The organism is Sphingobacterium faecale (assembly GCF_016746095.1).
Classification (GTDB): domain Bacteria; phylum Bacteroidota; class Bacteroidia; order Sphingobacteriales; family Sphingobacteriaceae; genus Sphingobacterium; species Sphingobacterium faecale.
Window position 1 is genome coordinate 173,015 of the sequence record NZ_JAERTY010000001.1, and the last position, 230,686, is coordinate 403,700.

The window sequence follows — 230,686 nt, forward strand, 5'->3', positions numbered from 1 at the left end:
TTGGTTTTTGTCAGTTCCGGTAGAAAATGATATTCCTTCAGTAGCGCTAATTCCAGTCTGTAGGTAATCTCTTGTAGGAGAATAATTGTAATTATTGACATCTGTCAATCGTGCCCCCCAGCTTTTATCATTGACACCGGAGGCTAGGCCAGATCCGGTACCATATCTGTTCTGGAAAGAAGGCATTACAAAGGCATTGTGAAATTGTGTGTTTTGGGTGAAACTTAATGATGTTTTACCGGAGACACCTTTTCGTGTATTGATGACAATGGCCCCATTAGCGGCATCCGAGCCATAAAGTGCCGCAGCGGCCGCGCCGGTCAATACCGACATGGATTCAATATCTTCGGGATTGAGGTCGGCAATGCCTTCCGATGTGCCTGTTGATGCAAATTCAGACCCCTCCTTCGATTTCTTATTGAACATCGGAATTCCATCGATGACATAGAGTACATTATTGTCCTGCTCGATAGTTTTAGCACCTCGCATTACGACTTTGACAGCCCCACCGATGCCTCCAGAACTACTGTTGATTGTTACACCGGCGATTTTTCCGCTAAGGGAATTGATCATATTGGCATCCCGTACCTGGGTAAGATCTTCACCCTTTACCTGTTGTACGTTGTAACTCAGTGCTTTTTCCGAACGTTTGATACCTAATGCCGTCACGACGATTTCATCAATTGATGATTCTTCCTGAATTAACCGGATCTGAATCTCTTTATCGACGTTTTCTACAGTTACTTCTTGTGTGATGTAACCGACATAACGTATGGAAAGCACATCGCCGGCCTTTGCGTCAGAGATAGTGAAATAACCGTCTGCATTTGATTTAACACCTTTGTTGCTGCCTTTAATAACTACTGTAGCGCCTGACAAAGCTTTACCCGTGTGGTCAAGAATCAGTCCTTTGACCGGTTGTTGAGTTGATCTCATGGCCATTCCAGCAGTTTTGATGTTTTCCCTGGCCGGGGTTATTAATAAGGTGTTGTCTTTTTGATCGTAGGACAGATTCTGATCCTGCAGGAGGGTTGTCATGACGTCATGTAGGGTCGCATTTTTGAATTCTACATAGAGCAAGCGGTCGTCATTGAGCACTTGATTGGAATACAGGATATTGTAACCTGTCTGTTTTTTGATCTCCCTGATGAGGTCGATGGCCTTAATACGTTGCTTGCGCAATGTAATGTTTCCCTGACCAGCAGCTGATATGGAAATCTGAAGCATAAGCATAGCAATACCTACGGTTCGTATCATTTTAAATGATTTAAGCCACATAATTCTACTTTTGGATTTTATAATTGACATTATTGAGTTCATAAATTTATCGGTGCCCGGAAAGGCTTTTGGTTGTTGCTTATCGTATCGTTATAGATCGGCCTTTGATATCAAACCTGGTTTTGGATGTGACCTTCAGGAGGTTCAGAATGTCTTCAACTTTGGCGTATCGTGATATTTCACCATTGAATGTGATATCGCGCGCATGAATATCCTCAAAGGTATAATCTACATCATACCATCTTCCTACCCGTTCCATGATGGATGCTAAACTTTCATTTCTGAAAATGAAAATATTGTTTTTCCAGTCAATAGATTCAAGGACATCGACCTCACGGATATGAATTTTATTTCCTTCGACCTGAGCCTGTTGGCCGGGAAGTAGTTTTTGTTTCCGGTTGATCAGTACAGAACCTTCTAATAATGTAGTCAGGCTACGCTCATTATGGTAAGTGTTGACATTAAAAACTGTTCCTAATACCTGGATTTCCTGTTCTTTGGACTTGACTATAAAGGGGCGTTCCGTGTCTTTGGCTACGGTAAAATATCCTTCGCCATCAAGCTCGACAATGCGCTGGTGCTGCTGATTCATAGCTACGGCAAAACGCAGTGATGATTCGGCATTTAAGGTTACCTGAGAACCATCAGGAAGAATAATCTCATACTGCCCACCGCGGGGTGTGGTAATAGTATTGTAACCGTTTCCGACAGATCTGCTGGGATCAATTCGGTATTGCAATAGACCATTTGTTGTTTTTATGATAGATATGCCTTGATCTTGCGTGGTTTCTAGGTTATTTTCAGTCAATTCAATCTGGCGCCCATCGCTCAGTGTCAATACTGCTTTATTTTCTCCTGGGAGGATCGCTGTATGCACGTATTGGGACGAATGAGCATGCATATCCTGACGCTGTATTAAAAAGTATCCGCTGATAGCTACAACCGCTAGGAGTATTGCTGCTGCTGCGCTCCAACGGTAATAACTGGATCTAAAGCGGTATTTACCTGGATTATTTGCAGTCCTCGCTTCTATCTGCTGCCATAAAACCTGCTTATCCGATGTACTAAGGCTATCTTGATCTTTGGTTTCTTGCTGTTCGAACCATAGTTCCAGTAGTTGTCTTTCTTCGACTGTACATATGCCCTTGGCGTATTTGTCCAGTAAATGTCTAAGTTTATCTTTGGTCATAATTGATTATTTTACTGCCTAATCACCTACATGTTGCACAAGTAGGCCTTAGGGAGTATAAAAAAAATCAATTATTTTTTATCCCAGAGGAAAGCGACCAAAATAAGGCCTTCTAGGGTTTTATGTCCCAGTTTATACCGGAAGACTTTAAGCACATTTTGAATTTGTTTGCGTACTGTTTTTTCAGAAATATCCAGCCTCTCGGCTATTTCTTTGTGTGATAGATGTTCATTTCTGCTCAGCCGGAATATTTCCTGCGCTCTTGGTGGCATTTTTGTTAATTGGGTGTCCAGATATAGTTGCAGTTCTTTTTCCTGTATTATGCCTAAAATAGGATCATAGAAAGGGGAAATAAATTCCACAATACTCTGCATATAGCGGTCTTGGTATTTTTTTTTCCGGAGTTGATAGAGGGCCTGCTTCCGGACAGACATGAATAGCCAAGCACCTAGGTTTTCGATATTAAGCTCCGCTCTACGCAACCATAAGGAGGAGAAAACTTCTTGGATGACATCTTCCCGGTCGGCACTATCGAGATCTATTTTTTGTGAAAATGTATATAGCTTCTCTACAAAACGATGGTATACTTCTGTAAATGCTGCGTAATCTCCACGCTGAATACCCATCAATAAATCCTTTTCAGACCAATGAAAAAAGTATGTAGCAGAATTCCCCATTATCGATTTTTAAAGTATAGAAATTACAACTGGTAAATCAAATATAGGGTATATTTTTAAGGATTGTATCTTGTGTTAATAAAAAAATATCGATTTAGCATGGTTGAAATAGCATGAATATAGAGAGAGATACTGTGCTCTATATGCTATTACCTGCTTATCTTAAAGGAGAATCCTGCAAGGAATATCCGTCCTGGCTGTCCTGGCATGAGCTGGTGCTTGAAATTAAGGATATTGTCTACAGTGAGGCGTAGTTTCATCCGATCGCTCAGGATTCGTTTCTCAAAATAGGCATTTACCAATAAATGCTGCGGTACAAAGTGATCAAATCGATCGATAAAGTTATTTCCGTTATAATCTGCAAATGGATACTTGCCTCGATAGTGAATCCGTAGGGAAGCACTACTATTCCAAGGTGTGTAGGTATAGAATAGCTGTGCATTGAACATATGTCTGGATCGGTTGATCATGCCCCAGTAGTCTTTTATTCCCGGTGAAAATGATTGCCCTGTTTTTGGATCATGAAGATTTTGGTTATAAGGCCAATTGTCTGCTAAGATACTATCCCTGACGCTCTGGTCTTTGGCAATGAGGTACTGATAACCGATTTGGACCTGCAAGTCTGAAAACGGTTGCCAATGTATGTTGGTTTCGATTCCTCTGTTGATGACTTTGGGCAGGTTTTGATAGGTGTAGAGTTGACTGACCTTGGTCCCCGTAGCAACAGGAATGGGATCGATCTGGTTGCGCAGGTAGTGTCTGAATATGCCGGCCTCCAAGCTTAGTTTGGAGGTGGGTTTCCAGTGGGCACCTAGGTTGAAAGAAGTGCTCTGCTCGGGTTGGAGATTCTGATCCAAGCGATCGGCAATGTGGAAGACTTCGCTGATCTCGCCTCTCGCATCCATTTGATCCAGCGTCTCTTTGAGAACCTCATTACCGATCACAAGGTAATTGGCGGCAGGATTGAAAAAGACAAGATAGCGCATCCGAAAGTCGGGAGCCTTAAAACCTGAACCTATACCACTCTTTATGGATATTTTCTCGTTGAAGTAGTATTGAAAACCGGCACTTGGATTGAGCCTGCCGCCGTAAGATCCCGTGTGGTCATAGCGTAGGCCAGCACGGACATTCAGTTTTTGGATAAGGCGCTTGTCGCCCTGTATATAGGTAAATAATGTCGTGAGGGCAGGAGTATTGCCGATGGCCTCATCTTTCAGGCTTTCGGTACTGCCACCGAGTCCCATGGTCAGATTGAATCCACTACGGTAGCTCTTGGCAAACTGTTGCTCGTAACGATGTACAGTCTGATTAAATTGGAGTTCGCTTTTATTGCCGTCTTGATCCTGCCATTTGGTAAATTGATTGACGTTGTAATGAGATATGTAATAGCGGCTGACACTACGTATCTTAGATCTAAAGGTGTGTTCTAGAGTCAACGAGTAATTGATGTCCTGCTCATTCTGCTTGTCCTGGCCCTGCCATTGGATGTCCCAGCTTTTGGTCATGTCTGACGTGCGCGAACCATAGCGTAGGCTCGTTCCTAAATAGGTGTTCTTAGCTATCTGATAGCGAATCTTGGCCTGGGTATCGAAATTGCTGTATGGCGGACTGGACTGACCGGATTGGAGGTAGGGATTGGTGTTAAATCCGTCGGTCCGGTAGTAGTTGGTACTGATGTGTATTGAACCGCGTTGATGGGAGAAAGGTGTTTCTGCATCCAAGGTGGCATCTACCTGACGTAAACTGCCATAATGTAGGGAGAGCTGTGCCTGTGGCTCGATAGCGCCGTACCGCGTGATAATGTTGATGGCACCGCCAAGGGCATCGCTCCCAAAAAGACAGGAGGAGGCTCCTTTGATGATCTCGATACGCTCGATGTTGGCTACACTGATGCGCGATAGGTCAAAGTTGCCATTGCTGCGCCCGATCATAGGCTGGCCATCAATAAGTACCATGATATACTCGCTACCAAAACCCTGAAGCTGTACGCCGACAGAACGACCGCCTCCAGAAACATCATTGACGATAGCAATACCAGTCTGTTCTTTCAGAACTTCATCCAATCGACGGCTGCCCATTTGCTCGATTGTCTACCTACTGATGATCTGTACGGGCATAGCCGATCTGCTCATTTTCAAAAGTTGGTCCGATGATAGCGGTTCACCAACAGATTGGGTGATATTTACTTCGTCAATAATTCTTGTTTTGGGGGACAGTACCATATGCTTGGTGACGGTGTGGTTGGCGGTATAGATTACCGAGTCGATTAGTGTCGCGTAATCCGGGTGGTCGATACGGATATAGTAGGTGCCTGGATAGAGATCTTTGAATAAAAAATAGCCCTTCTGATCTGATTTTACACGGTGTTTGTCGGGGTCTAACGCTATTGTAGCATCCACTATGGGGGTTCCATCGGAGGAGGAAATTGTGCCGCGTAGAATAGCTGTCTGACTACATACGGCCAGGGCTAGGGCGTTTAGGAGGCAGACAAGAATGTAACGGTGTATCATAATCAAAGGTTAAAGATTTCTATGGTCGCTATGCTGTATTCAGTTCGGAAGAATAGGTTTTGTCACTTCGGGCTTTGCACTGCTTAGACTCTGTATAAAAGCGAGTAAGGCATTCCGTTCGTCATAGGTCATGTCCAGTTTTTTGATGTGTGGGGAGAGTGTGCCAGAAACCCGTTGACCATGGAGCTGTGGTAAACCATCAATGAGTAGGTCTATCATATTTTCCAATGTCATGATCGATCCATTGTGCATGTAAGGGGCCGTAAATGCAACGTTGCGTAGGCCAGGAGTCCGAAATTTGCCCCAATCGGAATATTTTCCGGTAAAGTTGGCGCGTCCATTATCAGGGTTACGATCTGCATCCAGCGAATTACCTAGGTTATGGTAGGCGAGATCGGTGAAAAAAGGTCCATTATGACAATTAATACAGGCGGCTTTGGTACGGAATAGATGAAGTCCTTCAATTTGCTGATCTGTTAGTGCGGCTTGCTGACCTTCCAAGAATAGATCAAAAGGAGCTTTGTCACTAATGATGCTCTTGGAATATGCAGCAATGGCTTCTAAAACACGGGATTCGGTGATTTTGAAGTCTCCAAATGCATCGATGAATAGTGGTTTGTAGCCCTTAATACTGGCTAGCCGGCTAGGTATCTCGGATACACTTCCTGCCATCTCGTGTGGCGATTCAATAGCAATTGTAATCTGCTCGGCGAAGGTGGTCGCGCGGCCGTCGAGCATCAGGTGACCGTCGAGGTACCATACGTTTTCCATATTGGGGGTATTCCTGTTGCCGCCACCGGATGCAACGGGTACGCGGTCTATCCAATAGTTTTCTGGAATATGACAGGAGGCACAGGAGTTATTGCGATTGCCCAATCTATTATCAAAAAATAGTACTTTTCCTAGTGCGAGTAGTTCTGGACGGTCTTGATGGGGATTCGAAGTAAGGGCAGATAGCTCTTTTTTAAGAACCCCATCATACCAGTTGGCCTGCGGCCACTTGTCGGGATGTGCTGAATACCGCTCGCGTAGCGAGCTATTGTCTTCCTCTGGCTCGGGAGATGGTAAATTAGGCGGCGTATTATTTTTCGCACAGTTTGCGAGCATCAGTGTAATCGAAAATAGAAAAGCAATAACATGGAGATGTCTACGGTACATATACGATTTATAGATTATTGTGTAAATGGTAAGATAGACCAACGAAAAATAGTCTTCCAGGTTGGGATGGGGCTTTTTGATCCACGAAATTAAGCAGATTCTCTGTCGTAATACGTAATGACATATTATACTTTGGTATTTTCTTCTCTATACCGGCATTGAGCAGATAGTGTCCACGTACAAAGGTGTCAAAACGGTCCATATAACCATTGTTGTTTTTGTCACTAAATGGATAACGGCCACGATAGTTGACGCGTACATTGGCACTTAGATCAAGTGGACGATAGGTATAAAATATGCGACCGTTGAACATGTGGACGGAGCGGTTTTCAATACCCCAATAATCGGAAGCTGAAGGTGTATGGTTTACAAATCCTGTATAAGGATCAAATAGAGGCACGTTGTATTTGCCTCCCTCCCGGATTTCGTCCTTAACTGTACGGTCTTTCGCTTCTAGATACTGATAACCCCCGCTTACTTGTAGATTGGCGATCGGGCTGTAGGTTAATGCGATCTCTGCCCCCTGATAATACGCCCGAGCGAAATTTCGATAGGCATAGATGAGTCCCCCTTGAATATCACGGCCTACCAAGACAGGGTTAATCTGATTGGTAATATCATGGTAGAAAATACTGCCTTCTACACGAAGGCGCTTGTCGGGGTTCTCAAATAGTAGGCTCGCATTGTAGGATTTGCTCATCTCCGCATTGAGAGAAAGTCCTTTGATTTCGTCGTAGACTCCTTCCAATTCATATTGACTGACCTGGCCACTCTCGCGGAGCTCGTTGATGGTACTGCGTAAAACAGAGCTTCCAACCATCATGTAATTGTAGGCGGGGTTGTAGAATACTTGGTACAGTTTACGCATGTCTGGAGCTTTGAAAGCGGTGCCATAAGCAGCTTTAGCCGTCAGTGTCGGAAGTATCTTGTATTTTAATGCCATAGAAGGATCCAGCCTCCATCCGTAATTGACAATATAGTCGTACCGTAAGCCGCCTGTGATTTCGAGTTTGGAAGTCGGGGTCCAGTTGGACTGCATGTATCCAAAGTAGCTGGTAATCTTATTCTCGTTGGAAAGGATATTCTGGTTGATCTTTTCGATAGTACCGCCAGCGCCTGTGATAATATCAAGTACTCCGGGAATATTGTAAGCGATCTGTTGTTCAAGCCTGTTGAGCAATTGTCCGAATTTGGTCTGGTTGATACTGTCTCCCTGGGACAACATAATACTCATATCGGCATTGTAATGTGTGAAATAGTATCTGGTCATACTTCGCCAACGTGTGCTAAAGCGATGTTCAAAATTGGCGGATAGATTGAGGTCGGCCTCGTCCAGTATATCTTCGGTTTTGAAATTGACACCAAAATCTTTGGACATAAAGCTGCGCCTCAAACCATAACGCACACTGGCAGATAAGCGATTGTTTTCGTTAAATTTGTACCGTAAGCGGGCTTGTGTCCCATAATTGTCGTAAGGAGGAGCAGTGGTACCCGAAATTGTTCCCTGACTGGTATTGAATCCTCCCGTATGATAATAATTGGCATTGATAGCTATGCTTCCTTTTTGTTGGATGATCGGGGTTTCCCCATCTACAGAAATGTCAACGGTTTGGTTAGTGCCATAATTGACCGATGCCATCGCCTGTGGATCCGAAACAACTTGTTTGGTGATGACGTTGATGGTCCCCCCTAAGGCGTCTCCACCGTATAAAAGCGAAGCGGCACCTTTGGTAATCTCTACACGCTCGACATTGTTCACGCTGATGCGTGATAGGTCAAAGTTACCGCCATTGCGGCCTACCATGGGCTGACCATCAATTAGTACCATTATATATTCGCTGCCGAACCCCTGCATCTGTACGCCTACAGAACGGCTCCCGCCACCTACGTCGTTGACTACGGCAATGCCTGTCTGTTCTTTGACGACTTCATCCAAGCGACGGCTTCCCATGAGTTCGATCGTACGGCGGTCGATAACCGTAACCGGCATAATAGAGTTTTCTAGCTTGATCAAAGTCTCGGTATTGGCATTGATACGTTTGCCCTGCACAGAGACCTGATCGATGTACTGGTGGTCCGTCTCTAGCGTAAAGTCCAGTAGCTGCGGATTAGAGATCAGATGGACATATCGGATGGTGCTCTTGTACCCCACAGCGGACAGTACTACTGTTATTTTTGGAGAACTGACTTGCAGGCTGTATTTTCCCGTCGCGGAGGTTAGTGTCTTTGTCTCTGTATCTTGAACCCGTATGGTAGCGCTAGGTATGGTTTTGCCTTCTGTATCGCTTACCGTACCCTGCAGGAGATAGTGCTGCGCCTGTAGCGACACTATAGAAAACAGTGTCAATACGAGTGTAATGTATATTTTCATTGATGGTGTGTCTTGGTAGTCTGTTAATTGGATTATCTGTAAACAGATCGGTTCTTATGAATCAGTCTTTCGTGCGGATGTTTCTACTGCCGTCTTTTTGGATGAAATACCGAAAAGTCATGTAGGGATTGGGCCAGTTGCGATCTGTTATAACTTCTGGCGCTCCTTTGTACATACTTATCAACTGTAGCTTACCATATTTATAACTTCCATCTAATTGCTCTAGACGTAAATAATATGCGCGGTAGGGATAGGGAGCCGCAATAAACGTACTCCCATATTCATACCAAGGATTGACTCCAGGACCAAACTCTGAGACATAACTGATTTGTGCCTGCTCGGCTGGTCGACTGTCAAAGAATTCGTCTTCTGGCGCTTCATGCATAAAATCGTAACCATATTCATACATGATCAGTGCGGATTTTGTAATAGGCCCACCATAACCAGGATTAAGTTTGTACTTGGCATTGTTGAGCCAGATATGCCCATTCATATCACCTGTAAAAGCGATGTCCCAATCGGCGGTAGGTAAATATCTTATAGAATCGGCCGCGTCACGGATAAATTGCTGCCAGCCATCGCTGAAGCGAAAGATGAACATGCTGTATTTTCCAGTCTCTTTACCACTTTTGCTAAAGTCTACCTGGATAAAGTTGTCGTTGTCACGGTAACGGGCATTTTGCACCATAAGTGCCCAGGCTTTTCCATTGAATATATAGATTCTACCGTTGTCGTTATCTGCGTAAGCCCAGTTCTGCTTAGGATTGAACGGTGCGGAAGGCAATGCACCACGCCAATCGATCGTATTGACTTCGCCGTTGTGTAGGGCAAGATGTCCGTCAATCTCCATTTGATACCAGGCGCTACTTCGGAAGATGTACTTTTTATGATCAGAAGTATTTCTGTAAGCATTATTTTCCTGCGCGGATGCTGGATGTTCATGTGCATCAGCTAGCCAATGGATATCAGATTCTTTGCTGCTATTGACACGATAGGCTCCATTGATTATTTCGGTACCTTGTGGTACGAATCGAATCGAATCGGTGTACGGTGTTGTGAAATAACGTTGACGTAGATAGCTATCTCCCTCTTCGTAATGATCTTCCCAGCCGTCTGAAGCGAGCGTATCGCCAGGTAGATCGTATACTACCTGGCTAAACCCGTCTTCATAATGTGGAGTCATGTCCGCTAGCTTGTAACAGGAGCAAACGGAAAGTAAAACCGCTATAATAACTGTAAATCGGCAAGTCGTAAACATAATTTATTGTATGGTAATGTTTTTGTCTCCTGTGATATGAGAATATGTTTGGTACCCCTCCCAATGTGAAGTATCTTTGATGCGGAAGAAAATCGAAGTTAGTTTATAACCGAGTGCGGTACTGGCATCTGCTGGTATCTTAAATTTTATTGTATTGCCGTCTTCTGTAACGTTACTAATCTTTAGTTGTTTGTAAGAATTTGGCGAAGATTGCTCGAGATTTAACCAGACTTCAGCGAAACGGCCACGGTACAGTTTTAAGATCGCTCCGGCAGCTTTGTCGTCGATCAGTATGGAAACATCATCTCCTGCCGATAGGCTGGACGGTTGTCTTGTAAAGGAGAAAAAATCGGAGCGGAGAGATGGAGCGTTGATGCGTACCTTGGATACCTCGATGGTTTTCTGTGCAACGCTTAAAAATATGTCGTGTCTGCCGGTATCAGAAGCCGTTGTGAATGCAGGAAGACTGGCTCGTAATGCAACGGATTTGGTATATCCGGGGTCAACATTTAGGTCGAACTCTACGCCATCGCGCAGACGTCTTGCAAAGACCCGGATGTTAGTAGGATCTCCTCCAGCCAAAAAATATTGTCCAGTGATACCTAAAAATGGAGAGTCTGTCCATTGCAGAACGGTAGTATTGGTGGATAATATAATCGGATCGGGTTGCTGTAAGATGAATTTGATACGGTAATCCTGTGTGCTACCATCGTCAGCGGTGACTGTGAACTTGGTCTGCTCATGTAGTGTTACAGTGGTTCCTGCAGCAGGAGATATACGGGCACCTGTGGATACAGATATCTTAGGAGTGATAGTTTCAGGAAGAGGTACAGCCTGATCCCAGTACACCAAAATCTCATCGGTGGTGATTACACCGGTCACTGTGTCTCCTGCAACGAACCCTGCAATAGCAAACTTGGTGATTTCTTTGTAAGGTAGTTTTGTAGGCTCGTACTCCGTTTTAGAGCAAGAAGCCAATAGGGATGTAAAGAGTAAACAGATTACCCCTAGTTTTAAATATATGTGTCCTTTCATTTTCTAATCTTATATGATGTTTTTATTGCCTTTTTGTATTTTATTTTTTTAAAACAACCATTTCCCGCGAGTACCCTGTCAGGTTGTCTTTACCCCAGCCGGTCCAGTCTTCATAATCGAGGTAGATGCCGAAAGTGGTAGAGCGTACCCGGTGTCCTAGAGTGGAACTCCCTCCTGCATCAGCTTGTCCTACATACTTGCCTGGGGGAAGATTTGGCATTCTGATCTTTAACTCGTCACGCGTGTAGGATACGATGTCGATTTCGATGGGAGTGTCCAAGAGCGATTCTGGAAAGCCTTCGGGAAATTCAGCATATTTGGTTTTGTCCCAAACAATTTTCATATAGGCTCTTTTCAGTCCTACTAATGTAGCATTATACACGTAAGCCGTATTGGCAGTATAACCCTTCAATGTAATAATCTCTCCAGGGGCTTTCTCCCAATCTGCATTGGATGTATGGGTTAACATTCCAGGTTTTCGGAATACAAGGCGCAAAGGAGGCAATTGAGCCGTGCGGCCTTGATGGTGCATTTTGATATCATAGTAGCCGGTGTCTGCTTTGATGTCTGTGCGGAGCGTGGCCACATAATTGCCATTGGATATTTTGATCACGTTGACACTTAATAAATCGTTAACTGTCTTGCCGGAGGCTCTATGTTTGATTTCAAAAGTCGATTTGGTACTGGTTGATTCAAAGTTGCCGTATAAAAGAATGGAGCCGCCAACAACCATTTCATACTCTTTGGTATCGTTGACAATATCGGATCCGACCAAAGAATAGCCTACCTGGAGAGGGGTAGGGTATACCTGTGTTTTAATAAATAGAGAATAGGTTCGAATCTTATCATCGTTGCCCAGTATCCGGTATTGAAATCCGGCTGTATCTACAGGGACGGGACTCAATCCGCCGTCTAGATTGATCTCTTTTCCATCTTTGTCAACAAGTATGGTACCAGCTTCCAGTTTTATTTCTGGAATCAAAAGATCTATACCCGAATAATAGGGTCTGTATACTGTTATGGTGTTATTGTCGTGATCTATTGCTCCAAAAAGGGGAACATTGTCATTGACTATTTTATACTCTAATATACGATTCTTGACTTGTTCTTCTAAGGGAAGTATTTCTGTTTTGGTACAGGCTCCTGTGATAAAGAGTATCAATACCAAGCAGGTTAGATTGTGTATAAATGGATTAATTTTCATGTTTTATTGATTTGTTTTTATAAGCTAATTTGTCGGAGATACCGAAGTTCTTCCAGTGGTCATATTGACCGTCAACTTTTTGCCGCGTTCGACAAAGCCAAAACGTTTGTCTGCTGCTTTTATAACGATATAACGAAAACTGATACATCCTGCTGGGGTATCTCGATGACGGATCATTTTGAGCGGATCTAAGGAGTTTTTGTAGTAACTCTCGATCTCTATTTTTGCATAGTTGCCTGATGCGGTTTTGATTACCAGGGTGCGTGGGCGCAACGGAATGTCGTTGTACATGCTTGTCGCTTTAGGAAATGACTCCAGTAGGCGCTTATTTAAGGGGTATACCATATGCCAGTACTCGGGTGAAGGTGCACCTTGACCTAAACTCTCACGTACGAAATTTCCAAAAAAGGTGTATACGGCCTGTCCCATAGGCGTACCGAATTCACCTTGATCGTCGAGGCCTGAATATCCGGGCTGTTGGAACAAGTGCTCCTCAGGAACTTCTGTTATATCCTCATAAAATGCCTCTAAGACAGCAATAGCGCCAATACTGGAGGTACCATGGCCGAAGCCTGGTCTTTTGCCATTGTTGCCTCCAATAGCACTCCTGGCAGTGCCGCTGAAACTGAGATCCCAACGTTCACTGCTGCGATACGCTATAGCTACAGACGAGAATTTTTCTAAACTGAAAAATAGTGGGTCTTCTTTATCTAATGGAAGATGACCCTTTGGCATATTGTCACCCAGATTTAAAATCTGGATCTCACGATTGAATACGGAATCACTGGGTGGGGTGTCAGGCTCCCAGTCATAACCATTCATATCGTAGACTTCGCCACAGGAAGCCAAAGTTAAGATCGTACCAAATAGTATGGTTAAAGGTCTTATTTTTGATTTGATACATAGTGTTTTCATCGTTTATCTTGTACTTAGATTACGGCTACCATCCTGTTGGATAAAATATTTGAAGGTAAAATAGGGAGCAGGCCAATAAAGGTCAGATACGGCAGGGGGATTGCCCTTGTAGGCACTCACGATCTGTAGTTTAGCATATTTTCCACTCGATAGCCGTAAGATATAAGTGCGATTGGGATAGGCTTTCATGATATGGGTGGTCAAATCATAGCTGTACCAGCCCGGAGAAGCGTTGTCCGTGGCCCACCCGATGGTGCTCACATTACTTTTGTCAAAATCACTGTCTGGAGGTGCTGTCTCAACAACGCCATAAGCCTCATTAAGCATGATGAGTGCTGTATTATCTATGTCGCCCTCATAGCCAGGTGTACCTTTGTACTTTTTATTGTTGAGCTGTATGTCCCCGTTGTAATTACCAGAAAATGCTAAGTCCCATTCATCGGTTTTGAACCAACGGATGGAATCTTCTTTATTACGGATCCAGATCTGTTTTTTTTGTTCTAGATTATATAAAAACGTATAGAAGGGACGTTTTTCCTTCCCGTCTATCCCATTGGCAATAGAAGCTTTAGTGTCTCCTGCTAAATCGTATATAATCGTGCTCTTACCATCTTCTAAAGATGGTGAAGCATCATCTTTGGCGCAACTTGTAGCTATAAATAGTGCTGCTAACGCTAAGATTTTATTTAAACTAATTCTAAATAACATATTGCAAAAGTGTTTATTTTGTTTCGGAATAGTTATATGCAATCCGTATTATTTTATATGCAATCTGAATTTTAACCTACGACAGCGGGGCAAGGGTATATTGCTGATGGCGGTCGTACACTGTCGTGCGTATTATACAGCCTAAGTGTTCTAATAACCGGACTGTTTTATGGACAGTGGCCCAGCTTACATTGTGGCTGCTACGGATTGTGACCCATAGGTCTTCGACACTGCCTATGTATTGGGTCTTGCAAAGTGTATCGATGATGATACGACGCTGCTGGCTGATCAGATAACCTTGATCAGCCAGCAATGACAGTATGCTTGCTTTAGTCTGTTCCATGATGAGGAGTTAAGAATCGGCCAAGGCAGAGCTAGCGAAGACCTGGCCGAATTTTTGGAATGTTTCGTTGGCTGTTTCTACCATAGTGCTTTCCTCTTCTTCTGTTTTTGGAACACGGTTCAGTACCGCTGTAAAAGCTGCCCACATCTTACTACTATCGGCTCCATAGCCCGAAAAGAAATGGAACCCTTTGGTCATGCCGTATTTTTGAAGCATCTGTACAATGTAGGGACCTCCCATAATAGACCCCTCTAATACGTATAGAGCACCGAAAGCCTGCTGTAGGTTTGTAATGACAGGGGGAATGGCTGTGGGTAGTGTGCTGGTGTCTGAGCCTAATTCTTCAATGTCCTCTCTTATATAAGAGGAGTTCCGTCTTTCGGCAATGTCAGGAAGAGAATCCTTATCGATAAAAGGAGCAATAGCTTTTTCTACAGCTTGAAAATAGGCATAGAAATTTTTTAAAACTTCAGCATAGTCGGACTGATTTCTTACAGCCTTAAGTTGAAGAACAACAGTCTTCTCGAGTTCTTGATGGGCTTGTTTTGTAGCCTCTTTGATTTTGATACTTACCATAATGATACAAAAGTGGGTAAGACTTATTGTACTTGTTATATGGTATCCGTATTACTTTATATGCAATCCGTATTATTTTTAATCAGTCTATATAAAAACTTGTTTTTACTTGTTTTTAGTTATTCCTTTGCATCATTATGAAACAGCTAAAGACTTTAATTTGTGTAGGGCTGACCTTTTTGATGGGTCAAACAGTAATAGCACAAAAGCGTATTATTACCCTAAGCAGTGCATTAAGCGAGACTGTGTATGCGCTCGGAAAAGGTGAAAATATCGTAGCTGTAGATGTGACCAGTGAATATCCTGCTGCGGTAAAGCAAAAACCTAGAGCAAGTCGGGACCGTACTTTTTCGTTGGAAGGATTATTATCTTTTAAACCTGATATGGTACTTACGGCTCCCAGTGAACTGACGTATGAAGTGGAATCGAAACTCAAGAGGTTGGGGGTTAAAGTAATTACAATAAATCAGGAATACTCTACCAAAGGTGCCATACGTTTTATTAAAGATGTTGCGACTGCTGTAGGCGCTATAGAAATAGGGAATACATTGGCTGCACAAGTACAGCAGGACATAAATAAGACCTTAGCTGTGGTCAAAAAGAATGGAAGTAAGTCACCTAAAGTACTGTTTATCTATGCACGTGGTGTCGGAATGATGAGTGTGGCAGGAAAAGGGAGTCACATTGATGCGATCATCAGTCTATCGGGAGGGCGTAATGCTGTACAGGAATTTAGTGATTTTAAACCTTATACCACAGAAGCATTAATAAGAGCCAACCCCGATGTCTTGCTTTTGTTTGACTTTGGAACCAGTAGTATAGGCGGTAAGCAAGCTGTACTGAATATGCCAGGGGTAGCGCTGACGAATGCTGGAAAGAATCAGCAGGTGATTTCGATGAATGGTCCTTTGTTGATCAACTTTTCAACACGGTTGCCACAGGCTATAAAAGAGTTAAGTATGCAGTTGTCGGTTTTTAAATAAATTCTCTTGAAGAAAAAGATTATCTATGTATTGTTAGTCGCGCTGTTAGCCATAGCCACGCTGTCTTCACTGGCCTTGGGTGCTTTTTTTATTCCTTTGCGGGAGGTGTTGTTAAATACAGTGCAGAAGTTTGGTGTATGTTCTGATCTCCCGGTGGATGAACTTTATAGTGGTATCATAGATCTTGTACGCTGGCCGCGTACATTGTTGGGTATACTGGTAGGTGCTGCACTAGGGATCAGTGGGGCTGCCATACAGTCTATCTTCCGAAATCCATTAGCCGAACCTGGACTGATCGGTGTATCCGCTGGGGCATCTTTGGTTGCAGCTTCAATTATCGCTTTTGAGACTGTTATGTTTGCTACACTAGGACAATTTTTGGGACATTATCTACTAGCGGTAGGTGCCTTTGCAGGAGCTGGTGTAGCGACTTGGCTAGTCTATAGAATCTCTCTTTATGAAGGCAAGCCTCATATCGGTACAATGTTGTTGGCAGGTGTTGCTATTAATGCGCTGGCCGGCTCTTTGACAGGACTTGTATCTTTTTTGTCGGATGAACAGCAGTTGCGTTCGATCACGTTTTGGATGTTGGGCAGTCTGGGGGGGGCTACATGGGATTCGGTCTGGACATTGTTTCCTTTTGTGGTAGCGGCATTGGTGGGATTGCCTATGATGGCAAAAAGTCTCAATGCTTTTGCGTTGGGAGAACAGGAAGCTCAACAGCTCGGACAGCGACCGAATAGGATTAAAATGCTGGTCATCGTATTGGCAACCATGGCTGTAGGTGCCGCGGTATCTGTATCCGGGATAATCGGCTTTGTCGGATTGCTGGTACCTCATGCGGTGCGCATGTTGGGAGGAGCGGACAATAGATATGTAATGCCGGCTTCGGCGTTATTAGGAGCCCTAATATTGACCCTTGCAGATCTTATCGCGAGAACTATAGCCATGCCGTCAGAAATTCCGATAGGGGTGGTGACGGCATTACTGGGGACCCCCTTATTCTTGTACATATTAATCAGGGACAAAAAGAAAATAATTGTCTAAAAATGCTCGTTGCAGAAAATCTAACATATACAATCAAAAAGCATACAATCCTTAAAGGGATCAACTTTGTAATCCAACCAGGAGAAATGCTAGCCCTTTTAGGAGCAAATGGAGCCGGCAAATCGACATTAATAAAGATGCTTAATGCGGAACAGATTCCTTCGGATGGTAAAGTTCTATTTTTTGGATCAGATCTAAAATCTTACTCACCGGTTTCTTTAGCAAAAATGCGCGCTACTATGGCACAGCATCATCATGTTTCGGCAGATTTTACAGTAGCTGAAATCGTTATGATGGGACGGTACCCGTACTATACCCATAATCCAAAAGAAGAAGATCTTATCGTGGTCCGGGAGACTATGTGTCTGTGCGGTGTGGATCATTTGGAACAGCGATCGATTTTAAGTCTGTCAGGCGGTGAAAAACAAAGGGTACACTTGGCTCGCGTATTGGCGCAGTTATGGAAACAACCCAATTGTCTCTTGTTATTGGATGAGCCGATATCTGCTATGGATATCCGGTTTCAGCATCAGACGTTGGCATTGGCCCGTGCATTGGCTGATAGGGGGTGGATGGTTGTCGCAGTCCTACATGATATTAATCTTGCAGCACAGTATGCTGATCGGCTGCTACTGATGAAAAATGGAAGAAAACTGATGGATGGAACTCCCTGTGAAGTAATTAATTCAAGAAATATATATACCATTTTTGGAATAGATGTAGAAGTAGTCACCCATCCAGAGACATTGCATACGTATATTGTACCAAAAATGGTGCATGTAAACGGACTCAGCTTTGGAATGATATAACAATATAAGGGAAACATGTTGTTTAGAATGATTTTAAATAATAGATTTTAAATGTATCTTTGTATACATTGAATGAAGTGTTAATATGTTAATCAAATCACGTATCGATGGACTTTCAGGATGGCTGTTTGAGGAAAATGTGCCAGACGCTTATGTGCCCAACTACCATTTGGCAGAGCGGGATATTCTGGTAGAGGAAGATACTGTTTTTTTGAAAAATAGGCAAGTTACTTCCGGCGGTCTATTTTTGATGTATTCTGAAATGTGTTTTGACCAAGCTCGAAATATCTATACGGAGGTGGATGGCGAAACAATAACAAGTCAGTTTATCTTCTATAAGAAGGCTACGGAACCGTTGAAAGGCAAGTCAAATGCACTATACGGAAGGAGTCGACATAATATACGGTACATCCCTACCACAAGCAGTGAACATGAAATCAAAGAAGGAATTGATTATATGTATTTTCTAATTGTACTCAGTAAGGATTATTACTTTAATCTTATTGATAGACACTCCATCCTGCATGAGGATTTTGTCCGAGAAATAGAGCTGGGGAACTATACTTCATTTGCGTCGGAGGATTTCTTTGTGACTTTAGAAATGCGTCGTGTGATCGATGATATGATTAATTGCCGGCAAGTAGGTGAACTAAAACGTATGCATACAGAGGCACGTATTCTAGAACTCCTCATGTATCAGCTTGAGCAACTAGGGGGCAAGGGACAGGAACAAGAATTGATCAAGGGCGATGATATATTCAAGCTGGAACAGGCCAGAGAAATCCTGAAATCGCGGTATGCTTCACCGCCTACGCAAAAAGATCTATCTCGCGAAGTCGGGCTTAACGAATTTAAGTTGAGAAGGGGATTTAAGGAGTATTTTGGTATTACGGTATATGATTTCATTACAAGATTACGCATGGAAAAGGCCCGTAGGCTTTTGCTCGATGAACGAATGTCTATAGGTGAAGTGACAGCAGTGGTTGGGTTTTCTCATCAAAATAACTTCAGTATTGCTTTTAAGAAGTACTTCGGTATGCCTCCAAGTGAGCTGAAGGTGTAATCTGGATAATACACGCTCTGATTTTAAGAGGTTATTTGCAAACTATCTGAAATCTCCTACAGACTGTAGTGGTGCTTGGTATGCTGATCAGTTAGGCCATGTCGTAGTTGTTGCAGTGGAGTAGGAGATAATCTATAATACATAGGAGGGACTGTGATAAGAAATACGCCTGAGAGGATGAGCCTCAGACGTATTTGTATGTGTTATCGAGCTAAAATTAGGTTAGATCTCCCTAAGTGGTGTATATCGCTTATGTTAGAATGGAGACCTGTCAACGGGGCTGTAATGCGATTGTGCGATCATTACCGCAAAAGCATTGCCGAATAGGGCTGAATTGTGCACTTGCCATGATCCATTGGTTTTTCCAGGTTCCAGCGCTCCTGTTAAGGAATAGTGGCCATATTGGGGTTTTGCTATAGGGAAATTTTGCGAATTCGTCGCAAAGGGTTCTATAGTGTAGTTGACATATATTCCGTTTTGAAGTTCGTTGGATAAGAATCCAGTATCTCCGATATAAAAGAAATTGAGGGTCTTGTGCCGAAACATAGAAACTGCATTGCCTGTGGTGAAAGGAGTAAAGTTGACAGAAGATCCCGAATAGATCGTGACCTGATCGACAGGGAGGTTTTGGACATACAGGGTCTGTGATCCATCCTGCCCCCAGTATTTGCCACGTACATCGTCAAAAGGCCAGGCCAATATATCAGATTCTACATCATTGAATTTATAGATAGCTCCAGCTACGCCGTTTTCAATGGTGGTAATGCTATTGTCGTTAAATAGTGCCCGCAAGAAAGTCTGTGGAATAGCCGAATGGTGGTTTTCTATCATCAAAAAGGCGACTCCTCCACGTTTAATATAATTGTGCAAAGCAGCATAATCATCTGCATACAAAGTAGCAAACAGACTGGCAATAATAATATCAGGATAGTCCGCTGGATCAGCGAGCCTGTTTTTTAGCGTGTTTATAGAAGGAGCGATAGTTTCATAATCAAACCCTTCTATTCGTAGGTATTGGCTAGATGGGCCAAAATTTATAGGATCCCTTATGAAATTTCCGGATGCTTTTGCTGATGCCGCATAACCATAGAAAGCATTTCCTTCAACATGGAGAATCTTTTTTCTCGGATAGACTTTATAAACGTCCACTTTGGCATATTGTATCCTTCCAGCTCCACCTGTGGTGAATTCAAAAGTACGATTGGCAAGTCCAATATTACTGACCGGTAGATCTTCAACCACGTTGTTGAGCAGTTTGATCGATAGCTGTTCTAGATCGATGATGTATTTGCGTTGGGTAAGATCTGCTGTATAGTAGCGCGCCTCTACCTGACGCTCGGAATCAATTTCTACGTTTGAAAATACAAGGTCTTCAATCGGTACGTTGGTCAATGCTCCCGTCAATGCTCCGGTCTTGATATTAAATGCGCTGGTTTTGATAGGTGTACTGCTGGCGAATTTGGCCAACAGGCTAGTTATATCTCCGAAGAGACCACGCGTATCTACATGTATTTTTAACTGTTGCAATTGATGCTTGAAGATAATAGACAGAGGGGTGTCTCCTGTTGCAGTAGCTTTAATCGTCCCCTTGGCATATAGAAAGGGGCGATCAGGCTTGGTCTGTATCTGTGGATTGTTCGGGTCCAGAGCTGTGATATTATCGGTGTCATCGTACGAATAGGCATACCATTCGTAGTTTTGATTCCGTACCACGTCCAGTTTCGTAGGAGTTCCTGATACAAGCTGCAGGGATTGTTCAAATTTCTGGGTTGAAGGGTTGAACAGCACAAACCAGTATTTGACACCGATTTCCATTGGTATGTCGGCTGCCAGTGGTTGGAGTGCTCGCGTGCTCATTTGTTTGACCGGTGGCGATGCATTTACTTTTTCAAAGCGGATAGCTTTTACTTGCTCTCCAAAAGTAAGATCAGGTCCCTCGGCCAATGTGAAATCAACTTCGATATCTTTGTATTTAACTGTTTCTTTGTCTAGTATCTGCTCGCCAGTAGCGGTTTTTGGAGCTGTAGACATCATCTTTGTGCCTGCTGGTACTACATCTTCGCCAACTATACTGCCAATGGTGATACTGAGTTTGGTAGAGCCATCGGGCAACACTTCGCTCGGAGTATCCTTAGAACAGGAGGATAGTGTGTGGAGGAGGAGTGCTATCACAGTGAAAGAGTAGATTAGCTTAGATAATCCACTCTTCCTATCTAAATTCGTCTTCTTCATGCTTCTATTCGTCTTAAAATATCCAGTCTTTTTCTATGGTTTCGACCTCTTCTTCAGTTATCCAAGGCTGGCTGTTCGTACCACCACCACCTGGACCAATGGTAGTCGATGAAGCTGCGATGCTGTGCTCTAACTCTATTTTGGTCACAATAAGTAATGGAGGGAGGTATTTTTTCTTTTTTCTATCCATAATATCTTTGGTATAATGTCTTAAACTATATTTACCTATAATATGCTGTCGGTATTGAAAATAATCAGGTCGATTTTGCAGACCTGTTTGTTAATTTTTGTTTTTCAGTCTTTAATGCGATTAAGTGCGATTAAAGGATGTGAAGACTAAGTTAAATATATTTCCCTCAGAATTACTCAATTGACTGGTTGCTTTATATACTCAAAAATACTCACATGCGCTGTGCGGGAATTAAGACATGTTTTTATAGTCGCGTAGAAGGGGAAGCGTAGTGCGGGAGCTGAATCGACAGATCCGAAGATATAGGTGTTTGAAACCAGCAGTTAAAAGATAAGGAGGCGCTTGGGTAGCCGCCTCCTTATCAATGGTGTTTATATTTTGCTGTTATGGAGTATCCACACCGTCCATTTGTGACTGCATGAGCAACCAGGAAATGATATTGCCAAATAGTACGGCGTTTTGCGCATGCTAGGTGAGGACATTTCTACTCGGCTCTATAGCTTCCTTCTGAGGTGCACTATCATAATTTCGTCTTTCTATGTGGAATAGCTGGCATCAATGGCAAAGGGAGCTTTGATAGAATAGGGCTCTAAAGAAGTAAATGGTATTACTCGTTTCTTTTTTTTACTATAAAGTGTGTTTTGTATCGTATTAGGACCTATTTCTTGTATGCAAGTAGTATTTGAGTATATGTGAGTATGTGTTTTTTCCGGACTTTTGACAATTAATTGTAAACTTTGTTATTAGTGAATCGCATCATTTTGAAGAGATAAGACATACATTAATAGATGTATAACGTAAAATCTATCTATTTGGAGCGTTTTGTTTACCTATGAAATTAAAGGATACGTTAAAAGAAGGCGTGTCACATAAACTACCGTTATGGAAAACATCTCATCAAGGAAATCTTTTTTCCTATTCTTTGTTTTGGGCTTTTTTAGCGTTAACGCCTATTCCCAAACAAATGCAGCTTCAGTAAAAAGAGATACTGTAGTGATTGAAAGCGACAATAAATTTAGTGTAACTACCAACCGATTTTGGGATAACTGGTTTATGGGAGCCTCAGGAGGTGGAGAGATTTATTTTGGGGATCATAATAAACAGATGAAAGTAAGCGAGCGTATAGGCCCTGTTTTCTCATTGTACGGTGGTAAATGGTTTACACCTGGTTTTGGTGCACGTATATTGGGGTATTACGGACAGGTGAAGGGGGTGACGCAGAACCATAGTTATAGCACAGGTGAGGTATATGATGCAAGCAAATGGTTGGAAAAGCAGAAATTCTCTTATTACCAGTTCCGCGGTGATGTCATGTTTGATTTGATGAATCTGATCGGAGGATATCGAGAGGAGCGTGTGTATGCGCTGGTTCCTTATGTGGGGTTGGGCTTCTCAGGTATTACAGATGAACCGAAAAGAACCGAGGTCACAGGTACCGGAGGCTTCTTGAATAGGTTTAGATTAGGTAAGGCTGTAGATCTGACTTTCGAGGTGCAGGGAACCCTATTTGATGATGCATTCGATGGCGAACTGGGAGGAAGAAAGAAGGAAGGAGCTATGGCTGCCCTGTTGGGTATATCTTATAAATTCAATAAAAACAGCTGGGATAAACCTAGTACCATAGTGGTTCGTGAAAGCTATGACGACGCTTTACTAATTAAATTAAGAGATCAGGTATCGGCTTTGTCTAAAGATAATGATGCATTAAGAGCGCAGCTGGCTAACTCGAAGTCAGAGAGCGTGACCGAATTGGTGATTGAGAATAAAATATTGGCAGCACCATTGCTGATCACGTTTCCGATTAATGGGAGTAAGTTGAGTAATGAGGTACGTGTTAATCTTGGCTTCTTGGCCAAAGTGATTAATTCTGGAGCGAAAGAAGTGGTATACAATATAACGGGTTATGCTGATCAGGCAACTGGAAATAAGGATATCAATATGCGTCTATCGAAAAAACGTGCCGAAGCCGTCTATCAGGCCTTGGTAAAGGAGTTTGGTGTATCGGAGAAACAGCTGAATCTGAAATATGAAGGTGGAGTGGGGAATATGTATTACAATGATCCGAAGCTAAGCCGGGCAGTCTTGACAATAGCAGACTAATTTTTATAGCTTATTGTGTACATGTGTCTCGTGTTGGGTATTGCCTAAGCGGTAGTGCCGTGATTCGGACTGGTTTTGTAAACATTAGCTTCTGCGAAAAGCAGCGGCTACTATGAGAAATATTTTTTGTTGAACCTTGTAAGCCAAAAGTATGAGAATCAACTGCTATAAGTTAATTATTGATAGGAGCAGATTTATCTTCGTCTTAGGGGTATTGTTGACAATAGGGTTATCGTCCTGTAGTCGTCCTCCGAAGACGGATATACTTACTTTTTGGAATGATTTAGATTTTGATAAAATCGATCTGGACAGAAATGTTGGGGAGATCGATCGCCTGTTAATCAATTTTGTTATGTTATTAGATAAAAGTTCCTTAGAAAAGGTAGACTCTGCAATCCATATTGCATTGGGTCAAGCCGAGAGCAATCCACGCGCACTTCGCTTTCTTTCGGATAGAATGCAGGAGCGTCTCTATGACCCCAATTCGACATTGAGAAACGATCGTTACTACAGTACGGTACTTCATTATTTGATTTCTTCGAATAGAACGCAGGAAAGCGATCGGATTAGATATAGGACGCAACTAGCCTTGGTGCAGAAAAATCTGCCTGGTGCTGTGGCGAATAATTTTAGCTTTCAACAGGCAACAGGCGAACAGCAGGACTTAAATAGTTTAAAAGGTACTTACAAACTGGTAATGTTCTATCACCCGCTGTGCTATGCCTGTAAGTCAGCATTAGCTGATCTGAAAGCAATCGATCGCTTTCTGCAACGGACCAAGCAGAGCAAGATGAGGCTACTGACGGTCTGTGCCGCTGGAGATGAAAAGGATTGGCGGGACTATGAAGTCGAGTTGCCTAAAAATTGGATAAACGGTTATAATAAAGAAGAAGAAATCATACGCAATGATCTTTACGATTTAAAGGCTTTCCCCACTTTTTACCTTATGGATCAGGATAATCGTGTTCTCTTGAAAGATACCGATATGGTGCGTTTGGTCAGTTATATCAGTAGTTGGACTTAAACTTAAAACGGATTTATGGTATTGAATAGGAGGTTTGTATGCTTGATGTAGGAACGTTGTTATTATTTGTACCTGCGCTGTTTGCTGGAGTTTTGGGAGCACTTTTTATCCCTCGGATTCTATTAGTGGCTTATCGTAAGCGATTATTTGATCCTATTAGTGAGCGGAAATTGCATCGCTGCGTAATACCACGTCTAGGTGGTATATCGTTTGTACCCATACAGGTATGCTTATTTGCATTAACCGTTGTTTTAGTTTTTAAGTTGGGGTTTGGTACGTGGGATGTGCAATCATGGGCACTGATACCTCATTTTGCGTTGCTTTTCTGTGGGCTTTTGGTCTTATACATGGTGGGACTCGGCGATGATCTTATTGGCATAGGATTTAAATGGAAGTTTTTCTTTCAGGTATTGGTCGCTTGTTTCTTTCCGCTCTCTGGGCTATGGATCAATGACTTTTATGGATTGCTTGCTGTGCATGCTATCCCTGAATGGATAGGTATGCCGCTGACGGTGTTTTTAGTAGTTCTGATCATTAATGCGATCAATCTGATGGATGGTTTGGATGGCTTGTGTGCTGGAATAGTAGGCATCGGTTGCTTGGTATTTGGATTGTTGTTTTATATTTCTGGAGCCTATATACATACCCTATTTGCGTTAATAACGGTTGGGTCTGTTGCTCCTTTTTTTTATTACAACGTCTTTGGTATAGGACGTAAAAAGAGACGCATTTTTATGGGGGATATTGGAAGCACTACCTTGGGCTATTCGCTCGCTTTTTTGGCAGTAAGTTATGCTACGAATAATTCTTTCATAAAGCCTTTCTACGACAATTCGATAATAGTAGCGTACTCGGTTTTATTATTGCCCGTATTGGATGTTGCACGCGTCATGTTTATACGGTGGAAAAATGGTAAGCCCCTTTATTCTGCTGACCAAAATCATCTACACCATCTTTTGCTAAGAATCGGAATTCCACATAGGGGGGCGATGTTGTTTATTGTAGGAAGTAATCTTTTCTATGTTTTATTTAACCTATTGGCTATCCGGTTAATGGATAATAATCTAGTAGTAGTTCTTAATTTATTAATGTGGGGTAGTTTTTATTTTGTTTTCGCAAAAATTGATAAGAGTAGAACTTTAGGATGTGATAAAATAAGAACATTGAATGCAGATGTAAAAGAAACCATATGAAGATTGCAATAATTGGAGGATCAGGATTTATAGGAACAAATCTAATCCGATTGCTCGTTCAGAATCAAGATTACGAACTGTTAAACTTGGACAAAAGCCAAAGTACCGACTTTTCTTACATTACTCGTATTGTAGACGTACTGGATGAAGATGGCTTGACCAAGACGTTGAATTCTGTCGATTTGGTCGTTCTTTTAGCTGCCGAACATCAGGATAACGTACACCCCATATCTCTTTATTATGAGGTAAATGTGCAGGGAATGCGGAATGTACTTTCCGCCATGGAGAAAAATGAAGTGAAAAGACTGGTATTCACAAGTTCGGTGGCCGTATATGGACTGGACAAAGATAATCCGGACGAATCTTTCTCAGCAGATCCGTTTAATCATTATGGCAGGAGTAAGTGGGAAGCAGAATTAGTGCTACAGGAATGGTATGCGAATCACCAGGATTGGAATATTAATATTATTCGACCGACGGTTGTGTTTGGTGAGGGAAACAGAGGAAATGTCTTTAACCTATTGAATCAGATTGCTTCTAATCGTTTTATGATGATCGGCAAAGGGCAGAACCAGAAGTCCATGTCGTATGTCGGAAACGTTGCTGCATTTATTAGTTTTTTATTCCAAAACAATAAATGTGGTTATGGTGTTTATAATTATGTGGATAAACCTGATTTGACAACCCATGCTATTGTGTACAATACCGGAAGGGTATTAGATAAGCCGATTTCAAGTTTAAGGATCCCTTATTGGATCGGTATGGCCGGAGGGTATGCATTTGATATCCTTGCATTTTTGACTCGTAGAAAGTTTGCTATTAGCTCGGTGCGTGTACGCAAGTTTTGTGCAACCACGAAGTATGATGCAACGAAAGTACAGAGGTCGGGATTTGAAGCACCATTTACCATGGAAGAGGGGTTGGAGCGGACTTTGGTTGCCGAATTTGGAACCAATCAATTATAGGACATTTTATGATGAGGAATGTTGGATGTATTCAAGTAGAAGTAGTCGGATAGCAAAAAACACAGGCTTCCTTTATTTTAGGATGTTATTTAATCTGGTGGTAGCCTTGTATACTTCGCGCGTGGTATTGGAGGTGTTGGGGGCCGAAGACTTTGGTATATATAATGTGACTGGAGGGGTGATTGCTATGTTTTTCTTTTTGACAACTTCACTGTCCAGTTCTACACAGCGTTTTCTCACGTTTGAGATGGGCCGGGAAGGAGAAGGAGAGCTGGCACGGGTTTTTAACGTCAGTTTCTCTATTCACCTGATAATCGCCACTTTAATTATCATATTAGGAGAAACAATCGGCTTGTGGTTTGTGCAGAATAAACTCGTAATACCACAGGGGAGGATGCATGCGGCTTTGATTGTCTATCACCTATCTATTGTTATGGCGGTTTTAGGGATAATCAATGTTCCATTTACCGCTCTTATCATAGCAAGAGAACGGATGAATGTATTTGCTATTGTCTCTATCGTAGAGACATGTTTGCGGTTACTGATTGTATTTGTCCTTTTTATGATCGCCTATGATAAGCTGATATTATATGCACTTTTATCAGGCTTGATCAGTCTGCTCATATTTCTAATATATCAAGTGGTATGCCGTAAGAATTTCTGTGAATCCCGATTGAAGAAATTGATTTGGGATAAGGACTTGTTTAAGCAGATCGGTGGGTTTGCGGTTTGGGTGATGAATGGGAATCTGGCGGTGGTGGGTTATACGCAAGGATTAAATATACTGTTGAATCTTTTTTTTGGACCAAGTGTAAATGCCGCGAGGGGGATCGGTGTACAGGTTCAAAATGCGGTTACAGGCTTTTCTTCTAATTTTCAGACTTCGATCAACCCACAGATTACCAAAAACTATGCCTCGGGCGATCTGGTATATATGCATAAGTTGATCATCACAGGGTCGAAGCTTTCTTTTTTGCTCTTGTTCATGATTTCTTTGCCGATTGTGATAGAAGCCAACTTCGTCTTGAATCAATGGTTGGTCAGTGTACCCGACTATAGTGTGAGCTTTGTTCGTCTGACATTGGTGATCGCATTGATAACCACATTGAGCCATTCTCTAATTGTGGCTGTACATGCTACTGGCAGATTGAGAAAATTTCAATTGATAGAAGGAACGATACTGTTGATTATCGTACCGATAGCCTATTGGTGTCTGAAGCTGGGCTACCCGCCCGAGTCTGTTTATGTCGTGCATCTATTGGTTGCAGTTGTGGCGCAGATTGCAAGGGTTATGATCGTCTTACCGATGATAAATATGTCCGTCATGGATTATATCAACAAAATTGTATTACGGATTATTCCTAGCTTGTTTTTAGCGGCCCTTATTACCGTAATCCCATTTTATTATATGGATGAAAATTGGCTTAGGCTATTTATGGTATGTCTGACAGCTGGGCTTTCTGTGGTAGCATTATCATATACTACGGCACTGGATACAAGGGAAAAGGACGTTTTAACGGGCTTGGTGAAGTCATTTATTAAATAGTCATTAGAGATGTTGTCTGATGAAGTTGAAAAACAATAGTGGTTTATGAAGGATTTTTCTGTTAGTGTAATTATTCCATTCTATAATGCGGAATCGTATATCGAGAAATGCGCGCATAGTCTGTTTAGCCAAACGCTAGAAGGTATACAGTTTGTCTTTGTAAATGATAAAAGTACGGATGGAAGCGTAGAGCGATTGAATAATGTGATAAAGCAATATCCCGATCGAGAAGAGGACGTTCTACTGGTTAACCACGACAGAAATACAGGGGCAGCAACATCCAGAAATACCGGGGTTGATCATGCACAGGCAGGGTACATCGGTTGGGTGGATGCAGATGATTGGGTAGAGAAGGGCATGTTTGAGGCGATGTATAACGAGGCTGTAAAAAAGGATCTGGATATTGTGTGGGTAGATTTTTATAACAACTATGGAGACAGGGAGGATTTAATCGATCAGTGGTACGAAGGCGGTAATCTGGAATGTGTGAAGAAAATGCTCAATGGGCAGCTGAGTGGGGTGATGTGGAATAAGCTGACAAAAAAGACGGTCTATACAGAAAATAGGGTGCGTTTTCCGGATGGGCTCGATATGTGCGAAGACCTACGGGTAAATGTGCAATTATTCTATTATGCAGATAAAGTAGCTTATTTAAATGGGGCTTTTTATCATCATTTTAAAATGAAAACGGATTCTATCACCAAGGAGTCGGTGCTGAAGCCAAAGATAAACTATGATTGGCTGGAAAATGCAAAAGCGATTATTGCATTTGCAGGAAATAATGGGATCTATTTAAATGAGATGGAGATTGGTCTGATGAAACTGAGTCCAAAGGTAAATCTATTGGTCAGAGGTACTGATGTGAGCAGTTTTAAAACCTGGCGAACAATTTTTCCAGAAGCGAATAAGTTTATATGGAAGACTAAACTGCCGTTTCATTACAAGGTAATCGCGTATTGTGCCGACCGCGAATATTGGTTTTTAATAGGGGGCTGGATTCTTTTGAAGAAAATGATTAAACATAGGTGATGTTTTTTGTGATATACTGATTGTTATAAATAAGTGAATTAATAATGCTTGACAGAAAGATGATATGAATGTAGCAGTTATTTTAGCTGGTGGAAGCGGGTCCAGAATGGCAAGTACGATGCCTAAGCAATTTTTGAAGGTTGCTGGAAAAACAATAATTGAGCACACTATAGATGCTTTCGAAAATAATACTTCTATTGATGAAATCGCTATTGTCACAAAGGAGAATTATATCTCTACCATGGAAGAGCTGGTATTAAAGAATCAGTATAAAAAAGTTAAGAAGATTTTGCAAGGAGGGAAAGAACGGTATCATTCGAGTCTTGCTGCAATAGGTGCATATACAGATGTGGAATGTAAGCTTATCTTTCATGATGCGGTCAGACCTTTGGTAAATGATAGGATAATTAATGATTGTATAAAGGCTCTAGAACGGTATGATGCGGTAGACGTAGCTATTCAGGCGGTAGACACTATTATTCAGGTAGATGCTGCAGATACAATTAGTGATATACCTCAGCGGTCTGTATTGCGTTATGGACAGACACCACAATGTTTTAAAAGAAGTGTCATTCAAAATGCCTATGAATTAGCTTTGCAAGATCCAGATTTTTTAACAACGGATGATTGTAATGTGGTGAAGACTTATATGCCGCAAGTACCTATCCATGTGGTAGAAGGCGAGGTGTTCAATATGAAAGTCACCCATATGGAAGATCTCTTTCTCATGGACAAACTGTTTCAGCTAAAATCTTCGAAAGGAAATGCTCAGGAATTGAATAAGGAAGCTATTGCAACTATGCCCAATAAAGTAATGGTTGTATTAGGTGGGAGTTATGGAATCGGAGAGGAGGTTGTAAAAATAGGAAGACAGTTGGGCGCTGTGGTTTATTCTTACAGCCGTACGGAGAATGGGGTGGATGTGTCAGATGTAGAGTGCGTCAGAAAATGTTTGCGCGAGGTATATGAAAGAAATGGACGCATTGACTATGTCGTTTGTACGGCAGGAATACTGATCAAGGAACCTTTATTTAGTGTTTCTTATGACGATCTGCAGAAAAGTATTAGTGTAAATTTGATGGGGACAGCTATCGTCGCCAAAGAAGCATATGAGTATTTAAAGGAGTCAAAAGGGGGACTATTGTTTTATACAAGCAGTAGTTATACTCGTGGCAGGATGTTGTATAGTGTTTATTCAGCAACTAAGGCCGCTATTGTAAATTTTATGCAAGCGATTAGTGAGGAGTGGTTTGACCTGAAAATAAGAGTGAATTGCATAAATCCCGAGCGTACCAAAACACCAATGCGGATTAAGAACTTTGGGGCTGAACCGGAGGAGACGTTGTTGAATGCTCGAAATGTAGGAATAGCTACTGTTAATCTGTTGGTATCTAGTTCTACAGGAGAGGTAATCGATGTTAAACGGTAGTATAAAAAAAATGAGAGATGACAGAAAGAGATGCTGAATTATACAAAAAGAAAATCATAAATGTTTTTAAGGCATTTATTAAGATATGTGACGAATATGATCTACGATATTTTTGCTGTGGAGGTACCGCAATAGGAGCAGTACGTCATCAAGGGATGATACCCTGGGATGACGATATTGACGTTTTAATGCCTCGTGCGGACTATCAACGTTTTATAACACTATTCCCCACTTTGAAGATCAAGGGATATGAGCTGATTTCTGCACAAAACACGAAGCGGTATTATTTGCCTTATATAAAAATGTGCGATGCTAATACTACTCTGTTAGAGGATATTACCATCCATTGTGTTATAGGAGGGTTTGTTGATATTTTCCCTTTAGATGGAACATCATCGGATAAAAGTGAATGGGAAGGACTTCTGTTGAAATATAAACGAGAAGCAAATAAATTATTTGCATTAGCAAGAAAGTGGCCTTTCAACTTAAAAGTAGGCGTTAAACAAACATTGAGGTTTCATTTAAGGACTGCATTAAATGAATTTTTCTATGTACTGAACAAAAAAGATCAACTAAGGAAAACATTGAATAAAATCGAATCATTGAGCGGACGATATGATTATAACTCTGCAGACTTTGTTGTGAATTATGGTGGAATGTGGGGAGAAAGAGAGTTTGCAGATAAGAAATGGTTTGAAGGATACTGCAGTATGAAATTTGAAGGTTTTTCGGTAAGAATGCCTATTGGTTATCATGAATATTTGACTAACATTTATGGAGACTATATGCAGTTACCTCCTGAGAATAAGAGAGTAAGTCATCATCATATGGCTTATGTAAATCTAGATAAACGTGTGTCGCTTGAAAATGTGCTTCATCAAATAGGAGATTAGTTGATTATTGGTTAACTGTTGAATCATGAATATTATACCGGTTGTTTTTTGTTTTGATGATAATTGGGCGCTGGCAGCAGGTGTTTGCCTAACCTCTTTATTAGCAAATGCTAAGGAAGATACTTTTTATGATATATTCATCTTGCATGCTGCTAATGCCACTTTTCCAAGGGATGGTAATCTTGAAAAATTAGGTTTTGCTTTTGATAACTTCAAGCTTACTTACCGTTCTGTAGGATCAGAGTTTGAAGGAGGTTTTGAAATAAGGGGGATTACCAATTCTACTTATTTCCGGTTACTGATCCCAGAGATGATACCCGAATATGATAAGATCATGTACCATGATGTGGATGTTATTTTTCAGGATGATCTCTCGTCTATTTTTTTGGATACGGATATGAATGGCTTTTATGTCGCAGGTGTTGTTTCTCCTGGAGGTTTGAGTGAACATGTACGGGAAAAGAGAAGAAAACTGGGATTGGACTGGAAGGATTACGTTTTGGCAGGTAATATCATTATCAATGCCAAAATGATGCGGGAAGATGGTGTCGTGGATATGTTTAAGAAGGAGGTCGCAACATCTCAGTATGAACATCAGGATATGGATATTCTAAATATCGTGTGTAAAGGAAAGATTAAGAAGTTGCCACCGGTATTCTGTGGTACGGTGGAGATATTTAGACTAGCTGCCAATATGGAAGCTCAATCTTTATATGATTTGACAGAGCTGGTTAAGGTAATTGATAAAGGAATTGTACATTATAATGGGGTGAAACCATGGATTGGTTGGTGTTCTAATTTTGATATCTGGTGGGAATATTATAGGGAATCTGTTTTTTTTGACGCTAAATTTTACTTTGATTTCTATATATCCAAGGCTAATGAAGTGAACAGCATAGGCGAGTTAAAATTACTTAAGCTGATGTTGCGTCGAATAGCACGACGTTGTAACCTTATAAAATAAAGTATGCTTATTTGATTATAATGGATGATGAGCCGGAGGTGTTATTGTCACCACCTTTTTCTGAAAACCTTGTAAGGAAAATCTTTGGAAGAAATATTATAAGAGATTCAATTAAATCATGAGACTGATGACTGTTAGTATAATCGTGCCTATCTACAATGTGGAAAAACATATTGAAAAATGTGTCAGAAGTCTCATGGAGCAGACTTATGAAGATATACAATATGTTTTTGTAGATGACGCTTCTCCGGACAATAGTATCGCGTTATTGAAAGAAGTGATTGAGAGCTATCCGTTGCGAAGTAAACAGGTGAGCCTATTGGCACATGAAAAAAACAAAGGATTGCCTGCAGCACGAAATACAGGTCTCGCTTATGCTGGAGGAGACTATATATATCATTGCGATAGTGACGATTGGTTGGATACAGATTGTATTGAGGAAATGCTTTCATCTGCTATGCATGAGAATGCGGATATTGTATATAGTGATTGGTATCTGAGTTTTCATAAGAATGAGCGTTATATGCGGCAGCCAGAGTGTACAGATCCCAAGCAAGCATTAAGTGCAATGTTAGACGGTTCTATGAAGTACAATGTGTGGAACAAGTTGATCAAGCGGGATCTGTATGTTAAGAATGCAATCTGTTTTCCAGAAGGAAGAGGAATGGGAGAAGATATGACAATGATTAAACTATTTGCTCATGCGCAACGTATAGCTTATCTATCTAAAGCTTACTATCACTACATGCAGACTAATCCCACTGCTTTTACAAAATTGTTTAAGGACAGCCATCTCAATGATATTTTTGGTAATGCCCAGGATACGATAGCTTATATCGAGAAAGTGTTTGGGAGCGAACTGTTCTCTAACGAGATTCGTTTTTTTCAGTTAAACGCAAAGCTTCCACTTTTATTCAGTGATGATCGTGCGATGTTTTTGGTCTGGCGCTCCTGGTTTACAGATGCTCATCCTTATATAGGGATGAATCTTTCTTTTTCTAAACGGACTAAATTTATTCAATATGCTGCTATTAAAAAGCAGGACTGGATCATCCGTCTGTACAACCTTATTTTGTTTCGTTTGATTTATGGAGTATTATATAGATAGGGAGATATGAAGCTAATCAAATACATATCGTTGGCAACGATTGTCAGTCTGTATTTCTTCTCTTTTGGTTTTACATTTTTACCAGAACAGATTAATACCAAACTGATTTTTGCTGTTCTAGGGGTCTGTTGGTGGGGAATCGAATCGGTTCAAAAGCGATCGCTAGACATAGAGCATAAATTGATTGGAGCGATTTGTTTTGCTATCGTTTTCTCTGCCATAGGTTTTTTCTCTATGGATTATAACAATTCTACAGATTCCTCTTATGCGACGTACATCATTAGTTTTTCTGTATGGATGTTTGCCGCCTATTTTGTGATTAATTGTTTGAAGCAGGGACATGATAAGGTAGATTTTAACCTGTTGGCGTATTATCTGATAGTGGTGTGTGTGATGCAATGTGTTTTTGCATTGATTATTGATACTGTTCCAATAGTAAAGTCGATGGTCGACCGATATATAGAACAAGATCAAGTTTTTTTAAACCGTATCGAAAGGTTGTATGGAATAGGTGCTTCATTGGACAATGCAGGGGTACGCTTTTCTATCGTGTTGCTTATGCTTGCTGCTGTATTGATTAATAACTGGAAAGTGCAGAAGAATACTGTTGTACTACTGCTATTGTTGACAGCCTTTATCATCATTTTTACGATCGGAAGTATCATCTCTAGGACTACCAGTGTGGGAGGGGGGCTTGCTATCATGTATTTGTTCTTGGGCACGGGCATATGGCGCTTTTTAATAAAAAGAAGCTTAGTGAAATTATACCTGTTATTCTTTCTGTGTCTTATAGTCCTCTTGTCTTTGGCAGCCTATTTCTATCAGACGAGTGATGTTTTTTACGATTATATGCGTTTCGCATTCGAAGGCTTTTTTAATTGGTCGGAAAAAGGAGAATGGAAAACTGCTTCTACGGATCGGCTGAATTCGGTGATGTGGATATGGCCTGAGCCGAATGATTATAAAACCTGGCTAATCGGAAAAGCGACTTTTGATAATTGGCATGCTGTAGGAACAGATATCGGATATTGTCGGTTTGTGTTTTATAACGGTTTATTGGGGCTAGTCACATTCTCTCTTTTTTTTGTTTACAATGCTTGGGCATGTAGCACGTTGTTACCAGGTTATACACTCTTTTTTGTCCTGTTACTGGTATTAAGCTTTGTCATTTGGTTAAAGGTAGCTACGGACTTGTTTTTGATTTATGCACTTTTTTACTGTCTGAATACTAGAGAAGGGAGGGGGGATGAAAATCATTTATAATATAGCTGGACTGTTTAATGCAGGCGGTATGGAGCGTGTTCTGACAAATAAAGCTAATTATTTGGCAGGGCTGGGATATGAAGTGATTATCCTGACTACTGATCAGAAGAACAGAAAGCCATATTTCGATTTAAAATCCTGCGTAAAGCACCTGGATCTGGGAATTAATTACGCGGAAATTCAGGATTTGGGATTGTTTTTTAAGGCAGTCGCTTATTGGAATAAACAACGATTGCATGAGCGGAGAATGAGGACACTGTTGAATGAGCTAGAAGCAGATGTGGTGATCTGTATGTTTGACCATGATGTGTCGTTTCTACATAAGATAGAGGATGGGAGTAAAAAAGTGTTGGAGATACATTTTTCCCGATTTAAAAGACTGCAATATGGGCGAAAAGGGTTGTGGCGCGTAGTAGATAGACAGAGGAGTGATCGAGATCTCAGGTTGGCGAAGAAATATGACCGCTTTGTGGTGTTGACAAAAGAAGATAAAGGGTATTGGGGGGATCTAAATAATATAGTAGTCATACCGAATGCAAACAGTTTTTTAACGGATACTACAGCGGAGCTGAGCAATAAAGTCGCTATTGCTGTAGGTCGCTACGACTACCAGAAAGGTTTTGATGATCTGATAAAAATATGGGCAATGGTACAGCCAGGCTTTCCCGATTGGCAATTGAAGATATACGGAGCAGGTGAAATGGAAACAGAGATGAGAAAGATGATAGAAGATTTGAACTTGGAGCAATATGTTTTTTTGTGTGAGCCTGTTAGAAATATAAAGGAAGCCTATCTAAGCAGTTCTGTTTATTTAATGACCTCGCGTTATGAGGGATTGCCAATGGCTTTGTTGGAGGCCCAATCTTGCGGACTTCCTCTGCTTTCTTATGCTTGTAAATGCGGCCCTCGTGATATTATAGAAGAAGGTCGTAATGGTTATTTGGTCAAGCAAGATGATATGGAGGAATTTGTGAGGAGATTGCGTGAAATGTTAAGTAGAGAAGGTCTGAGAAAGGCGATGGGGGAGCAGGGAAAGGACATGTCGCAGCACTTTTCGGAAGAAGTGGTTATGAAGCAGTGGATCAAATTATTTGAAGAGGTTTTAAATGAGAGCATGGATGTAACTGCTAAAAGATAAATTATTTATACATGAAATACTCCTGTTTGACGAAAGATAAATACTCATGCGTCAGTCAGTTGGCGGGTCGAAAACTAATTATACACTTATGAAAACAATAGTGATATCTGCAGTGAATATTGTTGAAGCAGGGACTCTTGTCATTTTGCGTGATTGTTTACATTATTTATCACAATTGGCTGTTGATGGGCATTATCGGGTGGTCGCTGTGGTTTATGATCAAAACTTAGCTAAGTATCCTCATGTGGAGTATATAGAAACGCAATGGCCTAAAAAACGTTGGATTAATCGATTGTGGTATGAATACGTTTCCATGAAAAAGGTAAGTAAGGAGATCGGTTCCGTATATCTTTGGTTTTCTTTACATGATGTGAGTCCCAATATAAAGGCAGAAAGACGTGCTGTTTATTGCCATAATCCGTTCCCATTTTATACGTGGAAGTGGAGGGAATTACTCTTTGCCCCCAAAATAGTACTGTTTGCTCTGTTTTCTAAATTTATTTATAGGAAAAACATTTATGATAATGACTTTATCGTTGTGCAGCAGCTCTGGATTAGAGAGGCCTTCAGGAAAATGTTTGAACTGGAAAGTGACAAAATTATTGTCTCATTACCTGCTAACCCGATGTTGAATTGTGATTTTGGTAAAGATACATCTAATGATGAATACCAGTTTATTTATGCAGCCTCTCCTAATAGTCATAAAAATTTTGAATGCTTATGCGAGGCAGCAAGTCTTTTAGAGCGGAATGGTGTATCTGGATTTAAAGTATTAATTACAGTAACTGGAAATGAGAACAGGTATGCACAATGGCTTTTTAAAAAGTGGGGAAATAAGGTAAATGCATTGAAATGGATTGGCTTTCAGAAGAGAGACGACTTATTTAGGCTCTATGGAGAGAGTAATTGTCTCGTGTTCCCATCTAAAGCGGAAACTTGGGGATTGCCGATTTCTGAGTTTGCGAACTATGAAAAACCTATGCTATTAGCCGATAAACCGTATGCCCGAGAAACAGCTGCAGGTAGTAAATATACTGCATTTTTTCATCCAGACAGGCCAGATTGGTTGGCGGAACATATGAAAAGATTGATAGAAGGAAAGAGGAGCAGTTTAGCACAGGTGGATCGCATAAACATAAAGCAACCTGTGGTGAATGAATGGAGAACATTGTTTGATCTACTTTTAAATAAACATCATGAAGATATTACAGGTCGGTAAATTTTATCCTATAAGAGGTGGTGTAGAGAAAGTAATGTATGATCTGATGCTGGGTCTTTCGGAGAATGGGATCCGTTGTGATATGCTCTGTGCATCGACGGAGGGGCATCCAGAGGGAAGAACACAGCTTAACGAATTTGCAGAATTGATTGTCGTTCGGACTAAAGTAAAACTGGCTGCCACCATGTTGGCTCCTGCAATGATCAGTGAGTTAAAGCGAATTGCTCGAGATTACGATATTGTACATGTACACCATCCTGATCCTATGGCGGCTCTCGCCTTGTTTTTATCGGGATACAAGGGAAAGGTTGTCATGCATTGGCACAGTGATATCCTAAAACAGCGGAAACTCATGAAACTCTATGCGCCTTTGCAGTCTTGGTTGATCAATAGAGCTGACCTGATCTTGGGGACTACTCCTGTCTACATAAAGGAGTCTCCATTTTTGAAGAATGTACAAAGTAAGTGTGATTATGTGCCGATAGGTGTAGTGCCTTTTGTCTTTCAAGACGAAAAAGCACAAGCGATAAGAGATCGCTATAAGGAGAAGAAAATTGTCTTTTCTCTTGGGCGCCTAGTGGAATATAAAGGTTACGAATACTTGATCAAGGCGATAGCTCTATCGGAAGATGATATTCAGCTTTTGATCGGTGGAACTGGTCCACTAATGGAACAATTAAAGAGTTTGAGCGAACAGTTAAGTATTGCAGATCGAGTGACGTTTCTAGGCTTTGTAGCCGATGAGGAGGTCCCCGCATATTACCAGTCCTGTGATTGTTTCTGTTTGAGCTCTATTTCAAAAAATGAAGCTTTTGCTATTGTCCAACTGGAAGCGATGTCATTTGGAAAACCTGTAGTGTCAACGGCTATCCCAGGATCCGGAGTAAGTTGGGTCAACCAACATTTGAAATCGGGATTGATTGTGCCTATAGCAGATGAAAAAGAGCTTAGTATAGCAATAACTAAATTGCTTTCTAATGATTTGTTGTATAAGCAGTTGTCTGATGGTGGGAAGAACCGTTATAACCAGTTTTTTCGTAGAGAAAGGATGGTGGAAAAAACAAATGAAATTTATCGCAAACTTTTATCGATAAACAATGTTTAATAAATAATGGCCAATTGATGGAACAGACAATAAAGAAAATCGTTTGTAAAAACGACCTTTTTTTTAAGGATGTGGAGGAGATACTGAAGGAAGGGAAGAGGGTGAAGATTACGGTGAGGGGAGACAGTATGAATCCTGTTCTGAAAGATGGGGATATTGTGGTTCTGGAAAAAGGGCATCTACCGAATGAAAAGAAAGGAGATATCGTATTCGCTAAGCATGAAGGGAAATATATTTTGCATCGTGTTATGTGGATGTCTGCCAATACGCTTTGCTTAGCAGGTGATGGAAATAAACTACAAGTAGAAAAAGTCCGTAAGGATCATGTACTGGCCGTAGTAAGTGGAGCATTTCGTGGTGAAGAATATTTGTCGCTGGATTTTTCAGGAAGTAGTGTACAGTGGTTTGGGCGTTGCCTGTCTGGTTTTTTTTGGTATATAGGCAATCGTATTAAGAAAAGGTATCTATGAAGTTGAAAAAAGATTTGGTTTTAAGGAAAATAGGCGAACAGTATGTCGTGGTGGATCCAGGACAGGATATGGTGGATATGTCTACGGTGTTTACATTAAACAGTACTTCTGCTTTGTTGTGGAAAGAATTGGATGGGAGTGAGGTGACTACAGCTCTGATAACAGATTTGTTGTGTGTAAACTATGATGTGCCACGGGAAACAGCTGAAAAAGATGCCATAGCAATTTTTGATGCTTTTTGTACGAATGGATTATTGGTAGATTGACATGGGCGGTTTGGAGCGAGTTTATACTGTTTTTTTTAGCCTGCTGCAATCTGGACTATGGTCTAAACCTATAGCATCGACAGATAAACTGCCGCTATCTCCGGCAGAATGGCAAAGCTTGTATGAGCTGTCGAAAGCACAGACAGTAGAGGGGCTGGTATTTGATGCGATAGAGCAATTGGATGTAAGGCTATTGCCACCTACGGATCTATGGATGAAATGGCTGGTTCGGGTGACGAAGATTGAACAGCATAATAGGATTATGAATCAGGGTCTAGGCGAACAGATCGTAATATTTGAGCGTTTGGGAGTCGAACCGGTATTGTTGAAAGGACAGGGTGTCGCTGTACATTATAATGCTCCTCTTCGAAGGACCTGTGGTGATATAGATTGGTACTTTTCTACAAAAGAACAATATGAGAAGGCTAATGACTGGGTAATACAACAAGGGGGGGACATAAAATACGTGCCGGGAAGAAGTATGTGTTATCATTATAAGGGCTTGGAAATAGATCATCACAGTAATCTGATAGATCTATATAATCCTTTTGTTAAGCCTTTTTTGCAGAAATTGATTGCAGTAGAACGAGCAAAAGATGAATCTATTGATATCATGGGGCATATATGTCGAACATTATCACCTCTTTTGAATATTATACAGGTGGTGAGCCATGTTTTGAAACACCTTTTGTCATTTGGTTTAGGATTAAGACAGTTGTGTGATGTGGCTCGACTGTATTATGTCCATCGTAAGGAAATCGAGGGTACGTATCTGCGCGATATCTACAGGCAATTGGGCATAGAGCGATGGGTAGTCTTGATGCATGATTTGTTGGTTCGCTATTTGGGATTGGAACGGCATTTTTTACCGTATCCAATAAATGGTAATGAGAAAGCGGATTGGATGATGGAGGATATTTTACGTGCGGGAAATTTCGGCTTTTTTGATAAACAATACTCCGATGAAGTGCGAACAGGAGAGCGTAAGAATGCGTTCTTACGGGTAAGCAGAAATCTGTGGAAATATGGGCGTTATGTACCCATAGAGTCTTTCTTTTTTCCATTGGTACAGGTTTATACACGTGTTTTAAGTAGATAGTATGCAACGCAACTTGATGACACATATGGGGTGGATGTGGATGCTGACCGAGGGGTTTCGCTACAGAATTTTGCTTTATGTGCTGTTGGAAATTGTGGGTATAGGAATGGGATTGGTCTTTGTCTTATGGACGAAAAAGGTGGTCGATCAAACTGTGGCAGGTGGTACAGATTTTTTTTCTGGCGATCTGTGGATTATGATAGCTTCATTGCTGGGATCTGTGCTTGCCCGTATGGCAGCAGGATGGTTTAATGAACGCACAAAAGTAGAAATGTTACTGTCGACACAGAAACAGCTTCTGCAAAAGCAGCTGCGCGCTACTTGGCAGTTTTTGAATAGGTGGTCGTCGGGCGATCTACAGGTCCGTATACAGGATGATGCTAGAGAGGTGGTGCAAATGGCTGGACAGAGTATATGGTCTACAGGGATAACTCTATTGAGTCTGTTGTCTTTTTTAATGCTGTTAGCCTGGTTTGATAGTGTGTTGGCGTTGTTAATGTTGGCGATATCGTTGTTGTTTGGATTTGCTAAAGTTTATTTCAAAAGAACTAAACGCTTGAATGAACAGTTGAAAATGGCGAGGAGTGATTTTGGTCATGTCGCCCAAGAAAGCTTACAGTCTAAACTCCTGATAAGGGCTTTGTCTATCTATCCTGTTCGTTGGAAAAGAATTGAGGACAGTTTGCAAAATATTGCTGATGTACAGTATTCCTTGATCAGTTTTACGACTTTCTCGCATGGTATGATCCGGCTATTGGCATCCATAGGTTTCTTGGTCGCATTCTCTTGGGGGCTGTATCGCTTGCACTTGGGGCTTATCACATTTGGTTCATTGATGGCCTTTTTGCAATTAGTAGGACGTATACAGACTCCGGTCTTATCATTGATGGCCTTTGCTCCGCTGGCCGTACGTACTAGGGTTGCAACGGATCGTCTCATGGATATGGTGGATACAGAGGTCGAACCCGAAATGGAAAACAAAGTGTTGAATGATTTGAGAGCGATATATATAGATAAGCTATGTTTCAGCTACCAAGATCGTCCTATTATTGACAACCTGAGTGTGACTGTTTATAGCGGAGAGTCTGTGGCTATAATGGGGGCGAGCGGTCAAGGTAAGACGACTTTTGTACGGTTGATACTGGGAATGTTAAGCCCGACTTCGGGACAGATTGTACTGGAAAGTAAAAAGGAATCGGCTGTTCTGACAGCAGCACATAGGATCAATATGGCGTATGTGCCACAGGGAGGAAAGCTGTTTCGGGGGACGGTTAGAGATAATCTGGAGGTGATGGAAATGGGGATAACGGAGTCTGAGATTGAAAGAGCTCTGTTTTTAGCCTGTGCCGAATTTGTATATAACCTGCCTGATGGTCTGGATACGGAGATAGGCGAAGAGGGGTATGGACTGTCTGAAGGACAGGCACAACGTATAGCTATTGCGCGAGCGATGGTAAGAAGCAGTCCAGTATGGCTTCTTGATGAGCTGACATCTGCATTGGATGAGCAAACAGCTAAGACCGTAATAACACGGCTTTTGGAGGAAGGACATGATAAATTAATCTTGTTGGTGACACATGATCTGGAGTTGGCAAAGCGTTGTGACAAAATTATTTACATATGATAACAAATAGTAAATAGGATAAAGTATGAAAAAGGAAGACAAGAGTAATAGGGCTATATATACTATAGTCATCGCAGGACTCGGGATACGGATCAGTATGCCCAGGGACTACGATGTCTCTGCATGTCTACCGAGTTTTTCAACATTTATCGGACCTGAGCCTGATGAAAGGGATATCGTGATGGAGGTGGAGTTGCGGGAGGGGAATAGGCCTGTTGTAACTGGAAGAAGTCGGGTATTGACGGATGTCTCCTACGCTTGGGAAAACCGTTTTTTATTTACAGAGGTGGAGACAGGATATAAGGTGGCAGTTCAAGCAAATGATCAGAATGGCGTATGGGAGATGTGGACGAATATAGAGTTTTCAAAATTGACTATTTATGTTGTCAAAGATGAGTTGTATACAGCTAATATACTGAGCTGGTTCTTGATGATGGCTTTTGGGCAGACCATTTTAAAAAGAAACCGGGTAATGATTCACGCTTCAGTAGTTGAAAGAGATGGAATGGCTTATGCTTTTTTGGGGAAAAGTGGTACTGGAAAGAGCACACATAGTGAACTTTGGTTGCGTCATCTCGATAATGTAACCTTGCTGAATGATGATAATCCGATACTGTCTATAGAAGAGGGACAATTGTACGTGTATGGTACACCATGGAGCGGAAAGACAGCTTGCTATGTCAATAAAAGAGTACCGTTAAAGGCGATCGTGCGCCTACGAAAGGCCCAAGAAAACAGCATGAGGTGGATGAATAATGTGGATGCTTTAACAGCTTTTATACCGAGTTGTACGGCGATGCGCTGGAATATGGAACTGTTTAATAGTATGATCGGAACTGCCGAACAGGTTATTAAGATGTTGGATATTGGCGAGTTTTCTTGTCTGCCCAACGCTGAAGCAGCTGTTGTGTGTCATAAAAAAATTGTTGAACACTCAGATAGAAACGAGTTTACTAACCTACAAAATAATTAATACCGCTATGAGAACTAAATGTATAAACAAAATTGTTTTAGGATGGATTGTCCTAAGTGTGTTACTGCTAAATGGGTGCGTGGTAGGTAAGAAGGTAGTCTATGTCAAAGATATGGGAATTAATGGGCATCATAGGATCTTGGATGAAGAGCCTATGAAACTGCAGAAGGGGGATCGGTTACGGATAACGGTTTCTTCAAAGAACCCAGAGTTGGCTGCACCGTTTAATGGTGGCGTCGGAGCATTTAGAATAGATGGTAGTGGAAATGTGGAGGCTGTGAATGAGCAAACGAAAAATGCTCAGAGTTACTTGATTAATAGCGAAGGAATGATCGATTTTCCTGTTTTGGGAAAAATGATGGTAGCGGGTATGCCGCTGGAGAAAGTAACAGAAAAAATTACAACGCAATTAAAAACGGGAGGTATGATCGCTGATGCACTAGTAAAAGTAGAACTGTTGAATTTTAAGGTAAGTGTAACGGGGGCTGTATTACGAGAGAATGTCTTGCATGCAGAGAATGCCGAAATGACCTTAATGGAGGCGCTGGCACTTTCTGGTGGTCTTAAGCCTAATGCTGCTCCTGATCAGATAAAGGTCATCCGGGAAGAAGATGGGATACGCCGGATAATTGTGCATGATATAGAATCCAAGAGCTTTTTTGATTCGCCAGCTTATCATTTGAGGCAGAATGATATTGTATATGTCACGCCGAGATCTGCTGAAGATACACCGCGTGAGAATCGGAGTTGGCGGTTTTGGAGCACAGCAATGGGGCTGATATCAATCGCTTTAGCGGCATTAACACTGGCAAAGTAAATATAACAGGAATATGGGGAAACATAAAGATGCAGCAGTAGGAGTCTTGGAGAACCGAGAGCAATCGCTGAATGTACTGGATATATTAAAGTACCTAGGTTCGTATTGGCCTTGGTTTATCCTGTCTATCGTATTGTTCGGAGGTTATTATTTCTATGATTATAGTAAAACACCATTTATGTATGGACGTTCGCAGACGGTATTGATCAAAACTCCTGCCAATACGCCCGCTACGGCACGGTTTACACGGGCCAATGCTGGGTATAATAGCGTGAGTGTCGCTAGCGAAACGCTACAGTTACGTTCGAAAGAGCTGATGCGTCAGACCGTTGGACGTCTCGGCGCAGATATAAGTTACTCCCGTAAAATAGGCTTACGGACGTATGAGCTTTATGATAAGTCTCCTGTAAAAGTACAGGTCGTAAAGGGTAAGCCGGAAAGTACCTGGAGTCTTTTGGTCACACCACTGAACAAAGATAGTATAGAATTGGACGGATGGCAGGGAAAGAGTACGCAGGGAACTATTCGGGTAGCTATAGGACAATCTCTTAAGACGCCGCTAGGTGAAATAAAACTCGATTCGACAGTTTATTATTCAGAGAATATATATGGGAAGCCTATTCATATCCAAAAGTTTGCTCGGGAACAGATGGTCAGTTTTTTTCTGAGTAATCTGAAGATAAGGCAAATGGAAGATGATGCTTTTCTTTTGCATATGTCGTTGGAGGATTTGTCGGGGCAGCGTGCCAGTGATATATTGACCGATCTGATTACTGTTTATAACAGTACGGCTCTGCAGGACCTGAATCAGACCGCTGTAAATACAGCAAACTTTATTAAAAACCGTTTGCAGATCATTGAGGAAGAATTAAATGAAGTGGAGACTGATATCGAGCGGTTGAAGGTGAATAATCAGGGAGTAGATGTAGGGGCAGCAGGTCAGATGTATCTCAATGAAGCCAGACAGTTTCAAACCGAGCGAACCAAAATTGAAACGGATAAGAGACTGGTAGAAATGATGCGGGAATATCTTACCCGAGGAAATAAATCGAATGAGCTGATTCCGAATAATACGGGCTTGGTAGATGCTAATGTTGAAGGACAGATTGTAGAGTATAATAAAGCATTGTTACGGCGCAATCGTCTGGAAGAAGGTAGCAGTACAGCAAATCCTGTAGTACAGGAGCTGGATCAAGGGTTGAATGCAATGCATAGTAATATATTGCGAGCAATTGACAATACACTATCAGGACTACAGGTAAAGATCAATAATACACGAAGAGAAGAAACTCAGGTCAAGGGGCAGGTGCTGCAGATTCCAGGGCAGCAACGGTTGATGTTGGAGGTGGAAAGGAAGCAGAAAGTGAAAGAAGATCTCTACTTATTTTTGTTGAATAAAAGAGAAGAGAATGCCCTGAATCAAGCCATGACAGAGGATAATATACGGGTGGTAGACCCTGCCTATGGAGCAGACGGTGCAATCTATCCTAAACGTCTGAAGAAAGTAGGGCTGGGGGTGATGATAGGTACGGTTTTGCCTACAGTTTTTTTGTTACTCATGCTCATCTTGGATACAGGAGTTCGCACGCGACAGGATATAGAAAAAGTTGTTACGGCTCCGTTTTTAGGTGAGTTGCCCTTAGAGAAAAAAAATGATGAAAAGGGAATTGCTGTGTCTAAAGCGGGACGGGATCCACTGACTGAAGCATTTCGTATTCTAAGGACCAATATTAACTTTATGGCCCGAGATGGAGCTCCTCCACAAGTTATTACCTTTGGGTCGTTTACTATTGGTGCAGGAAAGACTTTTAATGTGATGAATTTATCGGCTACGATTTCTTACTTAAAAAAGCGTGTCATTATGTTAGATTTGGATTTAAGAAAAGGTACACTCACCAAGAGACTAGGTATTAGGCAAAAAAAGGGAGTTACACATTATCTTTCTGATAATGCTCTAGGAGTTGACGAAATTATATGTGAAAGTCCGCTTTCTGAAGGGGTAGATTGCATACCTATTGGAGTTTTGGCGCCTAATCCCGTGGAGTTATTGCTCAGTCAGCGATTGGATGAATTGATTCGCGAGTTGAAAAAACGCTATGACTATATTATCGTGGACGGTGTGCCTGTGGGAATTGTTGCGGATGCAGCTATTATCAGTCGTATTTCTGATTTAACCATATTCGTAATACGGGCAGGCAAAATGGATCGTAGGCAATTGCCGGAGTTGGAAGCACTATATCAATCTAACAAGCTATCTAGATTGGGTATAGTACTTAATGGGGTAAAATTAGGGAGCGGAGGTTACGGTCGATATGGCTATGGCGGATATGGCTATAGTTATGGATATAGCTATGGGACTGAGAAAAGGACTTTGTGGAAGAAAGTATTTGGATAATTTTTTAATTATAAAAACCATTATGATTTTATTTTGTTGTTTTAATGAGAAAGTTAGTGATGCCTTGTAGATTATCTATAGGGAATTTGTAACCATTTGCTAAGTGTTTTGGGGACCTGAACATCGTTGTTGCGGCTGTTTTTGGTAGATACTTGGCAAACTTTGCTTTATCTTGAAAAATGAATATTCTATCTACCAGACTTGTTTTATTACTTTTTTTAAGCTTTTTGTTTTTTCCTTGTGGGAGTGCCAAGGGCATCGACTACGTGATTCATGCTGGTTCTGTCGAAAGCAAAAAAAATAATCCCAGGAATGGCTCTGTAATACAAGAGGTCATTATAACCAGTCAAAATGCATTTGACTTTCTTTTGGATGTTGACAGGAATAAAGAATTACTACGCGCTGCAGAATACCGTACTACTTTAGCGCAATCATTGATTAACTATGGTAAGATTAAGGAACTAGTGATGATGGATAGCTATCTCTTTAAAGAGATGGGGATCGATAAATATCTATCAGAAGTGTTAGAAGAATCTACAAAATTGGCTCTGACCTTACCGGATAGTAATCAGCAACGTTTTTATTCCTGTTTAATAGATGCGTCTAATGCTGGATTAAAGATTCCTTTAGACGATCAGAGGTTATTATATACCCGTGCTTATAAACATTATGCATCAATAGATGAAAGTGCTAAAGAATTTAAGATGGCAAAATCTATAGGGCAAGCCAGTCAGGCTCTGTCTCTTTTTTTATCCCAACATGTGGCTCAGGCGAGAGAAGTTTTTTTAAAGGCGATTTCAGATATTGATGAAAGGAATATAGAGGAAGCTGATTACTACTTAGTGTTTAGGTATATTAATTTTCTGGCGCAAACAAAGGCTAATGACGATATAGAAAAATGGTTGAAATACGCATTGTCCTTAGCAAGAGAAGAGGGTAATATTTTTTATCAGGCATTATCCTATTATCATTTCGTTCTGTTAAAAGTACAGCAGGGGCTTCCAGACACGTCTGCTAAATACCTACGGGAGTATCAGCTTTGTAAAGTAGCGTTGAGTGCTAAAGAATTGGTTAGGATTTCATTTGTTGAGAGTGGATATTACGATTTTTCCAGTATCTCATTGGTTAAGAAGGACAAGGGCATCGCCACATTTTTTGGGTTAGTGCTTTTGATAGTTGCGGGTACTATTGGGGCATCGGCGTATGTTTATAATGCTAGTAAGAAGGAAAAATTATCGATTGTAAAAAGAATCACGCTGGATGATCCGATAGCACTTCCAGATGATTCACAAAAGGTTGTTGACTTGTCTCCTAACAATATTGTAGGTAATGAAATGAATTGGAAGCGAGATGCAGCAGGTGTGGAATATATAAGTAACCTGAAAAAAATGGCCGAGAATAATGACCCGTTGTTCATGCAGAAGTTTAAGCAGTTCTTTAGAGATTTTGCAGAGTACGTGGGAAAGGAAGCAGAAACACCATTGAACTTGGCAGAGTTGGAAGTATGTGCATATACTAAATTAGGATACACCACAAAAGAAGTGGCTTACTACAGAGGAGACTCTATACGATCGGTGGAAAATAGGAAATATAGAATCAGACGTAAATTGAATCTGCCGAGAGATGTAGATTTTACCAATTGGGTGCTGACAGCATAATGAGTTAAAAATTATTTATGGTAAGTAAATCTATTTGTAAATAAAAAGCGAATCATTTTGTGATTCGCTTTTTTGTACCCAGCGCCGGAGTCGAACCGGCACATCCGAAGATATTGGTGTTTGAGACCAACGCGTCTACCAATTCCGCCAGCTGGGCATGCTGTTGTTTCATTGTTGACGATGCAAATATAGGTGTATTCCTTAAATTAGCAAAGAAAAAACACGTATTTTTCCAAACTATCTGATTATTAATTAGAAAGTTTTTATGATGGTATCTGAGGGTTTGTATTAATACAGGAAAGATGAAAACGGGATCGATAAATAGCAAAGAAGGCCGGTACGATCGACCAGCCTTCTTTGTTATAGAAAATTCTATCGGGCATTAATGTGCACTCAACTGTTTTTTCTTTTCTTCATCAAAACCAGCTTCTAGTTCAGCTAGTTTCTTTTTCCCGTAAGCTAATCTTGTGATCACAACAAAGAGCACCGGAACGATAAAGATCGCGAGGAATGTAGCTGCGGTCATCCCTCCGAATACGGTCCAGCCAATAGTCTGACGGGATACAGCACCAGCTCCAGTCGAAAGCATCAAGGGGATGATACCTAAGATAAAGGCCAGTGAAGTCATGATGATGGGACGTAGTCGAAGCTTTACTGCATCTAATGTGGCTTCAATCAGATTCATGCCGATATCTACACGTTCTTTGGCGAACTCTACAATCAAAATAGCGTTCTTAGCTGCAAGACCAATAATGGTCACCAATCCAATCTGCGCAAAGATATTGTTGTCAAGCTGTGGAATAAACATCAAGGTTAATATAGCCCCAAATACACCTAAAGGCACAGAAAGAAGGATCGAAAATGGTACGGACCAGCTTTCGTACAGCGATGCGAGAAGTAGGAATACAAATAAGATACATAAGGCAAAAATCTGTATAGTCTTAGAACCGGATTGTTTCTCCTGTAGTGTTAACCCCGAAAATTGATAATCATATCCTGCAGGTAATGTCTGGGCAGCGACTTCTTCAAGCGCTTTGATTACATCACCGGAACTGTAACCTGGAGCTGCTCCTCCCGAAATATCAATAGCTCTAAAGATATTGTAGTGATTGATGAGTGATGGCATCGTAACGAGCTCATAGCTTACCAATGCACCCATCGGCACAGGCTGTCCTTTTACGTTGTTGACATATAGTTTGTTAATGTCCTCGATCCCCATACGGTAATCGACATCGGCTTGGGTAACCACGCGGAAATTACGGCCGTATTTGGTGAAATCATTTACATAACTGCTACCGAGATATGCAGAGATAGTCGAATAAATGCTGGCAATTGGTACCCCCATCCGTTTGGCTTGCTCTCTGTTTACTTCTAACTTATAGTTTGGCGAGTTCGAGTTAAATAGGGTATAGGCCATTCCAATTTCAGGACGCTGATTTGCAGCCATTAAGAACTTACCTACCGTAGCCTCGAATTGTTTAATATCTACCGTCTGTAAATCCTGTATCTGTAGAGAGAAACCTCCAGAGGCTCCTAGGCCGGGAATTGCCGGAGGAGTTACAGCCAAAACCCGAGCTTTTGTGTATTGTGCATACTTCTTCATAATCGCACCAGTTATTTCATTAACTGTGCGCTTGCGGTCTTTCCAAGGTTTGAGCGATACGAATAAGGTCGCTCCGTTGGGTTTGAATGCCCGGTTCAAAATATTAATACCAGATATCGAGGTAACGTATTTGATCTCGGGAAACTCGGTTAAGAACTCTTTTTCCAACTCCTCTAATATAGCATCTGTTCGGGCAGATGACGAACCTTCGGGTAGAGTAATACCAGCAAAGAACATCCCTCCGTCTTCTGACGGGATGAAACCAGTTGGCTTGACCGTAAACATCCAACCTGTACCAATGAAAATACAAAGTAGTACGATTAATACTAGAGGTGTTGCTTTGATCGCTTTTTTTACCCCCTTGGAATAGGAGTAGGTGACCTTTTCAAACCATACGTTGAATTTATAGAAAAACTTATTCAAGCCTCTCGAGTTTTTAGTTACTGCCGTAGGCTTTAGCATAATGGAGCAAAGAGCTGGAGTCAATGTCAAGGCGATGAAAGCTGATAGCATTACGGATACTGCAATGGTAATCGCGAATTGTTGATACAATTTACCAACCATACCAGGAATAAAACCAACAGGTACAAACACGGCTGCCAAAATCAAAGCAATAGCGATTACTGGAGCAGTAATATCTTTCATGGCACGCATTGTCGCTTCTTTTGCACTCATTTTATAATGATCGATATAATGCTGCACGGCCTCAACTACAACAATCGCATCATCTACAACTATACCTATGGCTAATACAAAGGCTAGCATCGTAAGGTTGTTAATAGAAAAGCCAAACATTAAGAAGAAAATGAATGTACCTACGATAGAGACTGGAATAGCAAGTACCGGAATCAAGGTTGCTCTCCAGCTCTGAAGGAAGAAGAATACAACTACCGTTACGAGTAACAGCGCTTCTAAAAGTGTATGGATTACCGACTCGATAGAAGCATTAACTACCGATACAGTCTCGTAACCAACTACATAGTCTACGTCTTCCGGAAAGGACTGTTTTAGTTTCTCTAACGAAGCAAATATACCTTCAGCTGTTTCTACGGCGTTTCCTCCTGGGGTTTGACTGATCATCATACCGGTAGAGACCATGCCGTTGACTTTGGTTGACGTCCCATAGTTAAACTGTCCTAATTCTACACGGGCAACATCTTTTAATAGTACGATAGAGCCATCCTGATTGGTTTTGACAACGATGTTTTCGAAATCTTCAACATCAGACAGATCTGAATCTGTAATTACCGGGTATTCAAATACAGTAGAGGACTGTTGGGGCTTTCCTCCCACACTTCCTCCTGGTATGCGGATATTTTGCTCTGCTATGGCCGCTGACACATCTGATGGTGTCATTTTGATGTTGGCTAGTTTATTAGCATCTAGCCAAACACGCATAGAGAAAGGTTGACCAAAGGCGGTGACATCCCCCACGCCTTTGACACGCATGATAGCATCTTTAATATATAGATTGGCATAGTTAGACAAGAATTTGTCATCTCTGGTTCCTTTCGGAGAAACTAAAGATACCAACATCAAAATATCCGTATTGGCTTTACGTGTGGTAACGCCCAGACGACGGACAGCTTCCGGTAAGGCCGGCTCTGCAATTCCTACACGATTCTGTACATCTAATGTCGCAATATCAATGTCGGTCCCAACTTCAAATGTGACGGTAATTTGGGCTTGGCCATTAGATGTACTATTGGACGACATATAAATCATTCCCGGAGTACCGTTAATTTGACTCTCAATTGGGGTGGTAACCGTTTGTTCGACGGTTTGTGCATCTGCTCCTGTATAGTTGGCAGTTACGGTAACTGTGGGTGGAGCGATGGAGGGATATTGACTGATCGGCAACGTGGATACGGCAATAACACCAATAATGGTGATCAAGATGGAAATAACCATCGCCGTAACTGGCCTTTTAATAAATACTTCTGATATCATTATTATTTATTTAGCGTCTGGCAATTATTTTTGTTTATTTTCTGCATTGTTTTCGGCAACTTTCGCTCCAGGTCTTAGTGATGCTGCTCCATCGACTACAATCTTTTGACCGGCCTCGAGACCAGAGCTAACGACAACCTTATCTGCCAATTTGTGCCCTAAAACGATTTGCTTAAGTTCGACTTTGCTACTATCATTAATAGTATAGACATTGAATGTACCCAGTTGTTCAAATACAGCTTTGTAAGGGATCACTAATTCCTCCTCGCTAGATGTACTTTCTACGTTTAGCGTGGTATTCATACCTGCTCTAAGTGCATTGGCTCCGTTAGCGAAAGAAGCTCTCACCTTTAAAGTTCCTGTCTGGCTGTCTACAGCACGGTCAATAGTAACTATTCTTCCGCTTTCCTCATAGCGGCTACCATCCGGCATCGAGGTGTAGATTTGAGTCGAAGAACTCCCTGCTTGTAGTTTGGTGAATTCAGGAATATCTTTCTCATTGATTTGAAATTCAACAGCTATTGGATTTGTAGATGATACTGTATTTAAAAGTGTTGTTCCTGCATTTACCAGTGCACCGGTACGTACTTGTGATATACCTATATTGCCAGAAAAAGGTGCTAAAATAACTGAACGCTGTAGATTTGTACGGGCTGTTGTCAAAGCTGCTTCTGCCGCTTGAACTTGCGCACGTTGGTTATTAACGTCTGTTGTTGCGTAATCTAGTGTTTGTTTGGCAATCGCATCTTTCTCTGCTAAGGTTTGATAACGTTGTAAATCTTTCTGTACGCGGTCTAGATTAGCCTTTGCTATTTCTAAATTAGCTTTTGCTTGATCTACTGCGGCCTGGTATCGAACACGGTCTATTTCATAAAGACGCTGTCCTTTACTGACAAATGCACCATCCGCAACAAAGATATTCGTAATATATCCAGTAACCTCCGCTCTAATTTCTGTTTCCTGTAAAGGAACGACACTTGCTGGATAACTCTTTAAACCCGATACAATCTCTTTACCTACTATAGCTGTCGAAACTGGCATCGCCATTTCAGCTTGTTGTCCTGGGGCACCGCCCTTTGGTTTATTATCTTTTGACCCACCGCAGGATTGTCCGAGTAATCCAGAACCGATAAGTAAGGCTGAAAGTAATTGAATTCTATTCATGACGTTATTTTTTTTCTATGATTAAGGTTGTTTATTAATTAATTTCTACTGTACCTAATGCTTTTTGTATATCTAGCTTACTCGATAATACGGCATATAGTGAGTTTAAGTAGTTTAGTTGGGAGGTCTTTAAGTCTGTCTCTGCAGTCATCAACTCCAGATAGGTCTTTACTCCAGCATCGTATTGTAATTTAATTGTGTTATAGACTTCTTCTGAAAGTTCCATATTGTCTTTGGAATTACGCCATTCGTTCATATTGGCTCGATATCCAGCCATGGCGGCCGAGTATTCCGTACTGATCTGATTCTCCAGGTTCTGAACGTCTAATGCAATACGTTCCTCTTGAAGTTCTGATTTTTTAATTTCTTGGATTCTCTTGGTACCAGTGAATATGGGCAGAGATAATGTCAATCCAACATTTGACCCTGGAAAGTTGTCACTGTATAGATCCGAGAATTTATTGTTTCTATAGTTTAACGCATAGTTGGCATAAGCACTTACTTTCGGTAGATAGTTCCACTTTTGATACTGCGTATTTAAACGTTGGATGTCTTTGATGTTTTCCAATTGTTTGAATTCGACCCGATTGGCTATTTGAAGCAGTTCTGTTGTGTCCAAAAGAATATTGCTTTCCATACTCTGATTAACAAATGATAGAGAAAGCGGCTGGTGGGTAGGAATCGCCAATAACATTTTTAGGTAATCGTATTTGTATTTCCGGTTTTCAGAAGCAGATTTTAAATCAGCCTTTGCATTATTCAACGATATCTGCGCGCGTTTGAAATCGGTTTTATCTACCAGACCTACCTCATATCGAGCATTAGCCTCTGTATGTTGACGTTCGAGTCTGGTAATGTTTTCATTGATTATTTTTATTTGCTCTTCACTGGTCAGAATATCATAGTAAGCTTTACTGACATCAACCACAGTATTGATTTTTGTAGATTCTTCATTAAGGTTGTTTTGCTGGCGTACATATTTAGCGGCCTTCGAAGCTTGAAATAATTGTGGACTGATCAATGCTTGGTCTGCCTGGAAAGTTAGTGCACTCGTGTTGCGTTGGCCTAAGGCTACGTTGTTACCATTAAAATTAGTCGTTGGTAGCTGCATGGAGTGGCTGAGGCTCCCATTAGCATTGATCTGTGGGAACCAGCCTGACAGAGCCGAGGCAATTTCACGTTCACCGATCTCTTTGTCTATCAATGCTTGTTTGATTTCAATCTTATTGCTTAAAGCGTAACTGATCAAATCATCTAATGTTGCATTGTTTCCGAGTTCTGCTTGCTGTGCAACGGACATACTGCAGCCAGCAATTGCTAGAAAGGCAACAGAAAATATCTTCCTAAAATTATAATTCATCTTCATATACGTTTATATCTATTTTGTCGGTGATTAAACTACCTGTCTTGATTGTTTTTGAGAGATCTCTCCTAGTCGATGCATTGGAATCGAATAACGAAAGGAAGCGCAAGGCTAGGATGTTTTGCATTATTGTTTCACTCCGTTCCAAATAATTTCTACGAGTTCTTCTAAATGTCTTCTGTCTAAGGGGACCTTGCCGTAAAGTACGGATTTCGAAAAGGTAACCGCAGATCCTATGAAGGCAGAAGCCATGACATGAACATCTATTTTTCTTAATGAATTTGTTTCCATACCTTTCAACAAAAAGTTGATCACATTGTTTTCATCACAACCTCCCACTTTCTGTTTATCGTGCGCGAGTTCATTAAATGGAGAGTTGTGAAATTGTTCTAAAAAACTGAATATATCGGTGTTGTCGACCTGAAATTTACAAAAGCGTTCTAATACCATAGCGAACTGCTTCTGATAGGGTAGTTCAGGATCAATAGCATCGAATATATAGGAGTTGATTTTCTTTTTACAATAGGTAAAAAGCTCTAATATCAAATTTTCCTTGGATGGAAAGTAATGATAAATAGTGCCAATAGCTACATCTGAACTCTTGGCGATCATACTCATCGGTGTTCCGTGGAACCCATTTTCTTTGATGAGTGCCAGTGTATGCTTGAAGATACACTCTATTTTATCTGTAAATTGAACGTTCATTCGGTTGCAAATTTAATGATTGAGAACCAATAAAAATGTCAAAATTCTGTTATAAAAGGTGATTTTCCTAAGAGTGGAATGTGGAGTAGAGAAAGCGTTTAACCCGCATCTGTGTTAAGAAATTGTTAATTCTTAAGAAAAGGCTTGACAGGTGTATGTTCTACACTTATCTTTGTGGTATCATAATTTAGGTTTATAATTGGTTAGTAAAGGTTTTCATTCTCCCCGTTTGAAAACCTTTTTTTTATGCCTAGTTGCAGTTTTTTAAAGCTTCCTTTACTTCTTGATGCGAGTAGATAGAATCACTTTGTGTAAAGTTGGTAGTAATATAGGTTAGGATATAAGCTATATCTAATTCGCTTAGTTGTGGGTTAGCAGGCATTTTTTCGTTAAATACCTGTCCATGTATGATAATTTCTCCCTGCATACCGTTTTTTACCATGCAGCTCAATTTTGCTCTGTTGTCTTTGAAAAAAGCAGCGTCAGTCAATGGGGGATAGAGTTTGCCTAATCCTTCTCCCTTTGCTCCATGGCAATTTTGGCAATTTGTAGTATAAAGCTTTTGACCATTTACGGCATATTGAGCCGTCTCTATATTGAGATTGGAATGACATGAAGCCAAATAAGCTAAGCTAAATATGGTTATGCCCAGTATAATGAAAATGTGGAATAGACGCATATTACTTGTACTCTTGTAAGAGAATATCTATGTCCGCTAACAATTTTTCTACTTCTTCACTGTTGGTGCCGTCGTAAGCTCCCCTGATTCTTTTGTCATGATCTATCAACACTAAATAACCAGAGTGATCATAGCCTCCTGGGACAGAAGCATCTTCTTTGGTGTATACGAGATACTTGTCCGAAAGGCCGTAGATTGCAGCCTTGGTTCCGGTTACAAATTGCCACTGCTCATTGTCTACGCCCAATTTGCTGGCATAGGATTTTAAGACGTGTGGTTGATCATATTTAAAATCTATGCTATGAGATAGGAAAGCTATCCGGTTATCGTTTTTATACTTCTCGTACGCTTTTAAGAGGTTACGTTGCATGGTTGGACAAATACTCGGACAATGCGTGAAAAAGAAATTGGCAACGTATATTTTATTATCGAAAAACTTATCTGATAGCATGACACTATCCTGATTAAGAAATTCAAACTTAGGAATAGTAGGATAAATGGTATCAGCTACCATTTTTCCCTCTATTTCTTTTTGGACCACTTCCCGTTCTCCGATAATAGGGAGTTTTTTTGCCGTAGGTTGGCACGCTACAAAAGTTAAAGCACATGCAGCGGTACAAAAAAAAGTTCTAATCATGGTATTAGTTATAGTTTACCTAGTTTTTTGTTGCTCTCTAAAGAGACGTCTTCAAACTGTTTTCTCATTGCTTTTATTTTTTCGATTTCTCCTTCTTGATAAGATACTGTAGTACTATCGGGGTTGTACTCTTTCATCCAAGTCATCATATTGTCTGTCGCAGCTTCGAGGTTGCTTTTCAATGTGATGAGATCGATTCTTACGGCAGCTGTATCTGCTTGGGGATCTTTTGTAAGAACCTGGCCTAGATTTTCTAATATAGAATCAATTTTTACCGTAGTCTTGTCAAAATGGGCAATCTGAGGCATGATTTCATCATGGATAGCTATAGCCTCTTCAGCTAGCTGTTGATGTTTAACGGCTTCTTTGGTTGCGGAAGACTGGCACGAGCCCAGTAGAATCGCACTCGCTGATAGTAGATAAATTTTTTTTTTCATGTGTACAAAATTTAGTGTTTTTAAGTGTAGTCTAATTATGTCCTACCCCCTTATAAATTTCTTCTAATGTAGTTGATTTATTCTCCCTCTTGATAAGGAAATCCAAATTTCTAATATAAATTTCATTGTGACAGATAGCGCATTTTACGCCATTTTTGTCGAATACACAAGTGGTGAAAGTTTTTATAATTTTTCCTTTCTCCTGGATTTCGTCAAAAGCCTCTCTTACATCATTATCCTGTAAATAGAGTGAATACTGTAAATCGGTTCTTCCGGGTTTTAGATATTCAATACGAGCAGATTTGAGCCATGCGACAGTTCGCTTCATTCCATTGGCTTGAAAAATTTGATCTAGAAGTATGGAATGTACAGGATCTAAGGCCGTAAAAATTGTTCCTCCAAATACTGTTTTATTCGAATTGACATTTAGAAAGCTTTTATGAATCTTAACATCAATTCCCCTAAAATCTTTGTGGACTTTTTTTACCCATATTCTTTGAAAAAAGAAAGGAGGATAGAGCCTGAGCAGCCATTTGAGAGAAGACGGATTTAACTTCATACTAACAAAAGTACGATTAATAACGTTTTAAATAACTAAATCGAGGCAATATGTTGTGTAAAATGATTTTCTATAGTAAATTACATCAAATTTAACCATTCTGTGACTTAAGTAAAGTCACCTTTGTTTTTTATTAATAGACCTTAATTATGGCTTCCAATAATACAAAGAACACATGGCTATTGATTCTGGTAGCTTCATTGGGTTATTTCGTAGACATCTATGATTTGATTATTTTCTCGATTGTACGCGTACGTTCTTTCGAGGATATTGGCGTAGCTGAAGAGCTTATGCGGGTAAAAGGAGAGTTTGTATTGAATATGCAAATGGGAGGCTTGTTATTGGGTGGGCTGATATGGGGAGTAATAGCGGATAAATATGGACGGGTAAGGGTATTATTTGGCTCCATTCTACTGTACTCCCTAGCTAATATTTATAATGGTTTTGTGCACGATGTGACCACTTATGGTATAGTGCGTTTTATAGCAGGAATCGGATTGGCGGGCGAACTAGGAGCGGGGATTACTTTGGTTAGCGAGTCCATGCATCGAAGTAAACGCGGATATGGCACTATGTTGGTTGCTGGAGTTGGGGTTTTAGGAGCTATTTTAGCTTATTTTGTGTCCGAATGGTTTGATTGGCGTACCGCTTATTTTGTAGGAGGAGGAATGGGGATTGTATTACTCTTGATGCGGGTAGGGACTTTTGAATCGGGGCTTTTCACACAATCTATAGGACATGGTCATGTCCCCAAAGGAAGTTTAAAACTATTGTTTATGGATAAGGATAGACTCAGGCGTTATGTGTATTGTTTGTGTATAGGTTTGCCAATTTGGTTTGTTGTTGGCGTATTAGTTACTCAAGCGCCTGAGATAGGTAAAGCTCTAGGGGCGAAAGATATGTTGAGCGCAGGAAAAGGGGTTATGTTTACCTATTTAGGAATTTCTGTCGGTGATTTCTTAGCAGGTCTCTTGGCGCAATGGTTAAAGTCGCGAAAGAAAGTGGTGCTTCTATGCCAGATACTGATTTTAGTGTCTTCCCTGTGGTATTTAAATAGTACAGGAATAGGAGAGAGCAAGTTTATGTTTCTCGCATTTTTTATGGGTCTGGGGGTTGGGTATTGGGCTACTTTTGTGACAATATCTGCAGAACAGTTTGGGACAAATCTAAGGGCAACTGTCGCTACGACTGCCCCAAATTTCGTGCGGGGCGCTCTAATACCTTCTACGTTATTGTACGGTTATTTTGTGGACTTATGGGGGATTATTGCTGCCGCTACAATTACGTTAGTTCTGCTCACAGGAATTGCTATTTTTGCTTTAACACAGTTAGAAGAGAGCTTTGACAAAGATTTGAACTATTACGAGGAATAGATTTTTAGCGATCAGGGCATTTTTTACAACGCTTACCTCTTTTGTATTTTTTGCAACACTTCTTGAATACACAACAAGAAAAATCGCCAAAGGGGTTTATTCCTTTGAGCGATTGATCAATTTCTGTATTTGTTACTACTAGATCTGATAAACTCTGCCTTTCCATACTGCAAAGATAGTTATTTAGACTAGTTTTAAATTAATTGAATTGTAATTTTTCTTTTAGCTCCTGAGAAATAACATTTGTAGCACTGTTAATAAGCACTGGATCATCCGTATTGTTGACAACAATGCGGTCACACGTGTTTTTATAAGGTAATAGATATGTGTTATAAGAGGGGACAACATGGTTGATCCATTTGTACATCACATCATCATGGTCGTATCCGCGCTCTACCAGATCTCTTTTTAATCTACGTGTTAATGCTATTTCTTCATCTGCGTCTAAAAATATACGATAGTTTAACAGCTGATTAATTTCTTCATAATGAAAGATAAACAATCCCTCTACAATCAGAATAGGAGCTGGCTTTATTTCCAGCGTTTTGGGTTTTATACTGGGATTATTAAAGGTATATTCTTTTTTATATATTGTATTTCCTTCGAAAAGGCTTTTGATATCATTGAAAAACGATTCTCTATCAATCGAAGAAGGAATATCGAAGTTGTATAACCTGTTTTCTTCCTGTGTTTTGGTATTCGCTGGAAAATAATAATCATCCTGCGAGATTAATGTGACTTGATCTTGGTCAAAATGGTCTAAGAAGCTCTTTAAAAAGAAAGTCTTACCAGAACCACTACTACCTGCGATTCCCATTACATACGGTTTGTCCATTTATATTTTAAAATTACTCTTGCTCTAATGGTATGCCATAGGTAATCTCTACCTGAAACTTCCGATCTAATACACCGATTGAAGAGGCAACAGATTTGGAAAGTACAACAATAGCATCCTGTGTTTCTTGATTATCCCCAAATTTGCCTACTACTTTTGCAAAGGTAACACTTCGGTTCATAGGGTTTGTGATTTTTAAGATAGTTCCTATAGGAGCGGTTTTATGCAAGGCGAGGCTGGTCTGCCCGTCTCCTTGAAGGCTATCCATCCATACTCCCACTCCACGTTCTTTCTTTTCTCGGATACCATATTTGTTGGGCTTAAACATAGAATCATCGATGGGTTGATGCTCTTGTATTTCGGGAGGTACCTCTGGGACAATAACTGATTCTATCTTAGGCTCTGGGGCGGGAAGACTATGATTAGGTACCTTTAAGATTTGTCCTTCCCGCAGATTCTCCGATGTGAGGCCGTTGACTTTTTTTATATCATCTACAGAAATTCCAAAACGTCTGGAAATTGCATAAAGTGTTTCACTTTTGCTGACTTTGTATTCCGTTACGTCTTGCGGATCTATCAGGACGTTTTCTCGATCTGGAATCGGGTTGAGCGTCTTAGTAGCTTGGTTTTCAGTTACAGCCTTGCCTCTAGGTATTTTTACGGTATCACCAACGCGAAGGCTTTTCTTGTTGTTGGTATTCATGATATCCTTTACAGGAACTCCGTATACCCGGCTCAACTGATAGTAGGTCTCCTGGGGAGTTAACTTATGGATGACATAACGTTGTCCATTTATAATTTCGTTTCCTATAGAATCAGGAGCGATGCATACCATTGTCGTTGCCATATTTTTGGCTTGAATGGAAGTCCAATTGCTTAATCCTAGTCCTAGAGCCAATAAAAACGATAATTTATGATACGATTTAATAGTTTTATTATGCTTCATAGCTTGCAATTATACTAAATACGTCGCAATTTCTTGTTTAGTATTTGATAAAAAGAAAATATGACCTTTGACTTGAAAATAGGGCTGTGGGATTAATCTGTCTAAGCCTGTCAAGATAATTTTATTGTCAAGTATTTCATTTTTAGTCGATAAACTGAGATAAAGATCGAAACTATTGTTGTTTTTTTTGTGGTAAGACCATATAAATATTTCTTTGTAGGGTTGTAACCAGATTTGATCTTCAAAAGAAAAGCTTTCGATAAAATCTGGAACATAGCCCTGATAAGAGATAGGGTAGGTAATGTTGTTATGAGGGAGGTGCAGAGAAGACCTGGCTCCGCTGTCTACAATTCCAGTTTTCAGATCAATGTAATAGTCTATTCCAGAAGGAATAGAACGATGTGCCGCTTTGATAATACCTTCATAGACCCCCTTTATTACATACTCTTGATAGCAGAAAATAATAGACTGACTGGGGATGTGTAATACTTGGATTCCAGCCTGTATGGGAGACGATGCGCCAAAGCGTTTAAAAATGAGATAATCATCTTGTATCGATGCTATGGTCCATTCCTTTTCTAGGGCCGTATAATTTTCCAATAAGGTGTCACCTTCAAATGTTACGACTGCAAATGAGGGGAGTGTATCTGTGGGATTTCGATATTCAATAGCTAAACAATTATTAGAGCAATCGACTTCTATTTTCCATATGGGGAAAGGAAAGTGTTTTTCAAATGCTTTATTAATTGTATATTTATTCATATGTAAATAATTTATGCAATACAAATTTAAGAAATCCATTCTGTTGCTGCTATTTTTTGTTTTTGGGGCAACTGTCTTTTCCTACGGACAAAATATATATAAGACGGAGTTAAAAGAAGATGTAGGTGCGAATGCATGGCGAATATTAAAAAAATCTTATGATCAGGCCATACTCAAACAGGCGGACTATTTTTTAGTAGAAATGAATACGTTTGGTGGTGCGGTGAATTACGCTGACTCTATTCGTACATTACTGCTCAATTCGGAGATGAAGACCGTGGTGTATGTAAATAATAATGCGGCTTCTGCAGGTACCTTGATTGCTTTAGCTTCAGATTATATTTTTATGCATTCGGGCGCATCGTTGGGAGCTGCTAGTGTGGTCAATCAGAATGGAGAGATCATGCCCGAAAAATATCAGTCCTATATGAGGGGCCTGATGCGCGCAACAGCGGAGGCAAAAGGACGGGATCCCAAAATGGCTGAAGCTTTTGTAGACCCAAGTATTTCTATTCCCGCATTAAAGGAAGATGGGAAGATCTTAACTTTTACAGCATCTGAGGCGGTCAATGCAAACTTAGCAAAAGCGGAGGTTAGGCGACTTGAGGATATTTATAGTAGTTTGGATATATCAGCTCCAAGTGTACAGCGCTATGAAAAAACATGGGTGGATAATATTATTGGTTTTCTAGTAAATCCAATGATTAGTGGTCTGTTGATAATGGGTATAATCGGGGGGATTTACTTTGAACTTCAAACGCCAGGAATTGGTTTTGCATTGGGAGTCGCTCTAGTTGCAGCAACGTTGTTTTTTGCCCCTTTATATCTGCAGGGGCTAGCTGATCATTGGGAGATTGCACTTTTCGTCGTTGGGGTCGTGTTATTGGCACTCGAAGTATTTGTTATCCCAGGTTTCGGAATAGCTGGAGTATTAGGTGTTATTTTTGTTCTTTGCGGACTTGCTTTTTCCATGTTGGCAAATGATTATTTTGATTTTAAAGTCTCTCAACCTGGCTTATTGATGAATTCTTTTTTGATTGTTATTGGAGCGATGGTTCTCTCCATTATTTTAATGGTTCTTTTTGGTAAGAATATTCTTAATACCCGAGCTTTTAAACGTTTGGTATTGGCTGACGAACAGCGTGCGGATAGCGGTTATACATCATCGGTTCCCAAAGTTGATTTATTGAACAAAGAAGGGGTAGCGAGGACTGTTTTACGTCCGGGTGGAAAGATAGAGCTTGAGGGCGTATGGTATGACGCAGTAGCACTTGATGGTTTTATAGATGCTGGCGAGACCGTTTATGTTGAAAAGCATGAAAACTACAACCTGTTTGTTCGTAAATTAAGTGATAAGCCCGAACCAATAAATACTTTAGAAAAGGCTTAGCTGTTGATTCTGAGGAGTGTTTTTTGTCCGCGTTGAGTAGGTAAATTCTACTTTGTTCAGATTGTTTTTTCTGCAATGTAGGTTAAATGTGTCGCGGATGATCTCGGATATTTTTCCTGTTCCTTTCATACGCTGTCCAAAAACGCTATCATTCACATGGCCTTGATGGCAATTTTGGATGGCATGCCAAATCTTATTGCTGCGATCTGGATAATTGATGGATAGCCAGTTTTGAAATATATCACCGATTTGACCATTGAGGCGGACGATGATGTAAGCCGCCCACAAGGCTCCGTTTTCTGCAGATTGCTTTAAAATGGTTGGAATTTCGTGGTCTGTGAGGCCAGGGATGATCGGAGCTACATTTACTCCTACAGGTATTCCTTCCTTACTTAATGTTTTCACTACTTTTAATCTGCCAGCTGCTGTGACTGTACGTGGTTCTAGCTTTTGCCTCGTGTCTTCCGATAGAGAGGTTATGGATACAAATACTTTTACTAGTTTTTGCTGTGCTAGTGGTACCAATATATCCATGTCCCGTAGGAGTAGACTATTCTTTGTAATGATACTTATAGGCTGTCGATGCTTTAATGCTATTTGTAGAATTTTTCTCGTTAGCTGTTTACTTCGTTCTATAGGTTGGTAACAGTCTGTGTTTCCAGAAAGGTGTATAGGACTAAAATCCCAGTTCTTTTTGGTTATAAACTCTTCAAAAAGCTGTGGTGAATTTTCTTTTACAATGATTTTCCTTTCAAAATCCAGCCCAGCACTTAAATCCCAATATTGATGCGAGTTGCGCGCATAACAATAAATACAACCATGTTCGCATCCTTGATACGGATTCGCTGAGAAATTCATACCTACATCAGGACTATCGACTTTGTGTACGAGTGTTTTGGCGTTGGATGATAGAAAAGTAGTACAGTTGTTATCCTCCTCTTTTTGATCTATTCCTTCAATGAAATATTGATCATATTTCTGTGATTTGTATCCATTGTGTGGATTGAATTGTGCTCCTCGTCCTCTAATTGTATTTTCACCTTCCATAATAGGATAAAAATACTAAAAATATTAGTTGTTTTGATTATGTGATTTGCTTTTTAGGTATTTATACAGTTCTATTTGGGAGCGAAATTCTGCTTCATTGTTTTTAACATATTCGTTGTTAAGATTATTATTTAACCAACGCGCTTTTACGTTGTCCTTCAGTTGGATTTTAAGCATGTCCAATATTTCAGCTTTAATCTTTTTATCATTTATTTTTACCGCTGCTTCGATGCGATGGTCGAGATTTCTGGTCATCCAGTCTGCTGAGGATATATAAGTGAGCTCTTTCCCTGCATTGTAGAAATAAAAAACACGGGCATGCTCTAAGTATTCATCAACAATGCTTATGGCGTGTATAGGGTGTACGAATGTGTTTTGATTTACAGCGCAATAGATGCTGCGTACAATCATTTCGATTTTAACTCCAGCTTCAGCAGCTTCATATATTTTCTTGATCAGGATCTTGTCACTTAGCGAATTAATCTTGACAATTACTTGTGCTTTTTTACCGGCTTTTGCTTCCGCTATTTCTGTATCGAAATAACCGATCAGAGTATCTCGCATATCTGTAGGGCATACTAAAAGACCTTTACCCATCTTTAATGTCTCCGTTAATTCCTGTTGAGGACGTCTTAAGGCATTGAAAATTTTATTGATATCAGCCATCACGTTTCGATTGCTGGTTAACATGCAATAATCTCCGTACAGTTTCGCTGTTTTCTCGTTTATATTTCCTGTACTTACAAAACCGTATTGAATCGTTTTACCATTCACTCTTTTTCTGATAATTCCTAGTTTTGCATGGATTTTTTTGTTAGGAATACCTAGTAGGACCTTAACTCCCTCCATCTCAAAACGGTCCTTCCATTCCAGATTGTGAGCTTCATCAAAGCGGGCCCGTAGCTCTAGCATTACGGTGACATCTTTTCCATTTCGGACGGCATTTACCAAAGCATTAGCGACTTTTGAATTAGAAGCTAGTCGGTAAGCGGTAATTTGGATAGAGATTACTTCTGGATCCATAGCAGCCTCCCGTAATAAGTCGATGATATGTTCAAAAGTATGATATGGAAAGGATAATAAAATATCCTTTTTAGTAATCACATCCGTTATACGGGTCTGATCCGCTAAATCGGGATGTAAAAAAGAATTTCGCTCTTTTGGTTTATGGTATTTCCGAAATATGGCTGGAAAATCCATGAAGTCCTTAAAGTTATGGATTTTTTGTCCGGGGATGATGCTATCCTTTTTAGAGATGTTAAGCTTTTTAATCAAGAAATCAACTAAATTGGGATCCATTTGATGATCAAAGACAAATCTAGTAGGTTTTCCCTTTCTTCTGCTTTTTACAGCTTTAGCTATTTTGTCCGCAAAGTTGGTGTTTATGTCATTGTCTAAATCAAATTCCGCATCTCGGGTTATTTTAAAAGCATTTGCCGTAAATTCGTCAAAGCCAAAAAAGGAAAAAATGTGTGGTAGATTAAACGTGATAACATCTTCTAATAAGATAACATGTACTTCCTTTTTGGGGGCAGGAAGTAATATGAAGCGACCGATTTGGGCCGTGGGTATTTCTATGATGGCAAATTTTGTTTCATATTGCCAATCTGCTTTTTTCATCGCTATACCCAGATATAGTGACTTGTCACGCAAGTAAGGCATAGGTCTTTGGTCATCTAAAAGAAGGGGAATTACACTAGATTCAATTTCCTCAATGTAGTAATGTTTTACAAATTGCTTTTGTTCTTCGGATAGGTCGTTGGCAGTTTTGATATATACTCTTTGTTTTGCCATCTCTTTTTGTACCTCGCGCCAAGTGTTATCAAATTTTTTCTGCTGCTTTATAACTTTTGCATTTAGCTCATTCAGAATTAACTGTGGTTTTTCAAAGAAAATGTTTTTTGCTTCCTTTTCGTCGACAGCTAGGGCTCGTTTTAAACCGGCCACCCGTACCCTGAAAAATTCATCCATATTGTTGGAGAATATACCGAGAAATTTAATCCTTGAAATAAGTGGTACAGTCTTATCTGCAGCTTCTTGCAGAACTCTACCGTTAAAGCTTAACCAGCTAATATCTCTAGGAACAAATTTGCGTGCCATATATGTTATCTATTTGAAACCAAAACTATATTTTTAGTGTTATCTCCATGTTAATTCTACATGAATAGTGAAAGGTTTTTTATTTAGACCCGGAGCGTTTTACAATATTGATAGCCTTGAATGCGGTCGTGTCATAGTAGGGCGGCTCGAGTTGCAATTGTGTGGGATAAGGGTGATTTTTGTCAAAGAAAAAAATCCGTGTGACACTGTTGTAATCATTGGTTGGAAACAGATCCGAACAAGCGTCAAAGTCTGCATTGGACATATCGCCGACAGTAACGGCGTATATACGTACTATCCCACCTTTGTTCTGTTCATTGCGAACGAAGGCTACCTCTTCGAAATCTCCAGGAATATCTTTTATTGTAGGTTGACTGAAAGAATCCCATATCAGATACCCCAATATAAGGATGATGGGTATGGCAATAAACCATACCCTTTTATTGTTTTTCATTTATCGCTGTTTGTTGTTAAAAAACTAATTTTACAAGCTTATGGTAATTCCTAATAGCTTGTAAAAATCACGTAAGATAGCTTGATGCCCTGGCCATGCAGGTGAGGTTACTAAGTTGTCGTCTATAATCGATTGGTCAGCAGGAATATTTTTCCAAGTGCCGCCAGCAAGTTCTATATCCGGCCCAACGGCAACATATGCTGTTAATGTGCGGTCTTTTAGCACCTTTGCTGCTGTCAAAACCTGGATGCCGTGACAGATGGCTGCTACAGGTTTGTTCTTTTCGAAAAAATGCTGGACAATTTCCAAAACACGCTTATTCAAACGAATATACTCAGCGGATCGTCCGCCGGCAATATATAGACCGTCGTATTCATCTGGATTGATCTCATCGAAACTTTTATTGATAGCAAAGTTGTGCCCCCTAAGTTCTTTATACGTATGGTCACCTGTAAAGTCATGGACAGCTGTAGGAATGACTTCTCCTTTTTTTCGATCGGGAGCTACGGCATCTACTTCTATACCGATTGAGCCCATTGCTTGAAAAGGAACCATAGCTTCGTAATCTTCTACATAATCACCAACGAGTAATAATATTCTTTTTGCCATAATATTTGTGTTTTAATATGTTATTCTATTGTTTAAACAGCTGATATGTTCTAAAGTTTGCATTTAGCGCGTTAGTATTTCCGCCATTAGTCGTTTGGTTTTTCTTACTTTAGCTTCCAATTGACTCCGGAGTACAGGAGTAATAATACCTTTGCCCTCTTCAAAATTGTTGTTGAATTCAGGAAGGGAAAATGTTTCTAATACCTCAGCTCCATCGAACGGCATTCGTTGGGTGGCTATATCCAGAACCGATTGTCCGCCACGTCGTCCTTGGCTAGTCGCAAGTAAGAATACGGGTTTGCCATTGTATATTTTTCTTCCTTTGATTCGGGAAGTCCAATCTACTAGATTTTTATATCCAACATTGTAGTTACCGTTGTTTTCCGCAAAAGAAATAATAATAAAATCTGCAGCGTCGATTTTCTCGGCAAATTGTAAAGGGCCTTCCGGCATACCTATTTCTTTTTCTTTGTCTTTTGAGAATAACGGCGCTTCAAAATCGTTTAGATCAATAATCTCAATGCTATCTTCTTTCTCTTTGTAATACTTACTAACGGAGGACGCTAATTTTTTATTGATGGAGTCCGAGCTGTTACTAGCCCCAAAAACTAATATTTTCATGGAATTACAAATTATTATTTGATGACTACAATTTAGGAATAATTTTACAGAAAGACGAGTTTGTATGAATATGTCTCAAAAACATAAAAGGAGCTATTAATAGCTCCTTTTATGTTAAATTATGATGACAAAAATGTTATACGTTGAAGCGGAAGTGCATGATATCTCCATCTTCTACGATGTAAGTTTTGCCCTCTACGGAAAGTTTACCTGCATCTTTTACTGCAGCTTCCGAACCATAGTTCACAAAGTCTTCATATTTTGTCACCTCTGCCCGTATAAACCCCTTTTCGAAATCGGTATGGATTACGCCAGCTGCTTGAGGTGCAGTGTACCCTTTTTCTATTGTCCATGCTCTTACTTCTTGAACCCCAGCTGTAAAGTAGGTTGCTAGATTAAGGAGAGAATAGGCTGCTCGAATGAGTTTGTTGACACCGGATTCTTGAAGTCCTAAGTCATCCAAGAACATTTGTCGTTCTTCGTAGCTTTCTAGTTGAGCAATCTCAGATTCGATTTGAGCAGATATGACCAAAACCTCTGCATTTTCATCTTTAACGGCCTCTCTTACACGTTCCACATAGGCATTGCCCGTATTGACAGAACCTTCGTCTACATTACATACGTAAAGTACTGGTTTTACAGTCAGTAGGGTAAGATCTGCGATGTATTCGAAATCTTCTTCGCTGATAGGCGCCGTACGTGCTGATTTACCTGCTTCTAAATGTTCTTTTATAACAGATAAGATTTCGAATGTCTTTTTAGCATCTTTATCACCACCGGTTTTAGCCATTTTTTCTACCTTTTGGATGCGTTTTACCACAGTATCCAAGTCCTTCAATTGAAGCTCGGTATCAATAATTTCTTTGTCACGGATAGGATCCACAGAACCATCTACGTGGATGACATTTCCATCGTCAAAACAACGTAAGACGTGGATGATTGCATTTGTTGTTCGGATGTTGCCCAAAAATTGGTTCCCTAAGCCCTCTCCTTTAGAGGCGCCCTTTACTAATCCTGCAATGTCAACGATCTCAATAGTATTGGGGACAATCCGTTGCGGATTAACAAGCTCAGCCAATTTAGTGAGACGCTCGTCAGGAACGGTGATAACACCTATATTGGGTTCGATTGTACAAAAAGGAAAGTTCGCCGCTTGCGCCTTTGCATTGGACAAACAATTGAATAATGTTGATTTACCTACGTTCGGTAGGCCTACTATACCACATTGTAAAGCCATGAGTCTTGCTGAAATGTTTAAAATTTGCACAAAGATAGAAAATTTAATGTAAGAAAATATGTGTTGGATTTTGCTTTCTTTGGTTATTTTTGCAATATAAAATTATTACTTACTATGAGATTTATTTTTACCTTAACAGGACTGTTGTGGTGCCTGATGGCTTCTGCTCAACGCAAATTTGATCATAAGTTTAACTTTGGAATGAATTATGTCATCGGTGATTCCAAAGAGCGATCAGATGATTGGTATGAAGCGATTGAAGATGATTACCTAAGTTTAAAATTTGATTATGTGGCTAGTTTTAAACTTAACAGATCTATCGAAATAGGGCCCGGTGTCGGAATACGCCATCTGATCTCCTTGGATGAAACTTCCAGCAACCGGAATGTCAGTACGAATGTAATGGGCTATTCTTCAAATACTATATCGAACTATTTTGCCATACCGGTATTTATTAACTTCAATGCCCGTTTTATAGACAAGATGGTAAGTCCCTTTTTGTCCGTTTCATCGGGATATACGTTTGCCATTAATGATAGTAATATTGAGTTGTATGATCAAGATAATGGTTCTCGGGAAAATTATACTTCAAAAATTAAGTCTGGTTTCATTGCAAATGCACAAGCGGGAGCGAATATTCGTTTTCGTAATGGTATGAACATATCTGCAGGTCCTTATTTTGAGTTTCAGCCGACAAAAATAGTCCGTAGTAACGATATGGGAAATAGAGTGTCTACAGGGGAAATCAAACGAGATCTGTATCATATCGGTTTACAGTTGGGATTTGCTTTTTAGTCTCTTTTATTTCACATCTTTTAACAATATAGACATTAATCCTTTTCGGTGTGCGATAGGTCATACAGATAATTTAAGGAATAAGGAGGATTGTTATGAAAAGATATTTTTACCTATCGCTATTATTTATTGGAATCGGTTTTGCCCAGCCTAGCCAAGCGCAGGTTAGTGTTAACATCAATATAGGTAGCCAGCCTTTATGGGGACCTGTTGGTTACGATTATGTGCGTTATTACTATATGCCGGAGATCGATGTTTATTATGATGTTAGTCGTAGAAAATATACTTACTATCAAGGTAATAGATGGGTGACCAAGTCGAAGTTGCCTGGACGCTATAAGCATTTTGATATATATCGTACTTATAAAGTGGTGTTGAATGATCCTAGCCCTTGGAGGTACCACCGTAATCATAGAGATCGTTATGGCCGATACGCAAATAATCATACACAAATAATATTACGCGATGCAGATAGAAAAGGGAAGGGAGGAAAGTATGATAATAGATCTAGTAAAAAACCGCATAAACATACTAAGTCTAATAATCGTAAAAATTGGGATGATTAGCGGTTCGTAAAGATATTCCATTAGTTGTAGTTTAAGTTTGTTTTAAAGTCCCTAAGAGGTATCTCTTAGGGACTTTTTATAATTATTATATTTTTGGTATATAATTTGTTTCAAGGCTTTTCGAAAACAAAAAAAATATACTTTGAATTAAGATATTTGTTCTAATTTTGTGGAATATTTAGGGTAATCGTTAATTGCTATATTACATGAGGAAGAAAGGTAGAGGGTTAGCTATTCTATTTGGAGCTACTCTCCTAGGAGTGTGGATGAGTTCTTGTCAAAATTTATCTTCAGCAGCTTTAGGGTATGTGAATCGGGACTCGATCGAAACAAATGATCAAGAGCCTGTTATTCCTGTTAGAAAGCCACTGTTATTGGATAAATGGGATTCCTTACAGCGCAATCAGATACTCTTTGTTGTAGACACGGTCAATAAGATAGATGTCAAGACGCAGAAGAAGAATCTTAAAGATTCACTAAAACGTGAGTTCGATAAAAAACCTAAACACGTTTTTTTGACTTTTGACGACGGACCTTTGGTGGGTAGCGCTGCTATTGATTCCTTAGCAAAAGCAAAGGACATTAAGGTGAGTGTTTTTTTAGTAGGTAAGCATGCGAATTCGGGTAAGGCACGGAAGCGTGACTTAGCGAGGTATGAAAGCAATCCGCTAATTGCGTGTTATAATCATAGCTATACGCATGCCCATAATAGATACACTTATTTCTATAGTAATCCAAATACTGCTTTTGATGATTTTGAGAAAAATGAAAATGACCTGAGTCTAAAGCATAAGATTGTACGTCTTCCTGGAAGAAATATCTGGATATATGACGATGTTCGTAAAATAGATTTACAGAGTGGTTCTAGCACTGCTGACTTATTATTTGAAAATGGATATAAGGTTTATGGCTGGGACGTCGAGTGGCGCATAAATAGTCTGACTGGAGTGCCGGTTCAAGCGTTAGAAACTGTATTTGGGAAAATGAAAAGCTTTCTGAACTACAAGAGCTCCATGACGCCTAATAATGTAGTATTGTTGATGCACGATGATATGTTTCAGACGAAAAAAGGTCAGGAGCTTTTAGGGCAATTGATTGATAATCTGAAGAAGGAAAATTACAATTTTGAATTTATGCAGGACTACCCAATTAAGTACTAACTACGGGGAGCGAGGTTAAGTTCGTGTTTTTAATCAATTAATAAAACTTTTTTTCTGAAATAACGTTATATACGTATACCAATTTTAGAAAGGAGGTCTTTATGAACCTAATTCACAGTATAGAACATTGGGGAGATCGTCATCACCCACAATGGTTAGACTATTTTAGAATTGCCTTAGGTGTTGTTATTCTTGCCAAAGGAATAAGTTTTGTAAATGATCAAGAAGCTGTGCGACGATTGATTGAACAAACGAATTTTCAATTGTCTATCTGGGGCGCGGTGCACTACGTGGTTTTCACCCATTTGGTAGGTGGATTATTTATCATTTTTGGTTTTCAAACGAGATTAGCGGCCCTGTTGATATTTCCAGTGGTGGTAGGGGCGGTCTTTTTTGTTAATATCACTAGCGGATTTAGTTTTCTCAATTCCGAGCTATGGCTGTCGGTAGTGGTTTTGGTCTTGCTGGCAGTCTTTATGATTGTCGGCTCCGGAAGATTTTCACTGGATCATGCGATGAATAAGCCGGGCTATCGTCGGTCTATCTAAAAAAAGCTCTCCTTAAAAGGAGAGCTTTTTTAGTTATTTTTTGTTGCTTTCGCACCAATTTTTTGCATTGACGAAGGCCTCTAACCAAGGTGTAACCTCGTCTTGACGGCCATTCGGGTAGTGTGCCCAGTTCCATTGGAATGTCGAGCGTTCGATATGCGGCATCGTGACCAAGTGGCGACCGGTGGTATCACATAACATCGCTGTATTGTAGTCGGATCCGTTTGGATTGTGCGGATACTGCTCATAAGCATATTTGGCAACAATCTGATAAGCAGACTCTTCTTTTGGTAGGTTGAATTTTCCTTCGCCATGCGAAATCCAAACCCCTAGAGTAGAACCGGCAAGGGTTTTTAGCATGATCGAGTTGTTCTCCTGAACTTTTACCGATACGAAGTTTGATTCGTGCTTTGCTGAGGTATTGTGCAGCATTTTGCCATGAACATCGTGCTCTGGATTAATTAATTCTAACTCCATAAACAATTGACAGCCATTACATATTCCGACTGACATGGTGTCTGGACGGGCGAAGAAATTGTCTAACGCTTTTTTAGCTTTCTCATTGTATAAGAAAGCACCGGCCCAACCTTTTGCCGAACCTAATACGTCCGAGTTGGAAAAACCACCTACAGCACCGATAAATTGTATGTCTTCTAGTGTCTCACGCCCTGTGATCAAATCGGTCATGTGCACATCTTTGACATCAAATCCAGCAAGGTACATGGCATTTGCCATTTCTCTTTCTGAGTTGGATCCTTTCTCGCGGAGGATAGCAGCTTTAGGACGCACTCCCGATGTATTTATAGCCGGTTTTTTACCGTTAAAGTGTGCAGGGAAGGTAAATTGTAGCGGTTGGTTCTTGTAGTTGTTATAACGCTCTTGCGCCATACCGTTTTTCGACTGCTTTTGGTCTAGTAAGAACGAGGTTTTGTACCAAGTGTCGCGAGTTTCAGTCACGCCAAATGTAAATACATCTGCATTGTTTTTGAAACTTACTGTATCACCTGCGATGACTTCACCTATTTTGACCGCTTCTACACCCGCAGCTTGGAAAGCAGTTTCTAAAGCGGCGTTGTCTTTTGCCTGTAGTACGACAGCAATGTTTTCATTGAACAACGCTTTTACCGTATCCACTTCGCCTAAGCCAGATAGATCGTAGGTCGCAGCAAGGTTTACATCAGCAAATGTCATTTCGAGTAATGTGGTTACTAAACCACCAGAACCGATGTCGTGACCTGCTTCGATTTGACCATTTGCGATCAATTGTTGTATGGTATTGAATGCTTTTTTGAAATAAGCGGCATCCTGTATCGTTGGTACTTCGGTCCCGACTTTGTTTAAAACCTGTGCAAGTGAAGAACCACCCAGTTTAAAGGTGTCTTTAGACAGGTTGATGTAATAAATAGCGCCACTGTTCTTTTTCAAAACTGGCTCTACCACTTTATTGATGTCTGTACAGTTTCCGGCAGCAGAAATAATAACGGTTCCCGGTGCGATCACATGGTCTCCGTTAGGGTATTTTTGCTTCATCGAAAGAGAGTCTTTTCCTGTAGGGATGTTGATACCCAGTTCGATTGCGAAATCAGAACAAGCTTTTACTGCTTTGTAAAGGCGGGCGTCTTCACCTTCATTATTACATGCCCACATCCAGTTGGCCGATAGGGAGATTCCTTCGATGCCATTGATGATAGGAGCGAATACGATATTTGAAAGTGCTTCACCGATTGCTGTCCTGCTGGCAGCGGCAGGATCAACCAAGGCGGCTACAGGCGAGTGACCTACCGTAGTAGCAATACCTTCTTTGCCTTTGTAATCCAGTGCCATCACACCAACGTTGTTCAATGGTAACTGTAATGGACCAGTACATTGTTGTTTGGCTACGCGACCACCCACACAACGGTCTACTTTGTTGGTTAACCAATCTTTAGAAGCTACAGCTTCTAATTGTAATACTTGGTTGACATAAGCAGGTATTTCCTGGGTAGTGTAAGAGAGATCCGCATAGTTACGTGTGACGGTGTTGTCCCGCATGATTGTTTTAGGAGATGATCCGAAGAAATCTTCTAAAGCATAATCCATTGGTTTTTCACCTGTGGTTTTCGATTCAAATGTAAAGCGGTTGTCGCCTGTTACATCACCTACAGCATACATTGGCGAGCGCTCACGGTCAGCAACACGTTTTAAAGTATCGATATCTTTTTCAGCAATCACCAAGCCCATGCGCTCTTGGGATTCGTTGCCAATAATTTCTTTTGCAGAAAGGGTAGGGTCTCCTACAGGTAGTTTATCTAGATCGATCAGACCACCGGTTTCTTCGACAAGCTCTGATAGACAGTTTAAGTGCCCACCTGCTCCATGATCGTGGATCGATACAATAGGGTTGTTGTCGGATTCGACCATGCCACGCACGGCATTGGCCGCTCTTTTTTGCATTTCTGGATTTGAACGCTGTATAGCATTCAATTCGATACCCGAGCCGAAGGCACCGGTATCTGCAGAAGATACAGCAGCACCACCCATTCCGATACGGTAGTTTTCTCCACCTAGAATAACGATTTTATCACCGACTTTTGGTGTGTGTTTTTTCGCTTGATCTAGCTTTCCATAACCAACACCACCCGCCTGCATGATTACTTTGTCATATCCTAATTTGCGTCCTTCTTCTTCATGTTCAAAGGTCAATACTGAACCTGTGATTAGTGGCTGTCCAAATTTGTTTCCAAAATCTGAAGCTCCGTTGGATGCTTTGATTAAGATGTCCATTGGTGTTTGGTATAGCCATGGGCGTTCTTGCATTCCTTTTTCCCAAGGGCGGTCCTGCAATAAACGTGAGTATGCTGTCATGTAGATGGCTGTACCAGCTAGGGGAAGAGCTCCCTGTCCACCAGCCAATCTATCACGAATCTCACCGCCAGATCCTGTAGCAGCGCCGGAGAACGGTTCTACTGTAGTCGGGAAGTTGTGTGTTTCCGCTTTGACTGACAATACAGAGTCGAAGTCTTTCTCTTCATAAAAGTCAGGTTTGTCTGCCGATTTAGGAGCAAATTGCGTTACTCGAGGACCTTTGACGAATGCGACATTGTCTTTATAAGCAGATACAATATCATTCGGGTTGGTCTCTGATGTCTTTTTGATTAACTTAAATAGTGATGTAGGTTGTTCTTCTCCATCAATAATAAAGGTACCATTGAATATTTTGTGACGGCAGTGCTCCGAGTTGGCTTGCGAAAATGCAAATACTTCGGAGTCGGTCAGTTTGCGTCCCAGCTTGGTCGATAGGTTGTTTAAATACGCTACCTCTTCTTGATTGAGTGCAAGGCCTTCGGTCTTATTGTAGGTATCGATATCATCGATATCTATAATAGGCTCTGGCGTAATATGTATGGTGTACATATCCTGCGTCAGAGCTTCAAATTTTTGGGAGATCATAGGATCGAAGTCATTGAAGTCGGCTGGTACAGACTGAAATTCTTCGATACGAACAATTCCTTCAATGCCCATATTCTGTGTGATCTCTACCGCATTGGTACTCCAGGGGGTAACCATGGCTGCGCGCGGACCTACAAAGTAGCGGCTTAAGGTTTGTTCTTCTAATTTTTTGGCATTGCCAAATAACCAGTTTAGTTTAGTAATGTCTTCTTGTGATAAAGAGTTTACGCTTTGAACACCGTAGATGGTATTCGATGGGTTCTCAAAGAAATGAATCATTATATAATGTTGGGTTTTGAACGTTCTTCAACTTAAAGCACAAAGTTACGGAATATTTTAAATAAGCAACGAGCTTTTCCCTCAAAAGCCTATCTTTGTATCTCTTAAAAACTATTTAATAATGAATATTTCTTACAATTGGCTTAAGAATTACCTCGATATAGAAAAGACTCCGAATGAATTGTCCCTGATTCTGACCGATATAGGTCTGGAAGTAGAGGCTGTAGAGAAAATACAATCTATTCCTGGTGGCTTAGAAGGATTAGTGGTAGGAGAGGTGATTTCGGCCGAACAACATCCAAATGCGGACAAATTACGTGTTACAAAAGTGGATGTTGGAACTGGCACAGCCTTGGATATTGTGTGTGGAGCGCCTAACTGTCGTGCAGGTCTTAAAGTAATCGTCGCTACGGTGGGGACAACCTGTCACCCTACTTCGGGCGAACCTTTTAAGATTACAAAGTCCAAAATCCGAGGTGAAGTATCCGAAGGGATGTTGTGTGGTGAAGATGAAATCGGGCTTGGTAGCTCGCACGCAGGTATTGTAGAATTACCAGCGGATGCTACAGTTGGTACTTTGGTGAAAGAGTTTTACCAAATGGAAGATGACTATTGCTTTGAGATAGGTCTGACTCCTAACCGTGCAGATGCAGCCTCTCATTTGGGGGTAGCACGCGATTTGGCTGCTTATTTCCGTAAGAGCTATACGCTTCCTGATGTAAGTAGTTTTGCAACGCCTGCCGCAGCAAGCACTGCAACAGTAGAAGTTAAGAATACAGAGGCATGTCCAAGATATTCCGGAGTACGTATCTCGGGAGTTAAGGTTGGAGCATCGCCAGACTGGGTGAAAGAAAAGTTGAATGCCATAGGTATTCGCACGATTAATAATATCGTTGATATCACGAACTATGTACTACATGATCTGGGACAACCGTTACATGCATTTGATGCGGCTAAGATTTCTGGGGATAAGGTAGTTGTACGTTTGGCCAATGAAGGGGAGCTTTTCACGACATTGGACGGTGTAGAACGCAAATTATCTGTTGAAGATTTAGTGATTGCCGATGACAGCAAGCCGATGTGTATCGCAGGTGTTTTTGGAGGTGAGTATTCCGGAGTTTCGGAGGGTACGACAGAGATTTTCTTGGAGTCTGCTTATTTTAATTCGGTTTATGTCCGTAAAACGGCTAAACGCCACGGGTTAAAAACTGATTCTTCGTTCCGTTTTGAACGTGGTACGGATCCTAATATTACGGTATTTGCTTTGCAACGGGCAGCACTTTTGATTCAGGAGATTGCAGGTGGTGTAGTTAGTTCGGCTGTATCGGATAATTACCCTAATCCTATTGCTCCTTTTGCGTTTGATGTAGATTGTAAGAATGTGCAACGCTTGATCGGTAAAGAAATCCCCGCAGAAGAGATTAAAGAAATTATTGCAGCTTTGGGAATCGTTATCACTGCCGAAAATGAACAAGTATTGTCAGTAGAGGTTCCTGCTTACAAAGTTGATGTAACGCGTGAGGTTGATGTGACTGAAGAGGTGCTGCGGATTTATGGTTATAATAATATCGAATTAAAGAGTCAGATTCTAGCATCTTTGAATACACAGGAGAAGCCGGACAAGGAAGTCGTGTTGAATCAAATTGCTGATTTGTTAATTGGCAATGGTTATAGAGAGATTCTTTCCAACTCGTTGACCAAGTTGTCTTATGTAGATGACGAGTCTACAGCGGTGCGTCTGTTGAACCCATTAAGTTCGGATCTCGATACGATGCGTCAGAATTTGGTTTACTCGATGTTGACGGCGATGTCCTATAATCAAAAGCGTAAAGTTACCGATCTGAAGTTTTTTGAATATGGTAAGACTTACCATCTTTTGGATGAAGGATATAGTGAGCGTCAGCGGATGGTGCTAGGTGTCGTTGGTAACAAGTCTAAAGAGCAATGGAATGCTACAAGTGGTACAGTGAGTTTCTATAATTTAAAAGCTGCTGTAGATATGATTGTGAAGCGTCTAAAAGTCGAAGGACTACAAGTTGTGGAGACTGCTAACGCTAATCTGGCGTATGGCCTGGACTACATGAAGGGACAGAAAGTGCTTGTTTCTTTGGGTGCTGTCGCTACTGAGGCATTGAAAAAAGCGGATGTCGATGGCCAGGTCTACTATGCGGATTTTGATTGGGATTTGGTCATTCGTTCGATACGTAAAAACGAGATTAAATTTAAAGAGGTATCTAAATATCCTGCGGTACGTCGCGATCTGGCACTGTTGCTGGATGATTCGGTTACTTTCGAGCAGTTGAAGAACGTAGCGTTGAAGTCAGAACGCAAGCTCTTGAAAGCCGTTAATATTTTTGATGTTTATAAAGGCGATAAGTTGCCTGAAGGCAAAAAGTCTTATGCATTGAGTTTTACGATCCAGGATGAAGAAAAAACGCTAAATGATAAACAAATTGATAGCATTATTCAAAAATTAATTATTAACTTTGAGAAAGAGACTGGCGCTGTAGTACGTTAGTTCTAATTAATTTAATTGCGAGTTATAATATGGCATCATTATCTACACAAATGAATCTTATCGTTGAGAAAACGAAGAATTTAATTCAAATGTGTGAAGCTTTGCAAGAGGAAAACGATCTGTTAAAACTGGAATTGCAATCTGTACAAGTTGCATTTGATACTAGTTCAGACAAAATCAATCAGCTTGAAGAAAAGATTAAGGCTATGGCAGTTGCAAAATCTTTGGAAGAGGCAGATATTGATAAAAGTGCTATAAATGAAAAAATACTTGACACAAAACAAAAAATTAACGATTTTGTGCGAGAAATAGACAGATGTATCACCCTATTAAAGTAATCCATTTAGAGGGATTTTAATTTGGGTTAGTACATTATAAAGCTCATAAAAATGGGAGAAATTTCCATAAAAATAAATATCGCTGATCGTGTTTATCCTTTACGGGTTAGTACCGAAGAGGAAGAAGTAATTCGTCACGCAGCGAAATTAATAAATGAAAAAATAAAGGAAATGCAGGAAAATTATGCAGTCCGTGATAAACAGGATTTATTATCCATGTGTGTATTACAGTATGCTACTGGTATGATCAAAGCAGAGCGTAGTGCACAGACCCAAGATCTGGGTTTGGAGCAATCCGTTCATGAGCTGGATACCATTTTGTCTGATTTCTTTAAAAAATAAGTATCGTTCTTTATACATAGAGCTTTAACGACGAATTTGCCGCAATTAAATTCGGGTTGTCACTATTTTAAACTTAACGCTTCAATATCACGAGCAAAAAAGAGATGTAGGCCATTTTGCATATTTGCCATCTAGGTCATGATCATACGCTCAATTCATGTGAAATCGAAGTTTAATAATACTTGATACCTGTTAATTTAATTGCGGTTTTTTTTTGAAAAAACTTTCATGATCCCTTTGGAGGAACAACAGTGATGAACCGATCCTGATGTTATCGGGAGAGCTCTTGAGTGACAATGCAAAAGAGAATATCATGAAAAAAGTTCTTGATGTCCTTTAAAGTACATATACTTTCAAAAAAATAGATGTAAAAAACACAGAAAAACTAAATAATATATACTAAATAACATGGAGTTATCTATAACAATTTCAATCATAATATCTCTTTTAATCGGGGTTGCAATTGGAAGGTTTTTATTGCAGTTACTTTTTAAAAAGCAAGAGAAAAGTGCTAGTGAGAAAGCAGAAAGCATTATAAAAGAAGCAGAAAAGCAAGCCGAACATACCAAGAAGCAAAGACAGTTAGAAGCGAAGGAAAAGTTTCTTCAGTTGAAAGCTGAACATGAAAAAGAGGTAAACCAACGAAATAATACCATCACTCAAAAAGAAAACTCAATCCGTCAAAAGGAACAATCTCTTAATCAAAAGTTAGAGAGTATTAACCGCGATAAGCAAGAGCTTGAGAACAAAAGCAAAAAGCTGGATCAGTTAACAGAGTTGAACGAGAAGAAGAGCGAAGAGGTGGAATTGTTGAAAAATCAACATATCCAACAGTTGGAAACTATTGCAGGGCTTACGGCAGACGAGGCTCGGGAGCAATTGGTTTCTTCTTTGAAAGAAGAGGCACGTTCACAAGCTATGATTCAGATTAAAGATATCGTGGATGAGGCTAAGTTGACAGCGTCCAAAGAAGCTAAAAAGGTGGTTATTCAAACTATACAACGTACTGCTACGGAATCTGCCATTGAAAATACAGTTTCTATATTCAATATCGAGAATGATGAGGTTAAAGGACGTATTATTGGTCGTGAGGGACGTAATATTCGCGCCTTGGAAGCTGCCACGGGCGTTGAAATTATCGTAGACGATACACCAGAGGCTATTATTTTATCTGGATTTGATCCTGTACGTCGTGAGATTGCACGTCTAGCCCTACACCGTTTGGTGACCGATGGACGTATTCACCCTGCACGTATCGAAGAGGTTGTAGCCAAGACACGCACACAGATCGAAGATGAGATTGTTGAGATTGGTGAACGTACAGCAATTGATTTAGGTATTCATGGACTTCACCCAGAGTTGATCCGTATGGTAGGACGTATGCGTTATCGTTCGTCTTACGGACAGAACTTATTGCAACACTCCCGCGAGGTGGCTAATTTTGCAGCGACTATGGCTTCTGAGCTTGGGTTGAACGTGAAACATGCCAAACGCGCCGGGTTGTTACACGATATTGGTAAGGTACCTGACGATAATCCGGAATTGCCGCACGCTATTTTGGGTATGCAGTTGGCCGAGAAATATAAAGAACACCCTGACGTGTGCAATGCTATCGGTGCGCACCATGATGAGATTGAGATGACAGCGATGATATCTCCGATAGTTCAAGCTTGTGATGCGATATCAGGAGCTCGACCAGGAGCTCGCCGTGAGGTGGTGGAAAGTTATATCAAGCGTTTGAAAGAATTGGAGGCTTTAGCATTATCTTACCCAGGCGTGGAGAAGACATTCGCAATTCAAGCTGGACGTGAGTTACGTGTTGTTGTTGAAAGTGAGAAGATTTCTGATGCACAGTCCGAAATTCTAGCTGCGGATATTTCTAATCGTATCCAAACGGAGATGACTTACCCAGGCCAGATCAAGGTTACTGTGATACGTGAAACACGCTCTGTGTCTTATGCAAAATAAGTAAGAATATTTGACAGAAAGCCTCAAAATAAAAGTTTTGAGGCTTTTTTGTTTGTGTTGGCTTTCCTATCCTCATGTAGGAATGGTTCTTTGATAGATTCATGATGAAGTAAACCAACATGGAGTACGGGCATTTTCCAAGTTTTTTTAAAAAAGCTAAAAGAAGGCTAGAAGAAGACACTTTGTGGAAATAGACGATCCCTTTTGCTAAATAGGATGGACCTTTTCCGAAACAGGATACCCCTTTTTTTAAAAAAGGGACTCCTTGTTGGAAAAAAGAGTAACCATTTTGACACAAAGGGGGTGGTATTCCGTAATAAGGAGTCACTTGTTGTTAAAGAGGGGAAGCTTATTCTGAAATAGGAACTGGTATTTGTGAAAAAGGTGTATCTAGTTAATAAATAGGTGTCCCTTTTATTATAAAAGTGACCGGTGTTTTTGAAAAAGTGTTCCGTTGTTACTGAAAAGGGAACGTAATTTCATACAAAGGGAAATGGTTTTTGTAATAAGGTGTTCCTTTTTAATAAATAGGGGATGTTAATTGCTGATAAGTGACACCTTTTTCTTAAAAAGGGATCACTTGTTTGTAAATAGGGGACCCTTATTTGTAGAAAGGGGATGGTATTCCGTAATAAGGAGTCACTTGTTGTGAAAAAGTACTTGGCAGTATCCGATAAATTGTGTAAATCTCTCATTAGGCTTCTAGATTCTGTCTTCAAATATTATCATAAAGATCCCAAGGATTTAAGATCATCAATGTATCCGCATATAGAGCACCGATATCTGGGGGGTAAATTCTTTATGTAGTATCTTGCTTACTTATTGCTACCGTTTTAGTACAGTTTTTTGATATACAATTGCTCTACCTTCTCGCGCGCCCAAGGTGTTTTTCTCAAAAATGTCAAGGAAGATTTGATACTTGGGTTTTCATTAAAACAGCGTATTTTGATAATCCTTCCCAGTTCCTCCCAACCATAATACTCGACAAGCGCTTCCAAGACAAAGTCAAGTCTTTTTCCATGAAGGGGATTGTTTTTCTGTTCTTTCATCATACACAAAGATAAGGACTTTGACTTATCCTTAAATAGCTATATAGTTTATTTTGCTATATACCGTTATTTTCCGCTGATCATCTTTTTATGTTCAATTTTTAGTGTTTTCGGATGTTTACTATTGACTTTTTCAAACAGCATTAATTTTTCTCTGAAATTGAGCGTTACTTGATCTGGGTTGTCACACCACCATTTGTAAAATTCAACAGGTCTGTCGGTATAGGGTAATAGGGCTTTTACCGATGTGCTGTATTTGGGAAAATCGATGTGCATTTGTAAGCGCAATGTATTACGATAATAGTCGAAATGGTGGGCTCTTAGTTTAGAGTTTAATATTTGATAGGCCCTTCCTTCTAGCTTGAAATCCACTTTAATTCTTTCTTTATCAAGGGTTACCGGGTCATACATCAGCCATTCGGAAACACGCATGGTTCGGATATTATGCTCAGTCTGAATGGTAAGCAATTTACTCTGCTCGAGTACGGAATCTTTAGTAGCGATAAAGATATGTAGGTTGCTGTCCGTGACTTCGACGGTAGATACGACGGGGCCCTCTACTACCGTACAGTCTTCCACACTGCTCCCTTCTCTGGTTACAATTTTTTCCAACCTACTTTTTAGACCCGCTTTGTTTGTGTCTGTCGGTGCATAGGGGGATAATAAGCTGCTTGTAGACTTTCCTAGAAAATAATTTTCGATAAATTCCCAGCGTTTTTGATTGGTCCAGTCGTTTTGAAAAAAATGATTAAATAGTGCATAACTGGTTTCTTGTCGTTCTGTCGAATCGGCTAGTAATTGATTGCTGTATTCAGCGTTGTTGTTATCCATTTCAAGGTATTTAGGCGCATTGATACGGATATGTACCATAGTCTTATCGCCCCCTTTGATTTCGAATGTGGCGAGACCCAATGTTTCGAGAAAGTTGCCCAATTTTACATAGCTGTCCGAGTTGATTTTTTTTTGCGTACAAAAGCGACTTGATCGACGCTTTCCATTAGTTGCAAATAGATTATTGAATCGGATCATCAGCCTGTCGAAAGTAGTCTTGCTAGTTATTGGGTCATTCAGGTATTTTAATTCATCACCAAAAGTCCTCTTTTTCAAAAAAGCATTCGGTACGCGGTGACGGTTTCCATAAGAGTTGTTGATATAGGCAGTAGAAAGCAGGTTGCTGATTTTGGGAACTATCCATCTGTCGGCGATAAGTCCTTTTAATCTGGATTCAAACTGATTTATCGTGAAGAAACCTTGAAAGGATTCAAGAGCTTGCTGTATGGCATAGAAGATGGCTTGCAGTTTACGCGATTGATCCTCGAAGGATCCTCCGGCGCGTTCAAAAACTATCTTTAGTTGGGGATCTAGGCTAATTTTATCTTCTTGGAAAATCGTATTATTGTAAAACGCTAATTTTAAATTTTCAAAATTTTGTTTCTGTCGGTAGTGTTTCCAGAATTTTTCGATATCAAATTCGATGATGTGCTCGCCGTTTTTTCGGGTGCTAATCAATTCATAGGTATCTGGGTAAAGATGGGATAGTCTTGAGAGGTCTGCATCAGCAAGTTTGGCATAACCCGTTATAAAGCGTTTTTTGGGCCTTGCCGTGAAGACTGGAAACCCTTCCTTAAGAATATAGTTTTTCTCCATAAACATTAATGAAGTAAGCATCTTTTGCTGTACATCTTGCCCTTTATCAAATATATACTCAAAGTCTTCTGTCGATAGTAGCAGGTTATTTTGCTTGCCGCTACTCTGATAAGCCAGCAGTATTTTTCGTAATACGAGTTGTATCTGATAGGGGGTAGTCGAAGACATGTTATGCAGTGTTTTTGCATACAGCAGGTCGTCAGGGTGGTAGTTGATAGCTGCAACCCCCTTAAGGTCTGGGGTTCGTGCCGCTCTGCCCACTTCTTGGATATAATCGGAGAATAATCCAGATGGCGCATGATGATATACCATATCTACATCGGGAATATCAACACCCATTCCGAACGCTTTGGTACAGAACATTATTTTTCTTTTGTTCGTTTTGAATTGCCCCAAAGCGAAATTTTTATTTTCACTAGTCATACCACCGTGGTATCCTGTAGCGATAGTGCCAAATCCTTGATTTAGGCTTTCTATAATGCTAGAAATTTGTTTAGCGTAAGGAGTGTAAACGAGTGTTTTTAGCTGTAGTTCGTGAATCTGCTTGCTGAAGGAAACGGTTTGTTCGAGCTTGTTGGCTTCGATTTTTTTTTCAAAACCAGGGTAGTTCTGAAACACAAAAGTGATATCTTCTCGTTTTACCTGACCGATATAAAGATGTGGGTTGTTTAAATGTAGACTACGGATGCTGTCAAAAACCATATCATTGGTACCTCCAAATACGGCTGTGGCTGTCACGGCCACAATGGTAAAATGCTGCAGGTTTACTTCACGCAATTTGCGAAGATGTTCGCCTAGAAACCAGTAGTCTACTCTGAAATCTCTACCCCAGGTTGTGATGAGATGTGCTTCATCTATAGCCAATAGTCCGATGTTTCGATTTCCTATAAAGTAAGTGATATCATACGATAGGAAGAGCTCTGGGGACATATACAGGATATCGATTAATCCGGACTGGCATTGCTGAATGATGCTCTCTCTTTCTGAAAAAGAGAGCTCACCATTTATATAAGCCGCTTTTTCGAATTTCCGTTCCGTGATGATAGCCTCGACCTGGTCTTTCATTAAGGCGATCAGAGGGGAAATGACAATAGTGACATCGCCTTGGTGCGAGATATGAAAGGCCGGAAGTTGGAAAATAAGAGATTTGCCCGCGCCGGTAGGCGCCGTCAAAAATACGTCTCTATTTATCTGCTGCGCTTTGCTATTTTCATAGGCTGTGATAATCGTGTCGACGATATTGCCCTGTGAGATAGGAATGACTTCGTTCGTGTGGTCTGGGTCCTTGTAGATGAAAAGCGTTCTGAAGGTTGCATCGGTTCCCCAATGTTGTTTCAATAACTGGGTCGTAACTTCTCGTATGGGGCTGTCTTCTTCAACTTGTGGGATAGCACTATACTGGAGTTGTCCGCCAAATTTACTTAAAACCGCATTCCATTTCCGAAGACTGCTCAATAATTGGCTGTTCTGAAATTGCTTTTCATAATAGCTGATCGTAGTGATTGTACTGGGAATGGATTGACTGATGTGGTCGTTAATGAGTAGGTCTAAGGCAAAATTATCAAAAGACAGGTTATACGCAGCGGAATCTTTCAGTTTATTTTTTTTAACTTTTACTTCTTCCTGGAAAAGTGGTATAACTTTTAACTTGTTAGTTGGTCGGCGTGTTGAATAATAATGCTTTTGGTTCAGTATGCATTGTTCGATATGGTGTAATGGGAGGTCTGCTGGTCTGCTATCTATATTATCCTGGCCGCTGGTCGGTATGTAATCTTCTTCATCGAGTGGAAACAATTGACGGAGATTGTCTTCAATAACTACAATCCGGTTTTCAAAGGGGAGAGGAAAATCGCCAACATAGGCCTGTAGATAGCAAAGCTGCGCATAGGATATCAGGTGGTAGTCTTTCGTCAGGGCTAATGTGTTTTGCATTTGCACATACCAGTCCTCGCTAAAGGAATGGTGTTTATTTTCATTCCGTAAATGGCTATTATCGGCAATATGGGCGCGGGGCAATAGCGAATGCCACAAGGAGGTTTGCCCTAATAAAACAAAGATCAGGTTTGGACGTTCGGCCATTTCGGATGCAATAATAGCACTTATCCTCTCTACATAATAGTGGTTAAATGACTTGGTCATAATCGACTTGATTAGCTTTTTTAATTAGTTACCAGTGCTTTAAGATAGTTTATTTTTTTGATAAAAAAGAATTTTCATGATGGTTAATAAAATATATGCCTTCAAAAAAACTATTCATTCCTCTGAAATTACAAATTGATTAGATTTTGTGAAAGGAGTATATTATGGATTAATTATTGATAGATTTGTAACTATTAAGAATGACTTATGCAAATATTAGTAGTAGAAGATGATAAACGTATAAGTGATTTTCTGATCAAAGGATTGGAAGAAAACGGTTATCTGGTCGTGCTATGTAAAACTGCCGAGGAGGTTCTGGACTCTTATCTCAATATCCCATGGGATCTGATCATTCTGGATGTGATGTTGCCACAGATGGATGGTATTCAATTAGCACAAACTCTACGCTACAAAAAGATATTTGCCCCTATACTGATGTTGAGTGCGCTGAACACAGTGCAGGACAAGGTATCGGCTTTGGATTATGGTGCCGATGATTATATTACTAAGCCTTTTCATTTTGATGAGTTGCTTTCCCGGATTAGGGCCCTTACTCGACGTACTCAATATCAGCAGCAAGAGGTACCAGTAAATGTGCTCAAGCATGGCAGCCTCTCTATTGATATGAATCAATATATCGTATTCCGTGAGGAGAAAGCTATCGACTTATCGCCAAGGGAGTTGAAATTGCTGTTGTATCTTATTGAAAACAAAGACCGAGCAGTAACACGAATACAGATACTCAATGCGGTATGGGGTATTACTTTTGACAATCAAACGAATGTAGTGGATGTATATATATCCTATTTGAGGAGTAAGATAGAGCAGGGAGATGAAAAATATATTTATACGGTAAAAGGAATAGGATATATGTTTAAGACCAATTAAAATGAAGTTACGACATAGACTCTCCCTATATTCCGTTGTCATATTCAGTGTGATTACTTTGATTATATCTTCGGTAATTTATGTGTCTTTTTATGCCGTGATGGAGAGAAAAGAAAGGGAATCTCTGGAAAGCAAATCGCTTTTGGCAGCTATTTATTATTTGGAACAGGATGAGCTTTCATTTATTGAACACGAGAGCATTAAGAACCAATTATTAAAGACGATTTCCCGAAAGAATATTATTCTCTTAGATAAGGATAACAATCGATTTAATGGAGATATGTCTCCGATTTCTGTTATTGATTCTGCTTTTATTGACAAAGTCCGAAAAGAACGAATTGCACATTTTGATACTAATGATTTTTTCTATAATGGGAGGTTCTATGAGGATAATCAAGGGGATTTTGTGGTTGTGACGCGAGAGACGAAAGACGGATTTAACGAACAGATGCACTCTCTTTTTCAAATCTTATTAATTGTATCTCTATTGGGGATACTATCCATTTTTCTCGTCTCTCAATATTTAGGAACAATAGCTTATGAACCTATTGTACGGATAATAGATGAAATTAAAAGAAAGGATACGAAGAACTTTAATGAGCCTATTATTCTGAAAAAGACCTACTACGAAATAAATGATCTGATAAATACATATAACCATTTTGTCGACCGCATAGCACAAACGTTTAATGTTCAGAAGAATTTTATTGATTATGTTTCTCATGAACTTCGAACTCCAATTACGGCATTGTTGGGTACATTGGAGGTAACCAATAGTAAAAAACGCACTGTAGACGAATATGAAACAGTAATTGCCCAACTCAAACAATACACAGCTGATCTGCAGGATACATTAGATAATATGGCGCTGTTGTCCGGTGCGAAAACTTCGTTTGAATTTGCTGTTTTGCGTGTGGATGAAATTATTTGGTCTGTCATTGAAAATGCAATATTATACCACCAAGCTAAAATCGAGGTGGAAATGGAGGTGGAAAACAATGAAATCCTTAGTTTTGAAGGGAACGATAAATTGTTGGAATTGGCCATAGGAAACCTTGTCGAGAATGCTTTGAAATACTCTGATAATGATGTTATCAAGGTAACTATAAAAGAAAGCCAAGGACAATTGGTTGTACTTCTTGAGGATAGAGGCATAGGTATCCTCCAAGAAGATATAGGTAACATCAAGCAGAATTTCTTTCGAGGACAAAATGTAAGGGGGTATCAAGGAAAGGGAATAGGCCTCTCCATGGCTAACGTGATCTTACAACTACATCGAATAAGTCTTGGAATTGAAAGTAATAGTTCCGGAACTACCATTATATTGACATTCTAATCTACTTCTAATCTAAATGGGACTTCACCTTAATGTACAGCAACTAGTTTTGCGGTATAAAATACAGTATGGTGAAAAAAGTCTTTTTATTAATCTTCTTATTCCTTTTAAAAGGAACAATTCATGCACAGTCTTATTCGCTGCTTGACTTAGAGGCGTTATTTCTAAAGAACAACTTTTTGTTATTGGCACAGCGGTATAATATTGAACGGGTGGATGCAGAGGCACTTCAAGAGAAGGTTTGGAACAATCCTACGCTGAGTATTAGTGAGGTTAACCTTTGGAAAAACACGGAGCACGAAGAATTACCTCCCATTTTTGGAAATTATGGTAAAGCACAGCAAATTTCTATTGAACTTGAACAGTTAGTAGAAACAGCTGGAAAGCGAAAGAAAAGGATAGCGTTAAAAAATCTGGAAAAGAAGGATGCTTTGTTAGAATATGAGGAATTACTACGTCAACTGAAAAAGGAGTTAAGACAGGGATTCTACAAGGTCGAGCGCTTGAATGCTGAAGAACAGCAGTTGCAGACGGTGGTAACACTCTATGAAGAGCTTCAAAAGCAATATGCTTCACAAGTCCAAAAACAGAATGTATCCCAAGCGGATTTTTACCGTGTGCAATCAGAATTGGTAGCCTTGCAGCGTGAGATAATGGCGCTAGAGGCAGATAAGCTAGAAGCGATTAGTGTGCTGCGGACTCTCACGCAGGTGCCCGATATCGATTCCAAGGATTTGAAATTCACACGGGGAGAGATCGATTACACTTCCAGTCTCCCCAACGATATGCTGGCCGTAGCGTTAGAACAGAATATAGGTTTGAAGCGTCAAAATAATGCTTCGCAATCTGCTGAGAAAAAGCTTGTCCTCGAACGTGCTCTGCGTAAACCCGACGTTACCGTCCAACTAGGCTATGACCGTGGAGGAAATATAATGCGCGATTTTGTTGGTTTAGGAGCCCAGATAGACCTTCCTATATTCAATAGAAATAAAGGTAATATCAAAGCTGCTCAGTTCGAGATCGAGCAAGAAAAGGCTATGGGGCTATCTGTCCGTGCCGAAGTTGAATCCACACTTGTACGATTGCAGAAGCAACTACATAGTTATGAACGTATGTTGCAACGCTGGGATAAAGAACGGATTATGGAGCAGGAAAAAATGTGGATCAGTTACAATAAACATTTACAAAATCGCCAGATTACCCTCTTGGAGTTTATTGATTTTACGCAAGCATATAAGGAGGCTCAACAATCTCAAGCAGAGCTTCTGGAGGATTATAAGAATACCTACGAAGAGTTACAATATATTGTTGGAATAGATTTTTAGAATATTTACAGATGAAGCATAGTTACTTATTATTAGCACAGGTAGTTGTAGTTCTACTGCTTGCAGCGTGCAAACACACAGGAGCACCTAAGCAAGAGACTGAGGTCGTACAAGACACATTCTGCCTGAGTGATATGTTGAAGAAGAAAACGAGTATCGTCGCTGTAGAAGAGCGCCCGATAACAGAACAATTGACTCTTTCTGGCAAGATTGAATATAATGAGAACGACCTTGTCGCTTTCAGAAGTCTGTTGGAAGGAAGTGTTGAGCAGGTGCAGTTTGAACTCGGAGACCATGTCCGTAAAGGACAGGTACTGGCTACGATCCGTTCGGCAGAGATACAAGGTCTGTATCAGGAAAAGAGAAATAAAGAAAATGAGATCCAACTGTTGAAAAATCAGATCAAGACAAAAAAGGAAATGTTGGAAGACGGGTTGTTTTCCGCTCCTGAGCTTATGCAGATGGTACATGAACTGGAACATGCAAAAATCGAATTGGAGCGTATTGTTGAGTCGTTGGCATTATATAGATCGGTTGGTTCGAATGCCTTTCAGGTATTGGCACCCAAGGACGGTTATATCATTCAAAAATCCATAAGTGCTGGACAGAATATTGTGTCGGATAGCGATCCTTTGTTCTCTATATCAAATTTGAAGGAGGTCTGGGTGATGGTGAATATCTACGCCACCAATCTACGTTATGTACAGGTTGGAGATCAAGTTAAGGTACGCACTGTCGCTTATCCGGATCAAGCGTATACAGGTAAGATCGATAAGATCTATAATGTGTTTGATGACAATGAACATGTCTTGAAGGCCCGCGTAGTTTTAGCAAATCCGACATTGAAACTTATGCCAGGACTGAGTGCTGATATCATTATTGATAAAAAGAACAGTCAAGGCGATGCCCTTGCTATTCCTAATAATGCCGTGGTGTTCCATAACAATCATGAATATATTGTCGTGTACAAGGATGATTGTCATTTAAGGACGTTGCCTATTACCCAAGTAGGAAGCAATGAGGAGTATACATTTATAGCGGAGAAACTAGAACCGGGAGAACAGGTAGTTGGTTCCAACGCGTTGTTAATTTATGAAGAGTTAAGCAAATAGGGAAATATGAAGAGATTAGTACAACGCTTGGTTACATTTTCTTTGCATAATACAACATTTGTATTATTTGCGACATTGGCTTTATTGTTTGCAGGCGTGTATGCGCTTCGGCATACGGCTATTGAAGCGTTCCCAGATGTAACTAATACGCGTGCACGTATCATAACGCAGTGGCCAGGCCGGAGTGCCGAGGAAATGGAAAAACTGGTCACTCTGCCCATATCCAAAGAGGTAAACAGTATTCCCCACAAATCAAGTGTACGGTCTATATCACTTTTTGGTCTTTCGGTGGTGACGGTACAGTTTGAGGATGGAGTTGATGATTTCTATGCACAGCAATATGTGTCGAATAAACTCAGTGGCGTGGATCTGCCCGATGGGGCGGAAGCCGAAATAGAACCACCATCTGGTGCTACCGGTGAAATTTTTAGGTATATCATTCGTTCGGATAAGCCGATTCGTGACATTACCGCCATACAAGACTGGGTTATCGAAAGAGAATTGTTGGGCGTTCCCGGTGTTGCCGATGTGGTTAGTTTTGGTGGGGAGGAAAAGATCTATGAGATCAAAATTAACCCTACCGAGTTAAAGAATTTTGACCTGACTCCGTTGGACGTATATGATGCGGTTTCTAAGTCGAATATCAACGTAGGGGGAGATGTTATTGAGCAGGGCGATCAAGCTTATGTAGTGAGGGGAGTAGGACTTCTGGATAAGATTGAGGATATCGGGAATATTACGGTCAAGTTGAATGGTACGGTACCTGTATTGATTAAGAATGTAGCGGATGTATCGGTGTCGAGCAAACCGCGTTTGGGGCAGGTGAGTTTTAATGAAGCGGAGGATGTGGTACAGGGAATTGTAGTGATGCTACGTGGAGAAAATCCTTCTGAAGTTATTACCAATTTGAAAGACAAGATCGAGGAACTTAATGAGAGAGTGTTGCCCAATGGAGTAGAAATGGAAACCGTGATCGACCGGACAACATTGGTAGACAATACGGTACGTACGGTGTCAGGCAATTTAATCGAGGGGATTCTGCTGGTGTCACTGATTGTGTTTGTATTCTTGTACAATTGGAAGTCTACTTTTATCGTAGCCTCGGTTATCCCTCTCTCTTTTCTATTTGCTATTATAGCATTGAAAATACAAGGGCTGCCCGCCAATTTGATTTCCATGGGATCTTTGGATTTTGGCTTGCTGTTGGAAGGAACGCTAGTAATTGTAGAGACGGTGTTTGTCTCTTTGGCGACGTTATCGCATCGGGTTGGACCAGAGCGTTTTGCGAAGATGAGTAAGTTGGGCGTCATCAAAAAGAGTACAGGCAGCGTAGCTACTTATATCTTCTTTGCACTGAGTATTTTGATTGTAGCATTATTACCTATATTCTCTTTTCAGAAAGTGGAAGGAAAGATGTTTTCACCTCTTGCTTTTACGTTAGGATATGCACTTTTGGGGTCACTGATACTCAGTTTGACGTATGTGCCCGCCATGTGTAAATTACTTTTCACAAAAGGGGTCGAAGAGAAAGAGAACTTTATAACCAGATTTTTCCAACGTAATATTTATGGTCTATATACGACTGCATTTCGCTATAAAAAAACAACTATTGCTGTCTTTGTAGCCATATTGGGGCTATGTGCTTTTCAGTTTTCTCATTATGGATCGGAATTCTTGCCAAAACTGAATGAAGGAGCTATCTATATTAGGGCAACTTTGCCGAATAGTGTCAATCTAAAAGAGTCGACAAAGCTTACCAAAGAAATGAAAGAGCTGATGATGGAAGGCTCTGAAGAGATCGATTTTATATTGACGCAGACTGGGCGCCCCAACGACGGTACGGATCCTACCGGTTTCTTCAATATAGAATTTAATGTGCAACTCAAAGATGTTAAAGATTGGACACGAAGCGTCTCCAAAGAAGATATTATTCAAGAACTTCGAGATAAGTTGGCGCATTATCCAGGTGTTAGTTTTGGATTTAGTCAACCTATACAAGACAACGTAGAAGAGTATGTGGCAGGAGTAAAGAGCTCGCTCGTGATCAAGATATTTGGGACGGATCTTTATGATCTGGAAAACTATGCCGACCAGGTAGCGACGTCTATTGCTAAAGTAGAAGGAATTACGGATATCAATGTTTATAAAAATATTGGGTTACCGGAATTACGTATACAATTGCATGATGCTAAAATGGCTCGGTATGGTATTTTTACGGCAGATGTCCAAGCGGTTATCGCTATGACAATAGGAGGACAGGCTGCTACTAAATTTTATGAAGACGATCGGCAATTTGATGTGATGGTCCGTTTCGAAGAGAGCTACCGGGATTCGAAGGAGAAAATTGGAAATATTTTGATACCCACTAGTAATGGACAGAATGTTCCCTTGCAGGAGATCGCCACTATAGGCTACCAGACTGGGCCTGCATTTATTTATCGCGAAGGCAATAGCCGTTACATAGGTGTTGGTTTTAGTATTGATGGCCGGGATCTAGGTAGTACGATTGAGGAGGCCAGAAAAGTGGTGGATAAAGAGGTGAAATTGCCTAAAGGACATCATATGGAGTGGGCAGGAGAGTTTGAAAGTAAGGAGCGTGCAGCGAAACAGCTGGCGATGGTTGTCCCGGTATCGCTGGTGCTTATATTATTGCTTTTATATTCTAACTTCGGTAATTTTAAGGATACGGCTATTTCTTCTTTGACCCTTGCTTTTGCCTTTATAGGTGGGTTTATATCGCTTTGGGCTACAGGGACAATCTTTGGTATATCGGCAGGTATAGGTTTCATCATCTTGTTTGGTGTTGCCACTATCGATGGTATCGTACTCATCGGCGTGATACGGGACAATATGCGGCACAAGATGAAGCTGAGAGAAGCCATCGATAACGGAGTTAAAAGTAGGATTCGTCCTGTAGTAATGATTGCTCTTATGGGATCTATGGGGTTGCTTCCGGCTGCGATGTCTACAGGGATGGGCTCGGAGATCCAAAAGCCATTGGCCATTATGATCGTAGGAGGACTGTTGATCTGTCTACTTCTTTCCTTTACGGTGATTCCTGTTGTATTCTATTGGGTATACGCAAAAAGTGAGAAGAACTAAAATATGAGGAAGAATGATTAGAATGTAGATAAATGCTTATTTTTGCAGAATGAGCAAAAGAAATATGAACAAGGGACAAAAAGAAACACCTCAACGTCCGGTGGATCGCTATTTTAAAGAAATGGATAGTGTATTTGCTAAAGGAAATAAAGGTTTATATACTATCTTTTTGTCTCTTGCTTTTTTTGGTATTATGGGGCTAATTTGGATGATTCCGTTTCCCCAGTTTGACTTTTTAGTCCGCATGAATGCACATACCTTCTTGAATTGGGGATCTATATTTATTGCTATAGTTGTATATAGTTATCTGAAGTTGGCCCCCACGCTGTCCTACGCCGTTTTATTCTGTATAGGTATTATGAGTTTCTTCATTGTACAGTTGGAGTATGTAGAGCGTGATGGAGGACCATCGGTGGTGTTGGTCTGTTCCAGTATAGCGCTGGTGTCGCTGTTGGTTCTATTCTTCCTGACAAGAAAAGAAGGAAGTTTAGGTCTTAAGCACTTTTTGGCATTATTGGGAATTGGACCGATATGGCTATGGTCTAAGGCTTTTGATCGTTTTAAATGGAAGTATTAAATAAAAAAAGGAGCATTGCTCCTTTTTCTATTTAATAATGCGTTTTATTTTGTTGGATTTTTTAATCAGTTTATACAGCCCCTCATAGTCTTGGTCTTCTAGCTTATCGTGCAGTTTTTGTAGCTGCTTGATATGTTCTTCCAATACCTCTAGGACGTTATTCCTATTTTGTTTGAAGATGGGGGTCCACATATCTGGAGAAGACTTGGCTAGACGTACAGTCGATTCAAATCCCGAACCCGCGAGTTCAAAAATACGTCCTTGTGATTTTTCCTTCTCCAATACGGTGAGAGCGAGTGCAAACGAGGTCAAATGCGAAATATGGGATACATAAGCCGTATGCATATCATGTTCTTCTGCATTCATAAATAGGCTTTTCATTTCCAACTGTTCGGTAATCGCATCTGCGATATCAAAAGCATCCTCATCTGTACGAAAGGCATCGACATACACCATGTTTTTACCTTTGAATAAATCGGGTAGGGCCGCTTCCGGACCGGAATATTCTGTACCAGCCATAGGGTGAGCTGCGATATACCGTCCTCGTTTAGGATGTTCTGCAATACCCTGTAGAATGTTTGTTTTGGTCGATCCCATATCGATTACTACCTGTTTATCGACTTGATCGAGGATTATTGGTGCCAACTGCATAATGGTATCGACAGGTGTAGTCAGGAGAATAACCTTCGAATGCTGTACAGCGTCTTCTAAAGTCATGATCTCATCTACTAGACCGAGCTGCATGGCTTTCTTTTGGTTGGTTTCATTTTTGTCTACACCAATTATTTTGTCGAAAGATTTAGTCTCCTTCAATCGGATGGCTGTAGACCCGCCAATCAATCCGATCCCGACAATAGCTATATTCATTTTATAGTACTTACTTTACTCACTAATCATTGATGCGATACGATTTAAAGCTGCATCGAGAACTTCTGTTTTGGCGCATAGGCTGATGCGGATATAATTGTTTCCCGCGTTTCCAAAAATCCCGCCTGGAGTGATAAAGACCTTCGCGTTATACAGCGTTTTGTCGCTCAGTACATAGCCGTCGGCATATTGCTCAGGCACCTGGGCCCAAACAAAAAGCCCTACCTGATCTGGATCATATTTACATCCCAATAGGTCCATAATATGAAAAACTTTTTCTCTTCGCTTGCTGTATTCTCCATTCAACTGCGTATACCAGGAGCTATCTAGATTTAGAGCTTTTGCCGCTGCAAGCTGTAAGGGGAGAAACATGCCCGAGTCCATATTGCTCTTGAACCGTAATATTTCATTGATCCGGTTTTCGTGTGCGACCAACATGCCGATACGCCATCCAGCCATGTTGGATGATTTACTCAAGGAATTTAATTCAATAGACACTTCTTTCGCGCCTTCTACAGCCATGATACTCTCAGGATGATCGTTTAATATGAAACTGTAAGGGTTGTCATGACAGATCAATATATTATATTTTTTTCCAAATGCAACTGCAGCTTCAAAAAAGTGTCTGTGGGCTCGTGCTCCAGTTGGCATGTGTGGATAGTTGATCCACATCATTTTGACCTTGCTGAGGTCCATTTTTTCTATCGATTCAAAATCAACAAGCCAATTGTTGTCCTGAGTCAAATCGTATGGGACAGCTGTAGCTCCCGAAATCTTTACGGCTGAAGTATATGCCGGATATCCGGGATTTGGAATAAGCACCTCATCACCTTCCTGTAGGTAGGTCATACAAATGTGTACAATGCCTTCTTTTGAACCTATTAGAGGAAGTATTTCAGTAGTTGGATTTAAAATAACACCATAATATCGTGAATACCAATCGGCCATGGCTTGACGTAACACAGGCGATCCTTTATAGTTTTGATAACCATGTGTGTTGGTCTGAGCAGCTTGCTCGGTCAGTACTTGGATGACTTCTGGATGAGGCGGTAGATCAGGACTTCCGATACCTAGATTGATTACCTGTGCTCCCGCCTTGTTCATCTCGTCAATTTCTCTCAACTTCCTAGAAAAGTAATATTCTTCCGTCTGTTGTAGCCTTTTCGCAACTTCGATGTTCATTATTTTAAATTTGGTGCTAAATTTATAAAAACAAAATCGCTTTGTTGAATTATTTGGTCATAAAATAGCTAATAACTGTAAATAGTATAAAACCCATGTGTTTACACGGCGATATTGTATTTAGAGTCTTGGATATAATTTAATGTTCTGACGAAATACTAGTATTAGTCAAAAGTAGGATTGATGAAGGTTTTTTTCTATTTTTGTTATTCTTAGTTTTTTGGATGAAGACATACTTTAGATTATTATCATTTGCTAAACCAATTGGCAGATTTGCTATACCCTACGTGTTTTGTACAATAATTACCGTTGTATTTGGAACGTTAAATTTGGCATTACTTATACCATTATTATCTGTTTTGTTTAAAGATGCTGAAGATGTCTCCTCGGCAGTGGTTCCTTTTTTGGAACGACCGGAACATTTCTACGAAATCAAAGATTGGTTTAATTACTTGTCTCAGAGCCTCTATTATGAATATGGCCCATATGAAGCGCTTAAATACATCTGCATAATTATCGTAGCTTCTGTCTTTATCTCTAATGTATTTCGTTATTTCTGTCAACGGATTATGGAAAACTTTAGAATCCATACTCTGCTAAGATTGCGTAAGGCAGTTTTTGAAAGTGTCATGGATCTCCATTTAGGTTTCTTTACCAATCAGAGAAAGGGAGACGTTATATCGAAAATTGCTTCAGATGTCGGTACAGTACAATACTCCGTAACAGGGACCCTTCAGGTTGTGTTTAAAGAACCGCTTCAACTTATTGCTTATCTGATTACCTTGTTCTTGATTTCACCTCAATTGACTTTATTCTCCATAACTGTAATTCCCGTTTCAGCTTTTCTCATAGCGCGGATCGTCAAGAATTTGAAACATCAGGCGCGTGCTGGACAGGAATCGTTTGCTAATATGATTACTTATTTGGATGAAGCATTATCCGGTATTAAAATAATCAAGTCGTTTAACGCTACCTTTTTTGTTAAAAAACGTTTTCAGGAGGAGAATGAACACTATGCGGATATAATGCGTAAAATGGCTGCCAGACAACAGATGAGTTCACCCGTTTCAGAATTATTAGGAGTTATTATGGTGGCCGTCATTTTGTTGTATGGTGGGAATTTGGTGCTTTCGGGAGAGGGGGATCTTTCTGCAGAAGCGTTTATCGGTTATATTGCCTTATTTTCGCAAGTAATGCGACCGGCAAAGGCGTTAACAGATTCTTTTAGTGGGATTCATAATGGATTGGCAGCAGGAGAGCGCGTATTGGAACTTATAGATGAAAAGTGTATGGTCAAGGATAAAGAAAACGCTGTTGTCGTTGAATCTTTCCAGGAGGCTATACAGTTTAAAAGCGTTGAATTTAATTATGGTGAGCGGAATGTGTTGAAAGGAATCGATTTTCGGATTGGTAAAGGAGAGACGATTGCTCTGGTAGGACCATCAGGAGGAGGTAAGACTACTTTGGTAGATTTGATACCTCGATTTATGGATGTCACATCAGGGGCCATTTATTTTGATGGCATCGATCTGCGTGACTTGAATCAAGATTCTTTACGATCTTTGATAGGCACTGTAAACCAAGAATCTGTTCTGTTCAACGATACTATTTTTAATAACATTGCTTTTGCTAATCCATTGGCGACTATCGAACAGGTAGAGCAGGCTGCACGTATAGCGAATGCGCACGATTTTATAGTTAAAACAACAGAAGGATATCAGACTAATATAGGTGATCGGGGATCAAAATTGTCCGGTGGACAGCGTCAACGGATCTGTATCGCACGGGCAGTACTCAAAAATCCACCTATTATGCTGTTGGATGAGGCAACATCGGCATTGGATACCGAATCCGAAAGACTGGTACAGGACTCGTTGTACAAATTAATGGAGAATAGAACAACTGTTGTAATAGCCCACCGGTTGAGTACGATACAGAACGCAGATCGTATTGTAGTGTTGGATGGAGGAAAAATTGTCGAAGTAGGATCACATAATGAGCTTTTATTAAACAACGGTCTGTACCGTAAGTTGATCGATATGCAGCAATTTGTAGAGTCTTAGGATTCGATGTTGACACATATATTACCATTTCGTATTGGCTAATTTGATGCTTTTTAGCTAAATTTGTATAGAAGGAAAGACACATGGATGCGAATAAAGAGCTTGATTTTTTAATCAAAAGTGAATTAGATACCGACTTAAAAAGAATAGCAGAGAAGGTTGTAGCCCGAGAACGTATTACTTTTGAAGAGGGAGTAATGCTCTACGAAAGAGGGGAACTGAATTATCTAGGTGTTCTAGCGAACTATATCAGAGAGCGTAAACACGGAAATCGTACTTATTTTAACAGAAATTTTCATATTGAACCGACCAACGTATGTGTGTACGATTGTAAGTTTTGTTCTTACTCGCGTTTGATCAAACAACGCGATGAAGGATGGGAAATGGATGTAGAAGGTATGATGGATGTCGTTAGGCGCTATGATAATGAAGCTGTAACCGAAGTGCATATTACAGGAGGTGTAGTACCCAAACAGAATCTGGAGTTTTATGCTGATTTTTTTAAAAAATGTAAAGCACACCGCCCCGAACTGCATATTAAGGGATTGACTCCGGTTGAATACTATTATATCTTCAAGAAAGCTAAGTTAAGTCATTATGAAGGGATGAAATATCTGAAGGAATGCGGATTGGATTCGATGCCCGGAGGAGGAGCGGAAATTTTTCATCCAGAGGTACGTGAAAAAATTGCACATGATAAGTGTACAGCGGAGCAATGGCTGGATATACATACGCAGGCACATGCACTGGGGATGAATACAAATGCAACGATGCTCTATGGACATATTGAAGAATATTGGCATAGGGTAGATCATATGGAACGCCTGCGCCAATTGCAGGATAAAACCGGAGGATTTCAGACCTTTATACCTTTGAAATTCAGAAATAAGGATAACCAGATGTCTGATATCCCAGAAGTTTCGGTAATCGAAGACTTAAAAAACTATGCTATCGCACGTATCTATCTGGATAATTTTGACCATATCAAGGCTTATTGGGCAATGATATCGAGAGAAACGGCACAATTGTCGTTAGCTTATGGTGTCAATGATATCGATGGTACTCTAGATGATACCACCAAAATTTATAGTATGGCTGGTGCGGAAGAGCAAACTCCGGCGATGAGCACACAGCAATTGGTCGAATTGATAAAGAATGTAGGACGCCACCCGATTGAAAGAGATACCTTGTATAACGTCGTGACGGATTATAAGGATTTTGTTTTTGAAGAGGATAAGTCCAAGCGTTACTACGCTTTACCCGTAGTAAATTAAGTAAATAAATTGAAAAAAAGTTTCTATTTTATAAGACATGGGCAGACCGACCTTAATCTAAAAGGTATTGTACAGGGAAGGGGAGTGGATTCTCCACTGAATGCAAATGGTCTCCAACAAGCAGAGGCATTCTATGATGCTTATAAGGGTGTGGATTTTGATAAAATTTATACTTCTACATTGTTGCGTACACATCAAACTGTCGAACCCTTTAGCGCGAAAAATATTTCAGTAGAACAGTTGGAAGGATTGGACGAAATTAGTTGGGGCGTATACGAGGGGCAGGAGCAGAACGAAACCATCATGAGCGGTTTTGAAGCATTGGTACAGGCGTGGCGTAATGATGAACTGGATGTACGGGTCGAAAAAGGAGAGTCCCCCAATGAGCTTGTCGTTCGGCAGAGGCGTGCCATAGATTATATGCTAACGAAAACGGACGAAAAGAAGATACTGGTCTGTATGCATGGACGTGCATTGCGTATCATGTTATGCCATCTTACGAATGTCCCCGTTCGTCAGATGGATGATTTTCCACATACAAATACAGCACTGTATATTGTGGATTATGAAGATGGTGTATTTTCGATATCAGATTATTACAATACAGAACATTTGAAAGGATTATTATAATGAGTAAAGTGAGGGTTTCGGCTGTTAGCTATACCAATACATTGCCATTTTTGCAGGGGATCAAGGCTTCGCCTGTAATGGAAATGATTGAATTGAGTGTAGACTATCCTGCGGAATGTGCACGCAAAGTGATTACGAATGAAGCTGATCTGGGAATTATACCTGTGGCGGCATTGTTAAAGGTGGCTGATCCGATAATTATTACGGATTATTGTATTGGCTCGGATGGGGCCGTGGATTCTGTTTTTATCTTCTCGGACAAACCTATAGAGCAGATCAAGTCGCTTCGTCTGGACCTACAGTCGCGAACATCGAACGGATTAGCTCGTATTCTTTTGAAATATTATTGGAAAAATGAAGTCGATATTGTTTGGGAAGGCGATGCAGACGCTTACGTTTTGATCGGTGACCGTACTTTTGGAAAGAAAGAAACGGTACCTTATGTTTATGATTTAGGTTATTTTTGGAAGGAGCTGACGGGCCTACCTTTTGCATACGCGGTGTGGGTCGCCAACAAAGAATTACCTGTTGATTTTGTGGATCGATTCAACCAAGCGTTGGCAGAGGGAGTTGCCCATCCCAAAGATGTTATAGCGGGATTGTCTACCTATCCAAATTTCGATTATGAATTCTATCTCACCAAGAGTTTGAATTTTAATTTAGATAATCGCAAGAGACAGGCTATCGAGAAGTACCTCGACCTTTATAAAACTTTAGAGGAAATAGAAAAAGCTCCTACAGAATAGGAGCTTTTTCTATAGCCTAGTTATAGGTAATCTGGCTTCCCTTTTCGAGGTCTTTGGTGACGGAAACCGATCGCGGCATGCGTTCCTTTAATTCGTCGACGTGAGATATTATTCCTACAACTCTGTTTTCGTGATGCAGATATTGTAAGGTATCAAAGACGGTATTAATGCTTTCAGCATCCTGCGTACCAAACCCTTCGTCGATAAAGAAAAAATTTCGATCGGCCTTATTGAGAGATTGGATATTTTCGGCCAATGCTAAAGCTAAGCAAAGGGAGGCCTGAAAACTTTGCCCACCAGAAAGTGTTTTGACAGATCGTTGATGCCCTTCATGAAGAAAGTCGATGACTTCAAACTCGTTGCTTTCATTGAGACATAGGCTGAGCTGATTTTTGGTGAGTCTATGGAAACGTTGGTTTGCAATCTCACAAAGACGGGCTAGATGTATGCTCGAAACATAATTTATAAAGCCATTGCCCTTGAACATATTGTCGAGGGTTTTGAGGTTTTCTTTACGGCTATTCAGCTGTTCGTAGGTAGAAAGAAGTGTTTTTTTCTTACCCAACTCTATGGTAAGACGGGCTAGCTCTTTTTCTAGGGTACCACTTAATGTTAACTCCAGTTCGAGTTCTTCCTTCTTGAGTTCATGGATTTTTTCGATGTCGTCAAATGCTTCCTGTGAAAAAGTGCTGTTTTTCATCAGTTCTCTTAATTCGGCAATCCTTGTCTGTAGCGTGTTGTACTGCATGTAGAATTGTTGTATCCTTTCGCGAGTCTTTAGAATATCAAAACTTTTCTCGAGAATAGATTTCACAATGGTGATATCTTCAAATTGGAATTCCTTTAACAGGCTATTGATTGTCCCTTGCAAAGCTTGCAATTGAGCTGTGAGTGTTATATATTGTTCGTGGGCTTCGGAATACTGACCTGCAACCTCGGCAAATTGAGTCCGTCTTTGAATGATTATTTCACTCCATTCTATGTATTGTTTTTCGACGGTTTCAATTTTACGTTCTAGCTCACTTAAAGCTTTAACCAGTGTATATTTGTCCGCTTTTTCGTACGATTTGTAATCCGAGGTTTTCAATTGTTGGATATTGTGGCTTATCTTGGCGTCGACAATCTTTACCTGATTTTTGAAGTCATCTAAAGACTTTTCATATTTGGCTAGGTTTTCTTGTGTTTCTTGGATTTGCTTTCGAATATCTTTTATGGAGTTTTCCTGCTCAAGGATCTTTGCTTCTAACTGTTGTGCCTGTTTTTTTTGTATTTCAAAACTGCTACGGTTTCCTTTTTCGAAACTGTTCCAGGTAAAGGTACTGTCGTGCAGCGAAATCAAATCGTTGATTTCATTTTCCTGTTGTTTTAGGCCTTTAATATCGTCCAACTTATCCGTGATAAGAACGCTTATAGCAGACACTTTGGCGTATTGTTCTCTCAGTGCCTGATCTAGTTGTGTTAATTTGTCCCGTTCGTTGTCGAGCACCTTTACTTCGAGTACCCAGTCTTCCTCATGCATGGGGGCAGGATGCTCCAAAGACCCACATAAAGGACAAGGAGAACCATCGTGTAGTTTTAGTACATACTGAGAAAGCTCTTGTTTGACAAGTAGTGCATTTTCTCTTTCTTTTAAAAGGCTGCTTTCGGCAGCGACCTTATTTATTTTGTCCTTGAGTACGTCTTGCCAGTCCGTCTCCGAAAGATTGATTTCTTCGAGCTGTCCTCTATAGCTTGTAAGATCTTGAGTTAGCTTAGCGATTTTAGTATGAATGTCTAGCGAGTCCTTTCGTAGTTGTTCTTGCTTTTGATACCAATTTTCGACAGCCATCAACTCTTGTGTTTGGATTCGTGAGTTTTTCGCTATTTCGAGCTGTTCTTCTTCTTTCCCAAGTTGTACTGAAAGCTCTTTTTCTTTGTGTCGGGTCTGCTCTATATAAGGGGTACCACGGTCGACACGGCCTTGTAACTCAATTTTTTGTTGTTGTAGATCGGTATTTGTAATCAACAGTCTGTAATCATCTGTTTTTTTTCTGGAGGTAGCTAAAGCTTCATAATCCTCCTTTATACCTTCAAGCTGGGATGCGGTCTCCGCTATTTGCGTATTTAGTAATTGTTTGTTGTCTTTTAGTTTTTCTATTTTGATCAATAGCTGCTCCTTACGGGAAGTGATGTCGTGGAGGTTATTGATGGGCTCTCTAAAGTTTTGGGTCACCGATTCAAACTGTTGCAGTTCTTTTTCATAACGTTGAATCTGGGGGGATTGTAATTCCAGCTCCGCTAGCTGTTGTTCTTTATGGTCAAGATCACTCTTGTTTTCTTTTTCTAACCGTAGTGCATGAAGCTGTTGTGCTATTTTTTCAAACTCTAACTTAACGTTTGCCAAGTTTCTCTTTGATTCTATCAGTGAATGTTCCTGTTGTACAATGATTTCTTCGGAAACTTCCTCATAGCCCGTAAGTGCACCTTTAATATGTTCTATCTTTTTGTTGTTGTCGCTCTGGAGTAAGCTGACCTTAGGCCCGAGATCATATTGGTTCAGAAAAAATATTTCTTTCATCATATCCGATCGCTCTTTGCCTTTGAGTTCGAGAAATTCCATGAACTGCCCTTGCGGGATGATGATCGTACGTCTAAAATTTGGATAGGACAGATTGGTAACTTTGACGCCATCTGCTGATTCTAAGGGAAGCCAGTTGCTGTCTTTCCACTCGTAAGCATACCGCTCGATACTAGTTGTCTCTTCAAATTTCTTTTTACGGCGCCATTGCGCTACAAAGCGAAACTTACGCCCTTCAAAATTGAGAAAGTGAAAGTCGATGATCGCCGTGTCTGATTTTAAATTGAGCATATTGTATGCTCTTTTTTCCTGTTTGTTTAGCCGTTCTGTTTCGCCGTATAGGGCAAAGCTGATGGCTTCTAAAATAGAAGATTTTCCAGAACCGACTGCTCCAAAGATTCCAAATAATCCACCTTCTGTGAGCTGTGTGAAGTCGACTTCTTGCTTTTTTTGGTAGGAATAAAGACCTTCTAAACTTAAATATATTGGCAGCATAGTAATTTATCCTTCTATATCTTTATTTTGTGTGAGCACTTCTTTGAATAAAGTGTTGATTTCTTCATTGGGGGACTGACCGTATTTGCTTTTAAAATAGTCGGCAAATAGGGAATATATATCTTGGTCCAAGCGGACGGGACTACTGCTATCTGTAGTTTCATGGATCCCTGTCAAAACTGGGATAATATGGACTATTCCATCGTGTGCCTCATGCAGTCGTTTTAGTTCTTGGGACGATAGGTACACATCTGTGACCATGGTCAACTCGATGAGCGTATTCGGGTTGGCTATAAGCCAGCTTACTGCTTCGTCTACAGCATTGAATTTTTTTCGGTGAAGCTTTCGTCCCTTGCTTAGACTTATTGGCGTCAACTGCACCGGCTGCTCGGGTTCAATGTCAATAAGTACTACTTTTTTTGTTTGACCGGCCTCGGCAAAAGAATAGGAAAGCGGAGCACTTGGATATATCACAGGAGCATGATGTCCTGGTATACGTTGATAGCGGTGTAGGTGTCCCAGTGCCGTGTATTGGATCGCATCTGGAATGCCATCGGTATAGGTGATATCGGCATTACCTATTTTAATTGGCTTCTCACCTTCGGGTTCTTCTAATATTTCACCTCCACGCTCCATCATATAGAGATGTGCTGTTAGTATATTGACCCCTTGGTGGTCACAGTATTGATCTGCCAATGTTTTCCAATGTGCGCTGAGCCACTGATTAAGTTGTTCGGATTTATCTTCAATTCCCAAAAATTGCTTGAGACGTATTTCATTGGCATACGGTGTGGTAAGCAGGCGTATGGGATAGGGAATATGTTGAAGTTGGAGTTCAAGGAATCCATGATCTGTTTTAGTGAGTCGAAAGTGATCTTCACTGGCAAACGGACTAATCACAGCATTCGGATAACCGATAAAGATAATACCGCAGGCCTTGGCCAAAGGATCCGCGGAGTCTATACGGTCTGGCGAGTCGTGGTTGCCTGCGATTGCAATCACTGGGCGTTTGCCATTTGCCGTAAGCCGTTTTAAGGTATTGTATAAAAGCTCTGTGGCTTCTACCGAAGGGTTGAATGTGTCAAAAAGGTCTCCAGCGACAATCACTAGGTCTACTTCTTGTTGTTCAGTAATTTGGCATATTTCATCTAAAACCTCCTTTTGTTCTACCAGTCTTGATACAAAATCAAGACGTTTTCCTAAATGCCAGTCAGCGGTGTGGAGTATTCTCATGGATATAAACCTGTATTTAATTTTTTAATGTCCCTTAGAGACAGGACCTCTTTTTATAGAGGAAAAATACAGATTTATATCCGAAATAGTAGTTAATAAATGTAAAACTTTAAGGTTGTATCGCTACGGTCTTAGGTTCTTTATTCCCATTATGGCATGTCTCGCATGTAATGTTTTGAATAACACCCTCCTGTTCATGCTTGAAATATTTAGTGTTTATTTTTTTTGTCATTTTCATCATTTCCCGAGCGATATTTTTATGAGGATTTGAATCGCTTGCGAAATCTAAGCCTTTTTCTCCATTTGGTTTTGCCGCATGGCAATAGTTACATTTAACGCCTAAGGCGGTGTTGAAGCCCTTCATGACGGTCTCTAAATTTTCATGTGAGATATTTTTTGGAAGTACTTTTAGATTTTTTGGTCCATCGGACTGAAGTTTTACGGGAGCATCTGTAAAAGCGCTGATTGCAAATATTACGGTCATAATGCCGCATAGAATAAAGAGTTTTGAACGATTTATCATGGTTATCTGTATTTTGCTATGGGCAATATAACAATTTGTTTTTAATTGTCATAATAAAGTCATGTGAAATGATTTTGTATTATTACTTGGAACTTTGTTGTGTACTTAATACTTAAGGGTTGATAAATGATGTTTTGAAACGTCATGCTGGTTTTATAGCTTTGCGCTCTTACTAAACGACAACGTAATTTATGAAAAAGAGCCTTTTTATAGCATTATTGTTTATCTGTTCGATGTCCCAGGTCTTCTCCATGGACATCACCCCGATAAAGAATAAAACAGTCTATGATTTTTTATTACGACTGCCAGAGAACTATGAAGAAGCAGGGGCCAAGCAACCTATTTTGGTATTCTTGCATGGAAAGAGTTTATCAGGTACTGATTTGACAAGAGTAAAGCGTTATGGTGTTTTGTATGCTATGGAAAGAGGACATGAGATTCCGGGAATTATTGTTGCACCGCAAACATCCAACGGTTGGAATCCTGATCAGGTAATGGAGGTTATAGACTACGTTCTTGCGAATTATAATGCAGATAGTTCGAGGGTATATGTGTGCGGAATGAGTATGGGGGGCTATGGGACGATGGATTTGGCTGGAAAATATCCCGAGAGGATTGCGGCCGCTGTAGCTATCTGTGGAGGAGGTACGCTGGGATACGCTTGCAATTTGACACAGGTTCCCTTGTGGATTCAACATGGTAATCGTGATCGGGCAGTGCCTCTATCAGAATCAAAAAAAATGTTTAATGCAATAAAAAAATGTGACCGTGATGCCGATGTTACTTTAACAGTGATTGCAGGAGGGACTCATGGTAGTGTAGAGCGACTATTTCATCAGGATGGAATCTATGATTGGTTGTTTTCTTATAGAAAGCTTAAATAAAAAAAGAGATGCTGTAGGCATCTCTTTTTTTATTTAAGCTTTTGTATTTCTATAGCGCATCAATTTTTTCTTGAATAGCATTTCCTTTATCTTCTTGTTGAAGGAAGTCATAAAGACCTTTTAACCCCTTTAAAGCACTTTCGTTCTTTGGATCATTTTCAACAACTTTTAGAAAGTGAGCTTCTGCAGGTTTAATTTGCTCTTTCAATTCGTTGATTTTCGCAGTAAATTGATTGTTGGACAAAGTTTTATCTTCATTTACTTTTTGAAGTTTCTCCCGGATACCATTCATTAATACAACCCCAGCATTTAGATTAGCGTCATTGTAGTTGGGATCAATTTCAATAGCCTTCTTATAAGCTTCATACGCTTTATCCGTGTCATTGTTTGCACTTTGCGCTATACCCAAATAATAATAGAGATTCTTGTTGTTACTATCTTTGGAAATCTGATTTTCAATTTCGCTGATAATTTTTGCTTCGTTTCCAACAATAAGATTTAACTCTATATTCTGAACAACAGCATCATTCTCATTAGGATATTCTTTTGCAGCTAAAGCCGCATACTCTAAAGCACTTGTTGTATCTTTAAGAGATAGATAAAGCTTAGGTAAGTCTACCATTACAGCTTTATGTTGTGAGTAATCTTTTTTATCAATCAGTTGCTTATACTTATCGATACCATTTTGATAGTCGTTGTTCTGTATAGCCGCTAATCCAGCGTAATAGGTCAATGTAGTATCTCCAGGTACGTAGCTAAGTGCTTTAGTGAAAGAATCATAAGCTGCCTGATACTCTTTTTTGTCCCAAAAACCAACGCCATGGTTGAAGTTGAACGAATACAGGTTTTGTTCAGCAACACTTATATTTGACTCATTTTTATTGTCTTTATCCAGTTCTCTGGCTTTGACAATGCCGTCTGCTGCTTTTGTTGCATTTTCTTCACTTTTTTCGTCTACAGCTAAGCTGGCGTAGATCAAAGAATAGTAAGTCCAGGTTTCGGCCAAGTCTTTGGTCTTTTCGTGTACGGAAGCGGCATCAATGGCTTCTTTAGCTGTAGCTAGGAAAGAAGTCCCTAATTGAGGAGAACCACTGCTTCTCAACTCTTCATATTTTTGAATGTTAGAAGCTGCTTTTTTTAAATTGCTAGATTGTGCAAATACAGTCGTACCTGCAGTGACCATCGCGGATAAAATTATTGCTTTTTTTAAATTCATATTTAATTCTTAATTATACTATTATTTAATTGTTTGACAGCTGGTTCAATAAAACGTTTACACGATCTAATTGATCCAGATCATCAGCGGCCTCATAGTACATGGCTAACCCCTTGAGTGCATTGATAGCGTAGGGCTGTATTCCATTAGCTTTTAACAGATACTCCTGTGCGCTATATTGTGCCTCTAGGTTATTTTTGTCTTTTAAAAACTGATTTAGAAAAATAAGTCCCATAGCAAGGTTCGCATCATAGTTGTTTTCATCCAGGTCGATGACCTTGGCATAATATTTTTTGGCTAAGCTTACGTTACCCTCACTTTCATTAGCGAATCCGGCAAGATAGAGTAGCTCTGTATTTTCTGGCTCATACTTTATCGCTTCATCTATAATAGGGGTGATCGCTGCATAGCGCTGAGCGACCGCGTAATTCTGAATCAATAGGAATAAAATTTTTTTATTGTCCTGAAATTTATTCCTAGCGGCTTGTATTGTCTGTAAATAAAGACTTTGGTCTTTTTTAAGCTCATACAGAGTTGCCAGTGCTAGGTATTTTCCAGCGTCAGCATCTGTAGATTGTATAATCTGATTATAATAACCTATAGCTTCATCTGTCTTTCCTGCCTGAGCCGCTAGCAATGCCAAATTGTTTAAAACATCCTCAGACTTCGCTCCAAGTTGCTCTACTTTTAGAAAACTATTGTAGGCTTTCTCGTAATCTTTTCCCTGAATGGCCTTATTTGCTTTATAAATATATGCTGCTGTGAGGTTCTGCGTGACATAGTTGAGCTCACTTTCATAATTATTCCTGTCTTTGGGTTTTAGTTTGCCGATCGTAGATAGGGTTATGTCGATAGGATCTCGGTCTGTTTTAACTTTTCTTGTAGAATCGGCATAGGCGAGCGAACTATAAACTAATGCGCGAAGCATATTGTTTTTTGAGGATAAAGAGTCCTTTTTAGAAGCGAAAGTTGCATCGCTGAACTTTTTTGCGCTTTCTAATTGTTTCATATCACCCGTCTGGGTATAACGTGCAAAACTGTTGGAGCCCTCCTTGTAATTGGATTGGGCTACAACAGTTGTGCTTAACGTTACTAATAATAAGGAAGCTGTAATTGCTTTCATATTTTATTATTCTGTTTCTTCAGTCGCTTGATCTTCAGAATCTTCTTTTTCAGGATTTGCTTCCGAGTCTACAGCAGACTCTTCTTCCTCTTCCTCTCGAGCAACTTTTGTTATTGACGCTATTTCGTCTGTTTCTTTTAATGTTATTAATCGAACTCCTTGTGTTGCACGTCCCATAACACGGAGTGAGTCTACACCGATACGTATAACAATGCCAGATTTGTTAATGATCATTAAATCATCATTATCTGTAACTCCTTTAATAGCAACGAGCTCTCCTGTTTTTTCGGTAACGTTGATTGTTTTGACCCCTTTACCTCCACGGTTAGTGATACGGTAGTCTTCGATATCAGTACGCTTACCGTAACCTTTTTCGGATACAACGAGTACGCTAACTTCAGAATTGTCCACACTAATCATGCCAACAACTTCATCAGTCGTCGTGTCCAACGTAATACCACGTACTCCTGTCGCTGTACGCCCCATTGGACGGACGGTGGATTCATTGAAGCGAATCGCTCGTCCTGAACGTAGTGCCATTACAATTTCGCTAGAGCCACTCGTTAAACAAGCTTCAATAAGCTGGTCTCCCTCATTGATATTGATCGCATTGATTCCGTTGGCGCGAGGGCGTGAGTAGGCTTCCAAAGATGTTTTCTTAATAGTACCTTGTTTGGTACACATAATGATGAAGTTATTTTCAAGGTACTCTTGATCTTTTAGATTCTTAACCAAAATGTAGGCCTTGATTTTTTCATCTTTCGGGATGTTGATGATATTCTGTAGCGCTCTGCCGCGTGAAGTTCTGCTACCTTCCGGAATTTCAAAAGCGCGTAGCCAAAAACAACGTCCAGCTTCTGTGAATAGTAACATATAATTATGAGCAGTAGCTGTAATGATATGTTCGGTAAAGTCTTCGTCTCTTGTATTTGAGCCTATAGCCCCTTTGCCGCCACGTCCTTGACGTTTGTATTCCGATAAAGGGGTACGCTTGACATAACTATTGTGCGATATGGTGATTACGATTTCTTCATCATCGATAAAGTCTTCCATTGTCATATCCTCTGCTGAATGTACTATGACAGACCTACGCTCATCACCGTATTTCTCTTGGATTTCTAGGAGTTCATCTTTAATGATTTTCATACGAAGACCTTCGTCAGCAAGTATCTCTTTCAAGTATTCGATTGTCTTCATTAACTCCGCATACTCTTCTTTAATTTTGTCACGCTCTAGTCCTGTAAGACGACGTAACGTCATGTCTAGTATAGCTCGGGCCTGTAGATCAGATAGTCCAAAGCGTTCCATTAAACCGACACGAGCTTCTTCAGGAGTCTCTGATGCACGGATTAATTTAATGACTTCATCTAAGTGGTCTAGGGCGATGAGATAACCTTCTAATATATGCGCGCGTTTTTCAGCTTCCGCCAATTCGAATTTGGTACGGCGTACAACAACCTCATGTCGGTGTTCCACAAATTCATGAATCATATCTTTTAGATTCATCATCATGGGGCGTCCTTTAACGAGAGCTATATTGTTGACCGAAAAGGAAGATTGTAAAGACGTGTGCTTGAATAAATTGTTAAGCACTACATTTGCGTTGGCATCACGTTTGATCTCGTAAATGATACGTACATCACGTGTTGATTCATCGCGTATTTCAGAAATACCTTCAATTTTTTTATCATTGATAAGATCAACAGTGCGCTTGATCATATCTGCTTTGTTGACCAAATAGGGTATTTCGGTAACGACGATGATCTCACGGCCTGATTTTGTTGTTTCAATCTCGGCTTTAGCACGCATTACAACACGACCTCTACCTGTTTCACAGGCTTCGCGCACACCGTTATAACCGTAGATAATCCCTCCTGTAGGGAAATCTGGTCCTTTGATATACTGCATGAGTTCGGGAATCTCAATATCTCTATTGTCAATGTATGCTGCAATACCCCCAATCACTTCGGTGAGGTTGTGTGGGGCCATATTGGTTGCCATACCTACAGCGATACCAGAAGCGCCATTAACCAACAGGTTGGGAATACGGGTGGGAAGGACGGAAGGTTCTTCTAACGAATCATCGAAATTGAGCTGGAAATCTACCGTGTCTTTCTTGATGTCGGAAAGCATCTCTTCGGCAATCTTACGTAACCGGGCTTCGGTATAACGCATTGCAGCAGGAGGATCCCCATCTAGTGAGCCATAGTTTCCTTGGCCATCCACTAATGGATAGCGCATGGACCAGTCTTGAGCCATACGTACCATCGCTTCGTAAACAGAAGAGTCACCATGAGGGTGGTATTTACCTAAAACATCCCCTACAATACGTGCTGACTTTTTATAAGGTTTGCCCGAGTTCACGCCGAGTTCTTCCATGCCATATAATACACGTCTATGCACGGGCTTAAAGCCATCTCTTGCATCAGGAAGAGCTCTAGATACGATTACAGACATCGAATAGTCGATGTAAGCGGACTTCATCTGATCTTCGATGTTGATTTTTACTACCCTGTCGTGAGCAGGAATTAGATTATTTTCATTTTCTGTTTCTTCAGCCATATTTACGTGGTTTCTGTAAAACTAATAAAGTGCCTTGAAATGGGGCACTACGCATGCGAAGATACGATTTTTTTTTCTGAAATTGTCTGTTTTTATTGATTGTACTCTATAGTTAAAGGCATCAATGAGCTCTCTTTTTTCAGTTTAACGGATATCAAGAACTTTTTTCATGACATTATTTTTTTTTGAAGGTATTCAAGAGCTCATCCGCTATAATCGGGTTCGGTTCATATGTCTTGGCGATCAAAAGGGATCATGAAAGTTTTTTCTGAAATTATTGGGTTTTAGTTGGTTTAGGAACTTTTAGAGCTGCTTAAAATACGGATTTCTAGATCTGACAATTTAATGTTCGACTATCTTGGTTCGGGGTTGGAAGTTTAGTAATGAGGTTCTTTTTTTGTTATTACTTTATTTTTGTATTGATTTTTTATCAAAACATGTTGTTGGTTGTTTTTTTGGCAATAAATAATTGTTTGTGTTATTATTAATATAAAAAAACTTGTTACATTTGTCCATAATTTCACTTATCATACACAAACAACGAGATGAAACATAATTTTGGTGCAGGTCCTTGTATTTTGCCTCAAGAGGTATTTAAAGAGGCTTCCGAAGCGGTTTTGAATTTTAATGACACGGGGCTATCTATTTTAGAGATCTCTCACCGGTCAAAAGAGTTTGAAGCTGTCATTGTAGAGGCAGAACGACTGGTTCGCGAATTATTGAACGTGCCATTGAATTACTCCATTTTATTTCTCCAGGGAGGGGCTAGTCAGCAATTTGCAATGGTGCCTCTAAATCTGTTGCCTGAAGGAGGCAAAGCTGCTTATCTTGATACAGGAGTATGGGCTTCCAAGGCGGCAAAGGAAGCTAAAAACATCGGGACAATAGATATTGTTGCGTCTTCTAGCGATAAGAATTATAATTATATCCCTAAGGGGTATTCGATTCCAGCAGATGCGTCTTATTTTCACTATACGTCTAATAATACGATTTATGGCACGGAAGTGTTTGACGTACCATCAACTTCTGTGCCTATCGCGGTAGATATGTCCTCTGATATATTTAGTCGGGATATTGATGTTAGAGATTTTGATTTGATTTATGCCGGTGCACAGAAGAATATGGGACCGGCAGGGTTAACCGTAGTGATTGTCAAAGATGAGATTCTAGGAAAAACGGGGCGGACCATTCCAAGTATTTTTGATTATCAACCCCATATTAAAGCGGGGTCCATGTACAATACACCTGCGGTTTTTTCTATTTATGTCGCTATGCTTAATCTCCGCTGGTTGAAAGCTAAAGGGGGAGTGGCGGTTATTGAACAGGAAAATATCATTAAAGCACGTACATTGTATGACGAAATCGACCGGAACCCATTTTTCAAAGGAACAGCGGAGGTGGAAGATCGTTCTCGTATGAATGTCACGTTCGTTATGGATTCTCCGGAATTGGAAGCGGAGTTCTTGGCTCTGGCCAAAGAACGCGATTTAGTGGGGATCAAAGGACACCGTTCTGTAGGTGGATTTAGAGCATCGATATATAATGCCTTAAGCATAAGTTCTATCAACGCTTTGGTAGATGCCATGAGAGAATTTGAAGATAAGCACAAGTAGGGGAGACATATGAAGTTATAATCTAGTTATGAAGTTGACATGATAACTAGACCATATGATAACTCGATAACCAGATCACAAAAAAGCAAATAATGAAAATTTTAGCAAACGATGGGATAGATCCCATTGGTAAAAAAATATTAGAGGATGCCGGATTCGTTGTCGATACGGTGCATATTCCGCAGGACGAGTTGATCCATAAGCTTAATGCCTATGATGCAGTAACTGTACGTAGCGCAACAAAGTTGAGGAAGGAGCTTTTAGACGCCTGCCCGAATATTAAAGTTATTGGTAGAGGAGGGGTTGGGATGGATAATATTGATGTAGACTACGCACGTTCTAAAGGAATTACTGTCGTAAATACACCTGCTGCTTCATCACATTCTGTTGCGGAGCTGGTTTTCGCACATTTGTTGAACGGGGTTCGTTTTTTGTTTGATTCAAACCGAAAGATGCCAGTAGAAGGAGCGACCAATTTTGCAGGGCTTAAAAAGACATATGCAGCCGGAACAGAATTGAAAGGAAAGACGTTGGGTGTGGTAGGCTTTGGGCGTATTGGAAGAGCTACTGCACAGATTGCACTGGGGATGGGGATGGATGTTGTTTATTACGATTTGTTTGATGGGCCTACTTCTCTGATACTAAATCTATCTGGAGGAATAAAGGTGGATATTCCCGTGCGTCAGGTAGAGTTGAATGAATTATTTGGCATCTCCGACTTCATATCTCTGCACGTTCCTTTTTTGGATAAAGCTGTAATAGGTAAGGAGGAATTTGGACTGCTCAAAGACGGTGTTGGTTTGGTCAATGCATCCCGTGGGGGCGTGATCGATGAGTTGGAACTTGTGGAAGCATTGAATTCCGGAAAGGTAGCTTTCGCAGGGTTGGACGTTTTTGAAAACGAGCCTACTCCACGTGAAGCACTGCTGACACATTCTAAAATATCTTTGACTCCACATATCGGAGCTGCAACGAATGAAGCTCAAGAGCGTATTGGAGAAGAGTTAGCTCAGTTATTGATTGAGGCGCTGAAGAAGTAATATTTCCGCAAATAAATGATATTATGCGGCACACACCTGAAAGGTATCTGTGCCGCTTTTTTTTTCATGTAGCGCCCACCGGTGTGATTATAAGTTAGTGCCTGATATTATGATATTTTTATTTTTTTAGCACTAAAAATGATAAATTCGCATAATATTCGAGCTAATTGGGTATATTCACGCTCTAAAATAGAGTGTTTCTGTTTTTGTAGAAATTTGAGATTCTGTATATAGAATCTTTTGAAATATAATATAAAGTTAAAAGTGTAATTACTCCATGAAAATTCTAAAATTCGGTGGTACTTCCGTAGGAAGTGCAGTTCGTATCAAAGGGTTGTTAGAAATCGTTGACCCAAACGAACGTCAAATTGTGGTGCTGTCTGCAGTGTCAGGCACGACCAATGCTTTAGTAGAAATCGGACAAGCTTTTCTAAATAGAGATAAGCAGTTGGCCAAACAGCTGATCGATACACATAAGGATAAGTACGAGGAACTTATTAAAGAGCTCTTTACCACCGAAGAAGGGCTTAAGAAGGGTAAGCAACTTGTTGATCATCATTTTCATGTAATCGGCGCTTTTGCTAACAATGAAGTGTTTACCCCTACGGAGGAGAAAGTGATTTTGGCACAGGGTGAGTTGATGTCTACGACCCTATGGCATTTTCATTTGGAGGAGATAGGGGTTGCTTCTGTATTGCTTCCTGCTTTGGATTTTATGAAGATCGATGAAGATAATGAACCCATTGTAGACTATATAGGAGAAAAGATCGGTCCATTTTTAGAGCAGAATCCAGATAATAAATTATTTATCACTCAAGGTTATATTTGTCGTAACTCTTTTGGTGAGATCGATAATCTCCGCCGAGGAGGTTCGGATTATACTGCTTCTCTGATTGGCGCAGCTATACGTGCTGATGAAATTCAAATCTGGACAGATATTGATGGGATGCATAATAACGACCCTCGTATTGTAAAGAATACAACACCGATTGCTCATCTTAGTTTTGATGAAGCTGCAGAATTAGCCTATTTTGGAGCAAAAATATTGCACCCGCAGAGTGTGTTTCCTGCACAGCGGTACAATGTGCCGGTCAGGCTGTTAAATACTATGGATCCTAACGCGCATGGAACATTGATTTCAAAAGCAGGGTGCGAAAAAGGAGTGATCCGTGCTATTGCTGCTAAAGACAACATTACAGCAATTCATATACATTCTTCAAGAATGTTGTTGGCTTATGGTTTTTTACGCAAAGTATTTGAGATATTTGAACGCTATAAGACACCGATAGATATGATCACCACTTCGGAGGTGGCCGTATCCTTAACAATAGATGATACCAGTAATCTTTTGGAAATAATCAAAGAGGTGGAACTCTTCGGTAAAGTAGGCGTTGATGAGGGGCAGACTATTGTCTGTGTGGTAGGCGATTTCGGAGCAAATACACATGGTTATGCTGCACGCGTATTAGATGCGGTCAAGCATTTGCCGGTTCGTATGATCTCTTACGGGGGCTCTGATTATAATGTGTCTATACTTTTGGATTCAAAACATAAAACTGAAGCGTTACGGTCTTTGCATAATAGATTGTTTTAATATTTAGAATAGAAGGAATGTTTGAAAATAACGACGTGTTAAATCGTTTCTCTGCGCAGGAAACACCATTTTATTACTACGATTTGAATCTGTTGAGACAGACTCTGCACGAAGCAAAAGTGGCCGCCGATAAACGTGGATTCCATGTACACTACGCATTAAAAGCTAATTTTAACAGTAGAATACTTGAGATTATCCAATCGATGGGGTTTGGAGCGGACTGTGTAAGCGGTAATGAAGTACAACGATCTATCGATACAGGTTTTGCTGCAGATAAGATAACGTTTGCCGGTGTTGGTAAATCAGATAAAGAAATTATCACCGCATTAAAACATCGTATTTTTGCTTTCAACGTAGAATCTATTCAAGAATTGGAAGTGATTAATGAATTAGCGGGTAAGCATGGTGAACGCGCTAATGTCTCTTTACGTATCAATCCTAATGTGGATGCTAATACCCATCATTATATAACGACTGGACTTGATGAGAATAAGTTTGGCGTGCCCAATTCCGAATTGGAAAAAGCTGCTGCTGTAATCAAGACCTGTGCTCATATTGATCTGGTAGGATTGCATTTTCATGTAGGATCCCAGATTACCGATCTTAATGTGTTTAAAAGCTTATGTGTTAAAGTGAATGAGTGGAAAAATTGGTTTGAAGAACGTGGAACTTACATTCGGATTATTAATGTAGGAGGTGGACTCGGTGTGGATTATAACAATCCTGATGGTAACCCAATTGCCGATTTTGAAGCTTATTTTGATATATTTGATAAGTTCTTAGAGCGTAATGCACAACAAGAGGTACATTTTGAGTTGGGACGTGCTCTAGTTGCTCAATGTGGTACGTTGGTAAGTCGTGTGTTATATACTAAAAGTGGTGCGAAAAAGAACTTTTTGATTCTGGATGCAGGAATGACAGAATTAATGCGCCCTGCATTGTATCAGGCTTATCATAAAATCGAGCGTATAGGAGATCCTGTAGGCGAGGTGGTACTGAATTATGATGTAGTAGGGCCTATTTGTGAAAGTTCGGATAGTTTTGGTAAAGAAGTGTCGCTACCGGTAAGTAAGCGTGGTGATCTGATTGCCATCCGTACGGCAGGAGCTTATGGGGAAGTCATGGCATCCAATTATAACTTGAGGAACGAGATACGATATTTATACGCTGATTAATAGCTCGCTTCAACTATATTAAGGTGTAGCCTCATTGATTTTTCAGTGAGGTTTTTTTTTATTTTTAAAATTTATTTTTTTACTGTGTCGAAAAGCGGCTTTTGTCCGTTATATACTCAAAATTTGGATGCAAAATATTATGACTTACGAGGACTTCAAAACAAATATGGTTTTTGATTGTATCTTAACGTGGGTAGACACCGTGTATCCCAAAAGAATAAGGAATGTAGATAGATTAGAATAAGAAATTAAACAAATATTAAAATGAAAAAAATTACTTCAGTATTAGCTTTGTCTCTAGCTCTGTTGGCCGGTTGTTCCAATACATCTAAAGTAAAAGAGAGTCAAACTCAGGCCCAGGGGCAAGAGGAAAGCAAAATAGTGTCCGTAGAGTTTGTAGGAGACGGCACCGTAAAGAAAGCCGAAGGAAAGGTAAGTCTCTATGCGATATCGGAGCTTATAGCTGATGCTCCGGCAACCTTAATTATGGAAGAGAAAATCGAGCAGTCAGCATTGCCTTTTACGATTAAATTCAATCTGCCTGAAAATCATGAAAAACTTATAAAGCCTGAGGTTAGGGATGGGGAACCAATTAAATATTATGTTACGATAGATTGGGATTCGAACGGAGACGGACAAGCAGGAGTAGGTGATATCGTTATTGATTACGATAAAAAATTCCCGAATGTGCTGATTGGAGAAGCTAATCAAGTGTTCGTTCATGAATCAAAATAGAATATCTTTAAATATTAATATAGCTTAATGAGGAAAAAAACATACTGTAGCATGCAGTATGTTTTTTTTATCTGCCTGGTGATTTTATTTTTAGGGATACCCAACCCAAGTTGTGTAACTTTGCAATTATGAAATACTCATGTCTAGTGAGGTACAAACACCCATGAGTCCGCCAACTGGCGGATGAACATTTAAAGAAAAAATAATACACATATGCATACAAAAGAAGTCAAAGTGTCTATTAAGGTTTCGGTTCCTAAGGTAGTGGTAGATGAGGCTGATGGTCCTTATTTTTATAATATAGGATTTGAGAAAGAGGACTTTGTTAAGAAAAATGAGGTTGAAAATGGTATCGAAGCTTGGTTCGAAGGGTTTGAATTGGTTGCTAATACCGATACATCTATTGAAGAAGATACGGTGACTGCAAAACTACATTATATGGTGCTCGTGGAAACTTCTAAAGGGTAGGTCGATTTTAAACTATGGTGCTGGACTATGTTTTTTTTGTGAAACTGTAGTAGAATGGGCTTTGATTTGAAGTTTACCTTTGTGTCATGGTGGATGAGGAAGATAGAAAAGGGAGGAGTCCTGGTTTTTTAATTTTGATGTAGATGAGTGACATAATCAACAATCTAAATATTATACTTCATAGGATGGAGGTAGCATGTAGAGACAGTGGACGTGATCCTAACGAAGTGAAGTTACTTTTAGCAACGAAAACAGTGCCTGCTGACCGTATTAAGGTAGCTCTAGAAGCTGGACAGACACTGATAGCAGAGAATAAAGTTCAAGAAATAAAAGAAAAATATAAGTCCTTACAATCGGTGCCTCATACCAATCATTTTATAGGGCATCTCCAGTCTAATAAAATAAAAGATATCTTAAAATATGATATTAGTTGCATTCAGTCGCTCGATCGTCTAGACGTTGCCGAAAAACTTCAACAGCGTCTGGTATATGAAGGCAAAAAAATAGAGGTGCTGATTCAGGTGAATACTTCGGGTGAGGAGAGTAAATTTGGAACTCATCCAGATCAAGCGATAGAGTTGGTGAGAGCCGTATCTCGATTTAGTAATATAGAGATTAAGGGACTTATGACCATTGGGCTCTTTAGCGCTGAAATCGAAAAAGTAAGGCCTTGTTTTCGATTGTTAAGAGATATACAACAGGAAGTCATAGCTCAAAATATACCCAATGTAAGTATGCGAGAGTTGTCTATGGGAATGAGTGGGGATCTTGAAACAGCGATTCAAGAAGGAGCGACGATTGTCCGGGTAGGAACTGCTATTTTTGGACAGCGTATCTATGCGGATAGCTATTATTGGGACGAAACAAAGGCTTAGCTGAGGTTTCTTAAGGATATTTTCATCTCAATCGATTGGTTTGTTAGGGTATATCTTTCCGATTTGTTTTCTTTTCTTGGAAAGTAATACAACGATCCAGAATAAGAAAAGGGTTATTACTGTTGCTGTAAAGCTAGTTGAGAAAATGGCAAACACTTCTGCTTCTGGGTTTATAGCATAGAGGGAGGAAAATGCAATTATGAAATAAATTATACCGGATAATAATATTTTCATGTCATGTGTTTTGTTCATATTTAGATTACTTTTTACCCCTTTCGAAGTAAGCTGTATTCATAACGTATAATAATACTTGATCGCTACAATAGTCTTCTTCTTTTTTTTTAAAAGAAGAAGATCTATAAGTTAATCCTATATCTCATACCGGCAATTTATCTGATAACATGATCGGTAAATAAAACATTGTTTCCATGATTGGATATATAAGCAGGTTTGTTTAAGTTTGTTAAAGCCAAATAACTTAATTCATATGTCGAGAATCTTAGCTTGCATATTATTGACCTGTGCTTTTGGATTAATTGTTTCATGTAATCCCCAATCGGATGCATCCCGGCTTCTTCGGCAGGCTTGCGCAATCATAGAGGAGCATCCTGATGGTGCCTTAGGTTTAATAGGATCTATTCGGCATCCTGAGAGTATGTCTAATACTGGAATTCATAAAGATAAAATTGAGAAGGAAAATCTCCCTCCTAGTACAAACTGCAATTAGATGAAAAGGAGAACAAAAAAAATAGGAATTGTTATAGGGATAACAATTGTGCTGATTTCAAACATACCTGTCTTTAACCTCGGTCTGTTGGCAAGGCTTGATGATGGAAAATTACGTTATTCGAATGCTGATGGTTCCTGTACCCGAATAGAGAAATTTAATTATTTTTCTGGGTTAATTGAAAAAGAAGGAATTGAAGCCGGTATTGCGGCCAGAACACCTCCGCCAAAAGAAGGAACTACCGAAATGTACCGGTTGTATAGGCTGAATCCATTATACTTTTGGCGATGGAGCTATTATTTGATCGTGAGTAAAGATTTTAAGTATAAGGACTGGAAGGAAATTGAGCCTAATAGGGTGCCTTACGATCCGGATAATATAGGACAACAGTTTTGATTTCTCTTCAGTTCTGGCTAATGTTTTTTTGGACATACTAAGGATGTATTGGATTTCAATCCGAAAATCTATAATTATAAAGTTTTCGAAATGAAAAAGGATATCTGAGATAAATTGAAATCGTATTAAATGGATATGAAAGAGGTATTAGACAAAACCAATCTATGGGTAGCGAATGTGGTAACCGATCTCCCTTCTAAACACTTGTTGGGGAGTGCCTTGTTTCTATTACTCAGCATCAGCGCAACATTTTCGCAGAAAGCATTAATTGATTTTGATTCCCTTGCGAATCAATATAATGTAAATACTGTTGTGTTAGATATGGAACCACTCTATGAGCAGAAAAGTGAAATTGAATTGGTTAATGTATGGATTAACGATAGAACATTGCTCCTCATTGCCTGTCTTCCGGACTTTAGAAATGAGAACAATGTTTGGAGAAAATTATCCATAGAGGAAACGAGTGCATTAGATATCAATCATTCTGGATTATCTGAACAAATCGATAAGGTAAGACGAGGAGCGCATTTGGAAAACGGCTATTATTTTAAGCTGGTTAAAAAGATAAATGGACACTATTTTGTGAATGATCATACCTTCTTTCAATTCTTCAAGATTGAAGAATATCCGAGGGCAATCAACACACCAATAAATACCATCAATGTGGAAAGGTCATTTTTTTCACTAAAAGACATGATTGCACATTATCCGGAGTTGATCCCTGATGAGAGTTACTCGCCTATGCCTTGGCAGGAAAATACGTACAAGGTATATAATGATAGGCATATGTATGGATATTATACTTCCGGATCAATCGATTGGAATGGAAAAAAAGGATTTAAGTTATGGACTTTCGGTCATTACGATGTGATAGATGGTCCAAGCATGCATATGGGGGTTGGGCGTTTTGTATACGTTCCGAAAATTGGTGTAGTAGGTGGTTCCTATGATTTCTACTATTATTTTGATAATCCAAAGAATGGATCTCCCAAATACCACCGATATGATATTTCCAAAGAGCAGTGGGAAGAAAATATTTTGAGCGAAAAAATTGCTATTGGAAACCTTTTATTAAGATAACAGGATTAACACCTATTGGAGATTGTCTTTTGCGGAAACTGTGTAATTAAAATCATGGCAACAATGGAAAGGAGAACAAAAAAAATAGGAATTGTTATAGGGATAACAATTGTGCTGATTTCAAACATACCTATCTTTAACCTCGGTCTGTTGGCAGGGCTTGATGATGGAAAATTACGTTATTCGAATGGAGATGCATCTTGGACCGTGGTAGAAGATTTTAATTATTTCTCAGGACTTGTTGAAAAAGAAGGATATGCCGAGGCTATTAAAGCCAAAAATCCTAAAAGTGAAAATACCGAAATGTACCAACTGTATAGGATGAATCCATTATATTTTTGGCGATGGAGCTATTATTTGATTGTGAGTAAAGATTTTAAGTATAAGGACTGGAAGGAAATCGAGTTTAATAGGGTTCCTTACGATCCGGATAATGTAGGGCAGCAATTTTGATTTTTCTTCAGTTCTGGCTAAGCAATATTGTTGGACATCAATATGAACTTGATTTCTTTTAAAGATCTCTTTTGTGCAAAGAGACGAGAAAAACTATTGATACTTAAATACGACACTAAGTCCTGTAATATTTGTTTAAGCCAAGATATTTTGTTGCTGTCTAAGTTACATAAAAAGGAACAAGAGAGCGTAATACTGCTTGTTTCTGCAAGTAACGTGAACGAGTTTAAGATTATAAGAGAAAAGTATAAGGACAAACTAAGTGTGTATGGCATGAAAGAAGAAAGTAGTGTTATTATCGGGATTGACAAGGAATTGTTGCCCTATTATTTTTTAGCGGAACAGGACAAACCCCTGAGAATGGTGTTTATACCGGATAAAAATCTTTCCAATTTGAGCAGATCCTACTTGAATTATGTATTTGCAAACTACATAAGATGAAACTGTCTACCTCTTATTTAATCTTTATCCTTTTGTGGGTTCCATTTTTGGAAGTAAAAGCACAGGGTCTCATCTATTCTCCCGATATTCCTGTCGAACAGCATCGTATTGTAATTGATCATGCATTGGGAGGTACAGTAAGCGAATGGTTTGTCGAGCTTTCCTATACTCCATTGGAAACAAAGAATAGCAGGGACGTCGTTAATTCGGTCTTTAAGACAGGTATGATTGGCAATTCAATCGGTATACTTCCCAATGATAGCAAGAAATTTTATATCTACTCTACCGAGGGGAGATTGATCAAGATGGTAGATATTGCCAAAATATCAGGGCTACCTAATAGCGAAGGCGTTCATGATATGCGGGTTTGGGGCGATTGCTTTGTATTGTCCATGACGAATTATAAGGTCAAAATGGACAACAAAGGAGAGAACATTTTGCTGCTGGAGGAGCAATTTCGCTATGGCACCGATTCCGTACAGGTCGGGAACTTGGTCTGGAAGTATATGCGGTATGATAGTTTGGACAACCCAACCATCGCGCTGGCATTGAATAACAATGTCGTTATCGGTTATAGTAATGACAGAGCACAGTTTTTCTTTGATAAGGATACTTATTTTTCTCCAGTATCCACTCCAAATGGGTTGAGCTATTTTTTGCCCGACAATCATTACAAAATCTTCGAATTGGAAGAATCTAAAATCAATAAGGTTTACGATTTTATCTTTCCGCAACATAATCTCGTGGATACTTCAGTAGTTTACAATTCGTATACAGACTGGGCTAAAAAAATCATTAAACAGGAAGAAAAAATACACGCATTCGACCATGTGTTACGTTGTGGTAATTACCTGATCTTTAAGGCAGGTCTTTATAATTTTTATGGACTTGATCTATTCACCAAAGATTTCATCAGCTTCGCCAATATTATTCCCGATCAATCCAATGACTATATGGAGGTTTTTTCCAACTTTCCAGTCTTGACCGATGGTGAATACCTATATACCTTTATGCATTCTTACTCTGTGCAGTATTCGAGGAATACGTGCGAAGAGGAAAACCATACTATGCGTAAAGAATATCAAGATTTATTAAAACAGTATAACATCATATTGCTGCGTTTTAAATTGAAAATATGAGATTTCTTATAGGCTGTTTACTGTTTTTCATGTTTGTGCACCCTACATTATCCCAAACAAAAATTTATGGGAGCGTAGTCGATACGCTGAGCAATAGGGCATTGCGAAATGCTACCGTATCGATTTATCAGGAGGGGGTAGGGGCGGTTCAAAAAGTGACATTGACAGACCTTTTTGGGAAATTTACTGTAGACCAACTGAACCACAACATGATGTATCGAGCGGAGTTTAGCTATCAGGGTTACCAAAAACTGATTAAGGAATTTTCGCTTGATAAAGACCAACAGCTTGATTTTGGTAGGTTGCATTTAGAACGGCAGATAAATGAAATAGAGGAAGTGACCATGCTCCCTCCTGTACGGATGAAAGGTGACACCATCGAGTTTAACGCCGATGCCTTTCAGTTGGACACCAATGCTGTGGTAGAAGACCTGATCCACAAGTTGCCGGGTATAATCGTATGGGGTGATGGCAAAATTACCTATAACGGAAAAGAAGTGCCTTCTATCTTGATCAATGGCAAGGAATTTTTCGGATCGGATAAGTCCATTGGTCTGCGGAACATAGCAAAAGATGCGGTGCAAAAGGTGCAAGTGTATGACAACAGAACCAAGCAAGAGCAGCGGGAAAAACCACTGGATGCAAGTTATGAGATGAATGTAGTGCTCAAAGGGGAGAAAGAAAAAATGCTTTTTGGTAATATTACCGTGGGTGCCGGTACTGACAAAAGGTATGAGAACTACCTAAATCTAAATTACGCCGATAAAAGAACACAGTCAAGTCTTGCTTATGCAAACAACAATGCCAACAAAAACCTGAACAGTCTGGATCAACTGCTCAAAAACACTACCTATAAAGGTGTGGGTATCAATGCAGACTACCATTCTGATTTCAGTCGTCCCGGTATCAATCGCCAACATGTTCTTGCGGCAAGATACCAACACGACTTTTTGGCCACGAAGGAGACCGACCTTAAAAATATCATCACAGCAAATGTGTTCAGCAATTGGGATAGGGAAGACATGACCAACACGTCAAATACCCTTGTATCTGGAAACAATGGGGAACATACCAATCAAAGGAGCTACCATAGTTTAGACGTCACAAATAATCAAGCTATTCAAGGGGATATCAAGTATGAGCTTACCCAAGAAATAAATGGCAGACATACGCGAATAAAAAGTACACTAAGCCTATTGACCTCGGAACAGGATGGCCAAAGTTCATCGGAGACCGATTATGACTATAGCAACAACCAATCCCGTAGTATCCGACAAGAACAGCAGTACCAGAAAAGGCAGTCAGTTACTTTCACATTTTCAGCCAACTGGGGAGTTAAAAATCTTGGCTATATACAAGAAAGAAACAAAAAGCAACGTGTTTTGGACAGACTGAAGTATGGATTGGATTGGAGGGCCAGCCTGAATGAAAACGACTCCCAACAAAACAGCAATGCACAAATTGAAAACAGATTGAATCCGGATGCGGATCAGTATATTGACAGATCATACAACAATGACTATCGGATGAACAAGCAACAGTTGATCTTCACTGTAGCCAATCGCAAAGACAGGTTCAAGATTATCAACGCTGTAGACTTCAATTATTCGGATACCGATCAAAAAGTCAGCGATATAGATGGTAATACCGAAATGAATAATACCGCCTTGACCCACGCTTCAAAGCTTAAGCAATCATTGTATACTCCTAAGATAGAGTACAGCTACCGTATTTTTGAGAGAGATTATACAGGCAGACTCTCGGAATATTTGGCTTTCAACCCATCATTGGCACTCAGATTACTGAACCGCACCAACAGTTCATCATTGGGGTATCGGAATATCAAACAGAGGTTTGTGTCACATCTTCCAAAACTGGAAGTGGAATACCGTAAAAATAGGTACGGGACGTACTTTTTTACCTCAACATTGGGCTTCCAACGCAGCGAGGACTTCCCGACCATCGATCAATTGCAGCCTATCTATGACGACATAAACCCGGCTTACCGCTATTTTGGCAATCCCAATCTTTCCAAAACGGAAAAGCAGACATGGATGGGGCGCCTGCAATTTGAAGAGCATAAGACCTATGCCCTACGCGTAAACATAAATGCGATGTACAATACCCTTAGCTCTGGAATACGTGATAGTATTGTCTTTGCTCCCGGTCAACAGCAAGTATTTTCGGTAAATATGGCGCAAGACATGTATGACTTCAATACAAGTGTTAATGTTTCCAAACCTTTTGTCATCAAAAAAGACCAAACATTTACCATTGAAATCAATGCCTCGTCCTACCGGTCAAAAAACTACCAATACATCGATGAGGAATTGCAAAAGTTAGCGCCTATGAGCCAAGATATCAACTTCATTACTTATTATACCAATGGCTCTAAGTATCAGCTGAGTTTGAAAGGAGGTTATAACCAGTACGACAGTAGAAACCTAACGGCTGCGAACTATTCCTTTTCTTCTGTTGAATACTACACCGCATTCGGCATGGCTTGTGCGTTGACAAAAAAGATGAAAATAGGATCGGATATAAATGGTCGTTTTATTAATTCTAATAAGTTTCGTGATGACTTGGCTATCTGGAATGCAAATGTATCGCATCGATTCACCAAAGGGAATAATTTGGAAGCCAAGTTAGCTCTATATGATATTTTGAAACAAAACAAAGGAATGTATGTTCGTAATGGTACCGTTGAACTCACTACGGGTCATCGCAATAGCCTAAGACAGTTTTTCCAACTTTCACTGGCTTATTACCCCCGGAAATTTGGACTATAAATTTGTGATTTATGGATTGGTCAATACGTATTGGATTTTTTATGCTGCTCGGCAATTCTTTGGTAGTACTAAACAAATTTCCGAATCCTACAGTTGTCTCAAAGGAGATATGATTTTATTTGACTACGGTAGTCGCCTTATCTGTTTTGTCTATTGTGTTGTTACGTCGTAAAGAACGGTTTGCTTTTCATTTTTTGGATTTTCATTGTCATATTATCCAGAACTTGGATCAACTGGTCTGTTTTTTAATCCGGGGCCTCATGCCATATATTTAGCAATCTCGATTCCATGGGTGGTGGTTTACACTATAAAGAAATTTGCAGGTAAACGATATGTGCAGGGGCTATTGGGGGTAGTCCTTTTAGGGGTAGGTACATTTTTGATAGCTGTTTTAATGTCAAGATCTGCTTGGATTGGTTTGTTTTGTGGGATAACGTTACCATTAATAGTTTTTTTTGGTAACACAAACAGGATCGGTGTTTTAAAAAAAATAACTCTTTTTACATTGGGATGTACATTTTTTTATTGTATTATGTAAAAATTGATTCATCAAATGGAAGGATACTCATTTGGAACGTTTCTTCTACCATAATGAAGGATCACTGGATGACAGGTATTGGATTGGGCAGATTTTCTCAAGAGCATATGCATTATCAAAAAGAATACCTCGGCACGAAGGTAGAAGATGGGGAGAAATTTAACAGATTAGCGGGAGATGTCAGATTTGCATTCAACGACTTTTTACAAATCTTTATTGAAGGGGGAATATTGATCTTGACCATGTTCGTTTTTATAGTCCTATCTATAATACTATTATTGATAGTTCACATTAGTGGGCTGTTTTTGTAAATATCGTATTCCATAAAGTAGTTTTATAACCAGAAGAGGTCAGTTAAATAACTGACCTCTTCTGGTTATAAAAGCACTATTAGATAGCTTCTGCTTTTTCGTCTATACTTTCTTCGAGGTATTTCTCTAAGCTATCATCCATTTCGTCCATCCAGGGAGTATGGTGAGGTATAGCGTGGGTTCCATCCATTACCGATCTATATACCTGATCCCGATAGTTTAGAATGTTGTTCTCTTTGTCTTTAAGCCAGCTTTTGAACATATCAGCTACTTTATCTACATTAAAATCGGGATAATCGGTCAAGCTTATAAGATCTTTAATGTAGTCCGTTTGGAAATCAACATGATCAGATCCTGTTTTTGTACTTTCTTCATAATCCATCCATTTTTTGATGTCTTTAGTACGGTTTTCTTTTTCTGGAATTGCAATCCGACCTAACATATAGTCACGTGCAAACCAGGCCTGTGTATCGAACATATTAAATGTATAATACTGGTCTTGCATACCCAGATAGAGTAAACGCTCGTTATGATTAAACACCACTCCTTTATATAAATCATCAGGATAGAGACGATTTTTTGTTTTTAGTCTCATGTTGTCCGGCAAGAAAGGAAACTTATGCTGATAGCCTGTGCATAGGATTACAGCATCAAATTCTTCAGAAGAACCATCTTTGAAGAAAGCTTTAGATCCTTCAAAATGAGTTACAAGCGATTTTTCTTTAATCCCTTCAGGCCAGTTACAACCGATCGGATTGCTTCTATAGGCTATTGTTACCGATTGGCTTCCATGCTTATAACATTGTACACCAATATCTTCAGCCGAATAGCTGCTGCCTATAAGCAGTAAGCGTTGATCTTTGAATTGATCCGCTCCTCTAAAATCGTGCGCATGCATTACTGCTCCTGGAAAATCCTCAATCCCCTTGAAATAAGGAAAATTTGGTGTGGAGAAGTGCCCCGTGCCGACAACTAAGTAGTCAAAATACTCTTCAAAAGTACGATTGTCTTTTAGGCTGTCGAAGATGACGCGGAATTGTTGCTTGTCTTCTAGATAATCTACCCATCTAGCTACGGTGTTAAATTGTATATAGTCACGGGCATTACTTTGGTTGATTCTCCCCTGTATATAATCAAAGAGGACCTCGCGTGGTGGATACGACGATATGGGCTGTCCAAAGTGTTCGGAAAATGTATAGTCCGCAAATTCTAAGCATTCTTTAGGACCATTGGACCATAAATATTTGTACATACTTCCGTGAAGGGGTTCTCCATATTTTCCTACACCGGTACGCCAGGTGTAGTTCCACATACCGCCCCAATTATCTTGCTTTTCATAACATTTAATTTCTGGGATGGGATTACCTTTTTTCTGTTCCGATTCAAATGCTCGTAGCATAGCCAATCCACTGGGACCAGCGCCAATAATACCAACTTTAAAATTTGTCATATAATACTATTAATAATAAAAATTTAAGTCGCCCTATAACGGACAACTGTGTTCAGTTCTTTACGAAAACGAATCTTTAGATTCAAGACCATCCTAAATAAAATCAGGACGCAATAGAAGAAATTTCGAAAAATTTCTTAATAGATGGCTAAGCCAAATAGAAAGGAAAAATTAGGTTTTACCAAACGGTAAACTTGTTGAATACTATTGTACAACACTATCTTTTACAGGGTTGTTTTTCCTTCAAAAAGCACAATATACGGAAAATTAAGCAATTACGCAAATTTAGTATGGGGCAGGGGGGCTAGAAAGAGCAACGTTCCTTATTAAATTTGTTTTTTTGACTTAGGTCAATGCCTGTCTGTAGGTGCCTATATACCTTTGCGCACAAATAAAAATTAAAATGTAAGTTATATGAGTCATGTTTTACAAAAGGAACGCAACTTGGGTTTTTATCAGGCTATTGTTCCAATCATTATTTCTGTGTTTTGTGTCTATCTGACGATAGGTATAGTACTTGGTGTTATTCCTGGATTTGTTCAAAATACGCTGGGGTTTGATAGTGTTATAGTCGGGATTGTTATCGGTTTGCAGTTTTTGTCCACCTTATTGACGCGTGCTTATTCTGGTAAAATGACCGATACCAGAGGTGCTAAGAAAAGTAAGATGCTGGGTGTATTTTTAGCTATCATAGCCGGAGTAGCTTACGTGTCTGCGGTTTCACTGATAGCATATCCTATGATAGCTCTGGGATTCCTTATTGTAGCACGTATTGTACATGGTGTGGGAGAAAGCTTTCTTATTACAGGTGCGCTGACATGGGGCATCGGCCTTGTTGGAGCTGCCAACTCCGGTAAGGTGATGACGTGGAACGGTATAGCGATGTATGCAGGGATTGCTCTAGGAGCGCCTCTAAGTATATATATGGATAAGAACTACGATTTAACCTGGGTTTTCTCGTTAATCATCTTGTTGCCAATAGTGAGCTGGTTGGTTACGTTGCGCCTTCCGGGCCTGCAGATCGAGACGACGACTGCTAGAATGCCATTTTATAAAGTTATAGGTGCCGTGTCAGGCGAAGGTATGAGCTTGGCCTTTTCTTCTATAGCATTTGGCTGCATTGCCTCTTTTATAGCGCTGTTTTTTACGCACAACGACTGGGGTGGTTCTTCGTATGCATTTTTAACTTTTGGCGCTTGCTATGTGCTTACTCGTGTCTTTTTTGCTAATTTCCCAGATCGATTTGGAGGTTATAAAATAGCCATGATATCCCTAGTGGTGGAGTTAATAGGGCAGGTATTGATCTGGACGGCTACTACGGAATTGGCTGCTATTATTGGTTGCGGTTTGACAGGTATCGGCTTTTCACTTGTTTTTCCAGCTTTGGGCGTATTGGCGCTACAGCGTGTCGAACCACAGATGCGAGGAACAGCATTGGGAGCTTATGTTGCTTTTGTAGACTTATCATTAGGTCTTGCTGGCCCCATAGCTGGGCTGATTGCAGGCTGGTTTGACTATCAAACAGTGTATCTGTTTGGAGGACTTAGTTGTTTGTTGTCCATCCTATTGCTGATGTACAATAAAAAGTAAGCGAACTGTAAATTTAAAAATGGGCGTTCTATGGTAGAGCGTTTGATAATTGACGTCCTTAAGCGTGTTTTTATTAGTAGATTTGTTTGATATAGATCGACAACATCCATGACAGCATCACTAGCAGCGTACATTAGCGATAAAATAACAGTAACAGATGAAGAGCTGAATACCATATTATCTTATTTTAGATTAATAAAACTTAAAAAAGATGAAGTATTGCTCTCACATGGAGAAGCCAGTCAGCGAACATTTTTTGTAAATAAAGGTTGTGTACGGATTTTTTTTATCAATAATGAAGGGCAAGAGTCGACCCGTTATTTTGCGTTTGAAAACCAGTTTGCTACCGCTTTAGTGAGTTTTATTACATCCGATCCCTCAGAAGAGCTTATTCAAGCGGTCGAATCTTCTGAGGTGTTTTATATTACACATAAAAACTTTTTCTATTTGTTGGAGACAATCCCGCAATGGGGAAAGTTTTATCGTATTTATCTAGAAATGGCTTACGTGAATAACACCAATAGATTGATGTCATTCTTGACGCAGGATGCTACGGAAAGGTATCGATTGCTGTTGGCCGAAAATCCGACGGTAGTACGTAGGCTTTCCAATAAAATGGTAGCTTCTTATTTGAATATGTCTCAAGAAACATTAAGCCGACTGAAATCGAAGTTATAGGTTTTAATTGAAACTATATTCCCTTGAATCTATCTAAGATCCAAGGGAAAGAATTATCTCACTTTTCTATCAATTCAAAAACACCTTCATTCTTCAAGATAAGAAGTCCGTGTTTGTCACTACTTACACCTTCTTCGATGGTGTAAGTATAGGTTGGACGGTTATCTTTCATCACTGTTGGTAAGAATTTAAACTGCATGTTGGGATGTTGTACGCGGAGTATGTCAGCAGCTTCTATAATATGTGTTGATATAATAAAATTGCTGGAATTATGACTTGCAAAGGCGCTGGATACTGCTGTTGTAGCCTCTAATGCGTCTTTGACATTGGTCCCCTTAAACAGCTCATCGAAAATAACCAGTAGTTTTTTTTGAGCGGCAACTTCCTCGGCTATCATTTTAACCCTCTTGACTTCTGCGTAGAAGTGACTGTATCCTTTTGAAAGATTGTCTGGGACATTAATGGAGGTAAAAAGGCCTTCTTTGAGCGTAAGAGTTAGTGAATGGGCTGCTATGGGAAGCCCTACATGGCTCAGGTAGAGCGAAGAGGCAACGGCTTTCATGAAGGTCGACTTACCAGCCATATTTGCTCCTGTTAGAAAAAGCACCGTACTATCATCGGAAAGAGTAAGATTATTACTTACCGCATCTTTCAAAGCAGGATGTCGTAACTTCTCAACTTTATAAAGAGATTTGTAGTCTACAGTGAAATCGGCAAAGCATAGTTTTCGTTCCTTCATCACTTCTCTGATTCCAAAGACGACATCGAGTTCATCAATCAGTTCGATCACAGGTTTCAATCCATCGTTAGACATTTTGCTAAGGGTATAATGAATAGAGCTTATATCTTTAATAGAATCTGCCATGTCTAGGGAGAATAGTGCTTTGATCTCGGCACTGTCCAGTTGTTTAGAAATGTATTCGATACGTTGGTAAGCTTGTCGGTAAGTATCTTTATTCTCTTGCTTATTCAGTTCTGTGATAAAAGTATGCAAGTCTTTGAGTATCGACAGGGTAGCCTTAAGACTGGAGGAAAATATTTCCCATTCGCTATCTATACCTATCAGCTGCTTTAACTTCTTTAATGATAAGTTCCCTAGACTGCTTACGTAGTTTGTAGCTATGGGTTGTCGTAAGTATATGTCTGCTTTTTTTAAATTTTCCAGATTGATTGGAAAATCATGAGGATACGCCGCTAGTTCTTTGATTAGCGCTTGCCTATCCCGAATTGGTGCAATTTCTGTAAAAGGTTCTTTCAACCAACGCTCCAGTAGTTTTTCACCTCGTGTCGTTTGGGTTCTATTGTATAACTGAAAGAGGGACCCTTTTTTAAACTTGCCAAATACATTCAGGTCTTCAAGCGTTTGATTGTCCGTATGAAATTTTTTCATTTAAATGTTATCTAAGCTAATATTTCTAATATCTTTTCATTCTCTATGATGACCATACCATGCCTATCTTCGCTGACTCCTTTTTCTAAGGTATAAGTATATACGGGTTTGTCATTTTCCAATATCGTGGGGAGGTAGGCAAAATGGATATTGTTTAGATGAGAAAGTTCTTCAGCAACTTCAGTAATATGTGTCGATATGAGAAAAAAACTATCAGTTTTATGAGCAAATGATTTTAATAGCTCTAAAGTACCATCATAGGCATCTTTAACATTCGTGCCTCTGAACAATTCATCAAAAAACACATATAATTTCTTCTTGTTGCCCAGTTCTACAGCTACTCTTTTTACGCGGAGTACTTCTGCATAAAAATGACTATACCCAGAGCTGATATTGTCAGAAAGATTGATGGTTGTGAACAATCCATCCTTGACCTTAAATCTCATGTGTTTGGCTGGTATTGGAAAACCTAAATGCGCCAGATATAAACTGATACCTAAGCTTTTCATAAAAGTTGATTTACCGGCCATATTTGCTCCAGTTAAGAATAAGATATGTTCTTCATGACCTAATGATAGTTTGTTTGGCACGGCATTAGGTACCAATGGGTGATAAAGCCCATCGATGTCCAGTTCGGTATCGTCACTGTCCTCTAAGATGAGTGGCAGAGTAAGATTTTTGTTCAGAGCAACCTGTGCCACGGCTATAAGAGCATCTAGTTCGTACGTTGCTTTCATAAATCCTAAAATGACCTCCTTGTCATCGAAACGACAGCGCTGATCTATCTTATGAATATTCTTATCCGTTATTTGAACACTTTTCTCTGTATCTAAAAAATCTTTCCAAAGAGTGGTTTCTGTTATTTTTAATGCGCTTTGTTCAAATTTGTTCCACGAATCAGTTTTCTTAGCTGCAGGTATATTAGCTGCAAATATGACGAATGCTTGTATGACTCTTTGTAACGCGGCGATACCATTTTTTGTATGTAAAATCTGCGCATCTACTTTTAGTAGATAGCGCAATTTTTCTTTTAAGCTTTTTTTCGAATTTTGAATCTGACTTCGGCTGTCCGTTTCGGACAGGTATTGTTCAATATCACTGAAATCAAGGGACGTAAATGGAAACTCTAATGTCGGTATGCTCATCAATAAGCGTAAAATGTCCACACGCTCCTGTATCTCTTCCTTATGGTTCATTGGATATTGAAGCATTGTGATAAGTTGCTCTTCTCCACCTCTTGTCACTGTTTGATTAAAAAAGCTACATATTGAGGCATTTTTTCCTTTTGAAAAAATGATAAGATCATCTAGAGTCTGTTGATCAATAAATAGTGCCATCTTATCTACCCCTCCTTCTTAATAAAAGAATGGAACCGCTGAGCAAGAGAAGCAATGCTGTTCCCCAGATAAGGAAAATCTTTGCTATTTGCCAGATTTCCTTACTTATGGAAAATGTTTTGTCTTTATAGGGGATGGAACGCATGTCTATAGGTAGTTCGCTGTCTGTAAACCAATGGAAAGCACCCGTTAAAAGACTAAAACTTGCTGATTTTATTCCCTCTCTACTCGAATTAAGTTCAAAATTGCTCAACCAGTCAGCATCAGAAGTCACCAGTATCTTTTGCTCCTTGTCTCCGGATATATTACGTCGTAATGCTAAAGCGGTGGCATAGGCTCCTTTGGATTCGGATAGGGGATCGAACGTTACTGAATCATCAATGAAATTAGTAGTCTGCAGCTCGACCCAGCTATTCAGTGAATCTGTTTTAAATAGGGGGATAATATTAAAGTCTGTTTTGGACTTCGTAATTATAGGACTGGCACCCGACAATGGCAGTTGTAATTCTCGTTTTTCTATTGCTGAGAAATAGTAGTTTATGTCTCCGGCTCCAGGGGAGAGTTTCATGAGTAATAAGTCTGGAGAAAAAAGACTGTCTGGTTGAACTAATAAACCTTCTTGGATCTCTAAGCCCAGCGAAGCTAAGATAGGATTAGTATATTGCTGCACTCCTGGGTCTGTTGCAATAATCATATTTCCTCCTTTGTTGATATAATCATTGATGTGCAATAAATGCTGTGGAGATAATTCTTGTCTTGGCTCTGCGATAATAAGTATTTTTACGTCCTCTGATATAGGTTGGTCTAAAGATATCGACTTGAAATTAAAGCCTTGATTGATCAGCGAGTAGCGAAAAGTTTTGGCCTCTGTAAAGCGGTTGTAACCTCTGTCGTTGATCGCAGAGACATCCCTTTCGTTATGGCCATTCACAAATGCGACAGTGGGGAGTTGTTCTATAGATAGTCTTTTCAATGCCGCAGATATCTCCGCTTCGGAAGGGAACCGTTGCATATCGTCGAAAAATCGAAGAAATGTTTTCTTGCCACTTTCAGTTTCTAAGAGTCTGACCGTTCGGTATTTCTCACCTTTTAGATCAATATCCTTAGCAATATCATTTACACTAAGAATTGGAAACTTAAAATCATTGAGTTTTACGATGCTGTCTTTGGCCTTCTCAGGGCCTAAATGCTGGAATCGCTCGTATAGCTCTGATTTTTCCGGCTCCGCGAAATAGTATACATATTTCATTTTTATATCAGGTTTGAACCGGACATAACTGGCAAACTTATCCATGTCGTACTTTTGCTGGTTAGGTAAGAACCAGACATAGTCGTCGTTAAGCATATTTACATAGGTCGTAATCTGTACTTTCTCTTGTAAGGAACTCACAACTTTTTGACTCCCCTTTAGCAACGTGTTGGATTTTGTAGCAGTCAGGTCTGCATATTTTTTGAAAGAAGGGAGAGATGACAAGACACCAAAAGTTAAAACAAACACTACGACCAGTACATATTGACCTGTTTTTTTTGCCAATGAAACATGCTTTCGTTGTGCATTCATCCTGATGTACAAAAAGGATAAAAATGCGGAGATAAGTAACAAGAAATAAAGAACATCTTCTGTAGTGATCATTCCGGAAACAAACGTACTGGCTCTGCCTGATATCGACAGCCAATACGTGATATCTCTCACCCATTCCAATTCTTGCCCTACGCCCTGGATATAGCTTAAAAAGGCAAATATGGCCATCGTACCTATCGCAGCGACTACGGTGTAGGATGTTAGCGAAGACATAAATAAACCTATCGCACAATAGGTGGCCATCAATAGAAAAATACCCAATAACGCAGCGATAATAGATCCCCAATCCATGTTGTCAATGGTAATTCCACCAAATAGGACAAGTAAGATCGGTATTATCAACAGCACCAGGGAAAATAGGAGTAGAGCCATATACTTGCCTAGGATGATATCTATAGTTTTGATCGGTGAAGAAAAAAGAAGTTTGATCGATCCACTATTGATCTCTCTACTGAAGATACCCATGGTTAATAATGGAATATATAAATAGAGATACTGTTGCATAACAGAAAAAAGTGCACTTCTAGTTGTGAAAATAATGTGTGTGGCTTTGTAAACACTCCCATTGTTAAAGAAGTTTCTTAGATGGTCACTGTAGGACTCTGTGAAAGTTAAAGTACATTGTAAACTAAATATGAGGAGGATCAACCAGGCAACAGGAGAGTAGAATAAAAGCTTTATCTCTGCTTTTACTATATTAATCGCATTTTTCATGTAATTTTCTTTGTTTATATCTATGGAGTACGGTTATTTTTTATGTTGGGATAATGTGGCAAATACGTTTTCAAGCGATTTTTTTTCTCTTACGATTTCAATTAATCTCCAGCCTTTCTCCATACTTTTCTCGACGAGACGTTCCAGTGTCTCTTCGTTAAGGTCATATTCTAGGTGATACTCTGCTTTTTCCATATGGCATGCGCTGAGTATTCCAGGGATATCTTCTAACTCGGACGTACTGGGGAGCCCTTTTAGGATTACTTTGAGTACGCTAGGGGAGAGGTGGGTATCAAAATCGTGCAACGAACCTGTAAAAACCATAGTTCCTTCGTGGATCATCCATATCTGATCACATAGAGCCTGCACTTCTTGAAGTATGTGGGTCGATAAGATGACTGTTCTCTCTTCCGCTATACTTTTAATCAATTTTCTTACTTCAAGTATTTGATTAGGATCAAGTCCATTAGTCGGTTCGTCGAATATCACGATCTCTGGGTTGTGAATAATGGCTTGAGCAATTCCAACACGCTGTTGGTATCCTCCGGATAGGTTACTCAATACCCGTCTTTTGAAATGTGTTAAAGCACATTTTTCCAAAACGATATCCACTGCCTCAGGAATCGCTCTACGATCCATCAAGCGTAGTCGGGCTGCATGGATAAGAAACTCCTCTACGGTCATTTCTAAGAGCAGAGGAGGTTTCTGTGGTAAAAAGCCGATCTTCTTTTTGGCTTCTATAGGCTGTTCTTTGATATTGATTCCTTTTATAAATACCTCACCATGGCTTTGGTTCAAAACACCACTCATGATATTCATAATAGTGGATTTTCCAGCTCCATTGGCTCCCAATAGACCGTAGATACCTTTACGGGTGATTTCAAAGTCAATATCTTTAACAGCCCACTGTATTTGATATTTATGGGAAAGATTGTTTACGCTGAGGATTGGGTGTTCGATTGTCATTTTATCTATTTCTAATTGTATTGGTCAAAATAGTGAGCGGTATCATCACCGTATTTAAATGCGATTGAAACTACCCTCCCTAAATTTTCTATTTTTGACATTATTCCTTCGCTACCAGGTATTGGAAGTGCCAGTATAGGGTCTTTTGGAGAACAGATGTAGAGAGTACCATCTGCGGATGCTACTGCAAATTCGCTCTCGTCACCTCCACTTTTTAAATCGACAATAGGGCTTCCAAAGTCGTAGTAAAGTTTAAAGCTCGTCGTGTTAAAATCATAAAAGTAAACTTTAGAACCACTGGATATAAACATATACGAGCTTTTACGCATACGGTAGAATATAGACGTTTCAGTTATTATCCCCGGATTGGGAAGCTTGTACTGTTTTATCTCACTAATGTTTAAAGGGCTGGTTACGCCAAAGATGTTATATTCCTGGATGATATATTCATTGCTGGCCTTGTGTCGCAGCAAGTTCATAAAAGATTCTCCCTTTGCATATTCCGCGCCGTATATATAATCTACTTCAGCCATTTCATCCAGTTTAATAAAATCGGAAGGAAGAGTTGTCCGATAAGCGTTTTCCATAAAACGACCGTTGCTGAGACTGACTGAATTGGACATATTAATGTGTACCAGTCGATTCTGTTTGTAGTCAAATAGAGGCAGCATTCTTGTCTCGTAGGATTTAGCTTCAACAAATTGATGGGTTTTGATGATATCGTCAGTTCGAAGCGGCGAAGAAAAGAATGTCCCTGTGTGGATGACATTCGAGTTGGATTGGTATCTTTTCCAGTAAATACTGCCATCGGAAAGTACTACATGGGCCGTTGTTTTATAAAAGTGGTAGTCTTTTATGTCTTGGTTGTCAGGAATCTGTCCGCCTTTAAATTCATCGGCCAAATAGCTGATTTTTGAAAAATCACTGCCACTCAAAAATACACTCTGTTTATTCCCTTGTATGATCAGCAGTTCATCGCCCTCATCCGTGGGGAATATCTTGGTTACTATCTTAGATGGGTTATTACCGAGAGGAGCATCTGGATGTAGCTGTTGGTAAATATCTACAAAAGGGACCCAGCGGAGTTTATCTTTCTTGTCTTCATCTTTGTATTTTTCTCTTCTGATGTAGCTGAGGGAAGAGTTGTTGTTCTTTTCGGAAAGAATGACCCAGCCAGCATTGTAAGCCGAGTTTATGGTTAGAAATATCTCTTTTCTGTAAACAATGTTGTCGTTATTATCTTTCACAAATAGATAATACCAGTGTCCGCCCACTTGGGTAGGTGTATAGTCTATATTACGTTTGTTCGATACAACTTTATTCTCAAATACCCATTCAAAGTTGAAGTTTAAGGTATCCTTGTTCGGCGATTTCCATTTCAATTGTGGTTTTAGATCCAAAGCTTCACCCAAGCTAATGGTGGTCTTTCCAGTTATGCTGGAGATGGTGATTTCATTGTAGTCGATGTACTCATAGCTGCCTTTGTCCTTGAAGCAGGCTGTCAACAAGCTGCATATGAGCAGCAGTTGTATATATAAGATATGATATGTTCTCATTGTTTTATGATGTTAGTCTTAACCACCAATAAGGTTTACTGTCATTTCTGTGCCGTCGTTTTCGTAAACTGTATTTCCTTCATTTTTCATTTCTCTCAAATGATTTTTGAGAATCAGCGTCAGTTCTGTCAGTTCAGTTAGATTGTTAGGGTCTATGTCGACTCTGTTTGTCAACTTAATAAATAGGGCATACTTCTTGTCCGAATAGGTTCCCAAAAAGCTTGATTGTACTGTACCTCGCCACCAAATCGGTTGACTGATCTTATTGGTGAAATATAAGACACCTATTGAATAATTCCGTTCACCAACTTTGAATGCGTCTGTTTCTTTTATTTGATACACGATTTTTACGGGATTATCCTTGAGGTCCGGTGTGTTATTGACTTTAATCCAGATGGTGTCACGCACTTTATTGGCACCCAGTATCAATTGATTTGGTATTTCATAATGCTTAGCTTGAGCAGTGGTGACTTCTGGTATAACTTGTATTTCTAGATTTCTATCTTGTGTAGATGGAATACCTATCAGGTCGACACTAATAGGAAACATACGATGAGATGTATCAGGAACATCTAAAAAAGTACAGGTCAAAGAGTCATTCAATGGACGGCTAAATTGAACATAATTGTCGCCCTCGAATAGGGGAAGAGTGTCCTCTTTACAGCCTTCGAATAGGTTAAGCACTGCTACTATAGCTATATAGATATAGAGTTTTCTTTTCATCTTTAAAAAGATTTTAGAATTCATAAATAGTTAATAACTGGATTCGCTATACGGAATTGGGATAGTCCATTCCTCTGGTTTCATGATACGATTGGACAACCCGTTATAAATATCGCGCTGTAACCTTTTGAATAGATAGAAAGTATGACCCTCCGTCAGTGTTTCCTTGATAATATCTTGATAGAGTTCTTCTTTCATCTCTTCTACAGTCATATTCTCATTCAGTATACGTTTGGCACCACGATTAGTCCGTATTGTTTTGAAGAGTGCAAAAGCCTCGGCTTTTTTACCTTCTTCGAGAAGACATTCGATCATGATATGGAAAGCTTCTGAAAGTCGGATCATGGGGATAATGGGTCCCTGTGCAATAACAGTTGTTGCATCATTACTTCTGGGCCTAGCCCATGTTAGGTATCTCTTGTCGCTATACCGGTTATAATAGCCTACATAGCGGTAATCATCCCGGTCGTTCTGGAATAGAATATCCATGTTTTTCATTTGATAGGCGGAGGGAGATCTCGTAACCGCTTCCCAATTGTCGAAATTTCTGACATTATGTCCAGCTAATATCAGTTCATCAATTTTCTTTATGTACACCCAGTCGACAAGATTGACAGATCCTTGGTAAATAGCAGGAGTCCATGAGATACGATTCTTTTTTTTATTGAATTGGTAAAAAGTGTCAGCATATCGAAGAGCTTCTTTGTGATCACCTTTGTAAAGATGCATACGCGCCAGTAGCACAGTAGCCGCATGATAATTCATCCGTTGTGCACGCATGGTAAAAAACAAACCCTCGGGCACCTTGGTATTACTGGTTTGCTTTATCTTGCCCTGTGAAAGACGCCATAAGGAGTAATCATACTTGATGGTATCGATAGAAGCTAATAACTCTCTAGCCTTCTCCATATCGGTCGTGATTTTTTTGAAGAAGAGCTCCATACCAATATGCTCGGGTTGTTTGGTAGGGTAAGCTGTTACGTAAGGTAAGGCGCTACCATTGTGGTTTGCCTTAAAAGATGGAGCGAATAGTCTCAACATTTCAAAATGTAACATGCCCCGTAATCCGGTCATCTCGCCGATAATAAGACGTTTTTCCATCTCTCCGTGCTCAAAGAAAGTGGAGTCCTTTGATTCAGCCTGTTGTATTATATTGTTACAGTTTGCAATAACATTATAGGTTTTTTTCCATACTTGTTCGGTTAGTTCCTGTGCAGAGATATTCTCCCAATTGAAATCTGCTGCTTGACGTTCCGCAGTTCCTAGGTCACTGTTGATTTCATAATTGTACCCCATGGCACTCAGCATTCCCCAAGTGAGATTTTTGCCGTATAAACTAGGCTCCGAAATTCCCCGATATACGCCATTTACAGCGATACGCATATTTGCTCCATCTTTAAAGATGGTTTCTTCCAGTACCTCTTGTTGTGAAGAGACGTCCAAGAATTTTTCGCAGGATGTATTTATCACTATGATAAAGAGACCCACTAATTTTAATAATTCCTTTTTCATTATATATTCAAGGTTATAATGTGGTACTTAAGGTGAAAGAGAAGGTACGGGCAAAGGGATAATTTAATCCTCTTTCTTCACGTATCGTAGAGAATCTGGCAATGTCATTCATATTGATTCCTAATCTCAGGCTCTGTAATTTTAACCGGGCGATTACCGAAGGAGCAAGGTCGTACATCAATGATGCAGAGTTTAGTGCCAGATAGTTATTGGTCTGGACGAATCGGGAAGTTGGACGCGTGACGAAAAGTCGGTCCTGGATAGACTTCAATGTAGTGATATCACCCGGTTTCTGCCAACGGTCTGTCAGCGCACGTACATCGGCATTGTAGAACAATAGGTTGACGTTTTCGATGTTTTTGATGATGGATTCATTGTAAGAATCTCCGCCAAATGCATAAAGAAAGCTGGTGTAAAGTGAAAATTGTTTGAACCGTACATTAATACCAAAGGCGCCTTGTGCTGTGGGTTCGGTATTTCCAATCACGACCTGTTCATAAGGAGCCCATTCCTTGGTGATGTCTCCATTGCGCTTCTGGTATATCTCTTGTCCATCAGCGGGATTGATGCCTAATGATTTCATGCCGTATATCGCTGTCAGAGAGCTTCCTTCCTCAAATTTACGTATAGGCTTGATAAATGCGGAGTTTTCGTCGGCTCTGTCCTCCAGCCATTGATAGGCACCTGCCTCGCGGTTTTTATACTTTTCGTAATGGGCATCTACACGATCGTTGTATTGCTTAAGGTTTTCTGCTATTTCTACAATCTTATTTTTGTTATGCGCGATATTGGCAAAGACAATAACATCCCAATTCTTTTGGCTATAGACCTTAAAGTTACCGATTGCTTCTACCCCTCTGTTTAATACTTTCCCGACATTATCGCGATAGGTGGAAAAGCCAGAAGACGAAGGAAGGGAGACATCGGAGATCAAATCGTAGGTTTCCTTATTGTAATAATTAAGTTCTAAAGTGTACCTGTTTTTGTAGGTGACATCTATACCTATATTAGAAGAAAGTTGTTTTTCCCAAGTCAGATTTTTGTTCCCCATGTAGATTAGTTCGGCTCCTATTCCTGTAGCATACCATTGGTCGTTCATTAGGTTGTAGGTATTCCGAGCCATGTAAGGTGCGAAGTTTGATTTTCCAGTTTGACCAATATTGGCTTTCACCCGTACTATGTTAAACTCAGGAATCTTGAGGTAGTTATGTATGTTCATTCCTGTTCCCAAAGACCAAAAGGGTGCCCACCTGCGGTCCGTACCAAATTCGGATGAACCGTCCATACGGACAGAGCCATCAAATAGGTAGATGTTATTTATGGTGTAGTTGACGTTGGCAAAACCACCCAGAAGGCGAGTTTTGTTATCGGAGAAAAGTGGTTTTTGCTTGATCTTGTTCGCATTACTAGGGGAGTTCAGATCACCATTCGGAAATCCAGAATACTCTGCTGTCGAATAGTCGTAGGAGGCAGCTTTGGCATTCATCCCCACAGCAAGATTGAAACTGTGCACACCGTAGTTTCGGTTGTATGTCGCAAATAAATTGGTATTCCAGCCGAATTGATCTTCATTCTGAACTTTTAATTCGCCTATCTCTTCTGTTGGGATTTTAGAATCCGAATAGCGTGGAGAGGCTGGATCAATGAATCTATTCTGTTGAACCTGCTTATAGTTTATTGCAAATTGTCCCCTTACTGTCCAATAATTGTCGATGTACCAATTGGCGGATAGGTTATTGGAAAATTCTTTGTATTTATTGTTACTAAAACTGCCTAGCGTAGCTTCATAAATAGGATTTAGAACATTTTGAAGTCCTCCATAATCTGGTTGAGTTTGTACGAGATCCCCATTCTCTTGATGGATAGCGTAGTAAGGTTGCAGCCTGGTATAGGTTTCGAATGTACCATAAGGCGAATCATCAGACTTCACAATATCTACCAAGGACTGGTTACGGACTTGTAATCCTTTATGTCTGTATTCCAGACTTATCCCCGTTCCTATCCGGTTTCTTTTAGATTCCTTCATAACGCCATTTTGATTATCGTACCGTAAATCGACTCCCATGCGCAATGCTTCTGAGCCTCCTTCGACGTAGACATTATGACGGTTGTTGAACATCGTTGATAAAGGCTGCGATAACCAATAGGTGTCAATTCCTTTACTGATCATATTCTGTTTTTGCGTCCGTAACCATTGTAGATTCATCAGACCTGCATCATAGTATTTGTCGCGAGGCGCGTCGGGGTGGTGTTCGAATAGACCAGCAGCAGTCTCTGCGTCAAGCTTTTGGCGGGCATTCATGAGGTTATAACTTGATAGATCCGGAGCCGTTATATCGAGATTGGCCGTATAGTTTATCCGAAACTGGCCCGGTTTAGGGGTTATTGTTTCGATGACAATCACTCCATTTGAAGCTCTAGATCCGTACATGGCTGTCGCTGCAGCATCTTTGAGTATAGTAATGTGGTTAATGCGCTGCAAACTGAGATCGTATATTCTCTCTAGGGTAGCTTCGAAACCATCCAAAATGAATACGGGTAGATTGGGGTTGTTTTTTAATGCAAACTGACTTACAGAACCTCCCTCTGCCATATCCAACTCCATGACTCCTGGAAAACCAGACTGTCCGCGGATATAAAACTCAGGTAAAGCATTAGGGTTGGAACCGATATCTTTGTTGTCCATCATACGTAAAGAGGGGTCAAATACCTGTAAAGCACTCATTAGGTTAGAAGAGCTGATTTGTAACAGTTGCTCTTTAGTAATCTGTATAGCCGTGCCCGTAAAACTCTGCTTATTTATCGTATTATATCCTGTGACCACTACATCCTCGACATTGGCTACGGCATCATGCAGTGTGATTTTTACCAGGGGCTGCCCTGCAGTAACTGTTATTTCTTTAGCCATTTTACCTAGGGATGAAATAACCAGGACTTCTTCTTTATTTTGGATATCTAAGGTAAATTGTCCTTTATCGTCAGTTACCGTTTTTAATTTTGTGTTTTTCACACTGACAGATCCGCCGGCGATCGGAGTGCCGGATACATCGAGTACTTGTCCAGTAATCTTATAAGTCTGCTGTTTGTTGTTTTCTTTTGCTTGCGGTGCTGGTGATATGACTATGCTATCTTCTATTTTCTTAAAATTCAGACCACTATTGTCGAGCATGAGATTGAGGAGGGTGCTGTAATGCACATCCTTTAGATCGACGTCCATCCTTTTGATATTGGCGACTTGATAATCACTGTATAGAAAAGGGATATTCGTCTGTCTTTCAATTTCACGGATGACTTGGCGCAATGACGCATTTTTTATAGAAATGCTGACCTGTTGCGAGTTGGCTGTTCCAGCATATATTTGTGCCGAAACTGCAAAGCAGAGCAAAAAGGATATCTTCATGGTTAGAAAAGATTTTTCAAAGCATACGCCATACAGCATATGCCATTTAGGTTTTTTTTTCATATTTTCGTTTTGGTTAGAGTGTCAATTTACTTTGGCAAAGCCATTATCGGCGGTCGGTAGTCGCATACTGACCGCTATTTTGTAATATATATTTCCTGTCCCTCCTTTCTGTATTTTATTTCCTGAGTATGTGTCAGGAGTTGCATGATTTTTTCTAAATTATCTTTCTTATAAAAAGTTCCTGTAAAGGTTGTTTTCTGTGCTTCTTCGGAACCGAAATGTACCTTGATGCCGTACCAACGCGACAATGTGGACATAATATTGGAAAGGGGTTCATCATCAAAGATAAACTTGCCCTTTGTCCATCCTGTTATTTTTTCAGTGTTAGTGGGCATGATACTGATACGGCCTGTCAGGATATCTACCTGAGCCTGATTTTCCGGATACAATATGCGCTCTTTTTCTTCGATACGAACACTGACTTTTCCGCTTACCAATGAAGTTTTTATAGCCTTTTTATTATAGGAGTTAATATTGAATTTCGTACCAAGTACTTTTACTTTCATCTGATCTACATGAACTACGAAAGGTTTATTGGGGTTATGGGCTACCTCAAAATACGCTTCTCCATCCAGGTATACCTCCCGATTTTGAGCCGCAAAACCATTTGGATATTTAAGCGTTGATGAGGAGTTGAGCCATACCCGTGTTCCATCTGCTAAAGTTATCTGATATTCACCTTTTAAAGGGACTTGCAGTGTATTGATTGCATTGGTTTGATATTGTTGATCCCTGTAGACTAATCCATTGGTGTCCTGTTCAATCCCCATGGAGGCTAGTTTTAAGGCTTCTTTATCATTAAGAATTTCGTCCAGTACGACCTTCTGTCCATTTGAAAGCGTTAGAACAGCTTGTTTATAGCCTGGTGAGGTCTCTTCCGGAAATTGCTCCTTTACAGCTAAAGTCGGGGATGGGGTTTTATACCAAAGTAGTGCAGAGAAAAATAGGAACAGCGCAGCAGTTGCTGCCGCAGCTTTAAAAAAGGTGAGTTTTGTTTTTGCGCGTTGTGTTCTTCTTCTGAATATCTCAAAGGCTAATTCAGAATCTATTTGTGAATTTTCTTTTTGTTTGTCTTTATAAAAATTTTGATCAAAAGATTTGCTTAAAGAAGACTCCGTAATTCCCGCCTCTTTGGAGATGTTTTTTAACTCGTCCATCTCTTTATCATCAAGTTGATGTAATAGTTTTTTTGCAACCAGCTTGCTTAGTTTGAAAATACGGTCTATCATTCGTCTTTTTACTCTTTATATAAGCTAAGACGAACTCGAATATGGAAAGTGTCAAAAAAAATAATTTTTCTGAAGAAGCAATAAAAGTAATAGGTGTAATTTATGATATAGTATTTTTTTTCCTCGTTTTTTATGAGATTTTACGGAGTCTAGCGAAAGTTCGAGTAATTGCGCTATTTCTAGGTTCGAATGTCCTTCTAGGGATAATTCAAAGATGGTATTAGTGGGAGAGGGAAGACGCTTAATAGCTTCGCGCAACGTTAAGAAAACTTCTTCTTCAAGTACTTTTAGTAAAAAAAAATCTGATCCTTCCGATATACTGTTTAAATAAGTCCCTTTTACTTTGGCTTTTCTAAGCGTATCTATACACTTATTGGCTATACTTTTATACATATAAGAACGTAGTGACCGAATATCATCCATGGCTTTTCTATGATGCCAGATGTCAAATATTACATCCTGGACGATATCCTTTGCTTCTTCCTCATCTTGAATGTACTGCATAGCAAATCTGCAAAAAAGCGGATAATACAGATCATATAGCCTCTTAAAAGCAGTTTCTTTTCCTTGTGAAAGATCCTTAAGCCAACTTATATCTTCGTCAATCATCAGGCATTACATTATATTGGTCAGTACTTGTATCAGTGATTATTTAGCGATGAAGTGCTCTCTATGCGTATAACGTCTAGCATTGCATGATGAAAAGTAGGGATTTTATCTTCTAAAAAAAAAAGTATTCTATATTTTTCTTTTGTAGTTACACATTATTTATTCAATTCATCTTGAAGAGATACTTGCTAAGTATCTAGCCTTTAGGGATAGTAAGGTATGTATAGTAAATGTAACACAAGTCACCGATAGTTCTATTTATTTATGGCACTTTTGTACTACCAAAAAATAATATTGAATGGAGGTCTTAGGTTTTTTATCGGCAATTTTGATTGGACTATCCTTGGGGCTGATTGGCGGAGGGGGGAGTATTCTGACGGTGCCCGTATTGGTCTATTTTTTTCATATTGATCCTGTTCTTGCGACAGCCTACTCTTTGTGTGTAGTTGGTACCACGAGTTTTGTAGGCTCGGTTACTTATTTTAAGCAACATCTGGTCAATCTTCGTACAGCTTTGATTTTTGGTATACCGTCTATCATTGCGGTCATGGTGACGCGGGTATGGTTGCTGCCTCTTATTCCTTCGGTAATTTATACATCTGATATGTTTATCATTACCAAAGACATGTTGATTATGATTCTTTTTGCTATTTTAATGGTATTAGCGTCTTATCATATGATAAAAAATCGCGAGGAAAAGCAGGTCGTAGAAAATGATAGGCATTCTTTTGGTGTTCTTTTGTTACAAGGTATTTGGATTGGGGGTATTACTGGTCTTATAGGTGCAGGAGGAGGTTTTTTGATAATTCCGGTACTTGTCAATAATCTAAAAACCCCAATGAAAGAAGCGGTCGGAACCTCGCTTTTAATAATTTCGGTTAATTCACTCCTTGGTTTTGTATCTTCACTGCACACTATTTCGGTCGACTGGGCATTTCTTGTGAAGATTATATTGTTGGCTGTTGTGGGGGTACTGATAGGAACCTATTTGGCAAAAGGTATTGATGGACATAAATTAAAACCAGCGTTTGGTTGGTTTGTATTAATTATGGGAGGCTATATCTTGGCAAAGGAGCTATTGAAATGGTAAAAACTACTGATCCTGGATTAGTATAGAATTATAGATATAATATAAACTTTAAAAATGTAGATTATGTTTTTTAAGCACGTATATGATGAGAGTCTTGCTCAAGCAAGCTATTTAATAGGGTGTCAGGCCAAAGGAGAAGCGATCGTTATAGATGCGCAGCGTGACGTCGATGTATATTTGGATATTGCCAAAAAAAATAATTTAAGGATTACACATGTTGCCGAGACGCATATACATGCTGACTTCTTAAGTGGTTCTAGGGAGTTGGCGGCGATTACAGGAGCGACACTCTTTCTTTCTGATGAGGGAGGCGATGATTGGCAATATCAGTTTGATCATCAGGGACTGCGAGATGGAGATAAGATCAAGGTAGGTAATCTCACACTGGAGGTATTGCATACACCGGGGCATACTCCTGAGAGTATAAGTTTTCTTCTGACGGACCATCCTGCTACTGACGCCCCGGTTATGGTATTTACAGGAGATTTTGTTTTTGTGGGAGATATCGGGAGGCCTGATCTTTTGGAAAAGGCAGCAGGTATTGTAGGAACACAGGAAAAAGGAGCCCAACAGATGTATCAGTCTGTTCAACGTTTTACGGAATTAGGAGACTATATACAAGTATGGCCAGGACATGGGGCTGGCTCTGCATGTGGCAAAGCACTTGGGGCTGTACCGAGTACCACGGTTGGGTATGAAAAGATCCGCAATTGGGCATTTCAATTTGCTAGCGATGAAAAAGCTTTCGTCGATTATCTGTTGGATGGTCAACCCGAACCGCCAACTTATTTTGCGATGATGAAGCACCTTAATAAGGTGGACAGACCTTTGCTTCTGGAGGTTCCAAAACATCCAAAGCTTACGAAAGAGCAATTTGTTGCAGCTTATGACAAGGGTTTGCCTGTTATCGATACGAGAAATAAAGTTGATTTTGCCAAGGGCTTTATTAGAGGTAGTATTAATATACAGAATAATAAGTCCTTCTCTACTTGGATGGGCTGGCAATTGAACTATCAGGAGCAGTTTATATTGATTGCAGAAGAGGAACAGATCGAAGATCTTACGCGAAAATTAATGCGTATCGGCATGGACAATATGTATGGCTATATTACAGATGTGGGAGAAGTGGAAATGGCTTTGGATACTGCCGATATTATTGATCGGGATACTTTTAAAACGTATTTGAATAGGGAAGATGTGCAATTGATAGATGTACGAGGAGCAAGTGAATATGCTTCTGGACATATTATAGGAGCTGAACATGTTTTTGTCGGTACCTTGCAAAATCATTTAGATCAAATCAGTCGAGAGAAACAGGTCGTTATCCATTGTCAAGCGGGGGATCGTTCGGCTATCGCTTATTCTATTCTTAGAAAGCATGGCTTTGAAAATGTGAAGAACTATTCGGGAGGAATGAAGGATTGGAAAGATGCAGGAGAACAGACTGTAGTATAGCTACACGATAAAGTAGAGCGATAGGCCGAATAATTTGTGGTGCAAATACGGAAGTAGTCGGAATTGGTAGTAAAAATTCTTGTCTATCCGTTATTTGCACTTTTTTTTATTGAATTCGTAATTAAGGTTGAGTTTGTAGTCGCAGTTTTAGATATTTGTTAAATAATCTCTTTTGGGCTATCGTTAATAGATAGCTATACGAAAACTAAAGTTATGCAAACATCGATAGAAATAATTAAGAACAGGTCGGATATTGGAGCTGGTACTAGAGGCGCGGATTTGGGTATCGATGCTATGGAGATAGCTGCCATTAATAAAGGGAGTGATTTTTTTCACAGATATCCCTTTGTAGATGTGCAGACCCGTAATGAATCTGTGTATGAAAATGATCAGCATCCATTTGCAAAATACATACCTTATATTTATCAACAATGTACAGAAGTTGCTTCTGTAGTCGCCAAAACGCTTTCGCAGGGAAAATTTCCTTTAGTATTCTCGGGTGACCATTCTTCAGCAATGGGAACAATAAGCGGTATTAAATCTGTTTTTCCGGAAAAAACGCTGGGTGTGGTGTGGATTGACGCACATGCGGATATTCACTCACCGTATACGACTCCATCGGGCAATATGCACGGTATGCCGCTAGGTGCTATGCTTGGGGAAGATAATATGAAATGTAGGATCAATGAACTGGATGAAGAGACAGAGACCTATTGGAATAAATTGAAGGATTTAAAGATTGGAGGAGCAAAGATAACGGCAGATCATTTAGTTTATTTCGGAGTTAGGGATACGGAACATCCCGAGGATTCTTTGATAAAGGATCTGGGGATCCGTAATTACATGGTAGCGGAAGTTAGAGAGCGTGGATTGGAATATTGCGTTAAGGAGGCTCTGGAGCAACTGTCTGCTTGTGATATGATCTATGTGTCTTTTGACGTAGACAGTATGGATAGTGAATTAATTTCTGATGGTACAGGAACACCTGTGCCAAGAGGTTTTTTCCCTCAAGAAATATCGACGCTATTGAAGAATTTAACAGATTCTGGTAAAGTCCAATGTTTGGAAGTTGTGGAAGTCAATCCGTTATTGGATAGTCAGGGCAACAAAATGGCAGAAGTCGCTTTTGATATTTTGGAAAAGCACTTTCAATAGATGATTGTATAGGCTTACGGCTTTATTTTATACGCCCCGTGAATATGGTAACGATCTAAGATTACCATATTCATGGGGCGTATTTTTTTAGTTGTTTTTGAATCTATATCAATAAAAAACGCCTGAAGCGGGGAGCTACAGGCGTTCTTAACTAACCAATTATTAACCTAAATTATGAATACCCAAAGTTAAGTGGATCAGTCTGTTTAAAGTGTTAAATACTTGTTAAGGAATGTTGTATAACAGTATTGTGACAAGTGGAGCTGTTATTTTAAAAGAATAGTGACTAGCTTCATGTTAATAATCAACCTATTAACTATGGAAAGTAGAAGAGAATTTTTGAGGAAAACATTGTTGTTTTCAGGAGCTGCGGGTATCACAGGTTTCATGCCGTCATCTATACAAAAGGCATTTGCTATAGACCCTGAGATGGGTAGCAGTTTTCTAGATGCCGAGCATGTAGTCATCCTGATGCAAGAGAATCGTTCTTTTGATCACGCGTTAGGAACTCTTTCTGGCGTTCGTGGTTTTAATGATCCTCGAAGTATTTCGTTGCCTAATGGACTACCGGTTTGGTATCAGACAGATAAGGATGGTCATACTTTTGCTCCGTTTCGATTAGATTTGAAAGGGAGTAAAGTGACTTGGATGGGATCGTTGCCTCATAGTCGGGCTAGCCAAGTCGATGCCTTCAATAACGGTAAGTATGATAAATGGTTAATTGCTAAGCGCCCCGGAAATAAGAAGTACGCAGAGATGCCACTTACTTTAGGGTATTTCACCAGAGAGGATTTGCCTTTTCACTATGCGCTAGCAGATGCTTTCACCGTATGCGATCAGAATTTTTGTTCTGGAATGACGAGTACTACGCCCAATAGATCTTTTTTTTGGACCGGCAAGATTTCTGAAATGAAGGATGGGATGCAAAAAGTGAATATCCGTAATGAGGACTTTTCCTACGGTAAACATACTTGGAAGAGTTTTCCGGAATTGTTGGAAAGTCAGGGGATAACATGGCGATTTTATCAAAATGAAACTAGTTGTGGGGGAGGTCTTACTGGAGAAGAGCGGTCTTGGCTTGCAAATTTTGGATGCAACCTTTTGGAGTTTTTTCAAGCTTATAACGTTAAGTTTAAAGATACCTATATTGCTAATCTTGAAAAACAGGCTCGTGATTTGCCAGGACAGATTACTGCGTTAGAAGAGCGTTCTCCCGGCTCCGAAGAAGAAGCGAGAAGAATTAAAGAGGATATAAGAAAGAAGAGTGATACGTTAGAGATAGCAGAACGTGACTTAAAGACTTTTAGTTCTAAAAGTTATGAACAGTTGTCTCCGTATTTTAAATCGCTTAATAATCGGGCTTTTACTATCAATCGTGGAGATGATAATTATAGGTCGCTTGTTAAGCTGAATGTGACCCATAAAGGAACGCTTCGTGAGGTTGAAGTCCCTAAAGGCGATGTGTTGCATCAATTCAGAGAAGATGTAAATATGAATAGGCTCCCGGTTGTTTCCTGGTTGGCAGGTCCAAAGAATTTCTCAGATCATCCGAGTGCTCCTTGGTATGGAGCTTGGTATGTGTCAGAAATATTAGATATATTGACCAACAATCCTGAAGTATGGAAGAAAACCATATTTATCATCACATATGACGAGAATGATGGATATTTCGATCATGTGAAACCCTTTGTTATCCCCGACTTGAAACAAGCAGACACGGGAAAGTGTTCTGTCGGAATTGATAGTGAAGTTGAGATGGTTCGTTTGGAAAATGAACTTAAACAAGGTGTGCCTAAGAAACAAGCAAGAGAAGGGGCTATCGGGTTAGGGTTTCGGGTTCCTATGTATATTGTATCTCCTTGGTCTAGAGGAGGCAAGGTTTGTTCTGAAGTTTTTGATCATACATCAACACTTCAATTCTTAGAATACTTTGTGCGTAATAAATTTAACAAAGATGTACAGATTGATAATATAAGTGATTGGAGACGTACTATTTGCGGAGATTTAACCAGTGCTTTTACTCCCTTTTTAGGGAAACAAGATAAACTCCCCTTTCTAGATCGTAATGAATATATCAGTACCATTTATAATGCGCAATTTAAGGATGAGCCCAAGGCCTTTATAGAAATTAAGGATTTGAAAGGGACAAAGCGTAGCAGGCCTGATGGATTCCTACAGGTGCAGGAAAAAGGGCGCCGTATTGCAAACGCAATTCCATACGACTATGACGTAATAGCCTATACGGAAAATAAGAAGTTTGTTCTGATGGCAGAAGTTTCTACACAGATTTTTGGTGTTAAAACTGTTGGCGTACCATTAAATGTCTATAGTCCTCTGTCTTACAGGCTGGAGGATGGAAGTGTAGAATCTTTCAAAAACTGGAACTTTGCAGTTAAAGCCGGAGATAAAATATTTTACGAATGGGAATTAAGTCGTTTTTTAGGTACCCGCTTCCATTTCTTAGTACACGGCCCTAATGGATTCTTTCGCGAATTTCAAGGCGATGTTAAAGATCCGTCGATTGCGGTGGGAATTGTTCCTGAATTAAAATCAGTTACTCGTATTGCGACAGGGAAGGTAAATGTTATCATAAAAAACCTTAGCGGGACTGAGCAGCGTGTTAACCTTAAGAATGTAAGTTATCAATCTATTCAGGACACACGTTTGGTCAAAGCTAACAGCGAAGTTAGGATACCTATAGATTTATCTGGACAGGGAAACTGGTATGATTTGGAAGTGAGGGTTGCTGGTGCTGAGAATTTTTGTACGAGAATAGCAGGAAGGGTAGAAATGGGAAAAGAAACTTCGACAGACCCTTTAATTGGATGATTTTTTTCAATAAAGAACGCCTGAAGCGGGGAGCTCCAGGCGTTCTTAACTAACCAATTATTAACCTAAATTATGAATACCCAAAGTTAAGTATATAGCCCTATTTAAAGTGTTAAATACTTGTTAAGATTCTTGTAGTAATAGTATTGTGACAACATACTGCGATTATATCATAAAATGCTGTTTAGGTTTGCTAATGCATTTTAGCTAATTTTAGCCGTACTTTTAATTATTCCAATATGTGTTTCAACCCGCGTCTTTTTTCTGTTTTTATTCTTTCTCTTTTTTCCATGGTCTGTTTGGGCCAAGAGCTTGATCACGAAAAAAAAGACCGTGATTTAAAGATATTGGTGATTTCGGATTTGAATGATGCGTATGGTTCGGTCACCTATAGTACGGAGGTACATCGTTTAATGGGGCGGATAAAGGATATCAATCCAGATATTATCTTATGTGGAGGGGATATGGTTGCAGGGCAAAAAGCCTCCTTGCGTAGATCTCAGCTAGATAGTATGTGGAGCGGATTTCACGCTTCGGTGTTGGAGCCTATCCAGCAGATGAATATTCCTTTTGGTTTTACGATGGGTAATCATGATGCTTCTCCCAATTATAAAAATGATCGGGAAGCGGCTTCTGCCTTCTGGATGACCTATAAAGATCAGGCAAAACTTACTTTCGTGGATGATACCCACTTTCCATATTATTTCTCTTATCTAAAGAATAATATTCTGTTCTTGAGTTGGGATGCGTCATCATCCGTTATTCCCGATGCGGTAAAGAGTTGGATGCAAACACAATTGACTTCTGCATATGCACAAAAAGCAAGGGGGCGCATTGTCTTAGGACATTTGCCTTTATACGCACTAGTAGAATCGAAAAACAAACCTGGCGAAGTGATCGATGATGCGGATGCTACCTTAGCCTTTTTTCGGGAATATCGAGTGGATATGTATATTTCCGGACATCAACATGCTTATTTCCCAGGATCCAAACAGCAGGTCACACTCCTGCATAGTGGTTGCCTCGGAGGAGGACCTAGACCATTACTGGGGCATGACGTCCCAGCTTACAAGTCCTATGCAATTATAGATATCCCGAAAAAAGGAGGGATGAGCAAGGCGAGTATACTTGGTTTTGTTGCACCAGATGACCGTAAAGTACCACTTAATACGTTACCCCGAGAAATAACGGGGTTCAATGGAACTGTAAAGCGTATAGACCGCTCCCTTAATGGCGAAAAATTAACTTTACCCAAGTTATCGAAGAATGCCTTACCTGCAAGGCACATTGTACAGCAACTTTCTGATTTAGATAACGAACAGCGGGAGAAAGCAATAGCGGATATTTTTCTTAGGGGGAACTTTCCAAAATTTATGCGGAAATTAAAACGGATTGATGTAGCTGGGCTGGATGAAAAGGGAAATAGGATAGATGCCTATTATTATGTTATGCCTGATTATCTCATGTTGGGTACGGATACCGATTTCGTACGATTGCCGATAAGACCTAGCACGGCTCAGTATATAGCCGATTCGTTGGGATTCGTGTTGAGCAATAGTAAGATCTGTGATGCTGTTTATCAACAGGCAAAGGTGAAGCTCGAGCCTTTACCATTAACAGAAGATAGAGAGCAGTTCAATACCTTTGTGGCGCACAATGCTCGTATTGAACAACAAAGACAAGGGCGAAAAGGCCTTATCGCCGGAATTAAGAAGGATGTGGTGTCGACTGAAAAGCTTCGTGCCACTAAAGGAAAATTGGCACTATACGGTTGGCATAAATTGGATGGTAAACCTATACAGCCCGTATTTACCGGACATGCCGATTATTACGTAGATTATAGCCACGGCATTCGGTTTGTATACCCTTACCTCTTTGTTGGTAAGCAGAAAATAGCATTTGATGACGCGCTAATGAACTCCTCATTGCGTGTTATGCTGACCGATGAGAACGCAAGTTCTTATTATAATTACCCTTGGTAATCCAGTAAATGAGATACATCTGGACTATGTTGTATTGTTATTTCTGTATCATTTAACTGTTCCAGCTTAGACCTATGTTTGTACTGTGTTTATTAAACCCCGTACAACTATGGTTAAAGCTATTTTTTTTGATGTAGACGGTACTTTATTACGATTTAATGAAGAGACTATTCCTGATTCGATTCTTGATAGTCTACGCTGTTTAAAAAACAGTGGAATAAAGGTGTTTGTCGCGTCTGGGCGTTCCTATGCGCAGATTAAGCGTGTCACCGACTTTCCTTTTGATGGATTTGTTGCTTCGAATGGAGCGGTAGGCATCGATGCGGAAGGAAAAGTTCTTTATAAATCATCTATACCATATATCGATCTATTTAATCTGGTACAATACCTAGAGTCCAGACCTTCGGCATTTTGTGTTTCTTATATGACCGATGAAGGTGTTTTTGCCAATGATATCAACGAATTACTGAAGCATCATTATTCACTTATCCATATCCCTCTTCCTGAAAAGCGCCCTCTGTTGGAGTTATTGCGTTCCAAAGTATTTCAGCTGACTGCCTATATCACTCCTGAGCAGGAAAAGACAATCATCGATAATATTATGGTCAATTGTGTAGCGACGAGGTGGCATGATGATTTTGCAGATATCAACAATCAGCGCTATAACAAAGCGACCGGAGTCGCCTTTTGGTTACGTTATTATGGAATTGGAAAACGTGATACGATGGCTTTTGGAGACGGTGGCAATGATATCGAAATGCTCAAATATGTTAAGTATGGGGTGGCTATGGGGAATGCGCGTCAGGAGGTAAAGGATATCGCTTACCATGTCACTGCTGAAGTAGAAGAGGCAGGAGTCGTACAGGCGCTAAAGTACTTTAACCTGTTACAGGAAGAAGATGGATTGATTACACTATAACTGATAAAGTCATGAAAAGAGAGAGATACGAGAATAGCAGGCGACTTTTTTGGAAAGCAGAAAGACTTATACCAGGAGGAGTTAATTCTCCTGTGAGGGCATTTAACAGCGTAGGAGGGAATCCTGTTTTTGTGAAAAAAGGAAAAGGAGCCTACTTGTACGATGTCGATGATAATATCTATATCGATTATGTGAATTCATGGGGTGCTTTATTGTTTGGGCATGCCTTTTTTTCGGTGGTAGATTCGATTCAGCAGCAAGCACTTTTGGGGACTTCGTATGGTATCCCAACAGAGGCAGAGATTGAATTGGCACAGCTATTTGTCGATGCGGTCCCTCATGTCGAGAAAGTTCGCTTTGTCAATTCCGGAACAGAAGCGACGATGAGCGCTATCCGACTTGCGCGTGGATTTACGGGGAGGAGCAAGATCATCAAATTTATTGGCTGTTATCACGGCCATGCCGATTCCTTCTTGGTAGCAGGCGGCAGTGGCTTATCAACATTGGGGATTCCTGATTCGGCAGGAGTACCACAAGGGGCAGTAGCCGATACTTTGTTGGCTGACTTCAACTCACTAGATAGTGTAGCGCTTTTGTTTGAGCAGTTTCCCGAAAGTATTGCCGCAGTGATTGTCGAACCAGTAGCAGGAAATATGGGCTGTGTGGCTCCAGTCCCGGGATTTTTGGAAGGCTTGCGTAAACTTTGTTCGCAGTATCATGCGTTATTGATTTTTGATGAGGTAATGACGGGGTTTCGTCTGTCACGTGGAGGAGCACAGGAGTATTTTCAGGTAGAGGCAGACTTGGTGACCTTTGGAAAGATTGTCGGTGGTGGATTGCCTGTCGGCGCATTTGCAGGTAAAAAACACATTATGGATCAGTTGGCACCTTTGGGGCCTGTTTATCAGGCGGGGACCCTTTCGGGCAATCCTTTAGCGATGTCCGCAGGAATACAGATGCTGAAACGGATAAATAGGGATGAAGCGTTGTATCGGCGGATGGAACATAAGACGGCATATTTGGAAGAGGGATTGAAATCCTTGTTTGAGGAATTTAAGATTCCCGTATGTATCAATAGAGTAGGTTCAATGATTTCCTTGTTTTTTGATAGTGATGCGGTGACGGATTATGCTTCTGCCCAATGTGCGGACGCTGGGACATTCCGTGCATTTTTTCAGGGCATGCTGGAGCAGGGAGTTTATCTTCCACCTTCTCCTTTTGAATCTTGGTTTTTGTCTGATGCGCTTACTCAAGAAGACCTTGATCATACGGTTGAAGCTGCCCGTACGGTGTTATCAGGCATGGTGAAAAATAAAGTAATAGAAGAATCATCTATAGGCTGGACCAGCTGATTTTGGCTGATCTGTCATGGGAAAGCTATTCGGATATGGCGTATCTTTGAGTATCAAAAGATGATCTACTAAAGATGAAGATCTTAAGGTCAGGTGACTGATTGGAAGGTAAAGGTTTGCAAGACCTTTTATAATGGTTCGAATCCATTCCTGACCTCTTCTTTTCCAAAAGCCATATTTTCCCAAACCAGATCGGTACGAATTGTATTCTTTAAATCGATTAATTATTTCTTATGGCATTTTCAAGATTTTATAGTTTATTTTTTTGTTGTTTACTGTTGTACACCCCACAGGTTTCCAAAGCACATGTCATGCTCCCTACCTCTTTTTCATTCTATGATATGGATTGGATAACCTGTCTTGGGGTTACGTTGGTTTTGTTTTTATTGATCGTGGTGACTTTATTATATAAGTATATCGATCGGTATTGGCATGTGGTACGACGACGCACCGAGCGGCAGGGTGATTTTCATGCAGAGTTGGACGAGTTGTTCTCTGCTATGAATGCCGAGCAAATGAACCGAGTGTGGACGGTAGTCAAGCGATTGGCACAGCATAAAAAGATAGGAGTCGTTCTTTTCTTTCTGTTTGGTGCGGTACTACAGGCTAGGGCACAATTCTACGAGAAAGTAGAGGACCTGGATTTGCTGAGTCAAGGCGGCGTCCTGGTAACCATGGTTCTGGTAGGTATTCCGCTGGTTGTTGCTATTATCCTATTGATTGTACAGATAAGGAAACAAGTGCATAAGTCTGTTCGTATGGGGACAAAGAAAGATGCAGAAGATCTTGCGACCTATATGCAGCAACAGGATGATATAGATGCTGCTGTTTTTGAAAAGCGGATGGGGGCACTCCAATATCGGCTTTCGGATCGGGAACTGAGTGGAGAGGAAGCGGTATCTGATGAAAAAGGACTGTTACAGAGCCGGGATTTGGAGAACCTGCCTTTCGTGGCAAAAAAGCGAAAAGCACTTCCCCGACCTAAAATAGATGCTTCAAGTTCCAGATTGATACAGTGGTTTATCGGTACGGCTACATTCTGGCTGTTATTTGGTACGACCGTCGGTGAATATTTGGGTATCAAATTTATTGCGCCGGATGCCGAAGCGATCAGCTGGCTCAGTTTTGGGCGATTACGCCCGGTACACACCAATGCTGTTTTCTGGGGCTGGTCATCCTTAGGGATGATCGGGTTGGGCTATTATATTGTTGCTAAGGTGAGTAATGTACCGTTGCAGAAAGTCAATTGGGGATGGTACTCTCTGATATTGATCAATGCCTGCGTATTATTTGGCAGTGTCAGTCTGATGGCCGGAATAAACAATGGAGGCGGTGAGTACCGCGAATATATCTGGCCCATTATGTTGTTGTTTGCCTTGGGACTGATGTTTACCTTAGGTAGCTACCTCAAAACAATAGCGAAAAGAGAAACCAAAGAGATTTATATATCCAACTGGTATATTGTATCGGCTGTATTGTTCATTTCTATTGTTGCTGTAGTAGGCTATATACCTTCTTATCAGGATGGATTGGGGGAGACTATTATTCAGGGATATTATATGCATCAGGCGGTAGGGATGTGGTTTATGCTGTTTACCTTGGGGATTGTCTATTATTTTCTGCCCCAACAGCTCAATCGTCCTATTTACTCCTACAGTCTGGGTATACTGGCGTTCTGGACACAGATTCTGTTCTATACGCTTATTGGTACACACCATTTTGTTTTCAGTGCTATTCCCTGGTGGCTACAAACTGTTGCTATTGTGGCCAGTGCTGGGATGGTGATTCCTGTGGCGGCAGGTACGACCAATTTTATTATGACTTTCCGTGGTGCCTGGCACAAAGTGAGAGATAGTTATTCTCTTCCCTTTTTTGTAGTAGGTATTGTTTTTTACTTTACGGGATCGATGCAGGGTACAGCTGAAGCTTTTCGGTATACCAACTTACTTTGGCATTTTACTGATTTTACCGTAGCGCATTCCCATATGACGATGTATGGTATCATTGCCTTTCTGCTGTGGGGTGGTATTTATGCCTTATTGCCCCGCCTCACCGGGAAGGAATCGAGTCAGGCTGCTATAGGCGCCCATTTTTGGTTAGCCTTGATCGGTCTCATGATCTATTCGGTGTCTCTGATGTACGGTGGGACATTGCGTGGTCTGGCATGGATGGAGAATGTGCCATTTATTGATAGTGTGACTTTGATGATGCCCTACTGGTTGTGGCGCGCAATAGGGGGTACGTTGATGTGGATATCGCATATCGTATTTGCGTATAATGTGTTCCAGATGATGGCTGTAAGTAAAGAGGATAAGTCACTTGTAGAACAGGTTGTAGCGCATTTGGAGATGGAAAATGTCGAAAATAAATAAGAGAGGAAGCTGAAATGGAAATTTTTAATAATCATAAAAAGCTATTTACAACGGCTACGGTTTTATTTCTGTTACTGACTGTTGTTATTGCTATTGTGCCAGCATTTGATAATCAGATGAATAATGGTCCCTTACCGGATGCGCAGCCCCTGAGCGAAAATGCAAGAAAAGGTAGAGATCTGTATATATCCAATGGCTGCGTAGCCTGCCATAGTCAGCAGGTACGTAATGTGCATATGGACAAAGTGTGGGGCAATAGACCCTCGATAGCTGCGGATTATGCGTTGAGCACGCGTGTGGATACTTGGCGTAATACGGCAACATTGATGGGAACCGAACGGACAGGGCCAGATCTGACAGATGTGGGGAATAGGCAGCCTAGTTTGGATTGGCATCTCCTCCATTTATATAATCCGCGTCTGGTTGTTAAGGAGTCTATTATGCCGGCTTATCCTTGGCTGTTTACACATAAAGAGGTTTTGGAAGAAGGAGATATCGCAGTAAATGTACCGCTGGCTATGCGGAAAGGGAATAAGAGGGTGGTGGCTACCCAAGAGGCACTATATCTTGTCGCTTACCTGCAGGAGTTGAAGCAGGCTCCGCTTCCTGAAACCACAACTACGCCATCTTTTCTTTATAAACCGGAAGAGAAAGTGGGGGGGACGGTATCAAAAATGGATGATGGACTATTGGATGGACAGACATTGTATGCCGCCAATTGCCAATCCTGTCACCAGGCTTCCGGCGAAGGATTGGCAGGAGCGTTTCCTCCTTTGAAAAATAGTAAAATCGTGCTTAGCAATGATCTCAAGTTGTATGTGGATATTATCATGAACGGTTATGATTCTAGACCCGAATATAGTGCAATGCCTGCCGTAGGGAATAATATGGGCTGGACGGAAAAGGAAGTAACTGCGATTATAAACTATGAGCGTAACAGTTGGGGCAATAAAGCTCCCAAAGTGAGCGAAGAAGAGGTTAAAGAAGTGATGGAGTATTTAAAAACACAAATGAAGTAATGGAAAAGCTAAAAAGTATACTGCTTATTGCGCTTCTCGTAATACAGCAATCGGTATGGGCCTGCCCGGTCTGTGATCGGCATCAGCCCAAGATATTAAGGGGTGTGGTGCATGGATCTGGGCCTGATAGCCAATTTGACTATTGGATTATAGGGGCTGTAGCCTTGATGGTGTTGGCTACACTTTTTTTCTCCATTAAATGGTTGATTCGGCCTATGGAGAAGGAAGATACACATATCAAGCGGGTGATAATCAATGAAGTGGAAGTTTAACGTATACGGTAATGGAAGCGAAGAGCAAAATATACATATTTATGGACGAGGAGGTGAGCCCACTCGCTGTAGTGACTGCACCTATTCACATCGATATCGATACCCGAAAGCTAGTTGATGGTAAGCATATCTTAAAGTTAGTCAGTAAAGACCCTTCTGGTAAGGAAGGAATACGGATTATTCCTTTTGAGGTGCGTAATGGTCCGGCGATAGCCGTGGAGGGAATTCAGGAGGATGCTGTGGTCGATGGGGTAGTCCCCATTATGATTAATGCCTATGGTAAAGGAGATCAGACGTCTTTTCTGATATCGGGCAGCGAGACACCACAGACGATTCCCTTTTGGGTGTGGATTTTACTTATTTGCTTTATTGCCTGGTCGTTGTACTATTTGGTTCGTTATATGAATCTCCCTGTCTTGGATATTTAGGAAGGTTACTGGATCAGTAGCTATTGCATATTCTGTACCAGCAATACCATCCATTGGAAGCTTACTTTTGCGGAAAATAATAACGACACTCTGTATTTAACTTAAAACTTTTACGCATGATGGAATTAGACAACTTTATTTTTGATCTTATCGCACAAGAGCAGGACAGACAGATGAAAGACCTGGAACTTATCGCTTCAGAGAACTATGTAAGCCCGCAGGTGATGCAGGTCACAGGTTCTGTATTAACCAATAAGTACGCCGAAGGATATCCTGGCAGGAGGTATTATGCCGGTTGTGAGATTGTAGATCAGGTAGAACAGGCCGCTATAGACCGTATAAAGAAGGTATTTAATGCCAGTTATGCCAATGTGCAACCACATTCCGGTTCGCAGGCCAATGCTGCAGTGCTGTCGGCCTGTCTTAAGCCGGGTGATAAGATACTTGGATTTGATCTGGTGCAAGGTGGGCACCTCACACACGGAGCCTCGGTCAATTTTTCAGGCAAGTTATACAAAACCAGTTTCTACGGCGTCGATAAAGAAACTGGTTTTTTAAATTATGACCAGATTCAAGAGATTGCCTTGCGGGAGCGTCCGAATCTGATTATTGCAGGAGCAACGGCTTATTCCCGCGATATCGATTACCAGCGGTTTAGGGCCATAGCGGATAGTGTAGGTGCTTTATTGTTGGCTGATATTGCTCATCCAGCAGGACTTATTGCTAAGGGATTGCTGTCTGATCCAATCCCGCATTGTCACGTGGTGACGAGTACAACTCATAAAACTTTACGTGGACCGCGTGGAGGAATAATATTGATGGGGGCTGATTTTGAGAATCCCTTTGGGATCCAAGATAATAAAGGTAATATACGCATGATGTCGTCACTGTTAGACGCTTCTGTTTTTCCTGGAAATCAAGGCGGACCATTGATGCACATTATAGCTGCCAAAGCAGTTGCTTTCGGCGAAATACTTACAGCGGAATATGATAGCTATATCCGTCAGGTGCAGCGGAACGCCAAAGCTTTTGAAAATGCCCTTCGCGCCCATAATTTTGATATGGTATCCGGTGGTACAGACAATCATTTGCTACTGATCGATCTTTCCAGTTGGTCTATATCCGGACGAGAAGCCGAATTAGTTCTGAATAACGCGGGTATTACTTTGAATAAGAATATGATTCCATTTGATACGAAATCGGCATTGCAGACTTCTGGGATCCGGGTCGGCACACCAGCGATTACGACACGTGGGTTGCTCGAAAAAGATATGGAAACTATTGTTGATTTGATGGGGGATGCATTGCGCAGCAAAGACAATGCGAGTAAGCTGCAGAGTATCAAAGAGAAGGTTAATAACTGGATGATGGACTATCCTTTGTATTAGATGTTGGATAAGGTCTGTAAAAGGTACTGTTTACCTTAGAAGCAGCGGCGTGGGGGGGATTGAAGCCATGTTTATGATGTTTTCTCTGTCCTCCATGCCGGACAGGCGTGACACTTGGTATCGGCCAAGTGTCCAAGCCTAGTCGCTTGAACATTCTGACCGAACGTTAGTGCTTCCCAGTACTGATGTCAGAATCTTCACAGGCGACATTAATCTAGCTTGTAAGGGGAGCGTTAATTAATGCAAAGTTCTCGCATTAATTCCTTTATCGCCTAATAAAAGCTTTTAATCTAATCTTGCCTTTGCCAATATATCCGCAAGTGCCATGATTCCCTCTTTTATCTGTTCTTCGGATACAGAACCATAGCCTAATCGAAGTCCTTCATATCCCGTATGTTCGTAATAGTTAGAAGGATGTAAGATGGATATTGATTTTTCTGTTAATCTGTCAAATACCATAGTCCAGTTGACGGGGTATTTGGGACATATCCAAAACGCAAGTCCGCCCTGAGGTATATGGTAACTGACCTGTGTGGCGAGGTGTTCATCCAACATTTTCACCATAAAGCTTTGTCTGGATTGGTAATGAAGAGTCGCTTTTCGTATATGGCGTTTTATGGTTCCGTCTTTTATCAGTTCGAGCACAGCCTGTTCCATGATACTATCGCCTTGAATATCTATGATACGACGTAGATCAATAATGCTGTCCAGCAGTTTTTGGTTTTTGGTGGCGAGATAACCTATCCGAAGGGCAGGTGCAACGACCTTACTTAAGGTGCCTATATAGACTACATTTTCCAATTCGGAGAATGCCGAAATGGGTTGTAGTGGACGATAACCAAAATGAAATTCATAGTCATAATCATCCTCGATAATGGTAAATTGATATTGATTGGAGAGGCTGACCAGTTCCAACCTGCGTTGTAAACTCAGTGTCACTGTAGTCGGGTATTGCCGATGTGGAGTGAGGTATATTGCCTTTATTTTGGGGTTTGAAGCGAGATGCGGTAGGATATCTTCAACGACAATTCCATCCGAATCGACAGGAATATAAATTAGATTTGCTCCCGCTTTTTCAAATGTTTTCCAGGCTGAACTATAGCCTGGTGATTCGACGATTACATAATCTCCCGGGCGTAAAAGACACTGTGACACCAGGTACATGGCCATCTGGCTTCCTCGCGTGATGCAGAGCTGATTTTCATGTAATTGCATGTTCCGCTCTTGGTTTAACATGCTTGCGATGGCTTTTCTAAAGTCCAGGTTACCGTTAGTTTCTGAATATCCCATCATCTTCCAACGGGCGTTTCGTTTGAAAATCTGTCGATAGGCCCGCCCAAGTTGATCTACAGGCGCGATTTTGCTGTCCGGATGGCCATCATCAAAAGGAATGTGTACAGGGAGCTGTGGTTCAGCTGCAATGCCGCTTTCCGCTTGTAGGGATTTTGATTTTGAAGAAATTGGGAGATTGTGCGAGACAAAGGTTCCCCTTCTTTCCTGGCTGGTTAGCCATTCCTCATTGAGCAATACCTGAATAGCCTCAATAACCGTGTTTCTGTTGACTTGTAGGCTGTTAGCCAGTGTTCGGCTTCCCGGAAGGGCGGTGCCTTTAGGGAGGCGACCTGATTTGATACTTTCGATTATAATATCCGCTATCTGCAAATAGATCGGTTTTGTAGCGGATTTGTCTATTTCTATATCAAGTGTCCAGGGTCTTAACATGTCGTGTCAGATTTAAATTGTTTGCTGGTCCAAAGATACGATTGTTTACAGATGTTTTCTATACCAGATGATCCGATGTTGGTTTGCTTTATTTTGTAATGTGCTTGTATATAGTTGTTTATTGTTTTTAAGTTGTTTTTGGTCTGTGGCTTTAAAGCAAAACTGGACTAGCTGGATTATCGAATTTAGACGGAATTTCGTCTTTCCAAAAGATGATCGTCAGATCTCTAGTTATGTAGTTTTAAATTTTAGCATTGTATGAACCCATTTGCCGTATTTCAGAAGTCCAATATTCATATTGTAAGAGCTCAAGGTAGCTATGTGTATGATGAAGAAGGACGAGCTTATTTGGATATGTATGGTGGACATGCCGTTATTTCTATTGGTCACGGTCATCCACGATATGTCAACGCTGTGCGACAGCAATTGGATCGTATTGCTTTCTATTCCAATGCTGTGGAGAATAAATTACAGGACCAGTTGGCGCTGGAGTTAGGAGAGCAGTCCGGCTACCCGGAGTACAGCGTGTTCTTTTCCAATTCGGGAGCTGAGGCCAATGAAAATGCCATTAAGCTGGCTTCTTTTCATACTGGACGCAGTAAGGTACTGGCGATGTCCAATGCCTTTCATGGACGTACATCTGCGACAGTTGCAGCGACTGATATTGGCTCCATGCGTGCTCCGATCAATGAAAATTTCAACTTTGTTTTTACGCCCTTCAACGATATTTCGAGCCTTAGAAAGCAATTGGAGACGGAGGTTTTTTGTGCTGTTATTATCGAAGGAATACAGGGAGTAGGTGGTATACATGTGGCAGATGATCTATTTTTAAATCAAGTACGGTCAGCTTGCGATGACACGGGGACGCTACTTATATTGGATGAAATACAGTCTGGATATGGGCGTTCAGGACGTTTTTTTAGTCATCAATATGCGGGTATAAAGCCTGATTTGATTACGGTGGCAAAAGGAATTGCGAATGGATTTCCTATGGCAGCAACCTTGATATCTCCTTCTTTTAAACCCGTTATGGGGCAATTGGGGACGACTTTTGGTGGTAATCATCTGGCTTGTGCAGCAGCTATGGCCGTATTGGAGGTCATGAAAGACGAGGAGTTGCTCCATAATACGGTTGTCGTAGGGGATTTTCTGCAGGAGGCGCTGAAAAAAATACCTGGAGTGGAGGATGTCCGCGGTCGGGGGTTGATGATTGGGGTGGAATTTGAAAAAGATATAACAGCATTGAGAAAGAGCCTCTTGTATCAAGAGGGGGTGTTTACAGGATATGCCGGAAACTATACGCTACGGTTGTTGCCAGCCCTGACTTTTAGCCTGGAACAGGCGCAGGTATTTCTAGAAAAACTAAAAAGAGCATTAAAAAATGAAGGATAAAGACGCTAAAATAGTGAGTGTACAGAGCCTGGTTTCTACGGGTTATGTGGGAAATAATATGGCTATGTTTGCTGCACAATTGCACGCATCGGATGTCTGTATGCTTCCTACTGTCCTGTTGTCCTCGGCTACCGATAACCCCGATTACAGGGGAGATGTGATCGCAGCTGAACTCTTTTCGGAGCTCGTAATAGGGGTGGATTTGGGGTTGGATAAGACCATATTCCATTATTTTATGACCGGTTATATCTCTGCTGTAGCCCTTATTGATACTACTGCTGCATGGATTTCTTCCTGCAAGGATAACGGGTGTATAGCCTATTATATCTATGATCCGGTCTTTGGTGATTTCCGCACCTCAGGGCTGTACCTGTCCGAAGATGCGGTCGCTCACTCCCTAAAAATGCTGCTTCCTCTATGCGATATTATGACCCCAAACCACTTCGAAATGGAGTATATATTAAGGGGTAAATTTGAAACTCAAGAAGAATTAAGTGAATTATTGACGCATTTTCCGCTGCTAAAAGACAAGAAAATCATCATTACAGGAGCCCATTTACGGGATACGCCGGAGGGATATTTGGAGAATTTGTTGGTTATTGATGGGCATATTGAACGGTTTATGGCAGCCCGTATACCTATAGAAGCGGTGGGAACAGGTGATCTTTTTACCGCGTTGGTGACCGTAGAATTGAAAAATGGACGGTCAATATCGGAGTCTATAAACTATACGACGGAGTTTATTTCGGCAGTTTTGAGTCTGGTAAATGCGCGTGATTCGACCGAAATAAGAGCGGAAGATCTGCTGTATGCAAAGGAGAAAATGAATGTTTTACAAATTTATAAAGGAGGAAAAATAGATGAAAATTCATAAGGAAGGAAGCGCTTCGATAGGGATAGCGATAGGTATTTATGTGCTGTTAAATCTACTGTCATTTTATTTTTTTTATGGGATTTCACCTCTTATCAGTTGGTCGATTTTGCTGTTGATCACCGTTCCACTAGGGCTCGTTATTTACTTTTTTAGGATCCCTTTTCGGGACCACACAGATAGCGATGAATGGGTAATTGCACCTTGCGATGGTAAGGTAGTAGCGATCGAAGAGGTGGAGTGTGATGAGTATTTTGAAGGTAGGAGAGTCCAGGTTTCTATCTTTATGAGTGTGCTGAATGTGCATGTCAACCGGTACCCCATAGGAGGGAAAGTGATCTATAGAAAGTATCATCCGGGTAAATATCTCTTCGCTTGGCACCCCAAATCGTCTACCGAAAATGAACGCTATTCGACGGTTCTGCAACATAAAAATGGGCAGCTTATTTTGGCAAAACAGATTGCAGGAGCTTTAGCAAAGCGCATCGTGAATTACAGCGAAGAAGGGATGGAAGTAAAGCAAAATGAAGAGCTTGGATTTATCAAATTTGGGTCTCGAATGGATGTGTTGTTACCATTGGGTACAGAGGTGTTGGTTAAGCTGGGAGATAAACCTAAGGGAGGAGTGACACCTATCGCTAAATGGTGAAAACTATATTTATTTTTTTGTTTATATAGTTTGCTATATATGGTTGATTATAATGTTTTTAAATTTTGATTTATTGTTTTATTAACAAATTTTCAATGCATTTGGAGCGTTTTAAATCATTTACGCTGTGTTTTTCTGTGTTGACTTTATTATGTATATAAAGTTTTACTTCTTTTGTTTTTGTTTAAAGTATTATATATTAAAGATTAGTGTTTTTCAATTATGAAATTCGTAATTGTTTTTGAGGCTTATTTTGAGATGCGGTTTTACGAGAAACACTCCAGGTGAGTGCTTACTCTCTTTTTGGCTTTATGAACTGTGTTTCGACAAGAAATGCAGTTCTTGTATGGTTAGAAATCGAGTGTAATTTTAATGTTTTTTTTGACTTTTTTCGAAGAGATTATACGGGCATACACGGTAGATTTTCTTTCTAGGTAGTACTTCATTCCGATTCGTGAAAAGGCATATGGACTGCCTAGATGCAAGCAGGTCGTTAGATGTCTCCACTATGGTCCCCGATATATCGGGACGCAGCGAGATGACGGCAAAACTATCAAATAAACAAAAACTGTTTTTTGTCATGTACCCTTGTATGGAGTACGGATTTTTAGAAATGCGGGAAATTGTCAAGCGTTGTTTTTTTAAAAATGAAGATCGGAAAGTTGAGGGTGGAAGTACAAGGTTGAGTCGGATATGGGGGAAAGAAAAAAGGTTTTCAAACGGGGAGAATGAAAACCTTTTGTAACCAATTATAAACCTAAATTATGATACCACAAAGATAGTGTATGTATTACACATTTGCAAGTCTTTTTTAATTTTTTTTAATAATATGTTTTTAGGGATTACTTAAAATCTCTTGATGGGAATAGCTCTCCTTGGATTCCACTTGTGCTGATTTTGTCCGTAGCTTTTTTTTCGTTGGTCGAAGTTGATTTCTGTATGGAGCCTATGTCGCGGCTTCGGGTTTTTATCGCTAAGAGATGATTCATGTTGTGACAGGATTCTACGACGACGTGGATGACCTCGCCTTCGATCTGAAGTTTGCCGGTGACGAGTAGCAGTTGGGATTGTAAGATGACTTTGCGATAGGTCTCAAAAGTCTTGGCCCATACCACGAGATTTGAAAAACCGGTCTCGTCCTCGATCGTTATGAAGAGGACGCCTTTGGAGGTGCCCGGTCGCTGGCGAACCGTAATCAGTCCGCAGACTTTTATCCACATGCCATCGCGCATGTCGCTGAGTTTGGTAGAAGGGGTGACATGGAGGGCGTCCAGATTTTTTCGGGCAAAGCTGACCGGGTGTGCCTTGAGCGAAAGTGTGGTGCTCGCATAGTCGGCCATGACATGTTCGATCGGTGACAGGGTTGGTAGTGTTACTTCAGTTTCGAAAGTGCTGTTCGAGGGTTGTCCGGTAAATGCACCCGTCGGATGGTCTGCCAAAGCGGCGACTTCCCAAAGCGCCTGCCTTCGGTCTAGACCTATGGAACGAAAAGCATCGGCATCGCTGAGTTTTTCCAGCGCACTTAAAGGGACGCCAGCTTCGAATACCGAATTGACCGATTTATAAGCCTTCTGGCGGCCTTTTGTTAAAAGATGAGCATCTGCCTCATCTAAACCTTTTACTTGTCTTAGACCGAGTCTTAATGCGTGATACGGTCCCGTTAGCTCTTCCAGTGTGTTGTCCCATTCGGAATGGTTGATATCTACAGGTCTGACCTGCACCCCATGCTTACGTGCATCGATGATGATTTGTGCCGGAGAATAGAAGCCCATGGGTTGGCTGTTGAGCAAAGAGGCGGCGAACACATCAGGGTAGTGATACTTGATGTAGGAGGAAACATATACGAGCAGCGCAAAGCTGGCGGCATGGCTTTCAGGGAAGCCATAACTTCCAAACCCTTCCAGTTGTCGGAAGACGCGTCTGGCAAATTCTTCTTTATAGCCGTTGTTGACCATCCCTTCAACAAGCATGCGTTCGTACTCGGCGACCTTGCCTTTGGATTTGAAGGTGGCCATGCTGCGACGGAGCCCGTCGGCCTGGGCAGGTGTGAAGCCTGCGGCGACGATGGCGATTTCCATAGCCTGCTCTTGGAATAGGGGAACGCCTAAGGTTCGTTTCAGAATAGCTTCTAGTTCGGGCGAAGGATAGTCTTCTGCTTCTTCTTTATTTCTTCTTCTCAGGTAGGGATGTACCATGTCACCTTGGATCGGTCCCGGGCGTACAATGGCGACTTCGATAACCAGGTCGTAAAAGTTTTTAGGTTTCAGTCGGGGCAACATGGACATCTGCGCACGGCTTTCAATCTGGAAGACCCCCAATGTGTCGGCGTGGCTAATCATTTCATACACGTCTTTATCTCCCTGAGGTATGTTGGCTAAGGTCATCTCTCGCCCGTAATGCTGTTTGACCAGATCAAATCCTTTACGGATGCAGGTGAGCATGCCCAAGGCGAGTACATCTACTTTGAGGAACCCCAGGGCTTCGATGTCGTCCTTGTTCCACTCGATGTTGGTTCGGTCTTCCATCCGGGCATTCAGAATAGGGCAGAGTTCGGCCAGGTTGTTTTGGGTGATGACAAAACCGCCTGTGTGCTGCCCGAGCTGCCGGGGGAATCCGATGTAGGTTTCGGTGAGTTTGAGCACCTTTCGCAGGAATGGATCCTTTGCGCTGAATCCTTGTGAGGTCAGTTCCTGCCCGTTGAGCCATTCTTCCGTCAGTTCGTACTTGGACTTGGCCAGATGGTCTACAGCATCCACCGAGAGCCCCATGGCCTTACCGATATCCCGGATGGCCCCCTTCCAATGCACTTGGGTTACCGTGGCTACGATACCCGAGCGGTGGCGTCCGTATTTGTTGTAGACGTATTGCATGACTTCTTCCCGACGTTCGTGTTCAAAATCGACATCAATATCAGGTGGTTCGTCCCGTGCGTCCGACATAAATCGGGCAAATAAGAGATTTATGTTTTTGGGATTCACCGAAGTGATGCCCAAGCAGTAACATACGGTCGAGTTGGCTGCGGATCCTCGTCCTTGGCATAGGATCTCCCGTTCGCGTGCAAAGCGTACCAGATCGTATACGGTCAGGAAGTATGAGGCGTAATTCTTTCGGGCTATGAACTCGAGTTCCATCTCTATCGTTGCTTTGATCTTTTCGGGTATATCCCCGTCGAATTGTTGGTCAGCACCTTTCCAAGTTTGATACACCAGTTCTTCCTGTGGTGTTCTTCCTTCGGTGGTAATCTCTTGCGGATAGACGTATTTCAGTTCGTCCAATGAAAATCGGCATGCTTGTACAATTTTTAGCGCATTGTAGATGGCCTGTGGGTAGTTGCGAAACAGGCGGTGCATTTCGTCTATCGGTTTGAGGTAGCGTTCGGCATGAGCGTGTAGACGGTAGCCTGCTGTGTGGATGGTGCATTTTTCCCTCACGCAGATCAGTACGTCCTGGAGCTCACGGCGCTCAGGGGTGTGGTAGTGTGCGTCATTGAGGGCGACGATGGGGATGTCAAGTTCTTCGGATAGTTGGTTTAGCCGAAATAGTTTTTTGTGGTCGTCTCCATTGTACAGAAAAGACGCGCCTAAGTAGATCATGCCATGCAGGTGTTCTTGGTACTGCTTTAGCATCAGGCTGAATCCAGGTTCAAAGTCAAAGGCTTCGTTTAACATTTTTGGTGGTAGGATGATGAATTGTATGCCTGCAGCATAGCGGAACACATCTGCGCTATATAGGTGACACTCTCCTTTTTCAGCACGAAGATTACCCGTTGTGAGTAGCGTTGAAAGATTGCTGTAGGCTTTTATGTCGGTGGGGTAGGCTAGTAAACTGGGGCCGTCGAGTAGATCGAGCCTGCAGGCCGGGATAAAATGGATATCCTTTTCCCGTGCTGCACGATGGGCACGTACGATTCCGGCAAGGGTATTGCGATCGGTTATGGCAATCGCTTTGTAACCGAGCTGTACCGCTTGTTCGACCAACTCTTCAGGATGTGAACCTCCCCGTAAAAAAGAAAAGTTGCTGGTAGTTTGTAGTTCTGCGTATTCCATTGTGTTTATGTAAAATAACCATGAAGGAACCATTCAGGATCCCCCTGCCCGTAATATCCGGAACGGAATAGCCAGTATCTGGCTCCTTTCTCATCTTCCACGCGGTAGTAATCCCTTGGTTGTTCGTTGCTGATCCACCATTCCTGCTCGATGCGCTCGGGCCCATCCGCTTTGACAAGCTTGTATATCTTTTTACGATGCCTAAAGAGTGCCGGTGGGTAATCGGGAAGGGGAACCATGACCTCGATAGGTTCGGGATGTGTCAGTAGGTGTAAGGGACGTAATGCATGGCTGGGCCAGTCCGATTGGGGCTGTGTGTCTAAGGATGAGGTGGGCTCGATTGTCCGTTCGGGCCAGTGGTGGGCGGAAGGTAGAAAGCGATGGATAGATTCAGAACCTATCTTGGCTGCAATATTGTCCAGTAGTTCTGCAATTTCCGGTTGACCGCCTTTCGTTTGCCAAAGACCTTCCTGTGGAAGGATGCTGTTTTCTACCAAGGTGGCTCCCAAAACAAACAGCTCTATACCCAAAGCTGGTTCTATGTTGGGAACTTTGAGGTCAAACAATTTGAAAAGGTGGGTGGGGTTGGAGGAAGCTCTTCCTGTGCCTATGTGGATTGTTTGTACATTGCCATCGATCCGGTATCCCCTGAATACCGCTTGACGAAGTCCCTTTCCTTCTTTCCGCAGTCTGTCGCACAAGGTGGTTAAGAGCTGTTCTAAGGCTATTTGAATGCCTGTGCGGGTCGAGATAGGTTCTAAGCAGGATAATCGCTCCTGATAGCTCGGTATGGGTTCTATAGGGCTGATGTGTTCCTGTTCTGTTCCTAATGCTTGTCCTAATCGGGAGATAAGTTCGTCTCCAAAACGCCGTCTTAATGTGCTTTTGGGGATATGCATAAACTCTTCGATATAACGAAAGCCTAATTTATGAAGACGTTGCTGTGTCTGTAGGGAGATCCGGAGTGCAGCGGGAGGCAGTCCGGATAAAGCCTGTGCCTGTTGTGTCTTAGGGATTATACTAATCCGGATGGTATGCCGGGCTGCCGCCCAGGCTGCGCCTATGGTATCGGCAATTGCTGCCTGAGCCTGATAACCTCCTTGAGCGATTCTGTCGATAATGTGATTGCCGTATTTTTCTTCTCCTCCCCAGAGATGTGTACAGCCCGATATATCGAGTACAATGCCATCGGGAGCTTGTAGGTCTACTATAGGGGCAAAACGGATGCACCATTCCCCGAGAGCCTGTAGTGTTTGATTGAGGCTGTGGGCGTCATAGATCGCTGATTCCAGCTGGGGCAATATAGCTTGGGCATCGGCCAGTACCATGCCGCAGGATATTCCTTCCTGTAGTGCAGGCCTATTGGCAGCTTGTATTTTTACACGGCCATTTTGGGCAAGGGTGAGTACAAACGGAGCTTTCCTTCGTTTGGGCTGTTCTTTCTCTGCTCGATCGGTTCCGAAGAACGGAAGCCAGATACACATGTAACGTCTAGGCATATTGTTCGTGGTTTGGTCGTGCTGTCCTTGTAATCGCCTCTTTGGATAGATGTACCAGTCGATTGTTTTGCCAACTTACCTGCCATTTTCCAGGTCGGCCGTTGCGGACTTTTTCTAGAGAGACCTCCCAGGTCGGGTAGCCTACGCCAGGTAAACCGTCTGGAACACGGCTGGCTATGGAGCGTATTTTCCACCGGGATACGCAGGCCAAGGTATTTTCATGACGAGGGCGTCTTCGGTGTAAGAACCCCGTAACATTGCTTTTCTCTACGGCGAGCTGTAATCGTTGGGATTCGGAAAAGCTTACTTCTTCCATTTCTGCGACTACGGCTGCTAATGCGTTACATTTGAGGGCTTGCTCCATAACCCATAAGGCGTCTTTGTCCTGTGTGATGTCTATAAAGATGATTTGGTGTGGGGCTATTCCGAAATGGGTTAAGCCAATAGGAGACAGGCTGCGTTTGGTGCTGATCCAGAGACAGAAATTGCCGGCGTGCATCAGCTTGGCAACTATACTGGCAATAAAGCCATTGGTTGCGGTGGCATGAACTGCAGTAGGACTGATGAACTCGTGTACTGCGGCTGTAGGGAATGTTCCGAATGGAAAGGCGGATTCTATGTCGGCCAAACCAAAGTCAATACGGTTTAATATCCCCGTATGGGGTTTGAAACCTTCTAATTTTAGAATCTTTTCCTGAAGCTGTCTTATTACCTCTTGTTTTGCTGTCCCCTCCATATGCTACACCCTCCGTGTTTAATTCATTTTTGTATCTATCGCATTGTTTAGTTACTTTTGTTATTAATAATAACAATGTAGTGTTATCTATAATAACAAATGAAGTCGGTAAATCAAAAAATATTTTTTGCTTCCAATATTAAATTCCTTCGGACACGTCAGGGATTGAGTCAGGAAGCAGCGGCAGAAAAATTGGGATTGACAAGAGCCAAGTTAGCTTCTATTGAAGCGGGGAATACCAAGGCGCCTCAGCCGGAGGATTATCTGAATTTCTCTAATTTTTTTGCTGTAAGTATAGATACCCTGCTCAAGGTTAACCTTCCGCTATTGGGCGAATTAAAACTGAGAGAGTTGGAGTCGGGCAATGATGTTTTTATAAAAGGGGGGAATCTTCGGGTATTGGCCATCAGTGTAGATAAGAGTAATAACGAGCATGTGGAATATGTACCGATCAAGGCTAAGGCAGGCTATGCGGCCAGTTATGCAGATCCTGAGTTTATAGCCAGTTTGCCTAAATATTCATTGCCTCATCTACAAGGGGGGACTTACCGTATTTTTCCTATTGTAGGTGATTCGATGTTGCCGATTCCAGATGGAAGTGATGTTACGGGAAGTTATGTGGAAGATTGGACAGCTCTTCCTGCCGGTACACCTTGTATTGTGCTATTAAAGGGGCAACAGGATTTTGTATTCAAGTTGGTGAGCTGGCTTCCTGAGGGGCAGTTTTTGCTGTCGTCGCTTAATCCTGCATATCGTCCCTATACAGTAGCTGTGGAGGAGGTGTTGGAGATATGGAGATTTCATGCTTATAGTACGCGTGTTTTTCCAGATGGACAATCGGATCTATCGATGGTCATGGCCGCAATAAAAGATCTGGAAAGGCATGTTAGGCCTTGTACACAACCTCGATCTTTGGATTGATCTCTTGAATGGTGCTGATAAAGCCGGCTTTGTCCTTTGGCGATATTAGGACAGAATCCAAGCTGTTGTAGAAAATTTCTAACCGATCAAGGGATGCAGCAGGTGAACTGACCATATTGTTGGTCTCTACGATTTTTCGGATGTTGTCTATAGAGATGTCTTTTTTGTAAAGTAACCCGCTCCTGATTTTTAATACCTTCTCTTCGATGGTATAGTGCGTGTTGAGCAGGGCAGGAAGACATGTTATGGAAGTTAGTAGTAAAAGAACTATAGCTTCCCATACATGCGTGCGATGGTATAACATAATAGCAGGTGCAAGTAAAATGGCAACTAGAAGTAAGATTAGCAGTCCTCTGCTGATTTTTGATTTAAATACCATTTTTTGTTGTTTTGGCTGCAAAGGCAACTGTTTTGCTAAGATACAATATGTTTGGTGTTCTTAATCCTGTCGAAAAAAAATAAACCTCTCCCCAAAACAAATGCAGTGCTTAACTGTTTTTTTATTGAAATTTTAAAACAATAGAATTATGAGTTTAAGAAAAGTATTATCCATGTTCCTGGTGGCTGGGGTAGTTGCCTTAGGGACAATCTCTTGTAAATCCAAGATATCGGATGCGGATTTAAAAGCAAAGGTAGAAACGGCAGTTAATGCAAGTCCAGCTGTGATGGTGGACGTTAAGGATGGTGTAGTTACCTTGACAGGTACAGTAGGTTCAGAAGATGAGCGAATGGCTTTGGAGAGTTCGGCCAAAGCTGCGGACACTAAAGGTGTGAAATCTGTTATCAATAATATCACCGTACAGGCTCCTATAGAAATCAATACCAATGACGCAGACCTGACTGCTAAAATTGTGGATGCAACAAAAGATTTTCCAACGGTGAAAGCTACAGTAGCAGAGGGTGTGATTACGGTGACAGGTACATTGGAGCAGGCGCGGGTTATGGTTTTGAAGCAGTCGTTGGATGCCTTGAATCCGAAGAAAGTGGATATGTCGGCGTTAGTTGTTAAATAGTGATTTAAAAAAAAGAAATATGTCTTTATTAAATAAATATAAAGTTTTGATTGATACCGCTAATGCATCCGGTATCAGTGATCTGCAGATGGCAGAGCAGGACGGTGTTTTACAAATAAGGGGCACAGCTCCGAATGCCGATGTCAAGAATAAACTATGGGATATCTATAATCAGATAGATCCTAATTTTTTATCTGGTGATGTGGTTATGAATGTAGATGTGTCTACTGCGGTGGCAGGTACACAGGCTCGTGTTATTACGGAAAACTCAAACCTTAATGTGCGTAAAGGACCAGGAACGGACCAACCTATTGTTGGAAAGGCTGCTAAGGACGAGATTATTACCTTGATCAGCAGGGCGAATAGCCAATGGTGGTTGGTACGTACAAAAGATGGGGGAGAGGGATACTGTTATGCACAATATTTAGAACCTATCGGATAGTTTATAAGTTTAAAGATTCACTGTTTTTAATTTTGCAAAAGCCCTGCACTAGATAATAGTATAGGGCTTCGCTATTTTTGTCGGAAAGTGTATGTGATATTGATTCGTTTTAACTCTTTAGGGTATAAATGAGCTTACTTGTCTCTTGAGTAAACGGCTGGAAGGTAAGATACTTGTATGTAGATAGTCTTTAGATAGTATTAAGAATGTACTAAGACAGTAACTGTGTGCGAATTGCTTGTACAGTCCTAGTGACTTGGCACCAAGGTACATATGGAGTGAACACGGACTCAACATGGACTCAACACGGATTCAGCTGCCTTTGGGTAACTCTTGTTGTTACCTTGTAGGAGGCTACTTGTCGAATATAAGGAATAATTTACCAGCTGTTGTTTTAAAATGTAATAGCTGGTAAATTTTATGCTAAAAGTGTTATAAGATGAGCTTGAAAATATTGCCATTGGAACCCGTTAGGTAAATTGTTTTACTGTCGGAACTTTTGCTAATGGTGTTAAAGCTATCTTGGGATATGTTCTTCCAGTTCATCCCTCCATCGTAGGAAATGTCTGTGCCAGATGTCCCTGTAGCCAGTACGATTTTTTCGGTGATATAGCATACATCCGAACGGTAGCCTTGTACCGGCGTGTCCGGTCTGAACCAGTTTTTACCGGCATCGTTTGTCAAAAGTATGCTGTTACTATTGTCCTGATCGGATAGGTAGTCGCCGCCTACTGCGATTCCGGTGTTGGGATTAATGAAATCAATCGCAAATATCCCTGCAGAGGCTTTGCCTGCTACAATAGGGCAATCGTATTTGTCAACGCGGAGGGCTTTGGGATTCAGGTCAAAAAAGCTGGCGTATCTTCCTCCTGTTCCGATATATAGTCTTTCTTTCCATTGTTTCATAGAGGAACCGGAAGCTGCAAATGCGGCTTCGCCTGAATCGGCAAAGAGTATGAACTCGTTGCTCACATCTTTCCAGGAGTCTCCCTTGTCGGTGGTTTTTAAAAGCTGGAAGGCTCCCTCGATAGGGTCGCCTAAAATATAGCCTATTTTTCCATCTAAGGTCAGGTCGTCCAAGAAAATATCAGGTCGGTTATCTTCATAGACTTTGGTCCATGTTTTTCCGGCATCTTTGGTTTTTAGTACAATGGCAGGAGAGCCGATTCCCATGATTAGGACTTCCTTTTTATTGATGACCGCAATATCTCTGAAATCAATGTTTTCATACCCCATGGGGTTTACCCATTGCCAATTTTTACCTTTATCGGTAGAGTAGCCTACAGTTCCTTTGCTTCCGGATATCCATACGGTCTCTTTTCCATAAGTTGCCAACCCTCTAAAGCTAGACGGTTTGTTTTCTACTAGAGGTACAAAGGTTTGGGCAAAGCTTATGGTTAGCATGCCAAATACTCCGGCAATCAGGGAAATTGTTCTTTTCATTCTTGTTTTAGCTTAATTCTGCCATAAGCTTATTGAATTCTTCGCGTAAGGTTGCTAGTTCTGTTTCTAATGTTGTTACCCGTTCTTCTAAAGCTTGTACCTGAGCGCTTGATCCTGTGGAGACTGTTGTTGCATTTGCTTCGTAGTCTTCTTCGTCGAATTCGCCAAAAAGATGGATGTATCGGGCTTCTTTCTGTCCAGGGCGTTTGGCTAATAACCTGACATAGGGTGTTTCGTCTTCTGCGAGTTTATTTAATAATTCCTGTACTTCATCTAATGTTTCGAATTCGTAAAGACGTCCGGAGTTGGAGTTGATTTCTCCAGCTGTAAGGGGTCCTCTTAAGAATAATAAGCATAGAGCAGCTAGCTCGGCAGGTACCAAAGGGTATTGAATGGCAATATTGTGCTTGTATTTGGTGACGCGTGACCCCCCGCCTACAACAGTAGATACTAACCCGCGGCGCTTTAAACCATCTAAGGTGCTGATGATGGTGCTTTCATCATAATTTACCACGGGCTTGCGCGACGTCTTCTGGTTACAAGCTGTTTGCAGCCCATTGATGGTCATGGGGTAGTATTCGGGTGTGGTTTTTGATTTTTCCAACAAGCATCCTAAGACGCGGATTTCTTCTTGGCTTAATTGCGGTAAAGTTTTTATTTCTTCCATTTGTTGTCTGTAACGTATAATTGTTTTCTAAGATAAGAAATATTCGTGTTTGGCAAAGTGCAGGGGCTGTGTTTGTTGTTATTTCGGTATTATTAGGATTGGGCGGCTGTGCTTTTGGATAAATTAGTTTGCTGCGCATCTGCCTTCGGCGGTCGTCGTTCTTTACCGAGAATCCGTACAAGCTCTCCCAATGACAGATTACCTACGGTGAGCTCGCAAGCTCGGTTTGTAAACTATATCGTCATATCGACCGAAGTGGAGATGTCTAGAAGTTATATAATTAACCCTATACAGTTAATAGACCTCTCCACAAGGTCGAGGTGACGTTTACTGTTATCATACCTCCTCTGTGTTTGTTTAAAAAAACTTTCCTCTAGTAATGAAGGAAGTTTTTGATTGCTATGTTCGGATTGTAAGAATATATAATTCCCCGAATTATTTACTTCTTTGTATTTTCGTAGGTTGAAAATATAACGAATTGCTGAAAATCGCCTATCATACCCAATATGTTCACCCTGTACGTGAAGGGCATCGCTTCCCGATGTTGAAGTATGAACTGATTCCTGAGCAGCTCTGCTACGAGGGGCTGGTCTCTGCTGTTAATTTTTTTGAGCCTGAAATGGTTGATTTTGAAACGGCTGTGCTAGCTCATGATGTGGGGTATTTGCGTCGGTTGTTTGATTTGACGTTGGATGCAAAGATGGTGCGGCGTATAGGTTTTCCGTTGACACAGGAATTGGTCGATCGAGAACGTTATTTGGTGGACGGTACTCTGAAGTCTGCTTTATTTGCTTTGGACTATGGTATCTCCTTTAATGTGGCCGGTGGTACGCATCACGCAGGTCGCGATTTTGGGGAGGGGTTCTGTCTGATGAACGATCAGGCTATAGCGGCGGCTTACCTGTTGGAGCAGGGATTGGCAACACGTATTTTAATCATTGATCTGGATGTGCATCAAGGTAATGGTACGGCACATATCTTTAGTGGTATCCCTGAGGTGTATACTTTTTCGATGCATGGGGACAAGAATTTTCCTTTTATCAAGGAGCGCTCCGATAGGGATGTTGCTCTGGAGGATGGAATCCAAGACGAACTGTATTTGAAGTTGTTGAAAGAAAATCTTGCCTTCCTTTTTGAAACGGTCAATCCTGATTTTGTTTTTTATCAAGCAGGAGTCGACATCTTAGGATCGGACAAGCTTGGGAAATTGAAGGTGTCTGCCGACGGATGCCGAGAGCGGGATAGGATGGTGTTGGAAAGCTGTAATGTACGAAAGGTTCCGGTACAGGTCAGTATGGGTGGTGGGTATTCGACGCAGATTCGTGATATTGTCCATGCACATGTCGAGACTTATCGTGCGGCAATTGCTATTTTTGATTTCTAATTTTTAACTTCTGACTTTTAATTTTATACTATGTTTTTTTATCAAGATGCCTCTTTTGAAAATTTATCCATACACCATGTCGGTAATAAAGCCAATGATGAGTTCTATATCTTATCCGAAGCTCCTGTGGATTTAGTGGGGGATGAGGTATTGCCGGATTTATTGATGCAGTACTTTATGAAGCCTTTTGTTAAGGCCAATGAGGTGTATCGTTTTTTTCATCCAAATGAGGAATTGCAACTTAACGAAGTCTATCACTTCAGTAAGAAGTTTTTCGATCGGGAGATTGATTTTCATGAGTTTTCGCAACAGGTCACTAAGCATCTGTACGAGGTGTCCGAACATCCTAAGATTAAGCCAGGGGAGGTGTATGTGGTATCGCTAAAGAATGTGCAGATGGAAGGAGAGGACTGGAATGCTGTGGGTATTTTTAAGTCAGAGAATAAAGAAGCTTATCTGAAAGTATATCCGGAACAAGGGGGCTTTCAGTTGAACTATGAGCAAGAGGCTATCAATATCAATAAACTGGATAAAGGGGTCGTTATTGTCAATACGGAAGCTGAGGAAGGATTTAAGGTGCTTGTCGTCGATCAGACGAATCAGTCGGAAGCGGTATATTGGAAGGATAATTTTCTGCAGCTTAAATCCCGGAATGACAATTATCAACAGACAGGAAATCTGATGAAGGTGTATAAAAACTTTGTCAATGAGAAGTTGGATGAAGTCTTTGAACTGGAAACTGCAGACAAAATAGATTTGTTAAATCGGTCTATGAATTATTTTAAGACGAAGGAGACATTTGATAGTGCTGAGTTTGAAGAGGAGGTTATCGGTAATCCTCAGGCAGCGGGATTGTTTAATGAGTATAAACAGAATTTTGAAGATGAGTTTGATTTGCCTTTTCAGGCTAACTTTGAGATTGCGACGCCAGCTGTAAAGAAAATGCAGTCTTCCTATAAGTCGGTTATTAAGCTGGATAAGAATTTCCATGTTTATGTACATGGGAAACGGGAATATTTGGAACATGGATATGATGAGGAGAAAGGGATGAACTACTATAAGTTGTATTACGAAAATGAGAGCGAGGGGTAATAATCGTCGTAATATTAAGTATTATGTGCTTTTGGGAGGTACTGTGCTTTTCCAATTTGGTCTGCTCTTGTTGAAAGACGAACCGGAATGGATAGAACGGTATTATTCGCGAGGATTCTATCCGCTGTTTTCTTATTTGTCTGTTATTCTCTTTTCTTGGGTTCCGTTTAGTGTGGGCGATTTACTTTATTTCCTATTTGTCCTCGTTATTGCAGGATTGTTTATAGGGATGATGCGATCCTTGGTAAAAAAGAACTGGCAGAAAGGAGGGCGATATGTATTGCGTCTTTTGACTTTTCTGTGTGTGCTGTATACTTTTTTTTATGTGAATTGGGGGCTTAATTATTATAGATTGCCTATCAGCAAATCGCTAGGCTTGCATGTTGATGAGACGCATGCGGACGATTACAGGGAGGTTTTGGGGAAATATATTGTGATGGCAAATAGGCTTAGGGATCAGCTGGATTTGAAGGATCAGCTTAGGCTGGGGGTAGCAGGTGATCTGGAAGAATATATCCGAAAGGATACGGTTTTCGGCTCTTTGCTTTGTAAAACCCAAGTGCATGCTAAGCAACCTTTGTCCAGTGCGTTGGTTTCTTACTTTACGGTATCGGGATATTTTAATCCTTTTAGTATGGAGGCTCATATCAATCAAGAGATTCCTAATTCCTCCTATCCTTTTGTGTATGTGCATGAGCTGGCTCATCAAATGGGAGTTGGATTTGAAGATGAATGTAATTTTATTGCGTTCCGGGTGCTGGTGGATCATGAGAATGATTGGTATCGGTATGCCGCTTATTATGCCGCAATACAGAGTCTTTTGAGGCCTTTGTATGGAGATAAGGAGCAACTGGAGCGTGTTCGTGATCTGCTGTCTGAGAAGGTGCGTGCAGACTTTAAAGAGGAGTATGCCTTTTGGCAATCCAAACGTGGTTGGTTAGAGCAGCTTTCAGGCATGTTCTATAACCAATATCTACAGCATAATAATCAACCTGAGGGGTTGGCGCGCTATGATATGATGGCTAAGCTTGTTGTTGCTTGGGAAAAGCAGAAACGTCATGCATTGCCAGCAGGAGATCTGGATAGACTGTATGCTCCTCCGGTAGTCAATTAGGGCTAGGGGAGGAGCTGTAGACCTAATTTAGTCTACAGTTTTTTTCTTTTTCTTCTTCTTTATTTTTTCTATAATTTCAGTAATTAGCGGGTAGGTGTTGTCTTCTACTTTATCTAATTCTCTCGGATCAAGCCAGATTGCCTGTGTGATATCTTCTTCGGTTTGGGGAATTAATTTAGGGACTTTGTTTACTCCCATTTCATACCACTTGGTTTGCTTTAGGACAAATTTGCCTTTCATATAGTAAGTATGGTAGGTTGTGGCAATCTTGGGTCCGAGGTAATTTACTTTGATGCCGCACTCTTCTTCCACTTCGCGAAGAGCTGCATCTTTCATTTTTTCAGACTCTTCGACTTTTCCTTTCGGTAAATCCCATTTATCCAGACGGTAGATGAAGAGGTAGTCGCCCTCTCCATTTTTTACCAATCCACCTGCTGCATGAATTATTTTTGTGGTGGCAAGTATGTTTTTTAACACCTGGTTAATGTTTGGGTGTACATACAGGTAGGTTATGTCGTTGTTTTTCGTGATACTGTTGAAAAGTTTTTCCATATCAATATCTTGTAAACCAATAGTTTGTACGTTTCCTTTGATAGAGGGGGCAAAATCTGCTAAAATTAGCAGGCTTTGGTTCATATAAATTTTATAAATTTGCGCCATGAATAATTTTAATGAGGTTGAACAAAAAATTGCTGAATCCTTATTGCAAATTAAAGCAATAAAATTACAACCTAAAAGTCCTTTTACTTGGGCATCTGGGTGGAAGTCTCCAATTTACTGTGATAATCGTGTCGCATTATCACATCCAGCTATCCGTACGTACATACGTCAAAAGCTTTCTCAGTTAATCCAAGAGGAGTTTGGATCGGTCGATATGATATCTGGTGTGGCAACTGCAGGTATTCCTCAAGGGGTATTGGTGGCGCAAGATCTAGGTTTGCCTTTTTCGTACGTACGTAGTAGTGCCAAAGAGCATGGCCGTCAGAATTTGATCGAAGGAGAGGTCGTTTCGGGACAGCGTGTGGTTGTTATCGAAGATCTTGTCTCTACTGGAAAAAGCTCATTGCAGGCGGTAAAAGCTTTGCGTGATGCAGGATGTAATGTTGTCGGATTAGTTTCTATCTTTACCTATGGCTTGGACGTTGCAACTACAAATTTTGCGGAAGCAAAATGTCCATTATTCAGTTTGTGTGACTATAATGCGCTTATTCATGTGGCCGTGGATAAAAGCTATGTACTGGAAGCTGATATAGCCATTCTGGAGAAATGGCGTGTCGATCCTGCAAATTGGACTCCAGAAGTTTAAATGTAGTATTATAAGAAGGTGACAAGAAGTATGATTCGTATTAAAAAGTGTTTTCATCTTTTATCTCACCTTAAAACATAAAACTTTCAAAGATGACTATTATTCAAAACAATGTCGTTATAAACAGAGCGGTGGCTGATGTTTATTCTTTCTTGGCTGACTTGAACAATCATGAACAACTGATGCCCGAGAATATCTATAATTGGACATCGACAGCTGATGAGGCTCGTTTTACTATTAAAAATATGGCAAAACTGGCGTTGAGGATAAGTTTGCGTACGGAGAATAAGGAAATCATTTGTGTGCCTTCAGAAGAAGCTCCTTTTGAGATCAAGTTGGCTTGGAGATTGGAAGAGCAGGGAGCAGAAACAAGAGCTACATTTGTCATCGAAGCGCAGCTCAATATGATGATGAAAATGATGGCTTCAGGACCTTTGCAGAAATTGGTTGATCATCAGGTTCAACGATTGAAAGAGACGTTGGGATAATGAGTTTATCTAAAATGAAATAAAAAAGAGGGTGGAATTTTTTCTACCCTTTTTTTATTTTTTAAAATCTAGGAGGATTTGGTAGGAATTGTCGTAAAATTTTTGGTTTTGGATCATTTTTGTTGACAGGAGAGTGATATTGTAACGATTTGGATTCAGTATTTTTGTATGTACAGATTTAGAATTATCTTTAGCCCATGGAATTAAATTTGAGAAGACCGTTAGCCTTTTTTGACTTAGAGACAACAGGTGTTAATATTGCTGCGGACAAAATTGTTGAGATTGCTATCGTGAAAATATTGCCAGGAGGAGAGGAAGATGTGTATACTAAGAAGGTTAATCCCGGTATTCCAATTCCGCCGGCTTCCTCTTTGTTTCATGGTATTTATGATGAGGATGTTAAGGATCTGCCATATTTTAAAGAACTTGCCCAGGAGATTGCAGATTTTATAGGAGATGCTGATCTAGCAGGATATAATTCCAATAAGTTCGATGTTCCTATGCTTATGGAAGAGTTCTTGGCTTCAGGTGTAGATTTTTCTTTAGAGGGGCGTGCTTTTATTGATGTGCAGAATATTTTCCATCAGATGGAACAGCGTACGTTAAAAGCTGCCTACCGCTTTTATTGCGATAAGAACTTAGACAATGCACACCAGGCTGAAGCGGATGTACGTGCTACATATGAGGTTTTGAAAGCTCAGTTGGATAAATATAATGGTGTCGCTTTCGAGGATAAACATGGCGAGGTGTCGTATCCTGTGGTCAATGATGTGGAGGCATTGCATACGTTTACGAATCTTTCTAAGCCAGTAGATTTTGCTGGACGTCTTGTATATAATGAAGAAGGGGAAGTGACCATCAACTTTGGCAAGCATAAGGGTAAAAATATCACAGATGTGTTCGATGTGGAGCCGAGTTACTATGCTTGGATGCAAAACGGGGATTTTCCGCGTTATACAAAAAAGGTTTTGGAAAACATCTGGAATACACATAGAAGTCAAAAGAAGGATGTGAAGGTGAAGGATGCTGTGGGCGGTGAACCTGGTAAGCGTGAGTTTAAGAAAAAGGTGGATGAACCTGGCAAGCCTATCACAAATGATATGTTGAAGGGGCTGCAGAATAAATTTGGGAAGTAATATAGAATATAAAAATAGATGAATACACAACAAGAGATTGAGCACGTAAAGTGTCTAATCATTGGCTCAGGTCCGGCTGGATATACTGCTGCCATTTATGCGGCTCGTGCCGATTTGAAACCTGTGGTCTATACGGGTATAGTACCTGGAGGACAGTTGACACAGACTACTGAGGTTGATAACTTTCCTGGATACCCTAACGGTATTACAGGTCCGGTAATGATGGAGGATTTACGTGCGCAAGCAGAACGTTTTGGTACGGATGTGCGTTTTGGTTATGCGACTAAAGTTGAGTTTTCTAAAGACGGTGGAATACATAAAGTAGAAATCGACAACATTAAAACGGTTACAGCGGAAACTGTGATTATTGCTACGGGTGCAACAGCTAAATATTTAGGACTGCCTTCTGAAGAAAAATATAACGGATTCGGTGTTTCGGCATGTGCGGTATGTGACGGTTTCTTCTATAAAGGGCAAGATGTGGCTATTGTAGGGGCTGGAGATACAGCAGCTGAGGAAGCCACTTATTTGGCTAAATTATGTAATAAGGTACATATGTTGGTGCGTCGGGATGAATTCCGTGCATCGAAAGCTATGGTACACCGCGTGATGAATACGAAGAATATCGAGGTGCACTATAACAGTGAAGCAGAGGAGGTATTGGGCGATGGACAGGTCGTAACAGGTGTACGTGTGGTCAACAACCAAACGAAAGAGACGAAGGATTTGGAAGTGATGGGTTTCTTTGTTGCTATCGGACATAAACCTAATACAGATCTGTTTACAGGTGTGTTGGATATGGATGAGACGGGATATTTGATAACGAAGCCTAATGTGACAGCAACCAATATTCCAGGTGTATTTGCTTGTGGCGATGTACAGGATAATGTATACCGTCAAGCGATTACTGCTGCGGGTACGGGATGTATGGCAGCTCTAGAAGCTGAGCGTTATTTGGCTGCTAAAGAAGACGGTGAATAACGTTTTTGAATAGAATTAAAAAGGGGATTTTCTTTTCGAAAATCCCCTTTTTAATTCTAATGTAGTCCACCAAAGAGTTCGAGTGCTTCTTCTCTAGAGCCTACAAAGTTAATGTGTCTTGTACGGTTGCTTTCTCGTATAAAGTCCTGTAAGCTCGTGCTTTCGTAAATGGTAAAATCTCCTACTATAGCTAGACGTGCTCTATAGGTGGAGAATTTTTGCAGAATATCTCCGGCGAGTTTAGTTTTGAGATTGAAGAAGTCTGGTGTAATGTTTTCTTGGTATAAAATCAATTTGTCCGCATCGCTATAGAGGCAGTTCATCATTAGGTTTAATGCATCTTCCTGGTTCTGGATAAAGACATTTTCTCCAATTATTTCTGCAATTTGCCCTTGTTGACTAGGAATATATTTGATTTCCATCGTGTTGTTGTCGTTGTTTGATCATAAATATAATAAATGATGAGATATAATAAAAACAGGGCCTTTTTATTTATAAAAGACCCTGTTTTCTATATTCTTGTTGTCTCTGTTACGATGGGTTTTCAGGATTCTTGTTAATGAATACGAATTTACCATCAAATACATCCAGTTGGATGACGGAGTCACTTGTCACATTGCCTGCCAAGATTTCTTTAGAGAGTTCGTTGAGTATTCGTTTTTGAATAACACGTTTTAGTGGGCGAGCTCCATAAATAGGATCGTAGCCCAATTGTGCTAACCAATCCAATGCTTCTTCTGATGCAGAAAGGAAGATGTTCTGTTCTGCTAGCTGTCGCTGGACTCGCTCAAACTGCATACGCACGATACTTCCGATTTCGTTTCTGCTGAGCGGAGTGAACATGATAATCTCATCAATGCGGTTCAAAAACTCTGGACGTATTGTTTTTTGAAGTAACTCGAATACATCATCCTTTGTTTTTGCGACGACTTCGTCTCGATTGGTGTCGTTCAATGATGCGAAATTCTCCTGTATCAAATGTGAACCCGTATTGGAGGTCATGATGATAATGGTGTTCTTGAAATTGACGACACGCCCCTTGTTATCGGTAAGATGGCCATCGTCTAATACCTGTAGCAGGATGTTGAATACATCCGGATGGGCTTTCTCTATTTCATCAAGGAGAACCACCGAGTACGGACGACGTCTTACCGCCTCTGTAAGCTGTCCGCCTTCATCATAACCAACGTATCCTGGAGGCGCTCCGATCAATCGGGATACGGCATGGCGCTCTTGATATTCGGACATGTCAATTCTAACCAGTGCATGTTCGTCGTCAAAAAGAAATTCTGCCAGCGCTTTTGCGAGCTCTGTCTTACCGACACCTGTAGTACCTAAGAATATGAATGAGCCTATGGGCTTCTTCGCATCGCTTAAGCCTGCTCTAGAACGACGTATGGCATCAGAAATAGCTTCGATCGCTTCTTCTTGCCCAGCTACCCGTTTGTGGAGCTCCTCTTCTAGATTCAGTAGTTTTTGACGCTCTGACTGCACCATTTTGTTGACTGGTATGCCCGTCCATCTGGAGACGACGTCTGCGATGTCTTCCGAAGTCACTTCTTCTTTCAGCATACGGCTGCTCTGTTGTTTTTCGTTGAGTTCGGCTTTCAGCTTTTCGACATTGTCCTGTGCCTCTTTAATTTTTCCGTAACGTAGTTCAGCTACCTTTCCGTAATCACCTGCCCGTTCAGCCTGATCAGCCTCCAATTTGTAGTCCTCAATGTTTTGTACCTCTTGGTTGACACGATCTACCAGTGTTTTTTCGGATTGCCAAGCTGCTTTTAATGAATCGCGTTCGCTGGATAGATTAGCGATTGTCTCTGATAGTTCAGCTACTTTCTTATCATCATTTTCCCGTTTTATAGCTTCCCGTTCGATTTCGAGCTGCATGATACGACGTTCCAGTTCATCAACTGCTTCTGGGACGGAGTCCATCTCCAAACGTAATTTGGAAGCAGCCTCGTCGATTAAATCAATCGCCTTGTCCGGTAGAAAGCGGTCTGTTATATAGCGCTGTGACAATTCTACAGCAGCGATGATGGATTCATCGAGTATCCGTACTTTGTGGTGTGTTTCATACCTTTCTTTAAGTCCCCTTAAGATAGAAATCGCATCCTGAGTGTCAGGTTCCTCAACCATTACTTTTTGGAAACGTCGTTCTAACGCTTTGTCTTTTTCGAAATACTTTTGGTATTCATTGAGTGTGGTTGCTCCTATCGCACGGAGTTCGCCGCGTGCTAGTGCTGGCTTTAAGATGTTTGCGGCATCCATAGCGCCTTCACCTCCACCTGCACCAACTAGGGTGTGGATCTCATCGATGAATAGAATGATTTCACCATCGCTATCGGAGACTTCTTTGACCACAGCTTTTAAACGTTCTTCAAATTCACCTTTGTATTTTGCGCCTGCGATCAATGCCCCCATATCTAAAGAGAATACGGTTTTGTTTTTTAAGTTCTCAGGTGCATCGCCTTTGATGATACGATGTGCGATTCCTTCAGCAATAGCGGTCTTACCAACCCCTGGTTCGCCCACTAGAATTGGATTATTCTTCGTTCTACGGGAAAGTATCTGCATTACTCTTCTGATTTCTTCGTCCCGGCCGATAACAGGGTCTAATTTCCCGGATTCCGCAAACTCGTTTAAGTTGCGTGCGTATTTTCCAAGTGCATTGTAGGTGGCTTCTGCATTCTGATCGGTCACTCTATTATTACCTCGTAATTCTTTAATGGCAAGTTTCAAGTCTTTTTCATTGACTCCTTGGTCCTTTAGCAAAGACGAGGTTTTGTCATTAGCCGACAGCAGGGCGAGTAAAAGATGTTCAATGGATATATACTCATCATTGAATTCTTTTAGGTAGCTCTGGGCTTTCTGTAATACAGCGGAGGTCGGGTTGCTAAGGTAGACATTGGTCCCACTTACTTTGGGTAAAGATTCAATGAGCTTGTCTACTTCGGACGTTATATATCCTATATTTACGTTTAGTTTTTTCAGAAGATGGCTTACCACGTTTTCATCTACGGTAAGCAAGGCCTTTAATAGATGTGCGGGTTCTATAGCTTGTTGCTGATTGCCCACCGCAATCTCAGAAGCTTTTTGTATAGCTTCTTGTGCTTTGATTGTGTAGTTGTTGAAGTTCATTGTTGCTATGTTGAAATAAGATTTTTTAATGTATATGTAGTTACTAAACAAATTAGATGCCTTAGGGTTTTTTAATCCGAAAACCTGAATTTTTGTCTTGTTTATTTATTTTCGGCTGTCAATTTTTCCGATTATCGATAAAATTTATCTTTTTGTCTTGAGATTCAAAGTATTATGTCTTCAAGAGAAGACGATGCTCTTTAGGTATTGCAAAATAGAATTAAACTTCTCATATTTGCAGCATTGAATCCAAACTGGATTAACGCCTCCTTAGCTCAGCTGGTAGAGCAACTGACTTGTAATCAGTAGGTCATTGGTTCGATTCCGATAGGAGGCTCTCAAAAAAAACTCAGCTACGAAAGTGGTCTGAGTTTTTTTATTATAGGTTATTCTTCTACAGGTTGTTTCAATTCCTTTTTTCGTTAACCTGGAGTTAATAAAGTGACGTGCCGCAGTATATTATTCTAAATTAGATATGATTTTTTGCAAAAGGGAACGAAAATAAGTATTTTCATTTCCAATTATTAAAGAAATGTTCCAATGTATATCCTCGTGTGGAGTCCTTGAAACCCAAACAACTACTTTAAGTAATTTTAAAAGAATGGTGCATGATAGAAATTAGAGATCTTCACAAGTCGTATCAAATGGGAAAAAACTCCTTACATGTTCTTAAAGGTATTGATTTTACGGTTAAAGAGGGCGAGTTTGTTTCTATTATGGGAAGTTCGGGGTCCGGTAAGTCGACTCTTCTGAATATTATCGGTATTCTGGATGAGGCGGACAGCGGCACGTATACATTGGATAATGTTCCTATAAAAAATCTTAACGAGACTATTGCTTCTCGTTATCGAAATAAATTTTTGGGATTTGTTTTTCAATCGTTCAATCTTATCAATTATAAAAGTGCACTTGATAATGTAGCGTTGCCTTTATACTATCAAGGTATGGGGAGAAAGGAACGTATGGAAAGATCTATGTATTACCTTGATAAAGTCGGACTGGCCAATTGGGCGAAGCACTTACCCAGCGAGATGAGTGGTGGACAAAAGCAACGTGTGGCTATTGCTAGAGCTTTGGCAGCAGATCCGAAGGTACTATTGGCTGACGAGCCGACCGGAGCGTTGGATACGAAGACATCGTACGAGGTGATGGAGCTGATACAGCAGATCAATGATGAAGGGAAAACTGTTCTTATTGTAACGCATGAGTCTGATATCGCGGAGATGACTAAACGGATTGTGTTTCTGAAAGACGGTCAGATTGAATCGGATAAGTCTGTTAACCAAGTGAGAGCATCGTCTTATGTTTAGTATAGAGAGATGGCAGGAGATATTTGAGGGTTTGTTTAAGAACAAACTTCGAACAGTTTTGACTGGAGTTTCTGTGGCTTCTGGGATTTTTATCTTGGTGATTCTCCTTGGCGCAGGCAACGGTATTCAGAACGGTATCCAAAAGCAGTTTGAACAAGATGCTGTCAATAGGATTTCGGTTTGGCCCGGTATTACACAAAAAGAATATAACGGATTGGGAATTGGTCGCGAAATTCAACTTCACAATTCGGATTATAATACCACAATAAGGCTGTTGTCAGATTATATAGAGTATAAATCTGCCGTTTATTCCGTCTGGAGTGGTAATATGGTTTTCAAAAATGAAACGGGTACCTATAAGGTAGAAGGTGTACATCCCGACTATCAGTTTATCGAAAATGCTTCTGTTGTGAAAGGCAGATTTCTGAATCAAGCTGATATCACGAATTATGAAAAACATGTTGTTATTGGTCAGAAGGTAGCTAATGACTTATTTAAAGGAGAGGAAGAGATATTGGGGCAGGAGTTGAATATTTCGGGTACGATTTATAAGGTCATTGGGGTTTTTACGGATCCTGGAGGTGAAAGGGAGGAGAGTCGAGTGTACATTCCTATTTCGACGGCTCAACGTGCATATAGTGCGGGAGATAAGATTCGTAGTCTTGTTTTTACGTTGAAGAAGAATGTGGATTTTGACAATGCGGTTGCGGAATCACATGAATTTACGCAAAAACTAGAAACCTTTCTTAGAGCGCGTCATACCATAGCACCTGATGATCAAGGGGCTTTGCATATCAATAATTCGCTGGATCAAGCAAAGAATATTTATATTATAACCGGTGGCGTAAAAGCTTTCTTTTGGTTTGTAGGAATATGTACGATTATCGCTGGAGTGGTCGGGGTTGGAAATATTATGCTTATTATCGTAAAGGAAAGAACAAAAGAGATTGGGATCAGGAAAGCGTTGGGCGCATCTCCCTTTTCTATTATATCGATGATATTGCAGGAAGCGGTTTTTATTACTGTCGTGGCTGGTTTTTCAGGGCTTGTTGCTGGTTTGCTCGTCTGGGAGTTTGTGGGACCTTCAATAGAAACTGATTTCTTTACACGTCCTGAAGTTGATTTTAATGTTGCTATTACGACTTTGGTTATTTTGGTTGTGGCTGGTGCTTTTGCCGGTTTCGTACCTGCTTATAGAGCGGCTAAAATCAGACCGATTATTGCACTAAGGGGAGACTGATATGTTTAACAGAGATAACTGGAGTGAAATAATCGCAGCGCTTTCTGCTAATCCGTTCAGAACGTTGATCACGGCTTTTGGTGTGTTCTGGGGGATATTTATTTTAATAATACTATTGTCTGCGAGTCAAGGCTTACAGAATGGCATCAAAAGACAGATGGGGGGCTTGTCCACGAATACTATGTTTATGTGGGCCAATTCAACATCCAAACCTTATCAGGGGCTCCCTCAGGGGCGAAGTTTTAACTATAAAAATGGTGATGTAGAAGCAATCAAAGAACGTATTGATGGATTGCTGTATGTGTCCCCAAGAAATCAGTTGGGCGGATTTGGTGGCAATAATAACGTAGTGAGAGGAACTAAAACCGGAGCATATGATGTTTACGGTGATTACCCAGAGTTTATTTTGCAGCAACCGATGGATATTGTAAAGGGACGTTTTGTTAACTATGGGGATATTCATAGTAACCGAAAAGTGGCTGTTATTGGTGAGGGGGTGATCCGAGAGCTATACTTGTCCGAAGAAGAGGTGTTAGGCTCTTATATAAAGGTGCAGGGTGTGAATTTTATGGTTGTAGGTGTTTATAAGAGTATTTCTAATTTGGGTGGAAATGCAGAAGAGGCTCAGAAACAGATTTTTGTGCCGTTTACTACTTTTCAGCAGGCGTTTAATTATGGTGATATCGTAGGATGGATGGCAATAACTGCAAAGGAAGATAGGCCAATTACGGATCTGAAACAGGGGATTTTTGATCTGCTAAAGCAAAGACATAGTATTAATCCTGATGACGAGCGTGCAATAGGGTATTTCGATTTGTATCAGGAATTTAAGAAAATAAATGGTTTGTTTTCTATCTTGACTGCCGTTTCTTATTTCGTGGGTATTTTTATTTTAGTTTCTGGAATTATTGGGATTGTAAACATTATGCTGATTATTGTTAAGGAACGCACGCAGGAAATAGGAATCCGTAGAGCTTTGGGGGCAACGCCATGGACAATAATAAAGCAGATACTCTCGGAATCCGTTGTATTATCACTTATCTCAGGGATGGCTGGGATTATTTTTGCTTCATTGGTTTTGAGTCTCATCAATTGGGGACTTGAGCAAGCTCCTAATGCGAATGAAATTCCCATTGTAAATCCAAGTGTGAATTTGGGAGTAGTGGCTGTTGCTTTGATCATATTGGTTTTTGCAGGGCTGTTGGCGGGATTAATCCCAGCAATTACAGCGGTGAAAGTGAAGCCTATTGATGCATTGCGCGTGGAATAAAGGTGGCGGGTGTGCGATATAGATTAAGATTTATACATTGAACTTTAAACTAAAAATATAAGATGAAAAAAGGCTGTACGATTTCAATTTTAGTTTTTTTAGCAATTGCTTTTGTAGGTGCTTTGGTGTGGCTGTATCAGAAGAACAAACAACCAACGGTAGTCTACGAGACAGTACAAGCTGAAATTCGCTCTATTTCCAAAAGTACGGTTGCTACCGGAAATATTAATCCGAAGGAGGAGGTATTGATTAAACCGAATATCTCAGGTATTATCGATGTGGTCTATGTTGAGGCTGGGGATTATATTAAGTCAGGTGATCTGATTGCAGAGATTAAAGTGGTGCCGAATGTCTCCAGCTTAAATCAGGCGAACAACCAAATCGAATCCGCTAAAATAGATTTAGAGAATCAAAAGCGAATATTTGAGCGACAAAAGATGCTTTTTGATAAAGGTGTAATTTCAGCAAATGATTTTGATGCTGCACAAACTACCTATAGACAGGCGCAGCAGACTTATAGTTCTACGGTACAGAATGCTGAAATTATCAGAACGGGAACAACAACTGGATTGGCGAATATGGCACAGACGCGGATTCGTTCGACGGTGTCGGGAATGGTGCTGGATGTGCCGGTAAAAAAAGGAAATCAGGTCATTGAGGCGAATAATTTTAACGAAGGAACCACGATTGCAAGTTTGGCGGATGTCAGCAACATGATTTTTGAAGGGAAACTGGATGAATCAGAGGTGGGTAAAATCCGGTTAGGGCTTCCTTTGGAAATCACCGTTGGAGCAATTGAAAACAAAAAATTCCAAGCTGTTTTAGATTATATCGCTCCTAAAGGGGTGAATGAAAATGGGGCCATGCAGTTTCCGATAAAAGGGAATCTCATCAATAAGGATACGACATTTATTCGCTCAGGATTAAGTGCGAATGCTTCTATTGTTTTGGAAAATGCGGAGAATGTATTGGCGCTGAAAGAGGGGGTAGTTCAGTATGATGAAAAAACGAAGAAATCTTTTGTTGAAGTGGAGGTGGCTCCTCAAAAGTTTGAACGTAAGGATGTGGAGCTGGGGGTAAGTGATGGTATTTACGTGGAAATAAAGAGTGGAATTACGAAGGATAGTAAAATTAAGATTTGGAATCAAGTCAAGAAGTAATTCATTCGATTAATGGCGTATTGTCTTCTTGTAGAAGTGGGGGCTCGATGGAGCTAACAAATAAGAGTTATAACTAGCGCATACTGAAGAAAGAAATATGAATATTGTGTCAAAAATAATTGCTGTTATTTGCCTTCTTTTGGCAAATGATGCTTTCTCTCAAAAGAAATGGACGTTGGAGGAGTGTGTAGCTTACGCTATCGATAACAATGTTTCTATTGGGCAGACCGAACTGGATAATAAGCTTGCTGAGATCGATAAAAAAGATGCTTTCGGAAGTTTTTTGCCCAATGTGAATGCCAATGCTTCACATTCTTGGAATAGGGGACTGAATACCAATATTACTACAGGTATCTTGGAAAATCAAACGACACAGTTTACTTCGATGGGCGCATCTTTGGGTGTCGATCTTTTTAAAGGTATGCAGAATCAAAACCGTTTCAGAAAAGCCAAGCTGGCGTTGATATCTTCTCAATATCAGCATCTGAAAATGGAGGAGGATGTCGCGTTGAACGTGGTTAATGCTTATTTACAGATTCTGTTTAATAAAGAGGCCGTAAAAGTTCAGAAACAACAGTTTGAGACGGATAGTCTACAATTGGTACGTTCGGAGGTTCTGGTTGATGCGGGGATGATCCCTAGAGGGGATTTGTTTGATATAAAGGCTACTATTGCTACAGACAAACAGCGGATTATTGAGGCTCAGTATGCATTGATTATATCTAAAATGAGCTTAGCGCAACTGCTACAGATGAAAGACTTTAAAGATTTTGATATTGCGGATGTGGCGTACGAATTTCAAGTGAATACTATTCTATTGGAGGGGCCAGAATCTATTTTCGGCAAAGCTAAGAATGAGCGTACCGAGCTGAAAATTGCTGAAAACAATGTGAAAATTGCGGAAAAGGAAATCGAAATAGCCAAAGGGGCTTATTTACCTACGCTTAGTGGTTTTTATGGATTCAGTTCGCGTGTTTCGTACGCTAAGATTCCGGACGGACAAGGAGGTCTTAAGAATCCTCCACCATTCTTCGAACAGTTTAACCTCTATAAAGGACATAATTTTGGATTTCAGTTGAGTATTCCGATTTTTAATGGCTTTTCGACCCGTAACAATATTTCAAGGTCTAAAGTGAATTTAGATAAAAGTAAATTGACTTTAGAACAGACTGAACTTGATTTAGAGCGGAATATCTATACGGCGTACTCAGATGCGAAAGGGGCCTTGGAAACTTATATGGCAACTAAGGAAATGTTGAAAGCACGGGAAGAAGCGTTCCGTTATACGAAAGAACGCTATGAAAATGGCATGGCGACAGGCTTTGATTATAATCAGTCGCAAACCCTCTTGGTAAACATTCAATCCGATTTGCTAAGAACAAAATACGATTATCTGTTTCGCACAAAGATACTGGAGTTTTATTTCGGTATTCCGATTATTAAGAGAGAAGTGTTTGATGGACAAGGAACTGATTAATTCCGCTATGCTCTCTATTGGTATATGATATAGCGCATAGCGGAATCTGACGGAGAGGTTGTTATGCTGACTAGCCTTCTAATTCGATGATTTCCTCTGCAATTCTTTCCCAATCGTTTTGCAACTGTTGGTATTCGGCTTTTGCTGAATTGTACTTACGGGTGATGTCCTGTAATTTGGTCGCATCAGAATATATTTCTTCGTCAGCAAGCTGTATTTCCAATTCTTTAACATCTGCCTCCTTGAGTGCAATTTGTTGCTCTAACTGAGCCAGTTCTTTGTTTTTTTTCAGGATTAGCCTTTTGTTATCTTCTGTAGGTGCTGCCTTCTTCTCTTTTTTAGGCTCTTCCTTTACGACTTTTTTCTCTACAACTGGCTTTTGGACACGCTTTGAATTCCAGGTTTCGTATTCTTCATAGGTGCCAGGGTATTCTTTGATTTCTTTGTCTTCGATGAACCAGATTTTATTGGCTACATGCTCTAAGAAGTAACGGTCGTGAGATACCACAATTAATGTTCCTTCATATTGTTGTAATGCTTGAATCAAGATATTGACAGAAGCCATATCCAAGTGGTTGGTCGGCTCATCCAGTACAAGGAAGTTTGCATCGGCTGTTAACGCTTTTGCTAGTGCTACACGGGATTTTTCACCACCGGATAATACTTTGATTTTCTTAAATACATCATCTCCTGTAAATAGAAAGGATCCTAGGATAGACCGAAGTTCTGTTTCGGTATGTTTGGGAGCAAAGTTTTGTAGCTCTTGAAGGATGGAGTTTTCGAGATGTAATGCTTCTAGCTGGTGCTGTGCAAAGAAGGTTTGCAATACGTTATGGCCTTTTACACTTGTTCCTTTGTAGTCCGAGTCGGCATCTGCTACTATGCGTAACAGTGTGGATTTACCCTTACCATTGGCTCCGATCAAAGCAATTTTGTCCCCTTTTTCGATAAGTCCATCGGTATCCCGTAATATTTCAAGGTTAGGATAAGACTTGGAAATGTTTTCTAGTGTGACGACATGCCGTCCTGATGGTTTCGAAAACTTGAAGCTGAAATTTACTTCTGGGTTGTCATCATCAACATCGGATATCTTGTCCATTTTATCCAATGCTTTGATACGTGATTGTACCATCTTCGCTTTGGAGGCTTTAGCGCGGAAGCGTTCAATTAATTTTTCTTCCTGCTTTATTTTTGCTTGCTGATTTTTAAACTGATTGCCTTGAATTTCTTCACGTAATGACTTTTCTTCAAGATAGAATGAATAATTCCCTGCATATAGGGTTAGTTTCCCACGTTTAGACTCTACCGTTTTATTGATGATACGGTCCAAGAAATAACGGTCGTGGGATACAATTACGATTGCTCCTTCAAATCCCTGTAAATAGTTTTCAAGCCATTTGATGGAGGGAAGGTCCAAGTGGTTGGTTGGCTCATCGAGTAATAGGATGTCTGGTGCTTGGAGTAGTATTCGTGCCAGCATGACGCGCATACGCCATCCTCCGGAGAAGGTGGCCAAGGGACGCTGCTGTTCATCCTGTGAGAAGCCAAGCCCTGCTAGGATTTCATTAGCCCTGAATTCGATATTATAGCCATCTAGGGCTTCAAACTCCATTTGCTTATCGCTGAGTTTGTTTAAAATATCGTCGGAATAATCTGTTTCTAACTTTTTTAACAGCACTTCTATCTCTGCATGTAGTTCGTTCTGGCGCGTAAATGCTTCCATCGCTACATAAAGGATGCTTTTTTCGGAATGATAGGATAAGAGATCCTGATTGAGGTACCCTATTTTTAAATCCTTTGCCATTGAAATAGAGCCGGAAGTAGGGGCATAATCTCCAACGATCAACTTTAGTAAGGTGGATTTTCCCGCTCCATTAGCACCGATCAATCCCGCTTTGTCTCCCGGTTTGATGTGCCAGTTTGCTTCGTCATATAGGGCTCTTGCGCCTATTTCAAATGTTAAATTATTTATTGATATCATTTCAGATGTATGCTTTTACTTTTTGATCTGCTAGCTAGCGGATCGGTTTGACTTTTCATCGTCCTCAATATGTGTCGATTGCCCTCGATAAAATGTTTTACGTCTTTATCGGGATTTAAAAAGCAAAAGTAGTGATTATTTCTGCTTCTTTTCTACCTTTGTGCAGATATGCCAAAAGTGATATAAGCTTTTTTATGGCAATTTCTTCAATGACTTTTTATGTTATATTATGTATAAATTAGTAAAGCCAATTTTCTTTTCAATGAACCCTGAAAAGGCACATCATACGGTGACGGGAGGGTTGAAAAATTTCTCAAAGATCTGGGGTGCAAAGGCCTTGCTCAAATCTATTTATAGTGTATCCGATCCACGTTTGGAACGGGAGGTTTTTGGACTTAAGTTTAAAAATCCGGTAGGACTAGCAGCTGGTTTTGATAAAAATGCGGAATATATTGAGGATATGGCCAAATTTGGATTTGGTTTTATCGAGATCGGTACGGTAACGCCAAGGCCTCAGCCTGGGAACGATAAACCTCGAATGTTTCGCTTGGTAAACGATGCTGCACTAATCAATAGGATGGGCTTTAACAACCAAGGAGCGGATGTAGCTGCGGGACGATTGAAACACCTTAAGGATAGAGAAGGAGTCATTATTGGTGGTAATATTGGGAAAAATAAAGTTACTCCAAACGAAGAAGCCGTAAATGATTATATCTATTGTTTTCACGCTCTGTACGAATATGTGGATTATTTTGTAGTGAATGTAAGTTCACCAAATACTCCAGGATTACGAGATCTGCAGGAGAAAGAACCGCTGATGCGGATTCTAGATACCTTGCAAAAGCTCAATCTCGAAAAACCAAAAGCGAAGCCTATTTTATTAAAGATTGCCCCGGATCTGACGGATAGCCAATTGGATGATATCGTAGAGATTGTTACGGAAACTAAGATTGCAGGTGTAATAGCAACGAATACTACCATTTCGAGAGAAGGACTTAGTAGCGCTCCTGAATTGCTTAATGAGGCCGGAGGAGTAAGTGGTAAGCCATTGACAAAACGGTCGACCGAGGTTATTCGTTACTTGTCTGAGAAATCTGGCAAAGCTTTCCCTATTATTGGTGTCGGCGGTATACATTCCGGACAGGACGCTGTAGACAAGCTCGAAGCTGGGGCTGCGCTAGTACAAGTGTATACAGGTTTTATTTATGAAGGTCCAGGGTTGGTCAGTGCTATTTGTAAACATCTACTGAAGACAGGAAAGTAATTTTATGTTTTTTAACTATTTAGGATAAAAATTCAAAGATTTTATTTGCTATCTTGTATCCATCAAATTTATAATGGTATGATGTATAAAAAACGCCTTTTGCCAATTACGATTTTACTAGGTGGGATTGTAATGAGTAGCTGTGTGAGTAACAAAAAATATGTAGCCTTAGAAACCCAACATAAAGACTTGGCTGAGCTGTACCAAAAGGGGCAGATGGATCTTACAGAAAGCCGTGCAAAAATCAAAAGTTTGGAAGATCAACTGGAATATGAGCGCAAGAATAATGCTTCATTGAAAGAGGCTTATGCTAAGTTACAGTCTACTTTGGATAATAGTATAGCACAAAATTCCCAAGGGAATGTGAATATTTCCAAATTGGTTGATGAAATTAATGCATCTAATAAGTATATACAACACTTAGTGAATACGAAGAATAAAAGTGATTCACTTAATATGGTGTTGACCAATAACCTGACCCGTTCTTTGAGTCGTGAAGAACTTAAAGATGTAGATGTGCAGGTGTTGAAAGGAGTGGTGTATATATCACTTTCTGATAACATGCTGTATAAGTCGGGTAGTTATGAGGTGTCTGATAAAGCGGGAGAAACCTTAAGTAAGATTGCTAAGATTATTCAAGATTATAGAGACTACGATGTGTTGATCGAAGGTAATACGGATACGGATCCTATCTCTAAACCAAATATCCGCAATAACTGGGATTTGAGTACATTACGTGCTTCCTCTGTGGTACAGGCGTTGCAGACGATGTATGGTGTGGATCCTAAGCGTTTGACAGCTGGTGGACGTGGTGAATATAATCCTATTGCTGATAATACGTCTGCGAATGGTAAAGCTAGAAACAGACGTACGCAGATTATTATTACGCCAAAGTTAGATCAATTCATGGAGTTGATTGATAAGGCGCCTGATACGGAAGCTACTTCGATGTAGTTTTGTCTATAGCATACATAGAGTCCCTGAGTTTTTAATTCAGGGATTTTTTTTGTGTGATGATGGTTGAGTTTTATAGATTGGCATGATTGTTTGGGAGAAGGAGGTATGTTAAAGAATAATTATGTCATAGCGCTTATAGCTTTATCCGGTAGTTTTATTTTGGGGAGTTGTAGCTCAATATATATGCCTAACGTGCCTGCGACCCCTATGTTTAGGCAGCAAGGAGAGGGATACCTTGCTGGACATATCAATCTGAAGGGCAATGCCTCGGGAACTGCGGCGGTATCACTCACGGATCATGTTGCCCTATTGGCCAATGCCTCAACTGTAAACCATGGACGGGAATCCAATACCCATTTTAGGCAATGGCTGGCTGAAGGTGCGGTAGGTTATTTTACCGAAATAGGTAAGTCCAAGAGGCAGATCTTGGAAATCTATGGAGGCTATGGTTTAGGTAATTCCCGTGAATTAGACCAGCGTGCTTCTATACGAGACTATGAGGTGGTGGGAAGCCGTAAAATGGATTTTGATAAAATATTCCTGCAGGTGAATTATTCATCCACTACAAAGGGGCGGTTAAACCTGTTCGGTGGTAAGCGGGTCTTAAATTATGGGACTACAATACGCGTGAGTCGGGGGGCTATGACTGATTTTTGGTTGGATGATGTTCAGGCTGCTCGGGAGGAGAATCTTTTTATTGAACCTGTTTTCTTCACACGTATGGAGTTGTTGAGAGGCCTTCAGTTGCAGTATACAACAGGATTTAATATCGGTGTTGTAAATAATTCGTATCTCAATGCAGGAAATTCTATTTTTACACTGGGAGTTGCCTATAATTTTGGAAGATCGGGTAATAAGAAAAAATAAAATTTAAAACAATGAATAGAATAAAAATTGTAACGTTACTGCTCTGTACGTGGTTGTTGTCCAGCTGTGCTATTAACCAGAAAGCTCAGGTGGAGGCATTGAGTAAATTTAATTATGATGTAGAGTCTGTGGATCAAATCCGATTGGCAGGCAGGGATATTGATTCCTATCAATCGGGTGGAAGTGCTTCATTGGCCAGTTTGCCAGGGATCGCAATGGCTTTATTGCGCCAGGATCTTCCTTTGGAAGCGAGAGTAAATTTGAAAATCACGAATCCTACGTCGACAGTGACCAAGATCAACGAGTTTAAATATATTATTGAAATGGCTGGTAAGCCACTTTTTGAAGGAGCTGTCGCGGAGAATATCAATCTATCCAACGGACAAACTATGGTTGTACCGTTGACATTTTCTGCGAACATCTTTGGTGTAGCGAAAGAACAGGGTTTTGATAAAGTTCTCAATGATATATTTACCAAAAAAAGCAATGGCTTCTTTGCTTTGAAGATCAAGCCTTCGGTCAGGATTGGGGGCAAGAACTTTTTTTATCCGGGTTATATTACCGTAGATAAAGATTTTGGTAAAAGTGTTTCTAAGGCTGTTGAAAAAGGCCTTAATAAACTTTAGCTTTAATGCTTAGCACTGGGCAATACATTACCGATTGAATGTATAGCCTAGTGTTGATTCTATAAAGTCTGCTTTTCCCATATGTGCTTTTATGGATATTCCGGCATTGATGTTCTTGTAGACATAATAGCGGAATCCTGCTCTTAAAAATACCCTTCTTATCTCTCCATTAAAATATTGGTTGTGGATGTAGTATCCAACGTTACCGTTCAATACAAGGTCTTTATTGAGCACATGCACAAGGTAGAATGCTGGTCCTCCGGATAACTTAGCGCTTAGCTTCCCTGTTTTATCTTCCGCTATTTCTTCGTCATTACCCGAATCGGAGTAGAAGAGATCCATACCGCCTCCTATTCGCCATTTATGGCTGACGTGTCGGCTGGCATAGAGACTGAATGTGGATTTAAAGTACCGACGCTCTTTGTCGCGTGCTACTTGTTTCAGCCCTGCCCCTACATTTATGTGATAGAGAATTTTCTTGGGATAGGGTTCTAGTGATGTGGTATCTTTTCTATATGTCCTGCCGTCTGGCTGGTAGGTAATGGATGCTGTTAGAGGGAAAAGATTTACACCTTTGTTTGGTAATTTGAGTGCTCCGTTAGAAAAGTGGTGAAAGGCCAAGCCTACACCTGCCTTGAATTTTGGTGATAGTTTATACTGACTGCGGATGCCGAAGTCGATGTACACATTGTTTTTAGTAGCAATAGCTAGGTTAAGGGGATTGGTATCCTCATCATAGGGCTTAAAGTTGCCAGATAGACCCAGTCCTATACGGTAGTCGAAGGACCATTTCTCATTGTCGATGTTACCAAATGGAGTCTGGACAAAACCGTATACTGCATAAGGGCTTCCGACGATGTCGTTGTTAAATGTGCTGCTGTAAAAGCCAATCCCATATATGGGATTGTTGTACAGTTTGAAATATTGGTCACTTTTGGAATTTATTTTCCAACCTACTTTGAGATTGAAGCCATTGTAGTAAGCATCTTTGAATGTGGTGCTTTTTAACTCTCCTGTTGCTAAAATTCCTCCGTTTTCTATCTCGGCCTCTATTATTAGCGAGTTTTTGATTACCATGTTTGTTAATGTGTCGGTTGAGGCCCAGGCCAAGCTCAAACTTAGTAATGCTGCCAACAGGGATATAAGGAATTTAGTCTTCAAGATGATGTATTATTAGATGCCAAGTCATAAATTTGGACAAAAATATTAAAATATAAGCAATCCTGAACTCGATGGTTAACTTTTTCATTATCCTAGTTTGTTTATTAATCGGATATTTATTCCGTTTTTTTAAGTTAGCAGATAAAGACAACTATAAAATAGTTAATAATTGGATTATTTATGTTGGGTTACCTGCTATCGCTCTTTTGCATATGCCCAAGATCGATTGGAGTGTGCAATATCTCTTTACGGCTTTACTGCCATTTTTTATTTTCGGTCTTTCTTATGTTTTCTTTCGTCTGATTCAGCCTATTTTTGATTTTTCTTCACGGACATTGACTACATTAATCATTGTGTCGGGTCTCAGTAATACTTCTTTTGTTGGGTTTCCGCTTATTATTAGTTTTTTTGGAGTGGAGCAGCTGAAAGTAGGCATCGTGAGTGATCAGGCGACATTTTTTGTGCTTTCTTCTTTTGGGGTATTTTTGGCGACTAGTTTTAAACCTCAACGTATAAAAACGGTGCAAAAATACAAGCTCATAGCAAGGCGTATATTGTCTTTTCCCCCTTTTGTAGCGGCTTTGTTTGCTTTGTGTTTTCAGGACGTTCTCCGACTGATTTCATTGGATGATTTTTTGGGTAGTCTGGCGGCTACAGTAAGTCCTTTGGCTTTATTTTCTATTGGTCTTCAATTACACTTTCAGCGTATTGGAACGGAAATTAATGCGATAGGCGCTTCTCTTTTTTATAAATTGCTTTTGGCTCCAACCTTTGCGCTGCTGGTTGCGACAGTCATGGGATGGAAGGGAGTTTTTTTTCAAGTATCAGTTTTTGAAATGGCAATGCCTAGTTTGGTCGCTTCGAGTATTGTGATTCAGAGTTTTGGGCTTAACGCTAAACTAGCAAATACGATTATCGGTCTAAGTATTCTATTTGGACTTGCCTTGGTGTTTTTGTGGCATAGTGTAATTATTACACTTCTGTAACATAAATGTTATAGAGAATTGGGGCTATAATTTGATTTTACTTTTACCTTTATTAAAACATTAAAGGCAATTAGCTTATAAACCCGTTGTGAGATACATGAAGAGACTTTTTTTTGCGCTATTAGTATTGAGCGTCAGTTCTGTAAAAGCTCAGGATAAAACATTTAAAAAATACGTTCAGGAGATTAATGGCACTTCTTTGTCATTTTCAATGGAGCCCATCCCTGGAGGACAATTTAGGATGGGGAGTAAATCCGGCGAAGCGGATGAATCTCCGGTGCATTCAGTTAAAGTGGCTCCGTTTTGGATGGGGACTTATGAAGTTACCTGGGATCTTTACGAGCCATTTTTGTATAAGGATTATGAACTTTCTAAACAGAAAGAGGGAGCAGTTCCTTCGGAAGTCGATGCGGTAACCCGGCCCACTAAGCCTTATTTAGATATGACATTTGGCATGGGGAAAGAAGGGCATCCGGCATTGGCAATGACGCATTATAATGCGATTCAGTTTTGTAAGTGGTTATATATTAGAACTGGTGTTTTTTATCGGTTACCTACAGAAGCAGAATGGGAATTTGCCTGTCGAGCAGGGTCAGATAAGGCTTATTTTTTTGGTGAAGATGCTTCGATGTTAGGGGATTATGCTTGGTATGCTGCAAATAGTGATAAACATACACATAAGGTAGGAGAGAAGAAGCCTAATGCCTATGGATTGTACGATATGTTGGGCAATGTTTCGGAATGGACTTATGACCAATATATACCTACTTTCTATAGTCAATTTGAAGGTAAAGTCGGGGATAATCCCGTAGCAGAACCTACAGAGTTATATGCTCATGTAGTACGTGGTGGATCTTTCGATAGCCCAGCTAAGGCTTTGCGTTCGTCGGCAAGAGGGGCGTCCGATCCTGTTTGGAAACAGTTGGATCCTCAGATGCCTAAATCGAACTGGTGGTTTCCGGAGGCTCCTTTTGTAGGTATGCGATTGGTGAGACCTGTAAAAGCACCTTCGCATGAAGAGGCCATGGCGTATTATGATAAAGCACCGATAGAAGATTTTTAAACCCTATACCAATTATATTATAAGTTATGAGTCATTTTAATAGGAGAGATTTCTTAAAATCAACTTCGATTATTGCAGGAAGCACAATTATCGCAAGCTCCCCCTTGTCATCCGTTTTTGCCGCAGGCACAGACGTTATCCGTGTTGCTGTTATTGGCTGTGGAGGGCGTGGTACCGGGGCGGCTGTAGACGCACTAGAGTCGGGACAGCAGATTAAAATTGTAGCGATGGCTGATGCGTTTAAGGATAATCTAGATTCAGCGTATACTAATCTTCAAAAGAAGTATGCCGATAAGATGGATGTTCCTGATAGTCGCAAATACGTTGGGTTTGATGCTTATAAAGCGGCTATAAAGGATGCAGATGTTGTGATTTTGACTACTCCTCCAGGATTTCGTCCGATACATTTTGAGGAAGCAATTAAAGCTGGGAAACATGTTTTTATGGAAAAACCTGTTGCCGTAGATATTCCTGGTATCCGTAAGGTTCTCGAAGTAGCTGCCGAAGCCAAGCGTAAGAAGTTAAATGTCGTAGTAGGACTTCAGCGTCGTTACCAGACGAATTATCGGGAAGCTATAAAGCGTATTCAGGATGGTGCTATCGGTGATGTCGTGGCTGGTCAGGTCTATTGGAATAGTGGCGGCGTATGGGTGAGGCCTCGTAAACCAGAACAAACAGAGATGGAATATCAGATGCGCAATTGGTATTATTTTAATTGGCTCTGTGGTGATCATATCGTCGAACAGCATGTGCATAATATTGATGTTGCCAACTGGGTGAAAGGAAAATACCCTATTTCTATTGAAGGTACGGGATCACGCGCTCACCGCACGGGTAAGGACTATGGCGAAATCTATGATAATTTTGCGATAGAGATGACTTATGATGATGGTTCTGTGGTCTACAGTCAGTGCCGTCATTTTGAGGGGACGCATAATAGGGTGGAAGAAGCTTTTCAGGCCACAAAAGGTAGAGTCTATCTGTCTGCCGGTAATCAGGCTGTGTTATGGGATGCAAATGGTAAGGAGATTTATCGTCATGATGCAAAAGGTAATCCAAATCCTTATCGCCAAGAGCATGTCGAATTGTTTGCTGCAATCGCAAAAGGGGAGTACAAGTTTGATAATGCAGAGTATGGTGCTTATAGTACATTGACCGGGATTATAGGGCGTCTCGCATGCTATACGGGGACTGTGATCAAGTGGGAGAAAGCGATTCAATCGAATATCTCGATTATGCCTGAACATTACGCTTGGGATGCATTACCACGTCCTTTGCCAGATGCTGACGGTTTATATCCTGTAGCGGTACCTGGTATTAACACAGCCTTATATATCTAATTATTGAACATGTTTGCTAGTGCTATTCATCGGATGTTTTTTGGTTTCCCCACCTATGTAGGGGTGTTTCGATGTGGCTTTTTTTTCTGTTTTTTTCTGCTGACAGCTTCTCTTTATGGGCAAGAGTCCCATGTGTTGTCAGGGAGAGCACAGGGCACCACTTATCAAATTAAGTATTATGGTGAGGAGCGGATTTCGAAACAAGAAATCGATAGTGTCTTAAAAGTAATAGACCAGTCGATGTCGCTCTACGATGCAAATTCTATTATTTGCCAATTTAATGATCCTAATGTGTCCGAGGTAACTATGGATGATCATATGGCGAAAGTTGTTCAAGCGAGTTGGAAAACCTATCAGGATACTCGTGGTTATTTCGATATTACGGTGTATCCGCTTGTGAAAATATGGGGATTTGGAGCGGATGGTGCAAAGAATGTTCCGAGCCAAGAGGTAATAGATAGTGTACGGCAGATTATCGGGATGAAGAAATTGGAAGTGAAGGGAAATAGGTTAGTCAAACGTGTGCGGAATGTTTCTATCGATTTAAATGGGATTGCGCAGGGATATTCTGTCGATGTATTGGCCACTCATTTAACAAGTAGGGGAGTTAAAGATTTTTTGGTGGAGTTGGGAGGAGAGATCCGATCATTTGGATCTAAGCCTGATGGGCCTTTTGTGGTGGAGTTGTATAGACCAACACATATTGCTAAAGGAGAAATGCTCCGAGTGAAGATGAGTAACAACGCTATTACCAGTTCAGGAGTTTACGAACAACAACGTAAGGTGAATGGGAAGATGATATCCCATCATATGAACCCATTGACGGGACAACCTTTGCAGAGCACTATTGTGAGTGCTACCGTGATTGCGAAGACAGCGATGGAAGCAGATGCTTTGGATAACTATTTTATGAGTTTAACTCCTGAAGAGGCTATTCGGTTTGCTAATAAACGCAAGAATGTGGAACTGTATCTCATTTGTTTTGAGGATAACACTTTTAAGGAGTTGCAAAGCTCGGGATTTAATAACTATATTTATTAACGTGATCAACGGATAAACCTTTTTAATAAAGTAATGAAAAGATCTGATTTTATAAAAAACTCAGGATTGCTATTTGGAAGTAGCTTGTTAGTTCCATCACTATCGCATGCTTCTGTAAGTGATGGGGGGACGAAAGGAGGAGCTGCTTTTCAGCTTGATTATGCACCTCATCAAGGTATGTTCAGTGCAAGTGCCGGCAAGAATTTTCTTGATGAAATAAAGTACATGCATGATTTAGGCTTTCGCAGCATCGAAGATAACGGTATGACGGGAAGAACGGTGGATGAACAGAAGAAAGTTGGAGAACTTCTTTCGAAGTTAGGTATGCGAATGGGCGTATTTGTTGTTCCTAAAGGAGGCAATGGTGCGAATACGCTTGCGGCAGGAAAAGAAGAACATGTAGATATATTTCTGAAAGGATGTCGGGAGTCTATCGAGACTGCAAAACGGGTAAATGCAAAATGGATTACGGTGGTACCAGGTGATTATGAACGCCGCCTTCCTATTGGAGTGCAAACCGCAAATGTTATTGAGGGATTGAAGCGTGGCGCTGAATTGTTGGAACCTCACGGTATTACAATGGTTTTGGAACCGCTAAGTGATACACCTGATTTGTTTCTGCGATTTACAGACCAAGCTTATGAAATATGTAAAGCGGTAGATAGTCCATCGTGTAAGATTTTGTACGATGCTTATCATCAACAGAAGAACGAAGGTAATCTGATCAATTTTATGAATCAATGTTGGAGTGAGATTGCTTATATCCAAGTGGGTGATAATCCTGGTCGTAAAGAACCAACAACAGGAGAGATCAATTATAAAAATGTTTTTAAATGGCTTTATAATAAGGGGTATACAGGAGTTGTGGGGATGGAGCATGGGATGTCAAAAGGAGGGAAAGAAGGGGAAGAAGCTTTGGTAAAGGCATATAGAGAAGTCGATAATTTCTAATCAATTTAAACTTATGAATTCAACTACGAAAGTCAAACTGTCGTTTATGATGTTCCTCGAATTTTTTATTTGGGGGTCTTGGTTTGTTACCTTGGGTACATTCCTTATCAAAAACTTGAGTGCAGGTCAATTTGAGATTGCGAATGTGTTTTCTACACAATCTCTTGGGGCGATTATTGCTCCTTTTATTATCGGAATGATCGCCGATCGTTATTTCAATGCCGAGCGTATTTTGGGTATTTTACATTTAGTAGGTGCTATTTTGATGTATCAAATGTATCAAGCACCTGATGTGACGGTATTTTACCCTTATGTATTGTCCTATATGATTCTGTATATGCCTACTTTGTCGTTGGTGAATTCGGTGTCTTTCCGACAGCTGGCTAATCCGGAGAAGGAGTTTTCTGGAATTCGGATCTGGGGTACTATTGGTTGGATTGTTGCTGGATTATCAATAAGTTATTTGTTTAAGTGGGATGGTGCTGAGGCTTCTGCACAAGGTGCTTTGAAAAATACATTTTTGATGGCCGGTGTTGCTTCTTTGGTGCTCGGATTGTTTTCTTTTGTGTTGCCTAAAACACCTCCAGTTAAAGCGTCTGCAGAGGAAAAGCCTTCATTTGCTTCTATTATTGGCTTAGATGCTATCAAGTTATTGAAAGATAAGAATTTCTTGATTTTCTTTATCTCCTCGATCTTGATTTGTATTCCTCTTGCTTTTTATTATCAAAATGCAAATCCCTTTTTAGATCAAATCGGTTTGGAAAATCCAACAGGGAAAATGACCATTGGTCAAATCTCAGAAGTGGGATTTCTTTTGCTTTTACCGTTGTTCTTTACTCGTTTTGGCTTTAAGAAAACCATTTTGGTGGGGATGTTGGCGTGGGCTGTCCGCTATTTGCTTTTTGCCTATGGCAATGCTGGAGATCTTTCGTTTATGTTGATCCTAGGTATTGCATTGCATGGTATCTGCTATGATTTCTTTTTTGTTTCAGGACAGATCTATACGGACAGTAAGGCTGGAGAAAAATATAAAAGTGCTGCACAAGGTCTGATTACTTTGGCTACTTATGGTGTAGGACAATTAATCGGTTTTTGGGTAGCTGGATATGTTGGCGAAATGTATAAAGACCTGCAAGAATCTAATGTTGCTGCATTTTGGCAGCAAACCTGGATTATTCCTGCCGGAATCGCGTTGGTTGTGATGGTTATTTTTATGCTGCTTTTTAAAGATGAAAAAGTCGGAACAGCAGCTAAAGTTTAGTTAAGAAATAGAGAGAGATTAATAAATAAAAAATATTTAAAGTCATGGTAGAAAATAATACATATGATGCAATTGTAATAGGTTCAGGCATAAGTGGAGGTTGGGCTGCGAAAGAATTGACGGAGAAAGGGTTGAAAACCATTATGTTGGAACGCGGTCGTAACATTGAACATATCAAGGATTATACCTCGCCTAATAAACATCCTTGGGAGTTTCCGCATGCAGGGGGAAGGACGCAAGAGATGATTGCTGATTATCCTGTATTAAAGAGAGATTATCCTTTGAATGAGAAGAATCTTGATTATTGGGTTAATGAAAAGGAGAGTCCGTATACCGAAATCAAGCGTTTTGACTGGTATAGAGGTTATCATGTGGGGGGACGTTCGTTGATGTGGGGTAGACAGTCTTACCGTTTGGGGGATTTAGATTTTGAGGCAAACCTGAAGGATGGACATGGTGTAGATTGGCCAATCCGTTATAAAGATATTGCGCCTTGGTATAGTTATGCAGAGAAGTTTGCTGGTATATCTGGAAATCGGGATGGCGTACCATCGCTTCCTGATGGTGATTATATGCCTGCTATGCCTTTCAATATTGTAGAGAAGGATTTAGCAGCTCGTCTACAGAAGGAATATGGAGGTAAGCGTCATTTCCTTATGGGGCGTACAGCTAATATCACTGTGCCGCATGAAGGACGTGTCAATTGTCAATATCAAAATCAATGTTGGTTAGGCTGTAATTTTGGTGCTTATTTTAGTACGCAATCGGCTACTTTACCTGCAGCTGTTAAAACCGGAAATCTTACATTAAGACCTTTCTCTATTGTTACCAAGATCATATACGATAAGGATACGAAAAAAGCTAAAGGGGTCGAAATATTAGATGCAGAGACCAATCAAACATATGAATACTATGCAAAAATTGTCTTTGTCTGTGCTTCTGCTATGAATTCGACTTGGGTATTGATGAATTCTGCGACAGATGTATGGGAAGGCGGACTCGGAAGTAGTAGTGGTGAATTAGGACATAATCTGATGGATCATCATTTCCGTTGTGGAGCTGGCGGTAAGGTTGAGGGATTTGAAGATAAATATATTTTCGGCAGACGTCCAACAGGGCTTTATGTGCCACGTTTTGTTAATGTGGATGGTGACAATAAGCAACGGGAATATGTTCGTGGCTTTGGTTATCAAGGAGCTGCTAGCCGTGGACGTTGGTCTGGGGAGATTGCAGAGATGAGTGTCGGGGGGGCATGGAAGGATGCTATCTGCGAGCCTGGAAAGTGGTCTGTAGGTTTTGGTGCTTTCGGTGAGATGCTTCCTTATCACGAGAACCATATCAAACTGGATAAGGATAAGAAAGATAAGTGGGGGTTACCTGTATTGGCTGTTGATGCGGAAATCAAAGACAATGAAATCAAGATGCGTGGAGATATGCAAAACGAGATGAAAGAAATGTTGGAAAGTATCGGCGTAAAAGATGTGAAAACCTATGATAATGTGTATGGTCTAGGTCAGGGAATTCATGAAATGGGAACTGCACGTATGGGTAGAGATCCTAAGACATCGGTGTTGAATGGTAACAACCAAGTGTGGGATGCTCTCAATGTATTCGTTACAGATGGTGCTGCTATGACATCTGCAGGATGTGTGAATCCATCTTTGACTTATATGGCGCTTACTGCACGTGCTGTGGATTTTGCTGTTAATGAACTAAAGAAAGGAAACCTGTAATACAATTTACTATGAATAACGACAGTAGACGAGATTTTATTAAAAAGGCTGCGATTGCAGCTGCTGGTGTTACCATCGTACCAAGACATGTGTTGGGAGGATCGGGATTTCGTGCCCCTAGTGATATGTTGCAAGTAGCATCTATCGGAGTCGGTGGTATGGGGGGATCCGATGTCAACAAGATTTTTCAGAGTAATAAAGCGAATATTGCTTATCTCTGTGATGTAGATAAGGCGAGAGCTAAGAATTCGGTAGAGAAATTTCCTAAGGCTAAGTTTTATACTGATTTTAGAGAAATGCTAGATAAAGAGGCACAACATATTGATGCGGTGTCTATATCCACACCAGATCATAATCATGCTATACAGACATTGGCTGCAATGGAATTAGGTAAACATGTCTATGTACAAAAGCCATTAGCTCATGATGTTTGGGAAGCAAGGGCACTGACTCATGCAGCTAAAAAATATAAGGTAGTGACACAGATGGGAAACCAAGGGGCTTCGGGAGATGGTGTTCGGCAGATGCGTGAGTGGATTGATGCTGGACTGATCGGAGATTTGGTAGAGGTTTATGCTTGGACGGATAGACCTGTGTGGCCCCAAGGAATTGCTTGGCCTTCACAGAAAGCTGCCATACCATCTACTTTAGATTGGGACAAATGGTTGGGTACGGCTCCCTACACGGAGTATTTTGATAAGTTGGTGCCTTTTAATTGGCGTGGTTGGTGGCCGTATGGTACAGGCGCATTAGGTGATATGGGCTGTCACAATCTGGAAGCCCCGTTTAGTATCTATGGACTGCAATATGTGAAAGATGTACAGGCGAGTGTGGGCTCAGTGTATGTAGATGAGTTCAAGCGAGGTTATTTTCCAGAGTCTTGCCCTCCATCGAGTGCTGTGACGATGACTTTTCCGAAGACCGCTAAAACTAAAGGCGATGTAAAGGTGCATTGGATGGATGGAGGTATACAGCCACCGAGGCCTGATGAATTGGGTGCTAATGAGAAGTTTGGGGATGGAGGGAATGGTATTCTTATCATTGGAACCAAAGGTAAAGTCCTCGCTGATACTTATGCAGCAAATCCACGGTTGTTGCCTACCACTAAGCAATATAAGAAAGTTGCAGAGAAATATCAAAGAGTACCAGGTGGATCAAATGGACATTGGGCGCAATGGGTTGAAGGCTGTCTGGCGGGATACGGCAATATGGAGATGTCTTCACCATTTGAAATTGCAGGTCCATTAACAGAAGCTTTGCTAATGGCCAATCTTGCCATCCGAGGTGCTGATTTAAAAATTGATAATAAATATCCGGGTCGTAGCTTGAAGTTGCTTTGGGACAATACTAATATGCGGGTTACTAACTTTGATGAAGCTAATCAGTTTGTCAAACGTACCTATAGACCGGGATGGGAAGTAAACTATACATTTTAAAATAGATAAAGATGAATAGAAGAGAAGCAATACAACGTGTAGCTATGATTTTAGGGGGCTCTGTTATTGGAGCGAACCTGTTTTTAGAGGGTTGTACACGTCCTGCATCGAATAGTGTCGCAGGATTATTCGAGAAAGATATTATCGAACGGTTAGGTGATCTAGCAGATGCTATTTTACCACCGACAGCCACACCAGGTGCTAAGGAAGCAGGTGTGGGTAGTTTCATCCCTGTCATGGTGAGGGATTGCTATACGGAGAAGCAACAAAAAGTGTTTTTAGAAGGTCTTGCTTTGCTGGATGAAAAAGCAAAAGAAGTAAAGAACAAACCTTTTGGTGAGCTGTCTATAGAAGACCGTACAGCTGTAGCAGCTGCGCTTGACAAGGAAGCTGGAGAATTCAATAAAAAGCAATCAAAAGAGCAAAAAGAAATCCGTGAGAAACATAAAGTAAAGCAGAATGAGCTTTATCATTCGGAGGAGAATGATCCTCCACATTGGTTTACTTTGTTCAAGCAATTGACATTAACTGGTTTTTTTAACTCTGAACTGGGATGTACAAAAGCGCTTCGGTATGTGAAAGTACCTGGGCGTTATGATGGTGAGTTCCCTTATAAAAAAGGAGATAAAGCATTTGCTTAACATTCATCAAATCTATAGTAATTAGGTACCGCATATAATACGGTACCTTTTTTTTATCTCCGTTACATCTTATGAATTAGTTTGTCACCGATGAATAAATTACCATATTTGTAGCTAATGGGGATGTCTGTCAGATTCTATGTTTTCCAGCCAAAAATGGGGGTATAAGTATTTGATATTTGTGATCAATCAATTTTAAGTTAACGGTTATATAAGTTGTTTCTCAGTTTTTTTTCTTATACTCGTGTCGTGAGACCGTAAGGAAAGTACAGGACTATTAACACTAACCTCAAAATATGGCTGAATATTTTGATAAAACCTTAAGTACCAAAATTGATTTATCGGATGAACAGAAGTTTAAAGAGCTGTTCAATGGCTATTTTGCACCTTTATGTTTTTTTGCCAGACAATATGTTGGTAATTTCCATGATGAAGATGTGGTCTCCAGCGTTTTTTCTACACTGTATCAGAAAAAACTAAAGTTTAATACCCAGGAAGAATTTGTATTCTACATTTACAAAAGTGTAAAGAACAGATGCTTAGACACACTCAAGTCTGATATCCGAATGCAGGATAGAAATCAAGCCTACTTTAATGAGTTGGAGCATGAAAATCTGTTTAATCAAATCGTGGAGAATGAGATCATGGCCGAAACCTACCGCGAAATCCAGCTACTACCTACCTACAGTCGCAGAATAATTGAAATGAGTTATTTAGAAGGTTTAAGCAATCAAGAAATTGCGGATGAACTGCAGCTCTCTCTACAAACGATTAAGAACTATAAGCGCAACGCAGTTATTAGCCTCAAGACAGTCTTACTGCGAAAGATTATGACTTTTTTATTTTTTTTAAGTACTTTTTAGGATCGGTGTCGTTCTATAAGGGAATTCAATAGAATAAACCTTTGAACTAGATCCTCGATGAAGAAAATAACAGATTATACACCTACCGTCTATCAGCTCGTTTCCCTTATCCGGAAAGCAAGGAAAGATTCGCTGACCCCAGTAGAGTCTCAGACGCTTCAGGAGTGGCTTGACCGAGATGTCAAGAACCGTGAATTGTACGAGAGATTGTTGTGTGAGGATCAATCGGAAAAGGTTGAAAGTATGGTTTCTATGGACACTTCTGCTCCGTATTTCCGAATGATCAATGTTCAACGAAAGAAGAAGAAAACTCAATGGCTGGTCGCTGGCGGGATTTCGGTGGCGGCTTCGATTATGCTTTACTTTTTATTTGTGCCCCTGTCTCCCGACACTACTATGGAGACGAGAGGCAGTTTGAGCTTGTTGTCCAAAGAAGCCTCTGATTTAATCACTTTGCAGACCGGTCCCATGCAAAAAGACCTGATCGTCCAAGAAGATAGTGTATATGAAGTCTCTTCGTTGGTACGGGCAGCACGATTGGAAAGTCCAGTTGTTAGGGGGCAAGATAAACCTGTAGTGATTCACACGCCAATCGGTAAGACCATATCGTTCAGAATGTATGACGGTAGTACGGTTTATCTGAATTCGAATTCCACGATTACATTTTACAATCACGATGTAAGGAATAATGAGCGTCGTGTTAAGCTAAATGGAGAAGCTTTTTTTGTAGTCTCCAAGGACAAGGATAGGCCTTTTGTTGTCGAAAATCATGGTAACGAAATCAAGGTGCTCGGTACTTCTTTTAATGTAAATGGGTATGATAACCGACCTAAGTTCAAACTCGGATTGGCGACAGGTAAAGTAGAAGTCAATTTCAAAGAGGTTGGTCAATCCGAAACCCTGACCCCAGGAAATGAATTCATCTATGACAGAGGGCAGAAGATCGTGACACGGCATATGGTGGATACTGATCGTATCGGTCTTTGGAGAACTGGCGTATATGCCTTTGAAAAAGCAACGATCCAAGAGCTGACCAAGGATCTCGAGCAGATGTATCCTATCCACTTTAAATACGAAGGAGACATACCTAAATATCGGTTCAGCGGTGAGATTTCGAGAAAAGAAAACTGGCAAAAGGCATTGGAGAAGCTAGAGATGACGCATAGAGTGAAATTCATTATTGAAGGAGACGAAATCACCGTACAGAGCCATTAACAATAATAACTAATTAACCAACTATAACAATTCGTAATTTATGATGAGAAATAGCACTCCCTCGATTATGTGGAGAAAGAAACCTCATTTCTTAAGAGATGAGTTCCCCCCGAATTCTGCAAAACTCAAAGAACCAAAATTCAGATTGATTCAGTATATGATTTTGTTCATGCTCATCCATTTGGCCATGACTTCTGCTATACCCGCGCAGATCATAACGATCAAACAAAAGAGCTTGACCCTGAATGCGTTTATGGATCTGATTACCCAAAAGAGTAAATATAGATTTATTTATACCGATGAAGATATCGCATTGGCCAAGAAGAAAGATCTGTATATCGAGAATGTAGAGATAGAAGAAGCTCTAGGTGAATATTTTAAAGATCAGCCGATTGAGTATAAGATTGTCGATCGTAGCATTGTACTTAGCCTATCTTCAAAAAAAACATCGTCAAAGTCTAGCGTTACAACTGTTGCTGTCTTACAGGATAAGGTAAACGGTACAGTGACATTGCAGATGAATAATAAGCAAATCCCAGGCGAAGGGGTGACTGTACTGGTACAAAGTACCAAGCGGCGAGTATATACTGCTATCGATGGTTCGTTCTCGGTGCAGGCCAAAGTGGGGGATGTGTTGGTTTTCAGTTCGATAGGGTATAAGCCTCATGAGGTACGTGTCGTCTCTCTGTCTACGCCAATAAAAGTAAGTTTGCGTGAAGATATTGTCGATTTGGACGATGTGGTGGTGACTGGGTACCAGACCCAAGAAAAGAGAACAATTACGGGATCTATGTCACAGCTGAAAGGGGAGGATTTTGAAAATATGCCAATACAGTCTTTTGATCAAGCGATGCAAGGACGTATGGCTGGTGTACTAGTACAGGGGGTGTCGGGTGTACCTGGCGGGCCTGTCAATATTGAAATCCGTGGACAAGGATCGATTAGTGCTGGGAAGCAACCTTTATATATTGTAGATGGTGTCGAGATTAATGCCGAAGATGCAGCTAGTAATATTACAGCGAGTAATCCTTTGGCTTTCCTGAATCCGGCGGATATCAAGTCAATAGAGGTTTTGAAAGATGCTGCTGCAGCATCTATATATGGAGCGCAGGCGGCCAATGGAGTAGTATTGATTACAACCAAAAGTGGGGAGGCTGGAAACACGAAATTTACCGCTAAACTGAGCTCAGGTATGGTGTCTCCGATACAGTTGCTCGAGGTAATGAACACACAACAGTATCTTAGGGTACGTTCTGAAGCTCTGGCCAATCTCAATCCTAGTTGGTCTCCAGAAAAGGTTCGTACGGAATTGTTGAAGGAAAGTCAGTTTCCGATTACGATGACCGATGCTGAAATCGCCGCTTTGCCTTCATACGATTGGCAGTCGGAGGCTTTTCGGACAGGGACGACCAATAACCTGCAACTAGCGATGTCAGGAGGTACGAATAAAACGACCTTTCGCATATCGGGGTCTTATGATCTGACGCAAGGGAATGTAATAGGTAATGATTTTAGACGGGGATCGATTTATATGCGTCTTAATCATAGTGTAAACGATAAGGTCAAGATCATGGGAAGTATCAATCTAAGTGATGTGGAACAAAATGGCAGCTATCGCTCTTGGGGATCCTATTCTTATCTTTCCTCTCCCCAGTTTACGAGTCCGTTTATGTTGCCTTTCCTGCCTATTTATAATGAAGACGGATCTTTCAATGCCCCATTAGACCGTTTTCCTGGTAGTTTTCCCTATAATGCGATCCATGTTACGGATATCAATACCCAGCGAGCAAAGACAGCCAACATGTTAGGTAACTTCCAACTGTCGTGGGCAATATCAAAAGACTTTAATTTTGAGTCCCGTTTCGGACTGAACTATCGGATTTATCGTACTGAATTCTATATAGATCCACGTACACAGGAAGCTAACGCGCGACAGGGATACAAGTCTTTTAGAGTACAGCCTTCGTCCACCTTTACGACATCACATACACTTGTATACAATAAAACGGTAGACAACAATCATAATATCAATGCACTTCTAGGAGCTGAATATAGAGATTATACTCAATACCGGGTTTCTGCAACTTCCGAGGGGTTTCCTTCTCCCCAGTTTAGATACATGACAGCCGCCTCGACTATACTGGGAGCTGATGAGCTGTATACGGGAGACCGACGTTTAGGGTTCTTTACACAGGCGAATTATAATTTCAAAAAGCGATATATGTTTAGTGCTGTATTGCGTTATGATGGTTCGTCTAAGTTCGGAGAGGATAACCTATTCGGTTTATTTCCAGCTGTATCAGCGGGTTGGGATATGGCTCGAGAACCTTTTGTACGTCGGGCGGTGTGGTTGCAACAACTTAAATTACGTGCTAGCTATGGCGAGACAGGTAACAGCCAGATACGTAACTTTGCTTCATTGGCTTTATGGAACGGTACGGGCTCTTACGCAGGCTTACCTGGCACGAAGACAAGTCAGATGGGAAATGCGGAATTACGTTGGGAGAGAAATATTACGACTAATTTTGGAGTGGATTTTTCTATGTTTCGTCGTAGATTATATGGATCTGCGGAAATATTTCACAGGAGAAGCAAAGATCTCTTGTTAAATACGCCGTTACCTTACACCAGTGGTTTTAGTAGTGTGTATCGGAATACCGGGGAAGTGATCAATAAAGGATTGGAAATCGAATTGAATTCTGATGTTATCAAGACAGTAGATTTTAAATGGACATCTACATTCAATATTTCATTTCTAAAAAATAAAGTGACTAAACTCTATAGAGGAGTCACCGAAGACGGTTCGGATGAGGATACACAGATAGAAGAAACCGATGTGGATGTATTGCCTAGTAATACGAGTATCCGGGTGGGGTATCCGATGTATACGAATTTTGTCAATCAGTATGCTGGAGTAAATGCAGCTACGGGTAAGCCTATGTGGTGGTATGGTCTGAATCAGTTAAGCTATTCGCCAGGTGCACAAGGCTCCTCTAGTTATGCTCCATTTGGACGAGGAAGCCGTATGTCGGATTATTATGGTGGATTCTCTAATAAATTTAGCTATAAAAGCTTCACGTTGGATATCTTCTTCCAATATGATATGGGAAGAGAATTGTACAATGAGACGAATACTCGTCTTTACCGTAACGGTGGGGTAATCGCTAACTCAGCTCTGCGCGCATATGATCTGCGTTGGCAGGAACCAGGGCAGATCACCGCATTTCCTCGGCCTATAAGCGGTAATACAGAAACTCTAGCGTTGAGTGATTTGGTCGCTTCATCAAGATTCTTGGAAGATGCATCTTATATACGGCTAAAACAGGTGGCGATAAGTTACAAGGTGCCAGCAAAAAAGCTGGGTAAGTCGAAATTGAATTCTTTAGAGGTCTATCTACATGCACTGAACCTAGCTACTTGGACAAAATGGACAGGATATGATCCCGAATTTTACATCGATGAGTCAAATTTTACCTCTAATGTAGGACAGATCCCTCAGTCCAAAACATTTACGGTTGGTGTTTCGGCAAGTTTTTAACGTTTTTAACTATAGGGAAAGATGAAAATAAAGATATATAAATATATAGGATTGTCTATAGCATGGTCGATGTTCTCCTGTTCGGCTATTTTAGATGTGAAACCTACGGATGCGATCGACGCGTCTGAAAGTTTGGTGACATCTGAAGACTTTGAAACGGCAACAGTGGGTTCTTACTCCTACCTGAGAGCTACATCTTTATATGGGCGGCAATTAATCAGTTACCCCGAGTTTTTGGGCAACAATGTGTCGCATCACGGCCGCGTCGCAACATTACTTACTTTATCTAACAATGCGCGTGGTGTACATATGACACCTTGGCTGACTAGTTATCAGGCTTTGGCACAGATTAATATGATTTTGGATCAGTTGGAGAAATTTCAAGGGGATGTAAAACGTAAAAATAAGATACGTGGACAGTTACTTTTTTTGAGAAGCCTTTATTATCATAATTTATCTAAGGTATATGGTTACGAACCAAAAGTGAAAAGGTCTACCGATCGCGGTACAGTACCTCTACGGCTTAATGCGATATACAGTTACGATAAAAGTGAAAATCTGGCACGAGCGACTTCTGAAGAAATGTATGCCCACTTATATAAGGAATTGGAAGAGGCGTATGTTTTATTAAGCGACCAACCTACGAATCAGGCTCCTTTCTTCGCTACAGCCGGTTCTGTGGCAGCGCTGTTTTCCCGTGTAGCTTTGTATAATGCTGATTATGAGGGTGTAATCAAGTGGTCTACCATTGCATTGGAATCGGGGGTGGGTCGCTTGTCGACAAAAGATAGCTATGTTTCAGATTGGCGTGCTATTTCTCACCCTGAGTCTATGTTTGAGGTCGAATTTAAGGTCGATCAGAATCTGGGTGTAGATAATGCTATTCGTTCCGACTTTACAAATAGAGTAGACCCTGAGGCGACTGTGTCGAATGGGGGGGCTCCAGGCAGGATATCAGACGAACTGTATACGCTTTTTGAAGATTCGGACGTGCGTAAGAAGTTGATTGTTAAAGGCCTTGGCGCAGCTTCTAACGATAATCAAATGACGAAGTTTTTTAGTCGCGGTGGTGCCCCTAATCTGGATAATATACCGGTTATAAGGATATCTGAAATGTATCTTAATCGGGCGGAGGCCTATGCCCATATGCAAGGTGGAGAAAGTGCTGCGTTGATGGATCTGAATCGTATCCGTACACGTGCAGGCTTAGCACCTGCTGGGGGATTGGCTGAGCAGGCTCTGATTGATGAAATATTAAAGCAGCGTCGATTAGAGCTTTGTTTTGAAGGCCATAATTTTTTTGATTATAAAAGGCTGGGACTGAATATTATTAAGGCTAATGGGACAACATTTCAATACTCCGATTATCGTGTCTTGGGCCGTATTCCATGGCGCGATGTAACTACTTTCAGTAATATGAAACAGAATTCAGGATATTAAGTGAATGACAGATGAAAAAGAATATAAATTTTCTACTATATGGCTTGTTTTTTCTTTTAACAGGATGTTTTAAGGATTATGAAGAACGATATCTTTTTGAGGAGAATCGTATAGAATTCAATGACGCTGTAATAAATAGTAATGCATCGGGCAAGACTTTCCCGATATTGGGTCCTGTACCGGCGGCTAATGGTAAGCTTGTTTTTCGAGTAAATATGACAGGTAAGCAATCAGGTCATGATATTAAACTGAAATTTAAAGTTATATCCGAGGAGACGACCGCGGTAGAGGGTCGAGACTACAGACTGCCGAATGGAGAGGAGTTTATTATTCCAGCGAATAGTAGCTTTGGTCAAATAGAAGTTGATATCCTACCCGGCGGTAGCGGAAGTCCTACTATAGCTATAGAGTTGTTACCTACTGATGATATTGATATCATGACCCGCTATCACAAAATTGCTTGTCGATTTGTATACATGCTTACGGTACCAGATCCTTCTAAATTACAGGTCGTAAATGATATGCTGGTATATAGGGATTTCTCGGTCGGTTCGTATAGCAATCAGAATATTGGTAACTATGCTGATTTGAGTAATTATAATATATATACAGTAGATGGGGCAAATGCCAATCAAGAGCACATTGATCTGATAACATTGTTTGGTTCGTCTTCGGGAATGAACCTCTTGTTGCCTAGTAGTACTTCATTTACGGGATGGGGTTCGACGTCGCATATTCCGACAACTTGGACAAAGCGCAATGATGGTATATTGATGCGTATTCCAAATCCGGAAGCGGATGAATTGGCATTGTTTGAAAATGCAAACTCCGTATCTGGATTGCTGTCCGCATATTCGTATTTTTTATCGACTATAGCCGATCGTCCAGGTTATAATAGTACCAATGATGGGCCTTCTACACGTGTCCGAAATATGGCAGATGGTGATCTGGTTGTTTATTATTCCCTCGAACGTGGGGTCGTAAGCTTATTAAAGGTAAAGTCTGTAACCTCGTCTGCATCTGGATCAATCACAGTAGATGCAAAAACAGGGAAATTTGATACAAGTGATCTCGTGAAGAATGGAAACCTAGCTATCGAAGCAGTCGCTGTAGGGACATCCCGCGGTCTAGTGGACTTTGCTTCACTTAGTACCTATGGTTTTAATGAAGCTATTACGTCTACTATAAGGAAAGAAACCGATATTGCTTATGTCTGGAGTTCAGCTACAGGAACCAATTACGGTAACTTTATTCCGATGCAAGCCAGCATGACGGGATGGGCTGCTATAGAGGCTTCTAACGGTACGGGAGCATTGAATGCGTGGACGGCTGACGAGCGAAATGGTGGCGCACTTATTCATTTCGATAATGCCAGTGATGCTGAATTACAGGCCTTTGCCAATATTATGACTAGGAGCCAGTTGATTGCGGCTTATGAAAATGCAAAAATAGATGTCATCAACAGACCGAACTATGATCTAGCGTTCAATGGACCCGCTAATAATGCACGTATAAGACGTCCCGAGTCTAAAAGTATTATTTTTTTTAAGTCCAATAATCCAGACCGTGATTTATATGCGGTGATGGTGGTTAACAGTCTTAACACGAGTTCTGCTAGCAATAGACGAATGGAATTATTAATTAAAAGTGATTTGAAATAATATGAAAACGATAGTTAGTAAATTATATATTGGCTTAATCCTGCTGGCGGTTCTCGGCTGTCAGAATAAGCTATTTGTAGAAGACCTGGCAGAGTTTGATCCAAATTCAGATGTTTCAGTTTATGAAGTCACCCTGAGTAACCCAGGACAAACATCTGGTATGATTTATATTGATATCGGATCTGGAGAAGTATATAATTATGCTGAAGCGACCAAACAACCGGAGAAGGTTGACTTTGCATTCCTATGGGGTTCTTCCTCAGCTGTAAATTTTGTGTCTCCTGACAATACTGTTAGACTGGAGGAATGGGGGACAGGAAAGAATATTAATGCAAATTGGTTTATCAAAAACCGGACAACATTTGTGCGGTTAGAGAAATCAGTAGTACCGCTGGACTTTTATAACAATATCAGATCTTCTGAGGCGGTAAAGCATGCTTATGCTGAGTTGAAGACATTGGCAGAATCGCAATCCAATTATAATGTACGCTCACACGGTGAAGACACCCAGCTACGCAATATAACGGAAGGTGACCTGATTGCTTTTAGGACTGCCAAAAATGTCTATGCTGTTGCAAAGGTCCAGATTGTTACAGCTGGTAATACAGGGAGTGTTTCATTGGCGTTCAAAGTATATAAAAAAGAAGAGACCGCTGTCGAACCGATATCCCCATCTGAACTATATGAGCCGTTCGAGATAGCGGTGGATCGTCTCGCGGAATTGAGGGGCGCTAGTCTGCTAGATCTAAGTAATGGATCGGGATTCACAATGAGTGAGGGTTATTATAATCAACACGTCGTAGATGCGGTATTGTACAATAATGGAGAGGGCGTGGTTATTTCTTCTTTGAATGCCAATATTCCGTTGCTCCAAGAAGATGTACGTGAACTAGCAAGTGATTGGGAGTTGAAAACAAAGACTAAGTTTATACGCTTAAAAGCGTCGAGTGATACTGAAAGTAGGTGGAATACTGTGCAGAAGAATAGTCAGATCAAGGCGCTTTTTGCAGAAGGAGAAGGAATAGTCAAAGCTTACGACGATTATGCTTCTGAGGTATATGGGCCCGCTATAAGTGTGAAGGGAATGCAAATCGGAGATTTGATACTCTATCACTCGGAAGATCGGGATATCTATGGAGTAATCCGTGTGACTGATATCGGTACAGCATTTTTGGATGGGCAGGTAAAGGCTAATGTATACAGCAAGAAAGAATTGGGGCTCCCCCGACTGAAGGAGTTTACCTCATCGGGAAGTGTAGTTTCGGCGGCGGCCTATGTGGATTTTAAAACTGGAACGGTATGGACTACCGAAGAAGAAGGAAAAGCAAATGCGTCCAGTGTGGATGTAGTGTCGGTAAGAGGGAGTAGCAGTGGGAATAATTTTTTTCCGACGACAAACAATTCCGCTGCTGCAGCATGGGCTGCATCTTGGGGAACACGTATGGCAGAATGGCAACATCGAAATGCGGTAGATATATATGGTTACATAGGAGATAATACACCTTCTGAGTGGTGGGATCTCTACTATGATCTCAAAGAAGACCAGAGTATGTGGAATGCTTTTCAAACTGCTACTGTAGGTCTGGAGCCTGTTCAGCGTCTGAAGGAGATGGGATCAAGTACTGATCCTATGTTTGAAAAGACCGTGATATTTATACACTGTATGGACAGAAAAATGCTCGTGGCATTACGAGTAAAAGAAAGAACGGCAACATCGATAACTTACCGATATAAAGTAATCGATGTGAATTAAAAAGGACACATATCGCGAAGGCTAACTGTAATTTGTGTGGTTAGCTTTTGTCTAAACTATTGAAACAAGAAAGTAATTATAAAACTATATATTATGTTAAAGAAGAGTTTTTTTTGTTTGGCACTCGTAGCCGTTTTATCTATCGGATTGGTTTGGGCACAGAAGAGTAATAAGGTGAAGAGTTTTATTCTAGCCGTAGGGGGGCATAATCAGACTGCAGAATATGGTTCGTTGATCGATTTAAAGAACGAAAAGGTCTATAAGGTAGATGAAGTGAGCTATCCAGGAGATATTGATTTGCTTTATGCGTATGGTCAGACTACGAAGTCAAACCTGATGACTCCAAACAGCACTTCGATAACGCAGTTTGGAACCGTCTATAAGGATAAGGTGGCCAATGCTTGGGAAGTAAAGAATAGAGGGATGATGGTTGTCATAAAGTCTGGTAAAAAAAACAAGGGCTTGTTCAAAGAGTTGAAAAAAGGTGATGATATTGAAAGGCTCTACCTCGAAACGGTGAAAACGATAAAAGAGGAACCTGAATATAATATTTTACGTAATGGGCCTTCCCGTCGTCTTACTGAATTGGAGATCGGGGATCTCATTCTATTCCGGAGTCAGAGTAAACAGTTATATGCAGCTGGATTTGTGGTAGGGCTTACTGAAGGGACAAAAGGTATGATTGATATTGATTTTAAAGTTACACGATGAGAAAGTTTTCATTTGTTTATGGTCTTATTTTTTTGTTACTGTGTACTTCTGTAGAAGCTCAGGTCGTCGGTCTCGATATACTGGTAAGTCACCAATCGGGGGATATACTCAAGGATAAGGAAGGTTGGGTAGAAGTCATCAAGGGAGACTTGCCACTGGTGCTGAGTGTGCCGCACGGAGGACGTTTTAAAGACGAACAGATTCCGGATAGGGATTGCCCAGATTTAGGGCGGGTGGTCAAAGGTATTGATATGAATACCAAAGAGCTAGCTATGGCTATGCAAGAGCATTTCTATCGGCAGTATGGAAAACGGCCTTATGTAGTCATTGCCAATCTTTCGCGTAGCAAAGTGGATCAGAATAGGGAAATTGAACTAGCTACTTGCAATGATCCGGTAGGAATAAAAGCTTGGCACAGCTACCATAGTGCAGTCGCTGCAGTGGTTACGGATGCCAAACGATATGGAAAAGTCTTTTTTGTAGACGTACATGGCCATGCGCATAAAGTGCAACGTTTGGAATTGGGGTATAACTTGACGACAAAACAGTTAACATCAGCCTATAATCACAAAAATACCGACAAAATGCCGGGTACTTCTTCGCTAGCAAACTACTTCGCGCAAGGTGGCAACAAGGATTTTTACGATATGCTGTTCGGAACGTTTGCTTTTGGCACCTTGCTGGAAAAGAATGGGGTATGCGCTACACCATCTTTGCAGGATCCGCATCCTCAAGAAGGAGAAGCTTTTTTTTCGGGTGGACACCTTACGCGTAAGTTTACTGCAGCTGATTTTCCGTATGTCTTTGGAGTACAAATTGAATTTCACTTCAAGGGAATTAGGGATACCGATTCAAATAGAAAGAAGTTTGCAGAAGCTTTTGCTAAGACGTACTGGGAATTTATAAAGAATATATAATGAAGAGATCTAGTTATACCGGTCTTTGTTGCCTTTTATTTCTAGCCATTTCATGTGCTAAAGATGCTCCGAGCCAGGAGGAAGGAGAATCGAAAAGTGATTTTTATGGTTGGGCAGCCGGTAAAGTGATTAAGGATGCCGAGGGCTGGACAGAGGTTGTGATTGGCGACTACCCTTTGGTATTAAGTGTACCTCACGGAGGGAGTATCCAACCCGATCACATACCGGATCGGACCTGCTCTGGCAGTACCACTGTATTGGACACTTGGACGATAGAGATGGTGAGAGCGATACAGCAGGAATTCAAGCAAAAATTGAACAAAACACCGTTTGTAGTGATCAGCCATTTGTCCCGTAAGAAGATCGATCAAAATCGAACGTTGGACAAAGCGCTGTGTGCTGACAAAACCTTGGAACCGACTTGGCGTTTTTACCACGATTACCTGGACTCCTTATTACGGTATTCATCAGAGAACTATGGAAAGACGCTTTTTATAGACTTGCATGCACATGGCCACGCGAAGCAGCGGTTGGAACTAGGGTACAATTTGACGGCTACACAATTAGATTATATAACCAAGGGGTGGGATCTACCGAAAATAACTGAAGCATCTTCCTACGCTAATTTATTAAACATGAGGCCGACCTTGGGGATACAGGAAGCATTGATCGGGGACTATGCTTTTGGTACACTTATGCAGGACAAGGGATTCCCATCGGTGCCGAGTAAGCGAGACCCAATCCCCGCAGCGGGAGATGATTATTTTACTGGAGGAGATAATACCAGGTTGGCCACATCTGGCAAATACCCGCAGGTGTACGGCTTCCAGATTGAATCGAATAGAGATTCCAGGAATACAGAGGAGCGAAGAATGGAGTTTGCCAAACGATTGGTGGAATCGATAGAAATAATAAATCGATAAAAAATGATAGGAAGAATTTTCAGTATAGTATGTTTGATATTGTTCTCGGTTTTTGTATCGAGGGCACAGCGTACAGACAAGCTGGATGTCCTCATTAAGAATGCATGGGTGTTTGATGGTACTGGCAGTGATTCGGTACAGCTGGATGTCGGCATATGTAAAGACCGAATACTATTTGTCGGTAAGGAAGAAGGTTTGAAAGCGAAGCGTGTCATTGATGCTGTAGGATTATATCTCGCACCAGGTTTTATAGATCCGCATACCCATCATAATGGGAGTCTGATGAGTGAAGATGCTGGAAAGCGTGCTGTATTGCGGGTACTTAAACAAGGTGTGACGACTATATTTATGGGCAACGACGGCTCTGGGCCTATGCCCATAGGGGAGACATTGGAGCAATGGCAACAGGATGGTATAGGTGTGAACGCAGCGCTATTCGTACCTCACGGCACGGTGCGGACCAAAGTAATAGGCTTCCGAAATATTGAAGCATCTGATGCACAGATTGAGCAAATGAAAGTACTCGTAGAACAGGGCATGAAAGAAGGTGCTTTCGGTCTCTCCACGGGGCTATTCTATACCCCTGGATTTTTCTCTTCCACCGATGAAGTGATCGAACTTTCGAAGGTAGCTGCGGCTTATGGCGGGATATATGATACCCACCAACGGGATGAAGGGCAACAGAGTGTGGGCGTAATCAACTCGGTCAAGGAAGTGTTGGAAATCGGGGAAAAAGCGAATATACCGGTGCATATTTCACATATAAAAGTATTGGGTACTCCTTCGTGGGGTAAGAGCTTGGAGATCATCCGTATGGTGGAGGAAGCGCAAAAAAAAGGAATAAAAGCTACAGCCAATCAATACCCTTATGTGGCGTCACGCACCTCGCTGAGTGCGGCAGTGGTACCGCCTTGGGTGCGTGACGGAGGTTTGTCTGCAATGAAGAAACATTTTCACGATCCATCCCTCCGGGATAGTATCCTGAGGGGGATCGGCGAAATGATCCGCGTACGTACAGGGACGGCAGAAAAGCTGCTCCTCTCCATACCTTCGGATCCCTTTCTAGATAACAAATCGATAGCGGAGGTGGCCAAGATATGGAATATATCGCCAGAGGCCGCTGTCCTAGAAATTCTAAAAGACAGGTCGCCATCTGTACATTCTTTCAGTATGACAGAAGAAGATCTGTTAAACTTTATGCGTGAGCCCTGGGTCATGGTGGGATCCGACGGTGGCGACGGACACCCGCGTGCATTTGGAACCTTTCCTCGGCTAATACGGCGCTATGCGATAGACAAAAATGTACTTTCATTGGCGCAGGCCATCCATAAATCGTCAGGACTTACTGCCAAAACACTCCACATCAGAGATCGGGGATTTATCCGAGAAGGGCATTATGCAGATATTGTCTTGTTTGATCCTAAAACAATAGCGGATAAAGCAGTTTTCGGGAAGACAGAACAACTGGCTACAGGAATAGAATATGTTTGGGTCAACGGTAAGCTTACGATTGATAGGGGAGAATATACCAAAGCGTTAGCTGGAAGAACATTACGACTAAACCAAGATCTCAAAAAAGATAAGAAAAAATATACACAGAACTGAAAATGAGCGCTAGAAGAAGAATGAAAAAATCATTACAGGTTGTTTTCGTAGGAAGCCTGCTATGTCTGATGATACCGATCACATTCTGTACCTGCACGCCAGGGTATGCATTGCTTTCCGAAGAGAAGGCCGCTCGGTTGTCGCAAAGTGGTGTTGTGGAATATAATGGTGCATGGTACCAAGCGGGAGATACGATATACGGATACAAAAATTATGTTAAGCTGATAGTCGGTGACGCAAATGTCCCTTTACTGCTAGGTATTCCACATGATGGTATGTTCGAAGGAAATCCCGTAATCCCGCTTACAGGTAATACAGGAAGGGATATTAATACGAAGCCGCTAACATTCGCGATCGCCGATTTGTTTAAGGCTGATACAGGACTACAGCCTTGGGTCATCTTGAGTGAAATAGACCGCAGAAGAATGGACGCTAATACGTACCCTAAGGATGTGGATACCCGATACGGGATAGCTAGCGAGGGCCGCAAGACCTACGATAGTTACCATGAACTACTGTTGCTGGCACGTACCGTAATGGCTACTAATCTAGCAAATACAATGGGAGGAATTTTTATTGATATGCACGGACATGCACATCGGTATGCCCATGAGCAGGAAGAGGCATATACATCCATCATCAGCGGGAAGCAGATTTTATCACGATACATTGACCAATCGGATCTCGGCTACGGGCTCCTTGGGACCGAACTGGGTGAAGAGAATGCCCAATTGGATAGCTATGCAGACCGATCGACTATAGCCGGCCTTGCGAGTGCCCATCCGACAGTCTCGTTTTCTGCATTGCTCCGGGGACCTTATAGTTTGGGGGCCTTATTGGAGGCAGAAGGGGTTACGTCAGTACCGGGATCGGTTATACCGGCACCAGAATTTGACGCGGACAGATTCGGGACAAATGCAGCAGGTACCCCCAAGAGCCGTCCTTATTTCAACGGAGGTTTTTTGTCAAGACGGTATGGAACTGCAAAAATTGGAACTACGACTGGGTTTGCGGATAATATCTCCGCTATACAGATAGAAACGCCTGGGATCAACGTACGCAACAATACGACGATTATAGCGCGCTCCTCACATAAATTTAAACGGGCAATTATCCAGTACCTTAATCATTGGTATAATTATAATTTCCCCAATAGCGTTTATCCTTATTAACTAGAACATAACGAATCACTTTATCATAATAAAAACAGATACATGAATTTACAGAACCATATGAAGCGTAGTACTTTATTTTTTACTATCAGTCTATTTTTAGTATGGGGCTGCCGCCCGCAGCAACCTGTGGCAGTAGATGCCTATAATTATCCGATTGTCAAACACGACACTTTCCAGCATGCCGCAGTCTCTTCCGCGCATCCACTGGCTAGTGAAGTGGGTAGGTATATATTGGAACAGGGAGGCACAGCTATGGATGCCGCTATAGCGGTGCAGTATGCGTTAGCGGTTGTCTATCCCAATGCCGGAAATATCGGTGGAGGAGGTTTTATGGTGGTACACACAAAAGAAGGACAGTCTTATACTATCGATTTTAGAGAAAAGGCACCGGGAAGTGCACATCGAGATATGTACCTCGATTCATTGGGCAATGCTGATCTGAGCAAAAGCCAGAACGGGCATTTGGCTTCGGGTGTACCAGGCTCAGTGGCCGGTATGGAGTTGGCCTACAATAAATTCGGAACGATGGATTTCAAAAAGCTGATCCAGCCAGCGATTGATCTGGCCGAAAAAGGCTTTACGATCACCGAGCGTGAAGCTAAAGGTCTGAATAGAATGAAAACTGACTTTGTCAAGTACAATACACAAACTCCTGCTTTTGTTAAAGAACAGCCTTGGCAGGACAAGGATACGCTAATACAAAGCGATCTGGCGGAGACGCTGAAGCGTATACAGCAGCACGGATCCAAAGGATTCTATGAAGGAGAAACGGCTCGTCTGATCGTTGAGGAGATGAAGAGAGGAGGTGGGATCATAAGCGAGCAGGATCTGAAGGATTATGTGGCACAAGAGCGTAAACCTATTGTATTTGACTATAAAGGTTACGAGATTATAACTATGGGGCTCCCATCCAGTGGAGGATTGGTTATTCAACAAATGATGGAGATGATCAAGCCATATCCCATCGAACAGTATGGCTTTCAAAGCAAAGAAGCGATCAATCTCATGGTAGAAGTAGAACGCAGAGCCTACGCAGATAGGACAGAATACATGGGAGATCCGGATTTTGTGGACGTACCTGTTGCTAAATTGGTGGATACGATGTATGTGAGATCCCGCATGGCCGACTTTACGCCTCTCCAAGCTTCTAGGAGTGAACATATAAAAGCGGGATTAGTCAAAGAGAAAGAAGAGACTACGCATTTTTCTATCATTGACAAAGATGGAAATATGGTGTCTTTGACGACTACGATCAACGGTGCTTATGGCAGTCGTGTGGTCGTCGGTGGAGCAGGTTTTATTTTGAACAATGAGATGGACGACTTCAGCGCTAAGCCGGGCGTACCGAATAAATTCGGATTGTTGGGTACAGAGGCTAACTCTATCGCCCCAGGCAAGCGGATGCTGAGCGCGATGTCGCCGACCATCGTGAAGAAGGACGGAAAGCCGTATGCGGTTGTAGGTACACCAGGTGGTTCTACTATTATCACGTCGGTATTCCAGACTTTAGTCAATCTTTTGGATTTTGATATGTCTGCCTATGACGCGGTCAACAAACCCAAATTTCACCACCAGTGGATGCCAGACCTTATCTATATAGAAAAGGATTTTGATCCGCAGGCGAGAAAAGAGGTAGAAGCACTGGGGTATGTGTTCAAAGAAAGGGAAAATATCGGCCGTACCGAGGTACTATTAGTCCGTGATGGTAAGATCGAAGCTGTGGGTGACAATCGGGGAGACGATAGTGTAGCAGGGTGGTAAGAGTAAAGCAATGGGAAATTAATATACACGGCATGAAAAAGGTGATTTTAGCGTTGGGACTACTTTGTCCAGGGATATTGGCTGCACAACAAGAAGTTTTTGATTATTTTATAAAAAATGCTACGGTATACGACGGAACAGGGGCGGCAGGAGCCAAACGTAGTGTAGGTATACGCAACGATAAAGTAGCCTACGTGGGGCTAGATACCTTAATGGAGGCGAAGCATACCATTGATGGTACAGGGTATGTGCTGTCTCCGGGATTTATAGATCCTCATACACATGCCGACCGGTGGCTAAAAGATGATAACACCAAATACCTGTATCCTTGGATCGCTCAAGGGGTGACGACAGTATTTGTAGGCAGTGATGGGTTCGGGACATACGAGATCAACAAAGAGTTTAACCTGTATGAGCAGAAAGGTATGGGTGCAAATGTAGCGGCTTTTGTGGGGTTTGGCCCCATAAGAAGCCGGGTATTAGGTAATGACGTGGTACAACCGGACAAAGCTGATCTCGAAGAGATGAAACTTTTAGTGGAGCAAGGGATGCAGGAAGGTGCACTAGGACTGTCTACGGGGCTACTCTACGTTCCACAGATATGGTCGGAGACTCCGGAAATCATTGAATTATCTAAAGTTGCCGCAAAATACGGAGGCATATATGACACACATATGCGATCTGAAAGCGGAAATATTATTAATAGTGTGCGTGAGGTCATATCGATCGGTCAGACTGCCGCACTACCGGTACATATATCGCATATCAAAGTCAGCGGGATGGACAATTGGGGAAGATCTACTGAAGTGATCGATCTGATCAACAAAGAGCGTGCGGCAGGTCTGGATATTACAGCGAATCAGTATCCCTTTGTGGCCTCACTGACTGGGTTGAAGAATGGTTTGCTACCCAAATGGGCACTGGCCGGAGGGAATGCCAAGATGGTTAACCGCCTCAGTGATCCCAACGATCTGAAAAAAATAAAGACATTTCTAAAAAAGAGAACGGACGAGCAGAACAAGCGGGTCGTAATCTCTTCGTTGGACAAGAAAATACAACATCTGAACGGTAAGTCACTATATGACCTATGTCAGGAATGGAAAATGCCTATAGAAGAGGTCGGTGTCAAGTTATTGAAAGAACACCCTGCGGTCAGTGGGATGAGTTTTTCGATGGATGAGCAAGATATTATCAGTTTCTCTAAGGAGCCTTGGGTTATGACAGGATCTGACGGCGGCGGCTTCCACCCGAGGACATATGCCACGTTTACCCAGATTGTGGAGAACTTTTGTATGGCAAAAGAGATATTTCCACTGGAATGGGCTATACATCGTGCGACTGGAATGACTGCTAAAAAATTTAAGATTCCAAGCCGTGGGGAGATCAAAGAAGGGTATTATGCCGACATCATTCTGTTTAAACCCGAAGAGGTAAAGGCGCATTCGGATCTGGTTAATATTGATTATCTTTCAGAAGGTATGAGGTATGTATTCGTCAATGGAGAGCCTGTCATAGCAGAAAGAGATTTTACCAAAGAATTACCGGGAAAAACCATAAAAAAAGCACAATGAGAAAATTGAATATTGTATTACTGGCGCTTTTGTCAGGCGGTATAATCTCTTGTTTCCAACCTAAGAAGGAAACCGAAGAAGTAGCATTATTGCCCATAGAGAAAGCTATCTTGGAAGATAGCTCCAGTTTTTATTTTGTAAACTTTGGGCAGTATCCGAGTGTACTCAAAGAACTACCGATAGGGGTGTTCGATTCGGGAACGGGAGGGTTGACTGTATTGGACGCGATTGTGAGATTTGATGAGTATAACAACACAGACAGACAGAATGGAGCTGACGGAGTAGCTGATTTTCAGCGCGAAGATTTTATATATCTGGCCGATCAGGCCAATATGCCGTATGGCAATTACCACGCTTCGGGCAAAACCGATTTATTGCAGGAGCATATCATTAAGGATTTTCAGTTTTTGTTAGGCAATAAGTATTATTCCTTATTGGCCGAAAGAGAGCTGATTACTAAGAGGCCCGTCAAAGCTATCGTAGTAGCTTGTAATACGGCGACAGCCTACGGTTATAAAGAGGCTTTGGAGTTCGTGGAGAAAG

The 230,686-nt window shown here is 40.7% G+C and carries 189 protein-coding genes and 2 tRNA genes (2 of these 191 cut by a window edge); 122 read left to right on the plus strand and 69 right to left on the minus strand.

Features of this window, described 5'->3' with window-relative positions; all coding sequences use genetic code 11:
- From JKG61_RS00625 to JKG61_RS00685, 14 genes are all read right to left on the minus strand, one after another.
- Positions 1-1,257: the 5' portion of a SusC/RagA family TonB-linked outer membrane protein gene (locus JKG61_RS00625; RefSeq protein ID WP_237249326.1), read on the minus strand. 2,067 nt of this gene lie to the left of the window's left edge; only the first 1,257 of its 3,324 coding nucleotides appear in the window; its start codon is at positions 1,255-1,257; its stop codon lies off the left edge, out of view.
- A 100-nt stretch (positions 1,258-1,357) separates the two neighbouring features.
- A complete protein-coding gene (locus JKG61_RS00630; RefSeq protein ID WP_202101063.1) occupies positions 1,358-2,467 on the minus strand; it encodes a FecR family protein in 1,110 nt (369 codons plus the stop codon).
- Between the two features lie 71 nt (positions 2,468-2,538).
- Positions 2,539-3,144: a sigma-70 family RNA polymerase sigma factor gene (locus JKG61_RS00635; protein WP_202101064.1), complete on the minus strand. Its 606-nt coding sequence runs from the start codon at positions 3,142-3,144 to the stop codon at positions 2,539-2,541.
- Positions 3,145-3,293: 149 nt separating this feature from the next.
- Positions 3,294-5,222 (minus strand): TonB-dependent receptor plug domain-containing protein, encoded by a 1,929-nt coding sequence (locus JKG61_RS00640; protein ID WP_237249327.1) that lies wholly within the window; start codon positions 5,220-5,222, stop codon positions 3,294-3,296.
- Between the two features lie 12 nt (positions 5,223-5,234).
- Positions 5,235-5,654, minus strand: a complete 420-nt coding sequence (locus tag JKG61_RS22850; protein ID WP_237249328.1) for a carboxypeptidase-like regulatory domain-containing protein — start codon at positions 5,652-5,654, stop codon at positions 5,235-5,237.
- Positions 5,655-5,693: 39 nt separating this feature from the next.
- Positions 5,694-6,812, minus strand: a complete 1,119-nt coding sequence (locus JKG61_RS00645; RefSeq protein ID WP_202101065.1) for a cytochrome-c peroxidase — start codon at positions 6,810-6,812, stop codon at positions 5,694-5,696.
- 7 nt (positions 6,813-6,819) lie between these two features.
- Positions 6,820-9,183 (minus strand): TonB-dependent receptor, encoded by a 2,364-nt coding sequence (locus tag JKG61_RS00650; RefSeq protein ID WP_202101066.1) that lies wholly within the window; start codon positions 9,181-9,183, stop codon positions 6,820-6,822.
- 61 nt (positions 9,184-9,244) lie between these two features.
- Entirely contained in the window at positions 9,245-10,366 is a 1,122-nt protein-coding gene (locus JKG61_RS00655; RefSeq protein ID WP_202101067.1) for a hypothetical protein, read from the minus strand.
- 78 nt (positions 10,367-10,444) lie between these two features.
- Positions 10,445-11,476 (minus strand): hypothetical protein, encoded by a 1,032-nt coding sequence (locus JKG61_RS00660; RefSeq protein WP_202101068.1) that lies wholly within the window; start codon positions 11,474-11,476, stop codon positions 10,445-10,447.
- Between the two features lie 40 nt (positions 11,477-11,516).
- A complete protein-coding gene (locus tag JKG61_RS00665; RefSeq protein ID WP_202101069.1) occupies positions 11,517-12,680 on the minus strand; it encodes a hypothetical protein in 1,164 nt (387 codons plus the stop codon).
- A 24-nt stretch (positions 12,681-12,704) separates the two neighbouring features.
- Positions 12,705-13,595, minus strand: a complete 891-nt coding sequence (locus JKG61_RS00670) for an HmuY family protein (protein ID WP_202101070.1) — start codon at positions 13,593-13,595, stop codon at positions 12,705-12,707.
- A gap of 3 nt (positions 13,596-13,598) precedes the next feature.
- A complete protein-coding gene (locus JKG61_RS00675; RefSeq protein WP_202101071.1) occupies positions 13,599-14,303 on the minus strand; it encodes an HmuY family protein in 705 nt (234 codons plus the stop codon).
- 76 nt (positions 14,304-14,379) lie between these two features.
- The gene (locus JKG61_RS00680) at positions 14,380-14,646 is read right to left on the minus strand and encodes a transcriptional repressor (protein ID WP_202101072.1); all 267 of its coding nucleotides are present in this window, start codon (positions 14,644-14,646) and stop codon (positions 14,380-14,382) included.
- Between the two features lie 9 nt (positions 14,647-14,655).
- Positions 14,656-15,222 carry a biliverdin-producing heme oxygenase gene (locus tag JKG61_RS00685; protein ID WP_202101073.1) on the minus strand — a complete coding sequence of 189 codons (567 nt, stop codon included), beginning with the start codon at positions 15,220-15,222 and terminating at the stop codon, positions 14,656-14,658.
- A 137-nt stretch (positions 15,223-15,359) separates the two neighbouring features.
- Between JKG61_RS00685 and JKG61_RS00690 the strand changes: the two genes are divergently transcribed.
- The 4 genes from JKG61_RS00690 (at position 15,360) to JKG61_RS00705 (ending at position 19,124) form a co-directional block, all read left to right on the plus strand.
- Positions 15,360-16,205: a heme/hemin ABC transporter substrate-binding protein gene (locus tag JKG61_RS00690; protein ID WP_202101074.1), complete on the plus strand. Its 846-nt coding sequence runs from the start codon at positions 15,360-15,362 to the stop codon at positions 16,203-16,205.
- 6 nt (positions 16,206-16,211) lie between these two features.
- Entirely contained in the window at positions 16,212-17,252 is a 1,041-nt protein-coding gene (locus JKG61_RS00695) for a FecCD family ABC transporter permease (RefSeq protein WP_202101075.1), read from the plus strand.
- Positions 17,253-17,254: 2 nt separating this feature from the next.
- Positions 17,255-18,061, plus strand: coding sequence for a heme ABC transporter ATP-binding protein (locus JKG61_RS00700; RefSeq protein WP_202101076.1), 807 nt, complete (start codon positions 17,255-17,257; stop codon positions 18,059-18,061).
- A gap of 85 nt (positions 18,062-18,146) precedes the next feature.
- Positions 18,147-19,124 carry a helix-turn-helix transcriptional regulator gene (locus tag JKG61_RS00705; RefSeq protein WP_202101077.1) on the plus strand — a complete coding sequence of 326 codons (978 nt, stop codon included), beginning with the start codon at positions 18,147-18,149 and terminating at the stop codon, positions 19,122-19,124.
- A 255-nt stretch (positions 19,125-19,379) separates the two neighbouring features.
- On the opposite strand, the gene JKG61_RS00710 is transcribed toward JKG61_RS00705, so the two are convergent.
- Both JKG61_RS00710 and JKG61_RS00715 read right to left on the minus strand, forming a co-directional pair.
- Positions 19,380-21,356 carry a hypothetical protein gene (locus JKG61_RS00710; RefSeq protein ID WP_202101078.1) on the minus strand — a complete coding sequence of 659 codons (1,977 nt, stop codon included), beginning with the start codon at positions 21,354-21,356 and terminating at the stop codon, positions 19,380-19,382.
- A 13-nt stretch (positions 21,357-21,369) separates the two neighbouring features.
- On the minus strand, positions 21,370-21,546 hold the full coding sequence (locus JKG61_RS00715; protein WP_202101079.1) for a hypothetical protein: 177 nt from the start codon (positions 21,544-21,546) through the stop codon (positions 21,370-21,372).
- Between the two features lie 882 nt (positions 21,547-22,428).
- Here JKG61_RS00715 and JKG61_RS00720 point away from each other — a divergent pair.
- The 22 genes from JKG61_RS00720 (at position 22,429) to JKG61_RS00825 (ending at position 47,824) form a co-directional block, all read left to right on the plus strand.
- Positions 22,429-23,646 carry an OmpA family protein gene (locus JKG61_RS00720; RefSeq protein ID WP_202101080.1) on the plus strand — a complete coding sequence of 406 codons (1,218 nt, stop codon included), beginning with the start codon at positions 22,429-22,431 and terminating at the stop codon, positions 23,644-23,646.
- A 151-nt stretch (positions 23,647-23,797) separates the two neighbouring features.
- The gene (locus JKG61_RS00725; RefSeq protein WP_202101081.1) at positions 23,798-24,670 is read left to right on the plus strand and encodes a DUF5106 domain-containing protein; all 873 of its coding nucleotides are present in this window, start codon (positions 23,798-23,800) and stop codon (positions 24,668-24,670) included.
- Positions 24,671-24,708: 38 nt separating this feature from the next.
- Positions 24,709-25,863 (plus strand): MraY family glycosyltransferase, encoded by a 1,155-nt coding sequence (locus tag JKG61_RS00730; RefSeq protein WP_202101082.1) that lies wholly within the window; start codon positions 24,709-24,711, stop codon positions 25,861-25,863.
- Complete coding sequence (locus JKG61_RS00735) at positions 25,860-26,828, plus strand: NAD-dependent epimerase/dehydratase family protein (protein WP_202101083.1); 969 nt, start codon at positions 25,860-25,862, stop codon at positions 26,826-26,828. Before JKG61_RS00730 ends, JKG61_RS00735 begins: the two co-directional genes overlap by 4 nt.
- A gap of 82 nt (positions 26,829-26,910) precedes the next feature.
- The gene (locus tag JKG61_RS00740) at positions 26,911-28,374 is read left to right on the plus strand and encodes an MATE family efflux transporter (RefSeq protein ID WP_202101084.1); all 1,464 of its coding nucleotides are present in this window, start codon (positions 26,911-26,913) and stop codon (positions 28,372-28,374) included.
- Between the two features lie 45 nt (positions 28,375-28,419).
- The gene (locus JKG61_RS00745) at positions 28,420-29,403 is read left to right on the plus strand and encodes a glycosyltransferase family 2 protein (RefSeq protein WP_202101085.1); all 984 of its coding nucleotides are present in this window, start codon (positions 28,420-28,422) and stop codon (positions 29,401-29,403) included.
- A 64-nt stretch (positions 29,404-29,467) separates the two neighbouring features.
- Positions 29,468-30,832: a bifunctional cytidylyltransferase/SDR family oxidoreductase gene (locus tag JKG61_RS00750; protein ID WP_202101086.1), complete on the plus strand. Its 1,365-nt coding sequence runs from the start codon at positions 29,468-29,470 to the stop codon at positions 30,830-30,832.
- Positions 30,833-30,849: 17 nt separating this feature from the next.
- Positions 30,850-31,725, plus strand: coding sequence for a LicD family protein (locus JKG61_RS00755; protein ID WP_202101087.1), 876 nt, complete (start codon positions 30,850-30,852; stop codon positions 31,723-31,725).
- 25 nt (positions 31,726-31,750) lie between these two features.
- Positions 31,751-32,689: a glycosyltransferase family 8 protein gene (locus tag JKG61_RS00760; RefSeq protein ID WP_202101088.1), complete on the plus strand. Its 939-nt coding sequence runs from the start codon at positions 31,751-31,753 to the stop codon at positions 32,687-32,689.
- 127 nt (positions 32,690-32,816) lie between these two features.
- On the plus strand, positions 32,817-33,797 hold the full coding sequence (locus JKG61_RS00765; RefSeq protein ID WP_202101089.1) for a glycosyltransferase family 2 protein: 981 nt from the start codon (positions 32,817-32,819) through the stop codon (positions 33,795-33,797).
- Between the two features lie 6 nt (positions 33,798-33,803).
- The gene (locus tag JKG61_RS00770; RefSeq protein ID WP_202101090.1) at positions 33,804-35,060 is read left to right on the plus strand and encodes a hypothetical protein; all 1,257 of its coding nucleotides are present in this window, start codon (positions 33,804-33,806) and stop codon (positions 35,058-35,060) included.
- The gene (locus tag JKG61_RS00775) at positions 35,044-36,198 is read left to right on the plus strand and encodes a glycosyltransferase family 4 protein (protein WP_202101091.1); all 1,155 of its coding nucleotides are present in this window, start codon (positions 35,044-35,046) and stop codon (positions 36,196-36,198) included. The genes JKG61_RS00770 and JKG61_RS00775 overlap by 17 nt, the downstream gene beginning before the upstream one ends.
- Before the next feature lie 88 nt (positions 36,199-36,286).
- Positions 36,287-37,417, plus strand: coding sequence for a glycosyltransferase (locus JKG61_RS00780; RefSeq protein WP_202101092.1), 1,131 nt, complete (start codon positions 36,287-36,289; stop codon positions 37,415-37,417).
- Positions 37,395-38,522: a glycosyltransferase gene (locus tag JKG61_RS00785; protein WP_237249329.1), complete on the plus strand. Its 1,128-nt coding sequence runs from the start codon at positions 37,395-37,397 to the stop codon at positions 38,520-38,522. The genes JKG61_RS00780 and JKG61_RS00785 overlap by 23 nt, the downstream gene beginning before the upstream one ends.
- Positions 38,523-38,539: 17 nt before the next feature.
- Positions 38,540-38,992, plus strand: a complete 453-nt coding sequence (locus tag JKG61_RS00790; RefSeq protein WP_202101093.1) for a S24 family peptidase — start codon at positions 38,540-38,542, stop codon at positions 38,990-38,992.
- A complete protein-coding gene (locus tag JKG61_RS00795) occupies positions 38,989-39,258 on the plus strand; it encodes a PqqD family protein (protein WP_202101094.1) in 270 nt (89 codons plus the stop codon). The genes JKG61_RS00790 and JKG61_RS00795 overlap by 4 nt, the downstream gene beginning before the upstream one ends.
- A gap of 10 nt (positions 39,259-39,268) precedes the next feature.
- Positions 39,269-40,357: a nucleotidyltransferase domain-containing protein gene (locus tag JKG61_RS00800; protein ID WP_202101095.1), complete on the plus strand. Its 1,089-nt coding sequence runs from the start codon at positions 39,269-39,271 to the stop codon at positions 40,355-40,357.
- A 1-nt stretch (position 40,358) separates the two neighbouring features.
- Positions 40,359-41,981, plus strand: a complete 1,623-nt coding sequence (locus tag JKG61_RS00805; protein WP_202101096.1) for an ABC transporter ATP-binding protein — start codon at positions 40,359-40,361, stop codon at positions 41,979-41,981.
- 25 nt (positions 41,982-42,006) lie between these two features.
- Positions 42,007-42,954 (plus strand): hypothetical protein, encoded by a 948-nt coding sequence (locus tag JKG61_RS00810; RefSeq protein WP_202101097.1) that lies wholly within the window; start codon positions 42,007-42,009, stop codon positions 42,952-42,954.
- Between the two features lie 7 nt (positions 42,955-42,961).
- The gene (locus JKG61_RS00815; RefSeq protein ID WP_202101098.1) at positions 42,962-43,771 is read left to right on the plus strand and encodes a polysaccharide biosynthesis/export family protein; all 810 of its coding nucleotides are present in this window, start codon (positions 42,962-42,964) and stop codon (positions 43,769-43,771) included.
- A 13-nt stretch (positions 43,772-43,784) separates the two neighbouring features.
- Positions 43,785-46,166 carry a GumC family protein gene (locus tag JKG61_RS00820; protein WP_202101099.1) on the plus strand — a complete coding sequence of 794 codons (2,382 nt, stop codon included), beginning with the start codon at positions 43,785-43,787 and terminating at the stop codon, positions 46,164-46,166.
- Between the two features lie 179 nt (positions 46,167-46,345).
- A complete protein-coding gene (locus tag JKG61_RS00825) occupies positions 46,346-47,824 on the plus strand; it encodes a helix-turn-helix transcriptional regulator (protein WP_202101100.1) in 1,479 nt (492 codons plus the stop codon).
- A 75-nt stretch (positions 47,825-47,899) separates the two neighbouring features.
- Here JKG61_RS00825 and JKG61_RS00830 read toward each other — a convergent pair.
- The 9 genes from JKG61_RS00830 to JKG61_RS00870 form a co-directional block, all read right to left on the minus strand.
- Positions 47,900-47,981, minus strand: a tRNA-Leu gene (locus tag JKG61_RS00830).
- A 225-nt stretch (positions 47,982-48,206) separates the two neighbouring features.
- On the minus strand, positions 48,207-51,377 hold the full coding sequence (locus tag JKG61_RS00835; protein WP_202101101.1) for an efflux RND transporter permease subunit: 3,171 nt from the start codon (positions 51,375-51,377) through the stop codon (positions 48,207-48,209).
- Between the two features lie 24 nt (positions 51,378-51,401).
- A complete protein-coding gene (locus JKG61_RS00840; protein ID WP_202101102.1) occupies positions 51,402-52,541 on the minus strand; it encodes an efflux RND transporter periplasmic adaptor subunit in 1,140 nt (379 codons plus the stop codon).
- A 34-nt stretch (positions 52,542-52,575) separates the two neighbouring features.
- Positions 52,576-53,901, minus strand: a complete 1,326-nt coding sequence (locus JKG61_RS00845) for a TolC family protein (protein WP_237249330.1) — start codon at positions 53,899-53,901, stop codon at positions 52,576-52,578.
- A 129-nt stretch (positions 53,902-54,030) separates the two neighbouring features.
- Positions 54,031-54,609: a TetR/AcrR family transcriptional regulator gene (locus tag JKG61_RS00850; RefSeq protein ID WP_202101104.1), complete on the minus strand. Its 579-nt coding sequence runs from the start codon at positions 54,607-54,609 to the stop codon at positions 54,031-54,033.
- A gap of 250 nt (positions 54,610-54,859) precedes the next feature.
- Entirely contained in the window at positions 54,860-55,288 is a 429-nt protein-coding gene (locus tag JKG61_RS00855) for a c-type cytochrome (RefSeq protein WP_202101105.1), read from the minus strand.
- 1 nt (position 55,289) lies between these two features.
- Complete coding sequence (locus JKG61_RS00860; RefSeq protein WP_202101106.1) at positions 55,290-55,925, minus strand: SCO family protein; 636 nt, start codon at positions 55,923-55,925, stop codon at positions 55,290-55,292.
- An 8-nt stretch (positions 55,926-55,933) separates the two neighbouring features.
- Complete coding sequence (locus JKG61_RS00865; RefSeq protein WP_202101107.1) at positions 55,934-56,362, minus strand: transposase; 429 nt, start codon at positions 56,360-56,362, stop codon at positions 55,934-55,936.
- Positions 56,363-56,393: 31 nt separating this feature from the next.
- Positions 56,394-56,921 (minus strand): DUF4442 domain-containing protein, encoded by a 528-nt coding sequence (locus JKG61_RS00870; RefSeq protein WP_202101108.1) that lies wholly within the window; start codon positions 56,919-56,921, stop codon positions 56,394-56,396.
- A gap of 149 nt (positions 56,922-57,070) precedes the next feature.
- Between JKG61_RS00870 and JKG61_RS00875 the strand changes: the two genes are divergently transcribed.
- The gene (locus JKG61_RS00875; protein ID WP_202101109.1) at positions 57,071-58,294 is read left to right on the plus strand and encodes an MFS transporter; all 1,224 of its coding nucleotides are present in this window, start codon (positions 57,071-57,073) and stop codon (positions 58,292-58,294) included.
- A gap of 199 nt (positions 58,295-58,493) precedes the next feature.
- On the opposite strand, the gene JKG61_RS00880 is transcribed toward JKG61_RS00875, so the two are convergent.
- Genes JKG61_RS00880 through JKG61_RS00890 form a run of 3 tightly spaced genes read right to left on the minus strand, consistent with a single transcriptional unit; the run spans position 58,494 to position 60,837 of the window.
- Entirely contained in the window at positions 58,494-59,129 is a 636-nt protein-coding gene (locus JKG61_RS00880) for a uridine kinase family protein (protein WP_202101110.1), read from the minus strand.
- A gap of 13 nt (positions 59,130-59,142) precedes the next feature.
- The gene (locus tag JKG61_RS00885) at positions 59,143-60,075 is read right to left on the minus strand and encodes a LysM peptidoglycan-binding domain-containing protein (RefSeq protein WP_202101111.1); all 933 of its coding nucleotides are present in this window, start codon (positions 60,073-60,075) and stop codon (positions 59,143-59,145) included.
- 9 nt (positions 60,076-60,084) lie between these two features.
- A complete protein-coding gene (locus JKG61_RS00890) occupies positions 60,085-60,837 on the minus strand; it encodes a hypothetical protein (RefSeq protein WP_202101112.1) in 753 nt (250 codons plus the stop codon).
- Between the two features lie 13 nt (positions 60,838-60,850).
- Here JKG61_RS00890 and JKG61_RS00895 point away from each other — a divergent pair, with 13 nt between their 5' ends.
- Positions 60,851-62,227 (plus strand): NfeD family protein, encoded by a 1,377-nt coding sequence (locus JKG61_RS00895; protein WP_202101113.1) that lies wholly within the window; start codon positions 60,851-60,853, stop codon positions 62,225-62,227.
- Here JKG61_RS00895 and JKG61_RS00900 read toward each other — a convergent pair.
- From JKG61_RS00900 to ychF, 6 genes are all read right to left on the minus strand, one after another.
- Positions 62,213-63,274, minus strand: a complete 1,062-nt coding sequence (locus JKG61_RS00900) for a PA0069 family radical SAM protein (protein WP_202101114.1) — start codon at positions 63,272-63,274, stop codon at positions 62,213-62,215. The two genes, JKG61_RS00895 and JKG61_RS00900, sit on opposite strands and share 15 nt — an antisense overlap.
- Before the next feature lie 24 nt (positions 63,275-63,298).
- Positions 63,299-65,374 carry a polyphosphate kinase 1 gene (gene ppk1 / locus JKG61_RS00905; RefSeq protein ID WP_202101115.1) on the minus strand — a complete coding sequence of 692 codons (2,076 nt, stop codon included), beginning with the start codon at positions 65,372-65,374 and terminating at the stop codon, positions 63,299-63,301.
- A gap of 79 nt (positions 65,375-65,453) precedes the next feature.
- Complete coding sequence (locus JKG61_RS00910; RefSeq protein ID WP_202101116.1) at positions 65,454-65,828, minus strand: hypothetical protein; 375 nt, start codon at positions 65,826-65,828, stop codon at positions 65,454-65,456.
- Positions 65,829-65,858: 30 nt separating this feature from the next.
- Positions 65,859-66,437 carry a DJ-1/PfpI family protein gene (locus tag JKG61_RS00915; RefSeq protein WP_202101117.1) on the minus strand — a complete coding sequence of 193 codons (579 nt, stop codon included), beginning with the start codon at positions 66,435-66,437 and terminating at the stop codon, positions 65,859-65,861.
- Between the two features lie 63 nt (positions 66,438-66,500).
- Entirely contained in the window at positions 66,501-67,058 is a 558-nt protein-coding gene (locus JKG61_RS00920) for an NADPH-dependent FMN reductase (protein WP_202101118.1), read from the minus strand.
- A gap of 136 nt (positions 67,059-67,194) precedes the next feature.
- On the minus strand, positions 67,195-68,295 hold the full coding sequence (ychF, locus tag JKG61_RS00925; RefSeq protein ID WP_202101119.1) for a redox-regulated ATPase YchF: 1,101 nt from the start codon (positions 68,293-68,295) through the stop codon (positions 67,195-67,197).
- Positions 68,296-68,409: 114 nt separating this feature from the next.
- Between ychF and JKG61_RS00930 the strand changes: the two genes are divergently transcribed.
- From JKG61_RS00930 to JKG61_RS00945, 4 genes are all read left to right on the plus strand, one after another.
- Complete coding sequence (locus JKG61_RS00930; RefSeq protein ID WP_202101120.1) at positions 68,410-69,090, plus strand: hypothetical protein; 681 nt, start codon at positions 68,410-68,412, stop codon at positions 69,088-69,090.
- Positions 69,091-69,185: 95 nt separating this feature from the next.
- Positions 69,186-69,656, plus strand: a complete 471-nt coding sequence (locus tag JKG61_RS00935) for a hypothetical protein (protein ID WP_202101121.1) — start codon at positions 69,186-69,188, stop codon at positions 69,654-69,656.
- A gap of 206 nt (positions 69,657-69,862) precedes the next feature.
- Positions 69,863-70,816, plus strand: a complete 954-nt coding sequence (locus JKG61_RS00940; RefSeq protein WP_237249331.1) for a polysaccharide deacetylase family protein — start codon at positions 69,863-69,865, stop codon at positions 70,814-70,816.
- 101 nt (positions 70,817-70,917) lie between these two features.
- The gene (locus JKG61_RS00945) at positions 70,918-71,364 is read left to right on the plus strand and encodes a DoxX family protein (RefSeq protein ID WP_202101122.1); all 447 of its coding nucleotides are present in this window, start codon (positions 70,918-70,920) and stop codon (positions 71,362-71,364) included.
- A gap of 33 nt (positions 71,365-71,397) precedes the next feature.
- Here JKG61_RS00945 and purL read toward each other — a convergent pair whose 3' ends face one another.
- Positions 71,398-75,072 carry a phosphoribosylformylglycinamidine synthase gene (gene purL, locus JKG61_RS00950; RefSeq protein ID WP_202101123.1) on the minus strand — a complete coding sequence of 1,225 codons (3,675 nt, stop codon included), beginning with the start codon at positions 75,070-75,072 and terminating at the stop codon, positions 71,398-71,400.
- A gap of 121 nt (positions 75,073-75,193) precedes the next feature.
- Here purL and pheT point away from each other — a divergent pair, with 121 nt between their 5' ends.
- The 4 genes from pheT (at position 75,194) to rny (ending at position 80,238) form a co-directional block, all read left to right on the plus strand.
- Complete coding sequence (gene pheT, locus JKG61_RS00955; RefSeq protein ID WP_202101124.1) at positions 75,194-77,590, plus strand: phenylalanine--tRNA ligase subunit beta; 2,397 nt, start codon at positions 75,194-75,196, stop codon at positions 77,588-77,590.
- 29 nt (positions 77,591-77,619) lie between these two features.
- Positions 77,620-77,928, plus strand: coding sequence for a hypothetical protein (locus tag JKG61_RS00960; RefSeq protein WP_202101125.1), 309 nt, complete (start codon positions 77,620-77,622; stop codon positions 77,926-77,928).
- A 51-nt stretch (positions 77,929-77,979) separates the two neighbouring features.
- On the plus strand, positions 77,980-78,270 hold the full coding sequence (locus JKG61_RS00965; RefSeq protein WP_202101126.1) for a cell division protein ZapA: 291 nt from the start codon (positions 77,980-77,982) through the stop codon (positions 78,268-78,270).
- Between the two features lie 408 nt (positions 78,271-78,678).
- Positions 78,679-80,238 (plus strand): ribonuclease Y, encoded by a 1,560-nt coding sequence (gene rny, locus JKG61_RS00970; protein ID WP_202101127.1) that lies wholly within the window; start codon positions 78,679-78,681, stop codon positions 80,236-80,238.
- 833 nt (positions 80,239-81,071) lie between these two features.
- Here the strand turns inward: rny and JKG61_RS00975 are convergent.
- A complete protein-coding gene (locus JKG61_RS00975) occupies positions 81,072-81,290 on the minus strand; it encodes a VF530 family protein (RefSeq protein ID WP_237249332.1) in 219 nt (72 codons plus the stop codon).
- 63 nt (positions 81,291-81,353) lie between these two features.
- Positions 81,354-85,073, minus strand: coding sequence for a helicase-related protein (locus JKG61_RS00980; protein WP_202101128.1), 3,720 nt, complete (start codon positions 85,071-85,073; stop codon positions 81,354-81,356).
- Positions 85,074-85,280: 207 nt separating this feature from the next.
- Here JKG61_RS00980 and JKG61_RS00985 point away from each other — a divergent pair, with 207 nt between their 5' ends.
- The 6 genes from JKG61_RS00985 (at position 85,281) to JKG61_RS01010 (ending at position 93,413) form a co-directional block, all read left to right on the plus strand.
- Positions 85,281-85,961, plus strand: coding sequence for a response regulator transcription factor (locus tag JKG61_RS00985; RefSeq protein WP_202101129.1), 681 nt, complete (start codon positions 85,281-85,283; stop codon positions 85,959-85,961).
- A gap of 1 nt (position 85,962) precedes the next feature.
- A complete protein-coding gene (locus JKG61_RS00990) occupies positions 85,963-87,297 on the plus strand; it encodes a sensor histidine kinase (protein WP_202101130.1) in 1,335 nt (444 codons plus the stop codon).
- Positions 87,298-87,365: 68 nt separating this feature from the next.
- Positions 87,366-88,622, plus strand: coding sequence for a TolC family protein (locus JKG61_RS00995; RefSeq protein WP_202101131.1), 1,257 nt, complete (start codon positions 87,366-87,368; stop codon positions 88,620-88,622).
- An 11-nt stretch (positions 88,623-88,633) separates the two neighbouring features.
- Positions 88,634-89,734 (plus strand): efflux RND transporter periplasmic adaptor subunit, encoded by a 1,101-nt coding sequence (locus JKG61_RS01000; RefSeq protein WP_202101132.1) that lies wholly within the window; start codon positions 88,634-88,636, stop codon positions 89,732-89,734.
- Positions 89,735-89,740: 6 nt separating this feature from the next.
- Positions 89,741-92,836, plus strand: a complete 3,096-nt coding sequence (locus JKG61_RS01005) for an efflux RND transporter permease subunit (protein WP_202101133.1) — start codon at positions 89,741-89,743, stop codon at positions 92,834-92,836.
- Positions 92,837-92,885: 49 nt separating this feature from the next.
- A complete protein-coding gene (locus JKG61_RS01010) occupies positions 92,886-93,413 on the plus strand; it encodes a hypothetical protein (protein ID WP_202101134.1) in 528 nt (175 codons plus the stop codon).
- 27 nt (positions 93,414-93,440) lie between these two features.
- On the opposite strand, the gene JKG61_RS01015 is transcribed toward JKG61_RS01010, so the two are convergent.
- Together JKG61_RS01015 and JKG61_RS01020 are read right to left on the minus strand one after the other, a co-directional pair.
- The gene (locus JKG61_RS01015; protein ID WP_202101135.1) at positions 93,441-94,280 is read right to left on the minus strand and encodes a prephenate dehydrogenase; all 840 of its coding nucleotides are present in this window, start codon (positions 94,278-94,280) and stop codon (positions 93,441-93,443) included.
- Between the two features lie 15 nt (positions 94,281-94,295).
- Positions 94,296-95,462 carry a pyridoxal phosphate-dependent aminotransferase gene (locus JKG61_RS01020; protein WP_202101136.1) on the minus strand — a complete coding sequence of 389 codons (1,167 nt, stop codon included), beginning with the start codon at positions 95,460-95,462 and terminating at the stop codon, positions 94,296-94,298.
- A gap of 224 nt (positions 95,463-95,686) precedes the next feature.
- Here JKG61_RS01020 and JKG61_RS01025 point away from each other — a divergent pair, with 224 nt between their 5' ends.
- The 4 genes from JKG61_RS01025 (at position 95,687) to JKG61_RS01040 (ending at position 100,175) form a co-directional block, all read left to right on the plus strand.
- Positions 95,687-97,525 (plus strand): ABC transporter ATP-binding protein, encoded by a 1,839-nt coding sequence (locus JKG61_RS01025; protein ID WP_202101137.1) that lies wholly within the window; start codon positions 95,687-95,689, stop codon positions 97,523-97,525.
- Positions 97,526-97,608: 83 nt separating this feature from the next.
- A complete protein-coding gene (gene mqnE, locus JKG61_RS01030) occupies positions 97,609-98,799 on the plus strand; it encodes an aminofutalosine synthase MqnE (protein ID WP_202101138.1) in 1,191 nt (396 codons plus the stop codon).
- Between the two features lie 9 nt (positions 98,800-98,808).
- Positions 98,809-99,429, plus strand: a complete 621-nt coding sequence (locus tag JKG61_RS01035; protein ID WP_202101139.1) for a histidine phosphatase family protein — start codon at positions 98,809-98,811, stop codon at positions 99,427-99,429.
- On the plus strand, positions 99,429-100,175 hold the full coding sequence (locus JKG61_RS01040; RefSeq protein WP_202101140.1) for a menaquinone biosynthetic enzyme MqnA/MqnD family protein: 747 nt from the start codon (positions 99,429-99,431) through the stop codon (positions 100,173-100,175). The genes JKG61_RS01035 and JKG61_RS01040 overlap by 1 nt, the downstream gene beginning before the upstream one ends.
- Before the next feature lie 16 nt (positions 100,176-100,191).
- Here the strand turns inward: JKG61_RS01040 and JKG61_RS01045 are convergent, their stop codons facing one another.
- The 3 genes from JKG61_RS01045 to JKG61_RS01055 form a co-directional block, all read right to left on the minus strand.
- Positions 100,192-103,227: an AAA family ATPase gene (locus JKG61_RS01045; RefSeq protein WP_202101141.1), complete on the minus strand. Its 3,036-nt coding sequence runs from the start codon at positions 103,225-103,227 to the stop codon at positions 100,192-100,194.
- Between the two features lie 6 nt (positions 103,228-103,233).
- The gene (locus JKG61_RS01050) at positions 103,234-104,460 is read right to left on the minus strand and encodes a metallophosphoesterase family protein (protein WP_202101142.1); all 1,227 of its coding nucleotides are present in this window, start codon (positions 104,458-104,460) and stop codon (positions 103,234-103,236) included.
- Positions 104,461-104,569: 109 nt separating this feature from the next.
- Complete coding sequence (locus JKG61_RS01055; RefSeq protein WP_237249333.1) at positions 104,570-104,983, minus strand: c-type cytochrome; 414 nt, start codon at positions 104,981-104,983, stop codon at positions 104,570-104,572.
- A gap of 191 nt (positions 104,984-105,174) precedes the next feature.
- Here JKG61_RS01055 and JKG61_RS01060 point away from each other — a divergent pair, with 191 nt between their 5' ends.
- Complete coding sequence (locus JKG61_RS01060) at positions 105,175-105,867, plus strand: carboxylesterase family protein (RefSeq protein WP_202101143.1); 693 nt, start codon at positions 105,175-105,177, stop codon at positions 105,865-105,867.
- A 49-nt stretch (positions 105,868-105,916) separates the two neighbouring features.
- Here JKG61_RS01060 and JKG61_RS01065 read toward each other — a convergent pair whose 3' ends face one another.
- Genes JKG61_RS01065 through gyrA form a run of 3 tightly spaced genes read right to left on the minus strand, consistent with a single transcriptional unit; the run spans position 105,917 to position 110,768 of the window.
- A complete protein-coding gene (locus tag JKG61_RS01065) occupies positions 105,917-107,083 on the minus strand; it encodes a tetratricopeptide repeat protein (protein WP_202101144.1) in 1,167 nt (388 codons plus the stop codon).
- A 25-nt stretch (positions 107,084-107,108) separates the two neighbouring features.
- Positions 107,109-108,206: a tetratricopeptide repeat protein gene (locus tag JKG61_RS01070; RefSeq protein WP_202101145.1), complete on the minus strand. Its 1,098-nt coding sequence runs from the start codon at positions 108,204-108,206 to the stop codon at positions 107,109-107,111.
- A gap of 6 nt (positions 108,207-108,212) precedes the next feature.
- Positions 108,213-110,768: a DNA gyrase subunit A gene (gene gyrA / locus JKG61_RS01075; RefSeq protein ID WP_202101146.1), complete on the minus strand. Its 2,556-nt coding sequence runs from the start codon at positions 110,766-110,768 to the stop codon at positions 108,213-108,215.
- Positions 110,769-111,313: 545 nt separating this feature from the next.
- Here gyrA and serC point away from each other — a divergent pair.
- The 7 genes from serC to JKG61_RS01110 all read left to right on the plus strand — a co-directional run bounded on the left by serC (position 111,314) and on the right by JKG61_RS01110 (position 118,268).
- The gene (gene serC, locus JKG61_RS01080; protein WP_202101147.1) at positions 111,314-112,381 is read left to right on the plus strand and encodes a 3-phosphoserine/phosphohydroxythreonine transaminase; all 1,068 of its coding nucleotides are present in this window, start codon (positions 111,314-111,316) and stop codon (positions 112,379-112,381) included.
- 92 nt (positions 112,382-112,473) lie between these two features.
- Entirely contained in the window at positions 112,474-113,421 is a 948-nt protein-coding gene (locus JKG61_RS01085) for a D-2-hydroxyacid dehydrogenase (protein ID WP_202101148.1), read from the plus strand.
- 277 nt (positions 113,422-113,698) lie between these two features.
- On the plus strand, positions 113,699-115,015 hold the full coding sequence (locus JKG61_RS01090) for an aspartate kinase (protein WP_202101149.1): 1,317 nt from the start codon (positions 113,699-113,701) through the stop codon (positions 115,013-115,015).
- A gap of 17 nt (positions 115,016-115,032) precedes the next feature.
- Positions 115,033-116,190, plus strand: a complete 1,158-nt coding sequence (gene lysA, locus JKG61_RS01095) for a diaminopimelate decarboxylase (RefSeq protein WP_202101150.1) — start codon at positions 115,033-115,035, stop codon at positions 116,188-116,190.
- A gap of 264 nt (positions 116,191-116,454) precedes the next feature.
- Complete coding sequence (locus JKG61_RS01100; protein ID WP_202101151.1) at positions 116,455-116,925, plus strand: hypothetical protein; 471 nt, start codon at positions 116,455-116,457, stop codon at positions 116,923-116,925.
- Positions 116,926-117,138: 213 nt separating this feature from the next.
- Positions 117,139-117,393, plus strand: coding sequence for a hypothetical protein (locus JKG61_RS01105; protein ID WP_202101152.1), 255 nt, complete (start codon positions 117,139-117,141; stop codon positions 117,391-117,393).
- Between the two features lie 143 nt (positions 117,394-117,536).
- Entirely contained in the window at positions 117,537-118,268 is a 732-nt protein-coding gene (locus JKG61_RS01110; RefSeq protein ID WP_202101153.1) for a YggS family pyridoxal phosphate-dependent enzyme, read from the plus strand.
- Positions 118,269-118,295: 27 nt separating this feature from the next.
- Here the strand turns inward: JKG61_RS01110 and JKG61_RS01115 are convergent, their stop codons facing one another.
- Positions 118,296-118,520 carry a hypothetical protein gene (locus tag JKG61_RS01115; RefSeq protein WP_202101154.1) on the minus strand — a complete coding sequence of 75 codons (225 nt, stop codon included), beginning with the start codon at positions 118,518-118,520 and terminating at the stop codon, positions 118,296-118,298.
- A 235-nt stretch (positions 118,521-118,755) separates the two neighbouring features.
- Between JKG61_RS01115 and JKG61_RS01120 the strand changes: the two genes are divergently transcribed.
- The 8 genes from JKG61_RS01120 (at position 118,756) to JKG61_RS01155 (ending at position 126,142) form a co-directional block, all read left to right on the plus strand.
- On the plus strand, positions 118,756-118,995 hold the full coding sequence (locus JKG61_RS01120) for a hypothetical protein (RefSeq protein ID WP_202101155.1): 240 nt from the start codon (positions 118,756-118,758) through the stop codon (positions 118,993-118,995).
- Positions 118,996-119,391: a hypothetical protein gene (locus tag JKG61_RS01125; RefSeq protein WP_202101156.1), complete on the plus strand. Its 396-nt coding sequence runs from the start codon at positions 118,996-118,998 to the stop codon at positions 119,389-119,391. It abuts the gene before it with no gap.
- A 135-nt stretch (positions 119,392-119,526) separates the two neighbouring features.
- On the plus strand, positions 119,527-120,471 hold the full coding sequence (locus JKG61_RS01130) for a hypothetical protein (RefSeq protein ID WP_202101157.1): 945 nt from the start codon (positions 119,527-119,529) through the stop codon (positions 120,469-120,471).
- Between the two features lie 63 nt (positions 120,472-120,534).
- A complete protein-coding gene (locus JKG61_RS01135) occupies positions 120,535-120,924 on the plus strand; it encodes a hypothetical protein (protein WP_202101158.1) in 390 nt (129 codons plus the stop codon).
- Positions 120,925-120,966: 42 nt separating this feature from the next.
- Positions 120,967-121,365, plus strand: coding sequence for a hypothetical protein (locus JKG61_RS01140; protein ID WP_202101159.1), 399 nt, complete (start codon positions 120,967-120,969; stop codon positions 121,363-121,365).
- Positions 121,362-122,504, plus strand: a complete 1,143-nt coding sequence (locus JKG61_RS01145; protein ID WP_202101160.1) for a hypothetical protein — start codon at positions 121,362-121,364, stop codon at positions 122,502-122,504. Before JKG61_RS01140 ends, JKG61_RS01145 begins: the two co-directional genes overlap by 4 nt.
- On the plus strand, positions 122,501-125,293 hold the full coding sequence (locus JKG61_RS01150; protein WP_202101161.1) for a carboxypeptidase-like regulatory domain-containing protein: 2,793 nt from the start codon (positions 122,501-122,503) through the stop codon (positions 125,291-125,293). Before JKG61_RS01145 ends, JKG61_RS01150 begins: the two co-directional genes overlap by 4 nt.
- A 510-nt stretch (positions 125,294-125,803) precedes the next feature.
- Complete coding sequence (locus JKG61_RS01155; RefSeq protein ID WP_202101162.1) at positions 125,804-126,142, plus strand: O-antigen ligase family protein; 339 nt, start codon at positions 125,804-125,806, stop codon at positions 126,140-126,142.
- Positions 126,143-126,221: 79 nt separating this feature from the next.
- Here JKG61_RS01155 and JKG61_RS01160 read toward each other — a convergent pair whose 3' ends face one another.
- Positions 126,222-127,592, minus strand: a complete 1,371-nt coding sequence (locus JKG61_RS01160; RefSeq protein ID WP_202101163.1) for an NAD(P)-binding domain-containing protein — start codon at positions 127,590-127,592, stop codon at positions 126,222-126,224.
- A 414-nt stretch (positions 127,593-128,006) separates the two neighbouring features.
- On the opposite strand from JKG61_RS01160, the gene JKG61_RS01165 reads away from it, so the two are divergent.
- Together JKG61_RS01165 and JKG61_RS01170 are read left to right on the plus strand one after the other, a co-directional pair.
- Positions 128,007-129,182, plus strand: a complete 1,176-nt coding sequence (locus tag JKG61_RS01165) for an MFS transporter (protein WP_202101164.1) — start codon at positions 128,007-128,009, stop codon at positions 129,180-129,182.
- A gap of 108 nt (positions 129,183-129,290) precedes the next feature.
- Entirely contained in the window at positions 129,291-129,860 is a 570-nt protein-coding gene (locus JKG61_RS01170) for a Crp/Fnr family transcriptional regulator (RefSeq protein ID WP_202101165.1), read from the plus strand.
- Between the two features lie 58 nt (positions 129,861-129,918).
- Here the strand turns inward: JKG61_RS01170 and JKG61_RS01175 are convergent, their stop codons facing one another.
- The 10 genes from JKG61_RS01175 to JKG61_RS01220 form a co-directional block, all read right to left on the minus strand.
- Positions 129,919-131,250 carry a MutS-related protein gene (locus JKG61_RS01175; protein ID WP_202101166.1) on the minus strand — a complete coding sequence of 444 codons (1,332 nt, stop codon included), beginning with the start codon at positions 131,248-131,250 and terminating at the stop codon, positions 129,919-129,921.
- Positions 131,251-131,261: 11 nt separating this feature from the next.
- Positions 131,262-132,587: a MutS-related protein gene (locus JKG61_RS01180; protein ID WP_202101167.1), complete on the minus strand. Its 1,326-nt coding sequence runs from the start codon at positions 132,585-132,587 to the stop codon at positions 131,262-131,264.
- A 1-nt stretch (position 132,588) separates the two neighbouring features.
- Positions 132,589-134,883, minus strand: coding sequence for a Gldg family protein (locus tag JKG61_RS01185; protein WP_202101168.1), 2,295 nt, complete (start codon positions 134,881-134,883; stop codon positions 132,589-132,591).
- A 33-nt stretch (positions 134,884-134,916) separates the two neighbouring features.
- Positions 134,917-135,849 carry an ABC transporter ATP-binding protein gene (locus tag JKG61_RS01190; RefSeq protein WP_237249334.1) on the minus strand — a complete coding sequence of 311 codons (933 nt, stop codon included), beginning with the start codon at positions 135,847-135,849 and terminating at the stop codon, positions 134,917-134,919.
- 11 nt (positions 135,850-135,860) lie between these two features.
- Positions 135,861-137,405 (minus strand): PKD-like family lipoprotein, encoded by a 1,545-nt coding sequence (locus tag JKG61_RS01195; protein WP_202101169.1) that lies wholly within the window; start codon positions 137,403-137,405, stop codon positions 135,861-135,863.
- An 18-nt stretch (positions 137,406-137,423) separates the two neighbouring features.
- Entirely contained in the window at positions 137,424-138,128 is a 705-nt protein-coding gene (locus JKG61_RS01200) for a DUF4843 domain-containing protein (RefSeq protein ID WP_202101170.1), read from the minus strand.
- A gap of 30 nt (positions 138,129-138,158) precedes the next feature.
- Complete coding sequence (locus JKG61_RS01205; protein ID WP_202101171.1) at positions 138,159-139,640, minus strand: RagB/SusD family nutrient uptake outer membrane protein; 1,482 nt, start codon at positions 139,638-139,640, stop codon at positions 138,159-138,161.
- A 13-nt stretch (positions 139,641-139,653) separates the two neighbouring features.
- Positions 139,654-143,103, minus strand: a complete 3,450-nt coding sequence (locus tag JKG61_RS01210) for a SusC/RagA family TonB-linked outer membrane protein (RefSeq protein WP_202101172.1) — start codon at positions 143,101-143,103, stop codon at positions 139,654-139,656.
- Between the two features lie 74 nt (positions 143,104-143,177).
- A complete protein-coding gene (locus JKG61_RS01215; RefSeq protein WP_202101173.1) occupies positions 143,178-144,332 on the minus strand; it encodes a FecR family protein in 1,155 nt (384 codons plus the stop codon).
- Positions 144,333-144,383: 51 nt separating this feature from the next.
- Positions 144,384-144,941: an RNA polymerase sigma-70 factor gene (locus tag JKG61_RS01220; protein WP_202101174.1), complete on the minus strand. Its 558-nt coding sequence runs from the start codon at positions 144,939-144,941 to the stop codon at positions 144,384-144,386.
- Positions 144,942-145,239: 298 nt separating this feature from the next.
- Between JKG61_RS01220 and JKG61_RS01225 the strand changes: the two genes are divergently transcribed.
- The 12 genes from JKG61_RS01225 to JKG61_RS01280 all read left to right on the plus strand — a co-directional run bounded on the left by JKG61_RS01225 (position 145,240) and on the right by JKG61_RS01280 (position 161,202).
- Positions 145,240-146,031: a sulfite exporter TauE/SafE family protein gene (locus JKG61_RS01225; protein WP_021070687.1), complete on the plus strand. Its 792-nt coding sequence runs from the start codon at positions 145,240-145,242 to the stop codon at positions 146,029-146,031.
- 63 nt (positions 146,032-146,094) lie between these two features.
- Positions 146,095-147,486, plus strand: a complete 1,392-nt coding sequence (locus JKG61_RS01230; RefSeq protein ID WP_202101175.1) for an MBL fold metallo-hydrolase — start codon at positions 146,095-146,097, stop codon at positions 147,484-147,486.
- A gap of 213 nt (positions 147,487-147,699) precedes the next feature.
- The gene (gene rocF / locus JKG61_RS01235; RefSeq protein ID WP_202101176.1) at positions 147,700-148,641 is read left to right on the plus strand and encodes an arginase; all 942 of its coding nucleotides are present in this window, start codon (positions 147,700-147,702) and stop codon (positions 148,639-148,641) included.
- Positions 148,642-148,959: 318 nt separating this feature from the next.
- Positions 148,960-151,470 (plus strand): phosphocholine-specific phospholipase C, encoded by a 2,511-nt coding sequence (locus JKG61_RS01240; protein WP_202101177.1) that lies wholly within the window; start codon positions 148,960-148,962, stop codon positions 151,468-151,470.
- Between the two features lie 239 nt (positions 151,471-151,709).
- Entirely contained in the window at positions 151,710-153,452 is a 1,743-nt protein-coding gene (locus tag JKG61_RS01245; protein WP_202101178.1) for a metallophosphoesterase family protein, read from the plus strand.
- 109 nt (positions 153,453-153,561) lie between these two features.
- The gene (locus JKG61_RS01250) at positions 153,562-154,371 is read left to right on the plus strand and encodes a Cof-type HAD-IIB family hydrolase (RefSeq protein WP_202101179.1); all 810 of its coding nucleotides are present in this window, start codon (positions 153,562-153,564) and stop codon (positions 154,369-154,371) included.
- 11 nt (positions 154,372-154,382) lie between these two features.
- Positions 154,383-155,723 (plus strand): glutamate-1-semialdehyde 2,1-aminomutase, encoded by a 1,341-nt coding sequence (gene hemL, locus JKG61_RS01255; RefSeq protein ID WP_202101180.1) that lies wholly within the window; start codon positions 154,383-154,385, stop codon positions 155,721-155,723.
- Between the two features lie 233 nt (positions 155,724-155,956).
- Entirely contained in the window at positions 155,957-158,095 is a 2,139-nt protein-coding gene (locus JKG61_RS01260) for a cbb3-type cytochrome c oxidase subunit I (RefSeq protein WP_237249335.1), read from the plus strand.
- Positions 158,096-158,109: 14 nt separating this feature from the next.
- Complete coding sequence (locus JKG61_RS01265; RefSeq protein ID WP_202101181.1) at positions 158,110-159,114, plus strand: cbb3-type cytochrome c oxidase subunit II; 1,005 nt, start codon at positions 158,110-158,112, stop codon at positions 159,112-159,114.
- The gene (locus JKG61_RS01270; protein ID WP_202101182.1) at positions 159,114-159,386 is read left to right on the plus strand and encodes a hypothetical protein; all 273 of its coding nucleotides are present in this window, start codon (positions 159,114-159,116) and stop codon (positions 159,384-159,386) included. Before JKG61_RS01265 ends, JKG61_RS01270 begins: the two co-directional genes overlap by 1 nt.
- Positions 159,387-159,397: 11 nt before the next feature.
- Positions 159,398-159,814, plus strand: coding sequence for a cytochrome C (locus JKG61_RS01275; RefSeq protein WP_202101183.1), 417 nt, complete (start codon positions 159,398-159,400; stop codon positions 159,812-159,814).
- 119 nt (positions 159,815-159,933) lie between these two features.
- Positions 159,934-161,202 (plus strand): serine hydroxymethyltransferase, encoded by a 1,269-nt coding sequence (locus tag JKG61_RS01280; RefSeq protein ID WP_202101508.1) that lies wholly within the window; start codon positions 159,934-159,936, stop codon positions 161,200-161,202.
- Between the two features lie 285 nt (positions 161,203-161,487).
- Here JKG61_RS01280 and pdxR read toward each other — a convergent pair whose 3' ends face one another.
- Positions 161,488-162,924 (minus strand): MocR-like pyridoxine biosynthesis transcription factor PdxR, encoded by a 1,437-nt coding sequence (pdxR, locus tag JKG61_RS01285; protein ID WP_202101184.1) that lies wholly within the window; start codon positions 162,922-162,924, stop codon positions 161,488-161,490.
- Positions 162,925-163,182: 258 nt separating this feature from the next.
- Between pdxR and JKG61_RS01290 the strand changes: the two genes are divergently transcribed.
- The 3 genes from JKG61_RS01290 to JKG61_RS01300 are packed head-to-tail and all read left to right on the plus strand — an operon-like array spanning position 163,183 to position 165,836.
- Positions 163,183-164,316, plus strand: coding sequence for an aspartate aminotransferase family protein (locus JKG61_RS01290; protein ID WP_202101185.1), 1,134 nt, complete (start codon positions 163,183-163,185; stop codon positions 164,314-164,316).
- Complete coding sequence (locus JKG61_RS01295) at positions 164,306-165,190, plus strand: PfkB family carbohydrate kinase (RefSeq protein ID WP_202101186.1); 885 nt, start codon at positions 164,306-164,308, stop codon at positions 165,188-165,190. Before JKG61_RS01290 ends, JKG61_RS01295 begins: the two co-directional genes overlap by 11 nt.
- Positions 165,177-165,836, plus strand: a complete 660-nt coding sequence (locus JKG61_RS01300) for a phosphatidylserine decarboxylase family protein (RefSeq protein WP_202101187.1) — start codon at positions 165,177-165,179, stop codon at positions 165,834-165,836. The genes JKG61_RS01295 and JKG61_RS01300 overlap by 14 nt, the downstream gene beginning before the upstream one ends.
- A gap of 842 nt (positions 165,837-166,678) precedes the next feature.
- On the opposite strand, the gene JKG61_RS01305 is transcribed toward JKG61_RS01300, so the two are convergent.
- From JKG61_RS01305 to JKG61_RS01315, 3 genes are read right to left on the minus strand one after another with little or no spacing between them, the layout of a single operon-like run.
- Complete coding sequence (locus JKG61_RS01305; RefSeq protein ID WP_202101188.1) at positions 166,679-169,882, minus strand: error-prone DNA polymerase; 3,204 nt, start codon at positions 169,880-169,882, stop codon at positions 166,679-166,681.
- A 5-nt stretch (positions 169,883-169,887) separates the two neighbouring features.
- A complete protein-coding gene (locus tag JKG61_RS01310) occupies positions 169,888-171,381 on the minus strand; it encodes a Y-family DNA polymerase (RefSeq protein ID WP_202101189.1) in 1,494 nt (497 codons plus the stop codon).
- Positions 171,374-172,117 carry an ImuA family protein gene (locus tag JKG61_RS01315; RefSeq protein ID WP_202101190.1) on the minus strand — a complete coding sequence of 248 codons (744 nt, stop codon included), beginning with the start codon at positions 172,115-172,117 and terminating at the stop codon, positions 171,374-171,376. The genes JKG61_RS01310 and JKG61_RS01315 overlap by 8 nt, the downstream gene beginning before the upstream one ends.
- A 99-nt stretch (positions 172,118-172,216) precedes the next feature.
- Here JKG61_RS01315 and JKG61_RS01320 point away from each other — a divergent pair, with 99 nt between their 5' ends.
- Positions 172,217-173,038: an XRE family transcriptional regulator gene (locus tag JKG61_RS01320; protein WP_202101191.1), complete on the plus strand. Its 822-nt coding sequence runs from the start codon at positions 172,217-172,219 to the stop codon at positions 173,036-173,038.
- Here JKG61_RS01320 and JKG61_RS01325 read toward each other — a convergent pair.
- Entirely contained in the window at positions 173,004-173,417 is a 414-nt protein-coding gene (locus tag JKG61_RS01325) for a PH domain-containing protein (protein WP_202101192.1), read from the minus strand. The genes JKG61_RS01320 and JKG61_RS01325 overlap by 35 nt on opposite strands.
- Positions 173,418-173,565: 148 nt before the next feature.
- Here JKG61_RS01325 and JKG61_RS01330 point away from each other — a divergent pair, with 148 nt between their 5' ends.
- Together JKG61_RS01330 and JKG61_RS01335 are read left to right on the plus strand one after the other, a co-directional pair.
- Positions 173,566-174,051: a BON domain-containing protein gene (locus JKG61_RS01330; protein WP_202101193.1), complete on the plus strand. Its 486-nt coding sequence runs from the start codon at positions 173,566-173,568 to the stop codon at positions 174,049-174,051.
- A 19-nt stretch (positions 174,052-174,070) separates the two neighbouring features.
- Positions 174,071-174,493, plus strand: coding sequence for an SH3 domain-containing protein (locus JKG61_RS01335; RefSeq protein ID WP_202101194.1), 423 nt, complete (start codon positions 174,071-174,073; stop codon positions 174,491-174,493).
- Between the two features lie 432 nt (positions 174,494-174,925).
- Here JKG61_RS01335 and JKG61_RS01340 read toward each other — a convergent pair whose 3' ends face one another.
- Positions 174,926-175,936, minus strand: a complete 1,011-nt coding sequence (locus JKG61_RS01340) for a YCF48-related protein (protein WP_202101195.1) — start codon at positions 175,934-175,936, stop codon at positions 174,926-174,928.
- 7 nt (positions 175,937-175,943) lie between these two features.
- Positions 175,944-176,603, minus strand: coding sequence for a YceH family protein (locus JKG61_RS01345; protein WP_202101196.1), 660 nt, complete (start codon positions 176,601-176,603; stop codon positions 175,944-175,946).
- Between the two features lie 478 nt (positions 176,604-177,081).
- On the opposite strand from JKG61_RS01345, the gene JKG61_RS01350 reads away from it, so the two are divergent.
- The 3 genes from JKG61_RS01350 to JKG61_RS01360 are packed head-to-tail and all read left to right on the plus strand — an operon-like array spanning position 177,082 to position 180,193.
- Entirely contained in the window at positions 177,082-177,987 is a 906-nt protein-coding gene (locus tag JKG61_RS01350) for a histone deacetylase family protein (RefSeq protein WP_237249336.1), read from the plus strand.
- 30 nt (positions 177,988-178,017) lie between these two features.
- A complete protein-coding gene (locus JKG61_RS01355) occupies positions 178,018-179,079 on the plus strand; it encodes a nucleoid-associated protein (protein WP_133584407.1) in 1,062 nt (353 codons plus the stop codon).
- Complete coding sequence (locus JKG61_RS01360; RefSeq protein WP_202101197.1) at positions 179,063-180,193, plus strand: DUF3810 domain-containing protein; 1,131 nt, start codon at positions 179,063-179,065, stop codon at positions 180,191-180,193. The genes JKG61_RS01355 and JKG61_RS01360 overlap by 17 nt, the downstream gene beginning before the upstream one ends.
- A gap of 27 nt (positions 180,194-180,220) precedes the next feature.
- Here the strand turns inward: JKG61_RS01360 and JKG61_RS01365 are convergent, their stop codons facing one another.
- Entirely contained in the window at positions 180,221-180,853 is a 633-nt protein-coding gene (locus JKG61_RS01365; RefSeq protein WP_202101198.1) for an NUDIX hydrolase, read from the minus strand.
- Between JKG61_RS01365 and pyrE the strand changes: the two genes are divergently transcribed.
- The 4 genes from pyrE (at position 180,852) to trxB (ending at position 184,104) form a co-directional block, all read left to right on the plus strand.
- Positions 180,852-181,499: an orotate phosphoribosyltransferase gene (pyrE, locus tag JKG61_RS01370; protein ID WP_021070651.1), complete on the plus strand. Its 648-nt coding sequence runs from the start codon at positions 180,852-180,854 to the stop codon at positions 181,497-181,499. The genes JKG61_RS01365 and pyrE overlap by 2 nt on opposite strands.
- A 92-nt stretch (positions 181,500-181,591) precedes the next feature.
- On the plus strand, positions 181,592-181,987 hold the full coding sequence (locus tag JKG61_RS01375; protein WP_021070650.1) for an SRPBCC family protein: 396 nt from the start codon (positions 181,592-181,594) through the stop codon (positions 181,985-181,987).
- A gap of 197 nt (positions 181,988-182,184) precedes the next feature.
- The gene (locus JKG61_RS01380) at positions 182,185-183,123 is read left to right on the plus strand and encodes a 3'-5' exonuclease (protein ID WP_202101199.1); all 939 of its coding nucleotides are present in this window, start codon (positions 182,185-182,187) and stop codon (positions 183,121-183,123) included.
- Between the two features lie 18 nt (positions 183,124-183,141).
- Entirely contained in the window at positions 183,142-184,104 is a 963-nt protein-coding gene (gene trxB / locus JKG61_RS01385; RefSeq protein WP_202101200.1) for a thioredoxin-disulfide reductase, read from the plus strand.
- 56 nt (positions 184,105-184,160) lie between these two features.
- On the opposite strand, the gene JKG61_RS01390 is transcribed toward trxB, so the two are convergent.
- A complete protein-coding gene (locus tag JKG61_RS01390; protein WP_202101201.1) occupies positions 184,161-184,526 on the minus strand; it encodes a DUF4180 domain-containing protein in 366 nt (121 codons plus the stop codon).
- A gap of 109 nt (positions 184,527-184,635) precedes the next feature.
- A complete protein-coding gene (gene clpB / locus JKG61_RS01395) occupies positions 184,636-187,245 on the minus strand; it encodes an ATP-dependent chaperone ClpB (protein WP_202101202.1) in 2,610 nt (869 codons plus the stop codon).
- Between the two features lie 264 nt (positions 187,246-187,509).
- Here clpB and JKG61_RS01400 point away from each other — a divergent pair.
- The 6 genes from JKG61_RS01400 to JKG61_RS01425 all read left to right on the plus strand — a co-directional run bounded on the left by JKG61_RS01400 (position 187,510) and on the right by JKG61_RS01425 (position 193,702).
- Positions 187,510-187,582, plus strand: a tRNA-Thr gene (locus JKG61_RS01400).
- Positions 187,583-187,853: 271 nt separating this feature from the next.
- Entirely contained in the window at positions 187,854-188,555 is a 702-nt protein-coding gene (locus tag JKG61_RS01405; protein WP_202101203.1) for an ABC transporter ATP-binding protein, read from the plus strand.
- Complete coding sequence (locus tag JKG61_RS01410) at positions 188,548-189,795, plus strand: ABC transporter permease (protein WP_202101204.1); 1,248 nt, start codon at positions 188,548-188,550, stop codon at positions 189,793-189,795. The genes JKG61_RS01405 and JKG61_RS01410 overlap by 8 nt, the downstream gene beginning before the upstream one ends.
- 1 nt (position 189,796) lies before the next feature.
- The gene (locus JKG61_RS01415; RefSeq protein ID WP_202101205.1) at positions 189,797-191,065 is read left to right on the plus strand and encodes an ABC transporter permease; all 1,269 of its coding nucleotides are present in this window, start codon (positions 189,797-189,799) and stop codon (positions 191,063-191,065) included.
- Between the two features lie 62 nt (positions 191,066-191,127).
- A complete protein-coding gene (locus JKG61_RS01420) occupies positions 191,128-192,225 on the plus strand; it encodes an efflux RND transporter periplasmic adaptor subunit (RefSeq protein WP_202101206.1) in 1,098 nt (365 codons plus the stop codon).
- A gap of 106 nt (positions 192,226-192,331) precedes the next feature.
- Positions 192,332-193,702 carry a TolC family protein gene (locus JKG61_RS01425; RefSeq protein WP_202101207.1) on the plus strand — a complete coding sequence of 457 codons (1,371 nt, stop codon included), beginning with the start codon at positions 192,332-192,334 and terminating at the stop codon, positions 193,700-193,702.
- Between the two features lie 70 nt (positions 193,703-193,772).
- On the opposite strand, the gene JKG61_RS01430 is transcribed toward JKG61_RS01425, so the two are convergent.
- Positions 193,773-195,683 carry an ABC-F family ATP-binding cassette domain-containing protein gene (locus tag JKG61_RS01430; protein ID WP_202101208.1) on the minus strand — a complete coding sequence of 637 codons (1,911 nt, stop codon included), beginning with the start codon at positions 195,681-195,683 and terminating at the stop codon, positions 193,773-193,775.
- 229 nt (positions 195,684-195,912) lie between these two features.
- Here JKG61_RS01430 and JKG61_RS01435 point away from each other — a divergent pair, with 229 nt between their 5' ends.
- The 4 genes from JKG61_RS01435 to JKG61_RS01450 all read left to right on the plus strand — a co-directional run bounded on the left by JKG61_RS01435 (position 195,913) and on the right by JKG61_RS01450 (position 199,397).
- On the plus strand, positions 195,913-196,947 hold the full coding sequence (locus tag JKG61_RS01435) for a quinone-dependent dihydroorotate dehydrogenase (RefSeq protein WP_202101209.1): 1,035 nt from the start codon (positions 195,913-195,915) through the stop codon (positions 196,945-196,947).
- Positions 196,948-197,028: 81 nt separating this feature from the next.
- A complete protein-coding gene (locus JKG61_RS01440; protein ID WP_202101510.1) occupies positions 197,029-197,901 on the plus strand; it encodes an OmpA family protein in 873 nt (290 codons plus the stop codon).
- A 108-nt stretch (positions 197,902-198,009) separates the two neighbouring features.
- On the plus strand, positions 198,010-198,771 hold the full coding sequence (locus JKG61_RS01445; RefSeq protein ID WP_202101210.1) for a hypothetical protein: 762 nt from the start codon (positions 198,010-198,012) through the stop codon (positions 198,769-198,771).
- A gap of 11 nt (positions 198,772-198,782) precedes the next feature.
- Positions 198,783-199,397, plus strand: a complete 615-nt coding sequence (locus tag JKG61_RS01450) for a hypothetical protein (RefSeq protein ID WP_202101211.1) — start codon at positions 198,783-198,785, stop codon at positions 199,395-199,397.
- Positions 199,398-199,424: 27 nt separating this feature from the next.
- Here the strand turns inward: JKG61_RS01450 and JKG61_RS01455 are convergent, their stop codons facing one another.
- Complete coding sequence (locus JKG61_RS01455) at positions 199,425-200,558, minus strand: acyloxyacyl hydrolase (protein WP_237249338.1); 1,134 nt, start codon at positions 200,556-200,558, stop codon at positions 199,425-199,427.
- A gap of 71 nt (positions 200,559-200,629) precedes the next feature.
- On the opposite strand from JKG61_RS01455, the gene JKG61_RS01460 reads away from it, so the two are divergent.
- The 23 genes from JKG61_RS01460 to JKG61_RS01570 form a co-directional block, all read left to right on the plus strand.
- Positions 200,630-201,544, plus strand: coding sequence for an AEC family transporter (locus JKG61_RS01460; protein WP_202101212.1), 915 nt, complete (start codon positions 200,630-200,632; stop codon positions 201,542-201,544).
- Between the two features lie 97 nt (positions 201,545-201,641).
- Entirely contained in the window at positions 201,642-202,607 is a 966-nt protein-coding gene (locus JKG61_RS01465) for a formylglycine-generating enzyme family protein (RefSeq protein WP_202101213.1), read from the plus strand.
- 26 nt (positions 202,608-202,633) lie between these two features.
- A complete protein-coding gene (locus tag JKG61_RS01470) occupies positions 202,634-203,947 on the plus strand; it encodes a Gfo/Idh/MocA family protein (protein WP_202101214.1) in 1,314 nt (437 codons plus the stop codon).
- A gap of 9 nt (positions 203,948-203,956) precedes the next feature.
- Complete coding sequence (locus tag JKG61_RS01475; RefSeq protein ID WP_202101215.1) at positions 203,957-204,988, plus strand: FAD:protein FMN transferase; 1,032 nt, start codon at positions 203,957-203,959, stop codon at positions 204,986-204,988.
- A 33-nt stretch (positions 204,989-205,021) separates the two neighbouring features.
- Entirely contained in the window at positions 205,022-205,939 is a 918-nt protein-coding gene (locus tag JKG61_RS01480) for a hydroxypyruvate isomerase family protein (protein ID WP_202101216.1), read from the plus strand.
- Between the two features lie 13 nt (positions 205,940-205,952).
- Positions 205,953-207,200: a nucleoside permease gene (locus JKG61_RS01485; RefSeq protein WP_202101217.1), complete on the plus strand. Its 1,248-nt coding sequence runs from the start codon at positions 205,953-205,955 to the stop codon at positions 207,198-207,200.
- Between the two features lie 44 nt (positions 207,201-207,244).
- Positions 207,245-208,933, plus strand: coding sequence for a GMC oxidoreductase (locus JKG61_RS01490; RefSeq protein WP_202101218.1), 1,689 nt, complete (start codon positions 207,245-207,247; stop codon positions 208,931-208,933).
- Positions 208,934-208,944: 11 nt separating this feature from the next.
- Positions 208,945-210,369, plus strand: a complete 1,425-nt coding sequence (locus tag JKG61_RS01495; RefSeq protein WP_202101219.1) for a Gfo/Idh/MocA family protein — start codon at positions 208,945-208,947, stop codon at positions 210,367-210,369.
- A gap of 11 nt (positions 210,370-210,380) precedes the next feature.
- Entirely contained in the window at positions 210,381-211,010 is a 630-nt protein-coding gene (locus JKG61_RS01500) for a gluconate 2-dehydrogenase subunit 3 family protein (RefSeq protein ID WP_202101220.1), read from the plus strand.
- 296 nt (positions 211,011-211,306) lie between these two features.
- On the plus strand, positions 211,307-211,873 hold the full coding sequence (locus JKG61_RS01505; RefSeq protein ID WP_202101221.1) for an RNA polymerase sigma factor: 567 nt from the start codon (positions 211,307-211,309) through the stop codon (positions 211,871-211,873).
- 57 nt (positions 211,874-211,930) lie between these two features.
- Positions 211,931-213,088, plus strand: coding sequence for a FecR family protein (locus JKG61_RS01510; RefSeq protein ID WP_202101222.1), 1,158 nt, complete (start codon positions 211,931-211,933; stop codon positions 213,086-213,088).
- A 40-nt stretch (positions 213,089-213,128) separates the two neighbouring features.
- Positions 213,129-216,626, plus strand: coding sequence for a SusC/RagA family TonB-linked outer membrane protein (locus JKG61_RS01515; protein WP_202101223.1), 3,498 nt, complete (start codon positions 213,129-213,131; stop codon positions 216,624-216,626).
- Between the two features lie 21 nt (positions 216,627-216,647).
- Positions 216,648-218,066 carry a RagB/SusD family nutrient uptake outer membrane protein gene (locus tag JKG61_RS01520; RefSeq protein WP_202101224.1) on the plus strand — a complete coding sequence of 473 codons (1,419 nt, stop codon included), beginning with the start codon at positions 216,648-216,650 and terminating at the stop codon, positions 218,064-218,066.
- 11 nt (positions 218,067-218,077) lie between these two features.
- Positions 218,078-219,727, plus strand: coding sequence for a DUF4843 domain-containing protein (locus tag JKG61_RS01525; RefSeq protein ID WP_202101225.1), 1,650 nt, complete (start codon positions 218,078-218,080; stop codon positions 219,725-219,727).
- 1 nt (position 219,728) lies between these two features.
- Positions 219,729-221,480 carry a hypothetical protein gene (locus tag JKG61_RS01530; RefSeq protein ID WP_202101226.1) on the plus strand — a complete coding sequence of 584 codons (1,752 nt, stop codon included), beginning with the start codon at positions 219,729-219,731 and terminating at the stop codon, positions 221,478-221,480.
- Between the two features lie 93 nt (positions 221,481-221,573).
- Positions 221,574-222,191, plus strand: a complete 618-nt coding sequence (locus JKG61_RS01535) for a hypothetical protein (RefSeq protein WP_202101227.1) — start codon at positions 221,574-221,576, stop codon at positions 222,189-222,191.
- Positions 222,188-223,108, plus strand: a complete 921-nt coding sequence (locus JKG61_RS01540) for an N-formylglutamate amidohydrolase (RefSeq protein WP_202101228.1) — start codon at positions 222,188-222,190, stop codon at positions 223,106-223,108. Before JKG61_RS01535 ends, JKG61_RS01540 begins: the two co-directional genes overlap by 4 nt.
- Positions 223,108-224,031, plus strand: coding sequence for a hypothetical protein (locus JKG61_RS01545; RefSeq protein WP_202101229.1), 924 nt, complete (start codon positions 223,108-223,110; stop codon positions 224,029-224,031). The genes JKG61_RS01540 and JKG61_RS01545 overlap by 1 nt, the downstream gene beginning before the upstream one ends.
- Positions 224,032-224,034: 3 nt before the next feature.
- Positions 224,035-225,636, plus strand: a complete 1,602-nt coding sequence (locus tag JKG61_RS01550) for an N-acyl-D-amino-acid deacylase family protein (protein ID WP_202101230.1) — start codon at positions 224,035-224,037, stop codon at positions 225,634-225,636.
- Positions 225,637-225,656: 20 nt separating this feature from the next.
- Positions 225,657-226,808, plus strand: coding sequence for a hypothetical protein (locus JKG61_RS01555; RefSeq protein WP_202101231.1), 1,152 nt, complete (start codon positions 225,657-225,659; stop codon positions 226,806-226,808).
- A 42-nt stretch (positions 226,809-226,850) separates the two neighbouring features.
- Positions 226,851-228,572: a gamma-glutamyltransferase gene (gene ggt, locus JKG61_RS01560; RefSeq protein ID WP_202101232.1), complete on the plus strand. Its 1,722-nt coding sequence runs from the start codon at positions 226,851-226,853 to the stop codon at positions 228,570-228,572.
- A 32-nt stretch (positions 228,573-228,604) separates the two neighbouring features.
- Positions 228,605-230,143 (plus strand): N-acyl-D-amino-acid deacylase family protein, encoded by a 1,539-nt coding sequence (locus tag JKG61_RS01565; protein WP_202101233.1) that lies wholly within the window; start codon positions 228,605-228,607, stop codon positions 230,141-230,143.
- Positions 230,140-230,686 carry the start of a glutamate racemase gene (locus tag JKG61_RS01570; protein ID WP_202101234.1) on the plus strand. Its footprint extends 968 nt past the window's final position, so the window shows 547 of its 1,515 coding nt (coding positions 1-547); the start codon lies at positions 230,140-230,142; its stop codon lies beyond the right edge, outside the window. Before JKG61_RS01565 ends, JKG61_RS01570 begins: the two co-directional genes overlap by 4 nt.

What these genes read in the sequence shown, in the direction of transcription:
- JKG61_RS00630 (WP_202101063.1), bottom strand. Translation starts at nt 2,467, where the DNA reads ATGACCAAAGATAAACTTAGACATTTACTGGACAAATACGCCAAGGGC.
- JKG61_RS00635 (WP_202101064.1), bottom strand. Translation starts at nt 3,144, where the DNA reads ATGGGGAATTCTGCTACATACTTTTTTCATTGGTCTGAAAAGGATTTA.
- JKG61_RS00640 (WP_237249327.1), bottom strand. Translation starts at nt 5,222, where the DNA reads ATGGGCAGCCGTCGATTGGATGAAGTTCTGAAAGAACAGACTGGTATT.
- JKG61_RS22850 (WP_237249328.1), bottom strand. Translation starts at nt 5,654, where the DNA reads ATGATACACCGTTACATTCTTGTCTGCCTCCTAAACGCCCTAGCCCTG.
- JKG61_RS00645 (WP_202101065.1), bottom strand. Translation starts at nt 6,812, where the DNA reads ATGTACCGTAGACATCTCCATGTTATTGCTTTTCTATTTTCGATTACA.
- JKG61_RS00650 (WP_202101066.1), bottom strand. Translation starts at nt 9,183, where the DNA reads ATGAAAATATACATTACACTCGTATTGACACTGTTTTCTATAGTGTCG.
- JKG61_RS00655 (WP_202101067.1), bottom strand. Translation starts at nt 10,366, where the DNA reads ATGACTCCACATTATGAAGACGGGTTTAGCCAGGTAGTATACGATCTA.
- JKG61_RS00660 (WP_202101068.1), bottom strand. Translation starts at nt 11,476, where the DNA reads ATGAAAGGACACATATATTTAAAACTAGGGGTAATCTGTTTACTCTTT.
- JKG61_RS00665 (WP_202101069.1), bottom strand. Translation starts at nt 12,680, where the DNA reads ATGAAAATTAATCCATTTATACACAATCTAACCTGCTTGGTATTGATA.
- JKG61_RS00670 (WP_202101070.1), bottom strand. Translation starts at nt 13,595, where the DNA reads ATGAAAACACTATGTATCAAATCAAAAATAAGACCTTTAACCATACTA.
- JKG61_RS00675 (WP_202101071.1), bottom strand. Translation starts at nt 14,303, where the DNA reads ATGTTATTTAGAATTAGTTTAAATAAAATCTTAGCGTTAGCAGCACTA.
- JKG61_RS00680 (WP_202101072.1), bottom strand. Translation starts at nt 14,646, where the DNA reads ATGGAACAGACTAAAGCAAGCATACTGTCATTGCTGGCTGATCAAGGT.
- JKG61_RS00685 (WP_202101073.1), bottom strand. Translation starts at nt 15,222, where the DNA reads ATGGTAAGTATCAAAATCAAAGAGGCTACAAAACAAGCCCATCAAGAA.
- JKG61_RS00690 (WP_202101074.1), top strand. Translation starts at nt 15,360, where the DNA reads ATGAAACAGCTAAAGACTTTAATTTGTGTAGGGCTGACCTTTTTGATG.
- JKG61_RS00700 (WP_202101076.1), top strand. Translation starts at nt 17,255, where the DNA reads ATGCTCGTTGCAGAAAATCTAACATATACAATCAAAAAGCATACAATC.
- JKG61_RS00705 (WP_202101077.1), top strand. Translation starts at nt 18,147, where the DNA reads ATGTTAATCAAATCACGTATCGATGGACTTTCAGGATGGCTGTTTGAG.
- JKG61_RS00710 (WP_202101078.1), bottom strand. Translation starts at nt 21,356, where the DNA reads ATGAAGAAGACGAATTTAGATAGGAAGAGTGGATTATCTAAGCTAATC.
- JKG61_RS00715 (WP_202101079.1), bottom strand. Translation starts at nt 21,546, where the DNA reads ATGGATAGAAAAAAGAAAAAATACCTCCCTCCATTACTTATTGTGACC.
- JKG61_RS00720 (WP_202101080.1), top strand. Translation starts at nt 22,429, where the DNA reads ATGGAAAACATCTCATCAAGGAAATCTTTTTTCCTATTCTTTGTTTTG.
- JKG61_RS00725 (WP_202101081.1), top strand. Translation starts at nt 23,798, where the DNA reads ATGAGAATCAACTGCTATAAGTTAATTATTGATAGGAGCAGATTTATC.
- JKG61_RS00730 (WP_202101082.1), top strand. Translation starts at nt 24,709, where the DNA reads ATGCTTGATGTAGGAACGTTGTTATTATTTGTACCTGCGCTGTTTGCT.
- JKG61_RS00735 (WP_202101083.1), top strand. Translation starts at nt 25,860, where the DNA reads ATGAAGATTGCAATAATTGGAGGATCAGGATTTATAGGAACAAATCTA.
- JKG61_RS00740 (WP_202101084.1), top strand. Translation starts at nt 26,911, where the DNA reads ATGTTATTTAATCTGGTGGTAGCCTTGTATACTTCGCGCGTGGTATTG.
- JKG61_RS00745 (WP_202101085.1), top strand. Translation starts at nt 28,420, where the DNA reads ATGAAGGATTTTTCTGTTAGTGTAATTATTCCATTCTATAATGCGGAA.
- JKG61_RS00750 (WP_202101086.1), top strand. Translation starts at nt 29,468, where the DNA reads ATGAATGTAGCAGTTATTTTAGCTGGTGGAAGCGGGTCCAGAATGGCA.
- JKG61_RS00755 (WP_202101087.1), top strand. Translation starts at nt 30,850, where the DNA reads ATGACAGAAAGAGATGCTGAATTATACAAAAAGAAAATCATAAATGTT.
- JKG61_RS00760 (WP_202101088.1), top strand. Translation starts at nt 31,751, where the DNA reads ATGAATATTATACCGGTTGTTTTTTGTTTTGATGATAATTGGGCGCTG.
- JKG61_RS00765 (WP_202101089.1), top strand. Translation starts at nt 32,817, where the DNA reads ATGACTGTTAGTATAATCGTGCCTATCTACAATGTGGAAAAACATATT.
- JKG61_RS00770 (WP_202101090.1), top strand. Translation starts at nt 33,804, where the DNA reads ATGAAGCTAATCAAATACATATCGTTGGCAACGATTGTCAGTCTGTAT.
- JKG61_RS00775 (WP_202101091.1), top strand. Translation starts at nt 35,044, where the DNA reads ATGAAAATCATTTATAATATAGCTGGACTGTTTAATGCAGGCGGTATG.
- JKG61_RS00780 (WP_202101092.1), top strand. Translation starts at nt 36,287, where the DNA reads ATGAAAACAATAGTGATATCTGCAGTGAATATTGTTGAAGCAGGGACT.
- JKG61_RS00785 (WP_237249329.1), top strand. Translation starts at nt 37,395, where the DNA reads ATGAAGATATTACAGGTCGGTAAATTTTATCCTATAAGAGGTGGTGTA.
- JKG61_RS00790 (WP_202101093.1), top strand. Translation starts at nt 38,540, where the DNA reads ATGGAACAGACAATAAAGAAAATCGTTTGTAAAAACGACCTTTTTTTT.
- JKG61_RS00795 (WP_202101094.1), top strand. Translation starts at nt 38,989, where the DNA reads ATGAAGTTGAAAAAAGATTTGGTTTTAAGGAAAATAGGCGAACAGTAT.
- JKG61_RS00805 (WP_202101096.1), top strand. Translation starts at nt 40,359, where the DNA reads ATGCAACGCAACTTGATGACACATATGGGGTGGATGTGGATGCTGACC.
- JKG61_RS00810 (WP_202101097.1), top strand. Translation starts at nt 42,007, where the DNA reads ATGAAAAAGGAAGACAAGAGTAATAGGGCTATATATACTATAGTCATC.
- JKG61_RS00815 (WP_202101098.1), top strand. Translation starts at nt 42,962, where the DNA reads ATGAGAACTAAATGTATAAACAAAATTGTTTTAGGATGGATTGTCCTA.
- JKG61_RS00820 (WP_202101099.1), top strand. Translation starts at nt 43,785, where the DNA reads ATGGGGAAACATAAAGATGCAGCAGTAGGAGTCTTGGAGAACCGAGAG.
- JKG61_RS00825 (WP_202101100.1), top strand. Translation starts at nt 46,346, where the DNA reads ATGAATATTCTATCTACCAGACTTGTTTTATTACTTTTTTTAAGCTTT.
- JKG61_RS00835 (WP_202101101.1), bottom strand. Translation starts at nt 51,377, where the DNA reads ATGATATCAGAAGTATTTATTAAAAGGCCAGTTACGGCGATGGTTATT.
- JKG61_RS00840 (WP_202101102.1), bottom strand. Translation starts at nt 52,541, where the DNA reads ATGAATAGAATTCAATTACTTTCAGCCTTACTTATCGGTTCTGGATTA.
- JKG61_RS00845 (WP_237249330.1), bottom strand. Translation starts at nt 53,901, where the DNA reads ATGAATTATAATTTTAGGAAGATATTTTCTGTTGCCTTTCTAGCAATT.
- JKG61_RS00850 (WP_202101104.1), bottom strand. Translation starts at nt 54,609, where the DNA reads ATGAACGTTCAATTTACAGATAAAATAGAGTGTATCTTCAAGCATACA.
- JKG61_RS00855 (WP_202101105.1), bottom strand. Translation starts at nt 55,288, where the DNA reads ATGCGTCTATTCCACATTTTCATTATACTGGGCATAACCATATTTAGC.
- JKG61_RS00860 (WP_202101106.1), bottom strand. Translation starts at nt 55,925, where the DNA reads ATGATTAGAACTTTTTTTTGTACCGCTGCATGTGCTTTAACTTTTGTA.
- JKG61_RS00865 (WP_202101107.1), bottom strand. Translation starts at nt 56,362, where the DNA reads ATGAAAAAAAAAATTTATCTACTATCAGCGAGTGCGATTCTACTGGGC.
- JKG61_RS00870 (WP_202101108.1), bottom strand. Translation starts at nt 56,921, where the DNA reads ATGAAGTTAAATCCGTCTTCTCTCAAATGGCTGCTCAGGCTCTATCCT.
- JKG61_RS00875 (WP_202101109.1), top strand. Translation starts at nt 57,071, where the DNA reads ATGGCTTCCAATAATACAAAGAACACATGGCTATTGATTCTGGTAGCT.
- JKG61_RS00880 (WP_202101110.1), bottom strand. Translation starts at nt 59,129, where the DNA reads ATGGACAAACCGTATGTAATGGGAATCGCAGGTAGTAGTGGTTCTGGT.
- JKG61_RS00885 (WP_202101111.1), bottom strand. Translation starts at nt 60,075, where the DNA reads ATGAAGCATAATAAAACTATTAAATCGTATCATAAATTATCGTTTTTA.
- JKG61_RS00890 (WP_202101112.1), bottom strand. Translation starts at nt 60,837, where the DNA reads ATGAATAAATATACAATTAATAAAGCATTTGAAAAACACTTTCCTTTC.
- JKG61_RS00895 (WP_202101113.1), top strand. Translation starts at nt 60,851, where the DNA reads ATGCAATACAAATTTAAGAAATCCATTCTGTTGCTGCTATTTTTTGTT.
- JKG61_RS00900 (WP_202101114.1), bottom strand. Translation starts at nt 63,274, where the DNA reads ATGGAAGGTGAAAATACAATTAGAGGACGAGGAGCACAATTCAATCCA.
- ppk1 (WP_202101115.1), bottom strand. Translation starts at nt 65,374, where the DNA reads ATGGCACGCAAATTTGTTCCTAGAGATATTAGCTGGTTAAGCTTTAAC.
- JKG61_RS00910 (WP_202101116.1), bottom strand. Translation starts at nt 65,828, where the DNA reads ATGAAAAACAATAAAAGGGTATGGTTTATTGCCATACCCATCATCCTT.
- JKG61_RS00915 (WP_202101117.1), bottom strand. Translation starts at nt 66,437, where the DNA reads ATGGCAAAAAGAATATTATTACTCGTTGGTGATTATGTAGAAGATTAC.
- JKG61_RS00920 (WP_202101118.1), bottom strand. Translation starts at nt 67,058, where the DNA reads ATGAAAATATTAGTTTTTGGGGCTAGTAACAGCTCGGACTCCATCAAT.
- ychF (WP_202101119.1), bottom strand. Translation starts at nt 68,295, where the DNA reads ATGGCTTTACAATGTGGTATAGTAGGCCTACCGAACGTAGGTAAATCA.
- JKG61_RS00930 (WP_202101120.1), top strand. Translation starts at nt 68,410, where the DNA reads ATGAGATTTATTTTTACCTTAACAGGACTGTTGTGGTGCCTGATGGCT.
- JKG61_RS00935 (WP_202101121.1), top strand. Translation starts at nt 69,186, where the DNA reads ATGAAAAGATATTTTTACCTATCGCTATTATTTATTGGAATCGGTTTT.
- JKG61_RS00940 (WP_237249331.1), top strand. Translation starts at nt 69,863, where the DNA reads ATGAGGAAGAAAGGTAGAGGGTTAGCTATTCTATTTGGAGCTACTCTC.
- JKG61_RS00945 (WP_202101122.1), top strand. Translation starts at nt 70,918, where the DNA reads ATGAACCTAATTCACAGTATAGAACATTGGGGAGATCGTCATCACCCA.
- purL (WP_202101123.1), bottom strand. Translation starts at nt 75,072, where the DNA reads ATGATTCATTTCTTTGAGAACCCATCGAATACCATCTACGGTGTTCAA.
- pheT (WP_202101124.1), top strand. Translation starts at nt 75,194, where the DNA reads ATGAATATTTCTTACAATTGGCTTAAGAATTACCTCGATATAGAAAAG.
- JKG61_RS00960 (WP_202101125.1), top strand. Translation starts at nt 77,620, where the DNA reads ATGGCATCATTATCTACACAAATGAATCTTATCGTTGAGAAAACGAAG.
- JKG61_RS00965 (WP_202101126.1), top strand. Translation starts at nt 77,980, where the DNA reads ATGGGAGAAATTTCCATAAAAATAAATATCGCTGATCGTGTTTATCCT.
- rny (WP_202101127.1), top strand. Translation starts at nt 78,679, where the DNA reads ATGGAGTTATCTATAACAATTTCAATCATAATATCTCTTTTAATCGGG.
- JKG61_RS00975 (WP_237249332.1), bottom strand. Translation starts at nt 81,290, where the DNA reads ATGATGAAAGAACAGAAAAACAATCCCCTTCATGGAAAAAGACTTGAC.
- JKG61_RS00980 (WP_202101128.1), bottom strand. Translation starts at nt 85,073, where the DNA reads ATGACCAAGTCATTTAACCACTATTATGTAGAGAGGATAAGTGCTATT.
- JKG61_RS00985 (WP_202101129.1), top strand. Translation starts at nt 85,281, where the DNA reads ATGCAAATATTAGTAGTAGAAGATGATAAACGTATAAGTGATTTTCTG.
- JKG61_RS00990 (WP_202101130.1), top strand. Translation starts at nt 85,963, where the DNA reads ATGAAGTTACGACATAGACTCTCCCTATATTCCGTTGTCATATTCAGT.
- JKG61_RS00995 (WP_202101131.1), top strand. Translation starts at nt 87,366, where the DNA reads ATGGTGAAAAAAGTCTTTTTATTAATCTTCTTATTCCTTTTAAAAGGA.
- JKG61_RS01000 (WP_202101132.1), top strand. Translation starts at nt 88,634, where the DNA reads ATGAAGCATAGTTACTTATTATTAGCACAGGTAGTTGTAGTTCTACTG.
- JKG61_RS01005 (WP_202101133.1), top strand. Translation starts at nt 89,741, where the DNA reads ATGAAGAGATTAGTACAACGCTTGGTTACATTTTCTTTGCATAATACA.
- JKG61_RS01010 (WP_202101134.1), top strand. Translation starts at nt 92,886, where the DNA reads ATGAGCAAAAGAAATATGAACAAGGGACAAAAAGAAACACCTCAACGT.
- JKG61_RS01015 (WP_202101135.1), bottom strand. Translation starts at nt 94,280, where the DNA reads ATGAATATAGCTATTGTCGGGATCGGATTGATTGGCGGGTCTACAGCC.
- JKG61_RS01020 (WP_202101136.1), bottom strand. Translation starts at nt 95,462, where the DNA reads ATGAACATCGAAGTTGCGAAAAGGCTACAACAGACGGAAGAATATTAC.
- JKG61_RS01025 (WP_202101137.1), top strand. Translation starts at nt 95,687, where the DNA reads ATGAAGACATACTTTAGATTATTATCATTTGCTAAACCAATTGGCAGA.
- mqnE (WP_202101138.1), top strand. Translation starts at nt 97,609, where the DNA reads ATGGATGCGAATAAAGAGCTTGATTTTTTAATCAAAAGTGAATTAGAT.
- JKG61_RS01040 (WP_202101140.1), top strand. Translation starts at nt 99,429, where the DNA reads ATGAGTAAAGTGAGGGTTTCGGCTGTTAGCTATACCAATACATTGCCA.
- JKG61_RS01045 (WP_202101141.1), bottom strand. Translation starts at nt 103,227, where the DNA reads ATGCTGCCAATATATTTAAGTTTAGAAGGTCTTTATTCCTACCAAAAA.
- JKG61_RS01050 (WP_202101142.1), bottom strand. Translation starts at nt 104,460, where the DNA reads ATGAGAATACTCCACACCGCTGACTGGCATTTAGGAAAACGTCTTGAT.
- JKG61_RS01055 (WP_237249333.1), bottom strand. Translation starts at nt 104,983, where the DNA reads ATGATAAATCGTTCAAAACTCTTTATTCTATGCGGCATTATGACCGTA.
- JKG61_RS01060 (WP_202101143.1), top strand. Translation starts at nt 105,175, where the DNA reads ATGAAAAAGAGCCTTTTTATAGCATTATTGTTTATCTGTTCGATGTCC.
- JKG61_RS01065 (WP_202101144.1), bottom strand. Translation starts at nt 107,083, where the DNA reads ATGAATTTAAAAAAAGCAATAATTTTATCCGCGATGGTCACTGCAGGT.
- JKG61_RS01070 (WP_202101145.1), bottom strand. Translation starts at nt 108,206, where the DNA reads ATGAAAGCAATTACAGCTTCCTTATTATTAGTAACGTTAAGCACAACT.
- gyrA (WP_202101146.1), bottom strand. Translation starts at nt 110,768, where the DNA reads ATGGCTGAAGAAACAGAAAATGAAAATAATCTAATTCCTGCTCACGAC.
- serC (WP_202101147.1), top strand. Translation starts at nt 111,314, where the DNA reads ATGAAACATAATTTTGGTGCAGGTCCTTGTATTTTGCCTCAAGAGGTA.
- JKG61_RS01085 (WP_202101148.1), top strand. Translation starts at nt 112,474, where the DNA reads ATGAAAATTTTAGCAAACGATGGGATAGATCCCATTGGTAAAAAAATA.
- JKG61_RS01090 (WP_202101149.1), top strand. Translation starts at nt 113,699, where the DNA reads ATGAAAATTCTAAAATTCGGTGGTACTTCCGTAGGAAGTGCAGTTCGT.
- lysA (WP_202101150.1), top strand. Translation starts at nt 115,033, where the DNA reads ATGTTTGAAAATAACGACGTGTTAAATCGTTTCTCTGCGCAGGAAACA.
- JKG61_RS01100 (WP_202101151.1), top strand. Translation starts at nt 116,455, where the DNA reads ATGAAAAAAATTACTTCAGTATTAGCTTTGTCTCTAGCTCTGTTGGCC.
- JKG61_RS01105 (WP_202101152.1), top strand. Translation starts at nt 117,139, where the DNA reads ATGCATACAAAAGAAGTCAAAGTGTCTATTAAGGTTTCGGTTCCTAAG.
- JKG61_RS01110 (WP_202101153.1), top strand. Translation starts at nt 117,537, where the DNA reads ATGAGTGACATAATCAACAATCTAAATATTATACTTCATAGGATGGAG.
- JKG61_RS01115 (WP_202101154.1), bottom strand. Translation starts at nt 118,520, where the DNA reads ATGAACAAAACACATGACATGAAAATATTATTATCCGGTATAATTTAT.
- JKG61_RS01120 (WP_202101155.1), top strand. Translation starts at nt 118,756, where the DNA reads ATGTCGAGAATCTTAGCTTGCATATTATTGACCTGTGCTTTTGGATTA.
- JKG61_RS01125 (WP_202101156.1), top strand. Translation starts at nt 118,996, where the DNA reads ATGAAAAGGAGAACAAAAAAAATAGGAATTGTTATAGGGATAACAATT.
- JKG61_RS01130 (WP_202101157.1), top strand. Translation starts at nt 119,527, where the DNA reads ATGAAAGAGGTATTAGACAAAACCAATCTATGGGTAGCGAATGTGGTA.
- JKG61_RS01135 (WP_202101158.1), top strand. Translation starts at nt 120,535, where the DNA reads ATGGAAAGGAGAACAAAAAAAATAGGAATTGTTATAGGGATAACAATT.
- JKG61_RS01140 (WP_202101159.1), top strand. Translation starts at nt 120,967, where the DNA reads ATGAACTTGATTTCTTTTAAAGATCTCTTTTGTGCAAAGAGACGAGAA.
- JKG61_RS01145 (WP_202101160.1), top strand. Translation starts at nt 121,362, where the DNA reads ATGAAACTGTCTACCTCTTATTTAATCTTTATCCTTTTGTGGGTTCCA.
- JKG61_RS01150 (WP_202101161.1), top strand. Translation starts at nt 122,501, where the DNA reads ATGAGATTTCTTATAGGCTGTTTACTGTTTTTCATGTTTGTGCACCCT.
- JKG61_RS01155 (WP_202101162.1), top strand. Translation starts at nt 125,804, where the DNA reads ATGTACATTTTTTTATTGTATTATGTAAAAATTGATTCATCAAATGGA.
- JKG61_RS01160 (WP_202101163.1), bottom strand. Translation starts at nt 127,592, where the DNA reads ATGACAAATTTTAAAGTTGGTATTATTGGCGCTGGTCCCAGTGGATTG.
- JKG61_RS01165 (WP_202101164.1), top strand. Translation starts at nt 128,007, where the DNA reads ATGAGTCATGTTTTACAAAAGGAACGCAACTTGGGTTTTTATCAGGCT.
- JKG61_RS01170 (WP_202101165.1), top strand. Translation starts at nt 129,291, where the DNA reads ATGACAGCATCACTAGCAGCGTACATTAGCGATAAAATAACAGTAACA.
- JKG61_RS01175 (WP_202101166.1), bottom strand. Translation starts at nt 131,250, where the DNA reads ATGAAAAAATTTCATACGGACAATCAAACGCTTGAAGACCTGAATGTA.
- JKG61_RS01180 (WP_202101167.1), bottom strand. Translation starts at nt 132,587, where the DNA reads ATGGCACTATTTATTGATCAACAGACTCTAGATGATCTTATCATTTTT.
- JKG61_RS01185 (WP_202101168.1), bottom strand. Translation starts at nt 134,883, where the DNA reads ATGAAAAATGCGATTAATATAGTAAAAGCAGAGATAAAGCTTTTATTC.
- JKG61_RS01190 (WP_237249334.1), bottom strand. Translation starts at nt 135,849, where the DNA reads ATGACAATCGAACACCCAATCCTCAGCGTAAACAATCTTTCCCATAAA.
- JKG61_RS01195 (WP_202101169.1), bottom strand. Translation starts at nt 137,405, where the DNA reads ATGAGAACATATCATATCTTATATATACAACTGCTGCTCATATGCAGC.
- JKG61_RS01200 (WP_202101170.1), bottom strand. Translation starts at nt 138,128, where the DNA reads ATGAAAAGAAAACTCTATATCTATATAGCTATAGTAGCAGTGCTTAAC.
- JKG61_RS01205 (WP_202101171.1), bottom strand. Translation starts at nt 139,640, where the DNA reads ATGAAAAAGGAATTATTAAAATTAGTGGGTCTCTTTATCATAGTGATA.
- JKG61_RS01210 (WP_202101172.1), bottom strand. Translation starts at nt 143,103, where the DNA reads ATGAAAAAAAAACCTAAATGGCATATGCTGTATGGCGTATGCTTTGAA.
- JKG61_RS01215 (WP_202101173.1), bottom strand. Translation starts at nt 144,332, where the DNA reads ATGATAGACCGTATTTTCAAACTAAGCAAGCTGGTTGCAAAAAAACTA.
- JKG61_RS01220 (WP_202101174.1), bottom strand. Translation starts at nt 144,941, where the DNA reads ATGATTGACGAAGATATAAGTTGGCTTAAGGATCTTTCACAAGGAAAA.
- JKG61_RS01225 (WP_021070687.1), top strand. Translation starts at nt 145,240, where the DNA reads ATGGAGGTCTTAGGTTTTTTATCGGCAATTTTGATTGGACTATCCTTG.
- JKG61_RS01230 (WP_202101175.1), top strand. Translation starts at nt 146,095, where the DNA reads ATGTTTTTTAAGCACGTATATGATGAGAGTCTTGCTCAAGCAAGCTAT.
- rocF (WP_202101176.1), top strand. Translation starts at nt 147,700, where the DNA reads ATGCAAACATCGATAGAAATAATTAAGAACAGGTCGGATATTGGAGCT.
- JKG61_RS01240 (WP_202101177.1), top strand. Translation starts at nt 148,960, where the DNA reads ATGGAAAGTAGAAGAGAATTTTTGAGGAAAACATTGTTGTTTTCAGGA.
- JKG61_RS01245 (WP_202101178.1), top strand. Translation starts at nt 151,710, where the DNA reads ATGTGTTTCAACCCGCGTCTTTTTTCTGTTTTTATTCTTTCTCTTTTT.
- JKG61_RS01250 (WP_202101179.1), top strand. Translation starts at nt 153,562, where the DNA reads ATGGTTAAAGCTATTTTTTTTGATGTAGACGGTACTTTATTACGATTT.
- hemL (WP_202101180.1), top strand. Translation starts at nt 154,383, where the DNA reads ATGAAAAGAGAGAGATACGAGAATAGCAGGCGACTTTTTTGGAAAGCA.
- JKG61_RS01260 (WP_237249335.1), top strand. Translation starts at nt 155,957, where the DNA reads ATGGCATTTTCAAGATTTTATAGTTTATTTTTTTGTTGTTTACTGTTG.
- JKG61_RS01265 (WP_202101181.1), top strand. Translation starts at nt 158,110, where the DNA reads ATGGAAATTTTTAATAATCATAAAAAGCTATTTACAACGGCTACGGTT.
- JKG61_RS01270 (WP_202101182.1), top strand. Translation starts at nt 159,114, where the DNA reads ATGGAAAAGCTAAAAAGTATACTGCTTATTGCGCTTCTCGTAATACAG.
- JKG61_RS01275 (WP_202101183.1), top strand. Translation starts at nt 159,398, where the DNA reads ATGGAAGCGAAGAGCAAAATATACATATTTATGGACGAGGAGGTGAGC.
- JKG61_RS01280 (WP_202101508.1), top strand. Translation starts at nt 159,934, where the DNA reads ATGGAATTAGACAACTTTATTTTTGATCTTATCGCACAAGAGCAGGAC.
- pdxR (WP_202101184.1), bottom strand. Translation starts at nt 162,924, where the DNA reads ATGTTAAGACCCTGGACACTTGATATAGAAATAGACAAATCCGCTACA.
- JKG61_RS01290 (WP_202101185.1), top strand. Translation starts at nt 163,183, where the DNA reads ATGAACCCATTTGCCGTATTTCAGAAGTCCAATATTCATATTGTAAGA.
- JKG61_RS01295 (WP_202101186.1), top strand. Translation starts at nt 164,306, where the DNA reads ATGAAGGATAAAGACGCTAAAATAGTGAGTGTACAGAGCCTGGTTTCT.
- JKG61_RS01300 (WP_202101187.1), top strand. Translation starts at nt 165,177, where the DNA reads ATGAAAATTCATAAGGAAGGAAGCGCTTCGATAGGGATAGCGATAGGT.
- JKG61_RS01305 (WP_202101188.1), bottom strand. Translation starts at nt 169,882, where the DNA reads ATGGAATACGCAGAACTACAAACTACCAGCAACTTTTCTTTTTTACGG.
- JKG61_RS01310 (WP_202101189.1), bottom strand. Translation starts at nt 171,381, where the DNA reads ATGCCTAGACGTTACATGTGTATCTGGCTTCCGTTCTTCGGAACCGAT.
- JKG61_RS01315 (WP_202101190.1), bottom strand. Translation starts at nt 172,117, where the DNA reads ATGGAGGGGACAGCAAAACAAGAGGTAATAAGACAGCTTCAGGAAAAG.
- JKG61_RS01320 (WP_202101191.1), top strand. Translation starts at nt 172,217, where the DNA reads ATGAAGTCGGTAAATCAAAAAATATTTTTTGCTTCCAATATTAAATTC.
- JKG61_RS01325 (WP_202101192.1), bottom strand. Translation starts at nt 173,417, where the DNA reads ATGGTATTTAAATCAAAAATCAGCAGAGGACTGCTAATCTTACTTCTA.
- JKG61_RS01330 (WP_202101193.1), top strand. Translation starts at nt 173,566, where the DNA reads ATGAGTTTAAGAAAAGTATTATCCATGTTCCTGGTGGCTGGGGTAGTT.
- JKG61_RS01335 (WP_202101194.1), top strand. Translation starts at nt 174,071, where the DNA reads ATGTCTTTATTAAATAAATATAAAGTTTTGATTGATACCGCTAATGCA.
- JKG61_RS01340 (WP_202101195.1), bottom strand. Translation starts at nt 175,936, where the DNA reads ATGAAAAGAACAATTTCCCTGATTGCCGGAGTATTTGGCATGCTAACC.
- JKG61_RS01345 (WP_202101196.1), bottom strand. Translation starts at nt 176,603, where the DNA reads ATGGAAGAAATAAAAACTTTACCGCAATTAAGCCAAGAAGAAATCCGC.
- JKG61_RS01355 (WP_133584407.1), top strand. Translation starts at nt 178,018, where the DNA reads ATGTTTTTTTATCAAGATGCCTCTTTTGAAAATTTATCCATACACCAT.
- JKG61_RS01360 (WP_202101197.1), top strand. Translation starts at nt 179,063, where the DNA reads ATGAGAGCGAGGGGTAATAATCGTCGTAATATTAAGTATTATGTGCTT.
- pyrE (WP_021070651.1), top strand. Translation starts at nt 180,852, where the DNA reads ATGAATAATTTTAATGAGGTTGAACAAAAAATTGCTGAATCCTTATTG.
- JKG61_RS01365 (WP_202101198.1), bottom strand. Translation starts at nt 180,853, where the DNA reads ATGGCGCAAATTTATAAAATTTATATGAACCAAAGCCTGCTAATTTTA.
- JKG61_RS01375 (WP_021070650.1), top strand. Translation starts at nt 181,592, where the DNA reads ATGACTATTATTCAAAACAATGTCGTTATAAACAGAGCGGTGGCTGAT.
- JKG61_RS01380 (WP_202101199.1), top strand. Translation starts at nt 182,185, where the DNA reads ATGGAATTAAATTTGAGAAGACCGTTAGCCTTTTTTGACTTAGAGACA.
- trxB (WP_202101200.1), top strand. Translation starts at nt 183,142, where the DNA reads ATGAATACACAACAAGAGATTGAGCACGTAAAGTGTCTAATCATTGGC.
- JKG61_RS01390 (WP_202101201.1), bottom strand. Translation starts at nt 184,526, where the DNA reads ATGGAAATCAAATATATTCCTAGTCAACAAGGGCAAATTGCAGAAATA.
- clpB (WP_202101202.1), bottom strand. Translation starts at nt 187,245, where the DNA reads ATGAACTTCAACAACTACACAATCAAAGCACAAGAAGCTATACAAAAA.
- JKG61_RS01405 (WP_202101203.1), top strand. Translation starts at nt 187,854, where the DNA reads ATGATAGAAATTAGAGATCTTCACAAGTCGTATCAAATGGGAAAAAAC.
- JKG61_RS01410 (WP_202101204.1), top strand. Translation starts at nt 188,548, where the DNA reads ATGTTTAGTATAGAGAGATGGCAGGAGATATTTGAGGGTTTGTTTAAG.
- JKG61_RS01415 (WP_202101205.1), top strand. Translation starts at nt 189,797, where the DNA reads ATGTTTAACAGAGATAACTGGAGTGAAATAATCGCAGCGCTTTCTGCT.
- JKG61_RS01420 (WP_202101206.1), top strand. Translation starts at nt 191,128, where the DNA reads ATGAAAAAAGGCTGTACGATTTCAATTTTAGTTTTTTTAGCAATTGCT.
- JKG61_RS01430 (WP_202101208.1), bottom strand. Translation starts at nt 195,683, where the DNA reads ATGATATCAATAAATAATTTAACATTTGAAATAGGCGCAAGAGCCCTA.
- JKG61_RS01435 (WP_202101209.1), top strand. Translation starts at nt 195,913, where the DNA reads ATGTATAAATTAGTAAAGCCAATTTTCTTTTCAATGAACCCTGAAAAG.
- JKG61_RS01440 (WP_202101510.1), top strand. Translation starts at nt 197,029, where the DNA reads ATGTATAAAAAACGCCTTTTGCCAATTACGATTTTACTAGGTGGGATT.
- JKG61_RS01445 (WP_202101210.1), top strand. Translation starts at nt 198,010, where the DNA reads ATGTTAAAGAATAATTATGTCATAGCGCTTATAGCTTTATCCGGTAGT.
- JKG61_RS01450 (WP_202101211.1), top strand. Translation starts at nt 198,783, where the DNA reads ATGAATAGAATAAAAATTGTAACGTTACTGCTCTGTACGTGGTTGTTG.
- JKG61_RS01460 (WP_202101212.1), top strand. Translation starts at nt 200,630, where the DNA reads ATGGTTAACTTTTTCATTATCCTAGTTTGTTTATTAATCGGATATTTA.
- JKG61_RS01465 (WP_202101213.1), top strand. Translation starts at nt 201,642, where the DNA reads ATGAAGAGACTTTTTTTTGCGCTATTAGTATTGAGCGTCAGTTCTGTA.
- JKG61_RS01470 (WP_202101214.1), top strand. Translation starts at nt 202,634, where the DNA reads ATGAGTCATTTTAATAGGAGAGATTTCTTAAAATCAACTTCGATTATT.
- JKG61_RS01475 (WP_202101215.1), top strand. Translation starts at nt 203,957, where the DNA reads ATGTTTGCTAGTGCTATTCATCGGATGTTTTTTGGTTTCCCCACCTAT.
- JKG61_RS01480 (WP_202101216.1), top strand. Translation starts at nt 205,022, where the DNA reads ATGAAAAGATCTGATTTTATAAAAAACTCAGGATTGCTATTTGGAAGT.
- JKG61_RS01485 (WP_202101217.1), top strand. Translation starts at nt 205,953, where the DNA reads ATGAATTCAACTACGAAAGTCAAACTGTCGTTTATGATGTTCCTCGAA.
- JKG61_RS01490 (WP_202101218.1), top strand. Translation starts at nt 207,245, where the DNA reads ATGGTAGAAAATAATACATATGATGCAATTGTAATAGGTTCAGGCATA.
- JKG61_RS01495 (WP_202101219.1), top strand. Translation starts at nt 208,945, where the DNA reads ATGAATAACGACAGTAGACGAGATTTTATTAAAAAGGCTGCGATTGCA.
- JKG61_RS01500 (WP_202101220.1), top strand. Translation starts at nt 210,381, where the DNA reads ATGAATAGAAGAGAAGCAATACAACGTGTAGCTATGATTTTAGGGGGC.
- JKG61_RS01505 (WP_202101221.1), top strand. Translation starts at nt 211,307, where the DNA reads ATGGCTGAATATTTTGATAAAACCTTAAGTACCAAAATTGATTTATCG.
- JKG61_RS01510 (WP_202101222.1), top strand. Translation starts at nt 211,931, where the DNA reads ATGAAGAAAATAACAGATTATACACCTACCGTCTATCAGCTCGTTTCC.
- JKG61_RS01515 (WP_202101223.1), top strand. Translation starts at nt 213,129, where the DNA reads ATGATGAGAAATAGCACTCCCTCGATTATGTGGAGAAAGAAACCTCAT.
- JKG61_RS01520 (WP_202101224.1), top strand. Translation starts at nt 216,648, where the DNA reads ATGAAAATAAAGATATATAAATATATAGGATTGTCTATAGCATGGTCG.
- JKG61_RS01525 (WP_202101225.1), top strand. Translation starts at nt 218,078, where the DNA reads ATGAAAAAGAATATAAATTTTCTACTATATGGCTTGTTTTTTCTTTTA.
- JKG61_RS01530 (WP_202101226.1), top strand. Translation starts at nt 219,729, where the DNA reads ATGAAAACGATAGTTAGTAAATTATATATTGGCTTAATCCTGCTGGCG.
- JKG61_RS01535 (WP_202101227.1), top strand. Translation starts at nt 221,574, where the DNA reads ATGTTAAAGAAGAGTTTTTTTTGTTTGGCACTCGTAGCCGTTTTATCT.
- JKG61_RS01540 (WP_202101228.1), top strand. Translation starts at nt 222,188, where the DNA reads ATGAGAAAGTTTTCATTTGTTTATGGTCTTATTTTTTTGTTACTGTGT.
- JKG61_RS01545 (WP_202101229.1), top strand. Translation starts at nt 223,108, where the DNA reads ATGAAGAGATCTAGTTATACCGGTCTTTGTTGCCTTTTATTTCTAGCC.
- JKG61_RS01550 (WP_202101230.1), top strand. Translation starts at nt 224,035, where the DNA reads ATGATAGGAAGAATTTTCAGTATAGTATGTTTGATATTGTTCTCGGTT.
- JKG61_RS01555 (WP_202101231.1), top strand. Translation starts at nt 225,657, where the DNA reads ATGAAAAAATCATTACAGGTTGTTTTCGTAGGAAGCCTGCTATGTCTG.
- ggt (WP_202101232.1), top strand. Translation starts at nt 226,851, where the DNA reads ATGAATTTACAGAACCATATGAAGCGTAGTACTTTATTTTTTACTATC.
- JKG61_RS01565 (WP_202101233.1), top strand. Translation starts at nt 228,605, where the DNA reads ATGAAAAAGGTGATTTTAGCGTTGGGACTACTTTGTCCAGGGATATTG.